This window comes from Achromobacter deleyi (assembly GCF_902859705.1).
GTDB lineage: Bacteria > Pseudomonadota > Gammaproteobacteria > Burkholderiales > Burkholderiaceae_B > Achromobacter > Achromobacter deleyi.
Genome location: NZ_CADIJO010000001.1, coordinates 228604 through 459289, shown reverse-complemented (window position 1 = coordinate 459289; position 230686 = coordinate 228604). Strand labels below are relative to the sequence as shown.

The following is a 230686-nucleotide window of genomic DNA, read 5'->3' as shown; positions in this document are numbered from 1 at the left end:
GTGGGAAAGGACCAAATGATACCCGCTGCGGCCGCGCTTTTCCGCTTGCCATGTCGCGGTCGCCCCCTGTCGCAGGGACGGATCGGTCACCCCTGGCACGTTCTGTAACAGTGGCTTATGGCACAATCCGCCCCTTGTTTTTCCTTTTTGCCGTCGTATCGAGATGTCTGAAACTTCCGTTATCACGAACGTCGCCGCCGGCGTCGACAATGCCCGTATCGTTGCCCAGCTCGCCACCGAGCTCGGAGCACGCGCCTCCCAGATCGCTTCGGCGGTCGAACTGCTGGATGACGGCGCCACCGTGCCCTTCATCGCGCGCTACCGCAAGGAAGCCACCGGCGGCCTGGACGACACCGTCCTGCGCAACCTGGAAGTGCGCCTGGGTTATCTGCGCGAGCTCGAAGAACGCCGCGGCGCGATCCTCGAATCCATCTCGCAGCAAGGCAAGCTCACGCCCGAACTGCAGCAGGAAATCTCCACCGCCGATACCAAGCAGCGCCTGGAAGACTTGTACGCGCCGTACAAGCCCAAGCGCCGCACGCGCGCCCAGATCGCCCGCGAGGCCGGCCTGGAACCGCTGGCCGACGCCATCCTGGCCGACACGGCCTGCGACCCGGCCGCGCTGGCCGCGCAATACCTGAACCCCGAAGCCGCGATCAACGACGCCAAGACGGCGCTGGATGGCGCGCGCGACATCCTGGCCGAGCGCTACGCCGAAAATGCGGACCTGCTGGCCGACATGCGCGAGCATCTCTGGTCCACCGGCCTGCTGTATTCCAAGATGGTCGACGGCAAGGAAACCGAAGGCGCCAACTTCCGCGACTGGTTCGACTTCAACGAACCGCTGCGCACGCTGCCTTCGCATCGCATCCTGGCGCTGCTGCGCGGCCGCCAGCAAGGCGTGCTGGAAATCCGCCTGGGCCTGGAAGCCGAACTCGAAGCGCAACTGCCCCACCCTTGCGTGGCGCGCGTGGCCAACTTCCTGAAGCTGGGCAATGGCCTGTTCGCGCTGGACGCCTCGCCGCGCGCCCGCTGGCTGGGCGAAGTGTGCCGCTGGACCTGGCGCGTCAAGCTGGTCACGGCGTTCGAAAGCGAGCTGATCGGCCGCCTGCGCGAAACCGCGGAAGCCGAAGCCATCCGCGTGTTCGCCGCCAACCTCAAGGACCTGCTGCTGGCCGCGCCGGCCGGCCCCAAGGCCGTGCTGGGCCTGGACCCGGGCATCCGCACCGGCTGCAAGGTGGCGGTCATCGACCAGACCGGCAAGGTCGTCGACACCACCACCGTCTACCCGTTCGAACCGCGCCGCGACCGCGACGGCACCATCAACACGCTGGCCGCGCTGGTGGCCCGCCACAAGGTCGACCTGATCGCCATCGGCAACGGCACCGCCTCGCGTGAAAGCGAGAAGCTGGTGGGCGACATGATGGAACGCTTCCCCGACCTGAAGGTGACCCGCGTGGTCGTGTCCGAAGCCGGTGCATCCGTCTACTCGGCGTCCGAGATGGCCGCCCAGGAATTCCCCGACCTGGACGTGACGCTGCGCGGCGCCGTGTCCATCGCCCGCCGCCTGCAGGACCCCCTGGCCGAACTGGTCAAGATCGACCCCAAGGCCATTGGCGTGGGCCAGTACCAGCACGACGTCAACCAGCGCGAGCTGGCCCGTTCGCTGGACGCCGTGGTCGAAGACTGCGTGAACGCCGTCGGCGTGGACGTCAACACCGCGTCTGCCGCCCTGCTGGCGCGCGTGTCGGGCCTGAACTCGTCGCTGGCCAAGAACATCGTGGCCTGGCGCGACGAAAACGGCGCCTTCCCCACGCGCGACATCCTGCGCAAAGTGCCGCGCTTTGGCGACAAGGCCTTTGAACAGGCCGCGGGCTTCTTGCGCATTCCCAATGGCGACAACCCGCTGGACGCGTCGTCGGTGCACCCGGAAGCCTATCCGGTGGTCGAGCGCATCGTCGCCAAGATCAAGGCCGAGGTGAAGCAGATCATCGGCCAGCGCGAGGCCCTGAAGGGCGTGTCGCCGTCGGACTTCACCGACGAGCGCTTCGGCCTGCCGACCGTGCGCGACATCTTCGCCGAACTCGAAAAGCCCGGCCGCGATCCGCGTCCGGAATTCAAGACCGCGCAGTTCAAGGAAGGCGTCGAAACGCTGAACGACCTGTTCCCCGGCATGGTGCTGGAAGGCGTGGTCACCAACGTGGCCAACTTTGGCGCGTTCGTCGACATCGGCGTGCACCAGGACGGCCTGGTCCACATTTCGGCGCTGGCCGAGAAGTTCGTGAAGGATCCGCGCGACGTCGTGCGTGTGGGCCAGACGGTCAGCGTGAAGGTGCTGGAAGTGGACGTGGCGCGCAAGCGCGTGGCCCTGACCATGCGCATGAACGATGCCGCCGTGCCTGCACGGCGCGGCTCGGACGCCCCGGCCAAGGGCGGCGACCGCCCCGGCCGCCGTCCGCAAGGCGACAGCGGCCGCGGCAACGCAGGCGGCGGCGTCGCGATGAACAGCGCCATGGCCGACGCGTTCGCCAAGCTCAAACGCTGATCTTGCCCTGGCCTGCCCTCACAAGGCAGCCAGGACGCAACCGGCAGGTCCCCAACCGGCGCTCAGGCGCCGGTTGTCATTTCAGGGTGTCACTTCGGGGTGCCACTTCGGGGCGTCACTTCGGGGCGTCATTTCGGGGTTGTCATTCAACTAAGGACTTTCCCGCAATGGGCCGATTTCCTTGCGATCCCTCAAGCCCTGCGCAATAAAAATAAGAGAAAATATCGAATTGTGTCCAAATAATAAAACGCCGTTGGCCTCGGACCGGCACGGCGACAGCAGACCCACGATCAGGCGAGCGGCGGCGCAAGCGTCTATCGGGTAGAAGCACAAGAACAACATGCGCCATACCCTGAGAGACCGGAGATCCGTCCGCCATGCGCAATACCATTACGCTTGCCGCCAATGAAGCGGCAACCATTACCGAAAAAGAAGCGAGCCTGAGCGGCGCCTACAACGAAGTCACGCTGGGCCAGTACGCCCACCTGACCGTGGACGGCGCCGAAGTCACCTTCAAGCACATCACCCTGGAACGCCTGGGTAGCCGCGTGATCGAACTGGTCAACGGCGCCCAGCTGCACGTGGGCGCGCTGGGCTTTGCCAGCATGGGCGCCAGCATCGTGTATCGCATCGGCGCCGGCTGCGCGCTGATCTTCGACGCCAGCCAATGGGACCCGGAAGTGGTCGCCAACACCACGTTCGATTTCGTCAGCCAGGGCAGCGGCACGCTGAAGTATTTTCCGTTCATCAACCCGGAATGGCTGGATTGCCCGAACGTCACCGGCTATTCGTCGGGCGACATGCTGGAGATCGCGGGCCAGGGCAGCGCCCAGCGCTTTCAGGTGCGCGACGGCCGCATCGTGAGCAGCGCGACGCGCTGAACGGCAGCGCCGGAACCCATGAAAAAGGCGCCGCTGACGCGGCGCCTGGACAAACCTTGAACAGGCGGCGCAGTGCGCGCCGCCCAACGCGCGCTTATTCCTGCGACATCGACGCCAGCGCTTCGCGCGCCTTGGCCAGCAAGGCCTGGGCATCGCCCTGGGCGCCGGCCGGCGCCGTGGCCACGGCCACGCCATCGAGCACGGCGGCCGGGCCGGCGTCGGTGGTTTGCAGCAGCGTGTCGGGCGATTCGGCCTGCAGGCGGCGCATCAGCGCCCCGGCTTCCTTGGGGTCGGCAAAGCCTTGCGACAGCAGCAGTTCTTCGCCATCGGCCGCCAGCAGGCGGAAGCGGAAGCTGCCGTCTTCGTCGCGGAAGCTGACAAAGCGCGCGCCCTTGCCCTTTTCCTTCTTGGCCTGCGTGCTCTTGGCCGGCGCCTGGGCGTTCAGGTTGCGCAGGCCCACGGCTTCGCGCAGTTCGCGCATCATCGGCACGGCCAGTTTGCGGGCCTTGACGGCGCCGGCCTGCAGCACGTCTTCGATGCGGCCGGGGTTGGCCATCAGGTCGAAGTAGCGCTCGCGCATCGGCGCCAGCAGGTTTTCAAGATGGTCGTACAGCGCCTGCTTGGCTTCGCCCCAGCCCAGCCCTTCTTCGAGCTGCTTGCGGAAGGCGGCGGCCTCGGCCTGCGTGGCGAAGGCGCGGTAGATGGTGTACAGGTGCGAGCCTTCGGCGTCCTTGGGCTGGCCGGGCTCGAGCGAGTCGGTCACGATGCGCATGATCGAGGCGCGCAGCGCCTTGGCGCCGCCTTCGAACAGCGGAATCGTGTTGTTGTAGCTCTTGGACATCTTGCGGCCGTCCAGCCCCGGCAAGGTGGCCACGTCTTCTTCGATGGCGACCTCGGGCAGCGTGAAGTAATCGCGGCCGTACAGGTGGTTGAAGCGCTGGGCGATGTCGCGCGCCATTTCCAGATGCTGGATCTGGTCGCGCCCCACCGGCACCTTGTTGGCATTGAACATCACGATGTCCGCCGCCATCAGCACCGGGTACGAGAACAGCCCCATCGTCACGCCGTCGTCGGGGTCCACGCCCTTGGCCACGTTCTGGTCGACCGATGCCTTGTACGCGTGCGCGCGGTTCATCAGGCCTTTGGCCGTGACGCAGGTCAGCAGCCAGCTCAGCTCGGGAATTTCGGGAATGTCGGATTGGCGATAGAACGTGACGCGTTCGGGGTCCAGTCCGACCGCCAGCCAGGTGGCGGCGATCTCGAGCCGCGAGCGCGCGACGCGGGCCGGATCATCGCACTTGATCAGCGCATGGTAGTCGGCCAGGAAGAAAAACGCGTCGACACCCGGTTGCGTGCTGGCCTGGACCGCAGGGCGGATCGCGCCGGCGTAGTTGCCAAGGTGGGGAGTTCCGGAGGTGGTGATGCCAGTGAGGACGCGGGTATTCATGGACGATGAGGCGGTTGCGTGGAGAAAAGCCCAGTGTAACGTGCCGCGCCGCCCGCCACGGCCCGTGCCGGGCCCGGTGGCGCCGTCCCGACGCCTACAGGACGGCCAGCACCGGGGCGGCCAGCGCGCACAGGCCGCCCGCCGTCAGGGCGGCGCGCGGACGGAAGGTCAGGAACCAGATCAGCAGCAGGCCCGCGATGCTGAGAATGCCGATCCATTCCACCGTGCCATAGCTCCAGCCCCAGACCGCGGCCGACGCGCACAGCGACAAGGCCAGCGCGCCCCAGCCGAACGCCCGCAGCGGCAGCCGGTGGCGCCGCGGCAAGGCTCGGTCGAACAGGTCTTCGTAGTGACGGTCCATGCCCAGGCACAGGGCGGAAAACCCCGCGTAGGCCAGGCAGAAGGCGGCAAGCGTCATGGCGTATCACCTCGGTTCATAGGCAGCTTCGGAAGTGGGATGCGCGTGGCCGGCCGTCCTGGCGGAGGCCTTCGCGGCCGTCTTGGACGGCGCCTTGCGGGCCCGGGCGGCCTTGCGCGCCATCCAGGCCAGCAGCAGCGCGCCGGCCAGGCAGGTCAGGTCGAATCCCGCCATGACCCAGTCGCCCGCCGGCAGCGACACGCCCAGATGGCGCGACGTGGTGAGCGCGTTGACCACCGGCACCAGCGCCAGCGACGCGGCGGCCGCGGACAGCAGGTCTTGCCACTTGCGCTTCTGGAACACGAACGCATACACCAGCGACAGGCCCCAGGCGGCGAAGAAGGCACGCGTTTCCCAGAGCTGGCGGCCCGGCAGGTCGGCGGGCACCAGACGATTGGCCCAGAAGAACGCCGCCACCGCGATGAACAGGCCGGCGATGGTGCCGGCATTCAGGCCGTCCACCAGCCGCAGCGAAAAGGCTTCGCGCGCGCCGGGACGCGCCTTCTGGCGCCGCTTCGAAATCCACAACACCAAGCCACTGCCGACCATGGCGGTGCCCGCCAGGCTGACCAGGAAATACAACCAGCGCAGCAGCGGTTCGGCAAACAGGCCCAGGTGCAGGCCGACGATCACGCCGGCCGTGCGCACGGTGGGACTGAGTTCATCCTGCCCTTCCTGCACCGTGCCGCTCACCCCGTCGAAACGCAGGTAGGGCGATAGCCGGCCATAGGACACGCCATCGGCCGCATCGCGGGTCACGGTAACGGTGGCGCCCGCGTCGCCAGGGTTGTTGACCGTGACGCGGCCCACGCGGCCATGCCAGCGCTGTTGCGCCTGGTCCACCAGCGGGGCGATATCGACCAGCGGCGCCGGCTCGTTGCGCGGCGGCGTGACCTTGAACGACGCGAACACGTCGTCGGTGTACTGGCGCGGGTTTTCATACACCGCCAGAATCCCGGCGGGCATCAGCATGGTCATGAACAGCACCAGCCCGCTGAAGGTGATCATCAGGTGAAACGGCAACCCCAGCACCGACAGCGCATTGTGGCCATCCATCCAGGCGCGTTGCCCGCCCTTCTTCGGCCGGAAGGTAAAGAAGTCAGCGAAGATCTTCTTGTGCGTGATGATGCCGCTGATGATGGCCACCAGCATGAACATGCCGGCAATGCTGGCCAGCCAGCGGCCCCACGGGAATGCGGTTTCCAGTTCGAAGTGGAAACGGTAGAAAAAGTCGCCGCCGCGGGTCTCGCGTCCGGCCAGCGCCTGGCCGCTGTGCGGGTCGAGTTTGACGCGCACGAAGCCGCGTTCGCCCGGCTTGGGCTTGGGCACCTGGTACAGCAGCGAGATCTCGGGTTCGCGATCCGACGGCGGGGTGATGAACCAGCGCTTGGCGTCGGGCGCGTGTTCGGTCAGGTAGCGCTGCGCCAGCGTCACGGATTCCAGCACGGGGGCCTTCTGTACCTGGATCTCCGGCTGCATCCAGCGGGTGATCTCGGGACGGAAGAACGCCAGCGTGCCGGTCAGGAACATCGCGAACAGCACCCAGCCGAAGATCAACCCCGACCAGGTGTGCAACCACGACATGGATTGGCGCAGGCCTTCTTCGCCTTGCGCTTTTCCGGTATTCGGTTTCATGCCGCCCCCACCAGCCCGTGGGCCAGGAACAGGCCGCCGAACACTGCCGCCGGCACCACGATGCCCGCCCAGGCGCGCCAGGCGTTGCGGGTGGCGAACACCCAGATGACGCCACAGGTGTAGACCACGAAGGACACCATCTGCGCCGTGACGACGGCCTCGGCGCGTTGCAGGGGCAGCCACACAGCCAGGCAGGCCGCAGCCGCCGAGGCCAGGCCGTAGCCGCCAAGAATGGCGGCCACCGTCCGGGAGGCCACGGCAAAACGGTAGCGCATCATGCCTGCGCCGGCTGCGGGAGCTTTCACTTGGTCACGTTGAAGGTCAGGGTGGAAACGTAGCGGATCTTGGTATAGGCCTTGCCGTCGGTCTGGCCAGCTTCTTCGACGACGTGGGCGGCTTCCAGCACGTACTGGCCCGGCCACGGGGTGGTGATCTCGATGCGGCCGTTTTCGTCGCTATGGAAGCGCTTTTCCCACTTGGGCGGGCCGAACACAGTGACTTCGGTCTTGGCCAGGGGCTTGCCCTTGAAGTGCAGCACGAACGTATTGCTGCCCGCGGCGGCCGGCACCAGTTCCAGGTCCAGCTTGCCCTCGGTGTCGCTGCGGCCGGCCTTGGCGCCGTACTGCATCAGCGTTTCCTTGAACTGGATCGGCTGCGACAGGCGCACATCGCCCTTGCCGCTGGCGGGAAACTCGACGAAATCCGCGCCTTCGGCCGACGCCTTCAGCGCCTTGCCATCGGCGCCGGTCACCACCGGCGCCACCAGGACCTTGCCCAGCAGGCCGTCGCGCTTTTCGCGCAGGTCATCCGCCCATTCGCCGAAGTAGGCTTTCGCCGGGCCCTGATCGGCCCGTTCCAGCCAGACGAAGTGCGCCTGCGCCGCGCCGGCGCTGCCCAGCAGCGCGATGGCTGCCAAAGTCCTTGCGAATTTCATTGTCGATTTTCCTGTTGTCTGCGCCGATCTGGGCCCGCCCCGCGGCGGATTGCGTGTCGGCAGGGTCTGAATTATAACCATTCTCACTACGAAACAGTACCTACCCCAGACGCCCGCGGCCGTGCGCGGGCCCTGGGGCCAGGCTTACCAGCGATAACGCAGGCTGGCCTTGATCGAACGCTGGTACCCGTACCAGCACCAGGAATCGCCCGAGCACGAAGCGATGTATTCCTTGTCGAACAGGTTCTGCACGTTCAGCGCCACCTGCATGCCCTTGAGTGACGGCGACATGCGGCCCAGGTCGTAGTCCAGCATCAGGTCGAACAGCGTGACCGACGGTACCTTGATGGTGTTGGCATCATCCACGTACGACGAGCCGATGTAGCGCACGCCACCGCCCACGCCCAGGCCGGCCAGCGGACCGCCCTGCAACTGGTAGCGGGCCCACGCCGACGCCTGCTGCGACGGCACGCCTACGGGCGACTTGCCCTTCAGGTTGAAGCCGGTCAGGTTGGGGTTGGCCTTGGAATAGGCGTTGTCCAGCAGCGAGTAGCCGGCCAGCAGCGTCAGGCCACGCATCGGCTCGGTCTTGGCTTCCAGCTCGATGCCCTGCGTGCGCAGCTCGCCCGCCTGCACCTGGCAGCGGGCGTTGGACGTGCCGCACAGGTGCGTCGGGTCCGGATCGGTGGTGGTCATGTTCTCGCGGCGGATGTCGAACGCCGCCACCGACAGCATCGTGGCGCTGCCCGGCGGCTGGTACTTGATGCCGACCTCGTACTGGTTGCCCTCGATCGGCTTGAACGGCGCGTTGTTCCAGCCCGTGCCCGATTGCGGCTCAAACGATTCGGAATAGCTGAAGTACGGCGCCACGCCGTTGTCGAAGTTGTAGATCACCCCGAAACGGCCGGTGAACGCTTCGGCGCTCAGCGACGACGGCGCGACCCGGCCGGTGGCGATGGTGGTGGTCTCGCCGACGTTGCGCGACCAGTCGTAGCGCCCGCCCAGCAGCACCGACAGGCGGTCGATCTTGATCTGGTCCTGGAAGTACAGGCCGGTCTGGTATTGCTTGGTGGTGGCGTCGGTCGAGAACGCCGGCACCGGGATGTTCTGGTGGTTGTTCGGGTTCAACACCTCCAGCGCGGGCGCGGTGCCGAAGCCCGACAAGGTGTCGGTCTTGACGTGCTGGTAGTCAAAGCCCAGCAGCACGGTGTGGCCGAACTTGCCCGTGTCAAAGCGCGCCTGCAGGTTGTTGTCGATGGTCAGCGCGCCGACCTCCACGTCGGTCGCGATCGAGGCGCGCTGCTGGTACAGGTAGCGCTTGTCGGTGTAGCCGTAGTTGGCGGTGGACGCGCCATAGATGCTGCGGTACTGCGCTTCGGAACGGGTCCAGCGCAGGCTCTGCGAGGCCTTGAACGTGTCGTTGAAACGGTGATCCAGCACGTAGCCCAGCGAATAGCTCTTGCGGTCGCTCTTTTCGAAGTTGGCGTCGCCGTCGTAGTAATCCGGCCCCAGGCGCTTGCCATCGGGCGCCGAGAACAGCGTGCGCATCGGCGACACGCTGCCATAGGAACCCATGTCGGGATCGCGCTGGAAGTTCGTCAGCACGGTCAGCGAGGTATCGCCGCTGGGCTTCCAGGTGAAGGCCGGCGACACGAAATAGCGGCGCTCCTTGGTGTCCTTGACCTGGCCATCGGACATATAGCCCGACCCCACCAGGCGATACAGGTACTTGCCTTCCTCATCCAGCGGACCGCCGAAATCGACGTTGGCGCGCCGGTAGTCATAGTTGCCGACCTGCAGCTCGACCTCGCGCTGTGCCTCTTCCAGCGGCCGCTTGCTGACCTGGTTCACCACGCCGCCGGGGCCGCCCTGGCCGTACATCACCGAGGCGGGGCCTTTCAGCACATCCACGCGTTCCAGGCGGTAGGCATCGACCTGCGGCAGCGCATCGCGGCCGCCGAACACGCGCAAGCCGTCCAGGTAGGTCGAGGCCGAGAAGCCGCGCACGTTGAACTGGTCCAGGCGCGTGGCGGTGGCGCCGCGCGATTCCGTGGCCACGCCCGGGGTGTAGCGCAGCACTTGGTTCAGCGTCTGCGCGCCCTGCTCCGAGATCTGCTCTCGCGTGATCACGGACACCGATTGCGGCGTCTCGATCAACGGGGTATCGGTCTTGGTGGCGCTGACGCTGGCGCCGGCCACATAACCCACGGTGGGGGCCAATGCACTGATCGAATTGCCCGACACCGTCACAGGCGCCAGGGTGTGCGTTCCGCCCGCAGGCGCGGACGGCGCCGGCACCAGCGTCCAGGTATTGCCCGCCTGGCCGCGCGCCTGCAGGCCGCTGCCCGACAGGATGCGGGCAAAACCGGCGCCCACCCAATAGGCGCCGTCCAACCCGTCCGAGCGCAGGCCGCGCACCTGGGCCGGGTCGAACGACAGCACCACGCCCGCGCTGCGCGCAAACTGGGTCAACGCATCGGCAAGCGCGCCGGGGGCGATCTTGTAGGAGCGGGGCGCTTGCGCCTCGGCGGGGGCCGCCTGGGCCCAGGCGGCGGGCGCAGCGGCCAGCCAGGCGCCGGCGCAGGTGGCGGCAAGCACGGCCAGGCGGCCGGCGGTCAAGGTAGCGCCCAGGCGCGGGCAAGATGAAGCGGACACGAAAACTCCCTGTACGTAGGTCTCTATCTCTGCCTTTCCGTACGGGAATCAAAAACCTGCAGGACGACGTGAAAAAAAGTTGTAACGGTCAGGTCTCGCGCGGACCGACCTGCAGCCAGTACTGCGTATGACGGGTCACGACTATGGGCAGGGCCGGCTCCAGCGCCTTCAGCGCGCGCTCCGCGTCGTCCAGCGGAAACACGCCCGACAGCCGCAGTGCGGCCACGGCCGGGTCCACTCGGATCATCCCCACACGCTGACGCGCCAGGTACTGCGCGAAATAATCCAGCCGCCAATCCTTGGCCACCACCAGGCCATCCACCCAGGCCAGCCGGTCGGGGTCGGACGCGTGCCGCACCACGCTGCCGTGGTCACCGTAGTGCAGCCGCTCGCCGGCCTCGGCCTGCGCGGCCTGTCCGTCCCGCAGCAGCGACACACTGCCCTCGTACACGCCCAGGCGCGCACCGCTGTCGGTGCGACGCACGTCAAAGCGCGCGTTCTCGGCCACCAGCACGCCGTAGCCCGTATCCACCCGCAGCGCCGCGGCGCCGGGGCGCGATTGTGCATTGACCAGGATTTCGCCGCGCAGCAGGTGGATGCCGCGGGCGCCGCCTTCCAGGCGCAAGCGCAACGCGCTGTCGCTGTTCAAGGTGACGGCCAGGCCGTCGGCCAGCGCAACCGAGCGGCGCTCGCCCACGCCCGTGCTCAGGTCGGCCGCCAGGCGCTGCCACGGCGTGTGGCGGTAGCCGGCCCACGCTGCCACGCCCACCCCGGCCAGCGACAGCGTGGCGCGCAGGACATTGCGCCGGCCGGGCGATACCGGGCCGTCCAGCGCCGCATGCGCCAACGCGGCCGGCACCCGGCGGGCGTCTCGGCCGATGGCCTCCAGCCGTTCCCAGGCCTGGCGATGCGCGGGGTCTTGCGCCAGCCAGGCATGGCAGGCCTCGCGATCGGCGGCGATGTCCACGCCGGACTGCAGCCGCGCCCACCAGGCAATCGCCTGGCGCACCACCGGGTCGGCCGGCGCAGCCACTACGCGGTTCGCGGCGCTAGTCATAGAACGCCGCATAGCAGGCGGACATCGCCCGCACCATGTACTGCTGCACCGAACTGAGCGATACGCCCAGGCGCTGCGCGATCTCGGGATAGGTCAGGCCGTCCAGCTGCGACAACAGGAAGGCCGAGCGCGCCTTGGGCGGCAGGCTGTCCAGCAGGCGGTCCAGCTGCATCAGCGCCTGCATCTGCTCGGCCTGGGTCTCGGGCGACGGCGCGTAGACCTCGGGCATGCCGGCCAGGTAGGTCAGATAGGCATTTTCCAGGGCGGCGTGGCGCTGGTGATCCACCACCAGGCCCTTGGCGATCGTGGTGAGCAACGCCCGCGCGTCGTCCGCGCGCACGCACTTGCGTCCCTGTATCACCCGCACGAACACGTCTTGAGCGAGGTCTTCGGCGCGATGCGCGCAACCGAGCTTGCGACGCAGCCAGCCGAACAGCCACGGCCGATGGTCCCGGTACAGGCCGTCGACATGCGTGGCGGGAACATCGGCGTGGGCAGCCGGGGAAGAAACGAAGGTGGAAGGCACTTGAAGACTGCGGCGCGGGGACCTGAAGTCTTCAAATGTTAATTGATAATGACTTGCATTACTAATTTTAAGTACGCAAATCGCGCCACGCCTGCCCTCGCGGCGCAGGCGTGCGGCATAACTACAACGTTACCGTCAGGCGGCGTTCGGATTCCAGGTATTCGCGCGACTGCATTTCCAGAATGCGCGAGACCGTGCGGTGGAATTCGTTGGCCAGCGCGCCCTCGGTGTAGATCTCTTCGGGTTCGCATTCAGCCGACATGATCAGCTTGACCTTGTGGTCGTAGAACACGTCGATCAGCCAGGTGAAGCGGCGCGCCTCGGACGCCTGGCGCGGCCCCATGCGCGGCACGCCGGACAGGATCACCGCGTGGAACCGATTGGCCAGTTCCAGGTAGTCGTTCTGCGAACGGGGGCCGCCGCACAGCGTGGCAAAGTCGAACCACACCACCGAACCGGCCAGCGCCAGCGCGCGGATCTCGCGGTGCTCGATATGCAGCAGCGGCTCCTGCGGCGGCGTATCGGCCAGGGTGTTGAAGGCCTCTTGCAGCGCCGCCTGCGCACGCTCGTCCAGCGGCGAGTGATAGCACTGCACCTGTTCGAGCGAACGGCGGCGGTAGTCGACGCCGGCGTCGACGTTCATCACGTCCATGCGCGCCTGGATCAGCTCGATCGCGGGCATCACGCGGTCGCGGTGCAGGCCGTCCGGGTACAGGGTGGACGGCTCGTAATTGGACGTCATCACGAACGACGTGCCGTATTCGAACAGCTTGAACAGCAGGCGGTGCAGGATCATCGCATCCGCCACATCGGACACGTGGAATTCGTCGAAACAGATCAGGCGGTAACGCTTGGCCACGCGTTTGGCCACTTCGTCCAGCGGGTCCTGCATGCCCTTCACTTCTTCGAGCTCGCGGTGCACCCCGCGCATGAACTCGTGAAAATGCAGGCGCGTCTTGCGCACCACGGGCACGGTCGCGTAGAAGGCGTCCATCAGGAAGCTCTTGCCCCGCCCCACTCCACCCCACAGATAGACGCCGCGCGGCACGTCGGGACGGTTCAAGAGTTTCTTGAGCGCGTTCGAGCGCAACGCCTTGAACTTGACCCATTCGTCGTAATAGCGCTGCAGCCGGTCGATCGCCTTTTTCTGGGCGGCATCGGGCTTGTAGCCGCGTTCGGCCAGGGCATGTTCGTAGTATTCGCGGACGTTCATGGAAGGGGCAAAGTCGAGCGGATGAAAAAAAGGGCGGGTCCGAGAACCCGCCCCCTTGGCTATGCGACAGCGCGGCGCAGGATCAGAAGTTCAGGGCGCGCTTGTCAACGGCCAGCGCCGCTTCCTTCACGGCTTCCGACAGCGTCGGGTGCGCGTGGCAGATGCGGGCGATGTCTTCGGCGGCGCCGCGGAACTCCATGATCGTCACGGCTTCCGAGATCAGCTCCGAGGCCATCGGGCCCACGATGTGCACGCCCAGGACCTCGTCGGTCTTGGCGTCGGCGATCACCTTGGCAAAGCCGGTGGTGTCACCCAGGGCGCGGGCACGGCCGTTGGCCAGGAACGGGAAGCTGCCTGCCTTGTACTCGCGGCCTTCGGCCTTGAGCTGCTGCTCGGTCTTGCCGACCCAGGCGATTTCCGGCGAGGTGTAGATCACCCACGGCACGGTGTCGAAGTTGACATGGCCGTGCTGGCCGGCGATACGCTCGGCCACGGCAACGCCTTCTTCTTCAGCCTTGTGCGCCAGCATCGGGCCGCGCACCACGTCGCCCACCGCCCAGACGTTGGGCAGGTTGGTCTTGCAGTCGCCGTCCACGGCCACGAAGCCGCGTTCGTCCAGCTTCAGGCCCACGGCGTCGGCGTTCAGGCCGCCGGTGTAGGGCACGCGGCCGATCGAGACGATCAGCTTGTCCACGACCAGCTTCTGCTCGGCGCCCTTGGCGTCGACGTAGGGCACGGTCACCGACTTGGCGGTCGCCTTGATCTCGCCGATCTTGACGCCCATCTGGATGTTCAGGCCTTGCTTGGTGAAGGCCTTCAGGGCTTCCTTGGCCACCTGCGCGTCAGCGGCGGCCAGGAATTCCGGCATCGCTTCCAGGATGGTGACTTCCGAACCCAGGCGGCGCCACACGCTGCCCATTTCCAGGCCGATCACGCCCGCGCCGATCACGCCCAGCGTCTTGGGCACGGCGCCGATGTTCAGCGCGCCGTCGTTGGACAGCACGACCTTTTCGTCGAACGGCAGGCCGGGCAGCTCGCGTGCCGACGAACCCGTGGCGACCACGACGTGCTTGGCAACCAGGTCTTCTTCGGTGGTGCCGGTGACCTTGATGGCCCAGCCGCCGTCGACCTGGCCGCTGAACGCGCCCTTGCCGTGGAAGAAGGTGACCTTGTTCTTCTTGAACAGGTACAGGATGCCGTCGTTGTTCTGCTTGACCACCGAGTTCTTGCGGCCGATCAGCGTGTCGAGCTTCAGGCTGACGCCCTTGACTTCGATGCCGTGCTCGGCGAAGTGGTGGTTGGCTTGTTCGAAGTGCTCGGACGATTGCAGGAGCGCCTTGGACGGGATGCAACCGACGTTGGTGCAGGTGCCGCCGGGAGCCGGGCCGCCTTGGCCGTTCTGCCAGGCGTCGATGCAAGCCACCGACATGCCGAGCTGCGCGGCGCGAATGGCGGCGATGTAGCCGCCGGGGCCCGCGCCGATGACGACGACGTCAAATTGTTTGGACATAGTGTTCTCGCGAATGAGGAGGGTGTGGAACTCGCCCCGGCCCGCGCAAGCCGGCTCGGAGCCGGCCGGGCGCCGCGGACCGAGGGTCGCGGCGGCGCCGGGCGCGGGGCGCCGAGATTACAGGTCCAGCAACAGGCGCTGCGGATCTTCCAGGGCGTCCTTCATGGCGACCAGGCCCAGCACGGCTTCGCGGCCGTCGATGATGCGGTGGTCGTAGGACAGGGCCAGGTAGTTCATCGGGCGGATGACGATCTGGCCGTTTTCCACCACGGCGCGTTCCTTGGTGGCGTGCACGCCCAGGATGGCCGATTGCGGCGGGTTGATGATCGGGGTCGACAGCATCGAACCGAACACGCCACCGTTGGAAATCGAGAAGGTGCCGCCGGTCATTTCTTCAATGCCCAGCTTGCCGTCGGCAGCGCGGCGGCCGAAGTCAGCGATGGTCTTTTCGATTTCAGCGATGGACAGCTGGTCGGCGTTGCGCAGGATCGGCACCACCAGGCCACGCGGGCTGCCGACAGCGATACCGATGTCGAAGTAGCCGTGATAGATGATGTCCTTGCCGTCGATCGAGGCGTTGATCAGCGGGAACTTCTTCAGGGCGGCCACGGCGGCCTTGACGAAGAACGACATGAAGCCCAGCTTGATGCCGTGCTCTTTCTCGAACTTGTCCTTGTACTTGTTGCGCAGATCGATGACCGCTTGCATGTTCACTTCGTTGAACGTGGTCAGGATCGCGTTTTCTTGCTGCGATTGCAGCAGGCGCTCGGCGATGCGGGCGCGCAGGCGGCTCATCGGCACGCGCTGTTCCGGACGGCCGTCCAGCGACAGCGTGGTCGGGGCGGGAGCAGCCGGGGCCTTGGCCGGCGCGGCCTTGGCGGCGGGGGCGCTGGCGTTCAGGGCGTCGCCCTTGGTGACGCGGCCGTCACGGCCGGTGCCGGCGACGTTGGCGGCATCCACGCCCTTTTCGGCGAGGATCTTGGCAGCGGCGGGCGAAGCCACGCCAGCAGCGGCGGTCGAGGCGGGGGCGGCAGCGGCCGGGGCAGCGGCGGCTTGCGCGGCCTTGGGCGCTTCGGCGGCGGGGGCGGTCGCGGCGGCGGCGGCCTTGCCGGCGGTGTCGATGCGGGCCAGGACTTCGCCCGAGGTGACGGTGCTGCCGTCGCCCTTGACGATTTCAGCCAGCACGCCCGAGGCGGGGGCCGGCACTTCCAGCACGACCTTGTCGGTTTCGACTTCGATCAGGATTTCGTCCGCTTCGACGGCAGCGCCGGGCTGCTTCTTCCAGGTCAGCAGGGTCGCTTCGGAGACGGATTCGGAGAGTTGGGGGACGACGACGTCGGTGATAGCCATTTTGTTTGTTCCGTAAAGTGTGTGTTCTTGTGGGGGCGGCGCGGCAAGGTTCGAAACGGGGTTTCAGACACTTGCCGCGCGGCACGCGCATCCAGCGGGTTTACTTCGTCAGCATGACCTTGAACTTGGGCGCGAAGGCCGTTTCGATCAGGGCCTTTTGCTGCTCCTGGTGCTTGGCCAGGTAGCCCACGGCCGGCGACGCCGAAGCGGCGCGACCTGCGTAGCCCAGCTTCTGGCCTTCGACCATGTTCTCGTACACGTGATGCTGCACGTAGAACCACGCACCTTGGTTCTGCGGTTCGTCCTGCACCCAGATGACTTCCGTCGCCTTCGGGTACTTGCGCAGTTCGGTCTCGAAAGACTTGTGCGCGAACGGGTAGAGCTGCTCGACACGGACGATGGCGACGTTGTCGGCGCCACGCTCGCGGCGGGCGTTGACCAGGTCGTAGTACACCTTGCCCGAGCAAGCCAGCACGCGCTTGACCTTGCTGGCGTCGATGGCCTCGTCGACTTCACCGATGACCGGGCGGAAGCTGCCGCCGGCCAGATCGGTCAGGGGCGAACCGGCGTCCTTGTTGCGCAGCAGCGACTTCGGCGTGAACAGTACCAGCGGCTTGCGGAACGGGCGGATCATCTGGCGGCGCAGAACGTGGAAGATCTGCGAAGCCGAGGTCGGCTGAACCACTTGCATGTTGTTGTCGGCGCACAGTTGCAGGAAGCGCTCGATGCGGCCCGACGAGTGCTCGGGGCCTTGGCCTTCGTAGCCGTGCGGCAGCATCAGGGTCAGGCCCGACTGGCGGCCCCACTTGGCTTCGCCGGAGCTGATGAACTGGTCGATCACGACCTGGGCGCCGTTGACGAAGTCGCCAAACTGGCCTTCCCAGATGGTCAGCGTGTTCGGTTCAGCGCTGGAGTAGCCGTATTCGAAGCCCAGCACCGCCTCTTCGGACAGCACGGAGTCGATCACGGTGAACGGCGCCTGGCCTTCCGAGACGTTCTGCAGCGGGATGTAGGTGCCGTCGTTCCAGCGTTCGCGGTTCTGGTCGTGCAGCACGGCGTGGCGGTGCGTGAACGTACCGCGGCCCGAATCCTGGCCGGTGATGCGGATGGCGTAGCCCGAGGACACCAGGGTCGCGAAGGCGAGGTGTTCGCCCATGCCCCAGTCCAGGTTCATTTCGCCCTTGGCCATGGTGCGGCGGTCGTTCAGCAGCTTGGCGACCAGCGGGTGCACCGTGAAGCCTTCCGGCACGGTGGTGATGCGTTCGCCGATGCGCTTGAGTTCAGCCAGCGGCACGGCGGTGTCGGCCTGGTCGGTCCACTTGGCGCCCAGGAACGGCGACCAGTCGATCGCGTACTTGCTCTTGTAGTCGGTCAGCACCGGTTCGATGGTGCGCTGGCCGTCTTCCATCAGCTGGCGGTAGTCCTTGACCAGCTGGTCGGCTTCGCCCTCGGCCAGCACGCCTTGCGTGGTCAGCTTGTCGGCGTACAGCTTGCGCGTGCCGGGATGGTGGCCGATGCGCTTGTACATCAGGGGCTGCGTCAGCGACGGGGTGTCTTGCTCGTTGTGGCCCAGCTTGCGGAAGCAGACGATGTCCACGACGATGTCGTGGCGGAACTGCAGGCGGTAGTCCAGGGCCAGCTTGGTGACGAACACGACGGCTTCGGGATCGTCGCCGTTGACGTGGAACACCGGCGCTTCGATCATCTTGACCACGTCGGTGCAATACAGCGTCGAACGCGAGTCACGCGGGTCGGATGTGGTGAAACCGATCTGGTTGTTGATGACGATGTGCAGCGTGCCGCCCGTGCCGTAGCCGCGGGTCTGGGCCAGGTTCAGGGTTTCCATCACGACGCCCTGGCCGGCGAAAGCCGCGTCACCGTGCACCAGCACCGGCAGCACTTGCTTGCCTTCGGCATCGCCGCGGCGCTCTTGGCGGGCGCGTGCGCTGCCTTCGACCACGGGGTTGACGATTTCCAGGTGGGACGGGTTGAACGCCAGCGACAGGTGCACCGGACCGCCACGGGTCGACAGGTCGCTCGAGAAGCCGTTGTGGTACTTCACGTCGCCGTCGGTCAGGCCTTCGGCGTGCTTGCCTTCGAACTCGGCGAACAGGTCGCCAGGCATCTTGCCCATGATGTTCACGAGCAGGTTCAGGCGGCCGCGGTGGGCCATGCCGACCACGATTTCCTGGACGCCGTTTTCACCGGCGTGGTTCACCACTTCGTCCATCGAGGCGATGAAGCTTTCGCCGCCTTCCAGCGAGAAGCGCTTCTGGCCGACGTACTTGGTGTGCAGGAAGCGCTCGAGGCCTTCGGACTCGGTCAGCTGCTGCAGGATGTGGCGCTTTTCTTCGACCGAGTAGGCGGGCGCGCCCAGGGTGGTTTCCAGGCGTTCCTGGATCCAGCGCTTGGCGGCGGGGTCGGAGATGTGCGTGAATTCAGCACCGATGCTGCGGCAGTACGTGTCGCGCAGCGCCTTCAGGATGTCGCGCAGCGTCATCGTGCTGGCGGTCGTGAAGTAGGTGTTGGTGGCCGAGTAGGTCTGGTCCAGATCGGCTTCGGTCAGGCCGTAGAAGGCCGGATCGAGTTCGGGGATCGGCGGACGTTCCTGGCGCTTGAGCGGATCCAGGTCAGCCCAGCGCGAACCCAGCGAACGGTAGGCGGCAATCAGCGATTGCACCGACACTTGCTTGGTGGCGACGCTCAGGTCGGGTTCGGCGGCGCGTTGCACGAAGGCATTGGCCTTGGCGCGCTGGGCGAACGATTCGACGATGGGAGCGTGGGCCTGGTCGCGGGTGGATTCCTGGCCGTCGGTAGCGGGAGCATGTTGCAGCTGGTCGAAGTATTCGCGCCAGTTGTCAGGTACCGAACCGGGATTGTCGAGGTAGGCTTCGTAAAGCTCCTCAACATAAGGGGCGTTACCCCCAAAGAGATAAGACGTGGATAGAGATTCTATTTCCGAAGACATATCGCTTCACCTTTACGAGTGCTTCACTCGACACGATGCAGGAAAACCTTCCGCGACACGGGCTTCCCGTTGAGCGGATAGCAGGGGCAGAAGGCGCGTACAAGCCTTGATAGCCGTATGAATGAAAGTATAACCCTTTGAGTTTAAGGGCGTCTTCTTGCGTTTGCGTGACGCAAAAGCGTCTGTGGAATGGCTTCATGCAGTGTTGGAATGTCCGTCGAACCCCTGCAAAAACGCCGTCTACGCACCACCAAATTCCGCTAACCAAAATTGCCGCATTGCGGCATTTTTTTGTGCCCGCGCGCAAGGTGTTGCGCATAAGCCTCGTCAGACCGGCAATTCGGTGGTCGAGAGAATCTCTTTGAGCACGAAAAAAGTGCGGATCTGGCGCACGCCGGGCAGCTTGATGATCTCGCCCGCGTGCAGCTTGTTGAAGCGTTCCAGGTCGCGGATGCGCAACATCAGGAAGTAGTCGAACTCCCCCGCCACCAGGTGGCATTCCAGGCAGCCGCTGATGCCGCGCGCGGCGGCTTCGAAGTCGGTGAAGGAGTCGGGCGTGGAGCGGTCCAGCACCACGCCCACGATGACCAGGGTGGCCATGTCGACCTCGGCCGGTTCGAGCAACGCGACCGTCTTCTTGATGATGCCTTCGGCCTTCAGCTTTTCGACCCGTCGCAGGCAGGCGGCCGGACTCAGGTGCACCCGCGCGCTCAAGTCCAGGTTGGTGATCTGCGCGTCCTGCTGCAAGAGGCGCAGGATGTGGCGGTCGATGCGATCCAGCCCGGCGATGGCAGTCATTCAATGCGTCCCTGAAAATTTAATTTCTTCGGATATTTATTTTTATAAATATTAAATCCAAAAATAATAGAAGAAGAAAATTTAAATCATCGAATTTAAAAAAATACGCAATTGACCTAAAAACCCTGCGATTCCTATGATTTTCCATCCGCGGCATGTCTCGCCCGGACCCCGACTTCCAGGAGCCCGCATGGATCTGCAACGCTTTCCCCGCCACCGCCTGACCTTCGGCGACACCCCCATCGAAAAGCTCGAGCGCCTGTCCGCCCACCTGGGCGGCAAGGTCGAGATCTACGCCAAGCGCGAAGACTGCAACAGCGGCTTGGCCTTCGGCGGCAACAAGCTGCGCAAGCTGGAATACCTGATTCCGCAGGCCTTGGAACAAGGCTGCGACACCCTGGTCACCATCGGCGGCATCCAGTCCAACCACACCCGCATGGTGGCGGCCGTGGCCGCCAAGCTCGGTCTGGCCTGCGTGCTGGTGCAGGAAAACTGGGTCGACTATTCAGACGCGGTCTACGACCGGGTCGGCAACATCATGATGAGCCGGCTGATGGGCGCGGACGTGCGCCTGGTCGACCAGGGCTTTGACATCGGCTTTCGGCGCAGCTGGGAAGAAGCCCTGGAAGACGTACGAAAGCGCGGCGGCAAGCCCTACGCGATCCCGGCGGGCGCCTCCGACCATGAACTGGGCGGGCTGGGCTACGTGGGTTTCGCCGAGGAAGTGCGCCGGCAAGAGGCCGAACTGGGTTTCAAGTTCGACTACATCGTGGTCTGCGCCGTCACCGGCAGCACTCAGGCCGGCATGGTGGTGGGCTTTGCCGCCAACGGCCGCGCCGACCGGGTGATCGGCATCGACGCCTCGGCCACGCCGGACCAGACCCGCGCCCAGATCCTGCGCATCGCCCGGCGCACCGCCGACCTGGTCGGCCTGGACCGCCCCATCGCCGACAGCGACGTGGTGCTGGACACCCGCTATGCCTACCCCGCCTACGGCCTGCCCTCGGCCGAGACCAACGACGCCATCCGCCAGTGCGCCCGGCTGGAGGGCATGATGACCGACCCGGTGTACGAGGGAAAATCCATGCAGGGCATGATGGACATCGTGCGCCGCGGGGAAATCCCCGCGGGCTCGCGAGTGCTGTACGCGCATCTCGGGGGGGTGCCGGCGATCAACGCCTACAGCTTTCTGTACCGCAACGGCTGAGGCAGGATTCTGCGCGGCCGGCTTCGGCGCGATGGGTTGGCCGGCCGGAGATTTGCGCTGACCGCCTATTGCGTCTTGGCGCCGGCCTGGAACCAGGCTCCCAGCAAGGCGCGTTCGTCCTCGGTCATGCCCGTGGAATTACCCATCGGCATGATCCTGGACACGACCGCCTGCTGATACACCGCCTGCGCATGGGTGGCGACCTGCTGGGGGGAATCCAGCCGCACGCCCTTCATCTGCACCTGCTCGCCATGGCACAGCAGGCAACGCTGTTCGAACACCTGGCGCACCTGGGCATAGGACACCGCGGCCGGCGCGGGCGCGGCGACGGCGGCGGCCACCGGCGCCGGCTGCATCCAGACGATGGTCAGGCCCAGTACCGCCACGCCCAGCAGCGCATAAGGCCACGGGTTGCGCGCATTGCCCAGCTTGAAACGATGGCGCACCACGAAGAACTGCCGGATGGCCGCGCCGCCCAGCATGATGAGCAGCAGCACGATCCAGTTGTAGGCATGCGTGTACGTGAAGCTGTAGTGGTTGCTCATCATCGCGAACACCACCGGCAGCGTGAAATAGGTGTTGTGCACGCTGCGCTGCTTGCCGCGCTGGCCGTTGGCCGGGTCCACCGGCTTGCCCGCGCGCATCGCGGCCACGTTGCGGCGCTGCCCCGGGATGATCCAGAAGCACACGTTGGCGCTCATGGTGGTGGCCATCATGGCGCCCACCAGCAGGAAGGCGGCGCGGCCCGCGAACCAGTGGCAGGCCAGCCACGACGCCAGCACGATGAACAAGGCCACCAGCACGCCGACGATGCGGTCGCCGTGCTTGCCGCGGCCGAACAGACGACAGATGCCGTCGTACACGAACCAGAACGCCACGAAGAAGGCCAAGGCCACGATCACCGCGGTCGACGGCGCCCAATCCATCTTGGAGCGGTCGATCAAGTACGTGCTGGCATTCCATAAATAGGACATGGAGAACAGCAGGAAGCCGGTGACCCAGGTGCTGTAGCTTTCCAGGAACGACCAGTGCAGGTGTTCCGGCAGCTTCTTGGGTTGCACCGCGTACTTCTGCATGTTGTAGAAGCCGCCGCCGTGCAGCGCCCATTGTTCGCCGCCTACGCCTTTTTCAAGGGATTCCGGGTCGCGCGGCTTCTCCAGGCTGTTGTCCAGCATGACGAAATAGAACGACGTGCCGATCCAGGCGATGCCGGTGATGATGTGGGCCCAGCGCAGCAGCAGGTTGACCCAATCCAGGTAGTAGCTTTCCATTCATGCCCCTCGCAGCGGGCGGGCCGGAAATGGGCGCCGCCACACTGCCTACCACCGCGGGCGCTGTAAGCAGAAGACAGATCGCGCACAAGGCCGTCGGGCCCCGCACCGCTGCGATCAAGATCGGAGAATTGTATGCAGATTTTGTGCACGAAACTACGTTTCGCAGCGTGGCCGCGCATCAGGAATACCCTGATGCGCGGGGATCAGGAACCCCGATAGGTGGAGTAGCTCCAGGGGCTGACCAGCAGCGGCACGTGATAGTGCTGGTCGGTGCGCGCCACGCCGAAGTCCAGGCTGACGCGGTTCAGGAAGTTGGGTTCGGGCAGCGCCACGCCCCGCGCCTTGAAGTAGCCCGCCACGTCGAACACCAGGCGGTAGGTGCCGGCCTTCAGGTCGCCATCGGAAAACAGCGGGCCGGCCGTACGGCCGTCGGCATTCAAGGTGTGGCGGCTGATCGGCGTGGCCGTGTCGCCGTCCGTGGCATACAGCGCCACCGACATGCCGGCGGCCGGGCAGCCGTGCATGGTATCGAGTACGTGCGTGGTCAAGCCCATGGTGTCTCCTGGTGCCGGGGCGGTGCCCGGCCGTCTCATGGTTATCCTGGATGATGTACAGAAATTGTATACACGTTCTTGCTTTCCAGCTATTGTTTAGCCCATCATGAACGGCACGGTCGCTGCCCGCCGGGCCAGCCAACCCAGCCCCCCCCCCGTATCAACCGCCGCCGGCGCCTGCCGGCCTCACGCCTCACCCGCCATGGCCCTCTACGATTCCACGCTGCCCTACCCCCGTGACCTGGTCGGCTACGGCCGCAACCCGCCGCATGCGCAATGGCCCGACCGCGCACGCATCGCCGTGCAGTTCGTGCTGAACTACGAAGAAGGCGGCGAGAACCACGTCCTGCATGGCGATGCCGGGTCCGAACAGTTCCTGTCCGAGATGTTCAATCCGGCCAGCTATCCCGACCGCCATGTCAGCATGGACGGCATCTATGAATACGGTTCGCGGGCGGGCGTCTGGCGCATCCTGCGCGAATTCGAAAAGCGCCAGTTGCCGCTGACCGTCTTCGGCGTCGGCATGGCGCTGCAACGCCATCCCGAACTGACCGCGGCCTTCGTCGAGCTCGGCCACGAAATCGCCTGCCATGGCTGGCGCTGGATTCACTACCAGAACGTCGACGAAGCCACCGAACGCGAACACATGCGGCTGGGCATGGGCGCCATCACCCAGCTAACCGGCCAGCGCCCGCTGGGCTGGTACACCGGCCGCGACAGCCCCCGCACCCGCCGCCTGGTGGCCGACTACGGCGGCTTCGAATACGACAGCGATTACTACGGCGACGACCTGCCCTTCTGGATGCAGGTGCAAAAGACCGACGGCACGGTCGCGCCGCAATTGATCGTGCCCTACACGCTCGATTGCAACGACATGCGCTTCGCGCTGCCGCAGGGCTACTCGCATGCGGACCCCTTCTTCCAGTACCTGAAAGACAGCTTCGACGCGCTTTATGCCGAAGGCGACGAAGCACCCAAGATGCTCAGCATCGGCATGCACTGCCGCCTGCTCGGGCGCCCGGGACGCATCACGGCACTGCAGCGCTTCCTGGACCACATCGCCCGGCACGACCGCGTCTGGGTGTGCCGGCGGCTGGATATCGCCCGGCACTGGAAGACCGTTCATCCCTACACCCCCAACCGTTGAGCCCCGCCACCATGGCCCTTACCCTGGAACAACTCAATGCCGCCGCACCCGATGCGGCTTGCGCAATGCTCGACGGCGTCTACGAGCATTCGCCCTGGATCGCCCGCCAGGCGCTCGCGGCCCGGCCGTTCCGGTCGCTCGCGCATCTGCAGGACCAACTGCAACGCGCCGTCGACGCCGCCCCGCTGGACGCACGCCTGGCGCTCATTCGCGCCCACCCCGAACTGGCCGGACGCGCCATGGTGCGCCAGGACCTCACGGCAGAATCCACCCACGAACAGACCCAGGCGGGCCTGACGCAGTGTTCGCCCGAGGAATTCAACCGCCTGCAGCAGCTGAACGCCGACTACAACGCCCGCTTCGGCTTCCCGTTCATCCTGGCCGTGCGCGGCGCGCGCGGCACCGGTCTCACCCGCGCGCAGATCATCGATGAATTCGCGCGCCGGCTGGACAACCCGCCCGACATCGAGCGCGACGAAGCCCTGCGCAACATCCATCGCATCGCGCAACTGCGCCTGGCCGACAAGTTCGGCCAGGACCTGACGCTGGGCAACGACATCTGGGACTGGCAGGAACGCCTGGCCGCTCACAGCGACCCGGGCTACGCCGAAAAGAGCCAGCTCACCGTCACCTACCTGACCGACGCGCATCGCGCCTGCGCGCAGCGTATTTCGCACTGGATGCGCGATTGCGGCTTCGACGAAGTCGAAATCGATGCCGTCGGCAATGTGGTGGGGCGCTACCACGCCGATCGGCCCGACGCGCTCACGCTGATGACCGGCAGCCATTACGACACCGTGCGCAACGGCGGCAAATACGATGGCCGGCTGGGCATCTTCGTGCCGATGGCCTGCGTGCGCGAACTGCACCGCCAGGGCCGTCGCCTGCCCTACCACCTTGAAGTCATCGGCTTTGCCGAAGAAGAAGGCCAGCGCTACCGCGCCACCTTCCTCGGCTCCGGCGCCCTGATCGGCGATTTCAAGCCGCAATGGCTCGACCAGAAAGACGCGCAGGGCATCACCCTGCGCGAAGCCATGCAGCATGCCGGCCTGTGCATCGACGACATCCCCAAGCTGCGGCGCGATGCCAGCCGCTACCTGGGCTTCATCGAAGTCCATATCGAACAAGGCCCGGTGCTGTACGAAATGGGATTGCCGCTGGGCATCGTCACGTCCATCAACGGCAGCGTGCGCTACCAGGTGCAGGTGCTGGGCGTGGCCTGCCACGCAGGCACCACCCCCATGAACCGGCGCCGCGATGCGGCGGCGGCGACCGCCGAACTGGCGCTGTATCTCGAACAGCGCGCCGCCCGCGACGGCGACTCGGTCGGCACCATCGGCATGCTGGAAGTACCCAACGGCTCGATCAACGTGGTGCCCGGCGAATGCCGCTTCAGCCTGGACCTGCGTGCGCCCAGCGATCCGCAGCGCGACGCCCTGGTCGATGATGTGCTGGCCGAACTGGCTGCCCTGTGCGAGCGGCGCGGCGTGCGCTACACGCTCGAGGAAACCATGCGCGCCTCGGCCGCCCCCAGCGCGCCCGACTGGCAGCAACGCTGGGAGCGCGCGGTCGACGCGCTGGGCGTGCCCATGCACCGCATGCCCAGCGGCGCCGGCCACGACGCCATGAAACTGCACGAAGTCATGCCCCAAGCCATGCTGTTCGTGCGCGGCCAGAACGGCGGCATCAGCCACAACCCGCGCGAATCCACCACCCGAGACGACATGCAGCTGGCCGCACAAGCCATGCAAGGCCTGCTGGACGATCTTGCCCACGACATTTCCACTCGCTAGACACCCCATGACCGACTACGCCCGCCTTGACGCCTGGGTCGATGCCCACTTCGACGAAGAAGTCCGCTTCCTGCAATCCCTGGTACGCGTGCCCACCGACACGCCGCCCGGCAACAACGCACCGCACGCCGTGCGCACCGCCGAACTCCTGCAAGACTTCGGCTTCGACGCCGAAGCGCACGCCGTACCCGACCAGGAAGTCCGCGACTACGGCCTGCAATCCATCACCAACCTGATCGTGCGGCGCGAATACGGCCCCGGCCTGCGCGTGGCGCTCAATGCGCACGGCGACGTGGTGCCCCCCGGCGACGGCTGGCAACACGACCCCTATGGCGCCGAGATCGACAACGGCAGCCTGTACGGCCGCGCGGCCGCGGTGAGCAAAAGCGATTTCGCCAGCTTCACCTTCGCCGTGCGAGCGCTGGAAGCCGTGGCCCGGCCCACGCATGGCTCGGTCGAACTGCACTTCACCTATGACGAAGAATTCGGCGGCCTGCTCGGCCCCGGTTGGCTGCTGCGCCAGGGGCTGACCCAGCCCGACCTGCTGATCGCCGCCGGCTTCAGCTACGAAGTCGTCACTGCGCACAACGGTTGCCTGCAAATGGAAGTGACCGTACACGGCAAGATGGCGCACGCCGCCATTCCGGCCAGCGGCGTGGACGCGCTGCAGGGCGCGGTCAAGATCCTGAACGCGCTGTACGCCCAGAACACGCTGTACCAGCAGGTCACCTCGCAGGTGCCCGGCATCAGCCATCCCTACCTGAATATCGGACGCATCGAGGGCGGCACCAATACCAACGTGGTGCCGGGCAAGGTCAGCTTCAAGCTCGACCGCCGCATGATCCCCGAAGAAAACGCCGCCGACGTCGAAGCCGACATCCGCCGCATCATCCAGGAAGCCGCGGCGCAATCGCCTGGCATCCAGGTCGAGATCAAGCGCCTGCTGCTGGCCAACTCGATGCGCCCCCTGCCCGGCAACCAGCCGCTCGTCAGCGCCATCCAGAAACACGGCGAAGCCATCTTCGGCGAACCGATACCGGCCATGGGCACGCCGCTCTATACCGACGTGCGGCTGTATGCCGAAGCCGGCATTCCCGGCGTGATCTACGGCGCGGGCCCGCGCACGGTGCTTGAATCGCATGCCAAGCGCAGCGACGAACGCGTCGTGCTCGAAGACCTGCGCCGTGCCACCAAGGTCATCGCGCGCACGCTGGCCGACTTGCTCCAGCCGGCCTGACGGCGCGGGCCGGATCGACAGGTTCTGTCCGAGATGATCTGTCCGAAATGTTCTGACCGAGCGATCTGACCAGCCACCCACCGGCCAGCTTTCAGCTGGCCGGTTCCGATCGTTCAACACGCGCGCGCCCTGCCTCACCGGCCCGATTGCGGCACCTCGCTGCCGCGCGGTTCCCGCCCCAGAAACCGCGGCATTCCCCCACACCGCTGGCCCCTGATTTGCACCGGGTTTTCCTCTATTCTGCATGTCACTCGTTTTGTATACATTTTCGGTACACAGTTAAGCGCCACAGGAATTCCCCCCCGACCGATACCCCTACTCCGCCAGGAGATTTGGTTATGCAGGCAGCACCCCGCGTGTCCCCCGAGGTTCATCCCGTCGACCAGCGTCTGCCCACTGGCAAGCTCGCGGCGCTGGGTCTGCAACATGTACTGGTGATGTATGCGGGCGCCGTGGCCGTACCGCTGATCGTCGGCCGCGCCCTGAACCTGTCGCCCGCCGAAGTGGCAATGCTGATTTCGGCCGACCTCTTCTGCTGTGGCCTTGTCACCCTGATCCAGGCGCTGGGCGCCACGCAGTGGTTCGGCATCAAGCTGCCGGTGATGATGGGCGTGACGTTCGCATCGGTGGCGCCCATGGTGGCCATGGCCAACGCCCATCCGGGCACGGCGGGCGCGCAGACCCTGTTCGGCACCATCATCGGTGCGGGCATCGTGTCCATATTGGTTGCACCGCTCATCAGCAAGATGCTGCGCTTCTTCCCGCCGGTGGTCACCGGCACGATCATCACGCTGATCGGCATCACCCTGATGCGCGTCGGCATCAACTGGATCTTCGGCAACCCGGCCGGCCCGACCGCGCCGGTCATCGTCGATCCCGCCTACGCGCAGTGGCTGGCGCAGGCAACCTCACCCGGCAGTCCGCTGCCGCCGGTGCCGCAAGGCTTTGCCATCATGCCGTCGATGCTGAACCCGCGCTATGCCGATCCGGCCGGGCTGGCCGTGGCCGCGCTGGTGCTGCTGACCATCCTGCTGATCGTCAAGTATGCGCACGGCTTTGTCGCCAACATTTCGGTGCTGCTGGGCATCGTGATCGGCGCGGTTGCCGCATCGGCGCTGGGCATCATGACCTTCGAGAAAGTCAGCCGCGCCGAGTGGGTCGACGTGGTGCTGCCGTTTCACTTTGGCATGCCGCAGTTCGACCCGATGCTGATCCTCAGCATGTCGCTCATCATGGTGGTGGTGATGATCGAATCCACCGGCATGTTCCTGGCGCTGGGCGAGATGACCGGCCGCAAGGTCGACCAGCAGGACCTGGCCCGCGGCCTGCGCACCGACGGCCTGGGCACCGTGATCGGCGGCGTGTTCAACACCTTCCCGTACACCAGCTTTTCGCAGAACGTCGGGCTGGTTGCGGTGACCGGCGTGAAAAGCCGCTATGTCTGCGTGGCCGGCGGCGTGATCCTGATCGTGCTGGGCCTGCTACCCAAGATGGCCGCGCTGGTGGAATCGCTGCCCACGGTGGTGCTGGGCGGCGCCGGCATCGTCATGTTCGGCATGGTGGCCGCCACCGGCATCCGCATTCTTTCCGGCGTGGATTTCAAGGGCAATCGCCACAACGCCATGATCGTGGCGGTGTCGATCGGCATCGGCATGGTGCCGCTGATCGCGCCCGACTTCAAACAGTGGCTGCCGCACTCGCTGCATACGCTGCTGGAATCCGGCATCTTGCTGGCGTCGATATCCGCCGTGCTGCTCAATGCCTTCCTGAACGGTGCCGCCTGCGACGAACGCGCCGTCATTGCGGCCGCGCTGCAAGCCGAAAAACACTGACGTCGGCCATTGCGGGGATGGGCGCGGCGCAACCATCCCGCGCCGCGCCTCTTCTTGCTGCGCTGCCGGTCTACGCCAGACGCATCACGCGGCGCCAGAACAGCACCGCCACCGCCGCAAACACCGCCAGCCCCAGGAACGACGCCGTGCGGGCAAAGCCTTCGCCGGCAATCGCCAGCGGCGCATCGGTGCCCGCGGCGCCGATGATGGCGGCCATGACCACGCCCACCAGGCTTTCGCCCACGATCAGGCCCGAGGCAATCAGCACGCCGCGGCGGTTGGCCGCATCGGCGAACTGTTCGTAGGGCTTGCCCGCGGCCTGGGCACGGCGGCGCAGCGCGCGTTCCAGCAGCCAGGCCAGCAGCGCGCCGGCCACGATGGGCGCGGCCACAGTCGGCGGCAGGTAGATGCCGATACCCACCGCCAGCACCGGAATGCGGGCCACCTTGCAAGTGCGCTTGAGCACTTCGTCCACCGCAATCAGCGCCACGCCCACCGCCATGCCGATCAGGATCATGGTCCAGTTCAGTTGGTGCGTGAAGATGCCCCGCGCAATCGCCAGCATCAGGGTCGCCTGCGGCGCCGACAGCGCCTGGCCGGGGTCCATGCCTTCGCGCGGCATGGCGTCGGCAAAGCCGTAGGCGTTGTAGAGCAGTTCCAGCACCGGCGAAATCACGGCCGCACCGACCACGCAGCCAATCAGCAGCGCCACCTGTTGGCGCCAGGGCGTGGCGCCCACCAGCCAGCCGGTCTTCAAGTCTTGCAGGTTGTCATTGGAAATCGATGCCACCGCCACCACGGCAGACGTACTGAAGATCGCCAGCGCGATCGCCATCTGCACGCCGTTCTGCACCGCCAGCAGCTCGCCGCCGAGGGCCAGCATCAGCAGCGACACCAGCACGATGGCCACGATGCCCACACCCGAGATCGGACTGGTCGACGAGCCCACCAGGCCCGCCATGTAGCCGCAGGCGGCCGCCACCAGGAAACCGAACACGAAGGCGAACAGCACCGCGTAGGCCACCAGCTTCCAGACCGCGGCGGCCGACAGCGGCGCCCCCGCCAGGAACACCTGGAAGGTGATGACCAATACCGCCACCAGCACCAGCGTGACCACTGAGATCCAGCCCGCCGACAGGTCACGCTCGGTGCGCGGCGCCTGGCCGGCACGGGCCGCGCCCGCGCGGGTCAACGCCGAGAACGACGCCTTGACGCCGCGCGCCATCGGCATGAACAGCGTGGCCAGCGTCCAGATCGCGCCCACGCCGATCACGCCCGCGCCAATGAAGCGCACCTGCGATGCCCACAGGCCAGTGGCAAATTTTTCCAGTGACATGTTGGCGGGAATGTCGGCCATGGCGGTCAGGATGGGCACCGCAATGCCCCACGAGATCAGCAGCCCGACCAGCATGGCCAGGCCGGCCACGATGCCGATCAGGTAGCCGGCCCCCAGCAGCGCCAGCGAAAAACCCATCGGCAACCGGAACACGGCGCCGCCCAGCGAAAACCAGCCGCTGACACCGTCGCCCAGCACCCGCAGGCCGCTGGCGGCGAAGCTGACGGCCGCCGCCACCACGCCGCCGCTGACGATATCGCCCATGCCGGTGGCCGCCGGCTTGGCCGGCGCACGTCCGGCTTCTTCCGCGGCGTCCTGGGCCCGTTCGGCGCTGCCGACCCGCAGGATCTCGGCCGCGGCCACGCCTTCGGGATACGGCAGGTCGCTCTGCACCACCATCACGTGGCGCAGCGGAATCGTGAACATCACACCCAGCATGCCGCCCGCGGCGCAGATGCCCAGCGTCTGCCAGAACGGAAAGCCTTGCCAGTGGCCCATCATGACCAGGGCGGGCAGGATGAAAATGATGGAGGACAGCGTGCCGGCCGCCGAGGCCTGCGTCTGCACCATGTTGTTTTCCAGGATGTTGGCGTCCTTGAACAGACGCAGCACCGACATGGAAATCACCGCCGCCGGGATGGCCGACGAGAACGTCAGGCCGACCTTCAGGCCCAGGAACACGTTGGACGCGGTGAAGATGATAGTGATCAGCGCGCCCAGCAGCACGCCGCGGAACGTCAGTTCCGGTAGCGTGACGTCGGCCGGGACGCGGGTGGGTTGAGTCATTGAAGTCTCCCTTTACTGGCCGGGACACCACCCGCCTAGAAGGCGGGCGCACCCCGGCTATCAGGGCGTGTCCGCCCTGTTGGTTGCCGGTTTGTTTTTTCTGAAGCGCGAATTCTAGCGCTTCAACGTCCACCGGGTGGTCACCAGCCGTAAGCGGCATCTGGCAGCAGAACCTGCCGTCTACCTGAATATCGGCAACCGATTATGCTGAAAGCCAGGGTTTCTCCCCCAGGTTTTGATAACCCATGCCCCTGGGACAGGTCTAGCATGGACGCTACAAGGAGACAAAACCATCATGTGTGACGCCAGCCATTCGCCCGCCGGGCAAGACCTCCGGCAAGACGCCGACCCTGCCGAAACCGCCGAATGGCGTGAAGGCCTGCAGTCCCTGGTGGAGGCCTCGGGCGCCGACCGGGCGGGCTATGTGCTGGACAACCTGCTGGGCCACGCCGCCTCGCTGGGCCTGCGCGCCAACAGCCAGACGCGCACCGCCTACCTGAACACCATTCCCGCCGACCAGGAACCGCCCTTTCCCGGCAACCTGGCGGTCGAAGAACGCATCGCCCGCATCAACCGCTGGAACGCGCTGGCCATGGTGGTGCGCGCCAATCAGGCGCACGGCGAACTGGGCGGCCACATCGCCAGCTATGCTTCGGCGGCCGACCTGTTCGAGGTGGGCTTCAACCATTTCTTCCGGGCCTCGACGCCCGACGGCCCCGGTGACCTGGTCTACATGCAGCCGCACTCGGCCCCTGGTGTCTACGCCCGCGCCTACCTGGAAGGCTTTCTGAAGGAAGACGACCTGGCGCACTTTCGCCAGGAAATCACCGCCACCTCGCGCGGCCTGCGCGGCCTGTCGTCGTATCCGCACCCCTGGCTGATGCCGGACTTCTGGCAGTTTCCCACCGGGTCGATGGGCATCGGCCCCATCAACGCCATCTACCAGGCCCGCTTCATGCGCTACCTGGAGCACCGTTCGCTGGTGCCCGGCGGCGACCGCAAGGTCTGGGGCATCTTCGGCGACGGCGAAATGGACGAACCCGAATCCATCGCCGCCCTGACGCTGGCCGCCCGCGAAAAACTCGACAACCTGGTGTTCGTCGTCAACTGCAACCTGCAACGCCTGGATGGCCCGGTGCGCGGCAATGGCCGCATCATCGACGAACTGGAAACGCTGTACGCGGGCGCCGGCTGGAACGTCATCAAGCTGGTCTGGGGCAGCGACTGGGACGCCCTGTTGCGGCGCGACACCACGGGCGCCCTGGCGCGCGCCTTCGCCAACACGGTCGACGGCCAGTTCCAGACCTTCGCCGCCAACGACGGCGCCTTCAACCGCGCCCACTTCTTCAACCAGAATCCCGAGCTGGCGGCGCTGGTCGCCGACTGGTCCGACGACGCCATCGACCGCCTGCACCGCGGCGGCCACGACATGGTCAAGATCCATGCGGCCTACGACCGCGCGTCGCGCCACCGCGGCCAGCCCACCGTGATCCTGGCGCAGACCAAGAAGGGCTTCGGCATGGGCGCCGCCGGCCAGGGCAAGATGACCACCCACCAGCAGAAAAAGCTGGACGACGAAGCGCTGCTGGCGTTCCGCGACCGCTTCGCCCTGCCGATCTCCGATGCCGACTGCCTGGCGCTGAAGTTCTACCGCCCGGCCGACGACAGCGCCGAACTGCGCCACCTGCAAGCCCGCCGCGCCGCCTTGGGCGGCCACATTCCCCGCCGCAATACCGAAGCGCCGCGCCTGGCGCCGCCCGCGGTCGAGCAATGGGCGCGTTTCGCGCTGGCCGCGGACGGCAAGGAAATGTCGTCCACCATGGCCATCGTGCGCATGCTGACGGCGCTGCTCAAAGACCCCGAGATCGGCTCGCGCATCGTGCCCATCGTGGCCGACGAGGCGCGCACCTTCGGCATGGCCAACCTGTTCCGCCAGATCGGCATCTATTCGGCGCAAGGCCAGCTGTACGAGCCCGAAGACATCGGCTCGGTGCTGTACTACCGCGAAGCGCGCGATGGCCAGATCCTGGAAGAAGGCATCACCGAGGCCGGCGCCATTTCGTCCTGGACGGCCGCGGGTACCAGCTATTCGGTGAACGGCCTGCCGATGCTGCCCTTCTATATCTATTACTCGATGTTCGGCTTCCAGCGCATCGGCGACCTGATCTGGGCGGCGGCCGACCAGCGCACGCGCGGCTTTCTCGTCGGCGCCACCTCGGGCCGCACCACGCTGGGCGGCGAAGGCCTGCAGCACCAGGACGGCTCGAGCCACATCGTGGCGGCCACGGTGCCCAACTGCCGCGCCTACGATCCGGCCTACGCCTACGAAGTCGCCGTCATCGTCGAATACGGCATGCGCCGCATGCTGGACGAGCAGCGGGACGAATTCTTCTACCTGACCGTCACCAACGAGAACCTGGCGCAGCCCGACCTGCCGAAGGACGGCAACGCGGCAGAAGGCATCCTGCGCGGCATGTACCGCCTGCGGCCCGCTCGCAAACAGGCGCAGGTGCGGTTGCTGGGCGCCGGCCCGATGCTGCGCGAAGCCGAAATGGCCGCCGACCGCCTGCGCGACGACTACGGCGTGGATGCCGAAGTCTGGAGCGTGACCAGCTTTTCCGAGCTGGCCCGCGACGGCCGCGAAGCCGAGCGCGCCCGCGTGCTGGGGCTGGACACGGCGCCGGACGCCGACTGGGTGCACACCTGCCTGGGCGACAGCAACGCGCCGGTGGTGGCCGCCAGCGATTACGTGCGCGCCGTGCCGGAACAGATCCGCGCCTGGGTGCCCGCGCCCTATCGCACGCTGGGCACGGACGGCTTCGGGCGCAGCGACACGCGCGCCCAGTTGCGCGACTTCTTTGAAGTCAGCGCCGACTGGATCGTGTTGCACGCGCTGGACAGCCTGGGCCGCCAGGAGCAGGCGGCCAAGCTGCGCAAGACGTTGAACGCCGAATCTCGGACCAATCCTCCTTGGGCGCAATAAGCCCCTGAAAGACAAAGGAAAAAAGCCCCACCCGGGGCTTTTTTCTCATTCATCGACACGCGGCCAACGCCCTGCGACTTGATCAAAATCGCGCAATCGCTGCGGTGCAGCAACCAATTGGCGCCGCTTTCTGTTGAAATACGGGTGTTCCCTAAGCATTTCCCAAAGAATACGGCGGGCCGCGAGCCCGCTTTTTGCTTTCCGTTTTTACTTCCAAAGTCAGCGCCGAAAAGGCTGTATCCCATGGACGAAACTCTCACCAAAATGGCGTTGGATTACCACGCCTATCCCACCCCCGGCAAAATCTCGGTCACCCCGACCAAGCCCCTGGCCAATCAAGACGACCTGTCGCTGGCGTACTCGCCCGGCGTAGCAGCCGCCTGCATGGCCATCTTCGACCAGGGCGACGACGCCGCGTCCAAGTACACCTCGCGCGGCAACCTGGTGGGCGTGATCACCAACGGCACCGCCGTGCTCGGCCTGGGCAACATCGGCCCGCTGGCCGCCAAGCCCGTGATGGAAGGCAAGGGCTGCCTGTTCAAGAAGTTCGCCGGCATCGACGTGTTCGACATCGAACTGGCCGAGAACGATCCGGACAAGCTGGTCGACATCATCGCCGCGCTCGAGCCCACGCTGGGCGGCGTCAACCTCGAAGACATCAAGGCGCCCGAGTGCTTCTACATCGAGAAGAAGCTGCGCGAGCGCATGAAGATCCCCGTCTTCCACGACGACCAGCACGGCACCGCCATCATCTCGTCGGCGGCCATCCTGAACGGCCTGAAGGTCGTGAACAAGGACATCGGCTCGGTCAAGCTGGCGTGCTCGGGCGCGGGCGCTGCCGCCATCGCCTGCCTGGACCTGCTGGTGCACCTGGGCGTGAAACGCGAGAACATCTACGTGGTGGATTCGCGCGGCGTCATCTGGGAAGGCCGCGATGAAAACATGGAAGCCAACAAGAAGCGCTACGCGCAAAAGACCGACGCGCGCACGCTCGCCGACGTGGTCAACGGCGCCGACGTCTTCCTGGGCTGCTCCACCGCCGGCGTGCTCACCGCCGACATGGTCAAGACCATGGCCGACCGCCCGCTGATCCTGGCGCTGGCCAACCCGGAACCGGAAATCCGCCCGGAAGTCGCCAAGGCCGCGCGCCCCGACTGCATCATCGCCACCGGCCGTTCGGACTACCCGAACCAGGTCAACAACGTGCTGTGCTTCCCCTTCATCTTCCGCGGCGCCATGGATGCCGGCGCCTCGCGCATCACCGAAGAAATGAAGCTGGCGTGCGTGAAGGCCATCGCTGAACTGGCCCAGGCCGAGCAGAACGACGAAGTGGCCCGCGCCTACGCCGGCCAGGAACTCGCGTTCGGCCCGGACTACATCATCCCCAAGCCGTTCGACCCGCGCCTGATCGTCCAGATCGCCCCGGCCGTGGCCCAGGCCGCCGCCGATTCCGGCGTGGCCGCCCGCCCCATCGAAGACATCGAAGCCTACCGCCAGAAGCTGATGGGCTTCGTGTACCACTCGGGCCAGCTGATGCGTCCGCTTTTCGCCCAGGCCAAGAAGGCGCCCAAGCGCGTCATCTACGCCGACGGCGAAGACGAACGCGTGCTGCGCGCCGTGCAGACGGTTGCCGATGAAAAGCTGGCGTTCCCGATCCTGATCGGTCGCCCGTCCGTCATCGAAATGCGCATCAAGAAGTTCGGCCTGCGCCTGATCGCCGGCCAGCACTTCGAGATCGTCGATCCCGAAGACGACAGCCGCTTCAACGAAACCTGGAACGCGTACTACCAGCTCAAGGGCCGCGAAGGCGTCACGCCGGCCATCGCCAAGGCGATGATCCGCAAGCACAACACGCTGATCGGCGCGATGCTGCTGCGTCGCGGCGACGCCGACGCGCTCCTGTGCGGCGTGGCCAGCAAGTACGACAACCAGCTCAAGTACATCGACGAAATCATCGGCAAGAAGGAAGGCCAGACCTATGCCGCCCTGAACGTGCTGATGCTGCCCGACCAGACGCTGTTCATCACCGACACCCACGTCAACGAGAACCCGACGGCCGAGGAAGTCGCCAGCATCACCATCCAGGCTGCCGACGAAATGCTGCGTTTCGGCGTGGTGCCCAAGATCGCCCTGCTGTCGCACTCGAACTTCGGCAGCCGCGTCACGGAATCGTCGCGCAAGATGGCCACCGCCCGCCAGATCGTGCAAGACCGCGCGCCCGACCTCGAAGTCGACGGCGAAATGCACGCCGACGCCGCCCTGTCGGAAAAGATCCGCGTGCTGGCCTACCCGGACAGCACCCTGAAGGGTCCGGCCAACCTGCTGGTCATGCCCACGCTGGACACCGGCAACATCACGTACAACATGCTGAAGATGACCGGCAGCAATGGCGTCGCGATGGGCCCGATCCTGCTGGGCGCCGCCCGCCCGGTGCACATCCTGACGACCAGCGCCACCGTGCGCCGCATCGTCAACATGACGGCCCTGGCCGTGGTGGATGCGCAGCAGGAAGCCGCCGAAGCCGCCAAGAAGCGCCGTTGATCGCTGTCGCGCGATAAACGCCTGGCAAGGGCGCCCCTCGGGGCGCCCTTTTTCATTCTCAGGCAGAAATCCAGGATGGCCCCGGCCAAGGGCGGATGGTAAAAATCGGGCTGACCCTTTTTCCCTGGAGCCTTCCCATGCTGCTCGACGCCTTCCTGGCCTGGTTTCACTACCTGGCGATCTTCGTGCTGGTGGTGGTGCTGACCGCCGAAGCGGTGCTGCTGCGCCCCGACCTCACGCCCGCCGCGCTGAAACGCCTGGTCGTCTACGACCGCCTGTATATGTTCAGCGCGATCGCCGTGCTGGCCACCGGCGTGCTGCGCCTGACCCTGGGCATCAAGGGCGCCGCCTTCTACATGGGCAATCCGTGGTTTCACGCCAAGATCACGCTGTTCGTCGTCATCGGCCTCTGTTCGGCCCCGCCCACGCTGGCCTTTCTGCGTTGGGCAAAGCAGGCGCGGCAGCAGCCCGGCTTCGTGCCGAGCGAGCCCGAGATCAAGCGCGCCCGCCGCTGGGTGATGATCGAATCGCACCTGTTCATCTTCCTGCCGCTGTTCGCCGTGCTGATGGCGCGCGGCATCGGCGCGTAACGCCGCGCCCGCCTCAGGGGCAGCGCGCGCGCGTCGGCCCCTGCGGCATGTCGTCGCCGACGATGATGGTCGCGAAGTGGTACACGCCCACGTTTTCGTTCTTGACCACGTCGATGACCTCGCCGCCCAGCGTCTGCATGATCGACATGCCTTCCGGCACGTCGTCGTGTCCGGCGCGCTTGGCCGCCTGGCCGTTCCAGGGGCTGAGCAGCAGCACGCCGGGGTACGGTTCGCGGTCGTCGCCGCGGCCACGGCGCACGGACCGGACCTGGGTGCCGGCGGCGTAGCTGACCGCCCCGAGCTGCGTAGCGCAGGCCAGTTCGGCATCGCTGACCCGCAAGAGGCGCCGCGTATCGTCCAGGTAGAGCCTGGGATTGCTCAGCGGCAGGCCAAACACCTTGACCGCCACCGGGTCCTTGATTTCGATGCGCCAGCGGTCCGGATCGCGCGAACCGTCGGTGTAGACGGTGCCGTCCGAGCCATAGGCGATGGAACCCGCGGCGATGTCCAGCGCGTCGGCCCGGTTGCCCGCGCCCAACACGCACTGTTTCAAGCCCTTCAGGGCGCCATCGCGCGCGACGTCGAGTTCGATATCCTGCGTGGCATCGCACTGCCAGCCCAGCAGCGCCTGGCTGCCGGCGCCGCGCAGAATGACCGTGCGGGGATAGCGCCCGCGCAGGGCGTAGGTTTCCATGTCGTACTCGGTATCCAGATAGCGCCGGGCGCTGGACGCCTGCACGCCGTACATCGCGACGGGCTGGGGGAATTCGGCCTCGACATAGGTCTCGAGCTGGCCTTCGTCCTGCATTTTCAGGCGCGTGCCGGCAGGCATCAAAATGCCCCCTACCGTCGTCGGCTGCGGCAAGGTGATATTGCGCGCCGCCTCGGCGCGATCGCTTTCGCGCCCTACCTGCCAGATCACGACCTGCACCCACGCGTAGAACGCGAACGGCACCAGCAGCACCAGGAAGACAAGGCTGGACGTCTTCCAGTACTTGCGGACCGTGCGGCGCGCACCGGAACTGGTGGCCACGACCAGCAGCCAGCCCAGCAGCACAAGGCCGGCCAGGAAGCCGCAGGAAAGCAGGATGTAGAAGCCGGCGGAAGGCAGCGCTATCGGAATCATGGCGGCAATGATATCGCCAAAACCGTCCTCCTATCCTGCGGGTGCCCCGTGCCACCAGGCCCGGCCGGACGCGGACAACAAAAAACCGCCCGAAGGCGGTTTCTTGTTCATGCCGGGCAGCGTATCAACGCTTGTCCATCGGGGGCACGTCGCGCGTGACCGAACCGGTGAACAGCTGACGCGGACGGCCGATCTTGTAGTCGGGGTCGGACAGCATTTCGTTCCACTGGGCGATCCAGCCCACCGTGCGGGCCAGCGCGAAGATGGCCGTGAACAGCGAGGTCGGGATGCCGATGGCGCGTTGGACGATACCCGAGTAGAAGTCCACGTTCGGGTACAGCTTGCGCTGCACGAAGTACGGATCGGACAGGGCGATGCGTTCCAGTTCCATGGCCAGCTTGAACAGCGGGTCGTTTTCCAGGCCCAGGGCCGAGAGCACTTCCTTGCAGGTTTCCTGCATCAGCTTGGCGCGCGGGTCGTAGTTCTTGTAGACGCGGTGGCCAAAGCCCATCAGGCGCACGCCCGAGTTCTTGTCCTTGACCTTCTCCATGAACTCGCCGACCTTGGCGATGCCGCCGTTGGCTTGCAGTTCTTCGAGCATCTGCAGGCACGCTTCGTTGGCGCCGCCGTGGGCCGGGCCCCACAGGCAAGCGACGCCGGCCGAGATGGCTGCGAACGGGTTGGTGCCCGACGAACCGCACAGGCGCACGGTCGAGGTCGAGGCGTTTTGCTCGTGGTCGGCGTGCAGGATGAAGATGCGGTCGAGCGCACGCTCGACGACTTCGTTCACCTTGTAGTCTTCGCACGGCGTGGCGAACATCATGCGCAGGAAGTTGCCCGTGTAGGACAGGTCGTTCTGCGGGTAGATGAACGGTTGGCCTTGCGAGTACTTGTATGCCATCGCGACCAGCGTCGGCATCTTGGCGATCAGGCGGATGGCCGAGATGTGGCGATGCTGCGGGTTCGTGATGTCGGTCGAGTCGTGGTAGAACGCGGACAGCGCACCCACCAGGCCCGTCAGGACGGCCATCGGGTGGGCGTCGCGGCGGAAACCACGCAGGAAGAAGTGCAGCTGCTCGTTCACCATCGTGTGATGGGTCACTTGCGAATCGAAGTCGGCCTTCTGTTCCTGGTTGGGCAGTTCGCCGTTCAGGATCAGGTAGCAGATGTCCATGAAGTCGCAATTGACGGCCAATTGCTCGATGGGGAAGCCGCGGTACAGCAGTTCGCCCTTGTCGCCGTCGATGTACGTGATGCCCGATTCGCAGGCGGCCGTCGACATGAAGCCGGGGTCAAACGTAAACATGCCCGTCTGGCCGTACAGCTTGCGGATGTCGATCACATCCGGACCGACCGTGCCCTTGTAGACAGGGAACTCAATGGGTGCGCTGCCATCCGAGAAGGATAGAGTGGCTTTTTTGTCAGACAGGTTCATGTTTATTCCTCTCAATTAATCACAGTGCGCGCATCTGGCCAATAATGCCCCGAAGCCTGGGGGTGTCCAGGTCGCCTTCGAGTTCCTTGCGGGCCAGCAGCAGGTCGAGAAGGTCGTTGTCTCCCATCTCGAACAGCTGGGTCAATGCCGCCACATCATCGTCGGTAAGTTCGGCCTCGTAAGCGTCCAGATACCGGGTAATGATCAAGTCGTTTTCGAGCAGGCCGCGGCGCGCCCGCCAACGCAGACGCGCCCTTTCCAGTTCAGTAAGCCTGCTCATGGTGACACCTTCAATACATTCACTACTAGACCGTACGACGGACCATCAGTTCCTTGATCTTGCCAATCGCCTTGGTCGGGTTCAGTCCCTTGGGACAGACGTCGACGCAGTTCATGATGGTGTGGCAACGGAACAGGCGGAACGGATCGTTCAGGTTGTCCAGGCGGTCGCCCGTGGCTTCGTCGCGGCTGTCGGCGATGAAGCGGTAGGCTTGCAGCAGGCCGGCCGGGCCGACGAACTTGTCGGGGTTCCACCAGAACGACGGGCAGGAAGTGGAACAGCACGCGCACAGAATGCACTCGTACAGGCCGTCCAGCTCTTCACGGGCCTCGGGCGACTGCAGGCGCTCTTTTTCGGGCGGCGGCGTGTCGTTGATGAGGTACGGGCGAACCGAGTGGTACTGGTTGAAGAAGTGCGTCATGTCCACGATCAGGTCGCGGATGACGGGCAGGCCCGGCAGCGGACGCAGCACGATGGGTTCCTTCAGTTCGCGAAGGTTGGTCGTGCAGGCCAGGCCGTTCTTGCCGTTGATGTTCATGGCGTCGGAACCGCACACGCCTTCACGGCACGAGCGGCGCAGCGCCAGGCTGTCATCGACGTCGTTCTTGATGCGCACCAGCGCATCGAGCAGCATCTTGTCGGTGGGCTGGAGTTCGACTTCCAGCTTCTGCATGTACGGGCGCTCGTCCTTGTCCGGATCGTAGCGGTAGATTTCGAACTTGACGATTCTCTTGGTGCTCATAGTGGGCTCTATCCGGACTTAGAAGGTACGCGCCTTGGGCGGGAAGGACTCGACCGTCAACGGCTTCATCTGCACCGGCTTGTAATCCAGGCGGCTGCCTTCGGAGTACCACAGCGTGTGCTTGAGCCAGTTTTCGTCGTCGCGGGTCGGGTGGTCGTCCAGCGCGTGGGCGCCGCGGCTTTCCGTGCGGTTGGCGGCCGACTTGATCGTGGCGCGGGCCACTTCGGTCATGTTGGCCAGTTCCAGCGCTTCGACGCGCGCGGTGTTGAACACCTTGGACTTGTCCTTGAAGTAGATGTTGTCGGCTTGCTTGGCCAGGTCTTCGATCTGGGTCACGCCTTCGTTCAGCAGTTCCAGCGTGCGGAACACGCCGCAGTGGCGCTGCATCGAGAAGCGGATGGCGTTGCCGATGTCTTGCGTCTTTTCGCCCGAGGTGCGCGCTTCCAGCTTGTTCACGCGGTCCAGCGAGAATTCGACGGCTTGCTGCGGCACGTCCTGGTGGGCGTGCTGGCGTTCCGGGTGCGAATTGACGATGTGGTTGCCGGTGGCGCGACCGAACACGATCAGGTCCAGCAGCGAGTTCGTGCCCAGGCGGTTGGCGCCGTGCACCGACACCGCGGCGCATTCGCCGATGGCGTACAGGCCGTTGACGATCTTGTTCTCGCCGTTTTCGCGCGTCAGCACCTGGCCATGGTAGTTGGCCGGAATGCCGCCCATCTGGTAGTGGATGGTCGGAACGACGGGGATCGGTTCCTTGATCGGGTCGACGTTGCCGAACTTGATGGCGATTTCGCGGATCGAGGGCAGGCGCTTGTTGATGACGTCGGCGCCCAGGTGGTCAAGCTTGAGCACCACGTAGCTGCCGTCCGGACCGCAACCGCGGCCTTCCTTGATTTCCTGGTCCATCGAGCGGGACACGAAGTCGCGCGGGGCCAGGTCCTTCAGCGTGGGCGCATAGCGCTCCATGAAGCGTTCGCCATCCTTGTTCAGCAGGATGCCGCCTTCGCCACGCACGCCTTCGGTGATCAGCACGCCGGCGCCGGCCACGCCGGTCGGGTGGAATTGCCAGAATTCCATGTCCTGCAGCGGAATGCCCGCGCGGGCAGCCATGCCCAGGCCGTCACCGGTGTTGATGAAGGCGTTGGTGGAAGCGGCCCAGATACGGCCGGCGCCGCCGGTGGCCAGCACCGTGGTCTTGGCTTCCAGGATGTAGATTTCGCCCGTTTCCATTTCGAGGGCGGTCACGCCCACGACGTCGCCGGCTTCGTTGCGCAGCAGGTCCAGCGCCATCCATTCGACGAAGAACTGGGTGCGCGCAGCGACGTTGCGCTGGTACAGGGTGTGCAGCAGCGCGTGGCCGGTGCGGTCCGCGGCGGCACAGGCGCGCTGGACCGGCTTTTCACCGAAGTTGGCGGTGTGGCCACCGAACGGACGCTGGTAGATGGTGCCGTCGGGGTTGCGGTCGAAGGGCATGCCGAAGTGCTCGAGCTCGTACACGGCATTCGGGGCTTCGCGGCACATGAATTCGATGGCGTCCTGGTCGCCCAGCCAATCCGACCCCTTGACGGTGTCGTACATGTGCCAGTACCAGTTGTCTTCGCTCATGTTGCCCAGCGAGGCGCTCACGCCGCCCTGCGCGGCAACGGTGTGCGAACGCGTGGGGAACACTTTGGACAGCACCGCAACCGACAGGCCCGCTTGGGACAGTTGCAGCGAACAACGCATGCCGGCTCCACCGGCGCCAACGACCACCACATCAAACTGGCGGCGCGGCAAGGATTTCAGGACAGAGACCACGGCTTAGATGCTCCAGAGGATTTGCGCAAAGTAAATGACCGTACCGATCAACCAGAGGATCGTCAGCACTTGCAGCAGCAGGCGCAGGCCCACAGGCTTGACGTAGTCCATCCAGATGTCGCGCACACCGATCCAGGCGTGCCAGGCCAACGCAAAGAAGGCAAGGGAGGCCAGGATCTGGCCAACCGGAATGAAGCCCACGTAGAAATTGAACAGCTTGACCCAGTGTTCGTACGTGAAGGCAGGCATCGTCAGGATGCCGATGAGCAGTACCAGCGTATACACGGCCATGATGACGGCGGTGATGCGCTGGATGATGAAGTCCATGACGCCATAATGAGCGCCGACGACCAGGCGCTTGGGTCCGTAGTTTTTAGCGGCGGCCATTTACAGCACTCCGAACAGTTTGAGACCGAACACCAGCGTCAGCGCCAGGCTGACACCGAAGACCACGCCGGCGCTTTTCTTGGCCGACAGCTTGTCGATACCGATGTGCAGGTCGAGCAACAGGTAGCGAATGCCGGCACAGAAGTGGTGCAGGTAGCCCCAGATCAGGACCAGGAAGACAAGCTTGACGATCGGGTTGGCCGCGAACGAGGCGATCCAGGCGAACGATTGCGGTGCGGCCACGCTCGCTGCGAACAGCGGCACGATGACCAAGGGCAAACAGAGGAACAGCAAAATGCCGCTGATGCGGTGCAGGATGGACAGCTTGCCGGCCAGGGGCAGGCGATAGGAGAACGCAACTTGGGCAAGCCCAATATTGCGAAACTGCGGACGTGGCTTGGCAGCGGTGTCGGACATGACGGCCTCGGTGTTTCGGAACTAGGGAATCGTGACGGCGCTAATGCCGTGGCCCTTGCGGGCAAACACGGTATTTTCGCCCAGAGATTGGGTTGGTATCAAATCGTAGGTAAAAAGCTCATCAATTCAGACTATTGCGGTAGTGGTATCGATCGGTCAAGTACAAGCCCCGCCGAATTTCCATGGGGCGGTCACCATAGGTGTACGACACGCGATCCACCTGCAACAACGGCGTGCCGGCGGCAACATTAAGCAGCGTACAGACTTCGGCCGGCGCGGCGACCGCGCGCAGCTTTTCGTCCGCGCGCACCATGCTGACGCCGAACTCGGATTCAAACAGGCCATAGAGCGGCGCCTTGTTGGCGGTCAGCAGCTCGAGGGTGAGGCCGCGGAAGATGGATCCCGGCAACCAGATGTCGTCCAGCACGGTGGGTGTCTGCCCCATGGACAGAAGGCGGCGGATGGACACCACGGTTTCACCGGCGCGCAGGTCGAGGGCGCGCGCGATCTCGGCGGGCGCCCTCAGGCGGCGGCATTCGAGGATTCGGCTTTCGGCGCGGCCGGGCTCGCCTTCTTCGTCGGCGGCCAGGCGCAGGAACCGGTAGCGCACGCGGGCTTCATGGTGGGTGGCGACGAAGGTGCCCTTGCCCTGGCGGCGCAGCAGCAGGTGTTCGGCGGCCAACTCGTCGACCGCCTTGCGCACCGTGCCCTGGCTGACCTGGAAACGGGCAGCCAGATCGATTTCGCTGGGGATGAGTTCGCCGGGCTTCCATTCGCCGCGGTCCAGGCTCTGGACGAGCAGATCCTTGATCTGGCGGTACAACGGACTGAAAGCGGCTCCCTCGCCCGTTGGACGGGCGGCGCGTGTGCGTAAGGAGGTTTCGGGCCGGGGGTCTGCCATGGATCGTCTTGGTAGTGTCATGTTCATCCGGAGAATGGAAACGCAGCGCAAAGGATTGCGGTTCCATCCACAATGCGCTGCTGCGGTGCCGGTGTTCTGGCCTGATACAGGCGCGCAGCCGGCGGTGCTGCGGCGCATTCGAACAAACGCTCTATTGTGGCATATCGGGCGCGGCGCTGTCCAACGTCTTATGTCTTATATAAGATATAAGATCAATTGACGCACACGTAAATTCGATCTAGGATTCCTGGCTGTCCGGCGACGCGCCCGCCCTGGGGTGTAACCACCTGTCCAGGCGCCCTGCATGCGCTGTCTTTGCCGCTCAACGGATTACACTGATTGGTGAGATTTTTTTCTCGCCACACCATTACGGAGAACGTCCATGTCTAAGCCTGCCTTGCGTGTCGCCGTCACCGGCGCCGCCGGCCAAATCGGTTACGCACTGCTGTTCCGCATCGCCTCGGGCGAAATGCTGGGCAAAGATCAGCCCGTCATTCTGCAGCTGCTTGAAATTCCTGACGAAAAAGCGCAAAAGGCCCTGAAGGGCGTCATCATGGAACTGGATGACTGCGCCTTCCCGCTGCTGCAGGAAGTCACCGCCCACAGCGACCCCCGCACGGCCTTCAAGGATGCGGACGTGGCCCTGCTGGTCGGCGCCCGCCCGCGCGGCCCCGGCATGGAACGCAAGGACCTGCTGTCGGTCAACGCCCAGATCTTCACGGCGCAGGGCAAGGCCCTGAACGACGTCGCCAGCCGCAACGTCAAGGTCCTGGTGGTCGGCAACCCGGCCAACACCAACGCCTACATCGCCATGAAGTCGGCGCCGGACCTGCCCGCCAAGAACTTCACCGCCATGCTGCGCCTGGACCACAACCGCGCCCTGTCGCAGCTGTCGGCCAAGTCGGGCAAGCCGGTCGCCGCGATCGAGAAGCTGGTCGTGTGGGGCAACCACTCGCCCACCATGTACCCCGACTTCCGCTTCGCCACCGTCGGCGGCGAATCGCTCGCCAAGCTGATCAACGACGACGCCTGGAACCGCGACACGTTCATCCCCACCGTGGGCAAGCGTGGCGCCGCCATCATCGAAGCCCGTGGCCTGTCCTCGGCCGCTTCGGCCGCCAACGCCGCCATCGACCACGTCCGTGACTGGGTCCTGGGCAGCAACGGCAAGTGGGTCACGATGGGCATCCCGTCGGACGGCTCCTACGGCATCCCCGAAGGCATCATCTACGGCGTGCCGGTCACGACCGAAAACGGCGAATACAAGCGTGTCGAAGGCCTGGAAATCGACGCCTTCTCGCGCGAGCGCCTGGACTTCACGCTGAAAGAGCTGCTCGAAGAGCGCGACGGCGTCAAGGACCTGCTGAAGTAAGCAGCGCTTGAGTCAAGGATTGGGCCCGTTCATGCGGGCCCAATCCTTAAGCAGGACCGCTTTTGTAAGACCGCTTTTGCAAGACCGAGACATACACGTGTCCCTTTGCCTCGCCATCGGCGATTGTCGCGAAGGGGACAGATTTATGTTCCGGACCCGCGCTAAGGTCGTGGGCTAACCACAAGAAACGGAGACCTCCATGTCCAGACCCGAATCCGCCGGCGCCCTGTTCCGCCGCGCCCTCGCCGAAGAAAGCCCGCTGCAGATCATCGGCGCCATCAACGCCAACCACGCGCTGCTGGCCAAGCGCGCCGGCTACCGCGCGATCTACCTGTCCGGCGGCGGCGTGGCCGCGGGTTCGCTGGGCCTGCCCGACCTGGGCATCAATACCATGGACGACGTCCTAACCGACGTGCGCCGCATCACCGACGTGTGCGACGTGCCGCTGGTGGTCGACATCGACACCGGTTTCGGTCCGTCGGCCTTCAACATTGCCCGCACCGTCAAGAGCCTGATCAAGTTCGGCGCCGCCGCCTGCCACATCGAAGACCAGGTCGGCGCCAAGCGCTGCGGCCATCGTCCCGGCAAGGAAATCGTCAGCACCGAAGAAATGGCCGACCGCGTCAAGGCGGCCGCCGATGCCCGTACCGACAGCGACTTCTACCTGATCGCGCGCACCGACGCCATTGCCTCGCACGGCGTGGACGCCGCCATCGAGCGCGCGCTGGCCTGCGTCGAAGCCGGCGCCGACGCCATCTTCGCCGAAGCCGCCTACGACCTGCCCACCTACGACCGCTTCGTCAAGGCCGTCAAGGTGCCGGTGCTGGCCAACATCACCGAATTCGGCAAGACGCCGCTGTTCTCGGTCGAAGAGCTCAAAAGCGTGGGCGTGGGCATGGTGCTCTACCCGCTGTCGGCCTTCCGCGCCATGAACAAGGCCGCCGAAGCCGTCTACACGGCCATTCGCCGCGACGGCCACCAGAAAAACGTGGTCGACCTGATGCAGACGCGCGAAGAACTGTACGACCGCATCGGCTACCACGAGTTCGAATCGAAACTGGATGCCCTCTTCCAGAAGGGCAAGGCGTAACCCGCGCCGCCCGGCAACCGCATCCGGCGCCGCGACATCCTTGCGGCGCCCCGCTACCTCCCATTGCATCGACCACCGCGAAAGGAAAGGAGTAGACACATGAGCACGGCTCCCAAGAAGCAAGCAGCCAAGCAGGACGCAGCCAAGCCGGAAACCAAGCCGCAGGCCGCGCCGGAAGAAAAGGCCGGCTTCAAGCCCAAGAAATCGGTTGCGCTGTCCGGCGTCGTCGCCGGCAACACCGCGCTGTGTACGGTTGGCCGCAGCGGCAACGACCTGCACTACCGCGGCTACGACATCCTGGATATCGCGCACACCAGCGAATTCGAGGAAATCGCCCACCTGCTGGTGCACGGCAAGCTGCCCAACAAAGCCGAACTGAAGGCCTACAAGGAAAAGCTGCGCAGCCTGCGCGGCCTGCCCGTCACGCTGCAGGACGCGCTGGAAGCGCTGCCGGCCGCCAGCCACCCGATGGACGTCATGCGCACGGCCGTCTCGGTGCTGGGCTGCGTGCTGCCTGAGAAAGACGACCACAACACCCCGGGCGCGCGCGACATCGCCGACCGCCTGATGGCCAACCTGGGCTCGGCCCTGCTGTACTGGTACCACTACAGCCACAACGGTCGCGTCATCGACGTGCAGACCGACGACGACAGCATCGGCGGCCACTTCCTGCACCTTTTGCACGGCGAAAAGCCCAGCGAAGACTGGGTCAAGGCGATGCACATCTCGCTGAACCTGTACGCCGAGCATGAATTCAACGCGTCCACGTTCACCGCCCGCGTCATCGCCGGCACCGGCTCGGACATGTACTCGTCCATCACCGGCGCCATCGGCGCGCTGCGCGGCCCCAAGCACGGCGGCGCCAACGAAGTCGCGTTCGACGTGCAAAAGCGCTACGAGACCCCCGACGAAGCCGAGGCCGACATCCGTCGCCGCGTCGAAGCCAAGGAAGTCATCATCGGCTTCGGCCACCCGGTCTACACCGTGTCCGACCCGCGCAACAAGGTCATCAAGGAAGTCGCCAAGAAGCTCTCCAAGAAGGCCGGCAGCACCAAGATGTTCGACATCGCCGAACGCCTTGAAACGGTCATGTGGGACATCAAGAAGATGTTCCCCAACCTGGACTGGTTCTCGGCCGTCAGCTACCACATGATGGGCGTGCCCACCGCCATGTTCACCCCGCTGTTCGTGATTGCACGCACCGCGGGCTGGTCGGCCCACATCATCGAGCAGCGCATCGACAACAAGATCATCCGCCCCACCGCCAACTACGTGGGTCCGGAAGACCAGAAGTTCGTGCCGCTCGACAAGCGCAAGTAATGACCATGGGCCTGCCGACGCATTTCCCCGCGCCGCGCAGGCCCCGGGCCGCCTGTACACACTCAGGAGAGGTACCGATATGTCTGCCCCGATCTCCAACGTCCGTCCCGCGCCCGACCAGGTCCTGGTCGATATCGCCGACTACGTTCTCAACTACGACATCCAGAGCGGCCTGGCCTACGAGACCGCCCGCAACTGCCTGATCGACACTCTGGGCTGCGGCCTGGAAGCGCTGGAATATCCCGCCTGCCGCAAACTGCTGGGCCCGGTCGTGCCGGGCACCGTCGTGCCCCACGGCGCCAAGGTCCCCGGCACCCAGTTCCAGCTCGATCCTGTCCAGGCCGCCTTCAACATCGGCGCGATGATCCGCTGGCTGGACTTCAACGACACCTGGCTCGCCGCCGAATGGGGCCATCCGTCCGACAACCTGGGCGGCATCCTGGCCACCGCCGACTGGCTCTCGCGCATCGCCATCGCCGCCGGCAAGCCGCCCCTGACCATGCGCGACGTGCTCACCAGCATGATCAAGGCCCATGAAATCCAGGGCTGCATCGCACTCGAAAACTCGTTCAACAAAGTCGGCCTGGACCACGTCGTGCTGGTCAAGGTCGCCTCGACCGCCGTCGTCGCCCAGATGCTGGGCCTGGACCGCGACGAAGTCATCAACGCCGTCTCGCTGGCCTGGGTAGACGGCCAGAGCCTGCGCACCTACCGCCACGCCCCCAACACCGGCAGCCGCAAAAGCTGGGCCGCCGGCGACGCCACCAGCCGCGCCGTGCGCCTGGCCCTCATCGCCCGTACCGGCGAAATGGGCTACCCGTCGGTGCTGAGCGCCAAGACCTGGGGCTTCTACGACGTGCTCTTCAAGGGCCAGCCCTTCAAGTTCCAGCGCCCCTACGGCAGCTACGTCATGGAAAACGTGCTGTTCAAGATCTCGTTCCCGGCCGAATTCCATTCCCAGACCGCCGTCGAATGCGCCATGCAGATCCACGACCGCCTCAAGACCCTGGGCAAGACCACGGACGACATCGCAAGGATCACCATCCGCACCCACGAGGCGTGCATCCGCATCATCGACAAGAAAGGCCCCCTGAACAACCCCGCCGACCGCGACCACTGCATCCAGTACATGGTCGCCGTCCCCCTCCTGTTCGGCCGCCTCACCGCCGCCGACTACGAAGACGCCATCGCCCGCGACCCGCGCATCGACCTCCTGCGCGACAAGATCACCTGCGTCGAAGACCCCGCCTACACCCGCGACTACCACGACCCCGACAAACGCTCCATCGCCAACGCCCTGACGGTCCACTTCACCGATGGCTCCACCCTGGACGAGGTCGTCTGCGAATACCCCATCGGCCACAAACGCCGCCGCACCGACGGCATCCCCCTGCTGGAAGCCAAATTCAAGACCAACCTGGCCCGCATGTTCCCGGCCCGCCAACAAGCGAAAATCCTGGACGTGTCCCTGGATCAAGCCAAGCTGGAGGCGATGCCCGTGAATGAGTACGTCGACCTATACGTGATCTAACGGCAGGCGCCCCCCCGCCACCCGAAAGAAATTCGTCCCCACACGCTGCGCGCCCCAAGCAACACCCCTCCCCCCGCGCGCAGCGCCCCCCTCCCGACGCCCAGAAGCGCGTAAGCCCAAGAAGGCCGCCCGCGCGGCCGATTTGGGCGGGCCCCGCAAACCTCTCCCACCCCCACCCGGTGCAGCAACGCCCCGATCCTCGAAACCCGTAGCCCCTCGGGGCGGCGGCTTGCGGAGCGGGCAACCTCGATGCGCCCGAGGGAATTCGAAGGGAGCCGAAGGCGGACGAGAATGACGAAGGGGCAGTCCGGCGCCCGCGCGCCGGACCGCAATCGTGGGCGCCCGCTCCGCAAGCCGCCGCCCCGAGGGGCGACCTACGAAGAACCGACACATCCCCCCGCATTACAATGCCAGCTCCCCAAAAAACACACACCGGACCCCAACCATGGCAATGCTCTGGGTAAAGACCTTCCACATCGTCTTCATCGCCTCCTGGTTCGCCGGCCTGTTCTACCTGCCCAGAATCTTCGTCAACCTCGCCCAGCAATCCGACTCTGCCGTCCAGGTCACCCTGCTGGGCATGGCCCGCCGCCTGTACCGATTCACCACCATCCTGGCCGTCATCGCCGTCATCCTCGGCATGTGGCTCTACCTGGGCTACGGCATCGGTGTCGGCCCCGGCAGTGGCTGGATGCACGCCAAGCTCTTTTTCGTCCTGCTCGTCATCGGCTACCATCACGCCTGTGGCGTCATGCTGCGAAAATTCGAACAGGGCAAGAACACCCGTTCGCACAAGTTCTATCGCTGGTTCAACGAAGTTCCCGTCTTGCTGCTCTTGGTGGTGGTGGCGCTGGTCGTCGTCAAACCCTTCTGATTCCCCCTACCCTTTGCACATTCGCCAGGATTCGTATGTCCGCTGATGACCAGGACCGCCCGCGCAAGACGCTGACGATCAAGAAAACCGCGCGCGACGCGCACGCCGAAGAGGCGCCCAAGCGCGTGCGCACCGGCGCCCGCGCCCGCCTGGTCGCCCAGAACGAGCGCACCAAGGAAAGCATCGAACGCCAGAAGGACCCGGAAGGCTATCAACGCCGCCAGCAAGAAGAAGCCGCGCGTTACGCCCGCAAGCCCGCTTCCGGCGGCCGCGGTTCCGCGGACCGCGGCGCCTCCGACCGTAGCCCGTCCGGCCGCGGCCCGGCCTCGCGCGGCCAGGAGGCACGAGGCCCCAGCAGCCGTGGCCCGTCGTCCGACCGCAACCGCGACGACAACCCGCGCCGCGACGCCGCGCCCAGTCCCCGTTCCGGCCGCCCGCAGCAGCGTGCGCCCCGCCTGGACGACCAGTACATCGCGCCTGCCACCCCGGCCGGCCGCTTCTACGACCCGTTCGAAGACGACGGCCCCGCCCCCGAATTCGCGCCCGAACCCGACTACGATGACGCCGCCGACGCGGGCCACGCCTCGGCCGGCCGCCACGACGACGCGCACGACCACGACCACGACCACGATCATCGCGACCGCGAGCCCGTCGTCGAAGTGCGCAGCCGCCGTCCGCGCGAAACCCGCCAGGCTGAAATCTTCAAGGTGTTCGCGCCCTGCCCGCAGGGCCTCGAAGAAGCCCTGACCGCCGAAATGCAGGCGCTGGGCTACGACGACGCCCAGGCCGGCCGCGCCGGCTGCTCGTTCACCGCCGACTGGTCCGGCGTGCAGCGCGCCAACCTGTATTCGCGCCTGGCGACCCGCATCCTGGTGCAGGTCGCCCACGCCGAGATCTCGCACGAAGACGACATCCTCGACCTTGCCCGCGACACCCCCTGGGAACGCTGGTTCGGCGCCGAGCAGACCCTGCGCGTCGACACCTCCGCCATCAAGAGCCCCGTGCAGAGCCTGCAGTACTGCAACCTGCGCGCCAAGGACGGCATCTGCGACCGGCTACGCGAACTGGAAGGCGAACGCCCCAGCATCGACACGGTCCGCCCCGACGCGCGCGTGCACCTGTTCCTGACCGGCCACACCGCCACCCTGTACCTGGACACCTCCGGTGAATCGCTGTTCAAGCGCGGCTGGCGCCTGGACAAGGGCGAAGCGCCGCTGCGCGAAAACCTGGCCGCCGGCATGCTGGCGCTGGCGGGCTGGGACCCGGCCGCACCGCTCCTGGACCCCTTCTGCGGATCCGGCACCATCCTGATCGAAGCGGCCTGGATCGCCCTGGGCGTGCCCCCCGGCATTTCGCGCCCGTTCGGCTTCGAGCGCCTGCGTGACCACGACGCCTACCGCTGGCGCGACCTCAAGGACGACGCCCGCTCGCGCATCCTGCCGCAGCTGGACGCGCCCCTGGTCGGCTACGACCTGGACCCCCAGGCCGTGGAATTTGCCCGCAACAACGCCGAACGCGCCTGGCTGACGGCCGATTCCATCCGTTTCGAAGTGGGCGATGCCCGCCAGATCGAGGCCCCGGCCGACCACGGCTGGATCGTCACCAATCCGCCCTACGGCGAGCGCATGCTGACCGAACCGGACGCAGACCTGTGGCGCGACTGGGCCACCTGCCTGAAGCGCAACTTCGCCGGCTGGCAGTTGCACGTCATCACCAGCGACATGACCCTGCCCAACCAAATGCGCCTGAAACCCAAGCGCCGCGTGCCGCTGCACAACGGCGCCCTGGACTGCCGCCTGTTCGGCTTCGAACTGGTCGCCGCCGGCTACCGCGACGCCTGACCTTCCCCTACCCCGCCCGGGGGCTTTCCCCTGGGCGGCGGCCTGCCTGCCCCCTCCCCCCGCTCGTTGTAAAAGCGCCGCAACATGGCGCCCGTATCTTTGCTTATGGTGCCCCGCAGCGCCGATTTGGGGCATCATCAGCACCATGGTGTTGCCGAAATGCACCGGACGCTTGCACAGTTTCAGGGTTAACCCTATAATTCGGGTAATCCCTAGTAGCTAAACAACTGTGCAAGCCCGTGGAGGCTATTGTGATCAACCCGAACAACACCATCCGCCTGACCGACGAACTCGAGCGTCAACTGATGCTCCAGGCCATCGAAGAACAATTCCGCCCGCATCCGATGCGTGCGTTGGCCGCAGGCCTGCGTAAGCTGGCCCACGGCGTCCGTGCCCTGGCTGGCAAGACGAGCGCCAAGAACGCGCACTCCGCCGCCTGAGCATGGCCCCAGGCCCTCGGGCCTGACCGTTTTCCCCTTGGGGGCTGCATAGCCCCTTTTATAGACCCGCCCTTACCGGCGGGTTTTTTTTATGGTCGGCCGCTTTGTCGGATAATACCGGCCCATGACCGACACCCTCCTTGACCAGACTCCCAACCGGCTGCGCCGGTTTGCCTGCATGATGTACGAAGCCGTGCTGCTGTTTGGCGTGGTGTTCCTGGCAGGCTACTTGATGGACACGCTGACCCAGAGCAAGAACGCGCTGGAACTGCGATCGGCCCGCCAGGCGTGGCTGTTCGTGGCCATCGGCGCCTATTTCGTGCTGTGCTGGCGCCGCCGTGGGCAGACCCTGCCCATGAAGACCTGGAACATCCGGCTGGTCGACCGCGACGGCAACACGCCGTCCACCCCGCGCCTGGTGTTGCGCTACGTGCTGGCCTGGCCGCTGGTGCTGGCGGGCGCCGCGCTGGTCAAGCTGGCCGCCATGGCCACGGGCTGGGCGTCGGTGGACATGTTCATCGTCGCGGCGCCTTTCGCGATCTTCGTGTGGTCCTGGTTCGACCCCGACGGCCAGTTCCTGCACGACCGCATCCTGGGCACCCGCCTGCGCAATGCGCCGCAACGCAAGAAAGCGCGCTGATATCGCACCAACGCGGGCGCTGACCGCCAGCTGAACATACCTGCTTACAAATAGCAAAATCGTGCGTCGAATTCGACGCATGCTTTCAGAAAGTTGAAAGTCAGTCGCAAAGACAATGAGGCCCCTTTCACAGACGCCTCAAAAAAATCATGCGCGCTTTCCTTTCCCGCCTGTCGCTGGCCGCCGCCAGCGTGCTGTTGTTCCTGCCCCTGGGCGCGTCCGCCCAGAACGCCGCTGCACAGCAGGAAATCGAAGCGGCCATGAAAGCCGCCTTCGCCGCTGCCCAGGAGGGCCCGGCCGACGTCAAGCTGGGCGACCAGGCCGTGGTGCACCTGCCTGAATCCATGTTCTTCGTGCCGCGCGCCCAGGCCGACCGCCTGATGGCCGCCTACGGCAACGGCAAGGACCCCTCGCTCCTGGGCGTGGTCATGCCCAAGAGCGACGATGACGACTGGGTCATCACCGTGAACTTCGACAAGGCCGGCTACATCAAGGACGACGACGCCAAGAACTGGAACGTCAACGAACTGCTGGACAGCCTGCGTGAAGGCACCGACCAGTCCAACGAAGAACGCAAGAAGCGCGGTTTCCCCGAACTGGTGATGGACGGCTGGGTCGAATCGCCCAAGTACGACAGCAACACGCAGCGCCTGGTCTGGTCGGTGGCCGTCAAGCACAAGGGCGACACCGCCAACGACAACCCCACGGTCAACTACAACACCTACGCACTGGGCCGTGACGGCTACATCACGCTGGACCTGATCACCCAGAAGAGCCTGGTGCCCAAGGACAAGACCGCCGTGCTGACGCTGCTGGACAACCTGAAGTACGTCGAAGGCAAGCGCTACGCCGATTTCAATTCGTCGACCGACAAGGTGGCCGAATACGGCCTGGCCGCGCTGGTGGCCGGCGTGGCCGCCAAGAAGCTGGGCCTGTTCGCCGTGATCGCCGCCTTCCTGGCCAAGTTCGCCAAGGTCGGCATCCTGGCCGCCGCAGCCCTGGGTGGCGGTCTGTGGAAGCGCATGCGCGGCAAGAAGGCCGATCAGGCCCAACCCTGAGCCGGCTTGCGTCCTGAACGATGAAGCTGATCCTGTTGTTGCTGTCGGGCTTCAAGTACCTGAAGTTCGGCAAGCTGCTGGCCACCGGCGGCACCATGCTGCTGTCGGTGGCGGCGTATGCCCTGGTGTTCGGCTGGCGCTACGCCGCGGGCTTTGTCCTGTTGCTGCTGCTGCACGAAATGGGGCACTACATCGCGGCGCGCCAGCGCGGCCTGGATGTGGGCGCCCCGGTATTCATTCCCTTCGTGGGCGCCTGGATCCAGCTCAAGGACATGCCGCATGACGCGGACACCGAGGCCTATGTGGGCCTGGGCGGCCCGCTGGCGGGCACCGTGGCGTCGCTGGCCTGCTATTTTGCCGCGCGCAGCACCGGCAGCGACCTGCTGCTGGCGCTGTCGTACGCGGGTTTCTTCATCAATCTGTTCAACCTGATCCCGCTGTCGCCCTTTGACGGCGGCCGCATCACCGCGGTGCTGTCGCCACGCATCTGGCTGGTAGGCGTGCCGGTGCTGGTGGCGCTGTTCTTCTGGCGTCCCAGCCCTATCCTGATCCTGGTGGCCGTGCTGGCCTTTCCCAATGTGCTGCGGGCCTTCAAGTACGACCCCACGCTGCCCGAGAACCAGGCCTATTACGGCACCACGCTGGAAAGCAAGCTGACCTACACCTGCGCCTACCTGGGCCTGGTGTGCGTGCTGGCCATCATGGCCCACGACGTACACGAGATGCTGGGGCATCTGCGCGGCTGATTCGCGCATGGCGCCTGCCTGACGCCCCCCCACGCCCCCCATTGAACGACACTTCGGCGCGCATAAATGGCGCCGCGGTCACAACAGCGTCACGGATTCTTCATGTCCCCGTCATCGCGGGATGGTCTCATTCCCAGGCATGACGACAGCCCACATGGATACGACCGTGAACGAAATCCGCCCCACGCACTGGCGCGCTCTCTGGATTTCCGACATTCACCTGGGTACCGCCGGGTGCAAGGCAGAATTCCTGCTGGATTTCCTTGAGCACAACGACTCCGACACCCTCTACCTGGTGGGCGACATCGTCGACGGCTGGCAGTTGCGCAAGCACTGGCACTGGCCGCGCGCCCACAACGACGTGATCCAGCGCATCCTGCGCAAGGCGCGCAACGGCACCCGGGTGGTGTTCATCCCCGGCAACCACGACGAATTCGCCCGCGAGTTCGCCGGCTTCGCCTTCGGCGACATCGAGATCCTGGACGAGGACGTGCACGTGACCGCCAAGGGCATGCGCCTGCTGGTGCTGCACGGCGACCAGTTCGACGGCGTGATCCAGCACAGCCGCTGGCTGGCGCACCTGGGCGACGGCCTCTACCAATTGGCGCTGTGGATCAACCATCACTTCAACCGCCTGCGCCACCGCATGGGCCTGCACTACTGGTCGCTGTCGCAGTACCTGAAGCACAAGGTCAAGAACGCGGTGTCGTTCATCACCGACTTCGAGGAAGCGCTGGCTGGCGAAGCCCGCCGCCGCGGCCTGGACGGGGTGGTCTGCGGCCACATCCACAAGGCCGAACTGCGCGACGTGGGCGGCATCCTCTACTGCAACGACGGCGACTGGGTGGAAAGCCTGTCGGCGCTGGCCGAGACCCACGACGGCCAGCTGCAGCTGCTGGACTGGGCCGCCATCCAGGCCGAACGGCAGGCCGACCCGGCCCAGCGCAAGCCGCGTTCCCTGTCGCTGCCCGCACTGCCTTCCGCCCTGCGCCGCCAGGGCAAACACCCGTGATAACCCTTATACGTCCCCGTTACGCAACGGGGATATTGCAGTTCACGGCCCTCTAGGTCATGCTTGCAGTTGGGGCAACGGGCAAAAACTGACCCGTTCACGCTGCAACATGCTTACAACATAGGGCCATGAACGACCAATATCAGGCGCTCTACCAATCATTCCGCTGGCTGGTTCCCACCCAGTTCAACATTGCGGAAGCGTGCTGCCACCGCTGGGCATCCAGTAGTCCGGATGCGCGGCGCATCGCCATCTACTACGAAGATGAAGCCGGCAACCGCGAGGTCTGGACCTATGCGCGGCTGGCCGAGGCCGCCAATCAACTGGCCAACGGCCTGGTGAAGATGGGCGTGGGCCGTGGCGACCGGGTCGGTGTGGTTTTGGGACAACGCCCGGAAACCGTCGTCGCCCACATGGCCATCTACAGCGTGGGCGGCGTGGTACTGCCGTTGTCCACCTTGTTCGGCCCCGAAGCCCTGCAAAGCCGCCTGTGCGATTCGGACACCCGCGTCGCCATCGTCGACCACGCCTCCAGCGCCAACCTGCTGGCCGTCAGCGACCATTGCCCCGCCCTGCAGCAGATCATCGGCATCGGTTTCGCCGACGAGCGCGTGCTGCCCTGGCGCAGCCTGCTGGCGCGCCAACCCAGTGAATTCAAGCCGGTGCCCACCCGCTCGTCGGACCCGGCCATCCTGCTCTATACGTCCGGCACCACCGGCGCGCCCAAGGGCGCCCTGCTGCCCCACAGCGTGCTGATCGGCAATCTGCCGGGCTTCGTGGCCTCGCAAGACTGGTTCCCGCGGCCCGCCGACGTGTTCTGGTCGCCCGCCGACTGGGCCTGGACCGGCGGCATGATGGACGCGCTGCTGCCCACGCTGTATTTCGGCCACCCCATCGTCGGCACCCGCGGACGCTTCTCGGTCGAACGCGCTTTCGAACTGATGGAGCGCTACCAGGTCACCAACACCTTCCTCTTCCCCACCGCGCTGAAGATGATGATGAAAACGGTGCCGGAGCCCCGCAATCATTACCAGCTGGCCCTGCGTTCCATCATGAGCGCCGGCGAGAGCGTGGGCGAGACCGTCTTCGAGTGGTGCCAGTCCGCGCTGGGCGTCACGCCCAACGAGATGTTCGGCCAGACCGAAATGAACTATGTGGTGGGCAACAGCCAGAAGCGCTGGCCGGCCAAGCCGGGCAGCATGGGCCGCCCCTACCCGGGCCACCGCGTCGCCGTGCTGGACGATGCGGGCCAGCCCGTGGCGGCCGGCGAAACCGGCGAAATCGCGGTCAACCGCAACGACATCCACGGCTACCCCGACCCGATCCTGTTCCTGGGCTACTGGCGCAACGACGCCGCCACCCAGGCCAAGTTCAAGGGCGACTGGTGCCTGACGGGCGACCTGGCCCGGGTGGATGCCGACGGCTACCTCTGGTACGCCGGTCGGGCCGACGACGTCTTCAAGTCGTCGGGCTATCGTATCGGCCCCGGTGAAATCGAAAGCTGCCTGATCGGCCATCCGGCGGTAGCGAACGCTGCCGTGGTGCCCAAGCCGGACGCCGAGCGTGGGGCGGTGGTCAAGGCCTATGTGGTACTGACCCCGGAATTCGCGCAGCGCGATCGCAGCGACATCATCGAGAACCTGCAGGAACACGTGCGCGAGCGCCTGGCGCCGTACGAATACCCCAAGGAAATCGAATTCGTCGAAGAATTGCCCATGACCACCACCGGTAAAATCCAGCGTCGCATCCTGCGCCTGCGCGAAGAAGAACGCGCGCGGGCCGCCAAGCCACACTGACGGCAGGCGGGGCCGCCTGGCCCGCCGCCGCATCCGGAGACACGGCATGCCCATTTACCAGCTCGACGACCTCATTCCCCGCATCGATCCTGCCGCCTACGTGGCCGACAGCGCCGACATCATCGGCAACGTCACCCTGGAGGCCGGTGTCAGCATCTGGTCGCACGTGTCCATTCGCGGCGACAACGACGCGATCCTGATCCGCCAGGGCACCAACATCCAGGAAGGCAGCGTGCTGCACGTGGATACGGGCTGTCCCATGACCATCGGCCCCAACGTCACCGTGGGCCACCAGGCCATGCTGCACGGCTGTACCATCCATGAAGGCGCGCTGGTGGGCATGCAGGCCATCGTGCTGAACAACGCCGTGATCGGGCGCAACTGCCTGATCGGCGCCGGCGCCATCATCCCCGAAGACCGGGTCATTCCCGACAATTCCCTGGTCATCGGCATCGGCAAGATCGTGCGCGAGCTGTCGCCCGACGAAATCGCCAATCTGCACAAGAACACGGCCCATTACGTGGCGCGCGGCCAACACTACAAGACGGCGCTCAAGCGGCTGGCCTGAAGCCCCCAGGGGAAGCCTCCTGTGACCCCAACGCCCCTGCTGCCGGCAGGGGAAATCGGGGCGTCTGATCGGCTAACATTCCCCTATGACCGATCAGCTTAAAAAATACCTCCTCGAAGACCGTAGCGTCCGCGTTCAAGCGGTGCGCCTGACGGATACGTGGAAAGCCGTCCAGGCCAACCACGACTACCCGCCCGCCATCACCCACCTGCTGGGTGAACTGGTCGCGGCGTCGACCCTGCTCGCCGCCAACATCAAGTTCGACGGCTCGCTGGTGCTGCAGATCCAGGGCGACGGCCCGATCGCCTTGCTGGTGGTCGAATGCCGTTCCGACCTGAGCCTGCGCGCCACCGTCAAGGTGCGCGAAGGCCATGAAGTCCCGGCCGACGGCACCATGCAAAGCCTGCTGAACCCCGGCGGCAACGGCCGCTTCATCGTGGTGCTGGACCCGCAGCGCAAGGTACCGGGCCAGCAGACCTACCAGGGCATCGTGCCGCTGGAAGGCGACACCGTGGCCGAGGCGCTGCAGCACTACATGAAGGCGTCCGAACAGCTGGACACCCGCCTGTGGCTGGGCGCCGACGCCGACCACGCGGCGGGCATGCTGATCCAGCGCCTGCCCTACCATGGCGGCTCGGATGCCCCCATCCTGAGCGAGCAGGCCGCGGCCGAGACCTGGGACCGCGCCGTGGCGCTGGCCAGCACGCTCAAGCGCGACGAACTGCTTGCCACCGACATCGACACCCTGATCCACCGCCTGTACTGGGAAGAGACGCTGGTGGCGTTCGACCCGCAGCCGGTACGCTGGCACTGTCCCTGCACCCGCGAGCGCGTGGCCAACATGCTGCGTTCGCTGGGCGAAGAAGAAGTGAACGACATCCTGGCCGAACGCGGCCAGGTCGACGTGTCCTGCGATTTCTGTGGCAAGCCCTACGCCTTCGACGCCGTCGACTGCGCCGCCCTGTTCACGCCCAACACGTCCCCCACGGGCGACGCCCCGCCGACGGTGCATTGATCCGGCTGTCGCCCTTGGGCGACAGCTCGCGACAGCACCACGTGCAGGGCCGATACCCTCGGCATTCACGGATCGACAGGCGGTCATGCCCGCGCCACACTGGCCGGCCATGACCGCCTTTTTTCTTGCCCGCCCGGGCGCCGCGCGCCCGCGTCAATGCGGGGCTGCCGCCATCGAATTCGCCGTCGCCGCAATGGCCGTGCTGCTGGCAGGTCTATTGACCGTCGAGGCGGCCCGCTGGCACGGCGTTCGCCAGATCGCCCACCTGGCCTTGATGGAAGGCGCGCGCGCCGGCGCCACGTCCCATGGCGATCCCGCCCGTATCCGCAGTGCCTTCCTGCAAGCGCTGCTGCCGCTGCACGCCGATGCCCAGGGCCAGGTCGGCGCCCGCCAGAACCAATCCCGGCAACTGGAGCGCCTGGCCGCCCTGATGGGCAGTACCCCCTGGCGCATCGAAGTCCTGCAACCCGACGCCCAGGCCTTCCGCGACCACGCCCGCCCAGGGCTGGACACGACCGCCCCGCGCGGCCTGCGCGCCATCGACCACAACTACCAGGATCTGCAGCAGGCGCGCCGTCCGCTGCCCGAGCCGCGCGACATCTTTCGCGCCAACACGCTCAAACTGCGGCTGACCTACCTGTACCAGCCTATGCTGCCGCCGCTGCGTGCGTTGCTGGCGGCCCTGTCCGAGGCCGACGGCAGCTATGCGTCGGCCGCGCGGGCTCGGGGGCTGGCGCCCATCGGCATGGAACTTGAAATGGAAATGCAGTCGCACCCGGTGGATTGGGCGGCTGGCAAGGCCTATCCGGCGGGCATGGTGGCAGGGGCATGCCGCAGCTTGCGCTGCCCTTGAGGCGCCCTTGAGGCGCGCAACAATGCAGCCGCGACGGTCGGTACAGACCCGCGGGCTACCGCCGCTGACGCGGCCTTATTGCTGGCGTGCAGGGGGCGTGTTGGCCGGCTTGGCGTTGCCCGGGCGGGCGGCGGCGGGTTGCGTCGTGGCGGGCCTGGGCGTGGCGGGTTTGGCAGCGGCCGGCCTGGCGGCCCCGGCCGGTGCGCTGGCGCGCGTGGCGGTGGCGGGCTTGGTTGCGGCGTCAGTCGCCAGCGAGGCGCCGCCAGCGGGCGGCTGGGTGTTCTGCGGCAGGATGTGCACGAAGACTTCACCGTCGCGCATCATGCCCAATTCGCCGCGGGCGCGTTCTTCGATGGCGCCCGAGCCATTTTCCAGATCGCGCACCTCGGCCTCGAGCGCCGCATTGCGCGCGCGCAGGCCTTCGTTGGTTTCGCGCTGGGCCGAAACCTGGCGTTGCAGGTCCCAGACCTTGAACCACCCGCCCTTACCCAGCCAAAGCGGGTATTGGATCAGGCCTAGCAGCACGAACAGCACCAGGAACAACAGGCGCATACGCGGGAACCCTCAGCAGTCGTGGCGTGAAAGAGGCTGCGGCGCCTGCCGCAGCCTGCTTACATTAACGCAGGTTGTAGAAGGCTTCCAGGCCCGGGTACGAGGCAACTTCAGCCAGCTCTTCTTCGATGCGCAGCAGCTGGTTGTACTTGGCCATGCGGTCCGAACGCGACAGCGAGCCGGTCTTGATCTGCATGGCGTTGGTGGCCACGGCGATGTCGGCAATGGTCGAATCTTCGGTTTCGCCCGAACGGTGCGACACGACGGCGGTGTAGCCGGCGCGCTTGGCCATTTCGATGGCGGCGAAGGTTTCGGTCAGGGTGCCGATCTGGTTGATCTTGATCAGGATCGAGTTGGCGACGCCCTTCTGGATGCCTTCGCGCAGGATCTTGGTGTTGGTGACGAACAGGTCGTCGCCCACCAGCTGCACCTTCTTGCCGAGCTGGTCGGTCAGGAGCTTCCAGCCGTCCCAGTCGTTTTCGGCCATGCCGTCTTCGATCGAGATGATCGGGTACTTGTCGCACCAGGTGGCCAGCAGGTTGGTGAATTCCTGCGAGGACAGCGAGATGCCGCCTTCGCCGGCCAGGGTGTACTTGCCGTCGCGGTAGAACTCCGAGCTGGCGCAATCCAGGCCCAGGGCGATCTGCGTGCCCGGCTCGTAGCCGGCTTCGGTGATGGCCTTGAGGATCAGCTGGATGGCCGCTTCGTGGCTGGCCACGTTGGGCGCGAAACCGCCCTCGTCGCCCACGGCGGTGGACATGCCCTGGCCGTGAATCAGCTTCTTGAGCATGTGGAACACTTCGGCGCCCCAGCGCAGGGCTTCGCGGAAGCTGCCCGCGCCCACCGGCAGAATCATCAATTCCTGCAGGTCGAGCGTGTTGTTGGCGTGCGCGCCGCCGTTGATGACGTTCATCATCGGCACGGGCATGCTCATGGGGCCGCTGCCGCCGAAGTAGCGGTACAGCGACAGGCCGGATTCATCGGCGGCGGCGCGGGCCACGGCCATGCTGGCGGCCAGGATGGCGTTGGCGCCCAGGCGTTCCTTGGACTCGGTGCCGTCCAGTTCGATCAGGGTACGGTCGACGAAGGTCTGTTCCTGGGCGTCCAGGCCCATCAGCGCTTCGGAGATTTCGGTGTTGAGGTTTTCAACGGCGCGCAGCACGCCCTTGCCCAGATAACGGCTCTTGTCGCCGTCGCGCAGCTCGATGGCTTCGCGGGCGCCGGTGGACGCGCCCGACGGCACGGCCGCACGGCCCATGGCGCCGGATTCCAGCAGCACATCGCATTCCACGGTGGGGTTGCCGCGCGAATCCAGAATCTCGCGGCCGATGATGTCGACGATTGCACTCATGACTTTACATTCCCTGAACGATAAACATATTCATGACGGCCGCGCCTTCGCGGGCATTGCGGGCACGGCGGTACTGCCAGGAGTCGTAGAAGGCCTGGGCGGCGGCCATGGACGGAAATTCCATGACGACGGTGCGGCCAGGCTCACGGCCCTCAAGGTGCTTGGATTGTCCGCCTCGCACCAGGATCTTGGCATCGTACGCACGCATGGCGAGCGTGGACAGACGCTTGTAGTCCTCGTACTGCGCGGGCTTGGTCACCGTGACATCGGCGATCAGGTAAGCACTCATGGGGTTCCTTCAGGGCAGTTGGGTTGACGGGTATCAGCGGGCGGATACAGTGAAGCGGCCAGTGTCGCCCAAGGCGGTCCGGCAACGCATATCCGATGCTAATTGGTTGTATCCGAAAGAAGCGCCGCCGTACAGGGCGGCGCCAGGTCGACTGCCTGCGGCCGCGAGCATCCGCATGCGGAACTCGCGGCCGCAGGCGCGCATCAGGCCTCCTGGCCGCGGCGAGCCTTTTGCTCGATGGCGGCGCGGATGTAGCTGGAGAACAGCGGGTGGCCGTCGCGCGGGGTCGACGTGAATTCCGGGTGGAACTGGACGCCGACGAACCAGGGGTGGTCGGGCAGTTCCATCATTTCCGGCAGATTCTCGGTCGGGGTGCGCGCGCTGATCACCATGCCGGCCTCTTCCAGGCGCGGCACGTAGACGTTGTTGACCTCGTAGCGGTGACGATGGCGTTCGTTGACTTCGTCGCCGTAGATGGTCTGGGCGCGGGTGCCCGGCTTGATCGGCACGCGTTGCGCGCCCTTGCGCATGGTGCCGCCCAGGTCGGACGAATTGTCACGCTTTTCGACCTTGCCTTCGCGGTCCATCCATTCGGTGATCAGGGCCACCACGGGGTGCGGCGCCGACGGATCGAATTCGGTGCTGTTGGCGCCGCCCAGGCCGGCCACGTGGCGCGCGAATTCGATCACGGCCAGCTGCATGCCCAGGCAGATACCCAGGTACGGCACGCCGTTTTCACGGGCGTAGCGGATGGCGGCGATCTTGCCCTCGGTGCCGCGCTTGCCGAAACCGCCCGGCACCAGAATGGCGTCCAGGTGCTTGAGCTGGTCGGTGCCGCGGGTTTCGATGTCTTCCGAGTCGATGTACTCGATGTTGATCTTCGAACGCGTATGGATGCCGGCGTGCACCAGCGCTTCGGTCAGCGACTTGTACGATTCGGTCAGGTCGACGTACTTGCCCACCATGCCGATCGTGAGCTGGTGCTCGGGGTGTTCCAGCGCCTCGACCAGGTTGTCCCACATGGACAGGTCGGCCGGCGGCGGGGTCAGGCCCAGCGCTTCGCAGACGATGTTGTCAACGCCTTGCTTGTGCAGCATGGCCGGGATCTTGTAGATCGAATCGGCGTCCCAGACGGAAATGACCGCATCCAGGGGCACGTTCGAGAACATCGAGATCTTGGCGCGCTCGTCGTCGGGGATGGGACGGTCGGCGCGGCACAGCAGCGCGTTCGGGTAGATGCCGATTTCGCGCAGCTTCTGCACCGAGTGCTGGGTCGGCTTGGTCTTGAGCTCGCCGGCGGATGCGATGAACGGCACCAGCGTCAGGTGCACGAAAGCCGCGTTGTTGCGGCCCATGCGCAGGCTCATCTGGCGCGCGGCTTCCAGGAACGGCAGCGATTCGATATCGCCCACCGTGCCGCCGATTTCAACGATGGCGACATCGGTATTGCCGTTCCAGGCGGCATCGGCGCCACGGGCGATGAAGTCCTGGATTTCGTTGGTGATGTGCGGGATGACCTGGACGGTCTTGCCCAGGTAGTCGCCGCGGCGCTCTTTGCGCAGCACCGATTCGTAGATCTGGCCGGTGGTGAAGTTGTTCACCTTGTGCATGCGGGCGGAAACGAAACGCTCGTAGTGGCCAAGGTCCAGGTCGGTTTCGGCGCCGTCTTCCGTGACGAACACTTCACCGTGCTGGAACGGGCTCATGGTGCCCGGATCGACGTTGATGTAGGGGTCGAGCTTGAGCATGGTGACCTGCAGACCACGCGACTCGAGGATGGCGGCAAGCGACGCAGCGGCGATGCCCTTGCCCAGGGAAGACACCACTCCGCCGGTGACAAATACGTATTTGGTCATCGTAATAAGCGCCCGGGACGAGCGGGCGCGTGCGGGAAATTTGGATTATAGCCGGGAGGCGAAACTTGTCTGGGTTTTCCCCTAGCGACGAGGAGTAACATTTGCCGGCCCCGGCCCGGGCCCGCCCGCGGCAGGGGCGGTCGCGCGCTTCGTGCTATGTTCGTCCCCGATTTTCTCCCCCTGACCGGAAACCCGCCCGACCCGATGACCGCCCTGCCCGACCGTTCCCTCTCCCTGCCCTGGCGCCTGGCCACCGCCGCGGCCTGCCTGAACCTTGCCTACGCCATCCTGCTGCAAGCCTATATCGTGCTGGCGTCGCCTTTTGCCGAGCGGATGCGCGAGATCTATGAACGCCCCGGGATGCTGGCGCCGACCGTGGCGCAGATGTTCGCTGGCGCCGTCCTGGGCGGCCTGGTGGCCTGGTGCACCGCGCAGCGCTGGCTGGCCCGCCAGGGCGCGGGCGGCGTGGACCGCCCGGGCAAGATGGTGGCCGTGCTGCTGGCGGTATTGCTCGTCTACAACGTGCTCCATTCCGCCGCCCTGACGCTGCTGCAGCAAGGCATGTTCTGGCTGATCACGACATACCGGGAATGGCTGGACGAGAACCTGGGCTTTTACCGCGACATCACGCGTGCGCTGGTGATGGGCGTGCCGCTCAAGCTGGTCGGCATCCTGCTGGGGGGCCTGGGCAGCTGGCTGGCGGTGCGCGTGGCCGCCTGGAGCGTGACACCCGCCGTCGGCGCCGGGGCGCGGCCCTATCTGGCGCGCCATGCCGCCTGGATCGCCGGGGCCACGCTCTTGCTGTGGCAAGTGCACGTGTCCCTGGCGCTGGGCGCTTTCCTGCAGATGCAGACGCTGTCGGCCGATCTGATCCAGTATGCATTCGGCTACTGGGTGTTGCCGGTGGTGGTGATGGCGGCGGCGGTGCTGGCCTGCCGCAAGGCGGTACCCCAGGCGCTGGGCGCGGCGGGCGTCGGCCGCGCCGTCGCCCATGGCAGTTTCGCGTTCTGGATGGCCCAGGTGCTGGGCGTCGGCCTGTCCATCCTGGCCCTGCGGGCCATGAGCTGGAGCCAATTGGCCCGCGCCTCGTCCTCGAACAGCGCCGCCGTGTTCTCGCTGGCGGTGTACATCGCGCTGCTGGTGCTGGGCTGCGTCATTGGCGCGCGGCTGTTCTACCGTCGCCGCAATGCCGAGCGCGACACCCTGATCGACGCCGGACGCGTGTGAACGGCTGATGCGCCACCGGGCGAGCTGCCCGGCCTGCCCCCAAAGAAAAAAGGCCCCGCGGGGCCTTTTTTCAATCGCGCGACGGCAAGGTCAGATTGCCGCGGTACGGCGTTCCAGCCAGGCCAGGGCCTCGCCCTGCACCAGCGGCGACAGGCGCTCGAACACGGTCTTGTGGTACTCGTTGAGCCAGGCGATCTCGTCGGCGCGCAAGAGCGTCGGTTCGATGCAGCGGGTGTCGATCGGGCACAGCGTCAGGGTCTCGAAACACAGGAACTCGCCCAGTTCCGAGGTCAGCCAGCTGCGGTTGGCCACCAGGTTTTCGATGCGCACGCCCCAGCGGCCAGGGCGGTAGATGCCCGGTTCGTTCGAGGTGATCATGCCGGGTTCCATGGCGGTGTGCGGGCCCGGGGCCGCGCGGTACGAGATGACTTGCGGGCCTTCGTGCACGTTCAGGAAGTAGCCCACGCCGTGACCGGTGCCGTGGCCATATTCGGCGCCGCCTTCCCAGATCGGGGCGCGGGCGATGGCGTCCAGCATGGGCGACGGCGTACCGCGCGGGAACGCGGCGCGCGACAGCGCGATCATGCCCTTGAGCACCAGCGTGAAATCGACCTTCTGGTCGGCATTGGGCGTGCCCACGGCGACGACCCGGGTAATGTCGGTGGTGCCGCCCAGGTACTGGCCGCCCGAATCGATCAGCAGCAGGCCGTCGCCTTCGATCACCGCATGCGATTCGCGCGTGGCGCGGTAATGCGGCATGGCGCCATTGGCGTTGAAGCCGGCGATGGTGGCAAAGCTGGGGCAGACGTAATCGGGCCGGCGCGCGCGGGCGGCGGTGATCTGTTCGTCGATGGTCAGTTCGGTGATCGGGTCGCGGCCCAGCGCGCCTTCGAACCAGGCGAAGAACTCACAGAGCGCCGCGCCGTCCTGCGCCATGGCCTGGCGCACGTTGGCCAGTTCGGCGTCGGTCTTGCGCGACTTGAGCAGCGTGGACGGGTTGATGGCTTCGACGCGGGGCACGGCCGGGTCCATTGCGTGGAACACGCCGCAGGTGACGCGGGCCGGGTCGATCAGGAGCTTCTGGTCCAGTTCCAGCGAGGCCAGCGCGTCGGCGGCCTGGGCGTAGCCCGCCACCTCGACGCCATCGGCGGCCAGGACGGCGCGCAGGGCGTCATCGACCTTGCCGTCGGCGACAAACAGCGTGGCGTGATCCAGGCCGATCAGGGCGTGGCCGACGAATACGGGGTTGTAGTCGACGTCGGCGCCGCGCAGGTTGAACAGCCAGGCGATGTCGTCCAGCGTGCTGACGAAGTGCACGTCGGCGCCGTGGCCGCGCATGGCATGGCGCACCTGGGCCAGCTTGTCGGCGCGCGACACGCACGCCTGCGGCGCCACGTGTTCGTAGATGGCGGCCGTGGGCAGGCCGGCGCGGTCGGACCAGACGTCGTCCAGCAGGTCAGCGCGGATTTCCAGCGTGGCGCCCGACGTGGCGGCGGCCACCGACAAGGCGCGGAACGCCGCCAGGCCCAGCACCTGGCCGTCGACGCCGATGACGTCGCCCGCGCGGGTGTTGGCGGCCAGCCAGTCCACATGCCCCGGCGTGGTGGCCACGGCGATCTTCATCAGCTGCACGCCCGTGCCGGCCAGTTGCGCCTCGGCCTGCACCCAGTAGCGGCTGTCGACCCACAAGCCGGCGAAATCGGCCGTGACGACCAGCGTGCCCACCGACCCCGTGAAGCCCGACAGCCAGCGCCGGCCCTGCCAGCGCGCGGGCAGGTATTCGGACAGGTGCGGATCCGAAGACGGAACGATATAGGCGGACAGACCGCGGCGGCTCATGGCCTGCCGCAGTTGGGCGATACGGGCGTCGGTGCTAGACATGGGTTTCCTTAGCGCAACATGAAAGACATGGCGGCCAGGCTGTTCAGCGTGCGGATGGCGGCCTGCATGCTGTCCGTGGTGAACCGCAGCGTCACGCCGTCCACGCGCTCGAGCGTGGGCCACATGCAGAACAGGTCGGCCAGCGCCGAGGTCTGCGTCTGCAACCGGCATTCTATAGGGGCCGGGATGCGGAAAGGAACGGCCTTCTTGATGTTTCTGACGGCGGTTTCGGCAGCGGCGGTGATGGCGCGGCGCGAGGCGGCCGGCGACAAGGTCACGCCGCTGCCCTGGCCGTGGGCCACCTTGGTCTGCACCCATTGGGCGCCGGGGAACAGGTCGGTGGTTTCCGAGATGAAGACATCATCGCCCGTCGCCAGGATGACCGGCACGCCCATTTCGCCGGCCAGGGCGCCGTACAGGCCGGCCTCGCCCAGTTCCATGCCATTGATGAAGACGCGGGCAAAGGCAAAGCTGTTGATCGTGTGCGCCAGCACGCCGCGGCCCTGCGAGCGCGAGTGGTAGCCGATCATGAAGACGGCATCGCAGCCCTCTTCCAGCCCGCCCATCATGCCCAGGTAGCGCGGCTTGCCCAGCACCAGGCGGGCGCGCTCGTCCAGGCCGTCCGGCAGCAGGTTGCGAAAGCCGCCGTGCGAATCGTTGACCAGGATCTCTTCGGCGCCGCCCGCGATGGCGCCTTGCACCGCGGCGTTGGCCTCGGCGGTCATCCAGGCGCGGGCGCGCTCGTATTCGCCGTTGCCGGCGCGGATCTGTTCAGCATGAAAGACGCCGGCGACGCCTTCGATATCGGTGGAAATGAGGATCTTCATGGGAGTGCCTTGGTGGGATTCTAGAATTCGGTGTCGGCCAGCCACTGCCGCCAGTCGGGCGCAGCGTCGCGGATGGCGGTGCGGACATGGCCGTCGCGGCCCTGCACGCTGTCGGCGCGCCACAGCGCGGCAATGATGGCCTGCTCGCAGGCCTCGGCCGCGGCTTCGAACAGCGGATCGATACGGGCTTCGTGCAGCATGGCGATGGCCGGCATCGGGCGCTCGGCTTCTTGCGGCACCGTGTAGGCCGTGGAAAACGCCAGCGCGATGTCGCCGCTGCCGTGGCCGAACACCGAGCCGGTGCGCGCCAGGCCCGCGCCCGCGCGCAGCGACAGGCGCCGCAATTGGCGTGCATCCAGCGGTGCGTCCGTCGCCACCAGCAAGATGATGGAACCCTTTTCCGGCACGATGGCGGCGTTTTCGCCCGCCTGTGCCAGGCCCCGGTCCAGCTGGTCCGCGAGCCGGCGGCCGAAGGGGCGGCCTGCCACGGTCAGGTTGGGCAGGCGGCCAAAGTTGGACAGCACCAACGCACCGACCGTGTAGCGCTGGCCCGGCTGAATGGTGGCCACCCGCGAGGCCGAGCCGATGCCGCCCTTGAACGAAAAGCAGGACATGCCGCGCCCCGCACCCACCGCGCCTTGCGCGAAGTGCTTGTCCGCGGCGGCCAGCGCATCGGCGTAGTGCGATTCCTGCACCGCCAGCGCCTGGATGTCGTTCAGGTAGCCGTCGTTGCATTCGAAGACCAGCGGATTGACCGTCGCCATGCCGCGGCCGATGCCGGGGTTGGCCGCCACCGCGGCGCGGATCTGGGCATTGGCCACCGTGCCCACGCCAAAGGTGTTGGTCAGGGCGATGGGCGTTTCCAGCACGCCCAGTTCCTGCACCTGGACCAGCCCGGTGCTCTTGCCGAAACCGTTCAGCACAGTGGCGGCCGCCGGCACCTTGTCCAGGTAGGGGTCGCCGGCATGCGGCTTGACCACCGTCACGCCGGTCTGCCGCGCGCCGTCCGCCAGCGTGCTGTGGCCGACGGTGATGTCGCCCACGTCACAGATCGAATCCAGCGGGCCCGACGGCAAGGTGCCGATGCGAGGGAGGTCCTGCATTTGTTTGTCCATGAATTACTTACTGCCTGTCGAGAGGCCCGCGAAGGCGGGCCCCAGAATGCGAAACGCCGCCGTCCTGCGTGGCCGATGCGCCTGCCGGATGGCGGGCGCCCGAACGCGGGCGGCGGCGAGATGGGCGACCGCCGCGCCAGGCCCGGAACCGATGGGGCGAGGCGAGCGGGCAGCCATTGCGTGTGACCTACTTGCGGTCGATCTTGGGATCGAGCGCGTCGCGCAGGCCGTCGCCCAGCAGGTTGAACGCCAGCACGGTCAGGAAGATCGCCAGCGCCGGGAAGATCGCCACGTGCGGCGCGATCACCATATCGGCGCGCGCTTCGTTCAGCATCGCGCCCCACTCCGGCGTGGGAGGCGATGCGCCCATGCCCAGGAACGACAGGCTGGCCGCGGTGATGATCGAGGTGCCGATACGCATCGTGCCGTACACCACGATCGGCGAGATCGTGCCGGGCAGGATGTGACGCATGATGATCGTCCAGTCGGACGCTCCCACGCTCTTGACGGCTTCGACGTAGGTCATCTGCTTGATCGACAGCGTGTTGCCACGCACCAGGCGGGCAAACGCCGGCACGCTGAACACGGCCACGGCCACGATCACGTTGACCATGCTGGAACCCAGGATGGCCACCACGCCGATGGCCAGCAGCATGCCGGGAAACGCCAGCAGCACGTCGGAAATACGCATCGTGATGCGTTCCCACCAGCCTTCGTAGTAACCGGCCATCAGGCCCATGAAGGTGCCGACGATGGCGCCCATGGCGACGGACAGGAAGCCCGCGGCCAGCGAAATGCGCGCGCCCATGATGATGCGGCTGAAGATATCGCGGCCCAGCGAATCCACACCCAGCCAGTGGGTCAGCGACGGACCGGCGTTGAGCGCGTCGTAGTCGAAGAAGTTCTCGGCGTCGAACGGCACGATCCAGGGGGCGAAGATCGCCACCACGACCAGCAGCAGGACGAAGAGGCCGGCGCCCAGCGCCAGCTTCTGCTTCTTGAATTTGCGCCAGAACTCGGTGGCGGGCGTGCGCACGTCGTTCTTGGGAACGGCGGCGATGGTCGCGGCGGGGGTCGTATTGCTCATGGCCGCCTCACTTGTAACGGATGCTGGGATTGATGACGCCGTAGAGCACGTCGACAATCAGGTTGATCAGGATGAATTCGAACGAGAACAGCAGCACCAGGCCCTGGATCACCGGGTAGTCGCGCTGGGTCACGGCGTCGACCAGCAGTCGGCCCAGGCCGGGCCAGTTGAACACCGTCTCGACCACGATCGAGCCGCCCAGCAGGAAGCCGAACTGCAGGCCCATCATGGTGACGACCGGGATCAACGCATTGCGCAAGGCATGCTTGATGACCACGCGGCGCTCGGTCAGGCCCTTGGCGCGGGCCGTCCGCACGAAGTCTTCCTGGATGACTTCCACGAAGGAAGCGCGGGTAAAGCGCGCCATCACCGCGGCCACCGCCGCGCCCAATGTGATGGACGGAAGGATGTAGTGTTGCCAGGTCGAGGCGCCCACGGTCGGCAGCCAGCCCAGGTTCACGGAAAACACCTGCATCAGCATCATCCCCAGCGCGAAGGCGGGAAACGAGATGCCGGACACCGCGAGCGTCATGCCCAGGCGGTCGGGCCAGCGGTTGCGCCACACGGCGGACACGATCCCGATGATCATGCCGAACGTGACGGACCAGGCCATACTGGCGATCGTCAGCCACAGCGTGGGCATGAAGCGATCGGAGATTTCAGTCAAGACGGGACGCTTGGTACGCAGCGAGGTACCCAGGTCACCTTGCAGCATGTGGCTGAAGTAGCGCACGAATTGCTGCGGCAGGGGCAGATCCAGCCCCAGTTCCTTGCGCACCAGCTCAACGGTCTGCTGGTCGGCCTCCTGGCCCGCGGCCAGTCGCGCCGGGTCGCCCGGAAGCATGTGCACAAACAGGAACACGACCACGGCTACCAGCAGCAGCGTGGGGATCATGCCCAAAAGACGTTTGACGATGTAGGTCAGCATTGAAATTCCTGCAACATCGGCGGGGACACCGCGTCCCCGCCGTATGTGGCCTTGCAAGGGCCTTGCGGCCCCGAGAGTTACCGCCGGATTACTGCTTCAGGTCGATGTCGCCGAACCAGAACGAGGTGTCCGGTTCCACGTACACGCCCGACAGGTTCTTCGACTTGACGTACAGGTTGTTCTGGGTCACCAGGAAGGCCCACGGGGCGTCCTTCCAGATGGTTTCCTGAACGGTCTTGTAGATCTCGGTCTTCTTGGCGCGATCGGTCGTGGCCAGGGCTTGCTGGATGCCGTCGTCAACCGACTTGTTCGAGTAGTACGACACGTTGTTGAGCACCGGCGGGAAAGCGGCGGTGGTCAGCAAGGGACGCAGGCCCCAGTCGGCTTCGCCGGTCGAGGACGACCAGCCGGCGTAGTACATGCGGACCTTGGCGTCTTCCGGCTTTTGCACCTGCTGCACGCGCTGCACGCGTTGGCCCGATTCCAGCACTTCCACCGACACCTTGATGCCGACTTGCGCCAGTTGCTGCTGCAGGAACTGCACCACCTTCACCGAGGTGCCGTCGTTGTAGGCGGACCAGAGCTGGCTTTCGAAGCCGTTGGGGTAGCCGGCTTCGGCGAGCAGCGCCTTGGCCTTCTTGATGTCGTACGGCCACGGGCCGGTCTTGTGGGCGAAGTCGACGCCGGTCGGCACGACACCGTCAACGATGGTGGCGTAGCCCGAGAAAGCGACCTTGGCCAGGGCTTCCTTGTTGATGGCGTAGTTGATGGCTTCACGCACCTTGACGTTGTCGAACGGCTTTTGCTGCACGTTCATCGACAGGTAGCGGGCCATGATCGAGTTCTTGTGGTCGACCACGTCCAGCTTGTCGTTCTTTTGCAGCACGGCGGCCTGCTCGAACGGCACCGGGAAAGCGAACTGCGCTTCGCCCGTCTGCACCACGGCGGCGCGGGTGTTGTTGTCGGTGACGGTGCGGAACGTCAGGGTGTCGACCTTGGGGTAGCCCTTCTTCCAGTAACCGTCGAACTTCTTGACCTTCAGGTATTCAGCCGGCTTCCATTCGACGAATTCGAACGGGCCCGTGCCCACCGGGTGGAAACCGATTTCCTTGCCGTACTTCGTCAGCGCGGCCGGCGAGATCATCATGGCGGCCGGGTGGGCCAGCGCGTTGATGAAGGCCGAGAACGGCTTCTTCAGGGTGATCTTGACGGTCAGCGGATCGATCACGTCGATCTTTTCGATGACGCTGAACTGGATGTAGCGCGACAGGCGGTTTTCCGGATTGGCCGGGCGGTCGAAGTTGATCTTGACGGCTTCGGCGTTGAACGGGGTGCCGTCATGGAACTTGACGCCATCGCGCAGCTTGAAGGTGTACACCAGGCCGTCTTCGCTGACGGTGTAGTCGGTGGCCAGGACCTTCTGGACCTTCAGGTCCTTGTCGAATTCGAACAGGCCTTCGTAGTAGGCCTTGCCGGCCGCCTGGTTCAGCGTGCTGTTGGTGTTGTACGGGTCGAGCGTTTCCAGAGCGATGGAGACGGCAAACGTCACGTCCTTGGCAGCATGCGCCAGCGGCGAAGTGAGCACGCCGAAGGCCACCGCAGCGGCGGCCATCAGTTTGGTGGGGCGCAGAACTTTCATCATTGCAACTCCTGGTTCCTGTAAGGAATTAGGGGGTTTGGTGGAAGAAAAACAAGTACAACAACTGACTCAATACGCTCCGCCGACCGCATGGCGGGCAACGAAGTGATCGGTTCCTACCTGCACCAGCGGCTGCACCACCGGCTCGTCGTCGAGCCTGCGGATCGGGCTGGGAATCTCGTCGGACAGCAAGGTGCGCTTGAGGTGGCGGCGCGCCGGATCGGCGATCGGCACGGCCGACATCAGCTTCTTGGTGTACGGGTGCTGCGGGTTCTCGAAGATCGCGCGGCGCGGGCCGATCTCGACGATCTGGCCCAGGTACATGACGGCCACGCGATGGCTCACGCGCTCGACCACGGCCATGTCGTGCGAAATGAACAGGAACGAAATGCCCATGTCGCGCTGCAGGTCGATCAAGAGGTTCACGATCTGCGCCTGGATCGACACGTCCAGCGCCGATACCGATTCGTCGGCGATCACGACCTTCGGGTTCAGGGCCAGGGCGCGCGCGATGCAGATGCGCTGGCGCTGGCCGCCCGAGAATTCATGCGGATAGCGCTGCGCCATTTCGGGCGGCATGCCGACGCGCTCGAGCAGTTCGGACACGCGGCGCTCGGCCTCGCGGCCCTTGGCCACGCCGTGCACCAGCAGGGGCTCCATGATCGAGAAGCCGACGGTCACGCGCGGGTCCAGCGAGGCAAACGGGTCCTGGAACACGAACTGGATGTCGCGGCGCAGGGATTGCAGTTCGCTGTTCTTCAGGCGCACGATGTCGCGGCCGCCGAAGCGGATTTCGCCGCCCTGGCTTTCCACCAGGCGCAGCAGCGAGCGGCCGGTGGTGGACTTGCCGCAACCGGACTCGCCGACCAGCGACAGCGTTTCGCCGGGGTACAGGTCGAAGCTGACCTTTTCCACGGCGTGCACGCGGCGTTGCACACGGCTGAGGATGCCGCCGCGCAGGTCGAAGCGGGTCACCAGGTTGCGCACGCTCAGGATCGGCTCGCGGCGCGCAGCCGGAACTTCCTGGGTGCTGGTCGCACCGGGCTCGGCCACCGGTTGCGCCTTGCCATCGACCTGCAGCAGGGGGAAACGCGCCGGCAGGTCGGTGCCCTGCATCGCGCCCAGCTTCGGCACGGCCGACAGCAGCGCCTTGGTGTAGGCATGCTGGGGCGCCGCGAACACGGTTTCCGACGGGCCTTCTTCGACCTTGTCGCCGCGGTACATGACCAGCACGCGATCGGCCACTTCGGCCACCACGCCCATGTCGTGGGTGATGAACACCACGCCCATGTGCATTTCTTCCTGCAGCTGACGGATCAGTTGCAGGATCTGGGCCTGGATGGTGACGTCCAGCGCGGTGGTGGGCTCGTCGGCGATCAGCAGCGCCGGCTTGCAGGCCAGCGCCATCGCGATCATGACGCGCTGGCGCATACCGCCCGACAGCTGGTGCGGGTAGCGGTCCAGCACCGACTTGGCTTCCGGGATGCGCACCTGTTCCAGCATGCGCAGCGCTTCGGCGCGCGCGGCTGCGGCGTCCTTGCCCTGGTGCTGGCGGATGGACTCGGCGATCTGGTCGCCGGCCGTGAACACCGGGTTCAAGGAGGTCATCGGCTCCTGGAAAATCATGGCCATGTCGGCGCCGCGCACATTGCGCATGACGCGTTGGCTGGAGCCGGCCAGGTCGATCACCGAGCCGTTGCGCCGGCGCAGGGCCATCTGGCCCTGGGCGATGCGTCCGCCGCCGTGTTCCACCAGGCGCATGAGCGCCAGCGAGGTCACCGACTTGCCCGAACCCGACTCGCCCACGATGGCCAGGGTCTCGCCCCGGTCCACATGGAACGACAGGTTGCGCACGGCTTCGACCGTGCGCTCCGAACCCACGAAGCGCACCGTCAGGTCGTTGACCTGGACCACGCGGTTATCCGGCAGCGCCAGGCTGTTTGCGCGATCAACCATATCTTTAGTAATCCCCAAAACTGACAAAAACGAAACGCGGCGCCGCTCAGCGATAGATCGCGGCGACCGGCTTCTCGCCAACGCGGGCGTAACCGCGGTACATGCCTTCCGTGTTGAACGGCAAGGCCACATTGCCCTGGGCGTCGACGGCCACCAGGCCGCCCTTGCCGCCGATGGTGGGCAGTTTTTCCATGACAACGCGGTCCGCCGCCGTTTCCAGCGACGCGCCGCAATATTCCATCTGGGCCGCCACGTCATAGGCGGCGACCATGCGGATGAACATCTCGCCGGTGCCCGTGGTGGACACGGCGCAGGTCTTGTTGCTGGCGTAGGTGCCGGCGCCGATCAACGGCGCATCGCCGACGCGGCCGACCTGCTTGTTGGTGATGCCGCCGGTGGACGTGGCCGCAGCCAGGTTGCCCTGGGCGTCCAGCGCCACCGCGCCGACCGTGCCGAACTTCTTGTCCGAATCCAGCGGATCGGCCGGGGCCGGCTGGCCGCGCGCGACCATGGCCTGGCCGTCGTGGTCCAGCACCGCGGCTTCGGGCGTTTCGCGCTGCACGCGCAGCAGTTGCTCGCGGCGCGCTTCGGTCGAGAAATACGACGGGTCGACCAGTTCCAGGCCCGCGTCCTTGGCGAAGGCTTCGGCGCCCTCGCCCACGAAGAACACGTGCTTGCTGGTTTCCATGACGGCGCGCGCGGCGAACACCGGGTTGCGCACGCAATTGACGTTGGCGATGGCGCCCGAACGCAGCGTGGCGCCGTCCATGATGGCGGCGTCCAGCTCGTGGGTGCCGGCGCTGGTGAACACGGCGCCATGGCCGGCGTTGAACAGCGGGCAGTCTTCCAGCAGGCGCACGGCTTCGGTGACGGCGTCCAGGGCGCTGCCGCCACGGGCCAGCACGGCCTGGCCCGCGGCCAGGATGGATTCGAGGGCGCTCAGGTATTCCTGTTCTTTCTCGGGCGACATGGCCGCGCGGGACATTGCGCCGGCGCCACCGTGAATGGCAATCACGGGTTGAATCATCGTTTACCTACTCCATGGATGAGCCACGGCATGACGGACTGGGTCACCCCAGCGGCGGCCGCGACGGAATTCTTGGCCCGATAGGCCACCGCGGCCGACAGGGCTTCGATCAGCCCCAGCGCGGCGGTTTCGGAATTGGGGATCAGCTGGCGCGCGGAAAACGCGTACAGCACGACGGATGCCGTGGGCGCCAGCGGAGATGTGGGTTTGTCGGTCAGCACCAGCACCGGCACGCCGGCTTGCTGCGCGGCGCCCGCCAGGGTCACCGTATCGGCCAGATAACGCGGGAAGCCGATGGCGATCACCAGGTCTTTGCTGGTCATGCGCGACATCTGGCGCGCGGCGTGCGACACGCCGCCGGGGCCGGCCAGCGATTCGACCGAGTGCAGGTGCATGCACAGGCCCCGCTGCAGCAGCCCGGCCAGAAAACCGCTGGCGCCGAAGCCGATGATGAAGACGCGCTCGGCGGCCAGAATCGCTTCCACCGCCTGATCACAGGCGGCCGAGTCCAGCGATTGCAGATTGCGCTGGGCGTTGCGGATGTCTTCTTCGAGCGTGGCGGCAAAGATCTGCACGGCGCTGGCCGAATGCGCCAGTTCCGTGCGCAGCTTTTCAACGGGTTCCAGCGCGGCTTCGAAACCGCGCGCCAGTTCAGCGCGAAATTGCGGGTAGCCCGGCAGGTCCAGAGCGCGCGCGAAACGGTTGGCCGTGGCCACCGAGACGCCCACCGCCGCCGCGAATTCGTCGATGGTCATCGTGGCGACGCGAAACTGGTGCGCCAGGACGTATTCGGCCATCTTGTGCTGCGTGCGGCTCAGCGCGGGCTGGGCCCGGGCGATCCGATCAGCGATCGTGAGTACGGCCTTGTTCATCGGGGGTGGGGAGCGGGAGAGTAGCGGGCGATTGTGTAAATCTGTTTACACATAAATTTTAGATAAGAAAATTCATTTTCATACTAAGGGTATACCCGTGAATTTATGTAACAGTGCATCAAAAGAAACGGGGCCGGTTTGAGGTACGCTATTTGCCCCTCCTTCACTCCCGATTTCCGGAACCGTCCGCATGCCCGCCTGGATCTGCAAACCCCACGCCGAACTCACCCCCGCCGAGCTTTACGCCATCCTGCGCCTGCGCTCGGAAGTCTTCGTGGTGGAACAGAATTGCGTCTTCCTGGACATGGACGGCAAGGACCTGCTGGGGCAGACCGAGCACCTGATGGCCTGGCAGGACGGCGCCCTGCTGGCCTACAGCCGCCTGCTGGAACCGGCGCTGAACGACGGCCAGGCCGTCATCGGCCGTGTGATCACCGCCCCGGCGGCCCGCGGCACCGGGCTGGGCCACGAGCTGATGCGCCGCGCCAAGGCCGAAGTGGCGCGCCTGTGGCCCGGCCAGCCGGTGTACCTGGGCGCCCAGGCGCGGCTCAAGGGCTACTACGGCGGCCACGGCTTCGTGCCGGTCACCGAGGAATACATCGAAGACGGCATCCCGCACGTGGGCATGCTGCTGCAAGAGGCCGCCTGACGCGGCGCGCCGCCTCCTTTGGGTCGGCCCCAATGAAAAACGCCCCTTGCGGGGCGTTTTCGTTTTCCGGGCAGCGGTGTTTACTTGACCGCCGACACGTCCAGCTTGGCGTGCGTCTTGGACTGGATTTCGTCCACCGTCACGCCCGGCGCCGTTTCCAGCAGCTTCAGGCCGTTTTCGGTGACTTCCATCACGCCCAGGTCGGTGATGATCAGGTCGACCACCCCCACGCCGGTCAGCGGCAGGTTGCATTCGGGCAGCAGCTTGATGTCTTCGGTGCCGTCTTTCTTCTTGGCCACGTGTTCCATCAGGACCACGACGCGGCCGACGCCGGCCACCAGGTCCATTGCGCCGCCCATGCCCTTGACCATCTTGCCCGGGATCATCCAGTTGGCCAGGTCGCCCTTTTCGGACACCTGCATCGCACCCAGGATGGCCAGGTTGATCTTGCCGCCACGGATCATCGCGAACGAGTCGGCCGACGAGAAGATCGACGAGCCAGGCAGCGTCGTGACCGTCTGCTTGCCGGCGTTGATGAGGTCGGCGTCGACCTCGGCGTCGGTCGGGAAGGGACCGATGCCGAGCAGGCCGTTTTCGGATTGCAGCCAGACTTCGACGCCCTTGGGCACGTGGTTGGCCACCAGGGTCGGCAGGCCGATACCCAGGTTCACGTAAAAACCGTCTTGCAGCTCGCGCGCGGCGCGCGCCGCCATTTCATCGCGGGACCATGCCATGTCGTGTTCTCCTTAGGCCGGGCGAGTGGTGCGTTGTTCGATGCGCTTTTCCGGCGTGGCGTTCAGCACGATCCGGTGCACATAGATGCCGGGCAGGTGGATCTGGTCGGGGTCCAGGCTGCCGGTGTCGACGATTTCTTCGACCTCGACCACCGTGAACTTGCCGGCCATGGCCACGTTCGGATTGAAGTTGCGCGCCGTCTTGCGGAACACCAGGTTGCCGCTGCGGTCGGCGATGTGCGCCTTGACCAGCGACACGTCCGGCACCAGCGAACGTTCCATCACGTATTGCTGGCCGTCGAACTCGCGGATTTCCTTGCCGTCGGCGACGATGGTGCCCACGCCGGTGCGGGTGAAGAAGGCCGGGATGCCGGCGCCGCCCGCGCGCAGCTTTTCAGCCAGCGTGCCCTGCGGCGTGAATTCAAGTTCGAGTTCGCCCGACAGGTACTGCCGTTCGAATTCCTTGTTTTCGCCCACGTACGACGCGATCATCTTGCGAACCTGGCGCGTATTGAGCAGCTGGCCCAGGCCGAAGCCGTCGACGCCTGCGTTATTGCTGATGCAAGTGAGGTCCTTCACGCCCGAATCGCGCAGCGCGGCGATCAGGGCTTCGGGAATGCCGCAAAGGCCGAAACCGCCCACGGCGATCATCTGGCCGTCTTTGACGATGCCTGCCAGCGCCTCCTGGGCGCTTGCAAAAACCTTGTCCATCGCTCCAACTCCTAATTAAGGTCGAACTGAAGAGAGTCTCGCACGGCGGCGAGCCCTGTTTTTCCTTAAGGCGCGGCTGCCGGTGGCGCTTGCCGGCGGCATCGCAGCGGGGCCCGATGCCTGCCGGGTCGCGTCGCCGAGGGTGGCGCGCCCTTTTATTTCTATTATGGTTTGCGCTTGATTTTAACGGCATGCCCGGCAAATGCGTGCGCTGTTTCAAACAGCGCCACAAAGCCGGACCGACCGCCAGGCGCGGCGCTACGCCGCCGGCTGGAACTGCGTGGCCATCTTGGCCAGCACTTCGGGCGGCCACGGTGCGGACGTATTGGCCACGTAATCCATCCAGACCAGCACGTTGCGGCCGCGTGCGTAGGGGCCGGCATCGTCGCCGACCTTCTCGAGCAGCAGTTCGAATTCGGCGCTGGAGCGGCCGATGCGGGTGACCTTGTGCGTGACCCGCACGGTCGCCGGGTAGGTCAAGGGGCGCAGGAAATCGCAGGACGCATGCGCCAGGATGGCGCCGTCGTTGGCCGGCAATTCGAAGCCCGCGTCGTACAGGATCTGCATGCGGGCCTCTTCCATGAGGCGAAAGTACAGCGTGTTGTTGAGATGGTTCAAGGCGTCGGAGTCGCCCCAACGCAAGGGCAAATCCACGTGATGGGTATCGCCCACCGCCAGAATCCGCGCAGACTGAGTGTCCGGGTTCACCAATTACTCCTGATGGCTGAAAGAAATGCGAAGACGTGCAAGGCCTCCGCCTGCAATACAATCGCCGATAATACTTCCAGCCATATATGGAATACATACGGGGAGCTTTGCAATGTCTGAACGCGAGTCGATGGAATATGACGTGGTCGTGGTTGGCGGGGGACCCGCCGGCCTGGCCACTGCCATCCGTCTGAAGCAGCTGGCCGCTGAGAAAAACCAGGAGATCGGCGTCTGCGTCCTTGAAAAGGGCGCCGAGCTGGGCGCGCACATCCTGTCTGGCGCCGTCATGGACCCGCTGGCGCTGACCGAACTGATCCCCGACTGGAAAGAAAAAGGCGCGCCGCTGAACGTGCCCGTCACGCAGGACAAGTTCCTGTTCCTGTCGCAGAACGGCGCGCGCGCTACGCCGAACTGGCTCTTGCCGCCCTGTTTCCACAACGACGGCAACTACATCGTCCGCCTGGGCGACGTCGTCAAGTGGCTGGGTGAACAGGCCGAGGCGCTGGGCGTCGAGATCTTCCCCGGCTTTGCCGCGGTCGAAGTGCTGTACGACGAAAACGGCGCCGTGCGCGGCGTGGCCACCGGCGACATGGGCGTGGCCCGCGACGGCAGCCATACCGACCACTACCAGCCCGGCATGGAACTGCATGCGCGCTATACGGTGTTCGCCGAAGGCGCGCGCGGCCAGCTCGGCCGCCAGTTGATCGACCGCTACAAGCTGGACGACGGCCGCGACCCGCAGGCCTACGGCATCGGCATCAAGGAAATGTGGGAAGTCGACCCGGCCCAGTCCAAGCCCGGCCTGGTGATCCACACCGCCGGCTGGCCGCTGGACGCCGATACCTACGGCGGCTCGTTCCTCTACCACCTGGACAACAACCTGGTGGCCGTGGGCATGATCGTCGGCCTGGATTACGCCAACCCGTGGCTCTCGCCGTTCGACGAATTCCAGCGCTACAAGACCCACCCGGCCATCCGCGGCACCTTCGAAGGCGGCAAGCGCATTGCCTACGGCGCCCGCGCCATCACGGCCGGCGGCCTGCTGTCGCTGCCCAAGCTGACCTTCCCGGGCGGCGTGCTGGTGGGCTGTGAAGCCGGCTTCCTGAACGCCTCGCGCATCAAGGGCAGCCATGCCGCCATCAAGTCGGGCAAGCTGGCCGCCGAAGCCGCGTTCGACGCGCTGGTCGCCGACCGCCGCCAGGACGAACTGGCCGCGTACCCCGAAGCCTTCAAGGCCTCGTGGCTGCACGCCGAACTGAACAAGGCGCGCAACTTCAAGCAGTGGTTCAAGAAGGGCCGCACCGTGGCCACGCTGATGACCGGCATCGAGCAACTGGTGTTCAAGGGCAAGATGCCCTGGACCCTGCGCCACAGCAAGCCCGACCACGCCTGCCTGCAGCCGGCGTCGCAATGCGCCCGCATCGACTACCCCAAGCCCGATGGCAAGCTGACCTTCGACAAGCTCAGCTCGGTGTTCATCTCGAACACCAACCACGATGAAAACGAGCCCATCCACCTGACGCTGAAAGACCCGTCGGTGCCGGTGCAGGTCAACCTGGCCAAGTACGGCGGCCCGGAATCGCGCTACTGTCCGGCCGGCGTGTACGAATTCGTCAAGGACGACCACGGCGACGACCGCTTGCAGATCAACGCGCAGAACTGCGTGCACTGCAAGACCTGCGACATCAAGGACCCGACCCAGAACATCGTCTGGGTGGCCCCGCAAGGCGGCGAAGGTCCCGTCTACAGCGGCATGTGACCGGCGCTGCGCAACATGGCTGAACGCGTGCTCTTCATCGGCTGCGGCGACCTCGGCCAACGCGCGGCCCGCCTGTTGCTGGCGCGCGGCGACCAGGTCTACGCGCTGCGCCGCCATCCGCCCGCGGACGACGCCAGCGGCATTCACTGGCTGCAAGGCGACATCACGCGGGAGGACGGTTTGCCCGCCCTGCCGGCCGGCATCACCCGCGTCATCCACGTTGCCACCGCCGGGGCACGCGATCCCGCCGCCTACCGCGGCGTGTTCGTCGATGGCCTGAATCGCGTGCTGGACGCGCTGGATACGTCCCGGGTCGAACGCGTGGTGTTCGTGTCGTCCAGCGCAGTGTATGGTGAGCACCACGGGGACTGGGTCACCGAAGACACGCCGCCCGCGCCGCAAGGCTTCAATGGCCGCATCCTGCTCGAAGCCGAAGCGCTGCTTGCCGCACAGCCGCTGCCCCACACCACGATCCGCTTTGCCGGCCTGTATGGCCCCGGCCGCCTGCAACTGATCGAACGCCTGCGCACAGGCGCTGCCGGCGCGCCGACCCAGCCGCCGCATTGGGCCAACCGCATCCACATCGACGACGCCGCGGCCGCCATTGCCCATCTGGCGCTGCTGCCCGACGCGCAATCGGTCTACATCGGCTGCGACGACACGCCGCTGCCGCTGCACGTGCTGTACGCGGACCTGGCCTGCCTGATCGGCGCCCCCGCGCCAGCCGAGGCGCCCGCGCCTGCCAACATCGGCAGCAAGAAACTCAGCAATGCCCGCCTGCGGGCCAGCGGCCTGACCTTGCAATGGCCGGATTCGCGCGCCGGCTACGCCGCATTGCTGGCCGACGCCGCGCAGGCATAGTTCGGCCTCTGGCGAATCGTTGCCGCGCGAACGCGGGGATACTGGGGCATTCCTCTTGCCGAGTGCGCCCCATGATCGCCGTGATATTCGAAGTCGAGCCCGCCGAGGGCAACCCCGATCCCTACCTGCGTATTGCCGCCCGCCTGATCGATGAGCTCAAAGCCATCGACGGCTTCATTTCGGTCGAACGCTTCCAGAGCCTGACCACGCCGGGCAAGCTGCTGTCGCTGTCGTTCTGGCGCGATGAAGAAGCGGTCAAGCGCTGGCGTTCACTGGAATCGCATCGCCAGGCCCAGGAAGCCGGGCGCGGCGGCGTGTTCGCCCATTACCGCTTGCGGGTGGCGCAGGTGCTGCGCGATTACGGCATGCATGAACGCGACGAAGCGCCAGACGACAGCCGCTTGCGGCATGGCTGATGGAATAAGCCGGCACGCGCTGCCGCGTGGTTGGCGCGGTGATCAGGCCTGGACGCGCGCCGCCTGGTAGAAGCAATAGCCGCTGTTGCGCAAGGTCTTGACCGGCAGCGCCTGCCCGCAGGCCGCTTCGACGCGGCGGCGCAGCCGCCGCATCTGCGTATCCAGGCGGCGCTGGTCGTAATCGAGGTAGTCGGCACCCAGCGCTTCAACGATCTGCCGGCGGCTGATGTTTTCGCCGGGCTGATCCATCAGGCAGCGCAGCACCGTCAGGTCTTGCTGGGACAGCGGCACCGCGGGTGCGCCAGGAATGAGCAGCCGACGCGGGCCCACATCCAGCACCCACGGGTCGGCCGCCTGCCTGGCCGGCGCGCGCGGCAGGCCCAGGCGGCGCACCAGCGCCGCCAGCGTGGCCGCCAGTTCATCCAGATCGCAGCCCTTGCCCAAATAGTGATCGGCGCCCATGCCCAGCCCCATGATCCTGTCCGGGCTGGTCTGGCGTGCACTGAACACCACGATGCCCACCTGCTGGCCATCGCGGCGCAGGCGCTGGATCAGGTCCAGGCCGCAACCATCCGGCAAGCCGATGTCGATGACGGCAAGGTGGTGGCGGCTGGCGTCAAAGCCCTGGTCGAATTCCTGCAGGCTGGACACGCACAGCGGCGCGTAGCCCAACTCTTCGAGAAACTCGCCAAGCTCTTGACGCAGCACGGGTTCGTCTTCGAGAAGAATGACTTCAAGCATGTAGTGCGGCTGCGGATTCCCCCGGCCCTGATGTAATCTTGCCGGCTGCACGGGAATCATGACTTGATGAGACGGAATCATTATCCCACGGCGCATGCGTGGCTGTGGCTGCTGGCATTGTTGTTGGCGGGCATGGCGGCCGCAGCCCCGGCTCGCGGCGACACGCTGCACCTGGATGGCCAGGTCCGCATGCTGTATGCGGGCGGTCACCTCGAACGGCTGGACGACGCCAGCGGCAAGCTCGGCGCCGCGGATGTCGCCCAGGCCAGCGGCTGGACGACGCTGCCCGACAGCCTGAGCGCCGGCTTCACACCCGCGGCGGTGTGGCTGCGCCTGCCGGTGCAGGTGGATCGCATCCCGCAGGGCGGATGGATGCTGCGCCTGAGCAACGCGCTGCTCGATGACGTGCGGGTCTATATGGGCCAGGACGGCTATTGGACGTTGCTGGGGCGCAGCGGCGAAGACCTGCCGCGCCAGGATTGGCCGGTGGACTACCGTAGCCCCGTGATCTCGTTCGAGCCGCCAGCCCCCGGCAACTACGTGATCCTGGTGCGGCTGCAAAGCAAGAACGCGCTGGCGACCCGGCTGGAAATCTGGCAGCGCCTGGCCTACGACAACCAGTCGCGCCGCGAAGGCCTGATGTTCGGCCTGTACTTCGGTTTCTACCTGCTGCTGATCTGCGCGCACGGCGCCTTCTGGCTCGTGACGCGCGCCTCGATGAGCGGCCTGTTCCTGGCCTACATCGGCAACTGCGTCTTCAACGAAGTGCTGTCGCTGGGCCTGGTGCAGCAATTGACTGGCCTGCCGGTGGGTTGGAGCGACCGCCTGCTGGGCGTGGGCATCGCCATCAGCCTGCCGGTGGCGCTGCGCGTCGCCTTCCGCCAGTTGAACCTGGCCGCGCTGTATCCGCGCGCGGTGCGGTGGCTGGATCGGATCTTCTGGGCCCTCGCGCTGGTCTGCTCGGCGCTGGTCGTGTCCGGCCATTACGCCTGGGGCGTGCAGCCCATCCAGACGCTGGCGCTGCTGGTGATCGTCGGCTTCTCGACCCTGACCGCCTACCTGCTCAAGCGCGGCTGGCAGCCGGCGCGCTTTTTCGCGCTGGCCTTCGGCGTGTTCTACATCAGTGTGCTGATCGCCTTCCTGCGCAACCTGGGCGTGCTGCCGGTGAATACGTTCACCGAATACGTCTCGACACTGGGCACGATGCTGCACATGCTGCTGCTCAGCCTGTACATCGTGGGCCGCCATGAGCGCCAACGGCGCATGCGCGAACGGCAGCAGGCCAACCTGGCCGCCGACCTGGCGCGCCAGCACAGCCAGCGCCTGGAAAAGGAAGTTGCCCTGCGCACGGTCGAAATGCAGAACGAGATCGAGCGCCGCGTCGAACTGGAAGGCGAGCTGCGCACCTCGCTGGACAAAGAGCGGCAGGTGTTCGCGGAACAGCGCGACTTCGTGGCCATGGTGTCGCACGAATTCCGCACGCCGCTGGCGATCATCACCACATCGGCCCAGCAACTGGGCCGCAACCTGGCCGCCCCGGCCGAGAAAACCCTGGCGCGCTGCGGCAACATCCGCGATGCCGCCGTGCGCCTGCTGGCGCTGGTGGATGAATACCTGACCCACGACCGCATGCGCGAACCGCGCGCCGACCTGCGCCTGGCCCGCTGCGACGTGCCAGCCATGCTGGCCGACCTGGAACGGGACTTCGCCCCCGGCCGCATCCAGAACGAGTATGGCGAAGGCGACCATGTGCTGGATTGCGATGCCAGCATGCTGCACATCGCCCTGCGCAACTTGCTGGCGAATGCCGACCGACACTGTGCTGAAGGGGGCAGGGTGACCGTCTCGGTACGCGCCCGGGACGACAGGCTGCACATCGAGGTCGCCAACCCCGGCCAACGCATCCTCGCCGAAGACCAGGAACGCCTGTTCCAGAAATACTATCGAGGCCAGAACGCGTTGCGCCATCCGGGCGCCGGACTGGGGCTGTATCTGGTCAAGGCGATTGCCGAACGGCTGGGCGGCACGGTGGTGCTGTCGGGCGCCGGCGGCGACGAACCGGTGTGCTTTCGGCTAAGCCTGCCGTATCACGCCGCGGGGTGAGTCACCGCTTTGGCTACCCCGCCGATGTCGGCTGTCGACAATATGTTGCGCGAAAGCATCTATTTGTATCTTTGCTGGCATTTTCAGAAAAGATCAATTTCAGCCTTTGTCGTCCATTTAATAGTCATTTACCCTTTATTTTCTCGTTTAATCAGCCGCCTTACAAAGCGCTCAGATTTGCTCAGATTTGACGATGCAATGATCGGTATATTTCAGACACGAAATTTACATGGTCACTTCTCATGCATCCCCGCTTCCAACTCACCCCCCTGGCGCTCGTCCTGGCCGTCAGCTTCTCGCCCCTGGCGACGACGTCTGCTTTCGCGGTTGACCTCAACGGCACGACGCAAAGCGGCAACCTCACGAATACCGGCACCGACGTCTCCATCAACATCATCAACGGCGCCACCCTGCGGGGCAACGTCATCAACAATGGCACCGTGTGGAACTCGGCCACCGGCGGCTCGGGCATCAAGGTCGACGCGTCGACCGTGGAAGGCTCGATCCGCAATGAAGACACCCGGCAGGTGACCGGCGATTCCGCCATCAGCATTCGAAATGCCAGTTCGATCACCGGTGACCTCATCAACATTGGCCGCATCTCCGGCAGCTTCGGCACGGGCGTAGGCATCGAGGTGACCGGCGGTAGCACGATCAGCGGACGCATCGGCAACAGCGGCACCATCGACGCGGGTATCGTGGTGTCGGGCGCGACAGTTCGACGCGGCATCACCAACACCGGCACCATCAACAGCAAGATCGATGGCGTCGCGGTGGATGTATCCGGCGCCAGCACGCCCATCAGTATCGCCAACACGGGCACGATCAACGGCATCGTGCGGCTGGGCTCGGGAACGCTGGACATCAACGGCGGCAGCATCACGGGCGCCGTCGAGGGCAGCGCCGGCACTGTCAACATCAACACCAACTACACCCCGCTGGCCATCATCCGCGGCCGCGACGTCACCGTGGCCAGCTACGCCACCCTGACAATGGCCAGCTTCGAAGTGAAGGGCCTGCTGTCGGTCGCCGGCACGCTGGCCGGCTCGGGCGAAGTCGGCCCCACCACGCTGTTGGCCGGCGCGACCCTGTCGCCCGGCACCGCCAGCGCCCCGGTCGGCACCCTGCAGATCAACGGCGACCTGACCTTCGACGCAAATTCGACCTACCGCGTCGACGCCACCGCCGACGGCAGAAGCGACAAAGTCCATGCGCTGGGCGTGGCCAACCTGGCCGGTTCCGTGCTGCACGTGGGGTCCGGCGGTACTTACGCCGCCTCCACCGCCTACACCATCCTGACGGCGGACGGCGGCCTGAATGGCAGCAAGTTCACCGGCGTCTCCAGCAACCTGGCGTTCCTGGACCCCAAGCTTGCCTATAGCGGCAACGACGTCGTGCTGAAAGTCGATCTGAAGACCGTGCCGGTCGATCCGGGCACGCCCCCTGTCGATCCCGTCACGCCGCCGGTCGACACCGCCACGCCGCCCGCCACGCCCGGCAATTCGGGCGGCGCCACGCGCCCCATCGAGTTCGCCGACCTGGCCGTGACCGGCAACCAACGCTCGACCGCCCGCGCCCTGCAAAGCCTGCCGACCACCAATGCCCTGTACAGCCGCGTGCTGAACCTGCCGGAAGGCGCACCGGCCGGCGTGTTTGCCGACCTGGCGGGCGAATCGCACGTCAGCACCGTTTCGGCGATGCAGAACGTGACCAACAACGTGGTGAACCTGCCGCTGGCCCACCTGCATGCCAACATGAACGCCGGCTGGGTGCCTGGTCCGGCCACGGCCCAGGTCGGCCGTGGCGAGGCGTCCGCGCTGCCGCGCTCGGCGGCGCAACCCATGTGGGCCCAGGTGTTCGGCAACTGGCGCACCATGGACGGCAACGGCAACGCGGCCAAGGCCCGCGAAACCGACGCCGGCCTGTTCGTCGGCGGCGACCATGGCATCGGCAACGGCTGGCGCCTGGGCGGCGCGCTGGGCTACACCAGCAGCCGCATCACCGTGAGCGACCGCTCGGCCAAGACCGACGTCGACAGCTACAGCGCCATCATCTACGGCGGCAAGGCCTTCGAAGCCGGCGCAGGCAAGCTCAACGTCAGCGGCGGCGTGGCCTACACCTGGCACGACGTCAGCAGCAAGCGCAACATCAACGCGGCAGGCCAGTTGCAAGCCCTGAAGTCGGACTACAGCGCCAGCACCGGCCAGGTCTTCACCGAGGTGGGCTACGCCATCCCCCTGAACGACCGCGTCACGCTCGAACCGTTCGTCGGCGCCGATTTCAGCGACCTGCGCACCCGCGGCTTCTCGGAATCAGGCGGAGACGCTGCACTCAGCGGCCGCGGCAACAGCAACAAGGTGGCCACCACCACGCTGGGCCTGCATGCGCAGACCACGTTCGACATGGGCCAGAACGCCGCCCGCCTGCGCGGCACGCTGGGCTGGCGCCATGCCTACGGCGACGTCAATCCGGAAACCACGATGTCGTTCGACGGCAGCCAGCCCTTCACTGTGGCCGGCACGCCGCTGTCGCGTGACGCGGCCGTGGTGGCGCTGGGCGTGGACATGGCCATGAGCAAGAACGCCACGCTGGGCCTGGCCTACTCCGGCCAGTTCGGCAACGGCAACCAGCAGAACACGGGCACCGTGAACGTCAGCTGGCGCTTCTAACGCAAGTTCGCTGGATATCCGCGCGCAAGCGCGGATATCGCTGGAGAGGCCTGGTGGGCCACCGGGTCTCTTAGGGCGTACCCACGCAAGGGGGTACGCCCTTTTTTTTCTGCGCCCGTCCGTTACCATTGCCCCACCGCCGCCCCTGCGTTCGTCCATGTCCACCGCCGCCCCTGCCCGCCCCACCCCGCTGCAAGTCGATCTGGCCCGCCTGATCGCCCAGGACATCCTGGCCCGGCGCTACACGCCCGGCACCCACCTGTCCGAAGAAGCGCTGGCCGCCGGCTATGAGGTGTCGCGGACTCCGGTGCGGGGTGCGCTCAAGCTGCTGGCCACGCAAGGCCTGATCACGCATCGGCCCAACAGCGGCTACACCGTGGCCGACACGGCCGCGCTGCCCCCGCCGGCCATCACCGGCGCCGGCCCGACCCAACAAGAGCTGTACCGCCGGCTGATCGACGATCGCGCCACCCGCGCGCTGCCCGATCAGTTCACCGAGAGCGACCTTTTGCAGCGCTATCCCGCGCCGCGCAGCGTGCTGGTGAAGGCCCTGCTGCAATTGTCGGCAGATGGCCTGATCGAAAAGCGCAAAGGCCACGGCTGGCAATTCGCGCCGTCGCTGGAAGGCCGCGCAGCCCTGGATGAAAGCTACCGCTTCCGCATGGCGATCGAATGCGCCGGCCTGCTGGAACCGACCTTCAAGCTGGACCGCGACGCGCTGGCCCGCATGCGCGCTGCCCACGAAGCCCTGGCGCAGCGCCAGGACGCCGACATTTCCGCCACCGAATTCTTCGCGCTGAACGCGTCGTTCCATGAAATGCTGGCGCGCTTCTCGGGCAATCGGTACATCCTGCAGGCCGTGCAGCAGCAGAACCAGCTGCGCCGGCTGGAAGAGCACGCCGCATTCCATCGCGACGCCCGCTACGTCGGGTCCACGCAGGAGCATCTGCAGATCATCGACGCCCTGCAAACGGGCGACCAGGAACTAGCGGCGCGGTTGATGCGGCGCCATCTGCAGGCTTCGTTGCAGGCATCCTGACAAGGGGGCCAGGGTCGGCCCTGAATTGTATTTTTCATTGTATTAATACAAAATAGCCGGACCCTGAACTTCCCGAAAACAGGATCCCCATGTCGTCGCCCGCTCCCCACTCCCCCACCGCCCTGAACGCCGAAGCCTATTGGATGCCCTTCACCGCCAACCGGCGGTACAAGCGCGATCCGGTGCTGTTCAGCGCCGCCGAAGGCATGCACTACATCCGTCCGGACGGACGCCGGGTGCTGGACGGCATCGCGGGCCTGTGGTGCGTGAACGCCGGCCACCGCCGCCCCGAAATCGTCGAGGCCATCGCACGCACCGCCTATGAACTGGATTACGCGCCGTCGTTCCAGATGAGTCATCCGCTGGCGTTCGAGCTGGCCGAAAACCTGTGCCAGGAAGCCCCGGCCGGCTTTTCCAATGTGTTCTTTTCGAATTCCGGCTCCGAAGCCGTCGATACCGCGCTGAAGATCGCGCTGGGCTATCACCGCGCCCGCGGCCAGGGCCAGCGCGTCCGCCTGATCGGCCGCGAACGCGGGTATCACGGCGTGGGGTTCGGCGGCCTGTCGGTGTCAGGCATCGGCGGCCATCGCAAGCCCTTCGGCAACCTGCTGCCCTACGTCGACCACCTGCCGCATACGTACGACCGCGAACACATGGCCTACACCCGCGGCCAGCCCGATTGGGGCGCGCACCTGGCCGACACGCTCGAGCGCATCGTGGCGCTGCACGACGCGTCCACCATCGCCGCGGTGATCGTCGAGCCGGTGGCCGGTTCCACCGGCCTGCTGGTGCCGCCCAAGGGCTACCTGCAAAAGCTGCGGCAGATCTGCGATGCGCACGGCATCCTGCTGATCTTCGACGAAGTGATCTGTGCGTTCGGCCGCATCGACGGCGCCTTCGCATCCGCCCATTTCGGCGTCACGCCCGACATCATCACCAGCGCCAAGGGGCTGACCAACGGGGCGATCCCGATGGGCGCCACGCTGGTGCGCCAGCATGTCTACGACGCCTTCATGCAAGGCCCGGACAGCGCCATCGAGCTGGCGCACGGCTACACCTATTCGGGCCACCCGGTAGCCTGCGCCGCAGGGCTGGCCACGCTGGACATCTGCCGGCGCGAAGGCCTGTTCCAGCGCAGCCGCGAATTGTGGCGCTATTGGGAAGACGCCGCGCACAGCCTGAAAGGCCTGCCCCACGTGGTGGACATCCGCAACATCGGCCTGTTGGCCGCCATCGAACTGGCGCCGCAGGACGGCAAGCCCGGGCAACGCGGCTTCGCGGTGCACCAGGCCTGCCTGGAACGCGGCTGCCTGATCCGATCGGCCGGCGACACCATGCTGCTGTCGCCGCCGCTCATCATCGAACGGGCGCAGATCGACGAATTGTTCTCAGTGCTGTCGGACGTGCTGCGCGCAGCGGCGTGATTGCAGCGGCTCAGCCCAGGTGGCGCGCCACGGCCTCGACCACGCGGCGCACGTCCGCCGCGGACACGTCCAGGTGGGTCACCAGCCGCGTCGGGCCGCCGTAGACGGCACGCATCAGAATGCCGTCGGCGGCCAGCGCCGCAGTCAGCGCCTCGCAGCGCGCCGGTTCGAATTGCGCAAACACCATGTTGGTGTCCTGGCTCAGCACCCGCACCCCCGCGATGCCGCGCAGGCCCTCGGCCAGTTGGCGCGCGTTGTCGTGGTCGTCGGCCAGGCGGTCGACGTTGTGCTCCAGCGCGTACAGGCAGGCCGCGGCCAGCACGCCGGACTGGCGCAGGCCGCCGCCCAGCATCTTGCGCCAGCGGCGCGCGCGGGCGATCAACTCGGCGCTGCCCACCAGCACGGACCCGACCGGCGCGCCCAGTCCCTTCGAAAAGCAGATCGAGACCGAGTCGAACGACTCGCACATATCAGCCAGCGGCTTGCCGCTGGCGACCGCGGCGTTGAAGACGCGCGCGCCATCCAGGTGCGTGCCCAGGCCGTGGCTGCGCGCCCAATCGGTGGCCGCGCGGATGTAATCGGCCGGAATCAGCTTGCCGTGGAAGGTGTTCTCCAGCGCCAGCAGACGGGTGCGGGCAAAGTGCGGATCGCCTTCCGGCTTCAAGGCCGCCGCCAGTTTTTCCAGCGGCAGCGAGCCGTCTTCGGCGTGTTCGATGGGTTGGGGCTGGATGCTGGCCAGCACGGCGGCGCCGCCGCCTTCGTACTTGTAGGTGTGCGCCAGCTGGCCCACCAGGTATTCGTCGCCACGCTCGCAATGCGCCATCAGCCCGGCCAGGTTGCTCTGGGTGCCGGACGGGAAGAACAAGCCGGCCGCCTTGCCGGCGCGCTCGGCCACGGCCTGCTGCAGGCGGTTCACGGTGGGGTCGTCGCCCATCACGTCATCGCCCAGCGGCGCGCTGGTCATGGCTTGCAACATGGCCGGGGTCGGCCGGGTAACGGTATCGCTGCGCAAATCGATCATGAGGAATCCTCGGACAGGAAACGGAATTCGTAGAAGACGGGCCGGTTCAACGGGTGCGCGCGGCCGGCGCCGCGCGGCTCACCACGAAAATGCCGGCAAGAATCAAGGCCATGCCGCCCAGTTCGGCCAGCGACGGGCGTTCGGACAGTACCGCCCACGCCATCAGCATCGCCACCACGGGTACGCCCAGGCTGGACAGGCCGGCAATCGAGGCCGGCACGCGCCGCACCACCTGCAGCCACAGCAGCCAGCCCGCCGCCGTGGCGATCAGCACGATATAGGTCATGCCGGTCCACAGCTGCCAGCCCCACTGCGCGGGAATCTGCGGCACCAGCAACGCCACCGGCGTCACCACCAGCCCGCCGAACAGCATCTGCCATGCCGTGAACGTCATCACGTCCGGCGCGTGGCGGTCGAACATGCGCTTGGACAGCACCGTGCCCACGCCCCAGCACAGCCCGCTGCCCAGCCCCAGCAGCACCGGCTTCATGTCGCCCAGGCCATGCCACGGTTCGATGAACAGCACCAGGCCGATCGCGGCAAGACCAATGCCCGCGCCGTGCCGCGCCGATGGCCGCTCGCCCAGCAAGCCCCAGGCAAACAGCACCACCCAGAACGGCATCGTGTAGGCCATCAGCGAGACCTTGCCTACGCCGCCCGACACCAGCGCGGTCTGCACGAAGCCCTGGAACCCGGCGGTCTGGGTCAGGCCGATCAAGAGCGTCAGCTTCCAGGGCGGCATGGCCAGCGGCCGGCGCGTGGCGATCACCAGCGCAAACAGCACCAGGGCGCCCACCACGTAGCGCAGCGCCACGAAGTCGAAGGGGCCGATGTACGGCACGATCAGTTTCATCGCGATCCAGCTGCCTGCCCATACGAGGATGGTGCTGAACATCAGGGCAAGCCCTGCGCGATCGAAACTGCTGCGGCTCACGGCGGCGTCTCCGGTAAATGATTTATTGGGGAAAAAACGACGATGCCCATACCGGCAAACCGGTATGGGCATCTCGCATTATGCTCCCGCCGCGCGGGGATCGGGCCGCGCCGTCCGCGATGCGGACGGGCGCGCGCCATTTACAGCGGCTTGGACAGCTGTTCCAGGATGGCCGGGTTTTCCAGCGTCGACACGTCCTGGGTCACTTCCTCGCCCTTGGCGACCACGCGCAGCAGGCGGCGCATGATCTTGCCCGAGCGGGTCTTGGGCAGGTTGTCGCCGAAGCGGATGTCCTTGGGCTTGGCGATCGGGCCGATTTCCTTGGCCACCCAGTCGCGCAGCGTCTTGGCGATGGCTTGTGCATCGGCGCCTTCGGGGCGGGTGCCCTTGAGCACCACGAAGGCCACCACGGCCTCGCCCGTCGTGTCGTCGGGACGGCCGACCACGGCGGCTTCGGCCACCAGCTCGTGCGCCACCAGCGCCGATTCGACTTCCATGGTGCCCAGGCGGTGGCCCGACACGTTCAGCACGTCGTCGATGCGGCCCATGATCCAGAAGTAGCCGTCCGCATCACGCTGCGCGCCGTCGCCGGCCAGGTAATAACCGCGCAGTTCGGGCGGGAAGTAGCTCTTCTTGAAGCGTTCGGGGTCGCCCCAGATGTTGCGGATCATGGCCGGCCACGGACGCTTGATGACGAGAAAGCCGCCATTGCCCTGGTCGACGTCGCCGCCGGTCTCGTCCACGATGGCCGCGGCGATGCCCGGCAGCGGCAGCGTGCACGAACCCGGCTTGGTGGGCGTAGCGCCCGGCAGCGGGGTGATCATGTGGCCGCCGGTTTCAGTCTGCCACCAGGTATCGACGATCGGGCAGCGTTCGCGGCCGATGTTCTTGTGATACCAGATCCAGGCTTCGGGGTTGATGGGTTCGCCCACCGTGCCGATGATGCGCAGGCTGTCGAGGTCGTACTTGGACGGATGGGTGTCGGGCGCCGCCTCGGCCGCCTTGATCAGCGAACGGATCGCGGTGGGCGCGGTGTAGAACGTGGTGACCTTGTGGCGCGCGATCATGTCCCAGAAACGGCCGGCGTTGGGGAACGTGGGCACGCCTTCGAACACCACCTGCGTCAGGCCGGCAGCCAGCGGGCCGTAGGTGATGTAGGTGTGGCCGGTGACCCAGCCCACGTCGGCCGTGCACCAATAGACGTCGTCCTTGCGGGCATCGAAGGTCCATTTGACCGTCAGCAGCGCCCACAGCAGGTAACCTGCCGACGAATGCTGCACGCCCTTGGGCTTGCCGGTGGAACCGGACGTATACAGGATGAACAGCGGATGCTCGGCATTGACCGGCACCGGTTCGCAGGTGTCGGGCTGGCCGGCTTCGACGTCGTGCATCCAGAGGTCGCGGCTGTCGTTCCATTGCACCTTGCCGCCGGTGCGGCGGTAGACGACCACCTTGCGCACGGCGTCGCAGCCGCCCATGGCGATGGCTTCTTCCACCGCCGGCTTGAGCGGAATGGTCTTGCCGCCGCGCACCTGCTCGTCGGCGGTGATGACCAGCGATGCGCCGACGTCGACGATGCGCTCTTGCAGGCTCTTGGCCGAAAAGCCGCCGAACACCACCGAGTGCGTCACGCCCAGGCGCGCGCAGGCCTGCATGGCCACCACGGCTTCGATCGACATTGGCATGTAGATGATGGCGCGATCGCCCTTCTTGTAGCCCAGCGCGGCAATGCCGTTGGCGAAGCGGCACACGCGGGCCAGCAGTTCGCGGTAGCTGACCTTGTTGACCTTGCCATCGTCGGTTTCGAAGATGATGGCGGTCTTGTCGGCATTGCCGTTGGTCAGGTGCACGTCCAGGCAGTTGGCCGAGACGTTCAGTTCGCCGTCGCCGAACCAGCGGTAGAACGGCGCGTTCGATTCGTCCAGCACTTCGGTGAACGGCTTGGTCCATTGCAGGTTGTCACGGGCCTGGCCGGCCCAGAAGCCGTCGAAGTCCTTTTCGACCTGCGCACACAGCGCGTTGTAGGCGTCCATGCTGGGAATCGCGGCGCCTTGGGCCGCGCGCTCGGGCGGCGGAAAGACCCGGGTTTCTACCAGTACGGACTCAATAGCATTCGACATGATCTTGTCTCCAATCTGTGATTCTGTTGTTGATGCCGTTTTCTTTTATTGCCCACTCGCAACCGTATCGCCACGCTCTTACGGGCACCTTACGCAAAATGCGGGCCAGAGCCCGCATCACCGCAAGCGTGCAACCGCCGGCCATGGCGGCAACGGCATCGACAACCTGACTGCGCAAACGCAAACCCACCGGACGCCGCGTGCCGCAAAGCGCGCGGGGCAACGTCCGGGACTTCATAAGAATATCAGTTGCGGCGAACGGCTGCGGCGCTAGGCGGCGCGCCGCGCCAGGCCGCGCGCCATGTCCACGCGCGACAGCAGGATGAGGCCACCCACGAAGAACAGCCCGGTCACCAGGATGGCCAGGCGATGGTTGCCGTGCGTGAGCCAGGTGACCAGGCCGTAGGTCAGCGGGCCGATGACGGCGGCCAGTTGCACCGCGAAGGTCCAGAGCGAGAAGAATTCGGCCAGGCGGCCGGCCGGGGCCAGCGCGCCGGTCATGGCGCGGCCCGCGCTTTGCGTCGTGCCCATGCACAGGCCCGCAAGCGTGGCGGCCACCCAGAACACCGGCGCCGTGACAGCGGCATAGGCCACCAGCACCATCACGATCCAGCCGCACAAGGTGATGGCCAGCGCCGGCTTGTGGCCGATGCGGTCCTGCACGTAGCCGAACGAGAACGCACCCGCGGCTGCCCCGATGTTGACGGTGAACACCAGCAGCATGATCTGCGGCGTCGTGAAGCCCATGACCTCGGACGCATACACCGCGGCCAGGGTGATGACCACCGAGATGCCGGCCTGATAGCACGCGATGCACATCAGCAGGCGACGGAATTCGGGAAAATGCTGGCCGGTTTCGCGCCATGCAAACGCCAGGCGCTTGAAGACGTCCAGCGCCTCTTTGGGTTCAGCCTGCGGCCGGGCGCGTTCGCGCAGCATGAAGAACGACGGCAGCGCCGCCAGCGCAAACACGGCGCAGGTCACCAGGATGACGCGCGGCACGAAATGCTGGGCGTCCAGGCCGTTGGCTTCGGACAGCGTCACCACCCACAGCGACAGGCCCAGCGTGAGCATGCCGCCGCAATAGCCGAAGCTCCAGCCCCAGCCCGACACCCGGCCCAGCGCCGACGGCTTGGCCAGTTCGGGCAGAAAAGCCGCCACCACGGATTCACCGATGCAATAGCAGTAGTTGGACACGACGATGGCCGCCAGGGCCAGCCAGACGTCGCCCGGCCCCGCCTGGGTCAGCAGCAGCGTGGCCGCCACGCAGCCGGTGGTGCTGGTGTAGAGCAGGCGCCGCTTGGCGGCGCGGGCATCGGCCCGCGCCCCCAGCGTGGGCATGGTCAGCATGATGAGCAGATAGGACAGCGACAGCGCCGCCGTCCAGGCCAGCGTGGCCCACGGCGCACGGCCGGCCACCACGCCAACGAAATAGGTGCTGAACACCGCCGTGAGAATCACGGTGGTGTAGCCGGAATTGGCGAAGTCGTACATGGCCCAGGCCCAGACTTCGCGCTTGGCCACGCCGGGGTTCAGCGGACCGGTGTCCGCTGCCCCGCCGGCCGGCGCGGCAAGGCCGGCGGGCGCCTGGCCCGCCGACGGCTGCCGCGATTCTTCCTGGCTCACAGGCCCAGCGCGGCGATGCCAGCCTGGGCGATCTGGGCGTCTTCGGTGGACTTCACGCCCGACACGCCGACTGCGCCGACCACCTGGCCGTTGGCGATCACGGGCACGCCGCCTTCCAGCATGCCTTCGATCAGCGGCGCCGACAGGAAGGAGTAGCGGCCGTTGTTGATGATCTCTTCGTAGACGCGCGATTCGCGGCGGCCCAGGGCCGCGGTCTTGGCCTTGGCCGGCGCAATGTGCGAAGAGATGGGGGCGGCGTCGTCCAGCCGCAGCATGCCCAGCAGATGGCCGCCATCGTCCGACACGGCGATGGTGACCGCCCACTTGTTCTGCAGGGCGTGTGCTTCGGCCGCGGCCAGGATTTTCTTGACGTCTTCGGCGGTCAGCACGGGTTTGGTATTCATTGCAGCGACTCCTTGATCTGTTCCAGGGCGGTGGGGTCTTCGATGGTGGTGAGGTCTCCGGGGTCGCGGCCTTCGCAGACGGCGACGATCGCGCGGCGCAGCACCTTGCCGGAGCGGGTCTTGGGCAAGGCGCCCACGAACCGGATCCGGGCAGGTCGCGCCACCGCGCCCAGCTGATCTTCCACCAGCCGCATGATATCCGCTTCCAGCTGCTTTGCACCCTCGGATGCGTCCGCCATCGCCGGATTCTTCAGCACGGCGAAGGCCATCGCCACCTGGCCCTTGAGCGCATCGGCCACGCCCACCACCGCGCATTCGGCGATGCCGCTGTGGCTGTTGACCGATTCCTCGATCTCGCGCGTGCCCAGCCGGTGGCCCGCCACGTTGATCACATCGTCGGTGCGGCCCAGGATGAACCAATAGCCGTCCGGGTCGACCAGGCCCCAGTCGAAGGTGGAATAGACCTGGCGGCCGGGAATCGACGTGAAATAGGTCTGGACGAAGCGCTCGTCGTCGCCCCAGATGGTGGACATGGCGCCCGGCGGCAGCGGCGGCACGATCGCCACCACGCCCTTCTGGTTGGCGCCCAGGTCTTCGCCATTCGCCTCGCTGACGATGCGCGCATCGAAGCCGTATACCGGGAACGACGGACTGCCGTAGCGGGTCGCCACCTTTTCCACGCCCGGCTGCGCCGACAGGATCGGCCAGCCGGATTCGGTCTGCCAGTAGTTGTCGATGATGGGCTTGCCCAGGCCTTCCGAGATCCATTGCGCCGTCGGCTCGTCCAGCGGTTCGCCCGCCAGGTACACCGCCCGCAGGCTGGACAGGTCGTGTTTCCTGAGCAGCGCCGGGTCCTGGCGCTTGAGCACCCGCACCGCCGTGGGCGCCGAAAACAGCGTGTTGACGCCGAACTGCTCGACCAGCTTCCACAGGATGGCGCCATCCGGACGCACCGGCGTGCCCTCGTACAGCACGGTCGCCTGCCCGCCGATCAGCGGCCCATACACAATATAGGAGTGCCCCACCACCCAGCCGATATCGCTGGTGCAGAAGAACGTATCGCCCGCGCGGCCATTGAACAGGTATTCCATCGACGAGGCCAGCGCCACGGCATAGCCGCCGGTGTCGCGCTGCACGCCCTTGGGCTTGCCGGTGGTGCCGGACGTGTACAGGATATAGCTGGGCTCGGACGATTCCAGCCAGGTCACCGGCACCTGCACCCCATGCTGGGCCGCGCGCAAGGTCGCGTAGTCCAGGTCGCGGCCCGCCACGGGCTCGAACGGCGCCAGGCCCCGGTCGAACACCACCACGGACGCCGGCGGCGTCTTGCACAGGGCCAGCGCCCGATCCAGCAGCGGCTTGTAGGGCACCACCTTGCCGCCGCGCGAGCCACCGTCGGTGCACACCACCACCTTGGGCGCGGCGTCATCGATGCGCTGGGCCAGGTTGACCGAAGCAAAGCCCCCGAACACCACCGAATGCACCGCGCCGATGCGGGCGCAGGCCAGCATGGTGAACACGGCTTCGGGCACCATCGGCATGTACAGCAGCACCCGGTCGCCCCGGCCCACGCCCAGGTCCCGCAGCATGGCGGCGGCGGCGTTGACCTCGTCATAGACGTCCTGGCGCGTATAGACGCGTTCGCGGTCGACTTCGGTCGACACCCAGATCAGGGCAGGCTGGTCGGCCTGGGTGGGCAGCCAGCGGTCCACCGCGTTGTAGCAAAGATTGGTCTTGCCGCCCACGAACCACTTGGCGAACGGCGGCCGGGAAAAGTCCAGGACCGACTCGAATGGCGTCTCCCAGTGCACCCGGGTCGCCTCTTCGCGCCAGAAGGCATCGCGGTCGTGCACCGACCGGTAATGGAAATCCCTGGTTTTTTGCATTTTTGTCTCCTGTTATTGTGCATACGCCTTAAGGCTGATTGCTTTCTTTTTGAATCCTTCAGTCATTTTGGTGGGCAAACCTTGCACCAGGCTTGCCCCAGGTCAAAAAATTCTGCCACGCGTCTACGCCTCACGGGCGCCAGGCTGGTTACAGTAACGAACCAGTCTTAAAAGTTTGGTAGAATCCCCGCGAAGTTGTGACAACATATCTGTTGGTTCGCTGCTTTATTCCAGCTATTCAGGTGTTTTTTAGCGTTTTTGACGCTTTATTGCTTCTGATCTGCGAAAAAAGTGGCTGCCATCCCCAGCCGAATGCATCGACACTCCAAAAGCGCGCGACTGAATTCATCCTCTGGCCAAGCACACCGCGGTCTGCGTTTGCTGGCGCTGGTGGCGTGCGTCGCGGGTCTGGCGGGTTGTGCAGGCACCAATCAAAAATCCACCGCCTATTCGTCCGAGATCGATCCGTACGAAACGGAATGGGTCGCCACCGCCGATGACCCCATCGGCATGCTGGTGGTGCAGAAGTTCAAGCGTGACCGCCAGCGCACCCAATCGTCGGGAGTCAGCAGCGACAACGCCATGGTCAGCGAAGCCCTGAACTACCTGGGCATCCGCTACCGCTTCGGCGGCAGCTCCCCCGATACCGGTTTCGATTGCAGCGGCTTGGTCGCGTATTCCGCCGAACGTTCGCTGGGCCTGAAGCTGCCCCGCAACGCCGCCGAAATCGCCCAGCAAGGCACCTCCGTCAGCAAGAACGAGCTCAAGGCCGGCGACCTGGTCTTCTTCAATACCATGGGCCGCCGCTATTCCCACGTGGGCATCTACCTGGGCGACGACCGCTTCGTGCACTCGCCCAGCGCCGGCGGCGTGGTGCGTGTCGAAAACATGACCATGGCCTACTGGACCAAGCGCTACAACGGCGCCCGCCGCCTGGACAACAGCCTGATGGCCTCGGCCCGCGCGGCCAACTGATACGCTTTGGGGCAGCGTCGCACGACGCCCTGCCCCGCGCCATCCCCCAAACGGCAAAACGCCGCCGGACTTTCCAGTCCGGCGGCGTTTTTCATTTCTCTTCGCGGCCTTGGGGCCGCAGGCCGTTTCGGCCTCCCCAGTTTTTCTGTATCCGCGGCAGCGCGGCAAGCCGTCAGTGGACCGCGGCTCCCGAGCACAGGCCGCATTGCTGCAGCGCCTGCTGCATGCTGCACACCGAACGGCGACAAGCCACGACACGGATGCCGCCACGCTGCGCGGCATTGCGGAACGTCTTCATGACGTTGTGGCCCAGGAAGTCGGTCAGCAAGATGACCAGCTGGGTGCCCGAGGGCAGCTGCAACGTCTTCTTCTGATGCGAGGGGTCACGGCCACTGATGTGGTGCGTGATCGAAATATTGTGTCCTTTAAGCAGATCCGGAATGTTGCCGAGCCTGTCGGCGCCCACTACCACTGCACTCAATCCTGCCGTCATGTTGAACCTCACTGGGTCGTTGAGACTGGATGTAATGATAATGATTCCTATTTTTTAGTCAACTTAAATGAGATCGGTTCTTATTTAATTATTTTTATGAGCTTATGGGAACGCATAGTGAGAGACCCGTCCCCGTTCCCTCTGCCCCAAAAAAAACGCGGCTCCCGCCAGGGGCCGCGTCTTGTCGCTGGGCATCCATGCCGGCCACGCCTACTTGGGCGTGCCCTGCACGGCCTCGGTCACGACCGCGCGGGTCAATGACGGCGCCAGCATTTCCAGGAAGGTGTAGACGTAGTCACGCAGGAACACGCCGGCCTTCACGCCCACCCGGGTGGTGTGCGTACCAAACAGGTGGCCCACGGGCAGGCCCACCAGGTTCGAATCGCGCCGCGGGTCGTAGGCCACGCCGGCAATGATGCCGATGCCCAGGCCCACGTCCACGTAGGTCTTGATCACGTCGGCGTCGATGGCTTCCAGCACGATGTCCGGATGGATGCCCTGGTTGGCGAAGACTTCGTCGATCGTGCTGCGGCCGGTAAAGGCGCGGTCGTAGGTCACGATGGGGAATTCGGCCAGTTGCGCCAGTGACAGTCGCTTGGCGGCGCTGGAGGTCAGCTCGGCCAGGGGATGGTCGGGGCGCACCACCACGGTGTGCTCCCAGGCGTAGACGGGCAGCGTCGCCAGGCCCGGGGTCAGCGCCAGGGACTCGGTCGCCAGCGCCAGGTCGGCCTGCTCGTGCAGCACCATTTCGGCCAGTTGCGCCGGGCTGCCTTCTGCCAGCGACAGGTGCACCTTGGGGAACTGCTTGCGAAACGCCGGGATCACGCGCGGCAGCAGATAGCGGGCCTGGGTGTGCGTGCAAGCGATCACCAGGCCGCCTTCATCACGGCGGGCGAATTCGTCGCTGACTTTCTTGAGATTGTCGACTTCGCGCATGATGCGGTCGATCACCTGCGAAACCGCCAGGCCGGGCTTGGTCAGCCCTTTGATGCGCTTGCCATGGCGTTCGAAGATCTTGATGCCGAGTTCGTCCTCGAACTCGATGATCGCCTTGGACACGCCCGGTTGGGAGGTATAGAGCATCCGGGCGGCTTCGGTCAGGTTGAAGTCGCGCCGGATGGTTTCGCGCACAAAACGAAATTGCTGCAGGTTCATGAATTGGCCCCTGATAGACGGACCAATTATAAGTAATAAGGACGCCTTGTTATATGACTTATTAATATAAGCTTAGGCGCAAGGCGTCCCTCTTTCAGCGCATCGAGATCGTCGTGTTCACGGTCTTGGCGTGGGCCGACCAGCGCGCGGTGACGGTCTTGGTCTGGGTCCAGAACTGCACCGCCTGCTTGCCGTTGGGGCCCAGGTCGCCCAGCTTCGAGCCGCGCGAACCGGTGAAGCTGAACCAGGCCACCGGCACCGGAATCGGCACGTTGATGCCCACCTGGCCGACGTCGATGTTGTTCTGGAAGTAGCGCGCCGCGCCGCCGTCCTGGGTGAACAGGGCCACGCCGTTGCCGTTGGGATTGCGGTTGACGAATTCCACCGCCTCTTCCAGCGTTTCCACGCCCACCACGCACAGCACCGGTCCGAAGATTTCCTCGGTGTAGATGGTCATTTCCTCGGTCACGCCGTCAAACACCGTGGGGCCCACGAAGTTGCCCTGCTCGAAGCCCGAGACCTTCAGGTTACGGCCGTCCAGCAGCAGCTTGGCGCCTTCGTCCACGCCCTTCTGGATCAGGCTTTCGACGCGCTTCTTGGCGTTGGGCGACACCAGCGGACCCAGGTCAGCCGCGCGGTCCATGCCCGAATTGACCTTGAGCTTCTTGGCGCGCTCGACGAAGTCGGGCAGCCAGTTGCGGGCATCGCCCACCAGCACGGCCACGGACGAGGCCATGCAGCGCTGGCCGGCCGCGCCAAAGGCGGCGCCCACCAGCTGGTTCAGCGCCACTTCGGGATCGGCGTCCGGCAGGATCACGCAGTGGTTCTTGGCGCCCATCATCGACTGGCAGCGCTTGCCCGCGGCGGACGCGCGGTTGTAGATCTCGGTGCCCACGCGGGTCGAACCGATGAACGACACCGCCTTGATGTCGGGATGCTCGCACAGGCCGTTGGCCGTATCCGGGCCGCCATGGACCACGTTCAAGACGCCCGGGGGCAGGCCGGCTTCCAGGGCCAGCTGGGCCAGGAACAGCGAGGCGGTGGGGTCCTGCTCGGACGGCTTGAGCACGAACGTGTTGCCGCAAGCCACCGCGATCGGGAACATGAAGCAAGGCAGCATCACCGGGAAATTGAACGCCGTGATGCCGGCGCACACGCCCAGCGGCTGGATCAGGGTGTAGACGTCGATGCCGGACGCGGCGTTCTCGGCGTATTCGCCCAGTTGCAGGTTGGCGATCGAGCAGGCGTGCTCCACCACTTCCAGGCCGCGGCCCACCTCACCCTCGGCGTCCGGCAGGGTCTTGCCGTGTTCGCGGGTGATCATCTCGGCCAGCTTGCCGGTGTTGGCACGCAGCAGTTCCTGGAATTTCAGCATGACGCGCATGCGCGCACCCTGGCCGCTGTTGCGCCAGGTCTTGAACGCTTCCTTGGCATTGGAGACCGCCAGGTCCAGCTCTTCGCGCGTGGCAAAGGGCACCTTGGCGACGACCTCCTGCGTGGCGGGGTTGATCACGTCACGCCATTCGGTGGTCTTGGACTGCACGAGCTTGCCGCCGATCAATAGCGGAACGCGGGGGACTTCACTCATTTGATGCTCCTCACACTGCTTTATCGATGCGGATGGAATCCGCGTTCAGGGTTCATTGCGGGCGGCGAGCCAGCACCCGGCCGGCGCCGCCAAGCCCGGCTTTCACTTCTACTTCTGCACCAGCGGGCAGGTCGAATCGGCCAGCGGCTGGAAGGCCTCGGCGGCCGGAATGGTAGCGACCAGCTTGGAATAATCCCAACCGCCCTTGGACTCGGACGGCTTTTTCACTTCGTACAGATACATGTCGTGGATCACACGGCCATCAGGGCGGATCGACGCGTTGCGCATGATCGGGTCCTTGATCGGCAGCTCGCGCATCTTGTCGGCCACCACCTTGCCGTCGGTGCTGCCCGAGGCGGCCACCGACCGCAGGTAGTGCAGCACGCTGGAATACACGCCGGCCTGCGTCATGGTGGGCTTGAGGCCGCGGAAGGCCTTCTCGAAGCGCGTGGCCCACTGGCGCGAGGCATCGTCGTAATCCCAATAGAAGCCGTCCACGTACGACAGCCCCTGGGCGCTTTCCAGCCCCAGCGCGCGCAGGTCAGACAGGAAGATCAGCAGCGACACCAGCCGCTGGCCGCCCGCCACGATGCCGAACTCGCGGGCCTGCTTGACCGCGTTGACCGTATCCTGGCCGCCATTGGCCAACGCCACGACCTGCGCCTTCGAGCTTTGCGCCTGCAGCAGATACGAGGCGAAGTCGGGCGCGTTCAGCGGATGGCGCACGCTGCCGGCGACCGTGCCGCCCAGCGCCTTGACCGCCTTGGCCGTGTCGGCTTCCAGCGAGTGGCCAAAGGCGTAGTCGACCGTAATGAAATACCAGGACTTGCCGCCCGCCTTGACGGTGGCCTTGGCGCCCCCGGCGGACTGCGAATAGGTGTCGAACATCCAGTGAAAGCCAACCGGCGAGCATTCCTTGTTGGTCAGCGCCGTGGTGGCCGGGCCGGAGAACATCACGACCTTGTTCTTTTCTCGCGCGATGCCCTGCACGGCCAGTGCCACCGCGGAATTGGTCAGGTCGGCGATGGCCGTGACGCCATCGCGGTCGAACCATTCGCGCGCCTTGGCCGCGCCCACGTCCGCCTTGTTCTGGTTGTCGGCCGAGACCAGTTCGATCTTCATGCCCTTGCACTCGGCGGCCAGGCAATCGTCGATGGCCAATTGCGCCGCCGCCACCGAACCTGCCCCGCCCATGCCGGCATAGGTGCCGGACATGTCCGTCAGAATGCCGATCTTCACCGGCGGCTTGTCCGCCGCCTGCGCCTGACCTACCAGCGCAGCGCCCAGACACAAGCCTGCGGCCAGCCCGCGTACGTGCAATTCCATGGATTTGTCTCCTGAGTTTTATGCGTTATGGCGCCGTCTTTGCGGCCTGCGGTCCCCAGGAGCTTGCCCTAGGGCCTGCCGACCCAGTGTAGATGTGTGAAAATCAACAAGCAACACTAGAAATGCACATTCCTTGTGCATCAATGCACAACGACGACAAGGGCTGAAAACGTGCTTGATTGGGACAGCTTGCGGTATTTCCTGGAAGTGGCGCGCACCCAGCGGGTCAGCGCCGCCGCGCGCAAACTGGGGGTCGAACACACCACGGTGTCACGGCGCATCCGTGCGCTGGAAACCGAGCTGGACACCCTGCTGTTCGAGAAGTCACGCAGCGCCGGCTTCGTGCTGACCGAAGACGGCCAGCGCCTGTTCGTCCATGCCGAGCAGATGGAAAGCACGGTGCACACCGCCCGTGAGAACCTGTCCGGCATCGGCCAGGCCCTGTCGGGCCATCTGCGCATCGGCGCCACCGAGGGCTTCGGCAGCTATGTGCTGACGCCGCTGGCCGCCGACTTCCAGCGGCGCTATCCGCACATCACCCTGGACATCCTGCCGGTGCCGCGCTTTGTCAGCCTGTCCAAGCGCGAGGCGGACCTGGCCATCACCATCGAACGCCCCCAGCGCGGCCCGTACGTCTGCAGCAAGCTGTGCGACTACACCCTGCGCCTGTATGGCACGCCGGGTTACCTGGCGCGCCACCCGCCCATCCAGAGCCGCGCCGACCTGGCCGGCCACAGCTTCATCGGCTATGTCGACGAACTGCTGTTCAGCGAACGCCTGCGCTACCTGGAAGACCTGCTGCCCGCCAGCCGGGTGGTGCTGCGCAGCACCAGCGTGGTGGCGCAATACCACGCCGCATTGCAGGGGCAGTCGCTGGCCATCCTGCCGTGCTTCATCGCCGCGCAGGACCCGCGGCTCAAGCCCGTGCTGGAAAAGGAAGTGGAGATCACGCGGTCGTTCTGGATGTATTGCCACGAAGACCTGCGCAAGCTCAAGCGCGTGACGGTGCTGTGGGAATTCATCCGCAAGTCGGTGCTCAAGAACGCCGACCTGCTGGCCGGCAAGCGCGGCACGATGAAGTATCTGCCGTGACGCGGGCCGGCAACGGCCGCATCACGAATCAAGGCTGCCCGCGGGCGCGGGCAGCGGGCAGCAAGGCGCCAGCCTTAGCTGGTTGTCTTGGGCGCCTTGACCCGCAGGCGGCGCATCAGCAGGAACGCGGTCAACATGGCCACGACGACGTGGATCGCCACGGTGCCCACGCCGAAGCTGAGCTTGCCGTTGGAAATCCAGGCGCGCGACAGGTTGATCAGGTTCATGTACAGCAGGCCGACCAGGCCCGCGATGAGCAGGTCGCCCGAACGGCCCAGGCGCGGGTTCACCGCGCCCAGCGGAATGGCCAGCAGCGCCAGGTTCAGCGCGGCCAGCGGCAGCGAGATGCGCCACATCACCTGCGACCAGCTGCTGGTGGTGTTGTCGGCCATCAGTTGCGGCGTGGTGCGGGCCTTGGACGAGCGCTCGGCGGCGGCGCGGGCCGAGGCGACCGGATCGTCGCCGCCCTTGCTTTCCAGGCGCAGCCCGTATTTGTCGAAGTGCACCAGGCGAATCTCGGGCGTGCCCGGCTTCAGGTCGTAGCGATGGCCTTCGCCCAGCACCAGGAAGCGGTCGCCGTTGGGCAGGGTTTCGCTGTGGGCGCTGGCGGCGGTCAGCACGCTCAGCCACTCGGGGCCGTTTTCGCGGGCGAACACGTTGCCCAGCTCGTCGGTGGGCTTGGCCGGGTCTTCGGCGAAGAACACGCGGTTGCCGCCAGCCGATTCCGCGAACTGGCCCGCCGTGACCTTGGACAGGTCCGAGCGCTGTTCGAAGCGTTCGTGGTATTCGCCGATCTGGCGGTAGGCCCAGGGCGCGGCCACCAGGGTCAGGCCCGCCACGGCAATGGCCACCGGCACGGCGACCCGCAGCACCGGCTTGAGCCAGTCGGCCAGTGACAGGCCGCTGGCGAACCAGACGACCATTTCGGATTCGCGATAGTTGCGCGTGACGGTGGTGAGCACGGCGATGAAGATCGACACCGCCAGGATGGTCGGCAGCGCCGTGATGGTGGACAGCGCGGCCAGCACGAGCACGACGTCCGCCCCGATGTTGCCGCCCGCCGCTTCACCGAGCAGGCGCACGAGCAACACGCTGAGCCACACGATGAGCAACGTGGAAAAGACAACGCCAGCGTGACTGGTGATCTCGCTGACGACAGAGCGTTTGAATAGAGACATGGGAGAATATGCGGGATAATCGACCGCATCATACAGACGCACACGGGAAACCCTCATGGAATTTAGCACACAGACCACCGCTTCCCTGCACCAGATCAAAACCGCCGCGCTGGCGGTCGGGGTCTTTGCCGACGGCGTGTTGAGCCCCGCCGCCGACCTGATCGACCGGGCCTCCAACGGCGCCGTGCGCGCCGTCGCCAAAACCGAATTCCGCGGCCGCGCCGGCTCCACCCTGGTGCTGCGCTCGCTGCCGGGCGTGACCGCCCAGCGCGTGGTCCTGGTGGGCCTGGGCAAGCAGGACGAATATTCGGCCCGCGCCCACGCATCGGCCGAACAGGCCTTTGCCGCCGCCTGCGTGTCCGCCCAACTGACCGAGGGCGTCTCGACCCTGGCCGCCAACCCGATCCCGGACGTGGCCGTCATCGCCCGCGCCCGCAGCGCCGCCATCGCGGCCGGCAGCGCCACCTATCACTACGACGCCAGCTTCGGCAAACCCGACCGCGACGCCCGCCCCAAGCTCAAGAAGATCGTCCAGATCGTCGAACGCGCCGACGCCAGCCAGGCCCAGAAGGGCCTGCGCGAAGGCGCCGCCATCGCCAACGGCATGGAACTGACCCGCACGCTGGGTAACCTGCCCGGCAACATCTGCACCCCCACCTACCTGGGCGAAACCGCCAAGAAGCTGGCCCGCGAGTTCAAGTCCATCAAGGTCGAAGTGCTGGACAAGAAGCAGGTCGAGGCCCTGGGCATGGGTTCGTTCCTGTCGGTGGCCCGCGGTTCCGAAGAAGCCCTGCGCTTCATCGTCCTGCGCCATGCCGGCAAGCCGGCCGCCAAGAAGGGCGCCAAGGCCGCGCAAGGCCCGATCGTGCTGGTCGGCAAGGGCATCACCTTCGATGCCGGCGGTATCTCGCTCAAGCCCGCCGCCACGATGGACGAAATGAAGTACGACATGTGCGGCGCCGCCAGCGTGCTCGGTTCGTTCCGCGCCCTGGCCGAACTGGAATTGCCGCTGGACGTGGTCGGCCTGATCCCGGCCTGCGAAAACCTGCCCAGCGGCACGGCCAACAAGCCGGGCGACGTGGTCACCAGCATGGCTGGCCTGACCATCGAAATCCTGAACACCGACGCCGAAGGCCGCCTGGTGCTGTGCGATGCCCTGACCTACGCCGAACGCTTCAAGCCGTCCACCGTCATCGACATCGCCACCCTCACCGGCGCCTGCGTCGTGGCCCTGGGCCACGTCAACACGGGCCTGTTCACCAAGGACGACGCCCTGTCCGACGCCCTGACGGCCGCCGGCCGCCAGTCGCTGGACACCGCATGGCGCATGCCCATGGACGACGCCTACCAGGAACAGCTGAAGTCCAACTTCGCCGACCTGGCCAACATCGGCGGCCCCCCGGCCGGCGCCGTCACGGCCGCCTGCTTCCTGTCGCGCTTCACCAAGTCGTACCGCTGGGCCCACCTGGACATCGCCGGCACCGCCTGGAAAAGCGGCAAGGACAAGGGCGCCACGGGCCGTCCCGTGCCGCTCCTGATGCAGTTCCTGCTGGACCAGGCTTGATCGGCCTGCGACGGAACCCGGCATGACGCGCATCGACTTCGCCTTCGGCGCGCCCGACCGCTTGCGCATGGCCTGCCAGGTCGTGCGCAAGCGCTACCTGGCAGGCCAGCGGCTGGTGGTGTACTGTAAGGAAGGCTCGCGGCTGACCGCCTTCGACCGCATGCTGTGGGCGTTCGACGACACGTCATTCGTGCCGCACGTGCTGGCCAACGATCCCCTGGCGGCCGAAACGCCGGTCGTGCTGACCGCCGGCGATCCAGGCCAGGCCATGCAGCCCTCGGCTGAAGGCCAGGCCCCGCCCTGGCTGCTGAACCTGGACGACGACTGCCCGCCCGGCTTTGACGCTTTCGAGCGCTTGCTTGAAATCGTCTCGGACGACCCCGACGACAAGCAAGCCGCCCGCCAGCGCTGGCGCACCTACGTCGGGGCGGGCCACACGCCGCAAAGCCACGACCTGAGCCGGCAACAGGCCGGCAACTGACCGTCCGTACACCCGCGCCGCCCTGCCCGGCGGCGCTTCTCCCTCGGGAGCCCCCATGCCCCACCCCACCGACCCCGGCATTCCTACCCTGACCCAGCGGGCCGAACCCACCCTGTCGCCATCTGCTGGCGCCCCCGACGCCCCCGTATTGACCGAGGTGGCGCACGGCGGCGCACGGGCTTATGCTGACGATGCGTTTCCGATGTTGACCGACGTGGCCGAGTCCTCCGGCTTGCACGACTGGCCCGCGGACGACTTCCCGGTATTGACCGACACCGCCGAATCAGACGATTTCCCGCTGCTGACCGAAGCAGCCGACCTGCCTGCGGCGCCGGATGCCGCCCCCGTCATGCAGGCGGCAAGCCAGCCCGCAGAGGCATCCGCAGCCGCGTCCGAGGCCACCGTGCCGCCGCAGGCCGCCGTGCTGGCCGCCCGCCTGCAGGCGGAAGTCGAACAGGCCATGCGCCTGGCCCTGGCCGACGCCATCGAACAGATCCAGGCGCGCATGGACGAAGAACTGCCTCGCATCGTGGCCCGGGTCCTGCAAGACGTACGCCCCGGTTGAAATTTGGCCTTCCGCCCCCATTACGGGTCTACACTGCCCTCCACCTGTCCTAATTCCTCCAAAAACTGGATTCTTCAGGGAACTGTAAGGTATCCTTGGCATCTAAGCCTTCTAGGCAAATCAATTTCTGCCGTACACAGGAGTCCTCCATGAACGAATATCGTCCGTCCCCTTTTAACCGTTCCGGCACCATCGCCGGCGCGCCGGGCGAGGTCGCGCGCAACCAGGTGCTGCGCAACACCTATTGGCTCCTGGCGCTGTCGCTGATCCCGACCGTGCTCGGCGCGGCCGTCGGCCTGTACACGGGCATCAACCGGGTCATGGGCGCCAGCCCCGGCCTGTCCGCCATCGTGTTCCTGGTGGGCGCGTTCGGCATGATGTTCGCCATCGAGAAAAACAAGAACAACTCGCTGGGCGTGGTCCTGCTGCTGGCCTTCACGTTCTTCATGGGCGTGATGCTGTCGCGCCTGCTCGGCTTCGTGATGGGCTTCAGCAACGGCTCGCAGCTGGTCATGACGGCCTTCGGCGGCACCGCGATCGTGTTCGGCACCATGGCCACCCTGGCCACCACCATCAAGCGCGATCTGTCCGGCCTGCAGAAATTCCTGTTCATCGGCGCGGTCGTCATCCTGGTTGCCGCCCTGGCCAACATCTTCCTGCAGCTGCCTGCCCTGATGCTGACCATCTCGGTGCTGGCCATCGTCATCTTCTCGGCGTTCATGCTGGTTGACCTGCAACGCGTCGTGAACGGCGGCGAAACGAACTACGTTTCCGCCACGCTGGCCATCTACCTGGACGTCTACAACGTCTTCTCGAACCTGCTGATGCTGCTCGGCATCTTCGGCGGCAACCGCGAGTAATCGCGTACCGCCTGTCGGCAAACAAGGGCCTGCATGAAACGTGCAGGCCCTTTTTCATTGGAGCTTGCCATGTCCGACCGCCGCCGCTTCCTGCAGGCTGCCGCCTGCGCTCCCTTGATGGCCCAGCCGTGGGCGGCCCACGCCCTGAGCACCAAGCGCCCCATGCGGGTTCGCGAGATCTGGTCGTCCGGCGAAATGCTGCCGGCCATAGGTCTGGGCACGGCCGATACCTTCAATGTGCCACCGTCGGATGCGGCCGCCATGGCGCCGTTGGCCCAGGTGCTGGACACGCTGCTCGAGGCGGGCGGCAGGCTGATCGACACCGCTCCCAGCTACGGCCAGGCCGAGGCCGTCACCGGCGAGCTGGTGACGCGCAAGCCGGACATGCGCCGCCAGGTCTTCCTGGCCACCAAGATCAGCACCCAGGGGCATGAGGCGGCCAGGCGCCAGATCGAGCATTCGCAGCGCGCCCTCAAGACCGACAAGCTGGACCTGATCCAGGTGCACAACCTGATCGACACCCGCAACCAGCTCGCGTTGCTGCGTGACCTGAAACAACAGGGCGTGACGCGCTACCTCGGCATCACCCATTACACCGACTACGCCCACGACGAACTCACCAACCTGGTCGAGCGAGAAAAGCCCGACTTCCTGCAGATCAACCTGTCGATCGGCGCGCGCCACGCCGAAAAGCGCCTGCTGCCGGCCTGCCTGGCGAACGGCGTGGCCGTGCTGATCAACCGCCCGTTCCAGGACGGCGCCCTGTTTCGCCAGGTCAAGGGCCGGCCCTTGCCTGAATGGGCCGCGGAAATCGGTTGCGGCTCCTGGGCCCAGTTGTTCCTGAAGTTCGTCATCAGCCACCCCGCCGTCACCGCCGTCATCCCCGCCACCTCCAAGCCGGCCAATATGGCCGACAACGTGCTGGCCGGCTTTGGGCCGCTGGCGAACGACGCTCAACGCGAACGCATCGCCGCCCTGCTGGCCTGACGCCATGCCCGCCCTTCCCGGCCCCTGGCGCCATCGGGCAGCGCAAGCGCTCGGCATCCGCGCCGACGAACTGGCCGCGGCCGCCTGCGGTTTCGCGTTCTTCTTTTTTCTTTTCTGCGGCTATTTCATGCTGCGGCCGATCCGCGAAACCCTGGGGATCCAGGCGGGCGTGGACCAGCTGCAATGGCTGTTCACCGCGACCTTTCTTGCCATGCTGGCGGTGGTGCCGCTGTTCGGCTGGTTGTCGGCCCGGGTGCCGCGGGCCACGCTGGTGACCTGGGTCTATGCCGCCTTCGCCGCCACGATGGCGGGCTACGCCGCCCTGTTCCACTGGCGCCCCGACAGCGTCTGGGCGGCGCGCAGCTTCTACGTCTGGCTGTCGGTCTTCAACCTGTTCGTGGTGTCGCTGGCCTGGAGCCTGATGGCCGACGTGTTCCGCATGGACTCGGCCAAGCGCCTGTTCGCGCTGATCGCCGCAGGCGCCAGCGCGGGGGGACTGTGCGGCCCGCTGCTGGGCGGGCTGCTGGCCGGCGCGCTGGGTCCGGCGGGCCTGTTGCTGCTGTCGGCCCTGTTGTTGGCCGCGACGCTGCCGCTCAAGCGCTGGCTGCTGCGCTGGCGCGCCGCCACACATTCCGACGCCGACACGGCCGAGATGGCGCGCCCCATCCCGGGCGCGGTGCTCGCCGGCCTGTCGCGCGTGTTCCAGTCGCGCTACCTGCTGGGCATCGCCGGGCTGGTCGTACTGCTGGCCACCCTCAATACCTTTCTCTACATGGAGCAGGCCCGGCTGGTGGCTGGCGCGTTCACCGACACCGCCCAGCGCATCCGCGTGTTCTCGGCCCTGGACTTCACGGTGCAGGCGCTGGCGCTGCTGTCGCAGCTGTTCATCACTGGCCGGGTGGCCGCCCGGCTGGGCGTGCGGTTCCTGATGACCGCCGTCCCGTTGGCCATGGTGCTGGCGTTTCTGGCCCTGGCGGCCTACCCCGTGTTCGCCGTGTTGGCGGGCGCCATGATCCTGCGCCGCGTGGGCGAATATGCCTTGATCCGCCCAGGGCGGGAAATGCTGTTCACCGCGGTCTCGCCTGAAGACAAGTACAAGACCAAGAACGTCATCGATACCGTCGTGTACCGGGCGGGCGATGCCGCCAGCGGCTGGGTCAAGGCCGGCGTGGATGCCCTGGGCCACGGCGTGGCGTTGATCGCCCTGTTGGGCGCCGCCTGCGCGTTGGCCGCTGCGGCGCTCGGTTATGGGCTGGGGCGCCGCGCCGACCGGCCCACCCAACCGTTAGATTCAGCCAAACATCCATCTCAATAAACCGAACGAGTTCCCGGCGCGGCCGCCGCACAATGGCGCAGCCTGATCGCACCCTCCGATCGCGCATGCCCCTAACGTCCCGGGAATCGTCATGACACGCACCGCCAGCCTTGCCGCCCTGTTGCTTTGCCTGACCGCGCCGCCCGCGCTGGCCGATTACCCCACCCGCCCGATCACCCTGATCGTGCCCGCCGCAGCCGGCGGCAACGCCGACATCACCGCCCGCCTGGTCGGCCAGGAAATGAGCCGCACACTGGGGCAGCCGGTGGTGGTGGAAAACCGCGTGGGCGCGGGAGGCCGCATCGGCACCCAGGCCTTGGTGCGCGCCGCGCCCGACGGCTACACCATCGGCTATGCGCACGTGGGCACGCTGGTGCTGCACCGCTATCTGTTCAAGCAGCAGCTCTATGACCTGGACCGCGACATTGCGCCCATCGGACTGGTCGCCGAAACGCCCAACGTCATCGTCGTCAACGCCGCCTCGCCGTACCGCGACCTGAAAAGCTTCATCGCCGCCAGCCGCGCCCAGCCCGACCGCCTGACCATGACCTCGGCCGACCCCGGCACCACCAGCGAAGTCGGCGTCAAACTCTTCATCGCCCAGACCGGTGCGGCCGTGCGCCAGATTCCGTACAAGGCCACCGCCGCCCAGTTGTCGGACCTGCTGGGCAGGCATGTGGATTCGATGATGGAGAACCTGCCGCCCTTGATCGGCAACCTGAAGGACGGCCGCCTGCGCGCGCTGGCCGTCACCACCAAGGGCCGTGCCGCCTCCAATCCGGACGTACCGACGGTGGCCGAACAGGGCTACCCCGACTATGAGCAATCCGCCTGGAGCGCCCTGGTAGCGCCCGCCGGCACGCCCCCCGCGGTGATTGCCAAACTGAACGCGGCGATGAACACCGCCCTGCGTTCGGACGCGGTCAGCAAGGAACTGCGCAGCCGATCACAAGAACCGCTGGGCGGCTCGCCCGAAGACGTGAAGATCCAGATTCAGAAGGAACTGCCCAAATGGGAAAGCATCATCAAGGCCGCCGGCACCACGCTGGATTGACGCCTCGCGCGCTGCCGACGGGAGCCTCGCCATGGCCAAGGTAAGCCGGGAAGACTTCACCTGCGCCGCCGCCACCAACACGTCGGCGTACCGGCGCATCACCTTGCCCGTGCTGAAGATCGAGGCGGGGCCCGGCCCCGCCGTGGCCCTGATGGCCGGCGTGCATGGCGACGAATGGGAAGGCCAGGCCGCCATCCTGCAACTGTGGCATCTGCTGCCGGGCGTCCTGCAACGCGGCACGGTGTATCTGCTGCCCGCCGCCAATGCCGAAGCGTCGCTGGCCGGCACCCGTCTGTCGCCCTCGGACGGCGGCAACCTCAATCGCGCCTTCCTGGGCGCACCGGCGCGCGGCTACACGGAAAGCGTGGCCGCCGCATTGGAAACCCGGCTGTTGCCTCACATCCAGGCGCTGGTCGACGTGCATAGCGGCGGCGCATCGCTGCGTTACCTGCCCTCATCGGTCATCACTCGCTACGGCAACGATGCATTCGACGAACGCCTGCCGGCGCTGGCGCGCGCCTTCGGCCTGCCCCATTGCGTATTCTTTCGCGGCACCGAAGCCGGCTCCCTGCCCGCGGCCGCCAGCCGCCTGGGCGTGCTGCGGCTCAGCGCGGAAATCGGCGGCGGCCGTGAAACCACCCGCACACTGGTCGAAGATTGCCGCGACGGCTTGTTGGGCTGCCTGGCCGAGCTGGGCCTCCTGGCCAGCGCGGCGCCGCGCCACCCCGCCCCGTCGCTCTACGACCTGGATACACCGGCCGCCACCTTGCGTACGCGTGACAGCGGCGTCTTCGTGCCCGGCGTCGCCCTCGGCCAGACCGTGACGGCCGGCCAGACCATCGGCCAGCTCATCGAACCGGCCCGGCCCGACCTCGCGTCGCGCAACCTGCCCAGCCCGCAGGCAGGCACCGTCGTCTGCCTGCGCGCCATCGCCCGCAGCGACGACGGCGACTGCCTGCTGCAAGTCGCGCCTGCCCTTCCCCTGGATTCCCTTGCCTCGCTGTACTGACCCCATGCAGATGAACCCCCGCTTGTCCGGCCTGCGCTGCATTCGCTGCGAAAGCCTGCTGCCGCCCGCCGATTACCCGGAAGGCTGCCCCCATTGTCTGCAGGCCGGCCACCCCGCCTCGCTGGAATGCCGCTACGACGCCGGGGCGGGCGATGAGGCAATGGCCTTGCCGGTGCTCAATCCCGTGACGTTGGGCGAAGGCGCCACGCCGTGTCTGGACGCCCCGCACCTGGCGCAAGCCGAAGGCGTCGGCCGATTGTGGCTCAAATGCGAAAGCGCCAACCCCACCGGCAGCCACAAGGACCGCATGGCCGCCCAGCTCGTGTCGCGCGCCCGCCTGGCGGGGGCGTCCCGCGTGGCCGCCGCCTCCAGCGGCAACGCCGGCGTCTCGCTGGCGGCCTACTGCGCGGCCGCCGGGCTGCAAGCGGACATCGCCATCACCCGCAACTGTCCGCCCTTGCAACGCGACGCCATGCAGCGCTTCGGCGCACGCCTGACGGCGTTCGACGACAGCCTGGGGCGATGGCCGTTTGTGGCGGACCTGTGCCGCAATCAAGGCGCCTTCGCCGGCACCAACTACCTCAATCCGCCCGTCGGCACCCACGCTTATGGGGTCGAAGGCTACAAGCCCATCGCCCGCGAGATCTTCGATGCCTGCGGCCTGCCGACGGACATCATCGTGCCGACCGCCCGGGGCGACCTGCTGTGGGGCATCCTGCTGGGCTGGCAGCACTTGCTGCACGCCGGCCTGATCGCGCAATTGCCACGGCTGCACGCCGTGGAACCCTACGCTCGGCTATCGCGGGCGCGGGCCACGGGCGATGCCCGCAGCCTGTGGGAAGGCGCCACGGACCAGTACTCGATCGCGGGCGGCACCACCACCCTGCAATCGCTGCAAGCCCTGTCGCGCTCGGGCGGCTCGCCGGTCGAGGTCTCGGATGCCGCGGCCGCGCAGGCCCAACAACGGCTGGAACGCCTGGGCCTGGCCACTGAATTGTCGTCGGCCGCGGCGCTGGCGGCGGTGACGCGGCTGCGGCGCGCGGGCCAACTGGATGCGGAATCGTCGGTGGTATTGATCCTGACGTCGGACGGACGCCGGGGTTGATGCGGATAGCGGGCGCAACGCCCGGTGCGTTCGGCACCTAGCCGCGGGCGACCCCATAGCGTTCCACCAGCGGCGCCAGGGCGGCCCGCAAACAGGTCGCCCAGAATTTGCCGGCTTCGGACAGCGGCCGACTGCCGTGGACGATCATGTGGCATTCGAAATGCACCGGCGCGGCCAGCGGCCGGTGGCGCAACCCCGCCGCTTCCAGGCTCACCGCCGTGGCGGGGTTGGCAATGCCGACGCCATGCCCATCCAGGGCCAACTGGCAGACGGTCGCGGAATACGGCGTCTCGATGGCGATCTTCAGGCTCGCGCCGGCCTGCAGCACCAGCGCATCCAGCCGCTGGCGCGAAGCATCCTCGGTGTTCAAAGCAATGATGTCGACGTCGGCCAACTGGGCAAACCCGACCTGCGCGAGACGCGCCAGCGAATGGGTTTCAGGAAACACCACCACGGCCCGCAAGCTGGCCAGCCGGTGACCGCGCAGGCCTTCCAGTTCCGACTCGTCGGCCACCGTCGCCAGATCCAGTTCGCCGGACACGACCATGTCGCGCAGCGTATTCGAATCGCGGATCTGCAAGTACAGCGGCGTATCGGGATAGCGCTGGCGAAAACGCGTGATGGCATCGCTGACCACCGCGCCGCTGTAGGCATGGATGCAGCCGATGCGCAGCCGCGGCTGGGCCGCTCCGCGAATGGCGCGAATCTTCCTGCCCAGGCTTTCCAGACCGACATTCAGGCGCCGGATTTCCTCGTACAGCAACGTGGCTTCCGGGGTGCGCAGCATGCGCTGGCGCACGCGCTCGAACAGGCGCAGTTCGATGCTGGCTTCCAGGGCGGCCAGGGTGGCGCTGACGGTGGCGGGCGATACATCCAGGCGCCGGGCGGCGGCGGTCACGCTTTCGGTTTCGTATACCGTACGAAAGGTCTCGACCTGTTTGAGCGTGAAGGTCATGGCCGGACGCGCCGCAGGCTCAGATGCGCTGCAGGTCCATCAGCACCCGGCGCGTGGCCAGGGGCCGGCCGGCCAGGTTCTCGGCCAGGCGCTCGCGCAGGTCGCGGCGCAAGGCCGGCTCGATGACCGGGTCGTCGAAATCGGGCTCGGCTTCGTCCACGCCATAGCCGGTTTCGCGCAGCAGCGTCCATTCGAAGCGGCGCAAGGCGCCGGCGGCGCGGGTGCCGCCAGAGAGCTGCTGCAATGCCATATCGTAGGCATCGAACAGCAAGGGATGGGCGTCTTCGCGAGGCAACAGCCGCAGCAGCAGCTCGTTCATGTACCAGGCCGACATCAGCGCGGTACCGCTCAGGGCGCGCACGCCCATGATTTCGGCGCGCGTCAGCGTCTTGACTTCGCCGTTGCCGGTCCAGGACAGCAGCAAGGGCTGAAAGGCCGACAACACGGGGCGCAGGACGGAATACGGGCGCTTGGCGCCCTTGGCGACCATGGCCACACAGCCGTGGTCGCGCGAGAAGGTCTGAACAATGAGGGAAGTCTCACGCCACGCAGTGGCGTGCAGCATGTATCCCGGGCGATCCTGGACGCGTGGCGCCCGTTTACTCATAGCCCAGATCGCGCAGCGCACTCTCGCGGTCGGACCAGCCCTTGCGCACCTTGATGTAGATCTCAAGGTGCACCGGCTTGTCCAGCAGCTTGGCGATGTCCTGCCGCGCCTCGGAAGCGATGCGTTTCATGTGCATGCCGCCGGTGCCCAGCAGAATGGGCTTGTGGCTGTCACGCTCCACGACGACGCAGGCGGCAATGCGCGCGCCCTTGTCGGTTTCTTCCCATTGCTCGATGACGACCGTACAGCCATAGGGCAGTTCGTCGCCCACCAGGCGGAAGATCTTCTCGCGCACCAGCTCGGCCGCGATGAAGCGCATCGGGCGGTCGGTCAGGGTGTCTTCTTCGAACATCGCCTCGCCTTCCGGCAGGCGCGCCGCGATTTCCTGCAGCAGCTGATCCAGCTGCTGGTTCTTGGTAGCGCTGACCGGCACCACGGCGCCGAACGGGTGCAGCGCCATGATCTTGGAGACAAAGGCGAACAGCTCGTCGCGGTTCTTCAGGGCGTCGATCTTGCTGACGACCAGGATGGTGCGCTCGGGCGACGGCAACAGCGGCAGCAGCTTGGCGTCGCCCTCGGACCATTTACCGGCCTCGACCACGTGCACCACCACATCGACGTCGGCCAGGGCCTGCGTCACGACGCGGTTCATCATGCGGTTCATCGCGCCGCCATGGCGCGTCTGGAACCCCGGCGTATCGACGAACACGAACTGCTCGTGCTCGCGCGTCAGCACGCCATGAATGCGGTGACGCGTCGTCTGCGCCTTGCGCGACACGATGGAAATCTTGGAACCGATCAGGGCATTCGTCAGCGTGGACTTGCCCACATTGGGGCGGCCGACGATGGCCACGAAGCCGGTACGAAAAGGGGTATCGCTCATTTAGTCTCTTGGGACACTGCCACGGGCAGCGACAATTGCGCGGTTTTGCGCGCCTTGCCCGACTTGCGGGCAGCCTTGGTCGCCGGGCTGACGGCCAGCGCGGCTTCCAGGGCCAGCTTGGCCGCCGATTGCTCGGCGGCGCGGCGGCTGGCGCCAGGCGCCGTCACTTTGATTTCGAGCGCCGGAATGGCGCACTCGACTTCAAACTGCTGGCTGTGGGCCGCGCCATGCGTGGCCACCACGGTATACACGGGCAGGGCCAGCTTGCGGCCCTGCAGAAATTCCTGCAGCAAGGTCTTGGCGTCCTTGCCCAGGGTCTTGGGGTCGACCGAGGCCAGCACCGGCTGGTACTGGCGCACGATCACGCGGCGGGCGGCGTCAAAGCCGGCATCCAGGAACACGGCGCCGAACAGCGCCTCGACCGTGTCCGCCAGGATCGACGGACGGCGGAAACCGCCGCTTTTCAATTCACCTTCGCCCAGGCGCAGGTATTGCGACAGTTCCAGGCGCTGGGCGATATCGGCCAGCGAGGCCTGCTTGACCAGGTTGGCCCGCAGGCGCGACAGGTCGCCCTCGTCGATTTTCGAATAACGCTCGAACAGCATCGCCGCGACGACGAAGTTCAGCACGGAATCCCCAAGGAATTCCAGCCGCTCGTTGTGGCGCGCACCGTGGCTACGATGCGTCAGTGCCTGTTCAAGCAATGCTGGATCACCGAAGTGGTGATCCAGCCGGTTTTCTAGCGTGGCTAGCGACATAATCAGTTGAACCGGCCGATCCGGCTGAGATCGCTGAAATTCATCCAGATGAAGAAGGCCTTCCCGACGATATTGGCTTCAGGTACGAAACCCCAGTATCGACTGTCGGCGCTGTTATCCCGATTATCGCCCATGGCGAAGTATTGCCCCTCGGGTACTTTGCAGCGTACCCCATCGCGGGAATATTGGCAGTTCCCCAGGGACGGAAATTGGTACTGTGGACGATATTCCTGCGGCCTGTTCTCATCGAGCAGGATATTGTGACTAACTTCGCCCAATTTCTCTTTATATTGCGCAATATACGAGACACGATCGGGTTCGAAGTAGTCGCCGTCGCGCACATGCGTCACCAATTGGCCGTTCACGTACAGCTTTTTGTCCAGGTAGGCCACTTCGTCGCCCGGCAGGCCGACCACGCGCTTGATGTAGTCGACGTCCGGATCCACGGGGTAGCGGAACACGAACACGTCGCCGCGCTGCGGCTTGCCAATATCGACGACCTTCTTGTCGATGACGGGCAGGCGCAGGCCATAGCTGAACTTGTTCACCAGGATCAGGTCGCCCGATTGCAGCGTGGGCAGCATCGAACCCGACGGAATGCGGAACGGCTCGACCACGAACGAACGCAGCACGAACACGAACAGGATCACCGGGAAAAAGCTGACCGCGTATTCGATCCACCACGGCACGCGGCGGGCCTTGTCGCCGGCCTCGCGCCGCTGGCGTTCGGCCTCCTGTGCGTCGCCGCCGGCCAGGGCCGCATCGTACTGCGCCATGGCTTCCTGGGCCCGGCGTTCGCGGCCGCGCCGCAATACGGCCAGATCGAGTCCCCAGATGATGCCGGTCAGCACCAGCAGAACAAACAGGATCAGGGCAAAGTTCCAACTCATCAGCTAACCGCCTTCTTGGGTTCTTATTTGTCGTCCACTTGCAAGATGGCCAGGAATGCTTCCTGGGGAATTTCCACCGTGCCGACCTGCTTCATGCGCTTCTTGCCGGCCTTCTGCTTTTCCAGCAGTTTCTTCTTGCGCGAGATGTCGCCGCCGTAGCACTTGGCCAGCACGTTCTTGCGCAGCGCCTTGACGTTTTCGCGGGCAATGATTTCGGCGCCGATGGCGGCCTGGATCACGACGTCGAACATCTGGCGCGGAATCAAGCCGCGCATGCGCGTCACGACATCGCGGGCGCGATGGCGGGCGTTGCTGCGGTGAACGATCACGGCCAGCGCGTCGACGCGGTCGTTGTTGATCAGCAGGTCCACGCGCACCACGTCGGCCGAGCGATATTCCAGGAACTCGTAGTCCATCGAGGCATAGCCGCGCGACACCGACTTGAGCTTGTCAAAGAAGTCCAGCACGATTTCGGCCAGCGGGATCTCGTACACCAGGTGCACTTGACGCCCGTGGTAGCTCATGTTGATCTGTGAGCCGCGCTTGTTGTTGCACAACGTCATGACCGGGCCGACGTAGTCCTGCGGCATGAACAGCGTGACCTTCACGATCGGTTCGCGAATGTCCTGGATCTTGCCCACTTCCGGCATGCGCGACGGGCTTTCGACCGTGATCACGGTGCCATCGCGCTGCTCGACTTCGTACACCACCGACGGCGCGGTGGTGATGATGTCCATGTCGAATTCACGCTCCAGGCGTTCCTGCACGATTTCCATGTGCAGAAGGCCCAGGAAGCCGCAGCGAAAGCCGAAGCCCAGCGCCTGCGACACTTCGGGTTCGAACATCAGCGCGGCATCGTTCAGCTTGAGCTTGTCGAGCGAATCGCGCAGTTGGTCGTATTCGGAGCTTTCAACCGGGTACAGGCCGGCGAACACCTGCGGCTTCACTTCCTTGAAACCGGGCAAGGCCGCGGCAGCCGGCTTGTTGGCCAGCGTGACGGTATCGCCGACCTTGGCGTCTTCGAGCTGCTTGATGCCGGCGATGATGAAGCCCACCTCGCCCGCCGACAGATGCGGGCGTTGCTGCGACTTCGGCGTGAACACGCCGGTCTGCTCGCACAGGTGGGTGGCACCCGAGGCCATCAGCAGGATCTTGTCCTTGGGCTTGAGCACGCCGTTGACGATGCGAACCAGCATCACCACACCCACGTAGTTGTCGAACCACGAGTCGATGATCAGGGCCTGCAACGGCGCTTCGGGGTCACCCTTGGGCTGCGGCACGCGCGCCACGATGGTTTCCAGGATTTCGTCGATACCCATGCCGGTCTTGGCGCTGGCCAGCACGGCTTGCGAGGCGTCGATGCCGATCACGTCCTCGACTTCCTGGCGGGCGCCTTCGGGGTCGGCCTGCGGCAGGTCCATCTTGTTCAGGACCGGCAGCACTTCCACGCCCAGCTCGATGGCGGTGTAGCAGTTGGCCACGGTCTGGGCCTCGACGCCCTGCGAGGCATCCACCACCAGCAGCGCACCTTCGCAGGCCGACAGCGAGCGGCTGACTTCATACGAGAAGTCGACGTGCCCCGGGGTGTCGATCAGGTTCAGGTTGTAGATCTTGCCGTCCTGCGCCTTGTAGTGCAGGGCCGCGGTCTGGGCCTTGATGGTAATGCCGCGCTCACGCTCGATCTCCATGGAGTCGAGCACCTGCGCCGACATTTCGCGATCCGCCAATCCGCCGCAGCGCTGGATCAGGCGATCGGCCAGGGTCGATTTGCCGTGATCGATGTGGGCAATGATGGAGAAGTTGCGAATATGCTGCATGCTTGAATTTAAAAGGGACGGAACACTCGGCAAACTGCCGGAAGACGCCGCCACCAGGGTAGGCACGGCTGACGGGGGTTATAGGCAAACGCCTCGGGCACCAGGCCCGGCCGCCCTGCCGGGCCGCGATCCGCGGCGTTTCCGGGCAAAAACGAGGGGGCGCCAGGCGCCCCCTCTTGCGGCAACCAGCCATTTTAGCCGGTCTTGGGCCTTATTTGCTTGCGGGTACCGCCACCCACTGTGTCTGCTCGCCGCGACGCACCAGCAAGCCCGCCGCGCGGCCCTTGTCCAGCTTGCCCACCAGCTCGGCGAACTGCTTGGCGCCGGTGACGTCGGTGTCGTTCAGAGCCAACACAATGTCGCCTTCCTGCAGGCCCGCCTTGGCGGCAGCGCCTTCGGCGACCTTGACCTGCACGCCGCCCTTGATGCGCAGCTTTTTCTGCACGTCGGCGGGCACGTCCACCACGCCCAGGCCCAGCGCGTTGGTGATTTCAGGCGCAGGCGTCGCGGGCTTCTTGCCCGCAGCGGCCTTCTCGGCGGGAATCTCGCCCACCTTGACCGACAGCGTCATCTTCTTGCCCTTGCGCCACACTTCCATGTCGGCGCGCGTGCCGGGCTTGGTTTCGCCGACGATGCGGGGCAGATCGGACCAACGCTTGATCGGTTCCTTGTTGAACGACAGGATCACGTCGCCCGGCTGCACGCCCGCCTGTTCGGCCGGACCGTCGACCTCGACGCTGCTGACCAGGGCGCCTTCGGCCTTGGGCAGGCCGATGGCCTCGGCCACGTCCTTGCCGACTTCGCCGATCTGCACGCCCACGCGGCCGCGCGTGACCTTGCCGGTCGCGCGCAACTGATCCACCACGCGCATCGCTTCGTCGATGGGAATGGCCAGCGAAATGCCCATGAAGCCGCCGCTGCGCGAAATGATCTGGGAATTGATGCCCACGACCTCGCCCGCCAGGTTGATCAGCGGACCGCCCGAGTTGCCGGGGTTCACCGCCACGTCCGTCTGGATGAACGGCAGGTATTCGCCGGTGTCGCGGCCGATGGCGCTGACGATGCCCGACGTGACCGTGGAATCCAGACCGAACGGCGAACCGATGGCCAGCACCCATTGGCCCTTCTTGAGCTTCTTGGGGTCGCCGATGACCAGCGGGGTCATGTCCTTGGCTTCGATCTTGATCAGCGCGACGTCGGTGCGCTCGTCGGTGCCGATGACCTTGGCCTTGAACTCGCGGCCGTCGGTCAGGGTGACGTAGATGTCGGTTGCATCGCTGACCACGTGATTGTTGGTCATGATGTAGCCGTCATCGGAAATGAAGAAGCCCGAACCCACGCCGCGCGGCACAGTGCGTTCTTCCGGCTGAGGCTGCTGCGGACGCTGACGCTGACCGGGGGCCTGCTGGCCCGGCGGCTGGAAGTCGGGGCCGAAGAACCAGCGGAACAGTTCGGCCGGATCGTTGCCGCCGGGGCCCACGCCGCGGATCGGCACGGTGGCGGTGGTGCGGATGTTCACGACCGCCGGGTCGGCCTTTTCGATGATGCTGGTGAAGTCAGGCAGTACCACCGTCGGGGTGGGCGTATCGGCCGCGGGGGTCTGCGCCTGCGAGACGGGCGCAAAAGCGGCCGACATCATGAGCCCCGCCGTCGCGGCCGCCAGAAAGCGCCGCAGGCTGGGGTTCGACACCATCAATGCTTTCATAGATTGCTCCGAATTTACTTCTTGCCGCAGAGGCTGCTCACTTGGAGCCAGCCGCCGGAGCGTTCGCCACGGGTACGTATTCAGTCGCTTCCGCCAGCTGTTCCAGCGTCGCCACGGGCACCTCGCCCACGGCGGTGAGCCAGTAATCGGCGATACGGGTGCCGTATACGGTAATCGAACCACGTTGGGCCGCGCCAGGGGGCGGATGATGCCCGCGCTGGCTGTCATAGGGTTCGATGAACACCGAGATCGCCGCCAAGCCATCGGACAGCACCATCTGGTTGACCGTGGCCCCGCGCCCCATCGAGCGCGACACCTGCATCACCACGCTGAACCCCTTGGGTGCCGGAATGCGCCATCCCAGCGCGCCCAGGTCGACCGGTTTCATGGCGGGTTCCAGCACCTTCCAGTCGCGCGTGTTCCAGCGCGACGTCAGCGACTGCGGATCGACCTCGGCGCCCAGACGCAGCGACGTGAACGACACCTGCTCGACCACGCCGCGGGCGGCGTTGAGCGTCTGGGCCTTCAGCAGCAGGTTGGTCTCGACGTCGGCGCACAGGCGATAGCCATAGCGCAACTTGTCCAGCGGTTCGATAGTGATCAGACGGCATTCGCGCCCGGCGACCCGGTGCAGGGCCGATTCGGTGCGGATCTTGTAGTGCTCGGTCAGGTTGGCCGGATCGCCCAGCAGCAGGCCGGGAAAGCGGTCGCCGCGGCGACGCTCGATCAGGACCGTCTTGCGCTCGGGGATCAGGCACTGCACATCTTCGTTGTGACGCAGGTACTCGCGCGGCTGGCCGTCCAGGATCTCGAGCCGTTCGCGTTCGCCAGTACCGTCCAGCACGTGCACCAGGCGCGACGACTGGATCATCTCGCCCTGCTGATACATGAACACGCCCGCGTAGTCCTGCTTGCGCGCCGCCTGCTGGATGCGCGACAGCAGTTGGACCACGTCATCGCCCTGCTGGGCGGGCGCGGTATCGGCGGCGCGCGCCGGTTCGTGCGCGGCCAGGAATGCGGTCAGGAGCGTAGCGGCAAACCAGCCGGCGCGGTGGGCCTGCCACGAGGCGGCCCGGCCCAGCACCGGCCAGCGATTCGGAAGCACCAAGGCCATCAGCGTCCCGCTCCGACATCGAACGACACCTGGCGGACCGCGCTGGGGCCGGCCATTTGGCGATGGGCCTCCAGGTAGTCGCTCAGGCCCGAAGTGTCGGTGCCGCTCAGGCTGGCGTCGGCCAGCACGCGCGTCTCGGTGCCGGGGGAGCCGCCCGCCAGGTACGGCTGGGCCACCCAGGCGACGGTCGCGACCGCAGCCGCCACGGCCAGGCCGGACAGGCCCATGCGCAGCGGCGAACGGCGCCGGGGCGCCGCCACGATCGGCAGCTCGGCGTCCAGCGCGCGCGACAGGCGGGCGTGAAAGCCCGCGCTGGGCGTCAGCGCCAGGTCGGTGTTGCGCAGGGCATCACCAATAAGATGATAGGTGTCCCAGGTCTGCCGCCCTTCACGGGTCAGCAGGCCGGGGAGAATATCGTCGGTTTCCTCTCCGTCCATCCAGGCGGAAAGTGATTCCTCCCAGGCGGCCTCGGAAGAAACGACGGACTTGGCTGCTGTTGTCTGCATGACTGCCACTCCTTACCAGCGACGCTCGGCATCGGTGCCAAGCAATGGGCGCAACTTGGTCGCGATGGCTTCACGCGCACGAAAAATGCGGGAACGCACCGTACCAATGGGGCAGTCCATGCTCTGGGCGATGTCTTCGTAACTCATACCTTCGATTTCACGCAGGACGATCGCGGTGCGCAATTCCTCGGGCAATTCCTCGATGGCCGCGTTCACCGTCTCGGCGATCTCGCGGCTGGCCACCATGGATTCCGGCGTGCTTATATCGGTTAGGTTGTCGGTTTCGTTAAAAGTTTCACCGTCTTCCGTTTCTATCGCATTGGGCGCGCTCGGCCGCCGGCCCTGCGAGGCGAGCCAATTGCGGGCCGTATTGATGGCAATGCGATACAACCAGGTGTAGAACGCGCTCTCGCCCCGAAACTGAGGCAGGGCCCGATAGGCCTTGATGAACGCTTCCTGGGCCACGTCCTCGATTTCGGACGGGTCCCGGATCATCCGGGCCAGCAGGCGAAGAATCTTGCGCTGGTACTTCAGCACCAGCAGATCGAAGGCCTTCTTGTCGCCCCGCTGGACGCGGGCGACAAGCTCGGCGTCGACTTCGCGCTCGCTCATGAGGCCTCCCGCAGGCGGACCGCCGGGGACAAGCGCCGCGCCGCACCCGCCAGGAGGCACAAACGCCGCCAGGCCTGGGGTCGCAACGTCTGCTGCCAGACGGTGAAAGTTACATTGTTGTTGTTAAAGGCCATACTCCCGGAGGGCAAGGGCTGCAGGGTGAGCGTAAGCCATGCCGGCCCGCGATGCTGGTGCACCAGCGCCGCGTCCTGCCAGCCGCCCGGCAGGCGCACCTGCCAACGGCCGGATCCGGCCGCCGTACGCAACGCCGATACCGGGGACAGGCCACTACCGTCCGAGTGTAACAGCCCCGCCGCCAGCCCCAGTGTCACCAGGGCGGCGACAGCCAGCCAGGCGGGGCCAAGCCAGGCGCCGGCAGTCAGGAGGCTGGCCGCGGCAGCGGCCAGCCCCAAGGCCAAAAGCGCCGCAACGCCGCGCGGCCGCAAGACAGGCACGCGAAACGTCCAGCGCCCCTGGCCCGGGTCTTCCAAATCAGACCCGGCGAACGGCCATCGAGCCGTTGGTGCCGCCGAAGCCGAACGAGTTGGACAGACCCACGTCGATCTTCATCTGCCGCGCCTCGTTGGCGCAGTAATCCAGATCGCATTCCGGATCTTGATTGAAGATGTTGATCGTCGGGGGCGAGACCTGGTTGTAGACCGCCAGGGTCGTGAACACAGCCTCGATGCCGCCGGCCGCGCCCAGCAGGTGGCCAGTCATGGACTTGGTCGAGTTCACCACCAGCTTCTTGGCGTGATCGCCGAAAGCAAGCTTCAGCGCGTCGGTCTCGTTCTTGTCGCCCAGGGGCGTGGACGTGCCGTGCGCGTTGACGTACTGGATGTCGTCCACGTTCAGGCCGCCGTTGCGCAGCGCGTTGATGACGCCGCGACGCGGGCCGTCCTTGTCGGGGGCCGTGATGTGGTGGGCGTCGGAGCTCATGCCGTAGCCGGCGAACTCACCATAGATGCGCGCGCCGCGCTTCTTGGCGTGTTCGTATTCTTCCAGCACCAGCACGCCGGCGCCTTCGCCCAGCACGAAGCCGTCGCGGTCGCGGTCCCAGGGACGCGAAGCCGTTTGAGGGTCATCGTTGCGGGTCGACAGCGCGCGCATGGCGGCAAAACCGCCGATACCCAGCGGCGACACGGTCGACTCGGCGCCGCCTGCCACCATGACGTCGGCATCGCCGTACTCGATCAGTCGGGCCGCATCGCCGATGCAATGCAGGCCCGTGGTGCAGGCCGACACGACGGCGTAGCTGGGGCCCTTCATGCCATAGGCAATGGACAGGTGACCGGAGATCAGGTTGATCAGCGAACCCGGCACGAAGAACGGCGAAATGCGCCGCGGACCCTTGGCCATGTACTCGACCTGGGTTTCTTCGATGCGCGGCAGGCCGCCGATGCCCGAACCGACGATCACGCCGATGCGCTCGGCATTGGCTTCGGTGACTTCCAGGCCGCTGTCGCGCCACGCCTGCATCCCGGCAGCCAGGCCGTAATGGATGAAGGTATCCATCTGGCGGGCTTCTTTGGCCGAGATATAGGTGCTGATGTCGAAGTCTTTGACTTCGCCAGCGATGTGCGTGGTGATGGCCGAGGGATCGAAACGGGTGATGCGGCTGATGCCAGAACGTCCGTTGACGATATTGTCCCAAGCGGTGGTCAGGTCGTTGCCAACGGGCGAAACGATACCAAGGCCAGTGATGACGACTCGTCGCTTCACGGATGACTCCTCAAACAGACAAAAGAAAGGCGGTTTTCGGGATGCGCTGCACGTGCGGAACACGCAAAAGCGGGTCGGGCTTTAACCCCCGTCCCGCGCGTGGACCACACGGCAAATTCCTGAAACCGCCCCGATTCCCGGTTGGCCCCGAAATCGGATTTCGGGCAACCAGAAGGATATAGGCTGAGCTTACTGCTTACCGTTCGAATTGATGTAATCAATCGCTTGTTGCACGGTCGTGATCTTTTCGGCCTCTTCGTCGGGGATCTCGGTCTCGAATTCGTCTTCGAGCGCCATGACCAGTTCGACCATGTCGAGCGAATCGGCACCGAGGTCGTCAAGGAAGGAGGATTCGTTCTTGATCTCGGCTTCGTTCACGCCAAGTTGTTCAGCGACGATCTTCTTGACGCGCTGTTCGATGCTTTCCATGCAGATCTCCAAATGGGAAAAATCCCGCGAATTATAGCCAAGCGCAGAGTACTGCAAACGCCAGGCCGTGACAAAAATAACACCGCGCACTTCGAACTGTCGCCCCGAGGGCGCAGCAATACCGGTGTGCGGCGTTTCCGGTTGAACCGCGCGTTGCCCCGCCAGTTGCCCGACGATGGCGCGGCGGCCTGGGCCGCCCGCGCGCTTCGTGACTTATTGCATGTACATCCCGCCGTTGACGTGCAGGGTGGTGCCGGTAATGTAACCCGCCTGCGGCCCGGACAAAAAGGCCACCGCATGGGCGATGTCCGTGGGCGACCCCAGACGGCCCAGCGGAATCTGCTGCAGCAGCGCGGCGGTCTGGCTTTCGCCCAGGGCGCGCGTCATGTCGGTATCGATGAAGCCGGGGGCCACGCAATTGACGGTGATGTTGCGGCTGCCCAGTTCGCGCGCCAGGGCGCGCGACATGCCGGCGACGCCGGCCTTGGCGGCCGCGTAGTTGGCCTGGCCGGGGTTGCCGCTGGAGCCCACCACCGACGTGACGTTGATGATGCGTCCCCAACGGGCCTTCATCATGTTGCGCAGCACGGCGCGCGACAGGCGGAACACCGAGGCCAGATTGGTATCGATGACGGCCGACCAGTCGTCGTCTTTCATGCGCATTGCCAGCGTATCGCGGGTGATGCCTGCATTATTGACGAGGATGTGGGGGCCACCGCCCTCTTTGCCCAAGGCGTCGATCAGGGCGTCGCACGCTTCGGCGTTGGTCACGTCCAGCACCACGCCACGGCCGCCGAACGGCGCCAGGGCTTCGGTGATGGCGGCCGCGCCGGACTCGGACGTGGCCGTGCCGACGACGGTTGCGCCGCGCGCAGCCAGCTCCTGGGCAATGGCGCGGCCAATGCCGCGCGTCGCGCCCGTGACCAGGGCGATCTTGCCCTGCAGTTCGATCGAGGTGTTTTCCATGCTCTTAATTTCCGTTAACCGCGGCCAACGCGGCTTCCAGCGAAGCCGGATCCGTGATGGCCAGACCGGTAAGCTCGGGATCGATGCGCTTGGTCAGGCCGGCCAGCACCTTGCCGGGACCGCATTCGATGATGTGGGTCACGCCCTGGGCCTTCATGGCGCGCAGCGTTTCCACCCAGCGCACAGGATGCCATGCCTGGCGTACCAGCGCATCCCGGATTGCCCCGGGCTCGACCGGCGACGCGACATCGACGTTATTGATGACAGGCACCTGGGGCGCAGACACCGCCACGCCGGCCAATGCGCCGGCCAGCACATCGGCGGCGGGCTTGAGCAGGCTGGAGTGGAACGGCGCGGACACCGGCAAGAGCAGCGCACGCTTGGCGCCCGCTGCCTTGGCCAGTTCGCAGGCGCGTTCGACGGCGGCCTTGTGGCCCGCGATCACGACTTGCGCCGGGGCGTTGAAATTGACGGCTTCGACCACTTCGCCCTGCGCGGCGGAGGCACAAGCGGCGCGCACGGCATCGTCGTCCAGGCCCAGGATGGCAGCCATGGCGCCGGTGCCGACCGGCACGGCGGCCTGCATCGCATCGGCGCGCACGCGCACCAGGCGCACGGCATCTTCAAGGGCCAGCGAACCGGCGGCCGTCAGCGCGGCGTATTCGCCCAGGCTGTGGCCGGCCACGACGTCGGGCATGCGGCCGCCCGCTGCGCGCCAGGCCGCGAAGAACGCGACGCTGGCCGTCAGCATGGCCGGCTGGGTATTGGTGGTCAGGTTGAGCTGCTCAGCGGGGCCCTGCGCGATCAACGCGCCCAGGTCCTGGCCAAGCGCCTGCGAGGCGCGCGCCACGACGTCGGTCGCCGCGGCGACATCGGACCAGGCGTCCAGCATGCCGACCGACTGGGAACCCTGGCCAGGAAAGACAAAAGCGATTTTCATGTTCGACCGTATGGATTGATTCAGAGTCTGTGGGAATGTCGGGCGCGTCATCCAGGCGGGCGCGGCTGACCGCGCCCGGACCGGACTCGCCCTTACATGCGGGCCAGTACGGAACCCCAGGTGAATCCGCCGCCTACGCCTTGCATCAGGATGAGCTGGCCCGGCTTGACGCGGCCATCGCGGCGCGCGGCGTCCAGGGCCAACGGCACGCTGGCCGCGGAGGTATTGGCGTGGCTGTCGACGGTGATGACAACCTTTTCGACCGGCACCGCAAGCTTGCGTGCCAGGAAATTCAGGATGCGGACGTTGGCCTGGTGCGGGATCAGCCAATCGACGTCGGCCACCTCGATACCGGCTTCGGCGCAGGTGTCGCGGGCCGAACGGTCCAGCACCGTGACGGCCTGCTTGAACACGGCCTGGCCATCCATGCGCAGGAACGGGTCGCCCGTGACATCGCCATAGGCGACGTTGCCGGCGGCGCTGAGGATCTTCATCTGGCTGCCGTCGGCATGCAACTGCGCGGCCAGGATGCCGGGCTTGTCGGAGGCCTTGAGCACGACAGCGCCCGCGCCATCGCCGAACAGCACGCAGGTGCTGCGGTCGTTCCAGTCAAGGATGCGCGAGAACACTTCGGCGCCGATCACCAGCGCGCAACGCGCACGGCCGGCGCGGATGAAGCTGTCGGCGGTGGTCAGGGCGTAGACGAAACCGCTGCACACGGCCTGTACGTCGAAGGCCGCGGACCCCTTGGCGCCCAGGTTGGCCTGCACCAGGCAGGCCGTGCTGGGGAATACGAAATCGGGCGTGGACGTGGCCAGCACGATCAGGTCGACTTCAGAGGCATCGACGCCAGCATCGGCCAGCGCGCGGCGCGAGGCCTCGGTGGCCAGCTGGCTGGTGGTGACGCCGCGTTCGGCCAAATGGCGCTGGCGGATGCCCGTACGCTCGACGATCCACTCGTCGGACGTGGCGATGTCACGCGTCGCCAGCTCCGCTGCCAGGGCGTCATTCGAAACCACGCGTTCCGGCAGGAAGCTGCCGGTGCCCGCGATCACGGAATATTTCATTGCGGTATCCATCAAGCGGTGTCCCCAGCCACGCCCGGCTCAAGCGCGGAAGCGCCCGAACCCGACTGCACGCGCTGGTTGATCTGTGCGACCGTCTGAGCGGTGCGCTCAAGCAGTTTACTCACCACGGCTTCGCGCGCCCGTTGCAGCGCAAAGCCGAAAGCGTAGGCGTCGGCCGAACCGTGGCTCTTGATGACCACGCCGCGCAGGCCCAGCAGCGCCGCGCCGTTGTAGCGGCGGTTGTCGACGCGGTTGCGCAGGCGGTTGAGCACCGGCTTGGCCAGCGCGCCGACCAGCAGCGTGATCAGATTGCGTTTGAACTCTTCGCGAATGACGCTGGACAACATCTTGGCCAGGCCTTCGACGGACTTGAGCACGACGTTGCCGACGAAACCGTCGCAGACGACGACGTCGACCGTGCCCTTGAAAATGTCATTGCCTTCCACGTTGCCGTAGAAATTCAGGGGACTGGCGCGCAGAAGCTCGGCGGCTTCCTTGACGACCTCGTTGCCCTTGATGACTTCTTCGCCGATGTTGAGCAAGCCCACGGTGGGGTTCTCGCGATGGTCGACCGCCTGCGACAGCGCGGCGCCCATGATGGCGAATTGCAGAAGGTGCTCGGCCGAGCAGTCCACATTCGCACCCAGGTCCAGCACCGTGGTGGCGCGGCCCGTCTGGTTCGGAATGGACGTGGCGATCGCGGGGCGGTCGATACCGTCCAGCGTCTTGAGCACGTAGCGTGAAATGGCCATCCAGGCGCCGGTATTGCCCGCGGAAACGCAGGCGTCGGCCCGCCCGTCCTTGACGGACTGGGCAGCCAGGCGCATGGAGGAGTCTTTTTTGCGGCGCAGGGCGACCTCGACCGGGTCGTCCATGGTGACGACTTCGGAAGCCGCCACGATTTCAAGGCGATCGCGCGCCACGCCGCGGTGCTCGGAGAGCGCCGCTTCGATAGCGTCGGGAAGCCCGACCAGCAATAGCCGGGTATCCGGAAATTGCCGGGCGAACTCGATCGCAGCCGGAATCGTGACGGGCAGACCGAAGTCTCCGCCCATACAGTCTATGGCGATGCGTATCACGGGTGCCAGGTATCAGCGCTCAGCCGAAATGGTCCGAGTACGAGTTCGGCCCGGGGGCCTTATTCGTCGGCCTTGGTCTTCAGGACCTTGCGGCCACGGTAGAAGCCGTTGGGGCTGATGTGGTGACGCAGATGGGTCTCGCCCGTGTTGGGTTCGATAGCCGTCGACGGATTCACCAGAAAATCGTGCGAGCGGTGCATACCGCGCTTGGACGGGGACTTCTTGTTTTGTTGAACAGCCATGATGACTCCTAGAAACGGGGCGCATTGTACGCGATGCGGCCCGATGTTGATCTCAATCTTTGTGCTTCAGTTGTTCCAGCACCGCAAACGGCGACGGACGCTTGACAACGGGCTCTTGGGAAGCTTCGTTGTCTTTGGCCTGCGCGCCCGGGCATACATCATGCTTGGGCACATACGGAACGCTCAGAATGAGCTCATCTTCGATCTGGGCCAGCAGATCGAAATGATGCGAACCCACCACCTTTTCAGGCTGGTTGGACACAAAACCTTTACCTTCCACTTCATCGTCTTCGTCGTCCTCGTCGTCGAGGCCGGCGGCGTGATCGCCCCCGGCAATGCCGTCGTCGAGATCGTCTTCAGACTTGACCAGCTGCAGCAGGACTTCGCTGTCGACCGGGTAGGCGAACGGCGCATTGCACCGCTGGCACACCACGACCGGATTCGCCTGCACACGGATGCGCAAGAGCGGCTGGCCTAACACCAGCCCCGTCTTGCCCATCTCGCCGCGCGCGGACCACGTCACGAGCCCGGCATCGCCCAGCGGTTGTTCGGGTAGTCCGTCAACCGCGCGCGTCAACCGCACAAGAGGTATGGTGCCTTGCGCTTCCCTGCCCTGGTGGGCGAATGCGAATGCGTCGATGGGCTTGATGATCAGTCCTTTCGCACAGTGTCCTGTGCATTCGCGGGCATGCTCGCAGGCAAAGCGTACTTTTCAGCACCCGAGGGTTTTTCACCATCCAGTACTTTTCAGCTCTGCTATTGCACTGCAAAAATGCCGCAAAACGTTAGATAATACTGTGACTTACGTATCAGCGTCAAATACCGCATGCCCCAACAACCTAGCCTGATCCTCGCTTCCAGCTCGCGCTATCGCAAAGAGCTGCTTACCCGCCTGCGGCTGCCGTTTACCGCCATTTCGCCCGATGTGGACGAAACGCCACACCCGGGCGAAACGCCCGAGGCGCTGGCCCTGCGCCTGTCGGTCGCCAAGGCCATGGCGGTGGCGGCTACGCATCCGGGCAGCATCGTGATCGGGTCGGATCAGGTGGCCACGGTGGACGGCCAGCCGATCGGCAAGCCGGGGGATTTTCCGCGCGCCCAGGCCCAATTACGCGCACTTTCGGGGCAAATCGTGGAATTTCACAGCGCCCTGGCCGTCACGGACGGCCAGCGGGTGGAAAAAGCCGACATTGTGACGCGGTGCCGTTTCCGGCAGCTGTCCGATCGCGCCATCGATGCCTACCTGCGCGCCGAGGAACCCTACGATACCGCAGGCAGCGCCAAGGCGGAAAGCCTGGGCATCGCCCTGATGGAAAGCATCCAGAGCGATGACCCCACCGCCATCATCGGCCTGCCCCTGATCGCCCTGACCCGCATGCTGGCCCAGTTCGGCCTGGACCCGCTGGACGCACCCGGAGCGCCCGCATGAGCGGTTCGCTGCACCTGATCCCCGTCGGCCTGGGCGAGGCTGCCCCTGAAAGCTGGCTGCCCGCCGACGCGCGCGCCCTGGCGGGCCAGCTGGATACCTACATCGCCGAGAACGCCAAGACGGCGCGCGCTTTCCTCAAGCAGATCGGGACCACCCGGCCGCTGCAGGAAATCACCATCCATACCCTGACGGACAAGACCGACGCAGCCCAGATCAAGGCCTGGCTGGAACCCGTGCGCCAGGGTGCCGATATCGGCCTCGTGTCCGAAGCCGGCTGCCCCGCCGTGGCAGACCCGGGCGCCAAGGTGGTCGATGCCGCTCACCGGCTGGGCGTGACCGTCAAGCCCTGGGTCGGCCCGTCGTCCATCCTGCTGGGTCTGATGGCCAGTGGACTGGATGGCCAGCGCTTCGCGTTCCATGGCTACGCCCCGGTGGACGCCGCCGAGCGCGCCAAGCAGCTCAAGGCCTGGGAACAGCATTCCGCCAAGCACAACCAGACCCAGCTGCTGATCGAAACGCCTTACCGCAACGCCGCCATGTTCGCGACGCTTCTGGCCAGCCTGAAGGGCGATACCAAGCTGTGCATCGCCCGTGCACTGACCACCGCCGACGAATGGATTGCCACCCACACGATCGCCGATTGGAAAAAGCAGCCCGCCCCGCAGCTGGACAAGATGCCCACCCTGTTCCTGTATCTGGCGCGCTGACATGATCCGCTTCATTGCCGTTTTCCTGGCCGCCGCGGCCCTGGCAGGCTGCGCCCATCGCGGCCCCGCCGGCCTGGACCTGGACACCTCCGTCACCTCGGTCAGCCAGAGCAGCCGGGTGCGCTTCGTGGTGCTGCACTACACCTCGGCCGACGACGCCCTGTCCATGCGGCTGCTGTCGCAAGGCCAGGTCAGCGCCCACTACCTGATCAACACGTCCGGGCGCACCTACCGGCTGGTCGACGAGACCCGCGCGGCCTGGCATGCCGGCGAAAGCGCGTGGTATGGCCTGAACGCCATGAACAGCACGTCCGTCGGCATCGAAATCGTCAACCCGGGCTGGACCGACGGCAACGATGGCAAGCCGCAATGGCATGCGTACGGCGACAAGCAGATCCGCGCCCTGACCCTCCTGCTGCGCGACGTGATCCAGCGAAATGGCATCCTGCCCCAGAACGTGGTGGGCCATAGCGACATCGCACCGCAACGCAAGGTCGACCCCGGCCCGCTGTTCCCCTGGAAGCAACTGGCCGCGGCCGGCATTGGGCGCTGGTACGACGAAGCGGGCGCCGCATCGCACCTGGCGCGGCTGCAGGCCCAAGGCACGCCCGACGTCGCCTGGTTCCAGCAGCAATTGCAACGGTTGGGCTACACCTGCCCGCAGAACGGCACGCTGGACCGCGCCACGATCAACGTGCTGGCCGCTTTCCAGATGCACTACCGCCCTGCCTTGCACGACGGCCAGCCGGATGCCGAGACCGCGGCGATCATGCTGGCGATGCTGTAGCGCCGCCTGGCCTAGACCCGGCGGCGGCGCCACCACGCCGCCAGCCGCCAACCCAGCAGCAGCGCCAGCACACCGGCGTACAGCGCGGGCTGGGCCAGGTCGTTCTTGCCGGCCTTGTGCCACCAGTAGTGCAGCACCGCCAGGCAGCCGATGAGATAGACGGCGCGGTGCAGTTGCTGCCAGCGCTTGCCCAGCCGCCGCATGGCCCACTGGGTCGAGGTGGCCGCCAGCGCCGTCAACAGCACGAAGGCGGCGAAACCCACGGTGATGAACGGCCGCTCGCCGATGTCCTGCAGCATGGCGGCCGGATCGAAGCCGCGATCCCACCAGACCCAGGCCATGAAGTGCATGGCTCCGTAGAAAAACGCGAACAGTCCGCACATGCGGCGCAGGCGCACCAGGGCCGGCTGGCCGGTCAACCTGCGCAAGGGCGTGATCGCCAGCGTGACAAGCAGGCAGACCAGCGTCCAGGTGCCCGACGAGCGGGTCAGGAATTCCACCGGATTGGCGGTCAGGCCGTTGTTCAATCCCAGCCAGATCCAGCGGGCGAACGGCGTCAGCCCCAACAGGAACAGAAACGGCTTGAACCGGCCGACGGCCCGGGCCGACCACTGCGGCTTGCGCATGGCAGCCGCGCTGCTCGCTTCGGTCATGGGCGGGATCAGTAGTTGGCCTTCAGGTCCATGCCCTGGTAGAGCGAGGCCACCTGCTCGGCATAGCCGTTGAACATCAAGGTCTTGCGCTTGGGCGAGAACAGGCCGTCTTCGCCGATGCGACGTTCGGTCGCCTGGCTCCAGCGAGGATGCGGCACGGTCGGATTCACGTTGGCATAGAAGCCGTATTCCTGCGGCGCAGCCTTGATCCACGACGACACCGGCTGCTTTTCCACCAGGCGGATCTTGACCAGGGACTTGCCCGACTTGAAGCCGTATTTCCAGGGCACCGCCAGACGCACGGGCGCGCCGTTCTGGTTGGGCAGCAACTTGCCATAGACGCCGAACACCAGCATCGCCAGCGGGTTCATGGCCTCGTCGATGCGCAGCCCTTCCACATAGGGCCAATCCAGGATCGCGGCGCGTACGCCCGGCATGTTCTCGCGCTGCACGGCCGTCACGAATTCGACGTACTTGGCGTTGCCCGTGGGTTCGACCTGCTTGAGCAGCGCCGACAGCGAATAGCCGACCCAGGGGATCACCATGGACCAGCCCTCGACACAGCGCAGGCGATACACACGCTCTTCCATGGGCGCCAGCTTGAGCAGTTCTTCGATGCCGAAGGTGCGCGGCTTGCCGACTTCTCCCTCGACGCTGACGGTCCAGGGCCGGGTCTGCAGCTTGCCCGCATTGGCGGCAGGCTCGCCCTTGTCGACGCCGAATTCGTAGTAGTTGTTGTACGACGTCACATCCGCCAGCGACGTCTGCTTGTCCATGACGCTGAATGCGGCATTGGGCTGGCCGGGCAACGCGCCGGCATCCTGCGCGAACGCGCTGCGGGTTGCCCACCCAGGCAGGCCCAGCCCCGCCGCGGCCACGCCTGCGCGCAGGATCAGCTCGCGGCGCGAGCGCCACACCGTCTCGGGGGTGATGTCAGACGGAAGGATGTCATCGGGCTTGCGTATCAGCATCGGGGTCTCCTGGGGGCCGGCACGGACCGTTGCCGTCCCGTGCGCAAACCATGGACGTTGCGCGGCCCCATGATATTCCGCCGGCGCTGCCGGCGGGCATCACGGATAGACCCCGACCCGGCACGGGCGTTCCCGGGCAGCCGGCAATCCGCCTGCCCTTGGGGCATGCCGCCAGAGGGCGGCTCAGCGGCAATACCGCGTCAGGCGGCCGCCGCCAGCGTCCGGCTGAGCAGCCATTCGCGTACCCGGGGCACGCTGTCCAGCACGGCCTGGGGCGAACAACCCTCAAGTTCCTTCAGGGTGTGGGCGCCATAGGTCACCCCCAGTCCGTGCACCCCGGCGTTGATCGCCATCTGCAGGTCGTGCGAGGTGTCGCCCACCATCACGACTCGGGCCGGATCGACGTCCAGCTCCTGCATCAGCTCATGCAGCATGCCCGGATGCGGCTTGCTGAAGGTTTCATCGGCGGTACGGGTGGCATCGAACATCGGGCCCAGGCCGGTTGCAGCCAGGGCGCGGGTCAGGCCGACGCGGCTCTTGCCCGTGGCCACGGCCAGGCGCACGTTCTGCCCGGCCAATTCGGCCAGCAGCTCGGGGATGCCGTCGAACAGGCGCAGTTCGGGGTCGCGCAACAGGTAGTGGGTGCGGTAGCGCTCGAGAAAGCGCGGCAGCATCGCCTGGGTCAGCTCGGGCACGGCGCGGCGCAGCGCGCTTTCCAGGGACAGACCAATGACCCAGCTGGCATCCGATGCCGACGGCACGGGCAGCTCCAGGTCGCGGCAGGCGCCCTGGATGGCGGCCACGATGCTGTGCGTGGAATCCATCAGGGTTCCGTCCCAGTCAAAAACGACCAGCGAATACGACATATCAGACCGACTCCAGTTGTTTCAGTATTTTCCGGCACGCGGGCGGCAGCTCGGCCGTCAGCGTCATCGGTTCGCCCGTCAGGGGATGGGCCAGGGTCAATTGGTGGGCGTGCAGGAACATCCGGCCAAAGCCCATGCGCGAGAATTCGGCGCGCACGTCGTCATGGCCGTATTTGTCATCACCCACGATGGGGAAGCCGCTGGCGGCCAGGTGCACCCGGATCTGGTGGGTACGGCCGGTACGCAGCTCGGCGTCGACCAGGCTGTAACGGCCAAAACGCTGTTTGAGGGTGATGATGGTGTGCGCCGTCTGGCCATCAGGGTCGACCTTGACCCGGCGCTCGCCCGACTGGGTGGTCCATTTGGACAGCCCCAGCTTGATGTGCTGGCGGTCATTGACCCAATCGCCCTCGACCAGCGCAAAGTAGTGCTTGTCGCTGCGCCCTTCGCGCAGCATGGCGTGCAGGGCCAGCAGCGCGCTGCGCTTCTTGGCCACCATGAGCAGGCCGGACGTCTCGCGGTCAAGGCGGTGCACCAATTCCAGGAACTTGGCCTCGGGGCGGGCGGCGCGCAACTGCTCGATGACGCCGAACGACACGCCACTGCCCCCATGGACGGCCACGCCGGCGGGCTTGTCCACCACCAGCATTGCGTCGTCTTCGAACACGACCGGGAATTCCGCGGCGGGCACCGGCTTGGGCGTGCCCGGGTCCGGCAGCCGCAGCGGCGGAATGCGGACCATGTCGCCCTCCACCACGCGGTAGTCGGCCGAGATGCGTCCCTTGTTTACCCGCACCTCGCCGCCTCGGATGGCCTTGTAGATATGGGTTTTGGGGACGCCCTTGCACAGGCGCATCAGGTAATTGTCCAGGCGCTGGCCGGCATGCTCGGCGCCGACCTCCACCATGCGGACGGAAGGGGGTGCCATAGGGGAGGAAGTTTCTTTGCGCATTGCGGAAAGCGACATATAATCGGGACAGCCTTAAGGGGCTGAATCAGCCGCTGGCGTAGAGATGCAACTCAAGTACGCAACTCCGTCGAGCGCGTGGGCCGCCATTGTACTGCCTGCTCATTCAACCCCTGGGTCATTTGGTCGCCGGCGCAACCGCGCCCTGCCGGATAGTGGTGTGGCATTCATTTTGCCCGCTGTCCCAGCAGGTCCGTTGCATGCCGCAAGCGGCTTGAAGCACTGCAAGAATCGTCGCATATTTAAAGCACCAGCTGCGTGTAGGCAACCAATCCGACCGCAACTGCCGTTCACAGCACATTTCCGTCAAACCACATTCAGTGAAGCTGACCCTCCTGCTGAAAGAACCCCGTGCCCCACGGCACGACGTGCCCGCCTGACCCGCGGCGGATACGCCTGGGCGCCGCCCAGGTACGGTCCGCATCTTCTTGCCCGCTTCAGCCGCAGCCCGAGTGGCCCGAGGTCACGCGCCGATATCGGCGCGTCATGACAACGGAGAAACCCTCTCATGAAGCGCATGCTGTTCAATGCGACGCACCAGGAAGAATTACGCGTCGCTATCGTCGATGGGCAAAAACTCATCGACCTCGACATCGAGACTGCCGGCCGCGAACAACGCAAAGGCAACATCTACAAAGGTGTCATCACCCGGATCGAACCCGGCCTTGAAGCGTGCTTCGTCAACTACGGCGAAGACCGCCACGGCTTTCTTCCTTTCAAGGAAGTGGCCCGCAGCTTCTTCAAGGAAGGCGTCGACGTCCGCACCGCCCGCATCCAGGACGCCCTGCGCGAAGGCCAGGAACTGATCGTCCAGGTCGAAAAAGAAGAACGCGGCAACAAGGGCGCTGCCCTGACCACGTTCATCTCGCTGGCCGGCCGCTACCTGGTCCTGATGCCCAACAACCCCCGTGGCGGTGGCGTTTCGCGCCGCGTCGAGGGCGAAGACCGCCAGGAACTGCGCGACACGATGGAGCAGCTCGAGCTGCCCCAGGGCATGAGCATCATCGCCCGCACCGCCGGTATCGGCCGCAACGTCGAAGAGCTCCAGTGGGACTTGTCCTACCTGTTGCAACTCTGGACGGCCATCGACGGCGCCGCGCGCGACAATTCCGCGCCCATCCTGATCTACCTGGAATCCAGCCTGGTCATCCGGGCCATCCGCGACTACTTCTCGCCTGAAATCGGCGAAATCCTGATCGACACGGACGAAATCGCCGACCAGGCGACCGCGTTCATGAGCGTCGTGATGCCGGACAACGTCCAGCGCGTGAAGCGCTACCGCGACGATATCCCGCTGTTCTCGCGCTTCCAGATCGAACACCAGATCGAAACGGCCTACTCGCGCACGGTCACGCTGCCCTCGGGCGGCGCCATCGTCATCGACCACACCGAAGCCCTGGTTTCCGTGGACGTCAACTCGGCCCGCTCGACCCGTGGCGCCGACATCGAGGAAACCGCCCTGCGGACCAACTCGGAAGCCGCCGACGAAGTGGCCCGCCAGCTGCGCTTGCGCGACCTGGGCGGCCTGATCGTCATCGACTTCATCGACATGGAAGACAGCAAGAACCAGCGCGCCGTCGAACAGCGCCTGCGTGATGCCCTCCATTTCGACCGCGCCCGCGTCCAGATGGGCAAGATCTCGCGCTTCGGCCTGATGGAACTGTCGCGTCAGCGCCTGCGTCCGGCCCTGAACGAAGGCTCGCACATCACCTGCCCGCGCTGCAACGGCACCGGCGTGATCCGCGACGCCGAGTCCAGCGCGCTGCACGTCCTGCGCCTGCTGCAGGAAGAAGCCATGAAGGAAAACACCGCGGCGGTCCACGCCCAGGTGCCGGTCGACGTGGCGACGTACCTGCTGAACGAAAAGCGTGCCGACATCACCAAGATGGAAGCCCGCCTGAAGGTCAACCTGATGCTGATCCCCAACAAGCATCTCGAGACCCCGCACCACCACATCGAGCGCCTGCGCCACGACGATCCGCGCCTGGAAGAGCTGAAGACCAGCTTCGAGCTGGTCGAAGCCCCGGCCACCGACGCCCCCTGGCAGCCGCGCGAAAGCGAAGTCAAGGCCCGTCCCGAAGCGCTGGTCAAGGGCATCACGCCCTCGCAGCCCGCCCCCGTGTCGACGCCCGCTCCGGCGCCCGCCCCCGTGGCAGCCCAAGCCCAGCCGGCAGGCCTTGGCGGCCTGTTCAAGCGCCTGGTCGGCTGGCTGACCGGCAACGCCGAACCCGCCAAGACCGCCCCCGCCGCCCAGGAAGACACGAGCGCCAAGCGCGCCTCGTCGTCGCGCGGCGGCAAGGGCCGTAGCGGCCACGACGGCCAGGAGCGCCGTGGCGAACGCCATGGTTCCGACCGCAACCGCAACCGCCGCGGCGAAGCCCGCACCGAAGGCGCCGAGGGCAGCGAAGGCGGCCGCCACCACATCCGTGGCAACCGCCGCCCCGAAGGCGAACGCGGCGAGCGCCAGGAACGTGGCGAGCGCAACAATCGCAACGAGCGTGGCGATCGCGCCGAACGCGACCAGGCCGTGCAGACCGCGCAAGCGTCGAACCGCCCGGACGTCGCCGTGGACGCCAATGGCGATGACACCGGTGCCGGCCGCAACCGCCGCCGTGGCCGTGGCCGCAACCGCCGCGAAGAAGGCCAGTCCGATGCGCCGATGAGCGAACAGGAAAGCATGGTCGCCGCGCTGGCCCAGACGGTTGCCACTGCCCTGCCTGAAACCAAGCAGCCCGCCGACGTGTCGGCCGAGCAGGCCGAGGCCGCCGAGCAGTCCGCCGATGGCGTGCCGGTTTCCGCCGAAGGCGCCGAAGCCGGCGCCGATCCGGAACGCAAGCGCCGCCGCCGCCGCAGCCGTCGTGGCCGCCGCAGCCAGGAAGAATCCGGCGTGGCAGGCAGCGACGAGCAACTGGACGACGGTTCGGATGACGACGCTGGCGAACAGGCCGAGCAAGTGACCGCCGCCCCCGCGCCGGTTGCCGCCCAGGCTGAAACGCAATCGGCTCCGGTGCAGACGCAGGCCGTGCAAGCCGACGCCCCGCAGGCCGACGCTCAACCGGCTCAAGCCCGCCCGGCTGAAACCGCGGTGGCGGCCCAGGCCGAGCAAGCCGCAACGCCGGCCGCTCCGGTGGCCGAGCCCGTGGCGCAGCAGCCCGTGCAGACCGCCGCTCCGGTGGCGACGTCGCCCGTGACGGTCGAACCCGCCAGCCAGGTTTCCGAGCCCGCAGCGCCCGTCGCTGCGCCGGTGGAAACCCCCGCTGTCGAGCCGGTCGTGGCCCCTGCCCCCGTCGTGACCGCAGCGCCTGCTGCTCCCGAGGCCGCCCCGGCCCCGGCAGTGCAAGCACCTGCTCCCGTAGCCCCGGTTGCCGCCCCCGTGGCCACCGCATCGGCCGCCCCGGTCAGCGCCCAGCCCATCGTGGTGCCGGCCACCGCCCCGTCTGCCAAGGCCCAGGCCCTGCATGACGTGGTGAACGCCGCTGGCCTGCAGTGGGTTGAAACCGACCCCGAGCGTCACGCTCAGACGCAGGTGCGCATCGCTGCCGCGCACACGCCGGTCCGCCTGGGCCGCGAGCGCAAGCCGGTGGCCGCGGTATCGAACGAACCGCTGGTTCAGGTCGAAACCCGCCACTAAGCCGCCCCGCGCGAGCAAAAGCCCCCATCTTTCGATGGGGGCTTTTTTTTATGCGCCGAATCTTCAGGCGCCGATTCGGCCAGGCGAAAAAAAACCCTCGTTGCCGAGGGTTTTTTCATGTTGATCCGGGAAGGATCAGAATTGGTACGTGTAGGTCAGCTGAACCGTATCCAGGCCCGGGTTCGGGCGCTTGATGCTGGCGTTCGAGAAGTGCGAGTAACGCACGCCGATGCGGTTGTTCGGGGTCAGGAGGAAACCCATGCCCACGTGGTCGCCGAACTGGAAGGCCGTGCTGATGTTTTCGTTGGCGAAGCGGGTGCTGGAGAACACCGTGGCGCCGATACCGGCTTCGAGGTAGAAGCGCTCGCCCGTCCACCAGCGGAACATCGGGATGGCATTCAGTTGCCAGACGTGGCCGGGCGAACGACCGCTGTTGGCCCACCAGTACGAGGCGCCGAGTTCGGGCGTGAGATCCAGCCGGCCCCAGTTGCCGCCGAACTGGTACGTCCAGATCGACGGGGTTTCGTAGCTCAGGGTGAAGCGCTGGTAGTGATCGCCAATGCCATAGTGGGCGCTTATCCCGCCCTGGGTTCCCTCGGACGACTGCGCGCTAGCAAAGGTAGCGACACTGGCCAGGGCCAAACCGACAAGGCGCGTAAGCATTTTCTTCTTCGTCGACTGCATTGGGAGCAACTCCGTATTTGTTGGGACAAGACTCTCGGTCGAATTCACGAGATTTCCGGTACTCCACAACATAGCAAAAACCGGGCCAGAAGGCTCGCAATGTGTCGCAATATGGCAACAATTCCGATGGAAAACACTGTTCCGCCAAGCCGGCGAAATCAACGCGTCACACATCATGCAGCGACCCAGCAAAACGCCGCTGGCACCTGTTGGCGCAAGCGGCGTCTGGTTGCGGCGCAGCCCCGGACAACAAGGGGCCCGGCGCGGCGTGCGCAGGCGATCAGGCGGCAGTGACGACGTCGGCCGGCTGGTTGGTCAGAAGCGCCAGCAGGCGCGCAATTTCTTCACGCAGCTGACGACGGTCGACCACCATGTCGATGGCGCCCTTCTGCAGCAGGAACTCGGCGCGCTGGAAGCCTTCGGGCAGCTTTTCGCGTACGGTCTGTTCGATCACGCGCGGGCCGGCAAAACCGATCAGCGCCTTGGGTTCAGCAATGACCACGTCGCCCATGAAGGCGAAGCTGGCCGATACGCCGCCCATGGTCGGGTCGGTCAGCACGCTGATGAACGGCAGGCCGGCGGCCGACAGGCGCGTCAACATGGCGTTGGTCTTGGCCATCTGCATCAGCGACAGCAGGCTTTCCTGCATGCGCGCACCACCCGAGGCAGCCACGCAGATGAAGGGCGTCTTGTTGTCCAGCGCAGCCTGGGCGCCGCGCGCGAAACGCTCGCCCACCACCGAGCCCATGGACCCGCCCATGAATTCGAATTCAAAGCAGGCCAGCGTGGCCGGCACGCCGCGGATGGAGCCGCTGACGACCACCAGCGCATCGGTTTCACCGGTTTGCTTGACGGCTTCCTGCAGGCGCTCGGGGTACTTGCGGGTGTCTTTGAACTTCAGCGTGTCGACCGAACGCGTGGTCTGGCCGATTTCGACCCGGCCTTCGAGATCGAGCAGCGAATCGACGCGGGCACGGGCCCCGATGCGCATGTGGTGATCGCACTTGGGGCAGACGTGCAGGTTGGCCGCCAGGTCTTCGCTGTACAGCACCGTTTCGCACGACGGGCATTTCACCCACAGGCCTTCCGGCACGCGGCGGGCGCCGCTGTCGCTGGTCTTGTTGATGCGAGGAGGCAGGAGTTTTTCGATCCAGCTCATTGATTTTTCATCCCGTTAGGAGGTCGCGCCAAGCCGCTCAGGCCGACGCGTTTTGTCGTTTTACTTGATCCAGCGCTTGCCGGATGGTGCGCAGCCAGCCGCCGGCGGCGGCGACTGCGGCGTCGGTTTGCTGGGCCGCGGGGACGTTCGCCACCGCCTGCTCCATGGTTTCAATCAGTTTGCTGCCGATGACGACAGCGTCGGCCACGCCGGCCACGCGTTGCGCGCTTTCGGCATCGCGGATGCCGAAGCCCACGCCCACCGGAATGTCGCGCACGTGGCGGCGGATGACAGCCACGCGTTCGGCGACGTCATCGGTATTGAGCGAGCCGGCGCCCGTCACGCCCTTGAGCGAGACGTAGTAGACGTAGCCGCGGGCCACCTTGGCGACGGCCTGGATGCGGCTGTCGGTGGAGGTGGGAGCCAGCAGGAAAATCGGAGCAATGCCGTGGCGGCCGAGGGTTTCGGCGAATTCGACGATTTCCTCGGGCGGGTAATCGACCACCAGGACGCCGTCGACGCCGGCCGCTTCGGCGCGGCGCGCGAATTCGGCCTGGCCCATGCGTTCGATGGGGTTGGCATAGCCCATCAGCACCACGGGCGTGTCGGCATCCTGCCGGCGGAAATCGGCAACCAGTTCGAGCACGCGGCCCAGGCCTACGCCGTGGGCGATGGCGCGGTCGGCGGCGCGTTGGATCACGGGGCCATCGGCCATGGGATCGGAGAACGGCACGCCCAATTCGAGGATGTCGGCGCCGGCCTGGACCAGCGCGTGCATCAGCGGCACGGTAGCAGCCGGCGACGGATCGCCTGCCGCGATGTAGGGAATCAGCGCCGCGGCGCGGCCGGATTCGGCGGTGCGCGCAAAGGCGGCGGCGATGCGATCAGAGCGAGTTGTCGTCATGTTAGAGCTCGATACCGGCACGTTCGGCGACGGTATGCATGTCTTTGTCGCCACGGCCCGACAGGTTGACCAGGATGACGGCGTCGCGCGGCAGCGTGGCGGCCATTTTCACGGCCTGGGCGATGGCATGGGAAGATTCCAGCGCCGGCATGATGCCTTCGATACGGCAGCAGTCGTGGAAAGCCTGCAGGGCTTCGTCGTCGGTGATGCCGACGTATTCGGCGCGGCCGGAATCCTTCAGCCAGGCGTGCTCGGGGCCGACGCCGGGGTAATCCAGCCCGGCCGAGACCGAGTGGGTTTCCTGGACCTGGCCGTCGGCATCCTGCATGACGTAGGTACGGTTGCCGTGCAGCACGCCGACCTGGCCGGCCGCCAACGACGCGGCGTGCTTGCCGCTGTCCATGCCCTCGCCCGCCGCTTCGACGCCGATCAGGCGCACGTTTTCGTAGGGAATGTAGGGGTGGAAGATGCCCATGGCGTTGGATCCGCCGCCCACCGCCGCCACGACGTAGTCGGGCTGGCGGCCGATGGCTTCGGGCATCTGCGTCAGGCATTCGTTGCCGATGACGGTCTGGAAGTCTCGCACCATGCGGGGATAGGGGTCGGGACCCGCCACCGTGCCGATGATGTAGAAGGTATTTTCGATGTTGGTGACCCAGTCGCGCATCGCTTCGTTGAGCGCGTCTTTCAGGGTGCGCGAGCCGGACGTGACCGGCACGACCTTGGCGCCCAACAGCTTCATGCGGTAAACATTCGAGGCCTGGCGGCGGATGTCTTCGCTGCCCATGTAGACCACGCATTCCATGCCGTAGCGGGCGGCCACGGTGGCCGAGGCCACGCCGTGCTGGCCGGCGCCGGTTTCGGCGATGACGCGGGGCTTGCCCATGCGCTTGGCCAGCAGGGCCTGGCCGATGCAGTTGTTGACCTTGTGCGCGCCGGTGTGGTTCAGGTCTTCGCGCTTGAACCAGATCTGGGCGCCGCCGACCAGGTCCGACCAACGCCGGGCATGGTAGACGGGGCTGGGACGGCCCACGAAATGCTTGAGTTCGTAGTTGAACTCTTCCAGGAAGGCGGGATCGACACGGTAATGGTCATAGGCCGCGCGCAGCTCGTCGAGCGCGTGCATCAGCGTTTCCGCCACGAAAACACCGCCATAAGGGCCGAAATGGCCCTGGGCATCCGGAAAGTCGTAAGGTTTCACCAAGCATCTCCCCCGGTATCGCGGCAGACCACTGCCAGCCGCAAATCCGGTTTGCAACCCGTCATTTTACCTGACGCGGGCGGCGGCGGGGGTGCGCCCCACCGCCCCCAGGCGCGTCAGAGCGACTGCCCCAGGCGGCGCAGGAAGGTTTCGCACGACGCCAGCTGATCCAGCGCGACGAACTCGTTGGGCTTGTGGGCCTGTTCGATGTGGCCGGGGCCGCAGACCACCGTGGGGATGCCGATGCCCTGGAACAGGCCAGCTTCGGTGCCATAGGCCACCTTGCGGGTGGCGCGGTCTTCGGTCAGGGCGCGCACCAGCTGGGTGATGGCGGCTTCTTCCGAGGCTTCCAGGGCGGGCGCGGCGGCGCCCGTCTCGATCTCGATGCTGGCACCGTCAAATTCGGCCTTCATGCGCGGCAGGAGCTCATCGCGCACGTATTTTTCGACTTCTGCCTGGATCTCGTCTGGCTGCATGCCCGGCAGGTTGCGGAATTCGTAGGTGAATTCGCACAGCTCGGGAATGGTGTTGACCGCAATGCCGCCACGGATCTGGTTGGTCGTCATGGTGGAGAACGGCACGTCGTAGAACTGGTCGTACGGGCCGTTGGCCTTGAAGCTGTCGGCCAGGTCGCGGATGCGGCAGATCAGGCGGGCGGCGTATTCGATGGCATTGCAGCCGCGCGGGGTCAGCGACGAGTGCGCCGCCTTGCCGTGCACCTTGCAGCGGAACAGGTTGATGCCCTTGTGCGCCACCACCACCTGCATGCCGGTGGGTTCGCCCACCACGCAGCCTTCGGGGCGGATGCCGCGCTCGTGCAGGTCGGCCAGCATGTAGGGCGCGCCGGCGCAGCCGACTTCTTCGTCGTACGAGAACGCCAGGTGGATCGGCTTCTTGCGCGGCATGGCCAGGAATTCCGGCACCAGGGCCAGCGAACCGGCGATGAAGCCCTTCATGTCGCAACTGCCGCGGCCATAGAGCAGGCCGTCTTTTTCGACCAGCTTGAAGGGATCCGTGGCCCAATCCTGGCCATCCACGGGCACCACGTCGGTGTGGCCCGACAGGACGATGCCGCCTTGCAGGCCGCCGTCTTGTGCCGGCAGGGTGGCGAACAGATTGGCCTTGGTACGCTCGGGATTGTGCGCCAGCCACGCATCGACGCCCTGGCCCTTGAGCCAATCGCGGACGGTTTCGATGAGGGCAAGATTGGAATTGCGGCTGGTGGTGTCAAAACCAACCAGCGTCTCCAGCCAGGTGCGCGCGTTCATGTAGCAACTCTCTTGGGGAAAAAGAGAAGTGTAAAGCCAGGACGCCGCGGCGTCGCGGACCTCGACCCGGGGGCTGGGCCTAGAATGTCGCCCTTCAGGCAAAAGCCCCCCCAAGGAGAAACCGTGCAGCACAAAGCAGTTCCCACGCGCAATATCGTGGCGGCAGTCATCGGCAACGCCCTCGAATGGTATGACTTCCTGGTGTTCGCGTTCATGACGCCGATCATCTCGAAGCTGTTCTTCCCGACGGATCCCAGCGTGCCCGGCAGCGAGCTGAACGCGATCCTGATGACCACGGCGATCTTCGGCGTCGGCTTCTTCATGCGCCCGGTCGGCGGCATCATCCTGGGCATGTACGGCGACAAGAAGGGCCGCAAGGCGGCCATGGTGCTGGTGACCTCGCTGATGGCGGTGTCCATTGCGCTGATCACCGTGGCACCGACCTACCACGCCGCGGGCATCCTGGCACCGATCTTCATCCTGATCGCGCGGCTGCTGCAGGGCTTTTCGGCCGGCGGTGAATTCGGCACCTCGACCGCCCTGCTGATCGAGATGGCGCCCAACGGCAAGCGCGGCTTCTATGGGTCGTGGCAGATGGCCGGCCAGATGCTGGCGCTGCTGATCGGCGCGGCCTGCGGCACGCTGATCACCGAGTTCTTCACCCAGGAACAGATCGCCGCGTGGGCCTGGCGCCTGCCGTTCGCCTTCGGCCTGGTGATTGTGCCGATCGCCATCTATATCCGCCGCAACATCGACGAAACCGACGCCTTCAAGCAGATGAAGGAAGAAGAGCGCCAGGCCGCCGCACGCGGCGAGGTGCAGCGCCTGAGCCTGGTGGACATGGTGCGCACGCACACCCGCGAAACGCTGATCGGCGTGGGGCTGGTGGTGACGGCAACGGTGTCGATCTACATCACCTTCACGTACCTGGTGACCTATTCGACCCAGATCCTGAAGCTGCCGCTGAACCAGACCTTCCTGGTGCAGATGGCCGGCGCCGCGTTGATGGTGCTGCTGACACCGTTCATGGGCGCCTGGTCCGACCGCGTCGGCCGCCGACCGATCGTGATCGGTTCGCTGATCGGCTACCTGGTAGTGCTGTATCCGCTGTACTACTGGCTGTCGGATGCCCCGTCGATCGCCCGCCTGCTGACGGTGCAGATCGTGGTGTGCTTCTTCGTGTCGGCCTTCTTCGGCGTGTTCAGCACGGTGATGGCCGAGCTGTTTCCGGCGCGGGTGCGTTCGGTGGGCCTGTCGCTGGCCTATAACGTGGCCGTGATGATCTTCGGCGGCTTCGCGCAGTTCATCGTGACCTGGCTGATCAAGACCACCGGCTCGCCGATGGCCCCCGCCTACTACGTGATGTTCGGTGTGGCGCTGGGCCTGGTGGCGTCGTTCTACATGCGCGACCGCGCGCACGAACGGCTGGACCACTGATACGGCGGCGGGCGCTTCGCAACCTGCGGGTTGCGGGGCGCTGCGACCGGCCAGGGCGACCGGCCTGGCCGGTTCCGCCCCGCTAGCGGCGCACCGCCGACGACACGCCCGGCACCTCGGCCAGCGCATCGAGCGCACGGGCCAGCGATTCGCCGCCGCGCACTTCCACCGTGAACACCATGTGGGCCAGCGACTGCCGGCTTTGCGTGTTCACGCCCACCACGTTCAGGCGCAAGCGCGCAAAGACTTCGGACAGGTCCCGCAAGAGGCCCGAGCGGTCGTGCGCGCGCACGCTGATGTCGACAGGATAGTAGGTATCCGCCGGGGTCTCGCCCCAGGCCACTTCGATGACCCGTTCGGGTTCGCGCGCGGCCAGCGCCAGGTAGCTGTGGCAATCGCTGCGGTGGATCGACACGCCGCGGCCGCGGGTGACGAAGCCGGCAATGGCATCGGGCGGCGCAGGGCGGCAGCAGCGCGCCAGCTGCGTGAGCAGCGAGCCCACGCCCACCACCAGCACGCCGCTCTTGCCGCTTTTCTCGGCGCTGCCCGCGCTGGCGTGGCGCAGGGCGGCCGGCTGCGGCTCGACGGCCGGCGCCGGCGCCTGGAACACGGCGTCGATCTGGCGCAGGCTGAATTCTTCCTTGGCGGCGGCGACGTACAGGTCGTCCGCCCGGGCGAAACCCAGGTTCTGCGCGAGTTGTTCCAGGTTGACGGCCGTCTTGCCCAGCCGCTGCAGTTCCTTTTCGACCAGCGCCTGGCCCTGGGTGATGCGTTGCTGCAGTTCGATGGCGTTGAACCACATGCGCACCTTGGCGCGGGCCCGCGGACTGGCCAGGAAACCCAGTTGCGGATTGAGCCAGTCACGCGATGGGCCGCCGGACTTGGCGGAGATGATCTCGACCGTCTGGCCGGTGGCCAGGCGCGTCTGCAGCGGCACCATCTGGCCGTCGACGCGGGCGCCGCGGCAGCGATGGCCCAGGTCGGTGTGCAGGTGATAGGCGAAGTCGACCGGCGTGGCGCCGGCCGGCAGTTCGATCACGCGGGCCTGCGGCGTCAGCACGTAGATGCGTTCGTCCGAAGGCGCGGGCTCGGCGGCCGCGTGGCGGCTCTTGCCGCCTGCACCCCGGCCAGACGCCGGCTTGCCGGCTTCCGGTTTGGCGGCATCCGCCTTGGCCGCGTCGGCGCCGTCAGCGGCCGGCGCGTCGCCGGATTCGACATCGCTGTTCCAGGCCAGCAACTGACGCATCCAGGCCAGTTGCCGGTCGTATTCGCTGGACGCGGCCACCTGGCCGCCCTTGGCGCCGGCCTCTTTGTAGCGCCAGTGCGCGGCCATGCCGTATTCGGCGAACTGGTGCATCTCGCGCGTGCGGATCTGCACCTCGAACGGGCGGCCGTCGTCGTCGGCCACCACGGTATGCAGCGACCGGTAGCCGTTGGGCTTGGGCCGCGAGATGTAGTCATCGAATTCGTTGGACAAGGGCGTCCACATCTCGTGCACCATGCCCAGCGCCGTGTAGCAGGCGCGCACGTCTTCCACGATGATGCGCAGGGCGCGCAGGTCGTACATCTGCGCGAAGTCCAGCCGCTTGACCCGCATCTTGTTCCAGATGCTGTAGATGTGCTTGGGCCGGCCACTGACCTCGGCCTCGATGCCATGCCTGGCCAGCGCCGCCTGCACCCGTTCGATGGCGCCGGCAATGAAGGCCTCGCGCTCGACCCGTTTTTCTTCGAGCAGGCGTGCGATCTGCTTGTACTTGTCTGGTTCGAGAAAGCGGAAGGCCAGGTCTTCCATTTCCCATTTGATCTGCCAGATGCCCAGCCGGTTGGCCAGGGGCGCGTACAGGTCCAGGGTTTCGCGGGCGAACGCGATCGAGCACGGCGTCTTGCTTTCAGCGTGCCAGCGCAAGGTCTGCAGCCGGGAGGCCAGGCGCATCAGCACGATGCGCAGGTCGGCCGCCATGGCCAGCAGCATCTTGCGCTGCATTTCCTTCTGGCTGCCGCTTTCGGCTTCGGCGTCGCTGGCCTGCCGCGCCACCACGCCCAGGCGCAACAGGGCTCGCGTGCCCTGCACCAGCCGGGCCACTTCGGCACCGAAGGCGGCCGCGACCGGATCGTTGCGCAAGGCGGGCGCCGGCACGGTCAGGTCCGTGGGCAAGGCGGCCAGCAAGGCGGCGGCGCGGGTGGCCGAATCGGTATGCAGGCCCGCCAGGATCCGCACGACGCCGGCGCCGTGCGAAGCCAGCGGCTCGCCCGTCAGGGCCTGCTGGCCCTCGAAGCGGGGAACCGACCAGGCCACTGCCTGGTCGATAAGCGCAAGGCCGTCGGCGTCGAGGCCCGAACCCGCCTCCTGTCGCCAGGAAGCGTCGAAAGGCAAAGGCGCATCGAGTACAGGCGGGGCGGACATCGCGGACGTATTGCGGGGTGGGAATGGAAGATTCCGACACTCTACACTAGGAAACAACTACCGAAACCCCGGCAACGCCCGGACATATATAGAAGGAACCCAAGCTTATGTTGCGCTGGCTCAAGGGCCGAGGAGCAAACCCGTCGGAGGTGGCGGAAATGCAGGCCCGGATCGATCCCGACCTCTGGCGGCAGGTGCTGCAGACCCACCCGTTCCTGGCGGCGCTGGACGCTGACGAGACCGCCCAGTTGCTGGCGCGGTCGGCCTGGCTGCTGGCCAGCAAGACCATCAACGGGGCGCAGGGGCTGGAAGTGACCGACTTCATGCGCCTGTCGATTGCCGCCCAGGCCAGCCTGCCGATCCTGAACCTGACGCCCAAGCTGTACGAGGGCTGGGACGAGATCATCGTCTACCCCGCCGGGTTCCGCATCCCGCGCAAGCGCCTGGACGAAGACGGCGTGATGCACGAATACGTCGAGGACGCGGCCGGCGAAGCCTGGGAAGGCGGTCCGCTGGTGCTGTCCTGGGAAGATGCACTGCTGTCCGAAGGCGGCTTCAATGTGGTGATCCACGAATTCGCGCACAAGCTGGACCTGCAATCGGGCTTTGCCGACGGCATGCCGTCGCTGGCGGCGCACGGTGACCTCAAGCCGCGCGACTGGCGCCGCATCCTGGACGACAGCCTGGACCGCTTCATTGCCGCTGTAGACGCCGTGGAAGCGGCCATTCCGCACGACGTGGACCCCGAAAGCGAGGCGGCCGACGCCTGGTACGGCCAACTGCCGCTGGACCCGTATGCGGCGACCGACGAAGCCGAGTTCTTTGCGGTCAGCTCCGAGCACTTCTTCGTCGACCCCTACCCCATGTCCGAAGCCCTGCCCGAGTGGTTCGGCCTGTTGCAGGCCTATTACCGCCAGGACACCCTGAGGCGCTACCCGTGAAGCAGCTGCTGATCGTCTGGCATTCGCGCACCGGCGCGGCCCGGCAGATGGCCGAGGCCGCTGCCCGTGGCGCCGCCGCAGCCGCCACGCTGCTTCAGCAGCCGGACGAGCTGGCCGTGATCCTGCGCCCCGCGCGGGACGCCGGGGTGGACGAGGTACTGGCCAGCGACGGATTCCTATTCTGCGCCCCCGAAAACCTGGCGAGCCTGAGCGGCGAGATGAAGGAATTCTTCGACCGCAGCTACTACGGCGTGCTCGATCGCATCGCGGGCCGGCCGTACGCCTGCCTGATCAGCGCCGGCAGCGACGGCTCGGGCGCCGCCCGCCAGGTCGAGCGCATCTGCACCGGCTGGCGCCTGCGGGCCGTGGCCCAGCCGCTGATCGTCAACCTGGGCGCGCAGACGCCGCAGCAGATCGCGGCCCCCAAGACCGTGGCGCCCGCCGACCTGGCGCGCTGCGAGGAAGCCGGCGGCCTGCTGGCCGGCCTGCTGCTGACCGCCGGCTAGCCCCAGCCGGCGCGCCCGCTGCGTCGTTCGATGGCAGCGACGGCATGGCCCGCGCGACATCCGGCGTGGAAACGAAAAAGCCCTCCGGCATGCCGGAGGGCTTTCGACATGAGGCGCGCGCAGTCTTTAGGCGACGGCGGCGGTCACGACGATCTCGACCTTGAAGTCGGGATTGGCGAGGCGGGCCTCGACCGTGGCGCGCGGGGGCGAGTTGCCGTCGGCAACCCAGGCATCCCAGGCCTTGTTCATGCCATCGAATTCCTTCATGTTGGCCACGTAGATCTGGGCCATCAGGATCTTGGTCTTGTCGGTGCCGGCTTCGGCCAACAGGCGGTCGATGGTCGCGAGCACTTGCTCGGTCTGGCCGGTGATGTCCAGCTTGGCATCGTCCGGCACCTGGCCTGCCAGGTACGCGACGCCGTTGTAAACGGCCATGTCCGACAGGCGCTTGGCGACGTGGAAGCGCTTGATGCTGCTCATGAATATTCCCCTAGTGACGAGTTGACGGGTTGGAACAATGCGAATGCCGAACTTTACCCTGCCGCGGCCTCAGGCGGGCGGCAGCTGGAAGACCTGGCGCAGATAGGCCAGGTAGGCCGGATCGTCGCACATGGTCTTTTCGGGCGCGTCGGACACCTTGGCCACGGGCTGGCCGTTGCAGCGGACCATCTTCATGACGATCTGCAAGGGTTCGTGGCCCAGGTCGTTGGTGAGGTTGGTGCCGATGCCGAACGACACCTTGCAGCGGCCGGCGAACTGACGGGCCAGTTCGATAGCGCGCGGGAAGGTCAGCGAATCGGAGAACACCAGCGTCTTGGCGCGCGGGTCGACGCGGTTCTTGCGGTAGTGCTCGAGCAGCCTTTCGCCCCAGACGAAGGGATCGCCGGAATCGTGGCGCGCGCCGTCGAACAGCTTGCAGAAATACATGTCGAAATCGCGCAGGAAGGCGTCCATGCCGTAGACGTCCGACAGCGCAATGCCGAGGTCGCCGCGGTATTCCTTGGCCCACACTTCCAGGGCGAAGACCTGCGAATCACGCAGCCGCGGACCCAGCGCCTGGCAGGCCTGCAGGTATTCGTGGCCCATGGTGCCCAGCGGCAGCACTTCATGCTGCTTGGCCAGGAGCACGTTGCTGGTGCCGGCGAAGTGCGGTCCCATCTGGGCCTTCATGGTGGACACGATTTCCTCGTGCCAGACCTTGGAGAAGCGCCGGCGGGTGCCGTATTCGGCCACGCGGAAATCGGCCAGCGCGGGATCGTCCAGCACCAGGTGCATCTTGGACTGCAGGCGCTTGCGGCCTTCTTCCCAGTCCGGATGCTTGCGGGTGTTGCGGAAATAGACTTCGTTGACGATCGCCAGCACGGGGATCTCGAACAGGATCGTGTGCAGCCACGGCCCCTTGACCTCGATGCTGATCTCGCCGGGCGCATCGCCTTCGGCGATGTGGATGCAGCGCTCGGGCAGGTGGAACAGTTCGAGGAAATCGACGAAGTCGCTTTTGATAAAGCGCAAGCCGCCCAGATATTTAAGTTCGTCGGCGGTGAAGCGCAGCTGGCACAGCTGGTGCACTTCTTCGCGGATTTCGTCCAGGTAGGGGCGCAGGTTGGCGCCCTGCGTGCGGCATTTGTAACGGTACTCGACCTGAGCAGCGGGGAACTGATGCAGCACCACTTGCATCATGCTGAATTTGTACAGATCGGTGTCGAGCAGCGAAGTGATTATCATGATTGCGCGTATCGTTTCGCGACACCATAGCACGAAGGGACGGCCTGTTCCCCCAATGTGCCACGATGTCAACACGGGTATTCACGGCGGTTTGGCGCCGCATTGGGTAAAATCGGCCCAACAAAACACAAATGCCGCCTGCCCGGAGTCCCTGAATGACCCACGTCGTCACCGAAAACTGTATCAAGTGCAAGTACACCGATTGCGTAGATGTGTGCCCGGTGGACTGTTTTCGTGAGGGTCCGAACTTCCTGGTGATCGACCCCGACGAATGCATCGATTGCGCCGTCTGCATCCCGGAATGCCCGGCCAATGCGATCTACGCCGAAGAAGACGTGCCGCAGGACCAGCTGAACTTCATCGCCCTGAACGCCGAACTCTCGCCCGAGTTCGCCAGCATCAGCCGCGCCAAGAAGCCGCTGCCCGATGCCGACGACTGGAACGGCAAGCAGGACAAGCTGCAATACCTGGAAAAATAATCCGCGAACGCGTGGCCGCCCCCGGCACGCGACGCGTGATGCCCCGATGACCGACGACTCCAAATACACGCGCCAGACCGTCACCCAAGTCCACACCTGGGTGCCCGACAAGTTGTTCTCCGTGCGCGTCACGCGCGACGAGGCGTATACGTTCCAGCCGGGCCAGTTCGCCCGGGTCGGTCTGCCCGGCGCTGACGATCCCGACGGCCCGCCCACCCTGTGGCGCGCCTACTCGATGGTGTCGGCGCCGCAGCAGCCTTGGCTGGAGTTCTATTCCATCGTGGTGCCCGAAGGCCTGTTCAGCCCGCGCATGGCGCGGCTGCAGCCTGGCGACGCACTGTACGTCGAGAAAACCCCCTACGGCTTTTTGACGCTGGAACGCTTCGCCCCGGGCGGCGATCTCTGGCTGCTGGCCTCTGGCACCGGCCTGTCGGCCTACCTGTCGATCCTGCGCGATCCGGCCGTCTGGCGCGCTTATCGCCGCATCATCCTGGTGCACGGCGTGCGCACCGCGGCAGAGCTGGCGTATCGCGACGAAATCGAAGGCTGGCGCCACGATCCGGCCCTGGCCGAGCTGTTCGCCGCCGAGCCGCAAAAGCTGGTGTACCTGCCGATCGCCACCCGCGAAGCCCTGCCCGGCATGCCGCAGGCGCGCCTGACCACCCTGATCGCCGACGGCGGCCTGGAACAGCTGGCGGGCGTGCCGCTGGACCCGGAGCAGGCCAAGATCATGCTGTGCGGCAACCCCGACATGCTGGCCGACGCCCGCAAGCTGCTGGGCGAACGCGGCTTCAAGCCGGGCCGCCGCGGCATCCCCGGCAACCTGGCGGTGGAAAACTACTGGTGACCCCTGGCCCTGCCCGGAGGCGCTTCTGGCCCGTCCGGGCTAGGCCGGATTTCCCCCTTTTGGGGCGATTGCCGCCACCGGGTTCCGCCCTAAACTGGTGCGCAAGGGATGACGGGTCGCATTTTTGCAACACAAAAGCCGATTTTCGGACGCTTTCGTCAGATTAATTGGAAATACCGTTACTCCCCGGCGCAATAATCGGGGCACACGCACGACCCAGAAGGACTTCCCCAATGCTGTACCAATTGCACGAAATGCAGCGCGCTTTCCTGACTCCGTTCGCTGCTTTCACGGATGCCGGTTCCCAGCTGTTCTCCAGTCCCTACAGTCCCCTCGCCTACACCCCGATCTCGCGCCAGATGGCCGCGGGTTACGAGCTGATGACGCGCATCGGCAAGGAATACCAGAAGCCTGCCTGGAACCTGCCCGCCACCGAAATCAACGGCAAGTCCGTCCGGGTGACCGAATCGGTCGTGCTCGACAAGCCTTTCTGCCGGCTGGTGCACTTTCACCGCGATGTGCGCCAGACGCCCCAGGGCGACCCCAAGGTGCTGCTGGTGGCGCCCATGTCGGGCCATCACGCCACCCTGCTGCGCGATACCGTGCGCGCCCTGCTGCCCAATCACGACATCTACGTGACCGACTGGATCGACGCCCGCATGGTGCCGCTGTCGGCCGGTCCGTTCCACCTGAACGACTACGTCCGCTACGTGCAGGATTTCATCCGGCACCTGGGCCCCGACGTCCACGTGATCTCGGTCTGCCAGCCCACCGTGCCGGTGCTGGCCGCCGTGTCGCTGATGGCGTCCGCCAACGATCCCTGCCAACCGCGCAGCATGGTCATGATGGGCGGCCCCATCGACCCGCGCCAGTCGCCCACGCAAGTGAACCGCCTGGCCACCACCAAGCCGTATTCGTGGTTCGAGAACCAGGTCATCCACCCGGTGCCGCCGCGCTACCCGGGGTCGGGCCGCAAGGTCTACCCGGGCTTTCTGCAGCACGCCGGGTTCATGGCCATGAATCCCGACCGCCACATGAAGTCGCACTACGAGTTCTACCTGGACCTGCTGCGCGGCGACGACAACGACGCCGAGGCGCATCGCCGCTTCTACGACGAATACAACGCGGTGCTGGACATGCCGGCCGAGTTCTACCTGGACACGATCCGCATGGTGTTCCAGGAATTCGCGCTGCCGAGCGGCACCTGGGAAGTCGACGGCCAGCTGGTGCGTCCGGCCGACATCAAGAAGGTCGCGCTGTTCACCATCGAAGGCGAACTGGACGACATTTCCGGCCAGGGCCAGACCCGCGCGGCCATCAAGCTGTGCAAGAACATCCCGGCCGAGCGCAAGGCGCACTACACCGCGCCCAACTGCGGCCACTACGGCATCTTCTCGGGCCGCCGGTGGCGCGAAATGATCTGTCCTAAAATCGCGGAATTCATCCGGCAGTCGGCCTGACCGCCTCTGCGCGCCGCTTTCCCACGGGGGCCCGAGCGGCCCCTTTTCTTTTCATTGCCCGAGCGGCCCCCTCTTCTCTTTCATCGCCCGCCATGTCCTGTCGCTCACTAGCCGACCGCATCGATGCCTTGCTGCCCCAGACGCAATGCACCAAGTGCGGGTATGACGGCTGCCGGCCCTATGCCGATGCCATCGCCGAGGGCACAGCCCCCATCAACCGCTGCCCACCCGGCGGCGACGAAGGCATTGCCGCGCTGGCCAGCCTGCTGGATACGCCGCTGCTGCCGCTGGACCTGACCCGCGGCGAGCCGGGGCCGCTGCTCGTCGCCCGCATCGACGAAGCGCATTGCATCGGCTGTACGCTGTGCATCCAGGCCTGTCCGGTCGACGCCATCGTCGGCGCCAACAAGCACATGCATACCGTGCTGGCGGACTGGTGCACCGGCTGCGACCTGTGCGTGGCGCCCTGTCCGGTCGATTGCATCCAGATGGTGCCGGCGGGCCGCGCCTGGACCGCCGAAGACGCCGCCGCCGGCCGTCAGCGCCATCGCCATCACCAGGCGCGCATCGAGCGCCTGGCCGCCGACAACGCGCGCCTGATGGCTCCGGAACCCGCCAGCGCGCCGGCTCCTGCCGCGGCGGCCGACGCCGCCCAGGATGACGACCGCAAGCGCGCCGCCATTGAATCCGCCCTGGCCCGCGCCCGGGCCCGCCGCAACACCCCGCGCCCATGAACGCCGCCAAACGCCGAGAGATCTTCGCCCGCCTGCAGGCGGCCAATCCGCATCCGACCACCGAACTGGAATACGAAACACCGTTCCAGCTGCTGATCGCGGTGCTGCTGTCGGCCCAGGCCACCGACAAGTCGGTGAACATCGCCACGCGCAAGTTCTTCCCGCGCTACGGCACGCCGCAAGCCTTGCTGGCGCTGGGCGAGGAAGGCCTGTCGGACTACATCAAGACGATCGGCCTGTTCCGCACCAAGGCCAAGAACGCGATCGCGACGTGCCGCCTTCTGATCGAGCAGCACGGCGGCGAAGTGCCGCAGACGCGCGAGGCGCTCGAGGCCCTGCCGGGCGTGGGCCGCAAGACGGCCAACGTGGTGCTCAACACCGCGTTCGGCCAACCCACCATGGCGGTGGATACGCACATTTTCCGGGTATCGAACCGCACCGGTATCGCCCCCGGCAAGAACGTGCTGGAAGTCGAACTGAAGCTCGAAAAATTCGTGCCCCGCGAATATATGCAGGACGCCCATCACTGGCTGATCCTGCAAGGCCGCTACGTATGCGTGGCGCGCAAGCCGAAATGCCCGCAATGCGGTATTTCCGACCTGTGCGAATTCAAAGATAAAACACCGGCCTGATCCGGTATTCATCAAACGCCGGGCAATATGGACCGGCGCCGAGCACCGCGCAAAACCGGGTTTTCCCCGATGCGCGCGGTGATGACGGATTGATGACGATCAATGCGAATTTGCTGCAATGCATTGCGTCCGCATATAGGGTTTTCGCCCAATGGATTCGGTAATTGTCCGCCACCCGACAATTCACCTTTCCGCACTGCAAAACCTATGACAAACCCTCATGGAATTTTGATCCGGAGGTGCGCATACTCGCCGGCAACTCTTGTAGAAAACTGCGTGAATACACGGTTTTCATAACCCTGCGGGGGCCCTGCGCATAACGCCGGGCAGAGTCCACATATAAATACAACGCCGGTGCAGCGGACATGGACGACACGATCCTGGAGACAAAAGGCCTCACCAAGGAATTCCGCGGTTTTGTCGCGGTCAATGGGGTCGATTTGCGTATCAAGCGAGGCGAGATTCATGCCTTGATCGGGCCGAACGGCGCGGGCAAGACCACATGCTTCAACCTGCTGACCAAATTCCTTGCCCCCACCTCGGGGACCATCAAGTTCAACGGCATCGACATCACCGGCGAGCGCCCGGCGCAGATCGCGCGGCGCGGGGTGATCCGTTCGTTCCAGATTTCCGCGGTGTTCCCGCACCTGACCGTGCTTGAGAACGTGCGCATCGGGTTGCAGCGCAAGACCGGCGTGTCGTTTCACTTCTGGCGCAGCGACAAGCGGCTGGCCGAACTGAACGAGCCGGCGCGCGAGCTGCTCGAGCAAGTCGACCTGGGGGCGTTTGCCAACGAGACCACGGTGAACCTGCCCTACGGCCGCAAGCGCGCGCTCGAAATCGCCACCACGCTGGCGATGGAACCCGAGCTGATGCTGCTGGACGAGCCCACCCAGGGCATGGGCCACGAAGACGTCGACCGCGTCACGCAGCTGATCAAGCGCGTCAGCGCCGGCCGCACCATCCTGATGGTCGAACACAACATGAATGTCGTGTCGTCCATCGCCAATACCATTACCGTGCTGGCGCGCGGCGCCGTGCTGGCCGAAGGTTCCTATGCCGAAGTCTCGCGCCATCCGGCCGTGATGCAGGCCTACATGGGCACCACCGACGGCGAACTCCAAGGAGCGCATGCATGAGCACCCCGGCACTGGAAATCTCGGGCCTGCAGGCCTGGTACGGGGAATCGCATATCCTGCACGGCGTGGATATGCGGGTGGCGCAGGGCGAGGTCGTGACGCTGCTGGGCCGCAACGGCGCCGGCCGCACCACCACGCTGCGCGCCATCCTGGGCCTGACCGGTTCCCGCAAGGGCTCGGTGCGCATCCACGGCACCGAAGCCATCGACCTGCCCACCTACAAGATCGCCCACCTGGGCGTGGGCTATTGCCCTGAAGAACGCGGCATCTTCGCCAGCCTGTCCTGCGAAGAAAACCTGCTGCTGCCCCCCGTCGTGGGCTCGCTGGGCGGCGGCATGTCGCTGGCCGAAATCTACGACATGTTCCCCAACCTGCAGGAACGCCGGCACTCGCCCGGCACTCGCCTGTCGGGCGGCGAACAACAGATGCTGGCGGTGGCGCGCATCCTGCGCACCGGCGCCAACCTCCTGCTGCTGGACGAGATCTCGGAAGGCCTGGCCCCCGTCATCGTCCAGGCGCTGGCCCGCATGATCACCGCGCTCAAGCAGCGCGGCTACACCATCGTCATGGTCGAGCAGAATTTCCGCTTCGCGGCGCCGCTGGCCGATCGCTTCTATGTCATGGAGCACGGCCAGATCGTCGAGCATTTCGAGGCGTCTGAACTTTCAGAAAAACAGGACACGCTCAACGAACTGTTGGGCGTCTAAAGGGCTATCGCCCGACATAACCTGTGTCACCCGCCGGGCATCCCGGCACACACACCGAAGGGAAGAGGAGTCATCCCATGAAGCTGCACACCATCACTGCTGCACTGGCCATGGCGGGCCTGGGATTTGCCGCGGCACCCGCCGCGGCGCAAGGCATCTCCGACGATGTCATCCGCATCGGCTTCATCACCGACATGTCGGGCGTTTATTCCGACATCGACGGCAAGGCCGGCCTGGACGCCATCCGCATGGCCATCGAGGATTTCGGCGGCTCGGTCAACGGCAAGAAGATCGAAGTGCTGTCGGCAGACCACCAGAACAAGGCCGACGTGGCCTCGGCCCGTGCGCGCGAATGGTTCGACCAGCAGAAGGTCGACGTGATCATCGCCGGCACGAACTCCGCGACCAGCCTGGCGATGGCCGCCGTGGCGGCCGAGAAGAAAAAGCCCTTCATCGCCATCGGCGCGGGCGCGTCCGACCTGACCAACGCGCAGTGTTCGCCCTACACCGTGCACTACGCCTACGACACCGTGGCGCTGGCGCGCGGCACCGGTTCGGCCGTGGTGAAGGACGGCGGCAAGAGCTGGTTCTTCCTGACGGCCGACTACGCCTTCGGCCACGCGCTGGAACGCGACACGATGGCCGTGGTGAAAGCCGCCGGCGGCGAGGTCAAGGGCCAGGTGCGGGCACCGCTGGGCGCGTCCGATTTCTCGTCGTTCCTGCTGCAGGCGCAGGCGTCCAAGGCGCAGATCCTGGGCCTGGCCAACGCGGGCGGCGACACCATCAATGCCATCAAGGCCGCCAATGAATTCGGCGTGACCAAGACGATGAAGATGGCCGGCCTGTTGGTGTTCATCAACGACATCCACTCGCTGGGCCTGGAAGCCACGAAGGGCATGTACCTGACCGACGGCTGGTACTGGGACCAATCCGACGCCTCGCGCGCCTGGGCCAAGAAGTTCGAAGCCAAGGTGGGCCGCAAGCCCTCCATGCTGCAGGCGGGCGACTACTCGTCGGTCACGTTCTACCTGAACGGCGTGAAGGCCACCGGCACCGATGACGCCGACACCCTGATGAAGTGGATGAAGTCCAACAAGATCAACGACTTCTTCACCCAGGGCGGCTACGTGCGCGAAGACGGCCGCATGATTCACGACATGTACCTGATGCAGGTCAAGACGCCGGCCGAATCGAAGGGCCCGTGGGACTACTACAAGGTGGTCGCCACGCTGCCGGGCGACGAGGTCTACACCAAGCTGTCCGAGTCGACCTGCAAGCTGGTCAAGAAGTAAATCCCACCCACGTGACCCCATGATGCGATCCGACCCACCCGGCCGGATCGCATCTTGAATTTGCCCGCTTACCCCCGTACGCGCAGGATTTTCACAAGATGACTGATATTTTCGGCATCCCCATACAGGCCTTGTTCGGACAGCTGCTGCTGGGCCTGGTCAATGGTTCCTTCTATGCCATGCTGTCGCTCGGCCTGGCCGTTATCTTCGGACTGCTGAACGTCATCAACTTCGCGCACGGTGCGCTCTACATGCTGGGCGCCTTCCTGGCCTGGATGGGGCTGTCGTACCTGGGGTTGAACTACTGGGTCATGCTGATCCTGGCGCCTCTGGTCGTCGGGCTGTTCGGCATCCTGATAGAAAAGCTGCTGCTCAAGCACCTGTACAAGCTGGATCACCTGTACGGCCTGTTGCTGACCTTCGGGCTGACGCTGCTGATCGAGGGGCTGTTCCGCAGCTTCTACGGCGTATCGGGCCAGCCCTACCCCACGCCTGACGCGCTGCGCGGCGCCACCAACCTGGGCTTCATGGTGTTGCCCAACTACCGCGGCTGGGTCGTGGTGGCGTCGGTGGTGGTCTGCCTGGCGACCTGGTTCGTGATCGAACGCACCCGTCTGGGCGCGCTGCTGCGCGCCGGCACCGAGAACCCGCGGCTGGTCGAGGCCTTTGGCGTGAACGTGCCGCGCATGATCACGCTGACCTACGGCTTCGGCGTGGCGCTGGCGGGCTTTGCCGGTGTGCTGGCCGCACCGGTGCTGCAGATTTCCCCGCTGATGGGCTCGAACCTCATCATTGTCGTATTCGCAGTGGTCGTGATCGGCGGCATGGGGTCCATCATGGGCGCCATCGTCACCGGGCTGGGCCTGGGCGTGATCGAAGGCCTGACCAAAGTGTTCTGGCCCGAAGCGTCCAGCACGGTCGTGTTCATCATCATGGCCATTGTTCTGTTGATTCGCCCGGCCGGGCTGTTCGGAAAAGAGAAATGAACCGTCAATTCCTGGGCTATGCGGTCCTGGCCGTCGTGGTGGCCATTCTTCCTTTCGTCGGGGTGTATCCGATCTTCGCCATGAAGATCATGTGCTATGCCCTGTTCGCCTGCGCCTTCAACCTGCTGCTGGGCTTCACGGGCCTCTTGTCGTTCGGGCACGCGGCCTTCCTGGGCAGCGCCGCCTACGCCACCGGCCATGCGCTGAAGGTATGGGGCGTGCCCACCGAGATCGGCCTGCTGTTCGGCGTGGCGGTGGCCGCGTTGCTGGGCCTGGCGATGGGTGCGCTGGCGATCCGCCGCAGCGGCATCTACTTCGCGATGATCACCCTGGCGCTGGCGCAGATGGTGTTCTTCTTCTTCCTGCAGGCCAAGTTCACCGGCGGCGAAGACGGCCTGCAAAGCGTGCCGCGCGGCACCCTGCTGGGGCTGATCGACCTCTCCAAGGACCTGAACCTGTACTACCTGGTGATGGGCGTGTTCATCATCGGCTACTTCATCATCTGGCGCACGGTGCACTCGCCGTTCGGCCAGGTGCTGCAGGCGCTGCGCGAGAACGAGCCGCGCGCAGTGTCGCTGGGCTATGACGTAGACCGCTTCAAGCTGCTGGCCTTCGTGCTGTCGGCCGCCATCGCGGGACTGGCCGGCGCCACCAAGACGCTGGTGTTCGTGTCCGCCACCCTGTCGGATGCGACCTGGCAGATGTCCGGCCTGGTCATCCTGATGACGCTGATCGGCGGCCTGGGCACGCTGACCGGGCCAATCCTGGGCGCCTTCATCGTGGTGCTGCTGGAAAACAAGGTGGGCGACTTCGGCCAGTTCATGGCCAACCTGACCGGCGTGGACTGGTTCCTGCGCCTGGGCGAATCCGTCACCATCGTGATCGGCCTGATCTTCGTCATCTGCGTGCTGGCGTTCCGCCGCGGCATCGTCGGCGAGATCGGCGCCTTCATCGAAAAGCGGCGCGCCGCCCGCGCCTGACGCGCCACACCGCCAGACCCACGGGGCCGCTTGATGCGGCCCCGTTGTCATGGGGCCTGCGCCGCGCGTGTTTACAATGGCCGGCACGCAACCCGAAAGGTGCTCCACCATGCGCACGAAGCCTTTGCTTGCCGCCGTCCATGGCGCCCTGGCGCTGACCGCCGCCTTGTTGATGTCTGCGCCGGCCCAGGCCGCCGCCCCCACCTGCGAAGTAAACCGCCCGGTGCGGTTCAGCGGCCTTAACTGGGAATCCAACCTGGTGCTGGCCAACATCGAACGCTATGTGATGGAACACGGCTACGGCTGCAAGACATCGGTCGAGATCGGCGAAACGCTGCCGATGCTGGCGGCGCTGCAACGCGGCGACGTGGACGTCACCCCCGAGGTCTGGCCCGGCCAGATCGAAGGCGCCTGGAAAAAAGCGCTGGCCAGCGGCCGCGTGCTGGGGCTGGGCCATGTCTATGACGCGGGCGAAGGCTGGTACGTGCCGCGCTACACCGTGCAACGCCATCCCGAGCTGAAATCGGCCGCCGACCTGGCCCGCTTCAAAGAGGTGTTCGCCGACCCCGAAGACCCCGGCCGCGGCCGCATCTACGGCTGCCCCGCCGGCTGGGCCTGCGGCACGCTGAACGACAACCTGCTGCGCGCGCTGGATCTGGACCGCGACTACAGCCTGTTCGCGCCCGGCTCGGGCGCCGCGCAGAAGGCCGCCATCATGTCCGCCTACAAGCGCAAGCGCGACATCGTCTTCTATTACTGGACCCCCACCGCGCTGGTCGGCGCGCTCGACCTGGTCAAGCTGGAACTGCCCGCCTTCGACCAGACGGCCTATACCTGCCTGACGGACCCCAAGTGCGCCAAGCCGGTCGCCACCGAATTCAAGCCCAACCCCGTGGTGACCGGCGTCAATGCCGCCTTCGCCAAGGAAGCGCCGCAACTGGCCGCGTTCCTGGCCAAACTGACGGTGCCCAGCGACGCCATCGACGCCACCCTGGGTTGGCTGGAAACCGAAGGCAAGGAACCCGAGGAAGCCGCGCGCTATTTTCTCAAGCAGTACGGTCCGGTCTGGCGGCAATGGATGCCCGAAGACGCGGCGCAGCGGGTACAGGCCGCGCTCGACAAGGAATGAGTCAGCGCGCTCATGTATCCTGACGTTTCGGCGCGTCAACAGCGCCACGACGAGACAAGCAAAGGAAGCACACCATGGACGCCTTGTTCTGGCACAACGGTCACTGGACCACCGAAAACCCCAAACTGCTCGGCCCCGCCGACCACGCCTTCTGGATGGCCAGCATGGTCTTCGACGGCGCGCGCGCATTCCGCGGCCTGACGCCCGACCTGGACCTGCACTGCCAGCGCGTGATCCGCTCCGCCGAAAAAATGCTGATGAAGCCGCAGCTCGGCTGGCAGGAAATCCAGGCGCTGTGCCTGCAGGCCGTGGCCAAGTTCCCCGAAGGCACCGAGCTCTACATCAAGCCCATGTTCTTCTGCGCCGACGGCTTCCTGCTGCCCGACGCGGACAAGACCCAGTTCGTGCTGCACGTATTCAAGGTGCCGATGCCGGGCGAGCAAGGGTTCGCCGCCTGCTTCTCCAGCTTTGCGCGGTCCTGGCCGAACATGGCGCCCACCGACGCCAAGGCCTCGTGCCTGTACCCCAATGGCCAGCGCGCCATCCGCGAGGCGATGGACAAGGGCTTTGACAACGCCATCATGCTGGATGGCGACGGCAACGTGGCCGAGTTCGCGTCCAGCAACCTCTGGATCGCCAAGGACGGCGTGGTGTCCACGCCCGTGGACAACGGCACCTTCCTGAACGGCATCACCCGCCGCCGCGTGCTGGCCCTGCTCAAGGCCGACGGCGTGGACGTGCAGGAACGCAGCCTGACGCGCGCCGACATCGAAGCGGCCGACGAAGTGTTCTCGTCCGGCAACTACGGCAAGGTGGTGCACGTGAACCGCGTCGAAGACCGCAAGCTGGAATACGGCCCCATGGCCCGCCGGGCGCACAAGCTGTACATGGACTACGCGGAAAGCACCCGCGGCAAGTAAGCCGCGACGCATTCCCGGAACCGCCCCTGCTGCCCGCCCCGTGCGGGCAGCGCCGCATGGAACGCAAACCGCAGCATCAAGGACTATTCCGCATGCAATCCCGACGCGAGTTCCTGCGCGGCAGCGCCGCGGTCGCCGGCGCCGGCAGCGCCCTGGCGCTGCTGCCCGCCTCCATCCGCCGCGCGCTGGCCATCCCTGCGAACCGCCGCAAGGGCACGATCGAAGACGTCGAGCACATCGTCATCTTCATGCAGGAAAACCGGTCGTTCGACCATTATTTCGGCGGCCTGGCGGGGGTGCGCGGCTTTGGCGACCGCTTTCCCATCCCGGTGCCGGACAGCCCGGAATTCACGCATCGCACCGTCTGGGCCCAATACAACGGCCGCCCCGACGAAGGCGCGCCGCGCAGCGTGCTGCCGTTTCACCTGGACACCCGCGAGGCCTACGAGACCATGCGGGTCGCCAGCACCCCGCACACCTGGTCCAACGCCCAGGATGCGTGGGACGCCGGCCGCATGGGCCAATGGCCGGCCGCCAAGAAGAATCATTCGATGGCGTACTTCACGGAAAGCGACATGCCTTTCCAGTACGCCATGGCGCGGGCCTTCACGGTGTGCGACGCCTATCACTGTTCGTTCACCGGCGGCACCAACACCAACCGGCTGTTCGTCTGGAGCGGCACCAACGACGGCCTGGGCCGCGGCAACGGCCCGGCGCTGGGCAATCTGTACAACAAGCTGGGCGGCGGCGACCCGGCGGGCGCCTACACCTGGACGACCTACCCCGAACGCCTGGAGCGCGCCGGCATCACTTGGCGCATCTACCAGAACATGGCGGATAACTATTCGCTCAACCCCACCGCCGGCTTCAAGGCCTATCGCGATGCCCATCAAGGCCTGCCTGGCTCGCTGGCGGCCCTGAAAGACAAGGCGCTGACCACCCGCGACCTGGACCTGTTGCGCCAGGACGTGCTGGACGACAAGCTGCCCCAGGTGTCGTGGATCTGCGCCACCAAGGCCGGCTCGGAACACCCCAGCCCGTCAAGCCCGGCCCAAGGAGCGGACTACACCGCGCACGTGCTGGACGCGCTGACCGCCAATCCCGACGTCTGGAGCAAGACCGTCTTGTTGCTGATGTTCGACGAGAACGACGGCTTCTTCGATCACATGCCGCCGCCGGCGCCGCCCACCCGCCACGCCGATGGCACGCTGGCGGGCGCGTCCACGGTGGACACGGTGGGCGAATACCACGAGATCGTGACGGGGGCCGAGAAAGACGACACCGCCGCCCACCTGCACGGCACCTATGGCCTGGGTCCGCGCGTGCCGATGTACGTGCTGTCGCCCTGGACCAAGGGCGGCTGGGTCAATTCGGAAGTGTTCGACCACACTTCGGTGCTGCGCTTCGTCGAGCGCCGCTTCGGCGTGGCCGAAACCAATATCTCGCCGTGGCGCCGGGCGGTCTGCGGCGACCTGACGTCGATCTTCGACTTCGCCACGCCCGACGACGCCGACCGGCTGCGCGGCCTGCCGGCCACCGCCGACCGCGCGGCCCAGGCCGCGGCGCTGCCCGGCACCATCACGCCGCCCGCGCCCGACAAGCCCGGGTTGGCACGCCAGCAAGCCGGCACGCGGCCGTCGCGCGCCCTGCCCTATGCGCTGTCGGTGCAGGTGCGTGCCGACAGCGATGGCATTGCGCTGCGTTTCGACAACACCGGCACGGCCGGCGCGGTGCTGCACGTCTACGATCGGCTGCATCTGGAAGCCGGGCCACGCCGCTATACCGTCGAAGCCGGCAAGCAGCTGGAAGGCGTCTGGCCCACCACCGCCGATCAGGGCCGCTATGACCTGTGGGTGCTGGGCCCCAACGGCTTTCACCGCCACGTCGCGGGCCGTCTGCAAGCTGGCGCCGCGCCCTTGACGGTCGAAGCCCTCTACGAGGCGGCCGGCCCGCGGCTGCGCCTGACGTTGCGTAATCCCGGCGGCAAGGCCCGCGTGGCGCGCATCGAGGCCAATGCCTACGGCTACCCTGGCCGCGCCGACGCCGCATTGCCCGCGGGCGCCGAGACCCTCGTGGACTGGGACCTGGCGCGCAGCGGCGGTTGGTACGATTTCAGCGTGCATGCCGATGACGAAGCCGGTTTCGTGCGCCGCCTGGCCGGACGCATCGAGACCGGCGCCCCCTCAATCTCGGACCCCGCAATGGGACAGGAGTTGATACTGCAATGGACACCGCCCGCATGAAACCACCCGCCCCGTACGAAAACGCCGTGACCTTCCAGTTCGGCGATTCGCCTGAATTGGCCGATGAACTGCTGGCGCTGGTGCTGTCGGGCGCCAAGACGGCGACCTGCGGCGCGCTGCGTGACTTCACCGAGAAAGAGCCGGTACCGGAAGCGGGCCGCCGCGACGTGGTGCTGGACGGCCGCGGCCGCCCGGCCTGCGTCATCGAGACCACCAGCGTGCTGATGCAGCGCTTTGACCAAGTGGACGAAGCGTTTGCGCTGGCCGAGGGCGAAGGCCCGTACGAAGTCTGGCGGTCCGAGCACATTGCGTACTTCGGCCGCAATGGCGGCTATGCGCCCGACATGATGCTGGTGTGCGAACGCTTTCGCGTGGTCGAGGTGTTCGAGCGCGGAACGGACTGAGCGCCCGTCCCGCCAGGTGGCTGCGGCGCCGTCGGGCGCCGCGCCCCCCTTCAAGCCGCTTCTTGCTCGGCGGCCTTGCCCAGGCCCAGGTAGCTTTCGATGACCTTGGGGTCGCCGGCCAGCTCGCGCGCCGGGCCGTGCAGGATGACCTCGCCGGTTTCCAGCACGTAGCCGTAGTCGGCCACCTGCAAGGCCGCGCGGGCGTTCTGTTCGACCAGCAGAATCGCCACGCCGGTTTCGCGCAGGCGCGCGATGATGTGGAAGATCTCGCGCACGATGCGCGGCGCGAGCCCCAGGCTGGGCTCGTCCAGCATCAGCAAGGTGGGCTTGGCCATCAGCGCACGCCCCACCGCCAGCATCTGGCGTTCACCGCCCGACAGCGTGCCGGCCTGCTGGGCACGGCGTTCGCGCAGCCGCGGAAACAGGTCGAAGACCTCGTTCAGCGTGTCGCGCCAGCCGCTTTCGCGCGCCCGGTAACGGCGAAAGCCACCCAGCAGCAGGTTGTCTTCGACCGACATGGTGCCGAACAGCTCGCGCCGCTCGGGCACCAGCGACATGCCGGCGGCCACGCGACGCTCGACCTGCCAGCCGGACACATCGGTGCCGGCGTATTGCACGGTGCCGGCCGCATGGCCGGTCTGGGGCAAGGACCCCATCACGGCATTCAGCATGGTGGACTTGCCGGCGCCGTTGGCGCCGATGACGGTGACGATGCTGCCTGCCGGCACGGTCAGGGTGGCGCCGGCCAGCGCGCCGACCTTGCCGTAGCGGGCCGACAGGTTGCTGACTTCAAGTACGGGTTTGGACGCGGTCATTGCACGCCTCCTGCGGTGACGGGCTTGGCCTGGTCGGCTTCGGGCAGATCGTCGTCGATGCCGCCCAGGTAGGCTTCCAGCACCGCCGGGTTCTGTTGCACCTCGGCCGGCACGCCTTCGGCCAGCTTGGTGCCGAAATCCATCACCACCAGGTGGTTGGTCAGGCGCATCACAAAATCCATGTCGTGTTCCACCAGCAGAATGCTCATGCCCTCGGCGCGCAGCTGTTCCAGCACGCGGGCCAGGTCTTGCTTTTCCTTGTAGCGCAGGCCGGCGGCCGGCTCGTCCAGCAACAGCAGCACCGGGTCGCTGGCCAGGGCCCGCGCGATTTCCAGGATGCGTTGCTGGCCCAGCGCCAGGTTGCCCGCCTGCTCATACAGGTATTCGCCCAGGCCGACGCGCTTGATCTGCTCGGCGGCCTCGTGCAGCAGTTGCGCTTCGCGGGCGCGGTCGGCATGCAGCGCGCCGGCCCAGACGCCCACGTCGGAACGCAGGTGCGCGCCCAGCGCCACGTTTTCCAGCACCGTCATGCCCGGCAGCAGTTGCACGTGCTGGAAGGTGCGGCCCACGCCCAGCTTGGCGATCTCGCGGGCCGAGCGGTTGTCGATGCGCTCGCCCATGAACGTGACCTTGCCGCGCGTCACCGGCAGCACGCCGCTGATCAGGTTGAAGGTCGTGCTCTTGCCGGCGCCGTTGGGGCCGATCAGCCCCATGATCTCGCCCGAGCGAACCTTGAAGGTGATGTCGTTGACGGCGACCAGGCCGCCGAATTCCTTGCGGATGGCATCCACTTCCAGCACCACCTGCCCCGCCTGCGGCCGCGGACGCAGCGGCAGGGCCGGCGCCGGCGCGGGCGGCGCCAGGTTGCGGCGCGAGCCGTCGGTGCCGGTCAGGCTGCCCCACCAGCCCGCCAGGATCGGCCACAGGCCGTTGCGGGCGTATTGCAGCATCAGGATCAGCAGCACGCCAAAGACGATCATCTCGAAGTTGGCATTGGTGTCCAGCAGCTTGGGCAGGAGGTTCTGCAACTGGTCTTTGAGCACCAGGATGACGCTGGAACCGAGCAAGGCGCCCCAGACGTAGCCCGCGCCGCCGACCACCGCCATGAACAGGTATTCGATGCCGTAGTTGATGCCGAACGGGCTGGGGCTGACCGCGCGCTGCATGTGCGCATAGAGCCAACCCGACACGCACGCCAGCAAGGCAGCCCAGACGAAGATCACGACCTTGTATGCGGCAGTGTTCACGCCCATCGACTCGGCCATGCCTGCGCCGCTCTTGAGCGCGCGGATGGCCCGGCCCGGACGCGAGTTCAGCAGGTTGCGGGTCGCCCACAGCGCCAGCAGCACGAACACCCAGATCAGGTAATAGATGTGGCGGCCACTGGCCAGCGACATGCCGAAGAGGCTGATGGGCTCGATGCCGGCGATGCCGTCATGCTTGCCCAGCGCATCCAGGTTGCCGAACAGGAAGAACAGGGACAGGCCCCAGGCAATGGTGCCCAGCGGCAGGTAGTGGCCCGACAGGCGCAACGTGATCGCGCCCAGCAGGTAGGCCACCACGGCGGTCAGGATCAGGCCGGCGGGCAGCGCCAGCCAGGGCGACACGTCGTATTGGGTGGTCAGGTAGGCGGTGGTGTACGCGCCCAGGCCGACGAACGCGGCCTGGCCGAACGAGGTCAGGCCGCCCACGCCGGTCAGCAGCACCAGGCCCAGCACGACCAGGCTGGCCAGGCCGATGTAGTTCAGCTGCGTCACCCAGAATTCGGGCGTGGCCGGCAGCAGCGGCAGGCCGGCCAGGACCACGATGAAAACGGCAAGCAAAATGCGGTTCATGACGTTTATTCCTCTTCGTCCACGTGATGGGTGCTGAACGAACGCCAGACCAGAACCGGGATAATCAAGGTGAAGACGATCACTTCCTTGTAGGCGCTGGCCCAGAAGGACGAGAACGATTCCAGCACGCCCACCAGCAGCGAGCCGGCGGCCGCCACGGGGTAGCTGGCCAGGCCGCCGATGATGGCGCCGACAAAGCCCTTCAGGCCGATCAGGAAGCCCGTGTCGTAGTAGACGGTGGTGATGGGCGCGATCAGCATGCCGGACATGGCGCCGATGGCCACCGCCAGCGTGAACGTCAGGCTGCCGGACATGGTGGTGCTGATGCCCACCAGGCGGGCGCCGCGGCGGTTGACCGCCGTGGCGCGCAGCGCGCGGCCGTACAGCGTCTTGCCGAAGAACAGCCACAGCGCAATGATCAAGAGCGCGCAGGTCGCGACCACGAACAGGCTTTGCGCCGACCACGTCATGAAGCCCAGGTCGACCTGGCCGCTCACGAACGCCGGCGTGCGCCAGCCTTCGGCGCCGAAGAACACCAGCGCCAGGCCGGTCAGCGCGAAGTGCACCGCGACGGACACGATCAGCAGCACCAGGACCGTGGCTTCGGCCAGCGGCTGGTAGACGATGCGGTAGACCATCGGGCCCATCGGAATGACGAGCAGCAGCGTCAGCAGCATGTTCAGCCACAGCGAATTGCCGGGGGCGGTATAGGTGACGGTCAGCCACAGCAGCGCAAGCGGCAGGACGACACAGGTCAGCACCGCGCGGACCAATCCGGCCGCGTTGCGGGTGCGCAGCGCGCGCAGCAGTTCAAGCACCAGGCAGACCACGCCCAGCAGCGGCAGCAGATAGGCGGTGCCGGGCACCTTGCCGTCCACCAGCATCGCCAGGGTCAGGGCGCCGAACGCCACGAACTCGCCCTGGGGAATGAAAATGACGCGCGTAACGGCGAATACCAGCACCAGAGCCATGCCCAGGAGGGCATAGATGGCGCCGTTGACGACACCGTCTTGCAGCAGGATCAGCGCAATTGAGGAATCCATCTAACAACCTATTTAGTTCTTGGTGCTCCGGCCGCGCCCGGGACACTTGATACGACGCACCGGCCGGAGAGGCCGGTGCGAAGCATTGCTCGGACATCCAGGCGGATGCCCGTGGATAGGCAATCCGCGGGGATTACAGGCCGGGTTGGTAGACCCACTTGCCGCCTTCGACCTTGACGATGACGCGCGAACGCTCGTCAAAGCCGGCGTGGTCGGTGGGCGACATGTTGAACACGCCTTGCGAGGCGGCCAGGTCCTTGACGTTTTCCAGGGCGTCGCGCATGGCGGCGCGGAACTCCGGCGTGCCCGGCTTGGCGCCGGACTTCAGGGCGACGGGCAAGGCCGCCACGACCAGTTGGCCGGCATCCCACATATGGCCGCCGAAGGTGTTGGTCGAACCGGCGCCGTTGGCCTTTTCGTAGGTTTCGACGTAGGCCAGGGCCGACTTCTTGACCGGGTTGCTGTCAGGCAGCTGGGCCGCGACCAGCAGCGGGCCGGCCGGCAGGTACATGCCGTCGCAATCCTTGCCGCAGACGCGCAGCACGTCGTTGTTGGCGGCGCCGTGGGTCTGGTAGATGGTGCCGCCGTAGTTGCGGGCCTTCAGTTCCTTTTGCGGCAGGGCCGACGGGGTGCCGGCGCCGGCGATCAGGATGGCGTCGGGCTTGGCGCCGACCAGCTTGAGCACCTGGCCCGTCACGCTGGTGTCGGTGCGGCTGTATTTTTCGATGGCGACGATTTCAATGCCCTTGGCCTTGGCGGCCTTTTGCATCACGTCCAGCCAGCCGTCGCCGTAGGCGTCGGCAAAGCCGATGAAGCCCAGCGTCTTGACCTTGGACTTGGACATCGCGTCAGCCAGTGCGCCGGCCATCAGGGCGTCGTTCTGCGGGGTCTTGAAGACCCAGCGGCGCTTGTCGTCCACGGGTTCGACGATCTTGGCGCTGGCGGCCACGCTGATCATCGGCACCTTGGCTTCGGCGGCCACGTCCACCATGGCCAGCGAGCCCGGCGTGACCGAGGTGCCGATCAGCACGTCGACCTTGTCGTCGGAAGCCAGTTTGCGCGAGTTCTTGACGGCTTGCGTCGTGTCGGTCGCGTCGTCCAGGACGATCCATTCGATCTTCTGGCCGGCCACTTCCTTGGGCAGCAGCGCCACGGTGTTGCGCTCGGGGATACCCAGCGAGGCGGCGGGGCCGGTGCTGGACACCGTGACACCCACCTTGACCTGGGCGCTGGCCAGCAGCGGCAGGGTCAGGGCAACGGCGGCGGCGGCCGCGGACAAGCCGAAGTGCTTGCGCATGTTTTGTCTCCTGTGGTGGCTCTTTTGTTGCCCCGGTCGAGGCGGAAGCGAGCCTAGTTAAAGTTATACAGAAAAAAATATTATAGGGTTAAAAGAGTATCAAATGACTTCGCGCAACTACGGTAAATCCCTGATGTGCTACGGAAACCTAGTTCAGCAAACGCATTCGTTAATGGCGAACTTGTACTTGAAAGCCCCGCGGGCGTCAGTTGGGGGATTCCCTTGTGCGGCGCACCCCGACGCGGCGTTCAACGCCCCAGCATCGGCCACACCCGCTCGACCCTTGCTGCGACCCATGCGGCCAGCGCCGCCTTGATCAGGTCGCCGGGTATGAACACCGCCACGGCCATCGCGGCCTTGGCCAACCCCATCTTGGTGACCGTCGCCAGCCACGGCACACCGAACGCATAGACCACCACGATGCCGCCCACGACGCAGGCGACGGCATAGCCGGCCAAGGCCGGCCAGAAGCGTTCGGCCCGACCCGCCAGGCGGCGCGCCAGCAAGCCGGTGACCCAGGCGCCTGCCACCAGGCCGACCAGGAAGCCGCCCGTGGGCCCGAAGAACGCGCCCATGCCGCCCCGCCCGCCCGGCAGCACCGGCAGTCCGATGGCCGCCAGCACCAGATACAAGAGGCAGGCCAGGGCGCCGCGGCCCGGCCCCAGCATCGCGCCGGCCAGCATGGCCCCCAGGGTCTGCAAGGTGATCGGCACGGGAATGCCCGGCAGCGGCACCGGCGGGATCAGGCTCATCACGACGATCAGCGCGGCGAACAGGGCCACCAGCACAGTATTGTTGGATTTCATGGCAGTGCCTTTTCTATCAAGACGGAAGTTCAGAGACTGCGGGCGTCGATGGCTTCGGCCACTTCCTGGGCCCGCTTCAGGGTCAGCACCACCAGGGGCACGATCAGCGCGACCGGGTTGGCGCCCAGCCCGCGCGCCGCCTGCGCCTCGCGGATTTCATGGAAATTGCGCCATATCTCGGGCACGAAGCGCAAGGCCAGGGCCAGCGCCAACGCGACCTTGCCGGCATCGACCAGCCCGATGCGCTGCAGCGGCATCAGCACACGCTCGCACACGGCGATCAGGTCCGACGTACGGGTCGACAGCGTGACGGCCAGGGCCAGGCCCACCATCGCTGCAATGCGCAGCACCACCGCCAGCGCCTCCTGCCAGCCCTGGAAAAAGCCCGTGAACAAGGCCACGGCCAGCAGCACCCAGACCAGCCCGCGCACCTGGCGCCAGACGCCCGCCACGGTAGCCCCGGCCAGGCGCAACAGCAGCGCCGCCACCAGGCAGGCCAGCGCCAGCCCGCGCGGATCGCGCAGCAAGAACAGGCCCGCCCCCGCCGCGGCCAGCGCCAGCAGCTTGAGCCATGCGGGCAGCCGGTGCAGCGGCGAGTCGCCCGGTATATATAAAGGTTCGATCACGCGCAGTGGTTCCGGTACCAGCGCAGCGCCGCCGCGGGGGTGTCGTCGGCGGCAATGGCGCCGTCCTGCACGACCACCACGCGCTCGAAGTCTTCCAGCAGGTCCAGGTCGTGGCTGACCACGATGGCGTCCTGCGGCAAGGCGGCAATGGCGTCGCGCACCCGGTTGCGGTTGCGCAGGTCCAGCTGGGTGGTGGGTTCGTCGAACACCACCAGCGCCGGCCGCATGACCAACACGGCCGCCAGGGCCACCAGTTGGCGCTCGCCGCCCGACAGGGTGTGGCTGGTGCGGTCCGCCAGGTGCGCCACGCCCAGGGCGGCCAGTTGGGCCTCGATACGGGTTTCGCGCTGGCCGCGGTCGGGTTCCAGGTGTTTCAGGCCGAACGCCAGGTCTTCGCGCACGATGGGAAAGACAATCTGGTTTTCGGGGTTCTGGAACACGAAACCGACCTGCCGGCGCACGGCCTTCAGGTCCTGCCGGGTGTCCAGCCCGCCGACCCGCACGCTGCCCGAGGTGGGCAGCACCAGGCCGTTGACCAGCCGTGCCAGCGTGCTCTTGCCGGCGCCGTTCGGACCGACGATGCCGACCCGGCGGCCGGCAAGCCGAAGGCTCACCCCGCGCAACACGTCCGCCTGGGGCGTCGATACAATCGCCTGGTCAAACTCGATTAACATGGGGCGGGATTATGCCCGAACCATTTCGGGCATCGGGACTCCAAGAGCTGATATGGACAAAGTACGCAAAACCGACGCCGAATGGCGGGCCCAGCTGTCCCCGGAAGAATACGTCGTCACCCGTGAAAAGGGTACCGAACGCGCATTCACCGGGCGCTACTGGAATACCTTCACCCCGGGCATCTACCGCTGCGTGGGCTGTGGCACCGCGCTGTTCGCGTCCGACACCAAATTCGACGCGGGTTGCGGCTGGCCCAGTTATTTCCAGGCGCTGGATCCGGAACTGGTGCGCGAAGTGCGCGACACCAGCCACGGCATGGTGCGCACGGAAGTGCTCTGCAACGTCTGTGATTCGCACCTGGGCCACGTCTTTCCCGACGGCCCCGAGCCCACCGGCCTGCGCTACTGCATCAATTCCCTGTCGATGACGTTCGAACCCATAGAAGACTGAATGAAGAAGTTCCTGTTCGACCTCTTTCCGCTGTTCCTGTTTTTCCTGGCCTACCGGTTCACGGACATCTTCATCGCGACCGGCGTAGCCATGGCGGCAGCGGTGCTGCAGATCGTCTGGCTCAAGGCCACCGGCCGCGCCACCGAAGCCATGCACTGGATCAACCTCACGGTCATCCTGGTGTTCGGCGGCGCCACCATCTGGCTTCACAGCGACGTCTTCATCAAATGGAAGCCCACGGTGCTGTATTGGCTGTTCGGCGGCGCCTTGGTCTTTGCCCGCCTGCTGTTCGGCCGCAACCTGATCCGCCGCCTGATGGAAAAGCAGATCCAGCTGCCGGATGCCGCCTGGGAAAAGCTCAACCTGGTGTGGGCCGGCTTTTTCCTGGTGGCGGGCGCCATCAACCTGTATGTGGCGTTTTCGGGGCACTTCACCGAATCGCAGTGGGTCAGCTTCAAGGCCTTCGGCCTGATGGGCCTGATGATCGTCTTCGTCATCGGCCAGTCGCTCTGGCTGGGCAAGCACATCCAGACCGACGACAACGCCGCGCCGGGCTCCAGCACGCCGCCCAAGCCCTGAGGCCGTCCGGCCGGGCCCCGTTGCCCGGCCCGCCGCCCTTCCTCCATGGCGCGCCCGGCGCGCCGGAACTTTACGATTGACGCCATGTCAGAAACCACCGATCGCATGACCCTGATCCGGGAGCGCCTTGCCGTCCTGGAACCGATTTCCCTGGACATCCAGGACGACTCCCATTTGCATGCCGGCCACGAAGGCAGTAAAAACGGCGCCGGCCATTACCGTGTGCACATCGTAGCGTCCTGTTTTGCGGGGCTCTCCGCCGTGGCGCGGCATCGGCTGGTGTATCATCATTTGCAAGATTTGATCCCCTATCCGATTCATGCGCTTGCGCTAGACGCCCAGGCTCCCAAATAGTTAGTAAAAGGATATTCATGAAACGCATCGTCATGCTGGCAGCCGCCTGCGTCATCGCTGTGCCTGCTTTTGCTCAGAACGTGGCTACCGTCAATGGCAAGGCCATTCCGCAAAAGAGCCTGGATCAATTCGTCAAGCTGCTGGTCAGCCAAGGCGCGACCGATTCGCCCCAGCTGCGCGAACAGGTCAAGCAGGAAATGATCAACCGCCAGGTCTTCGTGCAAGCCGCTGAATCCACCGGCATCGCCAAGCAGGCCGACGTCCAGACCGAAATCGAACTGGCCCGCCAAGGCATCCTGGTTCGCGCCCTGATGGCCGACTACCTGGCCAAGCACCCGGTGTCGGATGCCAAGGTCACGGCCGAATACGACAAGATCAAGAAAGAACAGGCCGGCAAGATGGAATACAAGGTCCGTCACATCCTGGTCGAAGACGAAAAGACCGCCAACGACCTGCTGGCCCAGTTGAAGAGCAACAAGGGCAAGTTCGACGACCTGGCCAAGAAGAACTCGAAAGACCCCGGCAGCGCCGAAAAGGGTGGCGATCTGGGTTGGGCTCCCCCGACCAACTACGTCCAGCCGTTCGCGCAAGCCGTGACCCAGCTCAAGAAGGGCCAACTGGTCGACAAGCCGGTCCAGACCCAATTCGGCTGGCACATCATCATGGTCGACGACACCCGTCCGGTCGAATTCCCGCCGCTGGATCAGGTCCGTCCGCAACTGGAAGAAATGCTGCGCCAGCAAACCCTGGCCGACTACCAGAAGGAACTGCGCGAAAAGGCCAAGATTCAGTAAGCCTGCCGCTTTCCCAAAAAAACTGCCCGCATCTGCGGGCAGTTTTTTTTATGCGGGCTATTGGCTATTTATTCCCGGCGGTACGTCGTGTGACGCCTAGGACACGCCCAGCAACGCCTTCAGTTCGTCTTCGTCCAGCACCGTCACGCCCAGTTCCTGGGCCTTGGTGAGCTTGCTGCCGGCGTCTTCGCCGGCCACCAGGTAGGCGGTCTTCTTGGAGACCGAGCCGCTGACCTTGCCGCCGGCCGCCTGGATGCGCATCGAGGCTTCTTCGCGCGTCCAGTTGGGCAACGTGCCCGTCAGGACGAAGGTCTTGCCGGCCAGGGTGGTGTCTTCGGGCACGGCCTCGGCCACCGGCTGCACACCTTGCGCCTTCAGCTGGTCGATGACGTCGCGGTTGTGCTGCTCGGCAAAGAAGCGGCGGATGGAGCCCGCCACGACCGGCCCCACGTCGGGCACGGACGACAGCGCGTCTTCGTCCGCGTCCATGATGGCCTCGATGCTGCCGAAATGGCGGGCCACGTCGCGCGCGGTGGTTTCGCCCACGTGACGGATGCCCAGGGCGAACAGCAGCCGCCCCAGCGCCGGGGCCCGCGCCTTGTCGATGGCCTCGACCAGGTTGTCGGCCGACTTCTGGCCCATGCGGTCCAGGCCCACCAGTTCAAGCGGGCGCAGGCTGAACAGGTCGGCCAGGGATTTGACCCGGCCGCTGTCCACCAGCTGCTCGACCAGCTTTTCGCCCAGGCCTTCGATGTCCAGCGCCTTGCGGCTGGCCGCGTGCCACAGCGTCTGCTTGCGCTGGGCGGCGCAGAACAGGCCGCCCGTGCAGCGGGCGATGGTTTCGTCTTCCAGGCGCTCGATCGCAGAGCCGCAGACCGGGCATGCCTTGGGCATGACGAATTCGCGCGCGTCATCGGGCCGCTTGTCGAGCACGGCACCCACGACCTCGGGAATCACGTCGCCCGCACGCCGCACGATGACCGTGTCGCCGATGCGCACGTCTTTGCGGCGGATTTCGTCTTCGTTGTGCAGGGTGGCATTGGTGACCGTCACGCCGCCCACGAACACCGGTTTGAGCCGGGCGACGGGGGTGATGGCGCCCGTGCGGCCCACCTGCACTTCAATGTCCAGCAGCGTGGTGGTGGCTTCTTCGGCGGGAAACTTGTGCGCCAGGGCAAAGCGCGGCGCGCGCGCCACGAAACCCAGCAGTTTCTGCGCCGGCAGCGAATCGACCTTGTAGACCACGCCGTCGATGTCGTAGGGCAACGAGGCGCGCAGCGCGCCGACCTTGGCGTAGAACGCCATCAGCCCTTCGGCGCCAGTGGCGCGCAGGTTGTGCTTGACGTTGACGGGCAGGCCCAGCGAGGCCAGCCAGTCCAGCATGGCGCCGTGCGACTTCTCGGGCAGCGGCGAGGCTTCGGCGGCGCCCGCCGGGGCCTCGTCGAACAGGCCGTTCTGCCCGCCGGGCAGGCCCTGGACTTCACCCCAGCCATACGCAAAAAAGCGCAGCGGCCGCTTGGCGGTGATGCGCGGATCCAGCTGCCGCAGGCTGCCGGCGGCCGCATTGCGCGGATTGACGAAGACTTTTTCGTCGCGCTTGGCCTGGGCCGCGTTGAGTTTTTCGAAGTCGGCGCGGTTCATCAGGACTTCGCCGCGCACTTCCAGCACCCGGGGCGCGGGGCCGGTCAATTGCAGCGGAATCGCCTTGATGGTGCGGATGTTGGAGGTGACGTCTTCGCCCGTCTGGCCATCGCCGCGGGTGGCGGCCTGCACCAGGCGGCCGTCCTCGTAGCGCAGGCTGATCGCCAGGCCGTCGAGTTTGAGCTCACAGAAGTATTCGGTCTGCGCTGCCGGGCCCAGCAGGCCGGCGCCGCGCAGGGTGTCGGTGACCCGGCGGTCGAATGCCGTCACGTCTTCTTCGTCGAAAGCGTTGCCCAGCGACAGCATGGGCACGGCATGGCGCACGCTGCCGAAGGCCGACACCGGCGCCGCCCCCACGCGCTGCGTGGGCGATTCCGGCGACACCAGTTCAGGATGCGCGGCTTCCAGGTCCTGCAGCTCGCGCATCAGGCGGTCGTAGTCGGCATCCGAGATCGACGGATCGTCGTAGACGTAATAGCGGACGTTGTGCTGTTCGATTTCCGCGCGCAGGCGCGCCGCGGTTTCCGCCGCAGGGGTACTTCCGGCCTTGCTCATTACGCAAACACCCGTTGAGCGCGCTCGCTGCCGGCCGGCAAGCCGGCTTGTTCGAGCTGGCCGAACAGCACTTGCAGGCGTTCGTCGATGACCGTTTCAGAGCCGTCGGCCAAGGGCTTGCCCTGGTCGTCGACCAGGTCGGCGCGCAACCGGGCAGCCAGTTCGCGGCCCACGTCGACCATGCGGCCGAAGGCGCGGCTGTCCGCCGGGCTGCACGGCACGTCCAGCAGCAGGTACAGGCGTTCGATGCCGCCCATGCCGGCGTCGAAGGCGGCGCCATCGGCGCGTGCCAGCGTGAAGCGGGCCACGCCGTTCTCGGCCGGCCAGGCCAGGCGGTTGCCGTCGGCCACGAAGCCGGCGTCGCGAGCGACGCTCAGGACTTCGGCGGCCGGTTGGGCGGCGCCCAGCAGCAGCGTCAGGCCAACCTGGGTGTCCAGCGCGGCGCAGGTGTCATCCAGGCGGGCGGCCTGTTCCAGCACGGCTTGTTGGTCGGGGCCTTCGATCAGGGCGTCAAAGCGTTCGGCCATGTCCTGGGCGCGGGCCCAGGCCTGCGACCATTCGATAGCGGTCAGGGGGCCGCTGCGGTTGGCCAGCAGCACGGCCAGTTGCATGGACGCATACGATTCGCCAGCATGCACGCGCGCGCGGTGGCGGCGCTGGTCGGTTTCGGCGAACACGCGCATGGGCTTGCGGCCCACGTGGCGCAAGCTTTGCATATAGGGCAGCAGGTCGGCGCCGCGCACCGGCTCGGCGAAGTTGATCTCGATGACCACTTCGCAGGCGGGATCGGGTTCTTCGGCGTCGTCGGCATCGCTGCCCGGATCGACCGGCTTGGGTTGCTCGGGGTGTGCCTTGGGGGCATCGCCCATGCCGGGCTCGCGCCGTGCGGACGCGCCGCCCGCGGCAGCAGCGCCCGCGGCCGCACCGGCTCCCGCGCCCAGCAGGGGATCCTGCTCGGAGGTGGGGAAATGGCTTTGCATCTTGCGGCGGACGCGGCGGTCTTGCCACCAATTGAAGCCCAGCACCAGCAGTATCAGCAAGACGCCCAGGGCAATCAGCCCGATCTGCAAATCACTCATGTGTAAATCCCGCGCCATGAAGCCGGCGCCATTCTGAATATTGGTTTATGCCGCTTCGGAGGCCATCATCTGGACGGCCGAATCTATATCTACCGCAACGATACGCGAAACCCCCTGCTCTTGCATGGTGACGCCGATCAGTTGCTTGGCCATCTGCATCGCGATCTTGTTGTGCGAGATGAACAGGAACTGGGTCTGCTCGCTCATGTTGGCGACCAGGTTGGCGTAGCGTTCGGTGTTGGCGTCGTCCAGCGGCGCGTCCACTTCGTCCAGCAGGCAGAACGGCGCGGGGTTCAGTTTGAACAGCGCGAACACCAGCGCGGTCGCGGTCAGGGCCTTTTCGCCGCCGGACAACAGGTGGATGGTGCTGTTGCGCTTGCCCGGGGGCTGCGCCATCACCTGCACGCCCGCATCGAGGATTTCCTCGCCGGTCATGGTGAGCTTGGCCTCGCCTCCGCCGAACAGCTTGGGGAAGAGTTCGCCAAAGTGGCCGTTGACCACGTTGAAGGTCTCTTGCAGCAGCTCGCGGGTTTCGCGGTCGATCTTGCGGATGGCGTCTTCGAGGGTCTCGATGGCGGTCATCAGGTCCTGGTGCTGGGCATCCAGGAACCCCTTGCGCTCGCGCGAGGTGTTCAGTTCGTCCAGCGCGGCCAGGTTGACCGAGCCCAGGGATTCGATCTGGCGCGAGATGCGCGTGACTTCCGATTGCAGCCAGTTGGCGCGGCGCCATTCGTCGGGCTGGTTGGCCAGGTCCTGGGCCAGGGCCTCGCGGTCGACTTCGCGCGCGTTCAGCTGCTCGGTGAATTGCTCTTCGGCCAGGCGGGCGGCCTGCTCTTGCAACTGCAATTCGGTGATGCGGGCACGGCGCGGCTCGAGCGTGCGCTCTTGCTGCATGCGGTCTTCGTCGGCGCCACGCAGCAGGGCCGACAGGTTTTCCATTTCCTGGCGGGCACGCGACAGCGCGTCTTCGCGCTCGGCGCGCAGTTCCAGGGCGTCCTGCAGGCCGGCCTGCGAGGCCGAGGCGTCCAGGTCGACCAGATCCGCCTGCAATTGCTCGAGTTCGACGCTGGCGCGCTGGCTCTGGTCGGCCGCCAATTGCTGGTTGCGCTGCAGGTCGGTGATGCGGACCTGGATGCCGCGTTCGGCGAATTCGGCTTCCTGGGCGGCGCGTTCCAGTTCGCGCAGGCGGGTGCGGGCGGCCTCGGCCTGGGCGGCCAGGGTTTCGCCGTCCATTTCGGCGTCGGCGAACTTGGATTGGTGTTCGGCCAGTTCCTCGTCCAGGGTCTCGAAACGGGCTTCGGCCTCTTCGCGGGTGGCGCGCAGGTCTTCTTCGTGGACCGAGATTTCTTCCAGGTCCTGGCGCAGGCGCGAGGCGCGTTCGCCGGACTGCTCGGCCTGCTGTTGCAGGCGCGAGTGTTCCAGCTGGATGTCATGTACCCGGCGGGTGACTTCGGCCACGCGTTGGCGCGCCGGCGCGATGGCCTGGCTGACCTGCTGCCAGGCCACCTCGGCGCGGGCCACCGCGGCGCGCGCCTGGTCGGTGATCAGTTGCTGGGCCTTGATCTCGCGTTGCAGGTTTTCGATTTCCTGCTGGCGGGCCAACAGGCCGGCCTGTTCGGAATCCGGGGCGTAGAAGCGCACGCTGTGCGCATCGACCAGGTGGCCGGCCTTGACCACGCAGGCCGAACCGGCCGGCAGCGAGGCGCGCAGCGCCAGGGCCTGGGTCAGGTCGGTGGCGGTATAGATGCCGCCCAGCCACTCGTTGAGCAGCGTGCGCAGGTCGGGATCGGTGATGCGCAGCAGGCTGGCCAGCGACGTCATGCCGGCCGGCGCGGCCGGGGCAGGCGCCGCGGGCGGCAATTGGTAAAAGGCCAGGCGGGCGGGCGGCGCATCGTCGGAGAACGCGCGGGCCCAGTCCAGGTTGCGCACTTCCAGCGAGGCCATGCGCTCGCGCAGCGCGGCTTCCAGGGCGGTTTCCCAGCCCGGTTCGACGTGCAGCTTCTGCCACAGGCGCGCCAGGCCAGCCAGTTCGTGCTTGGCCAGCCAGGGTTCCAGTGCGCCCTGCTTCTGCACGTCTTCCTGCAGCTTGACCAGCGCGGACAGGCGGGCTTCCAGGCGGGCGAGGTTCTGCGCGTCGGTCTGGGCGGCCGCCTGGGCGCGGCTGCGCTCGGCGTCGGCTTCGGGCACGCGGCCTTCCAGGGTGGCCAGCTCTTCCTGGGCTTCTTCAAGCTGGTCTTCACCCGCCACGCGGTCGCCGGCCAACTGTTCCAGGCGCACCGGGTCGGGGCTGTGCAATTCGCGCAGTTCCTGTTGCAGGCGTTCGCGGCGCTGCTCCAGGGTCTGCATCTGGCGGTCGGCGTCGCGCTGCGTCTGCGCCACCAGGGCCAGGTTCTGTTCCACCCGGGCCAGGGCGGCGCGCATCTCGTCGCGGCCCGAGGCCGCTTCGCGCACCCGCTGCTCGACCGCCGGCAAGGCGGCCTGGGCGTCTTCCGCGGTAGCGCGGGCCTCTTCCGTACGGGCGGCGCCGGCCGCCAGGTCTTCTTCGGCCTGCGCGATCTGCTCGGTGCAGTGTTCGCGCTGGGTGGTCCATTCGGCGATCTGCTGCTGCAACTGGTCGCGGCGCGCCTGCAGGCGATTGCGGGAATCCACTACGTGGCGGATCTCGGCCTCGAGGCGGCTCACCTGGGCGTTGGCTTCGTACAGCGCCCCCTGGGCCGCATGGACGGCGTCGCTGGCCGCGTAGTGGGCCTGGCGGCGGGATTCCAGCGCGGCTTCACCGGCCCGCAAGCCGGCAATGGCGGCTTCAAGCTCGTTCTGGGCCTGCGCCATTTCCTGGGTTTTTTTGGCGCGCTCTTCGCGGGCGCCGGTTTCCTTCAGGAACCACAGGGCATGCTGCTTCTTTTCGCCGTCGGCCTGCAGCTCGCGGTAGCGGGTAGCGACCTCGGCCTGGGCTTCCAGCTTTTCCAGCTGGCTGTTCAGTTCGCGCAGGATGTCTTCGACGCGGGTCAGGTTCTCGCGCGTGTCGGACAGGCGGTTTTCGGTTTCGCGGCGGCGCTCTTTGTAGCGCGACACGCCCGCGGCCTCTTCCAGGAACACCCGCAATTCCTCGGGGCGCGCCTCGATCAGGCGGTTGATCATGCCCTGGCCGATGATGGCGTAACCACGCGCGCCCAGGCCGGTGCCCAGGAAGATGTCGTGGATGTCGCGGCGGCGGACCTGCTGGTTATTGACGAAATAGCTGCTGGCGCCATCGCGGGTCAGCACGCGGCGCACGGCGATTTCGGCGTAGGTGCTCCATTGCCCGGCGGCGCGGCCTTCGCTGTTGTCGAACACCATTTCGACCGACGCCCGGGCCGCCGGCTTGCGGTTGCCCGAGCCGTTGAAAATGACGTCCTGCATGGACTCGCCGCGCAGCTCCGAGGCCTTGGCCTCGCCGAGCACCCAGCGCACCGCGTCGATGATGTTCGATTTGCCGCAGCCATTGGGACCCACCACGCCGACCAGCTGGCTGGGCACGGGAATCACGGTGGGATCGACGAAAGACTTGAAGCCGGCGAGTTTTAGCTGAGTAAGACGCACAGTACGATGACGACGGGGTGGGTTGAACGAAAGGCGTTAACGGACCTGCCGCACACATTGCAAACCGGCCCCAGGGGGGCCGGCTTACGTATGGGTCGTATGATACCGCAGGCAGTCTGTCCCCAAACGTGAACAACGGTCAAGCCGGGGCTGCCCGCATCCAGGGTCCCCCTGGGCTGACCTGCCGCAACCCACGGGCAAACGCTCAATAGCCCTACCCGCGCCACGGGCTATACTCGCTGACACTTTTTCGCAAGACACATAATTTTCACGCAGACTGACCGGGCTCAGGTCAAAGAACGGGGACATTCTTGAAACGAGGTTTCTATCTGGTCATGGCCGCGCAGGCCTTCTCGTCATTGGCGGACAACGCGCTGTTCATCGCAGCGATCGCCTTGATACAGGAACTGCACGGCCCCGACTGGTTAGCGCCCTTGATGAAGTGGTCGTTCGCGCTGGCCTACGTGGTCCTGGCGGCCTTTGTCGGCGCCCTGGCGGATTCCTTCCCCAAGGGCCGCGTCATGTTCTCGACCAACGCCCTGAAGGTCGCCGGCTGCCTGCTGATGTTCTCGTACGCCAGCGTCGGCGTCGCCCCTGAATACCAGACCTATCTCGTCTGCGCCGCCTACGCGGTCGTGGGCATCGGCGCCGCCGCCTACTCCCCCGCCAAGTACGGCATCGTCACCGAGATGCTGCCCCCGACCATGCTGGTCAAGGGCAACAGCTGGATCGAAGGCCTGACCGTTTTCTCCATCATCCTGGGCACGGTGCTGGGCGGGCTGCTGATCTCGACCACGGTGTCGACCGCGCTGCTGAACCACTCGTTCATCGGCAAGCTGGTGCACACGCCGGCCGAGGCCGCCATCCTGGTCATCGCCTTCGTCTACCTGCTGGCGGCGCTGTGCAACCTGCTGATTCCGCACACCCACGTGCGCTATCCGCCGCAGCAGAAGAACCCGGTCAAGCTCATCCGCACGTTCTGGGGCTATGTCTGCGTGCTCTGGCGCGACAAGCTGGGCCAGATCTCCCTGGCCGTCACCACGCTGTTCTGGGGCGCGGGCGCTACTTTGCAACTGATTGTCATCGAGTGGGGCCGCAGTCACCTGGGCTACCAGCTCGACAAGGCTTCGATGCTGATGGGCGTGGCCGCCCTGGGCACGGTGGTCGGTTCCATCCTGGCCGGCCGCATCCCGCTGCGCCGCGCGCTGGCGGTGCTGCCCGTGGGCGCCGCGATGGGCCTGGTCGTGCTGCTGATGCCACTGGTGTATTCGCCCTGGAGCGTCTACCTGCTGCTGCTGCTCACCGGCGGCCTGGCCGGCTTCTTCGTGGTGCCCATGAACGCCCTGCTGCAGCATCGCGGCCACGTGCTGCTGTCCGCCGGCCACTCGATCGCCGTGCAGAACTTCAACGAGCAGCTCAACATCCTGCTGATGGTGGCCATGTACACCCTGCTGCTGTGGCTGCAACTGCCCATCAACGTCATCATTGTGATCTTCGGCACCGTGGTCGCCGTGCTGATGGTGGTGTTCATGCGCTGGAGCAAGCGCAACCTGGCCGCCAACCCCGACCTGCACGATCAGATCGGCCAGGAAGGCCACGGCCACGCGCTGGACTCGACCAAGAGCCACTGACGCGCTGCCAGCATGACAAAGGCCGGCTGTCCCTCACGGACAGCCGGCCTTTTTTCTTGCCCCGGCCCCGAGACCAGCGCCCCGGGACCGCCAGGCCCGCCTACATGCGGGCCGCCAGCTTCAGGTCCTGCCAGGCGCGCGCCTTCTCGACGGGGCTGCGCAGCAGATAGGCCGGGTGGTAGCTCACGATCACCGGAATCTCGCGCCCTTCGTCCGTCTTCATCTGGTGGATGCGGCCGCGCAGGCTGCCGATGGTGGCATCGGTGCCCAGCAACGCCTGGGCGGCGAACCGGCCCAGCACCAGGATGCGCTCGGGCTTGAGCAACGCGATCTGGCGCATCAGGTAGGGACTGCAGGCGGCGATTTCCTCGGGCTTGGGATTGCGGTTGCCCGGCGGCCGGCACTTGATGACGTTGGCAATGAAGACATCGCGCTCGCGGCTCATGCCCACCGCCGACAGCATCGCGTCCAGCAATTGACCGGAGCGGCCCACGAAAGGCTGGCCCTGGCGGTCTTCCTGTTCGCCCGGAGCCTCGCCCACCACCAGCCAGCGCGTGGGCTGGCCGCCGTGGCCGAACACCGCATGGCGCCGCCCTTCGCACAGGCCGCAAGCGGTGCAGGCCAGAACCTGCTCGCGCAATTCATCCAGGGTGGCGTTCTTGACCGCCTCGCCCACCGGCACTCGCACGGGCGCGGTGTCGGAGGCGGGATCCGCCTTCGGCGCCGGACGCGGCGGCGGACCGCTGCGCACGGCGACGGCAGGGGCACCGGCACGGGGCGCCACCGCCGGCGGCGTCGCCGCTGAGGGCATACCCGCTTGGGGCGTACCCGCTGGGGGCATACCCGCTTGGGGCATACCCGCCTGGCTCCCTTCCGCAGACACGGCTGGCGCCGCGGCAGCGATCTGCGCCGCCGGGCTGGCCGTCACTGGCGGCGGCGAGGACGCTTGTCCGACCGCAGCAGAATCTGTTTTTGAAACAACGACTTGCGGCGCCGGCGTGGCGACCGGGCGCAGCCACAGGCGCTCCATGCCCAGCTCGCGCAGCCACAGGCGCTGCAGCGGGTTGACGCGGGGCGCGGACGAGGCCGGCGCGGCGTTCGGGGCCGTCATGCCGCCACTCCCTGGGGCGCGGCCAGCGCATCAAAGCGCTTCTGCATCACCAGGGCGTCTTCGCGCCCGCCTTTCTCGGCCGGGTAGTAGCCCCGCCGCAATCCGATCTGCAGATAGCCGCGAGCCTTGTAGAACGCGACGGCCGACACGTTGGACGGCCGCACTTCCAGCAGCACGCCCTCCAGGCCGCGCTCGCGCGCCTGCTGCTCGCACCAGTCCAGCAACACGCTGCCCAGCCCCTGGCGGTGCAGGCTGCGGGCCACGGCAATCACCAGCACGTGGGCCACGTCGGGCGCAAACATCACGATACAGAAGCCCGCCACCCGGCCTTCGCGCCGCAGCGTCCAGGCACCGTAGCCGGCCGCCAGCGCGTCGGCAAAGTTGCCGCGGGTCCAGGGAAAGGACTGCACATTGGCCTCGATCGCGACGACCTCGTCCAGGTCCGCGTCGGTCAGCGGCTGCGGACACACCGGCGCCAGGGTCGAAGGGGCCTTCGGGTTACCGCCCTCGCCGCGCTGGCGCTCGGCGGTGGTGAACGCCACCTTGTCGCGCACGTACAGCGGCGCGGCCTGTTCCGGCGGCACGGCGTCGCCGCGCAGCCAGCCCTGGCGCGCCAGGCGCGCCACGCTGGCCGCCTCGGGCCGCAGGGCCTCGCTGGCGCGGCGCCAGGTATCAGGCGCGGTCATCTCGGCGGCGTAGGCATCCCAGGCGTCGCCGGCCAGCGCCACGGTCAGCGGCCTGCCGGCGCTGCGCGACCAGCCGGGCAGATGGTGCGCCGCCCAGGGCACGACTTCGGCGGCGGCGATCAGCAGCGGCGCCTGCAGGGTTTCCCAGACGGGTTCGCCGTCCGCGGCGCCGGCCTGGCGGTACACCGCCAGATAGACCTCATTCATGCGAGCGTCCAGCGCCACCACGATGGCCTCGTCCGCCCCGCCGCCGGCCTGGGCAGCCACGGCCTGGTGCGACACAATGGGCAACACCGGAATGCCCAGCCCCATGCCCATGCCCTGGGCCACGCCGCAGGCCACCCGCAGGCCGGTAAAGCCGCCTGGCCCCTGGCCAAACGCCACCGCATGCAGGGCGCCCGGGGGCAATCCGGCCTGGGCCAGCAGCTCGTTGGCCATGGGCAAGAGCCGTTCCGCGTGCTCCTGGGACCCCTCGTGTTCGCGCACGCTGACCTCCAACCGGTCGCCCGACGCGCGCAAAAGGGCCACGCCGCAACGCGACGAAGAGGTTTCCAGAGCCAGCAGGTTTAGTTCCATAGGAGCAGATTGTACGAAATACCGGGCCGTTCCCCCGTATGTAAGGGGGATTTCAACCATGGTTCGCAATGTGTAATATCTTGTGAACGCCTACTAGCCGCTGGTTCTTGTCACTGTTACATTTCCGGCCATGAATACGCAAAACACCACCCCCACCCGAAAAATCCTCGTCGTTGACGATGATCCGCGCTTGCGCGATTTGCTGCGTCGGTATTTGTCCGAACAGGGATTCAACGTTTTCGTTGCCGAAGACGCCAAAGAGATGGGCAAACTCTGGCAACGCGAGCACTTCGACCTGCTCGTGCTGGATCTGATGCTGCCCGGCGAAGATGGTCTGTCCATTTGCCGCCGGCTGCGCGGTGGCCACGACAACACGCCCATCATCATGCTGACGGCCAAAGCGGAAGAAATCGACCGCATCGTCGGCCTGGAGATGGGCGCGGACGACTATCTGTCCAAACCCTTCAACCCCCGGGAACTGCTGGCTCGGATCAACGCGATCCTGCGCCGCCGCGGTACCGAGGAACATCCCGGCGCCCCCAGCCAGGAAAACGAATCCATCGCCTTCGGTCCCTACGTGCTGAACCTGTCGACCCGTACGCTCACGCGCAACGGCGAACAGGTGCCGATCACGACGGGTGAATTCTCGGTGCTCAAGGTCTTTGCGCGCCACCCGAAGATCCCCCTGTCCCGCGACAAGCTCATGGAACTGGCGCGTGGCCGCGAGTACGAAGCCTTCGACCGCAGCCTCGACGTTCAGATCTCGCGCCTGCGCAAGCTGATCGAACCGAATCCGTCCAAGCCCGTATTCATCCAGACCGTCTGGGGTCTCGGATACGTGTTTGTGCCGGACGGTGGTAGCTGATCGACACGCCCGCCCCGGGCAGGAGCGCAGCCTCGTGCCCCGCTTGCGCAGAACCTTCAGGAACCTGACTTCACGTTTGCGGCTCGGCTTGTTCGGCCGCACGTTCCTGCTGCTGGCCGCGCTGATGCTGGTCAGCCTGGGGGCGTGGCTACAAGTCTTCTTCAGCATGGAGCTGGGACCGCGCGCCAATCAAATGGCGCAGCGGGTGATCACGGCCGTCAATATCACGCGCACCGCGCTGATCTACTCCCATAACGGCGAACGCAGCAAGCTCCTGCTCGACCTGGCCACCAACGAAGGCATCCAGGTCTATCCGCGCGAGGTCACCGACTTCGCCGAAGCCCTGCCCGACGACGATTACTGGCAGCGCGTTGCCCAGCACATCCGCACCCGCTTCGGCCCCGAGACGCAGATCGCGTGGGGGGTGAACCAGGTACCCGGCTTCTGGGTCAGCTTCCAGATCGAAAAAGACCTGTACTGGCTGGTGTTCGAACGCGAGCAGATCGGCCTGACCGGCGGCATCGAATGGCTGGGCTGGGGCGCCACGGCGCTGCTGTTGTCCCTGGTGGGTGCGGCGGTCAGCGTGGGCTTCGTCAACCGACCGCTGTCACGCCTGGCGCGTGCGGCCCAGGTGCTGTCGCGCGGGGAAACGCCTGCGCCGCTGCCCGAGCAGGGGCCGCTGGAAATCCGCGACCTCAATGCCTCGTTCAACCGCATGGCGAAAGACTTGCGGCAGGCCGAGGCCGACCGGGAACTGATGCTGGCGGGCATTTCTCACGACCTGCGCACGCCGCTGGCACGCATGCGCCTGGAAATCGAGCTGAGCGGCGTGTCCGAAGACGCTCGCCAGGCCATTGACGAAGACCTGGGCCAGATCGACCACAGTATCGGCCAGTTGATGGAATACGCCCGCCCGGCCGGCACCCTGCCGCAGCTGGCCACCGACATCTCGGCGGTGCTGGCCGAGCTGTACGAGCGCGAGCGCAGCCATACCTCGTCGCTGGGCGGCGACCTGGAAGCCTCGCTCGAACCCGGCCTGCGCGCCCGCATCACGGCGCTGGACCTCAAGCGCATCGTCAGCAACCTGATCGAAAACGCGCGCCGCTACGGCCGTTCCAGCGACGGGCAGGCCCATTTGGTCATGACACTGCAAGCTGAGGGCGGCATGATCGTCATCGAGGTGTCGGACCGTGGGCCCGGCATCGCCCCCGAAGACGTCGACCGCCTGCTGCGGCCGTTCTCGCGCGGCGAAGCTGCCCGCACCGGCGTCAGCGGCGCGGGCCTGGGCCTGGCGATCGTCGAGCGCCTGCTCAAGCACGTGGGCGGCGCCCTGCGCATGCTGCCCCGCGAGGGCGGCGGCCTGGTTGCCCGGATAGAGTTGCCCAAAGCCAAATTTAGGAATTATCAATTAGACAACGATAATCCATAGCGTAGAATTTATGGTTTGAGGCACAGCCTTAATTCCACCAACAACTACTGGGAGTAAACATGAAAACTGTTGGCGACAAACTCGAGCCCTTCAAGGTTACCGGCGTCAAGCCCGGCTTCAACCAGCACGAAGAAAACGGCGTGTCCGCATTCGAAGACATCACCGAAAGCTCGTTCCCCGGCAAGTGGAAGGTGATCTACTTCTACCCGAAAGACTTCACGTTTGTTTGCCCGACCGAAATCGTCGGCTTCAACAAGCTGGCCAAGGATTTCGAAGACCGCGACGCCGTCCTGCTGGGCGGCTCGAGCGACAACGAATTCGTCAAGCTGGCCTGGCGCCGTGAGCACCCGGACCTGAACAAGCTGGGTCACTATCAGTTCGGCGACACCACCGGCGCCCTGATCGACCAGCTGGGCGTTCGCGAAAAGGGTGCTGGCGTTGCCCTGCGCGCCACCTTCATCGTTGACCCGGACAACACGATCCAGCACGTTTCGGTGAACAACCTGAACGTCGGCCGTAACCCGGAAGAAGTTCTGCGTCTGCTCGACGGTCTGCAAACCGACGAGCTGTGCCCGTGCAACCGTACGGTTGGCGGCGCCACGCTGTAATTTCCAGCCCGGCCGAGGACCTGCTTGCGGGTCCTTCGCTGGGCTTTAACTGCTCTAGATTATAGGTAAAAACTATGGAATTTCTTACGACCATTAAGGAACAGCTGCCGGATTGGGCCAAGGACATCCGCCTGAATCTGGACGCCGTGATCGCCCGCTCGACGCTGGCCCCGGAAGACGCCGTCGGCGCCGCCCTGTCGGCCGCCTATGCCGCGCGCAGCCCGGTGCTGGTCGAGGCCTTCAAGAGCGGCCTGTCCGAAGCCGACGCCAATGCCGCATTGACCGCGTCCGCGCTCATGGGCATGAACAACACCTGGTACCCGTACGTCGAAATGACCGGCGATGCCCAATTGAAGAGCCTGCCGGCCCAGTTGCGCATGAACGCCTACGCCACCCATGGCGGCGTCGACAAGAAGCGCTTCGAGCTGTTCGCCCTGGTGGCCTCCATCATCGGCAAGTGCCACTTCTGCGTCGCTTCGCACTACGAGAACCTGAAGAAGGACGGCCTGTCGACGGAACAACTGCGCGACGCCGGCCGCATCGCCTCCGTGGTCAACGCCGCCGCCCTGGCGCTGGCTGCCCAAGGCAAGTAATTCCGCGTTTCGCGACGATAAAAAAGCCCGCCTGTGCGAACAGGCGGGCTTTTTGTCGAGTGGCGATCGCGCCGGCCGGCTGGCCAACGGCGGCGCCGTCGGGGTCAGTTGCCCTGGGCTGCCTTGACCTGCACGGTCGGCAGGCCGTTGGCGACCCAGGCCTCGATGCCGCCGCGGTACCAGTAGGCCGGCCAGCCCAGGGTGCCGGCGCGCAGCGCGGCGTTATAGGACGAACGGTCGTTCATGCTGGCGCCGATGAAGACCAGGGGCACGTTGTGCTCTTGCTCGGTGCCGGTCTTTTTGTGCAGCCACCCGTCGAATGCGTTCTGCATCTGGTCCGCCACGCTGCCATCCTGGCCCGCATCGATCAGCGGATACGCATCCGGCACGGTTTCACGCAGGCCGCTGGTATCGATCATCATGAGGTTTTTCTCATTCTTGAGCAGATAGACCAGGTCCTTGGTGGTGATCACCTTGGCACGGGGGTGGCTGGTGGGCGTCGGGCCTTTGTACGGCGCCGAGAACAGCAGGTTCGTCGGCGGCACGCCCATGTCCTTGAGCTCATCGAAGCCGCCTGACGGCGCGCGCTGAGGCTGGCCGCCAGCGGGCTGCTGCTGGGGCTGCTGTTGTGGTTGCTGTTGCGGTTGCCGGGGCTGTTGCCCAGGTGCGCCGCCTTGCTTGATCTCGCCGCCGACCGTGCCCATTTCGATGTCGGAAATCATCACCGCGATGTTCTCGATCAGCTCATAGCACATCGTGATGGTGCCTTCACGCGGGCTGTACCAGGCATTGAGCTTGCCGCAGTCCTTGAAGGTCACGTTCACCGGCCGCGGCAGCACGTAGGTCTTGCCCAGCAGCTTGATGTTGTCGCCAATGGCTTGCGACAGGTTGTTGGCGAACAGGTTGCCGATGCGGCGCGAGGACGGTTCGAAGGTCACGTTGACCGGAGCGCCGGGCGCGTTGGCCGGCTGCTGGCCGTCCGGCGTCCAGGCGCCGACACGGGTGTACGGGGCCAGAATCCGGCGCCAGGCACGGTTCTGCTTGGTGAACTCGTCACCGCAACGGGCCTTGGTGCGGTCTTCGAAGCCGACCTGCTCGACCAGCGATTCGAACACGCCCGGGTTGCCGCCGTACATGATGCACAGCATGTTGCGAAAGCGCTTGAGGTCGCCCGTGTGCTCATCCTGCCAGGGCGAGTTGCCCGCGCCCTTGGCTTCGGCCAGCTTGCCGCTGTAGTACCACTGCAGCGCCGCGTACTTGGCCGCGCCCTGCACCATGGTGTTGGTGTCCTTGTCGTCGGACGGGTACATGGTCGGCTCGACGATGTGCAGCGCCGAATAGATATCGACCGCGTCTTCCTCGGCGCCCGTCGACGGCAGCTCCAGTTCGCCGATCAGCGCGTGGCCGAACTCGTGCAGGAAAATGCTGCGCATGATGCCGACGTAGACCGCCACGATGCGGGTGGAGTCGCCGCCGAAACGGGGATAGGGGCCCGAGCCCGGCAAGCCGCTGTTGTTGCCCGAGGCCGGGGCCTGCTGGGGCGCGGTCTTCTGAGGCGCGCCCTGCTGCCCGCCGCCGCCGCTGCGTGCCGGCAAGCCGCCGGTCTGGGCGTTGCCGCCGCCGGACTTGGCGGGTGCCAGGTTGGAATTGACCGTGAAGTCGGCGATGCCGAACGTGCCGACGTCGTACGCCATGATGCCAACCTCGGAACCCAGCGCAGCGGCGTCCTCGACGTCGCCGACCTTCTGGCCGTTCACGATGAAGCGCGCGGCACCCGGAACTTCCACCACCTTGATGCGGTCGGAACCATCGAGCTTGGCCAGGTTGGGCACCGACGCGATGTCGCGGCGGTTCTGCCCGTCCAGGCAGAACAGCTGCGTGTTCTTGTCAGCGGTGATTTCGATCAGGCACAGGCCCTTGCGTGCGCGGTTGGTCAGCGCGACGCCGATGGAGGCCTTGGGCTTCTGCGAATTCAGGACGACGTTGACGTCGATGATGCGGCCCGTTTCCGGCGCCGGGCCGAGATTCAGGTACAGCGTCTGTTCGCTGCCGCTGGTCTCTTTGTTGCGCAGGGTGAACCAGCCATCCTGGACCCCTGCGGTCCAGCCTTGCAGCATTTGCTGCCGTACCGCGCCGGCCAGCGGGCCGAGTTGCTGCTCGAATTCAGCATGTGCTGGCGAACCAAATGCGACGAGGGCCAAAAACAGGGCAACGCCACGTACATGCATCCTAGTGTCCCTAATATTCAGGCGAGAATAGCGGAGAATATTCCAGTTCAAACCGGGTCGCAAGACGAAAACAGGCCGTGATTTCGGCCGTCAGGCCCAAACGGCGCGGCATCTGGGCCAAGCCGCAATAAGGACGCCACTCGCGCCCATATTTTCCGTTTGTTAATTAGTTATATACATGTATCCGCGTATATAAAAAAACAACGGTCAGGCGCGAGCGAGCAGCGCCACCACGGTGGCCGAGATGCCTTCCTTGCGGCCCAGATACCCCAGCCCTTCGTTGGTCTTGGCCTTGATGTTGACCTCGGTTTCAGCCAGGCCGGTATCCGCGGCGATGTGCTTGACCATGGCGGGCGCGTGCGGGCCGATCTTGGGCGCCTGCGCATGCACGGTGGCGTCGATATTGACGGGTACCCAGCCGGCGGCGCGCACGCGCGCCATGGCCTCGCGCAGCAATACCCGGCTGTCCGCGCCCTTAAAGGCGGGATCTGTGTCCGGAAAGTGGCGGCCGATGTCGCCCAGGCCGGCCGCGCCCAGCAGGGCATCCGTGATGGCGTGCAGCAGCACATCCGCATCGGAATGGCCCAACAGGCCGTGCGTGTGGGGGATGGTCACGCCGCCGATGATCAGCGGGCGGCCCTCGACCAGCGCGTGTACGTCAAAACCTTGTCCGACGCGGAAGGGAATACTCATAGCCATTTTTCCATCAGTTCGAAATCGTCCGGCCAGGTCACTTTGAAATTGCGCATCGCGCCCGGCACCAGCAGGGGCGCATAGCCCGCGGCTTCCAGGGCCGAGGCCTCGTCGGTGACCGCCACGCCGTTCACGGCGGCGGCCGTCAGGGCGTCGCGCAGCGCGCCGGCCCGGAACATCTGCGGGGTCTGGGCCAGCCACAGGCCGTTGCGGTCCAGCGTGCGCTCGACCCGCTCGTGGCCGCCCTTGACCGTGTCGGCCACCGGCAGCGCCAGCAGGCCGCCCACGGGGTCTTGCAGGCAGGCGTCGATCAGGCGGGCCAGCGCGGCGGCGGGCAGGCCGGGACGGGCGGCATCGTGTACCAGCACCCAGGTATCGTCGGGTACGCCGCTATCGGCCAAGGCCCCGGCCACGGTATCGGCGCGGGTGGCGCCGCCGCAGGCCCGCCAGACGGTGCGCGGCAAGCCGGCCAAGGCCTGGTCGACCCAGCCGTCGCCCGGCGTCACGGCCACCCGCACCTGCGACACGCGGTCGTCGGCCAGCAACGCCAGGACCGCGTGGCGCAGCATGGGCTGTCCGGCCAGCGGACGATACTGTTTGGGCACGGCCTCGGCGCCGGGCCGGCTGGCGCGGGCGCCGACGCCCGCGGCAGGAACGATCGCAATGATTGAGTCAGACATGGTTCGGTGATTTTATAATCTTCCGCTTGATGCCTGCTCCCAGCCTGATGCCCGCCCCTTCCTCCTCCGCCACGGCAGCGCCGCCCGTCCCCGCGACCGCCCCCACTCTTGCCGCGCTGAAAGCCGGCGCGCGCTACGCCCAGCCCCGTCCGCCGGGGTCCGGCGACGCCTGGCTGCTGGCCGACCTGGCCCGGCAGGCGGCCGCGCCCCTGGTGATCCTGACCGCCGAGCCCCTTGAAGCGCAGCGCCTGGCCGAGGAAATCGCCCTGTTCGCCCCCGGGCTGCGGGTGCGCCAGCTGCCCGACTGGGAAACGCTGCCCTACGATGCCTTTTCCCCGCACCAGGACCTGATCTCCGAGCGCCTGCACACCCTGCATTCGCTGATGACCAAGTCGGTGGACGTGCTGACGGTGCCGGTGACCACGGCGCTGTACCGGCTCGCCCCGCCCTCGTTCCTGGCGGCCTACACGTTTTCGTTCCGCCAGAAAGACAAGCTGAATGAAGCCGCGTTGCGGGCGCAACTGACGCTGGCCAACTACAACCACGTCACCCAGGTCACCGCGCCCGGCGAATTCTGCCTGCGCGGCGGGCTGATCGACCTGTTCCCGATGGGCTCGGCGCTGCCCTACCGGCTGGACCTGTTCGACGACGAAATCGAGACCATCCGCAGCTTCGACGTGGACACCCAGCGCAGCCTGTACCCGGTGCGCGAGGTGCAACTGCTGCCCGGCCGCGAATTCCCCATGGACGAGGATTCGCGCAACCGCTTTCGCGCGCGCTTCCGCGAGGTCTTCGAAGGCGACCCGTCGCGCGCCCTGCCCTACAAGGACATCGGCAACGGCATCCCGTTCGCCGGGGTCGAGTACTACCTGCCGCTGTTCTTCGAAGAAACCGCCACGCTGTTCGACTACCTGACCGAAGGCACCATCACCGTCACCGTCGGCGATATCGACGACGCGATGATGCGCTTCAGCCAGGACACTGGCAGCCGCTACAACTTTCTCAAGAGCGACCGCGAGCGCCCGGTGCTGCCGCCATCGTCCCTGTTCCTGGACGAACAGGCGCTGTACGCCCACCTGAAGGCCTTCCGCCGCCTGTCGCTGGCGGCCGGCCAGCCGCACCCCGACTTCCGCCCCGCGCCCGACGTGAGCGTGGCGCGCCGCTCCGACGCCCCCATCGCCAAGCTGCGCACCCTGGTCGGCAAGCACCAGGGCCGCGTGCTGCTGTGCGCCGATTCGGCCGGCCGGCGCGAGACGCTGGTGCAGATGCTGAACGAGTTCGGCGTCACGCCGGATGCCCAGCCGGACACGGTCGAGGCCTTCCTGGCGTCCGACGCGCACTTCGGCATCGTCGCCGCGCCGCTGGCCACCGGCTTCGAGCTGCCGCAAGCCAACCTGGCCTTCCTGACCGAGAACGACCTGTATCCGGGGTTGGCCACTACCGGCCGGCGCGGCAAGCGCGACCAGGAACGCGCCAGCAACGTCGAAGCGATGGTGCGCGACCTGTCCGAACTGCGCGCCGGCGACCCCGTGGTGCACGCGCAGCACGGCATCGGCCGCTACCACGGCCTGGTCAACATGGACATGGGCGAAGGCGAGATGGAATTCCTGCATCTCGAATACGCCAACGGCAGCACCCTGTACGTGCCAGTGTCGCAGTTGCACGTGATTGCCCGCTACAGCGGCGCCGATCCCGAAGCCGCACCGCTGCACCAGTTGGGCTCGGGCCAGTGGGACAAGGCCCGCCGCAAGGCGGCCAAGCAAGTGCGCGACACCGCTGCCGAACTGCTGGCGCTGTACGCCCAGCGCGCCGCGCGCGAGGGCTTCGCCTTCAACTTGCCGCTGAATGATTACCAGGCCTTCGCCGAAGGCTTCGGCTTCGAGGAAACCGCTGACCAGGCCGCCGCCATCGAAGCCGTGCTGGCCGACATGACCTCGGGCCGGCCGATGGACCGCCTGGTCTGCGGCGACGTCGGCTTCGGCAAGACCGAAGTCGCGCTGCGCGCGGCGTTCCTGGCCGTGGCCAATGGCAAGCAGGTCGCCCTGCTCTGTCCCACTACCCTGCTGGCCGAACAGCACGCGCAGACCTTTTCCGACCGTTTCGCCGACTGGCCCGTGCGCGTGGTGGAACTGTCGCGCTTCCGGTCGCCCAAGGAAGTCGCGGCCGCCATCGAAGGCATCAACGATGGCCGCGTCGACATCGTGATCGGCACCCACAAGATCCTGTCCAAGGACGTGAAGTTCAAGCGCCTGGGCCTGGTCATCATCGACGAAGAGCACCGTTTCGGCGTGCGCCAGAAAGAAGCGCTGAAGGCGCTGCGCGCCGAGGTCGACGTGCTGACCCTGACCGCGACGCCGATTCCGCGCACGCTGGGCATGTCGCTGGAAGGCATACGCGACTTCTCGGTCATCGCCACCGCGCCACAAAAGCGCCTGGCCATCAAGACCTTCGTGCGGCGCGAAGACGGCAGCACGCTGCGCGAAGCGCTGCTGCGCGAACTCAAGCGCGGCGGCCAGTGCTACTTCCTGCACAACGAGGTCGAAACCATCCACAACCGCCGCGCCCGCCTGGAAGAGCTGGTGCCCGAGGCCCGCATTGCGGTGGCCCACGGCCAGATGCCCGAGCGCGAGCTGGAACAGGTGATGAAGGGCTTCTACCAGCAGCGCTACAACGTGCTGCTGTGCACCACCATCATCGAAACCGGCATCGACGTACCCAGCGCCAACACCATCGTGATCCACCGCGCCGACCGCTTCGGCCTGGCGCAGCTGCATCAGTTGCGCGGACGCGTCGGCCGTTCGCATCACCAGGCCTACGCCTATCTGCTGACCCCGGGCGAAGACGCCATCACCAGCAACGCCAAGAAGCGGCTGGAAGCCATCCAGGCAATGGAAGAACTGGGCTCGGGCTTCTACCTGGCCATGCACGACCTGGAGATCCGCGGCACCGGCGAAGTGCTGGGCGACTCGCAGTCCGGCAACATCCAGGAAGTGGGTTTCTCGATGTACAACGAGATGCTCAACGAGGCCGTGCGCGCCCTGCGGGCCGGCGAAGAGCCCGACCTGGATGCGCCCTTCAACCTGGCTTGCGAGGTCAACCTGCATGCGCCCGCGCTGCTGCCGTCCGACTATTGCGCCGATGTGCATGCCCGCCTGGGCGTCTACAAGCGCCTGGCCCATGCCGCCGACGAAGACGACCTGATCCACATCCAGGAAGAGCTGATCGACCGCTTCGGCAAACTGCCCGAAGCCGCCCAGACGCTCCTCACCACGCACCGCCTGCGCCTGGCCGCGCAACCGCTGGGCATCGTCAAGATCGATGCCAGCGAAACCCAGGCGCTGCTGCAGTTCGGCCCCAAGACCAGCGTCGATCCCGCCAAAATCATTGAACTGGTGCAGCGCCAACGCCACATCAAACTCGCCGGACAGGATAAATTGCGGGTTGAGATCAAGGCTGCGCAGATACCCGCTCGCGCCGACGCCGTGCGCGCCGTGCTGCGCGCCTTGAAGTAACCCGCCCCGACATTCGCATCTTTATGACTATCCACCACCTTGTCGTTCAATCTCCCGGCCTGACGGTCGAACACGCCGAGCAGATCGCCGCGCTGGCCCAGGCCCAGGGTGTGGCGCGCATCAGCGCCACAGCCGCCCGGCTGCTCGACGTGCAGCACGACGACGCCACGCGCGCCGAGGTGACCGGCTGGGCCGAACGCCATGGCATCGACATCGCCTTCCTGCCGGCCGGCCTGAAGCTGTCGCACTGCAAGGTGCTGGCCATGGACATGGATTCGACGCTGATCAACATCGAGTGCATCGACGAGATCGCGGGCGTGGCCGGCGTGAAGGACAAGGTTTCCGAGATCACCGAAGCCGCAATGCGTGGCGAAATCAAGGACTTCTCCGAAAGCCTGCGCCGCCGCGTCGCCCTGCTCAAGGACGTGCCGGCCGAGGCGCTGGAACAGGTCTATACCGAAAAGCTGCGCCTGAACCCCGGCGCCGAACGCCTGATCACCACGGCGCAGGCCGCGGGCATCAAGGTGCTGCTGGTGTCGGGCGGCTTCACCTTCTTCACCGATCGCCTGCGCGAACGCCTGAAGCTGGACAGCGCCCATGCCAACACGCTGGAAATCGACAACGGCGTGCTGACCGGCCGCGTGCTGGGCGACATCCTGGACGCCGACGCCAAGGCCGTCTACCTGCGCGAATTCGCCCGCACCCATGGCGCCACCAAAGAGCAGATCATCGCCATGGGCGACGGCGCCAACGACCTGAAGATGCTGGGCGCGGCCGGCTTTCCGGTGGCTTATCACGCCAAGCCGCTGGTGCGCCAGCAGACGCGCTACGCGCTGAACGTGTCGGGCCTGGATGGCGTGCTGAACTGGTTCGAAAGCTGATTCCCGCCCGCCGCAAGACATGAAAAAGCCACCTTTTCCAGGTGGCTTCTTTTTGCCCGCCGGCCGGCAGGCACACGACGCTGCCCGGCCCCGCCAACGCGGGCCCGGGCGGCACGCGGATCAATAACGCATGTTCACGCTCAGGATGGCCGAGCGTCCCGGTGCGATGTTGGCGTAGTGGGCCGGATAGGCCTTGTCGTAGTACGTCTTGTCGAACAGGTTGAAGACGTTCAGTTGCACGTTCCAGTTCTTGTTGAAACGGTAGCCAGCCATGGCATCGAAGCGCCAGTACGACGGAATGTACGTGGTGTTGGTCGTGTTGCCGTATTGCTTGCCCACGTAGTACGCGCCGCCACCCACCGTGAAGTCCTGCGTCACGGCGTAGGTCGACCACAGGCTGAAGCTGTTTTCCGGCGTGTTGGGGAAGTCGTTGCCTTCGTCCGCACCCGCACCGTCCTTGAGCTTGCTCTTCATGAAGGTGTAGCCGCCGAAGACCTGCCAGGCCGGCGTGATGGCGCCCGAGAAGCCCAGTTCCAGGCCATTCACTTCCTTCTTGCCCGCCATGGCGTAGTCGCCCGACGGCAACGTGACCCGCGCATTGGTGGTTTCGGTACGGAACAAGGCGGCCGTCAGGGTCATGCGGCGGTCCAGCACGTCCCACTTGGTGCCGACTTCATAGGTCTTGTTCTTTTCCGGCGCCAGGTCGGCAGCGTTCAGCCCCACGCCGCCACGGCCCGGCGTCAATGCCAGACTTTCGCTGCCTTCGCCCAGCGTGGCGTTGGACGGGGTGGACGACGTGGCGTAGGACACGTAGATGCTGCCGTTGTCCGTGGGCTTGAACACCAGGCCCAATTGGTAGTTCAGCAGCGTGTCGTCACGCTTGATGACCTGGAAGTTGTTGGCTGGCGTATTGGTGAACTTGGTTTCGTAGCGATCCAGGCGCAGGCCGCCGTTGATCAGCCACTGGGGCGTCAGCTCGACGGTGTCGAAGGCGTAGATCGACTTGGTGATCGTGCGCGACTTGGTCGGCTGGCCGACGCGGTCGCCGTCCAGTGTATTGACCCAGGGGTCGTGCGGGTTCGGATCGTACAGGCTGGTGCAGTTGTAGCCCGAGGCCGCGCCCAGGAAGTTGCACGCGTTGGTCTTGCCGGCCGTGCCCGAACCGCGGTTGACCGCCAGCGAGTCCTTCTTGCCTTCTTCCTTGGACAGTTCGATGCCCACGTTGAAGCTGTGCTTGAGCGAGCCGGTGTCGAACTTGCCCACCAGCTCGGTCTGGTTGGCCAGGCTGTCGACACTGCTGCTGCGGGTGTTGGCGCGGCGCCAGACGCGGCCATTGAGCACGTTGCCCTGGCTGTCGTCGGGCTGGGTCCAGACGTAGTCCTGGGTGGAATAGGTGTAGCGCGTCATGTTGCGCAGCGTCAGGCGATCGGAGAAGTCATGCTCGATGCCGATCGTGCCCATGTCGGACGTGGTCTTGCGGTAGTCGCTGGCCAGGCCGTAGAAATTGTTGCGGTTGACGTTGGCGGGACCGGTTTCGGTAACACCCATGTAGCTGCCGTTGCGCTGCACCTTGGTGCTCGGGTAGGCGTACGGAATGCCGCTGTCGGGCAGGTCATCCGTCTGCATGTGGTAGTAGCTCAGCGTCACGCGGGTCGGCGAATTGACGCCGAAGGTGATGGTGGGCGCCACGCCCCAGCGGCTGTTGTTGACCATGTCGCGGCCGGCCACGTCGGCGTCGTGATACATGGCGTTCAGGCGGAAGGCCGTCTTTTCGCCCAGCAGCCAGTTGCTGTCGATCGTGCCGCGGTAGTAGTTGTCGGTGCCGATGCCCAGGGTAGCCGCGGTGAAGTTCTCGGCCTTGGCCGTCTTGCTGATCAGGTTGATGCTGCCGCCCGCGCCGCCGCGGCCGCCATAGGCGCCGTCGGAACCCTTGATGACTTCGATCTGTTCCAGGTTGAAGACTTCACGCGAGGTCGCGCCGATGTCGCGCATGCCGTCGACATAGGTGCTGGCCTGGGCGTCGTAGCCACGGATGATCGGACGGTCGCCCAGCGGGTTGCCGCCTTCACCGGCGCCGAACGTGATGCCCGGCGAGTTGCGCAGGGCCTCGGTCAGCGTGGACGCGGCCTGGTTCTGCATCACTTCCTGGGGAATCACCTGCACCGACTTGGGCGTATCCAGCAGCGGGGCGGTGAACTTCTTGGAAGCGGAATCCTTGACGTCGTACGGCGTGTACGAATCGCCCTGCACTTGCACGGGCGACAACTGCGTTACGCCCTGGCCGCTCGACTGCGCGTGCGCGGTCGGGGCCAGGAACAGCGCCGGGGTAGCCAACACCGCGGCCAGCGATCCGCTGAGCGAGGTGACGGCAAAGGAGTCTTCGGATTTCAATGCTTTCTCCAGAATATGAATGACAACGATTCTTGTTTTTTGACAGGTTGCGATTCTGGACCGTGAAGCTGAAAGATTCCTGAAAGACGAATGAAATCAGACTAAAAGACCAAAAAACAACACGCGTTAAGGAAATTTCCTCAATAAAGTCTAGTTAATAACGCGGGTTTCTACCAACTCGCCGGGGGGCATTCGCGCACCGGCTCGCGGGGCATCACCGGGCTCACGCAGCGACCGCCGACCGGCACCCCTCCCACACCCTGGCACCCCAATGAAAAACGCCCCTGACGGGGCGTTTGGTGCTTCCTGGGCCGATCGAAGACCGGAAGGTCAGGTACGCAGGCGCGGATGGCGCTTGAACAGGTAGCGATACACGAACCCCGGATAAGCCAACACCAGGTACAGGCTCAGGGTGATGGCGTAGAACTCCCAGGTCTGGGCGAAACGATTGCCCAGCACGGATTCGAAGGTGAAGCCCAGCGCGCCCACGATCAGGTAGAACACCAGCACTTCGACCAGGCGCATCCAGAACGGCTTGACGGCTTCGGCGCCGCCCTGCTTCCAGGGCAGCACGGCGAAGACGCGCTCGGTCAGGAAAGGCAGGTTCGCGCTGACGAGCGCCAGCGCGATCAGGAGCCATACCGCCAAAGTCTGGTTCATGGCTCCGTCCGCTTACAGGCTGAGCGAGCTGCGGATGGCCTGCACGCACAGGGCCATCAGGCCGCCGGGCAACAGGCCCAGCACCAGAATCAGCAGGCCGTTGACCGACAGCACGCCGCGCTGGCCGCAGGTGGCTGCCATCGGGGCGGCATCGGCCGCGGGTTCGTCGAAGTACACGACCTTGACCACGCGCAGGTAGTAGAACGCGCCGATCAGCGAGAACATCACCGCGACCACGGCCAGCGTGACGTGGCCGGCGCTGATCAGCGCTTGCAGCACGGCCAGCTTGGCGTAGAAGCCCACCAGCGGCGGAATGCCGGCCAGCGAGAACATCAGCAGCAGCACGATGGCGGCATGCCACGGGCTGCGGCGGTTCAGGCCCTTCAGGTCGTCGATGTGCTCGCACTCGAAACCCTGGCGCGACAGCAGCAGCACGATGCCGAAGCTGGCCAGCGTGGTCAGCACGTAGGTCAGCATGTAGAACAGCGACGCGCCGTAGGCGGACGAGGCCAGTTCCGGCTTGCCCACCACCGAGCCCGACATCAGGCCCAGCAGCACGAAGCCCATGTGCGAGATGGTCGAGTAGGCCAGCATGCGCTTGAAGTTGGTCTGCGCGATGGCGGTCAGGTTACCGATGGCCAGCGACAGCACCGCCAGGATCATCAGCATCGGCTGCCAGTCGGCGGCCAGGCCATGCAGGCCGTCCACGAGCAGGCGCAGCGTGATGGCGAAGGCCGCCAGCTTGGGCGCGCCGCCCAGGATCAGGGTGACCGCGGTGGGCGAACCCTGGTAGACGTCCGGCACCCACATGTGGAACGGCACGGCGCCCAGCTTGAACGCCAGGCCCGACACCAGGAACACGATGCCGAACACCAGGGCCAGCTTCTCGGCCTTGCCGGCAGCGATGACCTTGGAAACTTCAGCCAGGTCCAGGTGACCGGTGGCGCCGTAGACCATCGACATGCCGTACAGCAGGAAGCCCGAGGCCAGCGCGCCCAGCACGAAGTACTTCATGGCGGCTTCGGTGGCCACGACGTTGTCGCGGCGCAGGGCGATCAGCGCGTACAGCGCCAGGGACATCAGTTCCAGGCCCAGGTAGATCGAGATCAGGTTGCCCGACGAGATCATGACCATCTGGCCAAGCAGCGCGAACAGCGTCAGGACGTAGAGCTCGCCGCCGCGCATCATGTCGCGCAGCTGGGCGTAGACACGGCCGTAGACCAGCGTGACCGCCACTGCGATGTAAGAGGCGATCTTGAGCAGGTGCGACAGTTCGTCGGTGACGTACAGGCCGTTGAAGGTCGAACCCGCAACGCCGTTCTTCCACTGCAGCGCCGACACCACGGTCAGCACGCCCAGTGCAAGCAGGGTCAGCAGGAACGTCGGCTTGCGCTCGGGGTGATTGCTGACCGCGTCGACGAGCAGGATAGCCAGGCCGAAAACCAGCAGGAGGATTTCCGGTGTCGCCAGGGCGAAATCGATTTGGGATTGCATCATTGTCTTGTCTTACAGTTTCGAGACGGCAACGTGTTGCAGCAGGGCCTCGACCGACACGTGCATGACGTCGGTGAAGGGCTTGGGATAGATCCCCATGTACAGCACGGCGATCGCCATCACGCCAAGAATCACGAATTCGCGGCGGTTGATATCGGTCAGCTCACGCACGTGGTCATTGGCGATGTCGCCCAGCACCACGCGCTTGACCATCCACAGCGAATACGAAGCGCCCAGGATCAGCGCGGTGGCCGCCAGGAGGCCGATCCAGAAGTTGTGCTCGACCGCGCCCATGATCACCATGAACTCGCCGACGAAACCGCTGGTGGCCGGCAGGCCGCTGTTGGCCATCGAGAACAGGATGAAGAACGTGGCAAAGCGCGGCATCACATTGACCACGCCGCCGTAGTCGGCGATGCGGCGCGAGTGCATACGGTCGTAGAGCACGCCGATACACATGAACATGGCGCCCGACACGAAACCGTGCGAGATCATCTGCACGATGGCGCCTTCGACGCCGGCCGTGTTGAAGATGAAGAAGCCGAGCGTCACGAAACCCATGTGGGCCACGGACGAATAGGCTACCAGTTTCTTCATGTCGTCCTGGACGATCGCGACCAGGCCGATGTAGATGACGGCGATCAGCGACAGCGTGATCATCATGCCGGCCAGGCTGTGCGAAGCGTCAGGGGCGATCGGCAGCGAGAAGCGCAGGAAACCGTAGGCGCCCAGCTTCAGCATGATCGCGGCCAGCACGATGGAGCCGCCCGTGGGGGCTTCGACGTGGGCGTCAGGCAACCACGTGTGCACGGGCCACATCGGCACCTTGACCGCAAAGGCCGCCAGCAACGCCACGAAGATCAGGATCTGCGGGGTGTAGCCCAGCTTGGTCTGCTGCCAGGTCAGGATGTCGAACGAACCACCCGAGGCGTGCCACAGGTAGATGAACGCGACCAGCGTCAGCAGCGAGCCCATCAGGGTGTACAGGAAGAACTTGAATGCCGCGTACACACGGTTCGGCCCGCCCCAGACGCCGATGATGATGTACATCGGGATCAGCGTGGCTTCGAAGAACACGTAGAACAGCATGCCGTCCAGCGCGGCGAACACGCCGACCATCAGACCCGACAGGATCAGGAAGGCAGCCATGTATTGCGCCACGCGGCTGGTGATGACTTCCCAGCCGGCCAGCACCACGATGATGGTGATGAAGGCGGTCAGGAGCACGAACCACAGCGAAATGCCATCAATGCCCAGGTGGTAATTGACGTTGAAGGCTTCGATCCAGGAGGTCTTTTCGACGAACTGCATGGCAGCCGTCTTGGAGTCGAACCCGGTGTACAGCGGAATCGTGACGAGGAAGCCGGCGATCGAGCCGATCAGCGACAGGCCGCGCGTCAGGCCGGGACGGTCGTCTCGGCCCACCGCCAGCACCAGCAGGCCGAATACGATCGGGACAAAGATCGCAAGCGTGAGCCAGGGGAAAGTGTTGGATGCCATCTCGCTTGCCATCATTGGGGAATCAGCACAAAGAAAGTCACCAGCGCCATGATGCCGATGATCATTGCGAACGCGTAGTGATAGATGAAGCCGGACTGCAGGTGACGGCTGATCGCAGCCACCCAGCCCACCACGCGGGCGCTACCGTTGATCAGGAAGCCATCGATGATGCCGCGGTCGCCGGTCTGCCACAGGCCACGGCCCAGGCAGCGCAGGCCGCGCGCGATGATCTGCTCGTTGACCCAGTCGACGTAGTACTTGTTTTCAAGCACCTTGTTCACGCCCGACAGGCTCGACTTGATCGCGGCCGGAACCTTCGGGTTGATCAGGTAGCAGTACCAGGCGATGACGGCGCCGGCCACGACCAGCCAGAACGGCAGGGTCTGGAAGGCGTGCAGGCCGAAGGCCACCCAGCCGTGCCATTCTTCGTGCAGCTCGTGCATGGCCGGATGCTGCGGCAGCACCGTGATCACGCCGTTGAAGAACTTGCCGAACAGCATGGGATCGACCGCCCAGGCACCCACCAGCACCGACGGGATCGCCAGCAGGATGAGCGGCAGGGTCACGACCCAGGGCGACTCATGCGGCTTGCCGCCGTGGTGGCCGTGGTCGTCATGACCGTGGTCGTCGTGGCCGTGGGCATCATGACCGTGGCCATGGCCGTGGTCGCTGGTGTCGAAGCGTTCCTTGCCGTGGAAGACCAGGAAGTACACGCGGAACGAGTACAGCGAGGTCACGAACACGCCGATCAGCGTGGCGTAGTATGCAAAGCTTGCGCCCCACACATGGGCGGCGCCGGCGGCTTCGATGATGTGTTCCTTCGAGTAGAAACCCGAGAAGAACGGCGTGCCGACCAGGGCCAGCGTGCCCAGGAGGAACGTGATCCAGGTGATGGGCATGTACTTGCGCAGGCCGCCCATGTTGCGGATGTCCTGGTCGTGGTGCATGCCGATGATGACCGAACCGGCGCCCAGGAACAGCAGTGCCTTGAAGAACGCGTGCGTCATCAGGTGGAAGATCGCCACCGAGTAGGCCGATGCGCCCAGCGCGACGGTCATGTAGCCCAGCTGCGACAGCGTGGAATACGCGACCACGCGCTTGATGTCGGTCTGGATGATGCCCAGGATGCCCAGGAACAGCGCGCCGATGGCGCCGATCACGATGATGAACGACAGCGCCACGTCCGACAGTTCGAACAGCGGCGAGAAACGCGCGACCATGAAGATGCCGGCCGTCACCATGGTGGCGGCGTGGATCAGTGCGGAGATCGGGGTCGGGCCTTCCATCGAGTCAGGCAGCCAGGCGTGCAGGGGCACCTGCGCCGACTTGCCCATGGCGCCGATGAAGAGGCAAATACACGCCACGGTCAGCAGCATCCAGTCCGAGCCGGGCAGCGTCAGCGTGGCCAGCTTGTCGGCCTGGGCGAAGACTTCGCCGTAGTGCATGGTGCCGGCATAGGCGAACAACAGGCCGATGCCCAGCACGAAGCCGAAGTCGCCGACGCGGTTGATCAGGAATGCCTTCATGTTGGCGAAGATTGCCGTGGGGCGGGTGTACCAGAAGCCGATCAGCAGGTACGACACCAGGCCCACCGCCTCCCAGCCGAAGAACAGCTGCACCATGTTGTTCGACATCACCAGCATCAGCATGGAGAACGTGAACAGCGAGATGTATGAGAAGAAGCGCTGGTAGCCGGGATCATCGGCCATGTAGCCGATGGTGTAGATGTGCACCATCAGCGACACCGAGGTCACCACGACCATCATCATGGCCGACAGCGGATCGATCAGGAAGCCGATTTCCAGCTTGGTCTGGCCGATCAGGCTCCAGGTGTAGACCGCGCCGTCAAAGCGCAGGCCGTTGAGCACGTCGCCCAGCACCACCACCGAACCGATGGCGGAAATGAGCACGCCCAGGATGGTGATGACGTGCGAGGCGCGCCGACCGATGGGACGGCCCAGGAAGCCGGTGCCGAAAAGGCCCGCGAGAATTGCTCCGGCCAGCGGCGCCAGCGCGATGAGCAGGTAGAGATTGGGTGAGCTAGACATTTTCTTCCAATACCCCGTCAGCCCTTCAGGCGATCGAGATCGTCAACGTTGATCGTGTTCAGGTTGCGGAATAGCAGCACCAGGATGGCCAGGCCGATCGCCGCTTCAGCGGCGGCCACGGTCAGGATGAAGAACACGAACACCTGGCCGGCGGTGTCGCCGAACCAGCTGGAGAACGCCACGAAGTTCATGTTGACGGCCAGGAGCACCAGCTCGATGGACATCAAGAGAATGATCAGGTTGCGGCGGTTCAGGAAGATGCCGAAGATCCCGATGGCGAACAGGATCGCCCCCAGGATCAGATAGTGGGCCAGCGTCAGCGTCATTGTTTTTCTCCTTGGGGCGCGGCGGCGGCAGGCGCCGAGGCGCCATTCTTGGCCTGAGCGCGCTCGCTCTGGGCGGGCATGCTCACCATGCGGAAGCGATCCTTCGAACGCACGCGGACAGCGGCAACCGGGTCGTTGTACTTGACGTCGCGGCGGCGGCGCAGGGTCAGGGCAATGGCAGCGACCATGCCGACCAGCAGCAGCGCAGCGCCGACTTCGATGGCGTAGATGTACTGCGTGTACATCACTTCACCGAGGGCACGGGCGTTGTTGTAGTCGCCGGCAACCGGGGCTTGCGGGCCCGAGCCGTACCAGGTCGACCCCAGCACGAAGGCCATTTCCACCACCATGACCAGACCGATGATCAGGCCCAGCGGCAGGTAGGTCTTCATGCCTTCGCGCAGGGCATCCATGCGGATGTCCAGCATCATGACGACGAACAGGAAGAGCACCATCACGGCGCCCACGTACACCAGCACCAGCAGCAGCGCGAGGAACTCGGCGCCCAGCAGCATCCAGAGCATGGCCGCGTTGGTGAAGGCCAGGATCAGGTGCAGGACGGCGGTGACCGGGCTGCGCGCGGTGATCACGCGGAACGCCGCGATCACCAGCACGGCGGCCAGTATGTAAAACAGGACAGTGGTAAAAGTCATGGATCAGGACCCTGGGCTCAACGGTAGGGAGCGTCTTCGGCCCGGCGGCGGGCGATGTCGGCTTCGTAGCGGTCGCCCACGGCGAGCAGCATGTCTTTGGTGAAATACAGGTCGCCGCGCTTTTCACCGTGGTATTCGTGGATATGGGTTTCCACGATCGAGTCCACGGGGCAGCTTTCTTCACAGAAGCCGCAGAAAATGCACTTGGTCAGGTCGATGTCGTAACGCGTGGTGCGGCGGGTGCCGTCATCGCGCTGGTCCGATTCGATGGTGATGGCCAGTGCGGGGCACACGGCTTCACACAGTTTGCACGCGATGCAGCGCTCTTCCCCGTTGGGGTAGCGGCGCAATGCGTGCAGCCCGCGGAAACGCGCCGACGTCGGCGTCTTTTCCTGCGGGTAGCGCAAGGTGACCTTGCGCTTGAAGAAATACTTGCCCGTCAGGCGCATGCCCTTGAGCAGTTCGGCCAGCATCAAGCTGCCGAAGAAATCTTTGATCGCTTCCATATCCTGCCTCTGCCTGGCGGCTTAGCGCCAAATGTTCCAGGGCGTCTGCATCCAGATCGCCACCACGACCAGCCAAACGCCGGTCAGCGGGATGAAGATTTTCCAACCCAAACGCATGATCTGGTCGTAGCGGTAGCGCGGGAAAGAAGCGCGGAACCACACGAACAACGAGACCACGAAGAACGTCTTGAGACCCAGCCAGATCCAACCCGGAATCCAGGTCAGCGGCACGATATCGATCGGCGATGCCCAGCCGCCCAGGAACATGATCGATGCCATGCACGACAGCAGGATCATGTTGGCGTATTCACCCAGGAAGAACAGGGCGAAGGCCATACCCGAGTACTCGACCATGTGACCGGCCACGATTTCGGATTCGCCTTCCACCACGTCGAACGGGTGGCGGTTGGTTTCGGCCACGGCCGAGATCACGTAGATCACGAACAGCGGCAACAGCGGCAGCCAGTTCCAGGACAGGAACGTCAGGCCCTTGTCGGCGAACCAGCCGCGGTTCTGCACATGCACGATTTCCGACATGTTCAGGCTGCCGGACACCAGCAGCACCGTCACCAGCACGAAGCCGATGGCCAGTTCATAGGACAGCATCTGGGCCGAGGCGCGCAGCGCGCCCAGGAACGCGTACTTGGAATTCGAGGCCCAGCCGGCGACGATCACGCCATACACGCCGATGGACGTGATGGCCATGATGTACAGCAGGCCGGCGTTGACGTTGGCCAGCACGACGTCGGGGCCGAAGGGCACCACGGCCCAGGCCGCCAGCGCCGGCATCAGCGTGACCACGGGGGCCACGATGAACAGCACCTTGTTGGCCTGGCTGGGGACCACGACTTCCTTGGTCAGCAGCTTGAAGACGTCGGCGAAAGGCTGCAGCAGCCCCTTGAAGCCGACGCGGTTCGGGCCCATGCGCACGTGCATGGCGCCGATCATCTTGCGTTCCCAGTACGTCAGGTAGGCGACGCACAGGATGATCGGCACGGCGATGACGACAATCTTGATGAGGGTCCAGAGCACCATCCAGACCGTCGGGCCCAGCAGTGCCGTACCCTGGCTTTCAAGAACATTGAGCCATTCCATCAGGCACGCTCCACGCTGAGTTGACCAAATGCGCCACCCAGGGCTGCGGTATTTTCAAAGGCTGCGGAAATGCGCACGGCGCGATCGGCCACGGCATCGTCCTGCACGGTTTCGAGCTCGACAGCGCCCTGCCCGCCCGTCACGCGCACCTTGACGCCGGCGGTCAGGCCGAGGCTGGTGAGCGTGCGGCCGTTCATGCGCGCGGCGGGCTTCTTCGAAGCCGGCGCGGCCTGCAGCGGTTCCGAGCGGCGCACCATGGCGTCGCTGCGGTAGATCGGCACGTCGGCAACGCGTTCCAGGCCGGCCACGGCCTGGCCCAGGCCCAGCGGTGCCTTGATGTCGTTGGACAGGCGGCCTTCGATGCCACCGGCCAGCGCGGCGTCGCGCACGGATTCGGAGGTTTCGTCGTCGAAGCCGGCCAGGTGCAGGACGTTGCCCAGCACGCGCAGGACCTTCCAGGCCGGACGGGTCTGGCCGAACGGCGCGACCGTGCCCTTGAAGCTCTGGGCCAGGCCCTGGGCGTTGACGAACGTACCCGAGGTTTCGGTGAACGGCGCCACCGGCAGCATGACGTCGGCCCACTCGGCGGCGGCCGAACGGTAAGGCGTCAGGGCCACGGCGAACTGCGCGCCGCGCAGCGCGGCGATTGCCTGCTGGCCGTTGTCGGCATCCAGCAGCGGCTCGGCGTGCAGCACGACGTAGGCCTTGAGCGGCTCGGCCAGCATGGCGGCGGCGTTCTTGCCGCCCTTGCCCGGCACGGCACCGGCCAGGTAACCGCCGACGGTGTTGCCGCCGGAGGTCAGGAAGCCGAACTTGCCGCCGGCCAGGTCAGCCACGGCGCGGCCGTTGGCGGCCAGGGTCGAGGCCTGGGCGCTGGCCACGGCCAGGTTGCCCAGCAGCACGGCGGTGTTGGCGCCGGAAGCCAGGCTGGCGGCGATGATCTTGGCGCTTTCGCCCGGCGTGACCGAGGCGAATTCGGCCGGCACCGCGGCGTCCTTGGCCTGGGCCAGGGCGACGGCGACTTCGGCCAGCGCGCGCGGCAGCTCGGACGGGGCCACGGTGATGCGGCCGGCGACGGGCATCAGGGGATCGTCGGCGGCGCTGTCGACCATCAGGATCTGCGTGCCGCGCTTGGCGGCTTGGCGCAGGCGCTGGGCCATCAGCGGGTGATCCTTGCGCAGGAACGAGCCGACCACCAGGACGCGGTCCAGGTTGTCGAGTTCGGCGATGGGCATGCCCAGCCACGGCGCGCCGGTCAGGGCGGCGTCGAAGGCGGCATCGGTCTGGCGCAGGCGGAAGTCGATGTTTTCCGAACCCAGCGCGCGCACCAGGCGGCCCAGCAGTGCGTATTCTTCAGTGGTGGCGTATTCGGACGCCAGCGCGCCGATCTGGCCGGCGCCGAAGCTGTCGCGAACCCGCGACAGGCCTTGGGCCACGGCAGCCAGGGCGTCGGCCCACGAGGCTTCCTGCCACTTGCCGTCGGTGCCCTTGATCATCGGGGCGGACAGGCGGTCTTCGCTGTTCAGGCCTTCGTACGAGAAGCGGTCGCGGTCGCTGATCCAGCATTCGTTGACGGCTTCGTCTTCGAACGGGACCACGCGCATCACGCGGTCGCCCTTGACCTGGACGACCAGGTTGGCACCCAGGCTGTCGTGCGGGCTGACCGAACGGCGGCGAGCCAGTTCCCAGGTACGGGCGCTGTAGCGGAAGGGCTTGGAGGTCAGCGCGCCCACCGGACAGATGTCGATCATGTTGCCCGAGAGCTCGGACTCGATCGAGCGGCCCACGAACGACGTGATTTCGGAGTGTTCGCCACGGCCCAGCATGCCCAGTTCCATGACGCCGGCGATTTCCTGGCCGAAGCGCACGCAGCGGGTGCAGTGGATGCAGCGGCTCATTTCCTCGGCGGAAACCAGCGGACCGAGGTCCTTGTGGAACACCACGCGCTTTTCTTCCTGGTAGCGCGAGGCGGAGCCGCCATAACCCACGGCCAGATCCTGCAGCTGGCATTCGCCGCCCTGATCGCAGATCGGGCAGTCGAGCGGGTGATTGATGAGCAAGAATTCCATCACCGACTTCTGAGCGGCGCGAGCCTTCTCGGAGCAGGTGTGCACGACCATGCCGTTCGTCACGGGGGTCGCGCAGGCGGGCAGCGCCTTGGGCGCTTTTTCCACTTCGACCAGGCACATGCGGCAGTTCGCCGCGATGGACAGTTTCTTGTGGTAGCAGAAATGCGGCACGTAAAGCCCGACTTTCTGGGCCGCATGCATCACCATGCTGCCTTCGGGCACTTCTACCGTATTGCCGTCGACGGTTAGTTCAACCATTGCTGTTCCTGAGACCTACAGATATTGCGGAACCACACAAGACTTGTGCTCGATGTGGTGCGCGAATTCGTCGCGAAAATGCTTGAGGAAGCCACGGACGGGCATGGCGGCGGCGTCACCCAGGGCGCAGATGGTGCGGCCCATGATGTTGCCTGCCACGTTGTCCAGCATGTCCAGATCTTCCGGACGGCCGTGACCGTTTTCGATGCGGTGCACCATGCGGTAGAGCCAGCCGGTGCCTTCGCGGCACGGCGTGCACTGGCCGCAGCTTTCCTCGAAATAGAAATACGACAGGCGCAGCAGCGACTTCACCATGCAGCGCGTTTCGTCCATGACGATGACGGCGCCCGAACCCAGCATGGAACCCGCCTTGGCGATGGCGTCGTAGTCCATCGTGGTTTCCATCATGATGTCGGCCGGCAGCACCGGGGCGCTGGAGCCGCCGGGGATGACCGCCTTGAGCTTCTTGCCACCGCGCATGCCGCCTGCCAGTTCCAGCAGGGTCGAGAACGGGGTGCCCAGCGGGATCTCGTAGTTGCCGGGACGTTCGACGTCGCCGGTGATCGAGAACAGCTTGGTGCCGCCGTTGTTGGGCTTGCCGACTTCGAGGTAGGCCTGGCCGCTGTTGCGGATGATCCAGGGCACCGCCGCGAAGGTTTCGGTGTTGTTGATGGTGGTGGGCTTGCCGTACAGGCCGAAGCTGGCGGGGAAAGGCGGCTTGAAGCGCGGCTGGCCTTTCTTGCCTTCCAGCGATTCGAGCAGCGCGGTTTCTTCGCCGCAGATGTAGGCGCCGTAGCCGTGGAAGGCGTGCAGCTGGAAGTTGAATTCCGAACCCAGGATCTTGTCGCCCAGGAAGCCGGCGGCGCGCGCCTCTTCGAGGGCCTCTTCGAAGCGCTCGTACACTTCGAAGATTTCACCGTGGATGTAGTTGTAGCCGACGCTGATGCCCATGGCGTAGGCGGCAATGGCCATGCCTTCGATCACGATGTGCGGGTTGAAGCGCAGGATGTCGCGATCCTTGAACGTGCCCGGTTCGCCTTCGTCGGAGTTGCAGACGAGGTACTTCTGGCCCGGGAAGGCGCGCGGCATGAAGCTCCACTTCAGGCCGGTCGGGAAGCCCGCGCCGCCACGGCCACGCAGGCCCGAGGCCTTGACTTCGGCGATCACGTCTTCCGGCTTCATGCCGGTGGTGAGGATCTTGCGCAGGGCTTCGTAGCCGCCGCGCTTGACGTAGTCGGCCAGGCGCCAGTTGGCGCCGTCGACGTCGGCCATGATCTGCGGCTTGATGTGCCGGCCGTGCAGGCACATCGAATTGGCCAGGTCGTTCAGCGGGTTGGGCTCGAGCCCTTGCGCGAACTGCTTGTAGATGTCGGGCGCGTTCATGCCGACTCTCCTTGCGCCTTGAGGGTCGCGACCAGCGCGTCCAGCTTCTCTTCGGTCATGCGCACGCACATATGCTTGTTGTTCACGATCAGCACGGGGGAATCGCCGCAAGCGCCCATGCATTCACCCTCGACCAGGGTGAACTGGCCGTCGGCGGTGGTTTCGCGATAGTCCACGCCCAGCTTGCGCTTGAGGTAGTCGCCGGCGCGTTCGCCGTCGCGCAAGGCACAGGGCAAGTTCGTGCAGACGGCGATCTTGTTCTTGCCGACGGGCTTGACGTCGAACATGTTGTAGAAGGTGGCGACTTCCTGGACCGCGATGGGCGGGACGCCGATGTAGTTGGCCACATCTTCAATAATGTCGGTAGCCAACCAGCCCTTCTCTTCTTGCGCGATCGCAAGAGAGGCCATGATGGCGGACTGCCGCTGGTCGGCCGGGAACTTCGCGAGTTCTCGGTCGATTTTCTGGTAGGCCTGTTCGGAAAGCAGCATAGTTTGAATCCGGGTTATGCGGGCGTGCTCGTGACTGTCTGGGCGGATCAGCGATCGATCTCGCCGAAAACGATGTCTTGCGTACCAATGATGGTGACGGCGTCGGCGATCATGTGACCGCGCGACATTTCATCCAGCGATTGCAGGTGGACAAAGCCGGGCGCCCGAATCTTCAGGCGGTACGGCTTGTTGGCGCCGTCCGACACCAGGTAGATGCCGAACTCGCCCTTCGGGTGTTCCACCGAGGCAAACGCTTCACCGGGGGGCACGTGGAAACCTTCGGTGAAGAGCTTGAAGTGATGGATCAGCTCTTCCATGTTGGTCTTCATGGCGGTGCGCTTGGGCGGGGCGATCTTGTGATTCTCGATCATGACCGGACCCGGGTTGTTGCGCAGCCATTCCACGCACTGGCGGATGATGCGGTTGCTTTCACGCATTTCGGCGATACGGACCAGGTAGCGGTCGTAGCAGTCGCCGTTGACACCCACGGGGATGTCGAAATCGAGCAGGTCGTAGACTTCGTAGGGCTGCATCTTGCGCAAGTCCCAGGCGACGCCCGAACCGCGCAGCATCGGGCCGGTGAAGCCCAGCGCCTTGGCGCGTTCGGGATCGACCACGCCGATGCCCACCAGACGCTGCTTCCAGATGCGGTTGTCGGTGAGCAGGGTTTCGTACTCGTCGACGCAGGCGGGGAAACGGTTGGTGAAGTCTTCGATGAAGTCCAGCAGTGAACCGGAACGGGCGTCGTTCATGACGCGCATTTCCTTTTCGCCGCGGTATTTGCTGGTGTCGCCGTACTGCGGCATCGTGTCCGGCAGGTCGCGGTAGACGCCGCCCGGACGGTAGTAGGCCGCGTGCATGCGCGCGCCCGAGACCGCTTCGTAGCAGTCCATCAGGTCTTCGCGTTCACGGAAGGCGTACAGGAACACGGCCATGGCGCCCACGTCCAGCGCGTGCGAGCCCAGCGACATCAGGTGGTTCAGGAGACGGGTGATCTCGTCGAACATCACGCGGATGTATTGCGCGCGCAGCGGGGCTTCGACACCCAGCAGCTTTTCGATGGCCATGACATAGGCGTGCTCGTTGCACATCATGGACACGTAGTCCAGGCGGTCCATGTAGGGCAGCGCCTGGATGTAGGTCTTGTGCTCGGCCAGCTTTTCGGTGGCGCGATGCAGCAGGCCGATGTGCGGGTCGGCGCGCTGGATGACTTCGCCGTCCAGCTCGAGCACCAGGCGCAGCACACCGTGCGCAGCCGGGTGCTGCGGGCCGAAGTTAAGCGTGTAGTTCTTGATTTCTGCCATGATTTAACGCCCCAAGCCGTAGGTGTCTTCGCGGACCACGCGCGGAGTGATCTCGCGCGGATCGATCGTGACGGGCTGGTAAATGACGCGCCGTTGTTCCGGGTCGTAACGCATTTCGACGGTGCCGGACAGCGGGAAGTCCTTGCGGAACGGGTGGCCGATGAAGCCGTAGTCGGTGAGGATGCGGCGCAGGTCGGGGTGGCCTTCGAAGACGATGCCGTACAGGTCGAAGGCTTCGCGTTCGAACCAGCCCACGGCCGGCCAGCATTCCATCAGCGAGGCAACCATCGGGAATTCGTCGTCGGCGGCCCAGGTGCGTACGCGCAGGCGCCAGTTGTTCTCGATGGACAAGAGGTGCACGACGATCGCGAAACGGGCGCGGTGGATCTTGGCGTTGGCTTCCTCGGGCAGCTCGCGCGTGCCGTTGCCCCACGTCAGGTAGTCGACGCCACAGAGGTCGATACAGGTTTCAAAGCGCAGGCCGGCTTCGGTGCGCAGCTTGTTGCAGACGGAGAACCACTGTTCCGCGGGCACTTCGAGCGTCAGCTCGCCCAACGCCTCGGTCAGCGCGATATCCGCGCCGAGGGTGGTCTGCAAATTGTTTTTCAGGGTTTCGAGCCTGGTCATCATCTTGTACGCTTAGGTGAACCGATACGCTGTTTCGAAGAGGCCTGCGGCGGCGTTGTGGCAGCCGCGGACCGGTACGAAGAATCAGCGCGCAATCGTGTTGGTCAGACGGATCTTGTTCTGCATCTGCAGCAAGCCGTAGACCAGCGCCTCGGCCGTGGGCGGGCAGCCCGGCACGTAGACGTCTACCGGTACGATGCGATCGCAGCCGCGCACCACGGAATACGAGTAGTGGTAGTAACCACCGCCATTGGCACAGGAGCCCATGGACACCACCCAGCGCGGCTCGGGCATCTGGTCATAGACCTTGCGCAGCGCCGGCGCCATCTTGTTGCACAGCGTGCCGGCGACGATCATCAGATCGGACTGGCGGGGGCTGGGACGGAAGATGATGCCGAACTGGTCCAGGTCGTAGCGGGCCGCGCCCGCGTGCATCATCTCGACCGCGCAACAGGCCAGGCCGAAGGTCATGGGCCACATGGAGCCCGTCTTCGCCCAGTTAAGGAACTTGTCGGCGCTGGTAGTGATGAACCCTTGCTTGAGAATGCCGTCTATAGCCATATTCGTCTCTGATAGCGTGCAGTGAAATGCAGTGAACAACCCGGCAGCGGGTTATTCCCAATCCAGCGCGCCCTTTTTCCATTCGTAGATGAAGCCGACGGTCAACACGGCGAGGAAAACCATGACCGTCCAGAAGCCGACGAGCCCGACCGTACCTTGGGCGATGGCCCAGGGGAACAGGAACGCGATTTCCAGGTCGAAAAGAATGAACAGAATCGCCACGAGGTAGTAGCGCACGTCAAACTTCATGCGAGCGTCTTCGAAGGCTTCGAAGCCGCACTCATAGGGTGATAGCTTCTCGGCGTAAGGACGCCGCGGGCCAAGGAGGGAGCCGGCCGTCAGAAGCGCGAACCCGATAAGGGTGGCCACTACGATAAACAGCAGGACGGGGAAATACTGTTGCAGGTTCATTCAGGCGTCCGTCAAATGCGCAAACCTTAGGATTGTAGCATTCGCGCGGTTACTTCTGGCTGAACTCTGTAGCGGGAACAGCGGGTGAAAGACTGCATTCCTCTGATGGAACAATGGCAGTTTTCGGCGGAAGAAAACAAGCTTAACGCAAGCCGCGCCCATACTGCCCGCACGCGCCGCAAAACGCCCGCACAGTGGCCGCAAAATCCCATTTGAAAATAAAAAAAGCCACCCCGAAAGGTGGCTTCATATGAGCGGGCCGAAGCCCGCTCATGCACTGCGAATCGAGGCAGGACTTGCGCCCTGCTTTCGATTAGAAGCGGTGACGGATGCCGACGCCGACAGCGGTCGACTTCAGGCCGTCGATGAAGGCGTAGTTCTTGGCATACGAACCGTACGTGTACAGGTTGGTACGCTTGGACAGGTCGTACGTGTAGCCCAGGTTGAACACGTTCATCGTAGCGTCGTCGCCGGTCAGCTGCGTGCCGCTGGCCGAAACGCGCTGCCACGAACCGAACAGGCTCGAAGCGCCGCCGATCGGGGCCGACAGGCCGACCAGGTACGAGTTGGCCTTGAAGCCATCAGCGAAGGCGTTGGTGCCGAAGCCGACGGTGCCGGCCGAGGTCTTGACGTCTTGGCTACCGAACCAGCCGTCGGTCGTGCGAGCGTAGGCCAGAGCCAGCTTCACAACTTCGAAGTCGTACGAACCGCCGATGGTGTATTGACGCGGGGTGGCGTCAACTTGACCTTGGGTCAGCTTGTTCGAAGCGTTCAGTTGGTCGAACGACAGAGCGACGTTCAGCGGGCCGTTGACGTAACGCAGGCCGGTCGTGATGGCGCGGGTGTTGTCGGCGGTCTTGAAGCCGGTTTGAGCGGTGTTGGTGTCGTTGGCGTTGAACGAGTAGCCGATACCGAACTGGAAGCCGCTGAACGACGGGGTTTGGTACAGGACCATGTTGTCGTAGCGGACGGTGTTCGTGGCGCTCAGGCCCATACCGATGTTAGCTTGGCCGAAACCAGCGCCGAACGGGTCGATCGAGCCGAAGTACTTCGACGCGATGTTGGTTTGGCGACCGAAGTCCAGTTGACCCCAGCTGTCGCTGGCCAGACCGACGGTGGCTTGACGACCGAACAGACGGCCACCTTGGGCCGACGTGCCGTTACCCGAATCAAAGCCCGATTCCAGTTGGAAAACAGCGCGCAGGCCGTCACCCAGATCTTCCGAACCACGCAGACCCCAGCGCGAACCGTTCTGGACGCCGTTGATCATGCCGAACTTGCTACCGTTCTGAGCGTCGGTACCACCGCTGATCTTGTTGTAGCCGAGGCCCGTGTCGATGATGCCGTACAGGGTGACAGACGTTTCTGCCTGGGCGACACCGGCGAAACCGGCGAGCAGGGCGGCAGCGAGCAGAGTCTTTTTCATTTAAGAAATCTCCGTTGATTTGAGTGACAAGAGCAGCAATCCAGCAAACCAGCCTGCCGCCCCCCTAACTCCGCGAAGGGAAGTTGACGCTATTGCATCAAAAATCAGGGGGGCTGGCTATGGTCCGGGTCAGAAAAGTGCAGGTTTGCGACAGCCCTGTTGGGATATTGCAACATCGCGCCAATGGCACTAGGGCTAACCCGGCGTTTTGCAAACGACCACGTATCCATGCGACTTTCAGCCCTGGCCCTAATAAATGAGCCGCATCGAGGGCGTTTCTTTCAGGCGCCTTTCCCATCCCGCAAGACCCCTTGACCTGCGTTTGCCCGAGCCGCCCTTGAGGATTGGGTCCGATCTTTCGCGTCAGTTTCAATAACGTTGTTATATAAATAAATCATCGATATTATTTGAGAACACCGAGATACCCCGATGGCCCGCCGCGGCTTCCTGGAAACATGCCCACCCCGACCCAACGCGCCGACCGCAATGAACGCCTGAGCGCCCTGCGCCGCCAGATGATCCTGGACGCCGCGCAACGCGTGTTCGAGCGCGACGGCCTGGAAAAGACCACGCTGCGCGCGATCGCCAAGGAGGCGGGGTGCACCACAGGCGCGATCTACCCCTGGTTCGGGGGCAAGGAGATCCTGTACGGCGCCCTGCTCGACGAATCCCTGCAGCGGCTGCACACGCATCTGGCAGCGGCGACAGCGGGCGGCGAGGCGGCCACGGCCGCGCGCCGGGCAATCCAGGCCTTCTTTGGCTACTACGCCGAGCGCCGCACCGATTTCTCCCTGGGCCTGTACCTGTTCCAGGGGCTGGGGCCGCGCGGCCTGGGCCGCGACATGGACGAACAGCTCAACGGCCGGTTGCGCCAATGCGTGGACCTGGTGGGTGTCGCCCTGGGGCGGACCAAGGCCTGGCCCCCGGAAACCGTCCTGGCCGAGCAGATGAATGTCTTCACCTATCTCATCGGCCTGTTGCTGCTGCTGCACACCCATCGCCTGAAATCCCTGGGCCAGCGGGCCGACGTCCTCCTGGATCACTACTGCAACGCGCTGGAACAACGATGACCGCCACCACCCTGCCCTGCGCCGATGCCGAGGCGCCGCTGATCAGCCTGGCCGACTTTCGCCTGCTGCTGGCCGAACAACACCCGTTTTCGCTGCTGCTGGGCATCGAGGTGCAGCAGATCGGCCGCGGCACCGCGCTGGCGGTGCTGCCTGCCCGCGACAGCCACCAGCGGCTGGGCGGCATCGTGGCCGGACCCATGCTGATGGGGCTGGCAGACCTGGCCATGTATGCGGCGGTGGTCGGCGCCACCGGGCAGGCCCACGCCGTGACGGCCAGCCTGACCATCAATTTCCTGCGGAAAAGCCCGGCCGGGGCGATTCATGCCGATGCGCGGCTGCTGAAGGTGGGCCGGCTGTCGGCGGGCGAGGTCATCCTGACCGCCGCCGGGTCGGACGAGCCGCTGGCGCATATCGTCAGCACCTGGTCGGTGCCCAAGCCATGAGCCCGCGGATCAGCATCGTGGGCATGGGCCGCACCGGCACGCTGGCGGCACGGCGGCTGCTGGCGGCCGAGCCCGACATCGCCCTGACGGTCTATGACATCGACCCGGACCGCTGCGAAGATTTTCGGGGCAGCGCCACGTTGGCGACCTCGGCCCGCGAGGCGCTGGCCGAATCGGACACCATCGTGCTGGCGCTGCCGCGCGAACGCGAGATCGACCGCACGCTGGAACGCTTCAGCGACGGCGAGGTGACGGCGCAGGTGGCGGGCAAACTGATCGTGGACCTGGAACCACCGCCCCCGGAGCGGGCGCGCCGGCTGGACCAGGCGATTGCCACGGCCGGCGGGCGCTATGCCTGCGCGCCGCTGCGCCCGGCCTCTGCCGGCGAGCCGCAGGCACGGTTACTGAACGCCCTGATCCTGCCGCGATGAGCGGCCCAGGCGCTCGGCCGCGGCCGCGCAGAGCGCCAGCCAGGCGAAACTGATGGCAAAGCCGGCGGCGACGTCGCTGGCGAAATGCACCTGCAACAGGATGCGGCTGAGCCCGATCGCCATGACCAGCGCGGCGGCCAGGGCTACCCCGGGCAGGCGCCACGGCCGGGGCGCCAGGCGCCAGGCCAGATAGCAGGCCGCACCGTACACCGCCATGGCGGCCGAGGCGTGGCCGCTGGGAAAGCTCCACCCCACCGCGGTGGCGAAACCGTGGTCGTGCTCGGGCCGGACGCGTTCAAAGCCATGCTTGAGCAGCCAGTTGAGCGCACCGCCCCCGCCGGTGGCGGCCGCGCAGAAGGCGGCCAGCAGCCATTGCCGCCGCAGCAGCAGCGTGGCGGTCATGGCCACGGCGATGACGGTCAGGAAATCGCGATCGCCCAGGGTGGTGAACCACGACAGCAGCCACAACAGCGAATCGGACAGCGACATGCTGAGCGCAGACGCCAGGGCGCTGTCGAATTCGACCACGCCGCCAGGCCGGGTGACCGCGGCCGCCAGGGACAGGAATGCCGCACAAGCCAGCCCCACCACACCGGCAAAGCCGGCCAGACGGGCGGATGGACGGGCCAGCACATAAGCGCGGGCCAGCGCCACCGCCAAGGCCGCCGACGCCAGCGGCAACAGGATCAAGAGGAGCAGCGCGTGGGAGGCGACCCACTCGGCATAGGCGGCGGTCATCGTGCCCCCCGCTATCCCGACACCAGGGTCTTGTCGACCGGGGCGAAGGCGTGGGTGGCGGCGGCGTAGTCCCAGCGCTCGACGTGGCAGACCTGCCCCTCGCCCGAGGGTTCGCGTGTGATGAGGTTGACCGAATTGGGGATGCTGCCGCGCACCCGGCGCGAGCAGGTGGTGCCGGCCTGCACCACCCAACCGGCTGCGAGCGCCGGGTCTGCACTGGCCGGCAGCACGTAAGGCAGGTGGATGTGGCCGCCCAGGATCAGGTCGATGCCGGCCTGGGCCCAGGCCGCCAGCGCGCGTTCGCGGCCGAACAGCAGATTGTGGCGATCGGATTCGACCTTGGCGCGCACCGGATGGTGCGCCACCACGACCCGCAACTGGCCTGGCCTGGCCTGGCGCAGGCGCTGCGCCACCCGGGCGATCTGCGCATCGGAGATCTCGCCATCCTTGTGGCGCCGCGGTCGGGTGGTATTGACGCCGATGGCCAGCAGCCCGGCGTTCTCGAAGACGGGCTCGAGCACGGCGCCCAGCGCCCGCTTGTAGTTGCCGTAGGGATTGAGCGCCCGGGCAAAGACGTTGTAGAGAGGAATGTCGTGGTTGCCCGGCACGGCCAGCACCGGCAGCGACAGGCGTTCGATGAACTTGCGGGCGGCGGCGAACTGGCCGCGGCGGGCGCGCTGGGTGATGTCGCCGCTGATGACGACCAGGTCCGGGGCCAGCGACCGGGCCAGGTCCAGCGCGGCCTCGACCACCGGTTTGCGCTCGGTGCCGAAGTGGGTGTCCGAGAACTGCAGGATGCGCGTCATGGGCGCGCTCCGGCGTGGGCGTCCGCCGGCACCACCAGCGGCAAGGGATGCTCGGACACCTTGAATTCGAGCGGGGTGTCCATCCAGGAAATTTCACCGTCCATCGCGACCTTGACCCGATGGCGTCCGCGGATGGCCACGGTGAGACGGTCGAAGGCGAAGCTGATGACGTGTTCGGCGTCGCCCAGGCGGCTGAACAGGCCGCGCAGCAGCAGGCCGTACAGCGCCAGCGTTCCCACCGGACGCGCGGCCATGGCGACCAGGCGGTTGCGGTCGAGTTCGGTGGGGTCGATGCCGATGTGTTCGAGTTGCAGGCGGTTGTTGCCCACCACCAGCGTCGGCGAGCGCAGGTCGCGCGCGCGCCCTTCGTATTCGAGCCGCAGGCTGAGCTGGCGCGGGGCGCGCAGCAGGGTCACCAGGCCGGACCACAAGGCCACCAGGCGGCTGCGGCCAAAGCGCTGCTTGTAGGCCTCGCGGTCTTCGAGCAATTGCGGATACAGGCCCAGGCTGGCGTTGACCAGGAAGAGGCGGCCATTGAGCATGCCCACCTGCACCGGCCGCAGTTCGCCGGCCAAGAGGCCGCGCAGCGCGGGTTCGGTGTCTTGCGAGATGCCGTAGCGGCGGCCGAAGTAGTTGAAGGTGCCCTGCGGCAGGATGCCGAACGGCACGCCCTGCCCCACCACCTGGCTGGCGACCGCATTGAGCGTGCCGTCGCCGCCAGCGGCCACCACGATGCCTTGCGACTCGCGGGCGTTGGCCACGGCCGCCTGCGCGGTCTCGGTCAGCCGCGATGGGTCGTCGACGGGCATCAGCTGGTAGGGGCGGCCGGCCTCGTCGAGCACGCGGCGGATGGTGTCCTGCAACACTTGCGCGTCGCCGCGCCCGGAGCCGGTATTCAGGACGATGAAGAGAGGTTCTTGTCCCGTCAGGGGACGAGCCCCTGTCACCGGGCTCTGCTGGTTTGGCGTCATGGGCAAAAGATAGCCCATGGCGGCAAATCGCCGCAACCGCGGCGGCTCGCGCGGCAGCGCAAGCCGCCGCGCGGTCCTGTGGCCCGATAGCCTGAAGGCCTAGCGACCGACGGCGTAGGCCTGCATCAGGCGCGGCGTGGCCGCGGCGTGCAGCAGGCCGTCGGCGTCGCGCGAGGCGGCGGTCAGGCGGCCGACCGACCATTGCGGCACTTCCTCGATCTGGTGCCCGCGCGCACGCAGGGCCTCGATGGTATCGACGCCGAAGCCGCTTTCGACCGCCAGGTGGCCCGGCTTGCGGTCGCGCGGATAGAACGACGACGGGAAGTGCATGGTGTGCGACATGGGCAGGTCGATGGCTTCCTGCAGGTTCAAGCCATGGTGCACGTGGCGCAGGAAGAACAGCAGTTGCCACTGTTCCTGCTGGTCGCCGCCCGGGGTGCCGAAGGCCAGGTAGGGCCGGCCGTCGCGCAAGGCCAGGGACGGGGTGAGCGTGGTGCGCGGGCGCTTGCCGGGCGCCAGCGTGCCGGGCAGGCCTTCTTCCAGCCAGAACATCTGGGCGCGGGTATTCAGGCCGAAGCCCAGTTCCGGAATGACCGGCGAAGACTGGAACCAGCCGCCCGACGGCGTGGCCGAGATCATGTTGCCCCAGCGGTCGATGACGTCCACGTGGGTGGTGTCGCCGCGCTTGACCGAGGCGCGCATGTCGGCCAGGGTCGGCTCGTTGGTGACGCTGCCGGGCGCCGAGACCTTGGACAGGCGTTGCAAGGTGTCCATGACGCGGGCGACCTGGGCTTCGAAGCCGGGAATCACGCCGGGCTGCAGTTCGTGCGAGGCCTGCTCGCCGATCAGGGCGCGGCGCGCGGCGTTGTAGTCGTCGGACAGCAACTGGTCCAGCGGCACGTCGACGAAGGCGGGATCGCCGTAGTAGGCCTCGCGGTCGGCGAAGGCCAGCTTCATGGCCTCGGTGACCCGGTGCACGAATTCGGCGCTGTTCGGCCCGACGCCGGCCAGGTCCATTTCTTTGAGCAGCGCCAGCGTTTGCAGGAACACCGGCCCCTGGCTCCAGGCGCCGGCCTTGGCGACGGTGTAGCCGTGGTAATCGTAGGTCGCGGGCTTGTCGTAGCTGGCCGACCAGCCGGCCAGATCGTCGGCGGTGATGACGCCGCGATGGCGTTCGCCGCTTTCGTCCATGACCTCGTTGCCGCGGGCGAACCGGTCGATGGCCTCGGCCACGAAGCCGCGGTAGAACGCGTCGCGGGCAGCCTCGATCTGGCGCTCGCGGTCGCCGCCGGCCTGTTCGGCGGCCTGCAGCACGCGAGTCCAGGTGCGGGCCAGCGCAGGGTTGCGGAACAGCTTGCGGGCCTCGGGCACGTTGCCGCCGGGCACGTAGATCTCGGCGGTGGTGGGCCAGTGGGTCTGGAAGAAGTCCTTCAGGCCGGCGATGGTGTTGGAGATGCGCGGCATCAGCGCATGGCCGTGCTCGGCGTAATAGATTGCGGGTTCGAGCACGTCGCGCACCCGCATGGTGCCGTGGTCGCGCAGCAGCTGCATCCAGGCATCGAACGCGCCGGGAATGACGGTGGCCAGGAGGCCGTTGCCGGGGATGAGTTTGAGGCCTTCGGCGCGGTAGCGGTCCAGCGTGGCGCCGGCCGGCGTGGTGCCCTGGCCGCACAGCACTTCCAGCTTCTGGGTGCGGGCGGAATAGAACACCGCGGGCACTTCGCCGGCCGGGCCGACCAGGTGGGGTTCCACCACTTGCAGCACGAAGGCCGAAGCGACACAGGCGTCGAAGGCGTTGCCGCCGCGTTCCAGCAGCGACATGCCGGCCGAGCTGGCCAGCCAGTGGGTAGAGGTCACGACACCGAAGGTGCCGAGGATTTCCGGGCGAGTCGTAAACATGGTGCGATCCTGTTGCGGACGGCGGGAAGCCGGTGGCCGCAGCAATAAGTAAAAACGGGACCCGTTTGCCGGGTCCCGCGATCAGGGCTTATTTCTTGGCGAGGCTGACGCCCTTCAGGCGGATCAGGCCATCGGGGTACGGCACGAAGCCGTCCAGCTTCTTCTGCGCGCCGAAGGTCCAGGGCAGGTAGAACAGGTAGACGATGGGACGCTGGTCCTGCATGACCGACAGCACCTTGTCGTACATGGCGCGGCGCTTGGCCGTGTCGGGTTCGGCGCGGGCATCGTTGAGCAGCTTGTCGGTTTCCGCGTCGCAGAACTTGCCGTCGTTCAGGTTGCCCTTGCAGCTGACGTACTGGTGGATGTTGCCGCTGGGATCGACCCGGCCGGACCAGCCGCTCTGGCCGACTTCGAAGTCGCCGCGGGCCAGCGACGATTGCAGCGAAGCGAATTCGACCGGACGCAGGGTGATGTCGAAGCCGGCTTCGGCGCCCATGGCCTGCACCAGTTCGAACACCTGCTGCATGGTGGTGTTGTTGCCGAAGGTGATCTCGAACTTGACGCGGTCAAAGCCCGCTTCCTTCAAGAGCGCCTGCGCCTTCTTGGGATCGCGGCCGCTGTGCTCGAACGACTTGTTGTAGGCAAAGCTGGCCGGCGGGAACGGCTGGTAGGCCGGCTGGTACTGGCCTTCGCCAATGACCTGGTTGAGCACGTCGCGGTCGATGGCCAGGTCCAGCGCCTGGCGCACGCGCTTGTCTTTGGCCAGCGGGTTGTTAGCGCGCGCGCCGTTGCCCAGGTTGACGGAAATCGACTGGAAGCCCAGGCCCGTGACCGGCGCCAGGCGCAGGTTGGGGTCGTCCTTGACGGCCTTGGCGTCGCTGGGGGCCACGCGCTCGATGATGTCCAGGTCGCCGGCGCGCAGGTTGTTCAGGCGCACGGTGTTGTCGGGAATCGGCGTGAAGACGACGCGGTCGAAGTGATAGTTGCCGGCGTCCCAGTACTTGGGGAATTTCTCGAGCACGATGCGGTCGTTCTGGACCCGTTCCTTGAACTGGTAGGGGCCCGAGCACACCGGCTTGCCGCCGGGGTCTTTGTCGAACGAGGCCGGCGAGATCATCATGCCCGCGCGGTCCGACAGCTGCGACAGCAGCGAGGCGTCGGGTTCGGCCAGGTGCAGCACCACGGTCTCGGCGTCCGGCGCATCGACGCTGGCCACGGTGGCCAGTTCGCTCTTGCGGTTGCTGTCAGGCAGCGTGCGGGCGCGGTCCAGGTTGGCCTTGACCGCGGCGGCGTTGACCGGGGTGCCGTCATGGAACACGGCGTCGGTGCGCAGCTTGAAGGTCAGCGTCTTGTTGTCGGGGCTGGTGGACCATGACTGCGCCAGCTGCGGCACGAACTTCAGGTCCGGGGTGATGTCGACCAGCTTGTCGCACAGCGAGGCGAACACGATACGGCCCACGAAAGTGCGGGCGCGCACCGGGTCGAGCACGTCCGGATCGTCTTGCAGGCCGATACGCAGGGTGGACTGGGCGTGCGCCAATCCGCTGGCCAGCATTCCCGCCATGGCCATGGCGAGGCAAAGTTTACGCATGAATGATCTCCGTCGATTCAGGGGGTCGGCTTCCCTGCCCGCCAGCGGCGCGCCGCCCGGCAATGAGGGAACAGACCCTGAGCCGTGCTGCATCGCCGGGCCCATCCCCCCGTTGCGCACGTTCTTGTTGGATTCTGCGCCAGGCGCGCGGCGATTGTATAGAGCGGCGGCTGTCGAAGGCCTAAATGGCCTGCCCGGCGACCGCCTTGCGGACGCCCCCGCCTGCGAAACGCCCCGCCCCGAAGGCGGGCGCCGTCACGGCAGCCGGCAAGGCGCCGAGAAATCCACGGCCGCCAGCACCGATTCCCGCAGCCGGGCGACCAGCGGGCGGGTATCGTCGCGCCGGTGCTGGAAGGAATACGGCAGCGCGGCCGGTTCCGGGTCGCCTTGCAGCACGGTGAGGCTGCCTTCGGCCTGCAGCGCCTGGGCCCAATGGCTGGGCAGCAGCCCGACGCCGGTGCCCTCGATCAAGAGACCCGCGATGGCGCCCCAGTTGTTGCACGAGAGCCGCTGGCCGGCGATGTCGCGCCCGGCCAGCCAGTCGTCGATGATGCGGGTGGTGCCCGCGCCTTCGGGCAGGGTCACCAGCGGCAGGCGTGCCAGCAGCGCGGGCGACATGCGGGTTTCACCGCCCAGCACCGCCGGGGCGGCGGCCCACGAGAACGCGGCCTGGCCGATGGGCGACGAGGCGATGTTGGCCCGCGACGAGCGCCCGGCGATGACCGCGAAATCCAGTTCGCCGTCGGCGACCCGTTGCTCCAGTACCTGGCCGATGTCCACGTAGGGTTCCAGCACCAGGTCGGGGTAGGCGGCGCGCACCACGCCGATCAGGCGCGGCAGCCAGGTCAGCGCGGTCAATTCGCCGACGCCGAAGCGGCAACGGCCGCGCAGGCCGGGCGTTTCGGCCAGGGATGCGCGGATCTGGTCGGCCGCGGCCAGCAGTTCGCGCGCCTGCGGCACCAGCCGCTGGCCGGCATCGGTGAGCACGGCCTTGTGGCCGCTGCGGTCGAACAGCGGCTGACCCAGCGCTTCCTCGAGCTCGGTGATGCGCTTGGACAGCGACGACACCGACAGGTGCAGGCGCTCGGCCGCCACGGCGAAACTGGCGCAGGTGGCGGCCCAATAGAAGGCTTCGAGTTGCTTGAGGGTCATGCCCGGATTGTAGGGGCGCGGCCCGGCGCGGTGGGTGGCCGGGGGCGTTCAGGCGCGCTCAGGCGCCTTGCGGCAGCCGCAGTTGCGGCGACAGGCGCAGGGTGTCGATGGCGGCGCGGAGCATGCGCTCGACGCGCGGCCAGATATCGCCCTTGAGGCGGTCGGACCAACAGATGGTGCCGAACACGCCTTCGATCAGGGAATGCAGATAGACATTGGACAGGCGCACGTCCAGGGCGCGCGGCAGGTCGTCGCGGCTGACGGCGGCGCGCAGCAGTTTTTCGGACGTGCGCAGGGCGTGGCGTTCCCACAGGTCGCGCCGGCGCAGGAGCGGCGCGTTCTCGTCGCTGCGTTCGCACTTGAGATACAGGATTTCCAGCACGCGCTGCACCGAGCCTTCCTCGGCGTAGATCTGCACGTACTGGCGCATGGAGGTATAGAGCGATTCGAGCGCCTCGCCCTCGGTCGACACCCGGGTCATGGGTGCGGCTTCGCCCAGCGCGCGGTCGCACATGGCGATGCAGACGTCGATCTTGTTCTTGTAATGGCCGTAGACGGCGCCCCGGGACACACCCGCGAAATCGGCAATATCGCTCATGGTGGTGCTGGCCACCCCCTTGGACAGGAACACGTGTTCGGCAGCGTCCAGGATGCGGTCGCGGGTGCGTTGGGATTCTTCTTTCGTCTTGCGGGCCATACAAAGATCTCCTTGAAAAGGGTTGACGGGAAAGGGACAAGAAAACGGCGGCCCGACTTGCGGCGGCCGCCGATGGCGCACTGTAAATATGTGTGCAGGCGCCAGCATACTTTTGAACAAAACAATTAATCAAGCATGACGGATTAAATGATAGACTGCGTGCCCCACAGGGAAAACCCGCGCACTTCCCTCTCTCGCCCTCCCCGGGCGCACCACAATAATTTTTAGAAAATGACGCACCCAGTCCCCCTGAGAGCGCTCGCTCTCGCAACCGTAGTGGTTCTTGTTTCCGCTTGCTCGCCCAAGGATGCTTCTGAAGCCGCCAAGGCGCCCGCCGAAGTCGGCGTCATCGTGGCCCGGCCCACGCCCACGGCCGTGGCCAGCGAACTGCCCGGCCGCCTGGAGCCCTATCGCGAGGCCGAGGTCCGCGCCCGGGTGGCCGGCATCGTGATCCGCCGCCTGTATGAAGAAGGCCAGGAAGTCACGCGCGGCGCGCCGCTGTTCCAGATCGACCCGGCGCCGCTGCAGGCCGCCTACGATTCCGAAGCCGCGTCGCTGGCGCGCGCCCAGGCCAATCTGTCGGCCGCGGCCGACAAGCTGCGCCGCTACGCCGACCTGGTGTCGGACCGCGCCATCAGCGAACGCGACCACGCCGAAAGCGTGGCCCAGGAACGCCAGGCCCGCGCCGAAGTGGCGCTGGCCCGCGCCAACCTGCAAAGCGCCAAGCTGAAACTGGACTACGCCCGCGTCACCTCGCCGATCGATGGCCGCGCCCGCCGGGCGCTGGTGACCGAAGGCGCGCTGGTGGGCGAAGGCCAGGCCACGCCGCTGACGGTGGTGCAGCAGCTGGACCCGATCTACGTCAACTTCTCGCAACCGGCGGCCGAGGTCATGCAGTTGCAGAAGCAGATTCGCGCGGGCGCCGTGCAGGGCGTCGCGCCCGACCAGGTGCGGGTGCGGCTGGTGCTGCCCGACGGGTCGGAATACGGGCGCGGCGGCACGCTGTCGTTCTCGGACCTGGCGGTCGACCCCGGCACCGACAACATCACCCTGCGCGCCGTGTTCGACAACCCCGAACGCGAACTGCTGCCCGGCATGTACGTGCGGGTGCGGCTGGCGCAGGCCGTCAACCGCGACACCTACCTGGTGCCGCGCAATGCGCTGCTGCGCGGCGCCGATGGCGCGCACCTGCTGGTGGCGGGCGACGACGGCGCGTTGCGCAGCATTGCCGTGACGGCGCATCGCCTGCTGGGGCCGAACTGGGTCATCACGCAGGGGCTGTCGGGCGGTGAACGCGTGGTCGTCGAGAACGTCACGCAGCTGGCCCCCGGCCAGACGATCAAACCGGTCGAGCGCGCGGCGCCCACGGCGCCCGCCCCGGCCGCAGGAAACCAGGAAAAAAGGTAACCGCCATGGCGCGTTTCTTTATCGATCGCCCCGTCTTCGCGTGGGTGATCTCGCTGCTGATCGCGTTGGTCGGCCTGTTGTCGATCCGCGCGCTGCCGGTGGCGCAGTATCCGGACATCGCTCCGCCCGTCGTGAACATCGGCGCCAGCTACCCCGGCGCCTCGGCCAAGGTGGTCGAAGAGGCCGTCACCGCCATCATCGAACGCGAGATGAACGGCGCCCCGGGCCTGATGTACACCTCGTCCAGCAGCGATTCGACCGGCTGGGCCAGCATCAACCTGACCTTCAAGCAGGGCACCAACCCCGACATCGCGGCGGTGGAAGTGCAGAACCGGCTGAAGGCGGTCGAGCCGCGCCTGCCCGAATCCGTGCGCCGCGACGGCGTGCGGGTGGAAAAGGCCGCCGACAACATCCAGCTGGTGGTGTCGCTGAAGTCGGACGGCAGCCTGGACGACATGCAGCTGGGCGAACTGGCGGCGTCCAACGTCCTGCAGGCGCTGCGACGCGTGGAAGGCGTGGGCAAGGTGCAGTCGTTCGGCGCCGAAGCGGCGATGCG

Annotated in this window: 203 protein-coding genes (1 of these 203 cut by a window edge); 82 read left to right on the top strand and 121 right to left on the bottom strand. The window is 66.0% G+C overall.

The features are described 5' to 3' along the window. The first annotated feature begins 163 nt into the window (after positions 1-163). Together tex and HV798_RS01970 are read left to right on the top strand one after the other, a co-directional pair. Positions 164-2545: an RNA-binding transcriptional accessory protein Tex gene (gene tex / locus HV798_RS01975; RefSeq protein WP_175195868.1), complete on the top strand. Its 2382-nt coding sequence runs from the start codon at positions 164-166 to the stop codon at positions 2543-2545. Between the two features lie 377 nt (positions 2546-2922). Further along, the gene (locus tag HV798_RS01970; protein WP_175195866.1) at positions 2923-3426 is read left to right on the top strand and encodes a hypothetical protein; all 504 of its coding nucleotides are present in this window, start codon (positions 2923-2925) and stop codon (positions 3424-3426) included. A gap of 94 nt (positions 3427-3520) precedes the next feature. Here HV798_RS01970 and HV798_RS01965 read toward each other — a convergent pair whose 3' ends face one another. The 13 genes from HV798_RS01965 to HV798_RS01905 all read right to left on the bottom strand — a co-directional run bounded on the left by HV798_RS01965 (position 3521) and on the right by HV798_RS01905 (position 19937). After that, positions 3521-4873: a tryptophan--tRNA ligase gene (locus tag HV798_RS01965; protein WP_175195864.1), complete on the bottom strand. Its 1353-nt coding sequence runs from the start codon at positions 4871-4873 to the stop codon at positions 3521-3523. Between the two features lie 94 nt (positions 4874-4967). After that, complete coding sequence (locus HV798_RS01960; RefSeq protein WP_025140117.1) at positions 4968-5291, bottom strand: DUF3325 domain-containing protein; 324 nt, start codon at positions 5289-5291, stop codon at positions 4968-4970. A gap of 6 nt (positions 5292-5297) precedes the next feature. Further along, positions 5298-6926 (bottom strand): PepSY-associated TM helix domain-containing protein, encoded by a 1629-nt coding sequence (locus HV798_RS01955; protein ID WP_175195862.1) that lies wholly within the window; start codon positions 6924-6926, stop codon positions 5298-5300. Next, positions 6923-7204: a DUF3649 domain-containing protein gene (locus HV798_RS01950; RefSeq protein WP_175195914.1), complete on the bottom strand. Its 282-nt coding sequence runs from the start codon at positions 7202-7204 to the stop codon at positions 6923-6925. The genes HV798_RS01955 and HV798_RS01950 overlap by 4 nt, the downstream gene beginning before the upstream one ends. A gap of 23 nt (positions 7205-7227) precedes the next feature. Continuing rightward, positions 7228-7860: a DUF4198 domain-containing protein gene (locus HV798_RS01945; RefSeq protein WP_175195860.1), complete on the bottom strand. Its 633-nt coding sequence runs from the start codon at positions 7858-7860 to the stop codon at positions 7228-7230. Between the two features lie 144 nt (positions 7861-8004). Continuing rightward, positions 8005-10515 (bottom strand): TonB-dependent siderophore receptor, encoded by a 2511-nt coding sequence (locus tag HV798_RS01940; protein ID WP_425486113.1) that lies wholly within the window; start codon positions 10513-10515, stop codon positions 8005-8007. An 88-nt stretch (positions 10516-10603) separates the two neighbouring features. Beyond that, positions 10604-11572: a FecR domain-containing protein gene (locus HV798_RS01935; RefSeq protein ID WP_175195858.1), complete on the bottom strand. Its 969-nt coding sequence runs from the start codon at positions 11570-11572 to the stop codon at positions 10604-10606. Further along, positions 11565-12098 (bottom strand): sigma-70 family RNA polymerase sigma factor, encoded by a 534-nt coding sequence (locus tag HV798_RS01930; RefSeq protein WP_175195856.1) that lies wholly within the window; start codon positions 12096-12098, stop codon positions 11565-11567. Before HV798_RS01930 ends, HV798_RS01935 begins: the two co-directional genes overlap by 8 nt. Positions 12099-12219: 121 nt before the next feature. Beyond that, positions 12220-13311, bottom strand: coding sequence for a cell division protein ZapE (gene zapE, locus HV798_RS01925; RefSeq protein WP_175195854.1), 1092 nt, complete (start codon positions 13309-13311; stop codon positions 12220-12222). 82 nt (positions 13312-13393) lie between these two features. Further along, complete coding sequence (gene lpdA, locus HV798_RS01920) at positions 13394-14821, bottom strand: dihydrolipoyl dehydrogenase (protein ID WP_175195853.1); 1428 nt, start codon at positions 14819-14821, stop codon at positions 13394-13396. A 117-nt stretch (positions 14822-14938) separates the two neighbouring features. Further along, positions 14939-16171, bottom strand: coding sequence for a 2-oxoglutarate dehydrogenase complex dihydrolipoyllysine-residue succinyltransferase (gene odhB, locus HV798_RS01915; protein WP_175216324.1), 1233 nt, complete (start codon positions 16169-16171; stop codon positions 14939-14941). A gap of 100 nt (positions 16172-16271) precedes the next feature. Further along, positions 16272-19139, bottom strand: a complete 2868-nt coding sequence (locus HV798_RS01910; RefSeq protein ID WP_175191095.1) for a 2-oxoglutarate dehydrogenase E1 component — start codon at positions 19137-19139, stop codon at positions 16272-16274. A 327-nt stretch (positions 19140-19466) separates the two neighbouring features. Then, a complete protein-coding gene (locus HV798_RS01905) occupies positions 19467-19937 on the bottom strand; it encodes an Lrp/AsnC family transcriptional regulator (protein WP_025140106.1) in 471 nt (156 codons plus the stop codon). A gap of 190 nt (positions 19938-20127) precedes the next feature. Here HV798_RS01905 and HV798_RS01900 point away from each other — a divergent pair, with 190 nt between their 5' ends. Beyond that, on the top strand, positions 20128-21144 hold the full coding sequence (locus tag HV798_RS01900; RefSeq protein ID WP_175191094.1) for a 1-aminocyclopropane-1-carboxylate deaminase: 1017 nt from the start codon (positions 20128-20130) through the stop codon (positions 21142-21144). A gap of 65 nt (positions 21145-21209) precedes the next feature. Here HV798_RS01900 and HV798_RS01895 read toward each other — a convergent pair whose 3' ends face one another. Then, complete coding sequence (locus HV798_RS01895; protein ID WP_175191093.1) at positions 21210-22415, bottom strand: urate hydroxylase PuuD; 1206 nt, start codon at positions 22413-22415, stop codon at positions 21210-21212. Between the two features lie 206 nt (positions 22416-22621). Next, the gene (gene uraH / locus HV798_RS01890; protein WP_175191092.1) at positions 22622-22972 is read right to left on the bottom strand and encodes a hydroxyisourate hydrolase; all 351 of its coding nucleotides are present in this window, start codon (positions 22970-22972) and stop codon (positions 22622-22624) included. 202 nt (positions 22973-23174) lie between these two features. On the opposite strand from uraH, the gene puuE reads away from it, so the two are divergent. The 4 genes from puuE to HV798_RS01870 all read left to right on the top strand — a co-directional run bounded on the left by puuE (position 23175) and on the right by HV798_RS01870 (position 28981). Next, the gene (gene puuE, locus HV798_RS01885; RefSeq protein ID WP_175191091.1) at positions 23175-24119 is read left to right on the top strand and encodes an allantoinase PuuE; all 945 of its coding nucleotides are present in this window, start codon (positions 23175-23177) and stop codon (positions 24117-24119) included. A gap of 11 nt (positions 24120-24130) precedes the next feature. Continuing rightward, on the top strand, positions 24131-25912 hold the full coding sequence (gene uraD / locus HV798_RS01880; RefSeq protein WP_175191090.1) for a 2-oxo-4-hydroxy-4-carboxy-5-ureidoimidazoline decarboxylase: 1782 nt from the start codon (positions 24131-24133) through the stop codon (positions 25910-25912). A gap of 7 nt (positions 25913-25919) precedes the next feature. After that, complete coding sequence (locus HV798_RS01875; protein ID WP_175191089.1) at positions 25920-27149, top strand: M20 family metallopeptidase; 1230 nt, start codon at positions 25920-25922, stop codon at positions 27147-27149. Positions 27150-27487: 338 nt separating this feature from the next. Next, complete coding sequence (locus tag HV798_RS01870; protein ID WP_175191088.1) at positions 27488-28981, top strand: nucleobase:cation symporter-2 family protein; 1494 nt, start codon at positions 27488-27490, stop codon at positions 28979-28981. A 70-nt stretch (positions 28982-29051) separates the two neighbouring features. Here HV798_RS01870 and HV798_RS01865 read toward each other — a convergent pair whose 3' ends face one another. After that, positions 29052-31103, bottom strand: a complete 2052-nt coding sequence (locus tag HV798_RS01865) for an OPT family oligopeptide transporter (protein WP_175191087.1) — start codon at positions 31101-31103, stop codon at positions 29052-29054. A gap of 295 nt (positions 31104-31398) precedes the next feature. Between HV798_RS01865 and mdeB the strand changes: the two genes are divergently transcribed. From mdeB to HV798_RS01850, 3 genes are all read left to right on the top strand, one after another. After that, complete coding sequence (mdeB, locus tag HV798_RS01860) at positions 31399-34086, top strand: alpha-ketoglutarate dehydrogenase (RefSeq protein ID WP_175191086.1); 2688 nt, start codon at positions 31399-31401, stop codon at positions 34084-34086. Positions 34087-34329: 243 nt separating this feature from the next. After that, positions 34330-36627 carry an NADP-dependent malic enzyme gene (locus tag HV798_RS01855; protein ID WP_175191085.1) on the top strand — a complete coding sequence of 766 codons (2298 nt, stop codon included), beginning with the start codon at positions 34330-34332 and terminating at the stop codon, positions 36625-36627. A gap of 137 nt (positions 36628-36764) precedes the next feature. Then, on the top strand, positions 36765-37217 hold the full coding sequence (locus tag HV798_RS01850; RefSeq protein WP_175191084.1) for a DUF2214 family protein: 453 nt from the start codon (positions 36765-36767) through the stop codon (positions 37215-37217). 13 nt (positions 37218-37230) lie between these two features. Here HV798_RS01850 and HV798_RS01845 read toward each other — a convergent pair whose 3' ends face one another. The 8 genes from HV798_RS01845 to HV798_RS01810 form a co-directional block, all read right to left on the bottom strand. Continuing rightward, complete coding sequence (locus HV798_RS01845; protein WP_175191083.1) at positions 37231-38343, bottom strand: hypothetical protein; 1113 nt, start codon at positions 38341-38343, stop codon at positions 37231-37233. Positions 38344-38467: 124 nt separating this feature from the next. Continuing rightward, positions 38468-39778, bottom strand: a complete 1311-nt coding sequence (locus tag HV798_RS01840; protein ID WP_025141293.1) for a citrate synthase — start codon at positions 39776-39778, stop codon at positions 38468-38470. A gap of 19 nt (positions 39779-39797) precedes the next feature. Beyond that, the gene (locus HV798_RS01835) at positions 39798-40058 is read right to left on the bottom strand and encodes a succinate dehydrogenase assembly factor 2 (protein ID WP_006218128.1); all 261 of its coding nucleotides are present in this window, start codon (positions 40056-40058) and stop codon (positions 39798-39800) included. Positions 40059-40083: 25 nt separating this feature from the next. Beyond that, positions 40084-40800: a succinate dehydrogenase iron-sulfur subunit gene (locus tag HV798_RS01830; protein ID WP_025141294.1), complete on the bottom strand. Its 717-nt coding sequence runs from the start codon at positions 40798-40800 to the stop codon at positions 40084-40086. An 18-nt stretch (positions 40801-40818) separates the two neighbouring features. Further along, on the bottom strand, positions 40819-42597 hold the full coding sequence (gene sdhA / locus HV798_RS01825; protein ID WP_175191082.1) for a succinate dehydrogenase flavoprotein subunit: 1779 nt from the start codon (positions 42595-42597) through the stop codon (positions 40819-40821). A 3-nt stretch (positions 42598-42600) separates the two neighbouring features. Then, positions 42601-42984, bottom strand: coding sequence for a succinate dehydrogenase, hydrophobic membrane anchor protein (sdhD, locus tag HV798_RS01820; RefSeq protein WP_025141296.1), 384 nt, complete (start codon positions 42982-42984; stop codon positions 42601-42603). Beyond that, a complete protein-coding gene (gene sdhC / locus HV798_RS01815; protein ID WP_025141297.1) occupies positions 42985-43401 on the bottom strand; it encodes a succinate dehydrogenase, cytochrome b556 subunit in 417 nt (138 codons plus the stop codon). A gap of 121 nt (positions 43402-43522) precedes the next feature. Next, entirely contained in the window at positions 43523-44302 is a 780-nt protein-coding gene (locus tag HV798_RS01810; protein WP_175191121.1) for a GntR family transcriptional regulator, read from the bottom strand. A 382-nt stretch (positions 44303-44684) separates the two neighbouring features. Here HV798_RS01810 and HV798_RS01805 point away from each other — a divergent pair, with 382 nt between their 5' ends. The 15 genes from HV798_RS01805 to HV798_RS01735 all read left to right on the top strand — a co-directional run bounded on the left by HV798_RS01805 (position 44685) and on the right by HV798_RS01735 (position 60458). After that, positions 44685-45674 carry a malate dehydrogenase gene (locus HV798_RS01805; RefSeq protein WP_175191081.1) on the top strand — a complete coding sequence of 330 codons (990 nt, stop codon included), beginning with the start codon at positions 44685-44687 and terminating at the stop codon, positions 45672-45674. A gap of 199 nt (positions 45675-45873) precedes the next feature. Continuing rightward, positions 45874-46764, top strand: coding sequence for a methylisocitrate lyase (gene prpB, locus HV798_RS01800; protein ID WP_025141300.1), 891 nt, complete (start codon positions 45874-45876; stop codon positions 46762-46764). A gap of 99 nt (positions 46765-46863) precedes the next feature. Continuing rightward, positions 46864-48084, top strand: a complete 1221-nt coding sequence (prpC, locus tag HV798_RS01795; protein ID WP_175191080.1) for a bifunctional 2-methylcitrate synthase/citrate synthase — start codon at positions 46864-46866, stop codon at positions 48082-48084. A 79-nt stretch (positions 48085-48163) separates the two neighbouring features. Further along, positions 48164-49615 (top strand): bifunctional 2-methylcitrate dehydratase/aconitate hydratase, encoded by a 1452-nt coding sequence (locus HV798_RS01790; RefSeq protein ID WP_175191079.1) that lies wholly within the window; start codon positions 48164-48166, stop codon positions 49613-49615. Between the two features lie 445 nt (positions 49616-50060). Next, on the top strand, positions 50061-50489 hold the full coding sequence (locus HV798_RS01785) for a CopD family protein (protein ID WP_175216323.1): 429 nt from the start codon (positions 50061-50063) through the stop codon (positions 50487-50489). Positions 50490-50524: 35 nt separating this feature from the next. Beyond that, positions 50525-52330, top strand: a complete 1806-nt coding sequence (locus HV798_RS01780; protein WP_175191077.1) for a THUMP domain-containing protein — start codon at positions 50525-50527, stop codon at positions 52328-52330. A 251-nt stretch (positions 52331-52581) separates the two neighbouring features. Next, positions 52582-52770: a hypothetical protein gene (locus tag HV798_RS01775; RefSeq protein ID WP_006393542.1), complete on the top strand. Its 189-nt coding sequence runs from the start codon at positions 52582-52584 to the stop codon at positions 52768-52770. 124 nt (positions 52771-52894) lie between these two features. Then, the gene (locus HV798_RS01770) at positions 52895-53410 is read left to right on the top strand and encodes an RDD family protein (protein WP_025137197.1); all 516 of its coding nucleotides are present in this window, start codon (positions 52895-52897) and stop codon (positions 53408-53410) included. A 149-nt stretch (positions 53411-53559) separates the two neighbouring features. Then, positions 53560-54468: a DUF2167 domain-containing protein gene (locus HV798_RS01765; protein WP_175191076.1), complete on the top strand. Its 909-nt coding sequence runs from the start codon at positions 53560-53562 to the stop codon at positions 54466-54468. Positions 54469-54488: 20 nt separating this feature from the next. Beyond that, positions 54489-55214, top strand: coding sequence for a site-2 protease family protein (locus tag HV798_RS01760; protein ID WP_175191075.1), 726 nt, complete (start codon positions 54489-54491; stop codon positions 55212-55214). A 139-nt stretch (positions 55215-55353) separates the two neighbouring features. Next, positions 55354-56226: a UDP-2,3-diacylglucosamine diphosphatase gene (locus tag HV798_RS01755; protein WP_175191074.1), complete on the top strand. Its 873-nt coding sequence runs from the start codon at positions 55354-55356 to the stop codon at positions 56224-56226. Between the two features lie 128 nt (positions 56227-56354). Further along, a complete protein-coding gene (locus HV798_RS01750) occupies positions 56355-58022 on the top strand; it encodes an acetate--CoA ligase (RefSeq protein ID WP_175191073.1) in 1668 nt (555 codons plus the stop codon). Between the two features lie 46 nt (positions 58023-58068). Beyond that, positions 58069-58590, top strand: coding sequence for a gamma carbonic anhydrase family protein (locus tag HV798_RS01745; protein ID WP_025137192.1), 522 nt, complete (start codon positions 58069-58071; stop codon positions 58588-58590). A gap of 85 nt (positions 58591-58675) precedes the next feature. Beyond that, positions 58676-59605: an Hsp33 family molecular chaperone HslO gene (gene hslO, locus HV798_RS01740; RefSeq protein ID WP_175191072.1), complete on the top strand. Its 930-nt coding sequence runs from the start codon at positions 58676-58678 to the stop codon at positions 59603-59605. Positions 59606-59714: 109 nt separating this feature from the next. After that, positions 59715-60458, top strand: a complete 744-nt coding sequence (locus HV798_RS01735; protein ID WP_175191071.1) for a TadE/TadG family type IV pilus assembly protein — start codon at positions 59715-59717, stop codon at positions 60456-60458. 75 nt (positions 60459-60533) lie between these two features. On the opposite strand, the gene ftsB is transcribed toward HV798_RS01735, so the two are convergent. The 4 genes from ftsB to pyrG form a co-directional block, all read right to left on the bottom strand. Next, on the bottom strand, positions 60534-61010 hold the full coding sequence (gene ftsB / locus HV798_RS01730) for a cell division protein FtsB (RefSeq protein ID WP_175191070.1): 477 nt from the start codon (positions 61008-61010) through the stop codon (positions 60534-60536). A 64-nt stretch (positions 61011-61074) separates the two neighbouring features. After that, positions 61075-62361 carry a phosphopyruvate hydratase gene (gene eno, locus HV798_RS01725; RefSeq protein ID WP_175191069.1) on the bottom strand — a complete coding sequence of 429 codons (1287 nt, stop codon included), beginning with the start codon at positions 62359-62361 and terminating at the stop codon, positions 61075-61077. Between the two features lie 4 nt (positions 62362-62365). Further along, positions 62366-62650 (bottom strand): DUF1330 domain-containing protein, encoded by a 285-nt coding sequence (locus HV798_RS01720; RefSeq protein WP_025137188.1) that lies wholly within the window; start codon positions 62648-62650, stop codon positions 62366-62368. Positions 62651-62853: 203 nt separating this feature from the next. After that, positions 62854-64506: a CTP synthase gene (gene pyrG / locus HV798_RS01715; protein ID WP_175191068.1), complete on the bottom strand. Its 1653-nt coding sequence runs from the start codon at positions 64504-64506 to the stop codon at positions 62854-62856. A 204-nt stretch (positions 64507-64710) separates the two neighbouring features. Here pyrG and HV798_RS01710 point away from each other — a divergent pair, with 204 nt between their 5' ends. Then, complete coding sequence (locus HV798_RS01710) at positions 64711-65733, top strand: hypothetical protein (protein WP_175191067.1); 1023 nt, start codon at positions 64711-64713, stop codon at positions 65731-65733. Positions 65734-65823: 90 nt separating this feature from the next. Here HV798_RS01710 and HV798_RS01705 read toward each other — a convergent pair whose 3' ends face one another. The 9 genes from HV798_RS01705 to HV798_RS01665 all read right to left on the bottom strand — a co-directional run bounded on the left by HV798_RS01705 (position 65824) and on the right by HV798_RS01665 (position 77065). Beyond that, on the bottom strand, positions 65824-67614 hold the full coding sequence (locus HV798_RS01705) for an aminopeptidase P family protein (protein WP_175191066.1): 1791 nt from the start codon (positions 67612-67614) through the stop codon (positions 65824-65826). Positions 67615-67622: 8 nt separating this feature from the next. After that, complete coding sequence (locus tag HV798_RS01700; protein ID WP_025137184.1) at positions 67623-68441, bottom strand: M55 family metallopeptidase; 819 nt, start codon at positions 68439-68441, stop codon at positions 67623-67625. 20 nt (positions 68442-68461) lie between these two features. Next, positions 68462-69556 (bottom strand): DmpA family aminopeptidase, encoded by a 1095-nt coding sequence (locus HV798_RS01695; RefSeq protein WP_175191065.1) that lies wholly within the window; start codon positions 69554-69556, stop codon positions 68462-68464. 187 nt (positions 69557-69743) lie between these two features. Further along, positions 69744-70643, bottom strand: coding sequence for a glutathione ABC transporter permease GsiD (gsiD, locus tag HV798_RS01690; protein ID WP_025137182.1), 900 nt, complete (start codon positions 70641-70643; stop codon positions 69744-69746). A gap of 7 nt (positions 70644-70650) precedes the next feature. Continuing rightward, on the bottom strand, positions 70651-71571 hold the full coding sequence (gene gsiC, locus HV798_RS01685) for a glutathione ABC transporter permease GsiC (protein WP_025137181.1): 921 nt from the start codon (positions 71569-71571) through the stop codon (positions 70651-70653). Between the two features lie 88 nt (positions 71572-71659). Further along, positions 71660-73213 (bottom strand): glutathione ABC transporter substrate-binding protein GsiB, encoded by a 1554-nt coding sequence (gsiB, locus tag HV798_RS01680; protein WP_175191064.1) that lies wholly within the window; start codon positions 73211-73213, stop codon positions 71660-71662. Between the two features lie 66 nt (positions 73214-73279). Next, positions 73280-75166: a dipeptide ABC transporter ATP-binding protein gene (locus HV798_RS01675; protein ID WP_175191063.1), complete on the bottom strand. Its 1887-nt coding sequence runs from the start codon at positions 75164-75166 to the stop codon at positions 73280-73282. A 46-nt stretch (positions 75167-75212) separates the two neighbouring features. Beyond that, positions 75213-76193 (bottom strand): isoaspartyl peptidase/L-asparaginase family protein, encoded by a 981-nt coding sequence (locus tag HV798_RS01670; protein WP_175191062.1) that lies wholly within the window; start codon positions 76191-76193, stop codon positions 75213-75215. Further along, positions 76190-77065, bottom strand: a complete 876-nt coding sequence (locus HV798_RS01665) for a MurR/RpiR family transcriptional regulator (RefSeq protein WP_175191061.1) — start codon at positions 77063-77065, stop codon at positions 76190-76192. Before HV798_RS01665 ends, HV798_RS01670 begins: the two co-directional genes overlap by 4 nt. Before the next feature lie 190 nt (positions 77066-77255). Here HV798_RS01665 and HV798_RS01660 point away from each other — a divergent pair, with 190 nt between their 5' ends. After that, positions 77256-77714 carry a GNAT family N-acetyltransferase gene (locus HV798_RS01660; protein ID WP_025137176.1) on the top strand — a complete coding sequence of 153 codons (459 nt, stop codon included), beginning with the start codon at positions 77256-77258 and terminating at the stop codon, positions 77712-77714. Positions 77715-77794: 80 nt separating this feature from the next. On the opposite strand, the gene HV798_RS01655 is transcribed toward HV798_RS01660, so the two are convergent. From HV798_RS01655 to HV798_RS01645, 3 genes are all read right to left on the bottom strand, one after another. Continuing rightward, positions 77795-78448 (bottom strand): CoA transferase subunit B, encoded by a 654-nt coding sequence (locus tag HV798_RS01655; RefSeq protein WP_175191060.1) that lies wholly within the window; start codon positions 78446-78448, stop codon positions 77795-77797. Positions 78449-78460: 12 nt separating this feature from the next. Next, a complete protein-coding gene (locus HV798_RS01650; protein WP_025137174.1) occupies positions 78461-79159 on the bottom strand; it encodes a CoA transferase subunit A in 699 nt (232 codons plus the stop codon). Between the two features lie 258 nt (positions 79160-79417). Beyond that, on the bottom strand, positions 79418-79867 hold the full coding sequence (locus HV798_RS01645) for an acyl-CoA thioesterase (protein ID WP_025137173.1): 450 nt from the start codon (positions 79865-79867) through the stop codon (positions 79418-79420). A gap of 112 nt (positions 79868-79979) precedes the next feature. On the opposite strand from HV798_RS01645, the gene HV798_RS01640 reads away from it, so the two are divergent. The 3 genes from HV798_RS01640 (at position 79980) to HV798_RS01630 (ending at position 82903) form a co-directional block, all read left to right on the top strand. Then, on the top strand, positions 79980-81626 hold the full coding sequence (locus HV798_RS01640; protein ID WP_175191059.1) for an electron transfer flavoprotein-ubiquinone oxidoreductase: 1647 nt from the start codon (positions 79980-79982) through the stop codon (positions 81624-81626). A gap of 15 nt (positions 81627-81641) precedes the next feature. Beyond that, a complete protein-coding gene (locus tag HV798_RS01635) occupies positions 81642-82487 on the top strand; it encodes an NAD-dependent epimerase/dehydratase family protein (RefSeq protein WP_175191058.1) in 846 nt (281 codons plus the stop codon). Between the two features lie 71 nt (positions 82488-82558). Next, positions 82559-82903: an antibiotic biosynthesis monooxygenase family protein gene (locus tag HV798_RS01630; protein WP_175191057.1), complete on the top strand. Its 345-nt coding sequence runs from the start codon at positions 82559-82561 to the stop codon at positions 82901-82903. A gap of 42 nt (positions 82904-82945) precedes the next feature. Here HV798_RS01630 and HV798_RS01625 read toward each other — a convergent pair whose 3' ends face one another. Continuing rightward, on the bottom strand, positions 82946-83644 hold the full coding sequence (locus tag HV798_RS01625) for a response regulator transcription factor (protein ID WP_175191056.1): 699 nt from the start codon (positions 83642-83644) through the stop codon (positions 82946-82948). A 66-nt stretch (positions 83645-83710) separates the two neighbouring features. Here HV798_RS01625 and HV798_RS01620 point away from each other — a divergent pair, with 66 nt between their 5' ends. From HV798_RS01620 to aptA, 4 genes are all read left to right on the top strand, one after another. Beyond that, positions 83711-85747 carry a sensor histidine kinase gene (locus HV798_RS01620; RefSeq protein ID WP_175191055.1) on the top strand — a complete coding sequence of 679 codons (2037 nt, stop codon included), beginning with the start codon at positions 83711-83713 and terminating at the stop codon, positions 85745-85747. 242 nt (positions 85748-85989) lie between these two features. Beyond that, positions 85990-88416, top strand: a complete 2427-nt coding sequence (locus HV798_RS01615; protein WP_175191054.1) for an autotransporter family protein — start codon at positions 85990-85992, stop codon at positions 88414-88416. A gap of 157 nt (positions 88417-88573) precedes the next feature. Beyond that, positions 88574-89455 carry a GntR family transcriptional regulator gene (locus HV798_RS01610; protein ID WP_175191053.1) on the top strand — a complete coding sequence of 294 codons (882 nt, stop codon included), beginning with the start codon at positions 88574-88576 and terminating at the stop codon, positions 89453-89455. Positions 89456-89544: 89 nt separating this feature from the next. Further along, positions 89545-90879 carry an omega-aminotransferase AptA gene (aptA, locus tag HV798_RS01605; RefSeq protein ID WP_025137165.1) on the top strand — a complete coding sequence of 445 codons (1335 nt, stop codon included), beginning with the start codon at positions 89545-89547 and terminating at the stop codon, positions 90877-90879. Positions 90880-90889: 10 nt separating this feature from the next. Here the strand turns inward: aptA and ltaE are convergent, their stop codons facing one another. The 6 genes from ltaE to HV798_RS01575 all read right to left on the bottom strand — a co-directional run bounded on the left by ltaE (position 90890) and on the right by HV798_RS01575 (position 98870). Continuing rightward, positions 90890-91900 (bottom strand): low-specificity L-threonine aldolase, encoded by a 1011-nt coding sequence (ltaE, locus tag HV798_RS01600; RefSeq protein WP_175191052.1) that lies wholly within the window; start codon positions 91898-91900, stop codon positions 90890-90892. Between the two features lie 46 nt (positions 91901-91946). Further along, positions 91947-92834 (bottom strand): DMT family transporter, encoded by an 888-nt coding sequence (locus HV798_RS01595; protein WP_175191051.1) that lies wholly within the window; start codon positions 92832-92834, stop codon positions 91947-91949. Positions 92835-92974: 140 nt separating this feature from the next. Next, positions 92975-94954 carry an acetate--CoA ligase gene (gene acs, locus HV798_RS01590; RefSeq protein WP_175191050.1) on the bottom strand — a complete coding sequence of 660 codons (1980 nt, stop codon included), beginning with the start codon at positions 94952-94954 and terminating at the stop codon, positions 92975-92977. Between the two features lie 270 nt (positions 94955-95224). Continuing rightward, positions 95225-96448, bottom strand: a complete 1224-nt coding sequence (locus HV798_RS01585; RefSeq protein WP_246288548.1) for an MFS transporter — start codon at positions 96446-96448, stop codon at positions 95225-95227. Between the two features lie 128 nt (positions 96449-96576). Next, on the bottom strand, positions 96577-96984 hold the full coding sequence (locus HV798_RS01580; protein ID WP_025137160.1) for a heme-binding protein: 408 nt from the start codon (positions 96982-96984) through the stop codon (positions 96577-96579). Further along, the gene (locus HV798_RS01575; RefSeq protein WP_175191048.1) at positions 96981-98870 is read right to left on the bottom strand and encodes a propionate--CoA ligase; all 1890 of its coding nucleotides are present in this window, start codon (positions 98868-98870) and stop codon (positions 96981-96983) included. The genes HV798_RS01580 and HV798_RS01575 overlap by 4 nt, the downstream gene beginning before the upstream one ends. A 312-nt stretch (positions 98871-99182) precedes the next feature. Between HV798_RS01575 and HV798_RS01570 the strand changes: the two genes are divergently transcribed. Continuing rightward, entirely contained in the window at positions 99183-99845 is a 663-nt protein-coding gene (locus HV798_RS01570) for a C40 family peptidase (protein ID WP_175191047.1), read from the top strand. A 172-nt stretch (positions 99846-100017) separates the two neighbouring features. On the opposite strand, the gene HV798_RS01565 is transcribed toward HV798_RS01570, so the two are convergent. The 4 genes from HV798_RS01565 to HV798_RS01550 all read right to left on the bottom strand — a co-directional run bounded on the left by HV798_RS01565 (position 100018) and on the right by HV798_RS01550 (position 104407). After that, entirely contained in the window at positions 100018-100338 is a 321-nt protein-coding gene (locus HV798_RS01565; protein WP_025137157.1) for a DUF2325 domain-containing protein, read from the bottom strand. A gap of 210 nt (positions 100339-100548) precedes the next feature. Beyond that, complete coding sequence (locus HV798_RS01560; RefSeq protein WP_175191046.1) at positions 100549-101493, bottom strand: CysB family HTH-type transcriptional regulator; 945 nt, start codon at positions 101491-101493, stop codon at positions 100549-100551. A gap of 94 nt (positions 101494-101587) precedes the next feature. Next, positions 101588-103081, bottom strand: a complete 1494-nt coding sequence (locus HV798_RS01555) for a CoA-acylating methylmalonate-semialdehyde dehydrogenase (protein ID WP_175191045.1) — start codon at positions 103079-103081, stop codon at positions 101588-101590. 108 nt (positions 103082-103189) lie between these two features. Further along, positions 103190-104407, bottom strand: a complete 1218-nt coding sequence (locus HV798_RS01550; RefSeq protein ID WP_175191044.1) for an ABC transporter substrate-binding protein — start codon at positions 104405-104407, stop codon at positions 103190-103192. Between the two features lie 171 nt (positions 104408-104578). Here HV798_RS01550 and HV798_RS01545 point away from each other — a divergent pair, with 171 nt between their 5' ends. Further along, on the top strand, positions 104579-105499 hold the full coding sequence (locus HV798_RS01545) for a LysR family transcriptional regulator (RefSeq protein WP_175191043.1): 921 nt from the start codon (positions 104579-104581) through the stop codon (positions 105497-105499). Between the two features lie 74 nt (positions 105500-105573). Here the strand turns inward: HV798_RS01545 and lptF are convergent, their stop codons facing one another. Next, positions 105574-106677 (bottom strand): LPS export ABC transporter permease LptF, encoded by a 1104-nt coding sequence (gene lptF, locus HV798_RS01540; RefSeq protein ID WP_175191042.1) that lies wholly within the window; start codon positions 106675-106677, stop codon positions 105574-105576. 55 nt (positions 106678-106732) lie between these two features. Between lptF and HV798_RS01535 the strand changes: the two genes are divergently transcribed. From HV798_RS01535 to HV798_RS01495, 9 genes are all read left to right on the top strand, one after another. Next, entirely contained in the window at positions 106733-108241 is a 1509-nt protein-coding gene (locus tag HV798_RS01535; RefSeq protein ID WP_175191041.1) for a leucyl aminopeptidase, read from the top strand. A gap of 22 nt (positions 108242-108263) precedes the next feature. After that, positions 108264-108722, top strand: coding sequence for a DNA polymerase III subunit chi (locus HV798_RS01530; protein WP_175191040.1), 459 nt, complete (start codon positions 108264-108266; stop codon positions 108720-108722). A gap of 55 nt (positions 108723-108777) precedes the next feature. Then, a complete protein-coding gene (locus HV798_RS01525; protein WP_175191039.1) occupies positions 108778-109287 on the top strand; it encodes a hypothetical protein in 510 nt (169 codons plus the stop codon). Positions 109288-109436: 149 nt separating this feature from the next. Then, a complete protein-coding gene (locus tag HV798_RS01520; RefSeq protein WP_025137148.1) occupies positions 109437-110147 on the top strand; it encodes a Bax inhibitor-1/YccA family protein in 711 nt (236 codons plus the stop codon). A gap of 69 nt (positions 110148-110216) precedes the next feature. Then, positions 110217-111134, top strand: coding sequence for an aldo/keto reductase (locus HV798_RS01515; protein ID WP_175216322.1), 918 nt, complete (start codon positions 110217-110219; stop codon positions 111132-111134). Positions 111135-111138: 4 nt separating this feature from the next. Then, on the top strand, positions 111139-112449 hold the full coding sequence (locus HV798_RS01510; protein WP_175191037.1) for an NTP/NDP exchange transporter: 1311 nt from the start codon (positions 111139-111141) through the stop codon (positions 112447-112449). Positions 112450-112540: 91 nt separating this feature from the next. Continuing rightward, a complete protein-coding gene (locus HV798_RS01505; RefSeq protein ID WP_175191036.1) occupies positions 112541-113503 on the top strand; it encodes a Bug family tripartite tricarboxylate transporter substrate binding protein in 963 nt (320 codons plus the stop codon). A gap of 31 nt (positions 113504-113534) precedes the next feature. Beyond that, entirely contained in the window at positions 113535-114512 is a 978-nt protein-coding gene (locus HV798_RS01500; protein WP_175191035.1) for a M14 family metallopeptidase, read from the top strand. Between the two features lie 4 nt (positions 114513-114516). Beyond that, complete coding sequence (locus HV798_RS01495) at positions 114517-115617, top strand: pyridoxal-phosphate dependent enzyme (protein WP_175191034.1); 1101 nt, start codon at positions 114517-114519, stop codon at positions 115615-115617. A gap of 37 nt (positions 115618-115654) precedes the next feature. Here HV798_RS01495 and HV798_RS01490 read toward each other — a convergent pair whose 3' ends face one another. The 18 genes from HV798_RS01490 to HV798_RS01405 form a co-directional block, all read right to left on the bottom strand. After that, positions 115655-116572, bottom strand: coding sequence for a LysR family transcriptional regulator (locus HV798_RS01490; RefSeq protein ID WP_175191033.1), 918 nt, complete (start codon positions 116570-116572; stop codon positions 115655-115657). A gap of 19 nt (positions 116573-116591) precedes the next feature. Then, positions 116592-117179, bottom strand: coding sequence for a DNA repair protein RecO (recO, locus tag HV798_RS01485; RefSeq protein WP_025137141.1), 588 nt, complete (start codon positions 117177-117179; stop codon positions 116592-116594). Further along, the gene (gene era / locus HV798_RS01480; protein ID WP_025137140.1) at positions 117172-118062 is read right to left on the bottom strand and encodes a GTPase Era; all 891 of its coding nucleotides are present in this window, start codon (positions 118060-118062) and stop codon (positions 117172-117174) included. Before era ends, recO begins: the two co-directional genes overlap by 8 nt. Further along, on the bottom strand, positions 118059-118820 hold the full coding sequence (gene rnc / locus HV798_RS01475) for a ribonuclease III (protein ID WP_029953720.1): 762 nt from the start codon (positions 118818-118820) through the stop codon (positions 118059-118061). The genes era and rnc overlap by 4 nt, the downstream gene beginning before the upstream one ends. Positions 118821-118822: 2 nt before the next feature. Continuing rightward, a complete protein-coding gene (gene lepB / locus HV798_RS01470) occupies positions 118823-119710 on the bottom strand; it encodes a signal peptidase I (RefSeq protein ID WP_175191032.1) in 888 nt (295 codons plus the stop codon). Positions 119711-119733: 23 nt separating this feature from the next. Continuing rightward, positions 119734-121527 (bottom strand): translation elongation factor 4, encoded by a 1794-nt coding sequence (gene lepA / locus HV798_RS01465; protein ID WP_175191031.1) that lies wholly within the window; start codon positions 121525-121527, stop codon positions 119734-119736. Between the two features lie 211 nt (positions 121528-121738). Then, positions 121739-123232, bottom strand: a complete 1494-nt coding sequence (locus HV798_RS01460; RefSeq protein ID WP_175191030.1) for a DegQ family serine endoprotease — start codon at positions 123230-123232, stop codon at positions 121739-121741. A 37-nt stretch (positions 123233-123269) separates the two neighbouring features. Further along, positions 123270-124346: a MucB/RseB C-terminal domain-containing protein gene (locus HV798_RS01455; protein ID WP_025137135.1), complete on the bottom strand. Its 1077-nt coding sequence runs from the start codon at positions 124344-124346 to the stop codon at positions 123270-123272. Continuing rightward, positions 124346-124852: a sigma-E factor negative regulatory protein gene (locus HV798_RS01450; RefSeq protein WP_025137134.1), complete on the bottom strand. Its 507-nt coding sequence runs from the start codon at positions 124850-124852 to the stop codon at positions 124346-124348. Before HV798_RS01450 ends, HV798_RS01455 begins: the two co-directional genes overlap by 1 nt. 12 nt (positions 124853-124864) lie before the next feature. Then, entirely contained in the window at positions 124865-125464 is a 600-nt protein-coding gene (gene rpoE / locus HV798_RS01445) for an RNA polymerase sigma factor RpoE (protein ID WP_006223829.1), read from the bottom strand. 492 nt (positions 125465-125956) lie between these two features. Next, positions 125957-127186 carry a beta-ketoacyl-ACP synthase II gene (fabF, locus tag HV798_RS01440; protein WP_175191029.1) on the bottom strand — a complete coding sequence of 410 codons (1230 nt, stop codon included), beginning with the start codon at positions 127184-127186 and terminating at the stop codon, positions 125957-125959. 189 nt (positions 127187-127375) lie between these two features. After that, positions 127376-127615, bottom strand: a complete 240-nt coding sequence (gene acpP / locus HV798_RS01435) for an acyl carrier protein (protein WP_005012191.1) — start codon at positions 127613-127615, stop codon at positions 127376-127378. A gap of 213 nt (positions 127616-127828) precedes the next feature. Next, positions 127829-128581: a 3-oxoacyl-ACP reductase FabG gene (gene fabG, locus HV798_RS01430; RefSeq protein WP_175191028.1), complete on the bottom strand. Its 753-nt coding sequence runs from the start codon at positions 128579-128581 to the stop codon at positions 127829-127831. A gap of 4 nt (positions 128582-128585) precedes the next feature. After that, the gene (gene fabD / locus HV798_RS01425; RefSeq protein WP_175191027.1) at positions 128586-129521 is read right to left on the bottom strand and encodes an ACP S-malonyltransferase; all 936 of its coding nucleotides are present in this window, start codon (positions 129519-129521) and stop codon (positions 128586-128588) included. Positions 129522-129613: 92 nt separating this feature from the next. Next, entirely contained in the window at positions 129614-130600 is a 987-nt protein-coding gene (locus HV798_RS01420; protein ID WP_175191026.1) for a beta-ketoacyl-ACP synthase III, read from the bottom strand. Next, the gene (plsX, locus tag HV798_RS01415) at positions 130600-131667 is read right to left on the bottom strand and encodes a phosphate acyltransferase PlsX (RefSeq protein WP_025137128.1); all 1068 of its coding nucleotides are present in this window, start codon (positions 131665-131667) and stop codon (positions 130600-130602) included. Before plsX ends, HV798_RS01420 begins: the two co-directional genes overlap by 1 nt. Before the next feature lie 59 nt (positions 131668-131726). Further along, a complete protein-coding gene (gene rpmF, locus HV798_RS01410) occupies positions 131727-131909 on the bottom strand; it encodes a 50S ribosomal protein L32 (RefSeq protein WP_025137127.1) in 183 nt (60 codons plus the stop codon). A 52-nt stretch (positions 131910-131961) separates the two neighbouring features. After that, positions 131962-132564: a YceD family protein gene (locus HV798_RS01405; protein ID WP_175191120.1), complete on the bottom strand. Its 603-nt coding sequence runs from the start codon at positions 132562-132564 to the stop codon at positions 131962-131964. Positions 132565-132735: 171 nt separating this feature from the next. On the opposite strand from HV798_RS01405, the gene HV798_RS01400 reads away from it, so the two are divergent. From HV798_RS01400 to HV798_RS01390, 3 genes are read left to right on the top strand one after another with little or no spacing between them, the layout of a single operon-like run. Next, positions 132736-133338, top strand: a complete 603-nt coding sequence (locus tag HV798_RS01400; protein ID WP_175191025.1) for a Maf-like protein — start codon at positions 132736-132738, stop codon at positions 133336-133338. Beyond that, entirely contained in the window at positions 133335-134045 is a 711-nt protein-coding gene (locus tag HV798_RS01395) for an SAM-dependent methyltransferase (protein WP_175191024.1), read from the top strand. The genes HV798_RS01400 and HV798_RS01395 overlap by 4 nt, the downstream gene beginning before the upstream one ends. Position 134046: 1 nt before the next feature. Next, on the top strand, positions 134047-134832 hold the full coding sequence (locus HV798_RS01390; protein ID WP_175191023.1) for an N-acetylmuramoyl-L-alanine amidase: 786 nt from the start codon (positions 134047-134049) through the stop codon (positions 134830-134832). Positions 134833-134843: 11 nt separating this feature from the next. Here HV798_RS01390 and msrQ read toward each other — a convergent pair whose 3' ends face one another. From msrQ to HV798_RS01370, 4 genes are all read right to left on the bottom strand, one after another. Then, complete coding sequence (msrQ, locus tag HV798_RS01385) at positions 134844-135485, bottom strand: protein-methionine-sulfoxide reductase heme-binding subunit MsrQ (protein WP_175191022.1); 642 nt, start codon at positions 135483-135485, stop codon at positions 134844-134846. A gap of 8 nt (positions 135486-135493) precedes the next feature. Further along, positions 135494-136456: a protein-methionine-sulfoxide reductase catalytic subunit MsrP gene (gene msrP, locus HV798_RS01380; protein WP_175191021.1), complete on the bottom strand. Its 963-nt coding sequence runs from the start codon at positions 136454-136456 to the stop codon at positions 135494-135496. 200 nt (positions 136457-136656) lie between these two features. Continuing rightward, on the bottom strand, positions 136657-137322 hold the full coding sequence (locus HV798_RS01375; protein ID WP_025137120.1) for an HAD family hydrolase: 666 nt from the start codon (positions 137320-137322) through the stop codon (positions 136657-136659). 1 nt (position 137323) lies between these two features. Beyond that, the gene (locus HV798_RS01370) at positions 137324-138289 is read right to left on the bottom strand and encodes an RluA family pseudouridine synthase (protein WP_175191020.1); all 966 of its coding nucleotides are present in this window, start codon (positions 138287-138289) and stop codon (positions 137324-137326) included. A 508-nt stretch (positions 138290-138797) separates the two neighbouring features. On the opposite strand from HV798_RS01370, the gene HV798_RS01365 reads away from it, so the two are divergent. Beyond that, positions 138798-141920, top strand: coding sequence for an Rne/Rng family ribonuclease (locus HV798_RS01365; protein ID WP_175191019.1), 3123 nt, complete (start codon positions 138798-138800; stop codon positions 141918-141920). A gap of 135 nt (positions 141921-142055) precedes the next feature. On the opposite strand, the gene HV798_RS01360 is transcribed toward HV798_RS01365, so the two are convergent. From HV798_RS01360 to argE, 5 genes are all read right to left on the bottom strand, one after another. After that, complete coding sequence (locus tag HV798_RS01360) at positions 142056-142604, bottom strand: acyloxyacyl hydrolase (RefSeq protein WP_175191018.1); 549 nt, start codon at positions 142602-142604, stop codon at positions 142056-142058. A 280-nt stretch (positions 142605-142884) separates the two neighbouring features. Beyond that, the gene (gene accD, locus HV798_RS01355; protein WP_175191017.1) at positions 142885-143763 is read right to left on the bottom strand and encodes an acetyl-CoA carboxylase, carboxyltransferase subunit beta; all 879 of its coding nucleotides are present in this window, start codon (positions 143761-143763) and stop codon (positions 142885-142887) included. 37 nt (positions 143764-143800) lie between these two features. Next, the gene (gene trpA / locus HV798_RS01350) at positions 143801-144667 is read right to left on the bottom strand and encodes a tryptophan synthase subunit alpha (RefSeq protein ID WP_175191016.1); all 867 of its coding nucleotides are present in this window, start codon (positions 144665-144667) and stop codon (positions 143801-143803) included. A gap of 1 nt (position 144668) precedes the next feature. Beyond that, complete coding sequence (gene trpB / locus HV798_RS01345; protein ID WP_025137114.1) at positions 144669-145868, bottom strand: tryptophan synthase subunit beta; 1200 nt, start codon at positions 145866-145868, stop codon at positions 144669-144671. 116 nt (positions 145869-145984) lie between these two features. After that, positions 145985-147136 (bottom strand): acetylornithine deacetylase, encoded by a 1152-nt coding sequence (gene argE / locus HV798_RS01340; RefSeq protein WP_175191015.1) that lies wholly within the window; start codon positions 147134-147136, stop codon positions 145985-145987. A gap of 123 nt (positions 147137-147259) precedes the next feature. Between argE and HV798_RS01335 the strand changes: the two genes are divergently transcribed. After that, positions 147260-148573 carry an MFS transporter gene (locus HV798_RS01335; protein WP_025137112.1) on the top strand — a complete coding sequence of 438 codons (1314 nt, stop codon included), beginning with the start codon at positions 147260-147262 and terminating at the stop codon, positions 148571-148573. A gap of 82 nt (positions 148574-148655) precedes the next feature. Here HV798_RS01335 and HV798_RS01330 read toward each other — a convergent pair whose 3' ends face one another. Continuing rightward, positions 148656-150977 carry a RelA/SpoT family protein gene (locus tag HV798_RS01330; RefSeq protein ID WP_175191014.1) on the bottom strand — a complete coding sequence of 774 codons (2322 nt, stop codon included), beginning with the start codon at positions 150975-150977 and terminating at the stop codon, positions 148656-148658. Between the two features lie 107 nt (positions 150978-151084). Between HV798_RS01330 and HV798_RS01325 the strand changes: the two genes are divergently transcribed. Together HV798_RS01325 and HV798_RS01320 are read left to right on the top strand one after the other, a co-directional pair. Further along, positions 151085-151918 carry a M90 family metallopeptidase gene (locus tag HV798_RS01325; protein WP_025137110.1) on the top strand — a complete coding sequence of 278 codons (834 nt, stop codon included), beginning with the start codon at positions 151085-151087 and terminating at the stop codon, positions 151916-151918. After that, positions 151915-152424 carry a flavodoxin family protein gene (locus HV798_RS01320; RefSeq protein ID WP_175191013.1) on the top strand — a complete coding sequence of 170 codons (510 nt, stop codon included), beginning with the start codon at positions 151915-151917 and terminating at the stop codon, positions 152422-152424. The genes HV798_RS01325 and HV798_RS01320 overlap by 4 nt, the downstream gene beginning before the upstream one ends. Positions 152425-152550: 126 nt before the next feature. On the opposite strand, the gene HV798_RS01315 is transcribed toward HV798_RS01320, so the two are convergent. Together HV798_RS01315 and pncB are read right to left on the bottom strand one after the other, a co-directional pair. Further along, entirely contained in the window at positions 152551-152904 is a 354-nt protein-coding gene (locus HV798_RS01315) for a RidA family protein (protein ID WP_025137108.1), read from the bottom strand. A gap of 69 nt (positions 152905-152973) precedes the next feature. After that, positions 152974-154149, bottom strand: a complete 1176-nt coding sequence (pncB, locus tag HV798_RS01310; RefSeq protein ID WP_175191012.1) for a nicotinate phosphoribosyltransferase — start codon at positions 154147-154149, stop codon at positions 152974-152976. A 155-nt stretch (positions 154150-154304) separates the two neighbouring features. On the opposite strand from pncB, the gene fdxA reads away from it, so the two are divergent. The 14 genes from fdxA (at position 154305) to HV798_RS01240 (ending at position 168101) form a co-directional block, all read left to right on the top strand. Continuing rightward, positions 154305-154628: a ferredoxin FdxA gene (gene fdxA, locus HV798_RS01305; protein WP_006218015.1), complete on the top strand. Its 324-nt coding sequence runs from the start codon at positions 154305-154307 to the stop codon at positions 154626-154628. Positions 154629-154674: 46 nt separating this feature from the next. Further along, complete coding sequence (locus HV798_RS01300) at positions 154675-155475, top strand: ferredoxin--NADP reductase (RefSeq protein WP_175191011.1); 801 nt, start codon at positions 154675-154677, stop codon at positions 155473-155475. A 233-nt stretch (positions 155476-155708) separates the two neighbouring features. Continuing rightward, positions 155709-156935 carry a polyhydroxyalkanoate depolymerase gene (locus tag HV798_RS01295; protein WP_175191010.1) on the top strand — a complete coding sequence of 409 codons (1227 nt, stop codon included), beginning with the start codon at positions 155709-155711 and terminating at the stop codon, positions 156933-156935. A gap of 92 nt (positions 156936-157027) precedes the next feature. Further along, on the top strand, positions 157028-157669 hold the full coding sequence (rsxB, locus tag HV798_RS01290; protein WP_175191009.1) for an electron transport complex subunit RsxB: 642 nt from the start codon (positions 157028-157030) through the stop codon (positions 157667-157669). Beyond that, positions 157666-158301, top strand: a complete 636-nt coding sequence (gene nth, locus HV798_RS01285; protein ID WP_175191008.1) for an endonuclease III — start codon at positions 157666-157668, stop codon at positions 158299-158301. Before rsxB ends, nth begins: the two co-directional genes overlap by 4 nt. A gap of 365 nt (positions 158302-158666) precedes the next feature. After that, on the top strand, positions 158667-159440 hold the full coding sequence (locus HV798_RS01280; RefSeq protein ID WP_175191007.1) for an ABC transporter ATP-binding protein: 774 nt from the start codon (positions 158667-158669) through the stop codon (positions 159438-159440). Continuing rightward, positions 159437-160147: an ABC transporter ATP-binding protein gene (locus HV798_RS01275; protein WP_025137101.1), complete on the top strand. Its 711-nt coding sequence runs from the start codon at positions 159437-159439 to the stop codon at positions 160145-160147. Before HV798_RS01280 ends, HV798_RS01275 begins: the two co-directional genes overlap by 4 nt. A gap of 77 nt (positions 160148-160224) precedes the next feature. Beyond that, entirely contained in the window at positions 160225-161439 is a 1215-nt protein-coding gene (locus HV798_RS01270; RefSeq protein ID WP_025137100.1) for an ABC transporter substrate-binding protein, read from the top strand. Between the two features lie 98 nt (positions 161440-161537). Then, positions 161538-162425 (top strand): branched-chain amino acid ABC transporter permease, encoded by an 888-nt coding sequence (locus tag HV798_RS01265; protein WP_175191006.1) that lies wholly within the window; start codon positions 161538-161540, stop codon positions 162423-162425. Beyond that, positions 162422-163405 carry a branched-chain amino acid ABC transporter permease gene (locus HV798_RS01260; RefSeq protein WP_175191005.1) on the top strand — a complete coding sequence of 328 codons (984 nt, stop codon included), beginning with the start codon at positions 162422-162424 and terminating at the stop codon, positions 163403-163405. Before HV798_RS01265 ends, HV798_RS01260 begins: the two co-directional genes overlap by 4 nt. A 109-nt stretch (positions 163406-163514) precedes the next feature. Continuing rightward, positions 163515-164534: an ABC transporter substrate-binding protein gene (locus tag HV798_RS01255; RefSeq protein ID WP_175191004.1), complete on the top strand. Its 1020-nt coding sequence runs from the start codon at positions 163515-163517 to the stop codon at positions 164532-164534. 74 nt (positions 164535-164608) lie between these two features. Next, positions 164609-165454 carry a branched-chain amino acid aminotransferase gene (locus HV798_RS01250; protein ID WP_175191003.1) on the top strand — a complete coding sequence of 282 codons (846 nt, stop codon included), beginning with the start codon at positions 164609-164611 and terminating at the stop codon, positions 165452-165454. A gap of 92 nt (positions 165455-165546) precedes the next feature. Beyond that, positions 165547-167697 (top strand): phosphocholine-specific phospholipase C, encoded by a 2151-nt coding sequence (locus tag HV798_RS01245; RefSeq protein ID WP_175191002.1) that lies wholly within the window; start codon positions 165547-165549, stop codon positions 167695-167697. Next, on the top strand, positions 167694-168101 hold the full coding sequence (locus HV798_RS01240) for an ASCH domain-containing protein (protein WP_246288541.1): 408 nt from the start codon (positions 167694-167696) through the stop codon (positions 168099-168101). The genes HV798_RS01245 and HV798_RS01240 overlap by 4 nt, the downstream gene beginning before the upstream one ends. 50 nt (positions 168102-168151) lie before the next feature. On the opposite strand, the gene HV798_RS01235 is transcribed toward HV798_RS01240, so the two are convergent. The 7 genes from HV798_RS01235 to HV798_RS01205 all read right to left on the bottom strand — a co-directional run bounded on the left by HV798_RS01235 (position 168152) and on the right by HV798_RS01205 (position 175197). Further along, entirely contained in the window at positions 168152-168916 is a 765-nt protein-coding gene (locus tag HV798_RS01235; protein ID WP_025137093.1) for an ABC transporter ATP-binding protein, read from the bottom strand. Beyond that, positions 168913-170751, bottom strand: a complete 1839-nt coding sequence (locus HV798_RS01230; RefSeq protein WP_175191000.1) for a branched-chain amino acid ABC transporter ATP-binding protein/permease — start codon at positions 170749-170751, stop codon at positions 168913-168915. The genes HV798_RS01235 and HV798_RS01230 overlap by 4 nt, the downstream gene beginning before the upstream one ends. 5 nt (positions 170752-170756) lie before the next feature. Further along, complete coding sequence (locus HV798_RS01225) at positions 170757-171794, bottom strand: branched-chain amino acid ABC transporter permease (RefSeq protein ID WP_025137091.1); 1038 nt, start codon at positions 171792-171794, stop codon at positions 170757-170759. A gap of 133 nt (positions 171795-171927) precedes the next feature. Continuing rightward, on the bottom strand, positions 171928-173091 hold the full coding sequence (locus HV798_RS01220) for an ABC transporter substrate-binding protein (RefSeq protein ID WP_175190999.1): 1164 nt from the start codon (positions 173089-173091) through the stop codon (positions 171928-171930). 248 nt (positions 173092-173339) lie between these two features. After that, the gene (locus tag HV798_RS01215; protein WP_175190998.1) at positions 173340-173897 is read right to left on the bottom strand and encodes a biotin transporter BioY; all 558 of its coding nucleotides are present in this window, start codon (positions 173895-173897) and stop codon (positions 173340-173342) included. Between the two features lie 29 nt (positions 173898-173926). Beyond that, positions 173927-174523, bottom strand: a complete 597-nt coding sequence (locus HV798_RS01210) for an energy-coupling factor transporter transmembrane component T (RefSeq protein WP_175190997.1) — start codon at positions 174521-174523, stop codon at positions 173927-173929. Further along, positions 174520-175197 (bottom strand): energy-coupling factor ABC transporter ATP-binding protein, encoded by a 678-nt coding sequence (locus HV798_RS01205; protein ID WP_175190996.1) that lies wholly within the window; start codon positions 175195-175197, stop codon positions 174520-174522. Before HV798_RS01205 ends, HV798_RS01210 begins: the two co-directional genes overlap by 4 nt. A 52-nt stretch (positions 175198-175249) precedes the next feature. Here HV798_RS01205 and msrB point away from each other — a divergent pair, with 52 nt between their 5' ends. From msrB to HV798_RS01185, 4 genes are all read left to right on the top strand, one after another. After that, the gene (gene msrB / locus HV798_RS01200) at positions 175250-175648 is read left to right on the top strand and encodes a peptide-methionine (R)-S-oxide reductase MsrB (RefSeq protein ID WP_175190995.1); all 399 of its coding nucleotides are present in this window, start codon (positions 175250-175252) and stop codon (positions 175646-175648) included. Then, positions 175649-176227 carry a septation protein A gene (locus HV798_RS01195; protein WP_025137085.1) on the top strand — a complete coding sequence of 193 codons (579 nt, stop codon included), beginning with the start codon at positions 175649-175651 and terminating at the stop codon, positions 176225-176227. Between the two features lie 84 nt (positions 176228-176311). Continuing rightward, positions 176312-176581 carry a BolA family protein gene (locus tag HV798_RS01190; protein ID WP_175190994.1) on the top strand — a complete coding sequence of 90 codons (270 nt, stop codon included), beginning with the start codon at positions 176312-176314 and terminating at the stop codon, positions 176579-176581. Positions 176582-176598: 17 nt separating this feature from the next. Further along, complete coding sequence (locus HV798_RS01185; RefSeq protein ID WP_025137083.1) at positions 176599-177375, top strand: peptidylprolyl isomerase; 777 nt, start codon at positions 176599-176601, stop codon at positions 177373-177375. 96 nt (positions 177376-177471) lie between these two features. Here the strand turns inward: HV798_RS01185 and ligA are convergent, their stop codons facing one another. From ligA to smc, 3 genes are read right to left on the bottom strand one after another with little or no spacing between them, the layout of a single operon-like run. Next, complete coding sequence (gene ligA, locus HV798_RS01180; protein ID WP_175190993.1) at positions 177472-179571, bottom strand: NAD-dependent DNA ligase LigA; 2100 nt, start codon at positions 179569-179571, stop codon at positions 177472-177474. Continuing rightward, entirely contained in the window at positions 179571-180650 is a 1080-nt protein-coding gene (locus HV798_RS01175; RefSeq protein ID WP_175190992.1) for a cell division protein ZipA C-terminal FtsZ-binding domain-containing protein, read from the bottom strand. The genes ligA and HV798_RS01175 overlap by 1 nt, the downstream gene beginning before the upstream one ends. A 45-nt stretch (positions 180651-180695) precedes the next feature. Next, entirely contained in the window at positions 180696-184229 is a 3534-nt protein-coding gene (gene smc / locus HV798_RS01170) for a chromosome segregation protein SMC (RefSeq protein WP_175190991.1), read from the bottom strand. Between the two features lie 311 nt (positions 184230-184540). Between smc and lplT the strand changes: the two genes are divergently transcribed. After that, positions 184541-185860 (top strand): lysophospholipid transporter LplT, encoded by a 1320-nt coding sequence (lplT, locus tag HV798_RS01165; RefSeq protein ID WP_175190990.1) that lies wholly within the window; start codon positions 184541-184543, stop codon positions 185858-185860. Between the two features lie 100 nt (positions 185861-185960). On the opposite strand, the gene HV798_RS01160 is transcribed toward lplT, so the two are convergent. Together HV798_RS01160 and tsaB are read right to left on the bottom strand one after the other, a co-directional pair. Next, positions 185961-186971 (bottom strand): uracil-DNA glycosylase, encoded by a 1011-nt coding sequence (locus HV798_RS01160; protein WP_175190989.1) that lies wholly within the window; start codon positions 186969-186971, stop codon positions 185961-185963. Then, the gene (gene tsaB / locus HV798_RS01155) at positions 186968-188233 is read right to left on the bottom strand and encodes a tRNA (adenosine(37)-N6)-threonylcarbamoyltransferase complex dimerization subunit type 1 TsaB (protein ID WP_175190988.1); all 1266 of its coding nucleotides are present in this window, start codon (positions 188231-188233) and stop codon (positions 186968-186970) included. Before tsaB ends, HV798_RS01160 begins: the two co-directional genes overlap by 4 nt. Before the next feature lie 130 nt (positions 188234-188363). Between tsaB and risA the strand changes: the two genes are divergently transcribed. The 4 genes from risA to HV798_RS01135 all read left to right on the top strand — a co-directional run bounded on the left by risA (position 188364) and on the right by HV798_RS01135 (position 191728). Then, positions 188364-189098, top strand: coding sequence for a response regulator transcription factor RisA (gene risA / locus HV798_RS01150; RefSeq protein ID WP_003813882.1), 735 nt, complete (start codon positions 188364-188366; stop codon positions 189096-189098). A 34-nt stretch (positions 189099-189132) separates the two neighbouring features. After that, positions 189133-190527, top strand: a complete 1395-nt coding sequence (gene risS / locus HV798_RS01145) for a sensor histidine kinase RisS (protein WP_175190987.1) — start codon at positions 189133-189135, stop codon at positions 190525-190527. A 59-nt stretch (positions 190528-190586) separates the two neighbouring features. Then, positions 190587-191135, top strand: a complete 549-nt coding sequence (locus HV798_RS01140) for a peroxiredoxin (protein ID WP_006389231.1) — start codon at positions 190587-190589, stop codon at positions 191133-191135. A 74-nt stretch (positions 191136-191209) separates the two neighbouring features. Further along, the gene (locus HV798_RS01135) at positions 191210-191728 is read left to right on the top strand and encodes a carboxymuconolactone decarboxylase family protein (protein WP_025137075.1); all 519 of its coding nucleotides are present in this window, start codon (positions 191210-191212) and stop codon (positions 191726-191728) included. A 104-nt stretch (positions 191729-191832) separates the two neighbouring features. On the opposite strand, the gene HV798_RS01130 is transcribed toward HV798_RS01135, so the two are convergent. The 3 genes from HV798_RS01130 to ispD form a co-directional block, all read right to left on the bottom strand. Continuing rightward, on the bottom strand, positions 191833-193845 hold the full coding sequence (locus HV798_RS01130; protein ID WP_246288540.1) for a DUF4344 domain-containing metallopeptidase: 2013 nt from the start codon (positions 193843-193845) through the stop codon (positions 191833-191835). Positions 193846-194163: 318 nt separating this feature from the next. Further along, entirely contained in the window at positions 194164-194649 is a 486-nt protein-coding gene (gene ispF / locus HV798_RS01125; protein WP_175190985.1) for a 2-C-methyl-D-erythritol 2,4-cyclodiphosphate synthase, read from the bottom strand. Then, complete coding sequence (gene ispD, locus HV798_RS01120) at positions 194646-195329, bottom strand: 2-C-methyl-D-erythritol 4-phosphate cytidylyltransferase (protein WP_025137072.1); 684 nt, start codon at positions 195327-195329, stop codon at positions 194646-194648. Before ispD ends, ispF begins: the two co-directional genes overlap by 4 nt. Before the next feature lie 29 nt (positions 195330-195358). On the opposite strand from ispD, the gene mfd reads away from it, so the two are divergent. Continuing rightward, complete coding sequence (gene mfd, locus HV798_RS01115) at positions 195359-198841, top strand: transcription-repair coupling factor (RefSeq protein WP_175190984.1); 3483 nt, start codon at positions 195359-195361, stop codon at positions 198839-198841. A 23-nt stretch (positions 198842-198864) separates the two neighbouring features. Continuing rightward, positions 198865-199722, top strand: coding sequence for a phosphoserine phosphatase SerB (gene serB, locus HV798_RS01110; RefSeq protein WP_175190983.1), 858 nt, complete (start codon positions 198865-198867; stop codon positions 199720-199722). 120 nt (positions 199723-199842) lie between these two features. On the opposite strand, the gene HV798_RS01105 is transcribed toward serB, so the two are convergent. The 17 genes from HV798_RS01105 to HV798_RS01025 form a co-directional block, all read right to left on the bottom strand. Beyond that, positions 199843-202113 (bottom strand): TonB-dependent receptor, encoded by a 2271-nt coding sequence (locus HV798_RS01105; RefSeq protein WP_175190982.1) that lies wholly within the window; start codon positions 202111-202113, stop codon positions 199843-199845. 330 nt (positions 202114-202443) lie between these two features. Then, entirely contained in the window at positions 202444-202773 is a 330-nt protein-coding gene (locus tag HV798_RS01100; protein ID WP_024068076.1) for a DUF2818 family protein, read from the bottom strand. A gap of 12 nt (positions 202774-202785) precedes the next feature. Further along, positions 202786-204270: an NADH-quinone oxidoreductase subunit NuoN gene (gene nuoN, locus HV798_RS01095; RefSeq protein ID WP_175190981.1), complete on the bottom strand. Its 1485-nt coding sequence runs from the start codon at positions 204268-204270 to the stop codon at positions 202786-202788. 9 nt (positions 204271-204279) lie between these two features. Continuing rightward, positions 204280-205782: an NADH-quinone oxidoreductase subunit M gene (locus HV798_RS01090; RefSeq protein ID WP_175190980.1), complete on the bottom strand. Its 1503-nt coding sequence runs from the start codon at positions 205780-205782 to the stop codon at positions 204280-204282. Beyond that, on the bottom strand, positions 205779-207815 hold the full coding sequence (gene nuoL, locus HV798_RS01085; RefSeq protein ID WP_025137066.1) for an NADH-quinone oxidoreductase subunit L: 2037 nt from the start codon (positions 207813-207815) through the stop codon (positions 205779-205781). The genes HV798_RS01090 and nuoL overlap by 4 nt, the downstream gene beginning before the upstream one ends. Positions 207816-207832: 17 nt before the next feature. Beyond that, a complete protein-coding gene (nuoK, locus tag HV798_RS01080; protein WP_025137065.1) occupies positions 207833-208141 on the bottom strand; it encodes an NADH-quinone oxidoreductase subunit NuoK in 309 nt (102 codons plus the stop codon). After that, on the bottom strand, positions 208138-208794 hold the full coding sequence (locus HV798_RS01075; RefSeq protein ID WP_175190979.1) for an NADH-quinone oxidoreductase subunit J: 657 nt from the start codon (positions 208792-208794) through the stop codon (positions 208138-208140). The genes nuoK and HV798_RS01075 overlap by 4 nt, the downstream gene beginning before the upstream one ends. Before the next feature lie 17 nt (positions 208795-208811). Beyond that, positions 208812-209300: an NADH-quinone oxidoreductase subunit NuoI gene (gene nuoI / locus HV798_RS01070; protein ID WP_025137063.1), complete on the bottom strand. Its 489-nt coding sequence runs from the start codon at positions 209298-209300 to the stop codon at positions 208812-208814. Positions 209301-209321: 21 nt separating this feature from the next. After that, a complete protein-coding gene (gene nuoH, locus HV798_RS01065; protein ID WP_175190978.1) occupies positions 209322-210395 on the bottom strand; it encodes an NADH-quinone oxidoreductase subunit NuoH in 1074 nt (357 codons plus the stop codon). Beyond that, positions 210395-212722: an NADH-quinone oxidoreductase subunit NuoG gene (nuoG, locus tag HV798_RS01060; protein WP_175190977.1), complete on the bottom strand. Its 2328-nt coding sequence runs from the start codon at positions 212720-212722 to the stop codon at positions 210395-210397. Before nuoG ends, nuoH begins: the two co-directional genes overlap by 1 nt. A 15-nt stretch (positions 212723-212737) precedes the next feature. Further along, complete coding sequence (gene nuoF, locus HV798_RS01055) at positions 212738-214105, bottom strand: NADH-quinone oxidoreductase subunit NuoF (RefSeq protein WP_025137060.1); 1368 nt, start codon at positions 214103-214105, stop codon at positions 212738-212740. Next, positions 214102-214596 (bottom strand): NADH-quinone oxidoreductase subunit NuoE, encoded by a 495-nt coding sequence (gene nuoE, locus HV798_RS01050; RefSeq protein ID WP_025137059.1) that lies wholly within the window; start codon positions 214594-214596, stop codon positions 214102-214104. The genes nuoF and nuoE overlap by 4 nt, the downstream gene beginning before the upstream one ends. 47 nt (positions 214597-214643) lie before the next feature. Then, positions 214644-215900, bottom strand: coding sequence for an NADH-quinone oxidoreductase subunit D (locus tag HV798_RS01045; protein ID WP_054429653.1), 1257 nt, complete (start codon positions 215898-215900; stop codon positions 214644-214646). 3 nt (positions 215901-215903) lie between these two features. Then, entirely contained in the window at positions 215904-216530 is a 627-nt protein-coding gene (locus tag HV798_RS01040) for an NADH-quinone oxidoreductase subunit C (RefSeq protein ID WP_175190976.1), read from the bottom strand. An 81-nt stretch (positions 216531-216611) separates the two neighbouring features. Then, positions 216612-217088 carry a NuoB/complex I 20 kDa subunit family protein gene (locus tag HV798_RS01035; protein ID WP_006217960.1) on the bottom strand — a complete coding sequence of 159 codons (477 nt, stop codon included), beginning with the start codon at positions 217086-217088 and terminating at the stop codon, positions 216612-216614. Between the two features lie 51 nt (positions 217089-217139). Beyond that, positions 217140-217499, bottom strand: a complete 360-nt coding sequence (locus HV798_RS01030; RefSeq protein WP_006217959.1) for an NADH-quinone oxidoreductase subunit A — start codon at positions 217497-217499, stop codon at positions 217140-217142. A 313-nt stretch (positions 217500-217812) separates the two neighbouring features. Then, positions 217813-218925 carry a porin gene (locus HV798_RS01025; protein WP_175190975.1) on the bottom strand — a complete coding sequence of 371 codons (1113 nt, stop codon included), beginning with the start codon at positions 218923-218925 and terminating at the stop codon, positions 217813-217815. A gap of 455 nt (positions 218926-219380) precedes the next feature. On the opposite strand from HV798_RS01025, the gene HV798_RS01020 reads away from it, so the two are divergent. Genes HV798_RS01020 through HV798_RS01010 form a run of 3 tightly spaced genes read left to right on the top strand, consistent with a single transcriptional unit; the run spans position 219381 to position 220869 of the window. Continuing rightward, the gene (locus tag HV798_RS01020) at positions 219381-219995 is read left to right on the top strand and encodes a TetR/AcrR family transcriptional regulator (RefSeq protein WP_175190974.1); all 615 of its coding nucleotides are present in this window, start codon (positions 219381-219383) and stop codon (positions 219993-219995) included. Continuing rightward, positions 219992-220438 (top strand): PaaI family thioesterase, encoded by a 447-nt coding sequence (locus HV798_RS01015; RefSeq protein ID WP_029953715.1) that lies wholly within the window; start codon positions 219992-219994, stop codon positions 220436-220438. Before HV798_RS01020 ends, HV798_RS01015 begins: the two co-directional genes overlap by 4 nt. Continuing rightward, entirely contained in the window at positions 220435-220869 is a 435-nt protein-coding gene (locus HV798_RS01010; RefSeq protein ID WP_025137053.1) for an NAD(P)-binding domain-containing protein, read from the top strand. Before HV798_RS01015 ends, HV798_RS01010 begins: the two co-directional genes overlap by 4 nt. Here the strand turns inward: HV798_RS01010 and HV798_RS01005 are convergent. From HV798_RS01005 to axyZ, 7 genes are all read right to left on the bottom strand, one after another. Then, positions 220840-221607 (bottom strand): phosphatase PAP2 family protein, encoded by a 768-nt coding sequence (locus HV798_RS01005; RefSeq protein ID WP_175190973.1) that lies wholly within the window; start codon positions 221605-221607, stop codon positions 220840-220842. The genes HV798_RS01010 and HV798_RS01005 overlap by 30 nt on opposite strands. 11 nt (positions 221608-221618) lie before the next feature. Further along, positions 221619-222413, bottom strand: a complete 795-nt coding sequence (locus HV798_RS01000; protein ID WP_175190972.1) for a metallophosphoesterase family protein — start codon at positions 222411-222413, stop codon at positions 221619-221621. After that, positions 222410-223384, bottom strand: a complete 975-nt coding sequence (locus HV798_RS00995) for a diacylglycerol/lipid kinase family protein (protein WP_175191119.1) — start codon at positions 223382-223384, stop codon at positions 222410-222412. Before HV798_RS00995 ends, HV798_RS01000 begins: the two co-directional genes overlap by 4 nt. A 99-nt stretch (positions 223385-223483) precedes the next feature. Further along, a complete protein-coding gene (locus HV798_RS00990; RefSeq protein ID WP_175190971.1) occupies positions 223484-225283 on the bottom strand; it encodes a gamma-glutamyltransferase family protein in 1800 nt (599 codons plus the stop codon). A gap of 88 nt (positions 225284-225371) precedes the next feature. Beyond that, entirely contained in the window at positions 225372-226874 is a 1503-nt protein-coding gene (locus HV798_RS00985) for an ABC transporter substrate-binding protein (RefSeq protein WP_175190970.1), read from the bottom strand. 255 nt (positions 226875-227129) lie between these two features. Beyond that, positions 227130-228026, bottom strand: coding sequence for a LysR family transcriptional regulator (locus HV798_RS00980; protein ID WP_175190969.1), 897 nt, complete (start codon positions 228024-228026; stop codon positions 227130-227132). A gap of 58 nt (positions 228027-228084) precedes the next feature. Then, a complete protein-coding gene (gene axyZ, locus HV798_RS00975) occupies positions 228085-228723 on the bottom strand; it encodes a multidrug efflux transcriptional repressor AxyZ (protein ID WP_025137046.1) in 639 nt (212 codons plus the stop codon). A 231-nt stretch (positions 228724-228954) separates the two neighbouring features. Here axyZ and HV798_RS00970 point away from each other — a divergent pair, with 231 nt between their 5' ends. Both HV798_RS00970 and axyY read left to right on the top strand, forming a co-directional pair. Further along, positions 228955-230130: a MexX/AxyX family multidrug efflux RND transporter periplasmic adaptor subunit gene (locus HV798_RS00970; protein ID WP_175190968.1), complete on the top strand. Its 1176-nt coding sequence runs from the start codon at positions 228955-228957 to the stop codon at positions 230128-230130. Positions 230131-230135: 5 nt separating this feature from the next. Next, positions 230136-230686: the start of a multidrug efflux RND transporter permease subunit AxyY gene (axyY, locus tag HV798_RS00965; RefSeq protein ID WP_175190967.1), read on the top strand. The gene runs 2587 nt beyond the window's last position; only the first 551 of its 3138 coding nucleotides appear in the window; it begins with the start codon at positions 230136-230138; the stop codon falls past the right edge of the window.

What these genes read in the sequence shown, in the direction of transcription:
- tex (WP_175195868.1), top strand. Translation starts at nt 164, where the DNA reads ATGTCTGAAACTTCCGTTATCACGAACGTCGCCGCCGGCGTCGACAAT.
- HV798_RS01970 (WP_175195866.1), top strand. Translation starts at nt 2,923, where the DNA reads ATGCGCAATACCATTACGCTTGCCGCCAATGAAGCGGCAACCATTACC.
- HV798_RS01965 (WP_175195864.1), bottom strand. Translation starts at nt 4,873, where the DNA reads ATGAATACCCGCGTCCTCACTGGCATCACCACCTCCGGAACTCCCCAC.
- HV798_RS01960 (WP_025140117.1), bottom strand. Translation starts at nt 5,291, where the DNA reads ATGACGCTTGCCGCCTTCTGCCTGGCCTACGCGGGGTTTTCCGCCCTG.
- HV798_RS01955 (WP_175195862.1), bottom strand. Translation starts at nt 6,926, where the DNA reads ATGAAACCGAATACCGGAAAAGCGCAAGGCGAAGAAGGCCTGCGCCAA.
- HV798_RS01950 (WP_175195914.1), bottom strand. Translation starts at nt 7,204, where the DNA reads ATGATGCGCTACCGTTTTGCCGTGGCCTCCCGGACGGTGGCCGCCATT.
- HV798_RS01945 (WP_175195860.1), bottom strand. Translation starts at nt 7,860, where the DNA reads ATGAAATTCGCAAGGACTTTGGCAGCCATCGCGCTGCTGGGCAGCGCC.
- HV798_RS01935 (WP_175195858.1), bottom strand. Translation starts at nt 11,572, where the DNA reads ATGACTAGCGCCGCGAACCGCGTAGTGGCTGCGCCGGCCGACCCGGTG.
- zapE (WP_175195854.1), bottom strand. Translation starts at nt 13,311, where the DNA reads ATGAACGTCCGCGAATACTACGAACATGCCCTGGCCGAACGCGGCTAC.
- lpdA (WP_175195853.1), bottom strand. Translation starts at nt 14,821, where the DNA reads ATGTCCAAACAATTTGACGTCGTCGTCATCGGCGCGGGCCCCGGCGGC.
- odhB (WP_175216324.1), bottom strand. Translation starts at nt 16,171, where the DNA reads ATGGCTATCACCGACGTCGTCGTCCCCCAACTCTCCGAATCCGTCTCC.
- HV798_RS01910 (WP_175191095.1), bottom strand. Translation starts at nt 19,139, where the DNA reads ATGTCTTCGGAAATAGAATCTCTATCCACGTCTTATCTCTTTGGGGGT.
- HV798_RS01905 (WP_025140106.1), bottom strand. Translation starts at nt 19,937, where the DNA reads ATGACTGCCATCGCCGGGCTGGATCGCATCGACCGCCACATCCTGCGC.
- HV798_RS01900 (WP_175191094.1), top strand. Translation starts at nt 20,128, where the DNA reads ATGGATCTGCAACGCTTTCCCCGCCACCGCCTGACCTTCGGCGACACC.
- HV798_RS01895 (WP_175191093.1), bottom strand. Translation starts at nt 22,415, where the DNA reads ATGGAAAGCTACTACCTGGATTGGGTCAACCTGCTGCTGCGCTGGGCC.
- uraH (WP_175191092.1), bottom strand. Translation starts at nt 22,972, where the DNA reads ATGGGCTTGACCACGCACGTACTCGATACCATGCACGGCTGCCCGGCC.
- puuE (WP_175191091.1), top strand. Translation starts at nt 23,175, where the DNA reads ATGGCCCTCTACGATTCCACGCTGCCCTACCCCCGTGACCTGGTCGGC.
- uraD (WP_175191090.1), top strand. Translation starts at nt 24,131, where the DNA reads ATGGCCCTTACCCTGGAACAACTCAATGCCGCCGCACCCGATGCGGCT.
- HV798_RS01875 (WP_175191089.1), top strand. Translation starts at nt 25,920, where the DNA reads ATGACCGACTACGCCCGCCTTGACGCCTGGGTCGATGCCCACTTCGAC.
- HV798_RS01870 (WP_175191088.1), top strand. Translation starts at nt 27,488, where the DNA reads ATGCAGGCAGCACCCCGCGTGTCCCCCGAGGTTCATCCCGTCGACCAG.
- HV798_RS01865 (WP_175191087.1), bottom strand. Translation starts at nt 31,103, where the DNA reads ATGACTCAACCCACCCGCGTCCCGGCCGACGTCACGCTACCGGAACTG.
- mdeB (WP_175191086.1), top strand. Translation starts at nt 31,399, where the DNA reads ATGTGTGACGCCAGCCATTCGCCCGCCGGGCAAGACCTCCGGCAAGAC.
- HV798_RS01855 (WP_175191085.1), top strand. Translation starts at nt 34,330, where the DNA reads ATGGACGAAACTCTCACCAAAATGGCGTTGGATTACCACGCCTATCCC.
- HV798_RS01850 (WP_175191084.1), top strand. Translation starts at nt 36,765, where the DNA reads ATGCTGCTCGACGCCTTCCTGGCCTGGTTTCACTACCTGGCGATCTTC.
- HV798_RS01845 (WP_175191083.1), bottom strand. Translation starts at nt 38,343, where the DNA reads ATGATTCCGATAGCGCTGCCTTCCGCCGGCTTCTACATCCTGCTTTCC.
- HV798_RS01840 (WP_025141293.1), bottom strand. Translation starts at nt 39,778, where the DNA reads ATGAACCTGTCTGACAAAAAAGCCACTCTATCCTTCTCGGATGGCAGC.
- HV798_RS01835 (WP_006218128.1), bottom strand. Translation starts at nt 40,058, where the DNA reads ATGAGCAGGCTTACTGAACTGGAAAGGGCGCGTCTGCGTTGGCGGGCG.
- HV798_RS01830 (WP_025141294.1), bottom strand. Translation starts at nt 40,800, where the DNA reads ATGAGCACCAAGAGAATCGTCAAGTTCGAAATCTACCGCTACGATCCG.
- sdhD (WP_025141296.1), bottom strand. Translation starts at nt 42,984, where the DNA reads ATGGCCGCCGCTAAAAACTACGGACCCAAGCGCCTGGTCGTCGGCGCT.
- sdhC (WP_025141297.1), bottom strand. Translation starts at nt 43,401, where the DNA reads ATGTCCGACACCGCTGCCAAGCCACGTCCGCAGTTTCGCAATATTGGG.
- HV798_RS01810 (WP_175191121.1), bottom strand. Translation starts at nt 44,302, where the DNA reads ATGGCAGACCCCCGGCCCGAAACCTCCTTACGCACACGCGCCGCCCGT.
- HV798_RS01805 (WP_175191081.1), top strand. Translation starts at nt 44,685, where the DNA reads ATGTCTAAGCCTGCCTTGCGTGTCGCCGTCACCGGCGCCGCCGGCCAA.
- prpB (WP_025141300.1), top strand. Translation starts at nt 45,874, where the DNA reads ATGTCCAGACCCGAATCCGCCGGCGCCCTGTTCCGCCGCGCCCTCGCC.
- prpC (WP_175191080.1), top strand. Translation starts at nt 46,864, where the DNA reads ATGAGCACGGCTCCCAAGAAGCAAGCAGCCAAGCAGGACGCAGCCAAG.
- HV798_RS01790 (WP_175191079.1), top strand. Translation starts at nt 48,164, where the DNA reads ATGTCTGCCCCGATCTCCAACGTCCGTCCCGCGCCCGACCAGGTCCTG.
- HV798_RS01785 (WP_175216323.1), top strand. Translation starts at nt 50,061, where the DNA reads ATGGCAATGCTCTGGGTAAAGACCTTCCACATCGTCTTCATCGCCTCC.
- HV798_RS01780 (WP_175191077.1), top strand. Translation starts at nt 50,525, where the DNA reads ATGTCCGCTGATGACCAGGACCGCCCGCGCAAGACGCTGACGATCAAG.
- HV798_RS01770 (WP_025137197.1), top strand. Translation starts at nt 52,895, where the DNA reads ATGACCGACACCCTCCTTGACCAGACTCCCAACCGGCTGCGCCGGTTT.
- HV798_RS01765 (WP_175191076.1), top strand. Translation starts at nt 53,560, where the DNA reads ATGCGCGCTTTCCTTTCCCGCCTGTCGCTGGCCGCCGCCAGCGTGCTG.
- HV798_RS01760 (WP_175191075.1), top strand. Translation starts at nt 54,489, where the DNA reads ATGAAGCTGATCCTGTTGTTGCTGTCGGGCTTCAAGTACCTGAAGTTC.
- HV798_RS01755 (WP_175191074.1), top strand. Translation starts at nt 55,354, where the DNA reads ATGACGACAGCCCACATGGATACGACCGTGAACGAAATCCGCCCCACG.
- HV798_RS01750 (WP_175191073.1), top strand. Translation starts at nt 56,355, where the DNA reads ATGAACGACCAATATCAGGCGCTCTACCAATCATTCCGCTGGCTGGTT.
- HV798_RS01745 (WP_025137192.1), top strand. Translation starts at nt 58,069, where the DNA reads ATGCCCATTTACCAGCTCGACGACCTCATTCCCCGCATCGATCCTGCC.
- hslO (WP_175191072.1), top strand. Translation starts at nt 58,676, where the DNA reads ATGACCGATCAGCTTAAAAAATACCTCCTCGAAGACCGTAGCGTCCGC.
- HV798_RS01735 (WP_175191071.1), top strand. Translation starts at nt 59,715, where the DNA reads ATGACCGCCTTTTTTCTTGCCCGCCCGGGCGCCGCGCGCCCGCGTCAA.
- ftsB (WP_175191070.1), bottom strand. Translation starts at nt 61,010, where the DNA reads ATGCGCCTGTTGTTCCTGGTGCTGTTCGTGCTGCTAGGCCTGATCCAA.
- eno (WP_175191069.1), bottom strand. Translation starts at nt 62,361, where the DNA reads ATGAGTGCAATCGTCGACATCATCGGCCGCGAGATTCTGGATTCGCGC.
- HV798_RS01720 (WP_025137188.1), bottom strand. Translation starts at nt 62,650, where the DNA reads ATGAGTGCTTACCTGATCGCCGATGTCACGGTGACCAAGCCCGCGCAG.
- pyrG (WP_175191068.1), bottom strand. Translation starts at nt 64,506, where the DNA reads ATGACCAAATACGTATTTGTCACCGGCGGAGTGGTGTCTTCCCTGGGC.
- HV798_RS01710 (WP_175191067.1), top strand. Translation starts at nt 64,711, where the DNA reads ATGACCGCCCTGCCCGACCGTTCCCTCTCCCTGCCCTGGCGCCTGGCC.
- HV798_RS01705 (WP_175191066.1), bottom strand. Translation starts at nt 67,614, where the DNA reads ATGTCTAGCACCGACGCCCGTATCGCCCAACTGCGGCAGGCCATGAGC.
- HV798_RS01700 (WP_025137184.1), bottom strand. Translation starts at nt 68,441, where the DNA reads ATGAAGATCCTCATTTCCACCGATATCGAAGGCGTCGCCGGCGTCTTT.
- HV798_RS01695 (WP_175191065.1), bottom strand. Translation starts at nt 69,556, where the DNA reads ATGGACAAACAAATGCAGGACCTCCCTCGCATCGGCACCTTGCCGTCG.
- gsiD (WP_025137182.1), bottom strand. Translation starts at nt 70,643, where the DNA reads ATGAGCAATACGACCCCCGCCGCGACCATCGCCGCCGTTCCCAAGAAC.
- gsiC (WP_025137181.1), bottom strand. Translation starts at nt 71,571, where the DNA reads ATGCTGACCTACATCGTCAAACGTCTTTTGGGCATGATCCCCACGCTG.
- gsiB (WP_175191064.1), bottom strand. Translation starts at nt 73,213, where the DNA reads ATGATGAAAGTTCTGCGCCCCACCAAACTGATGGCCGCCGCTGCGGTG.
- HV798_RS01675 (WP_175191063.1), bottom strand. Translation starts at nt 75,166, where the DNA reads ATGGTTGATCGCGCAAACAGCCTGGCGCTGCCGGATAACCGCGTGGTC.
- HV798_RS01670 (WP_175191062.1), bottom strand. Translation starts at nt 76,193, where the DNA reads ATGATTCAACCCGTGATTGCCATTCACGGTGGCGCCGGCGCAATGTCC.
- HV798_RS01665 (WP_175191061.1), bottom strand. Translation starts at nt 77,065, where the DNA reads ATGAACAAGGCCGTACTCACGATCGCTGATCGGATCGCCCGGGCCCAG.
- HV798_RS01660 (WP_025137176.1), top strand. Translation starts at nt 77,256, where the DNA reads ATGCCCGCCTGGATCTGCAAACCCCACGCCGAACTCACCCCCGCCGAG.
- HV798_RS01655 (WP_175191060.1), bottom strand. Translation starts at nt 78,448, where the DNA reads ATGGCATGGTCCCGCGATGAAATGGCGGCGCGCGCCGCGCGCGAGCTG.
- HV798_RS01650 (WP_025137174.1), bottom strand. Translation starts at nt 79,159, where the DNA reads ATGGACAAGGTTTTTGCAAGCGCCCAGGAGGCGCTGGCAGGCATCGTC.
- HV798_RS01640 (WP_175191059.1), top strand. Translation starts at nt 79,980, where the DNA reads ATGTCTGAACGCGAGTCGATGGAATATGACGTGGTCGTGGTTGGCGGG.
- HV798_RS01635 (WP_175191058.1), top strand. Translation starts at nt 81,642, where the DNA reads ATGGCTGAACGCGTGCTCTTCATCGGCTGCGGCGACCTCGGCCAACGC.
- HV798_RS01630 (WP_175191057.1), top strand. Translation starts at nt 82,559, where the DNA reads ATGATCGCCGTGATATTCGAAGTCGAGCCCGCCGAGGGCAACCCCGAT.
- HV798_RS01625 (WP_175191056.1), bottom strand. Translation starts at nt 83,644, where the DNA reads ATGCTTGAAGTCATTCTTCTCGAAGACGAACCCGTGCTGCGTCAAGAG.
- HV798_RS01620 (WP_175191055.1), top strand. Translation starts at nt 83,711, where the DNA reads ATGAGACGGAATCATTATCCCACGGCGCATGCGTGGCTGTGGCTGCTG.
- HV798_RS01615 (WP_175191054.1), top strand. Translation starts at nt 85,990, where the DNA reads ATGCATCCCCGCTTCCAACTCACCCCCCTGGCGCTCGTCCTGGCCGTC.
- HV798_RS01610 (WP_175191053.1), top strand. Translation starts at nt 88,574, where the DNA reads ATGTCCACCGCCGCCCCTGCCCGCCCCACCCCGCTGCAAGTCGATCTG.
- aptA (WP_025137165.1), top strand. Translation starts at nt 89,545, where the DNA reads ATGTCGTCGCCCGCTCCCCACTCCCCCACCGCCCTGAACGCCGAAGCC.
- ltaE (WP_175191052.1), bottom strand. Translation starts at nt 91,900, where the DNA reads ATGATCGATTTGCGCAGCGATACCGTTACCCGGCCGACCCCGGCCATG.
- acs (WP_175191050.1), bottom strand. Translation starts at nt 94,954, where the DNA reads ATGTCGAATGCTATTGAGTCCGTACTGGTAGAAACCCGGGTCTTTCCG.
- HV798_RS01585 (WP_246288548.1), bottom strand. Translation starts at nt 96,448, where the DNA reads ATGTACGACTTCGCCAATTCCGGCTACACCACCGTGATTCTCACGGCG.
- HV798_RS01580 (WP_025137160.1), bottom strand. Translation starts at nt 96,984, where the DNA reads ATGAATACCAAACCCGTGCTGACCGCCGAAGACGTCAAGAAAATCCTG.
- HV798_RS01575 (WP_175191048.1), bottom strand. Translation starts at nt 98,870, where the DNA reads ATGCAAAAAACCAGGGATTTCCATTACCGGTCGGTGCACGACCGCGAT.
- HV798_RS01570 (WP_175191047.1), top strand. Translation starts at nt 99,183, where the DNA reads ATGCATCGACACTCCAAAAGCGCGCGACTGAATTCATCCTCTGGCCAA.
- HV798_RS01565 (WP_025137157.1), bottom strand. Translation starts at nt 100,338, where the DNA reads ATGACGGCAGGATTGAGTGCAGTGGTAGTGGGCGCCGACAGGCTCGGC.
- HV798_RS01560 (WP_175191046.1), bottom strand. Translation starts at nt 101,493, where the DNA reads ATGAACCTGCAGCAATTTCGTTTTGTGCGCGAAACCATCCGGCGCGAC.
- HV798_RS01555 (WP_175191045.1), bottom strand. Translation starts at nt 103,081, where the DNA reads ATGAGTGAAGTCCCCCGCGTTCCGCTATTGATCGGCGGCAAGCTCGTG.
- HV798_RS01550 (WP_175191044.1), bottom strand. Translation starts at nt 104,407, where the DNA reads ATGGAATTGCACGTACGCGGGCTGGCCGCAGGCTTGTGTCTGGGCGCT.
- lptF (WP_175191042.1), bottom strand. Translation starts at nt 106,677, where the DNA reads ATGTCTCTATTCAAACGCTCTGTCGTCAGCGAGATCACCAGTCACGCT.
- HV798_RS01535 (WP_175191041.1), top strand. Translation starts at nt 106,733, where the DNA reads ATGGAATTTAGCACACAGACCACCGCTTCCCTGCACCAGATCAAAACC.
- HV798_RS01530 (WP_175191040.1), top strand. Translation starts at nt 108,264, where the DNA reads ATGACGCGCATCGACTTCGCCTTCGGCGCGCCCGACCGCTTGCGCATG.
- HV798_RS01525 (WP_175191039.1), top strand. Translation starts at nt 108,778, where the DNA reads ATGCCCCACCCCACCGACCCCGGCATTCCTACCCTGACCCAGCGGGCC.
- HV798_RS01520 (WP_025137148.1), top strand. Translation starts at nt 109,437, where the DNA reads ATGAACGAATATCGTCCGTCCCCTTTTAACCGTTCCGGCACCATCGCC.
- HV798_RS01515 (WP_175216322.1), top strand. Translation starts at nt 110,217, where the DNA reads ATGTCCGACCGCCGCCGCTTCCTGCAGGCTGCCGCCTGCGCTCCCTTG.
- HV798_RS01510 (WP_175191037.1), top strand. Translation starts at nt 111,139, where the DNA reads ATGCCCGCCCTTCCCGGCCCCTGGCGCCATCGGGCAGCGCAAGCGCTC.
- HV798_RS01505 (WP_175191036.1), top strand. Translation starts at nt 112,541, where the DNA reads ATGACACGCACCGCCAGCCTTGCCGCCCTGTTGCTTTGCCTGACCGCG.
- HV798_RS01500 (WP_175191035.1), top strand. Translation starts at nt 113,535, where the DNA reads ATGGCCAAGGTAAGCCGGGAAGACTTCACCTGCGCCGCCGCCACCAAC.
- HV798_RS01495 (WP_175191034.1), top strand. Translation starts at nt 114,517, where the DNA reads ATGCAGATGAACCCCCGCTTGTCCGGCCTGCGCTGCATTCGCTGCGAA.
- HV798_RS01490 (WP_175191033.1), bottom strand. Translation starts at nt 116,572, where the DNA reads ATGACCTTCACGCTCAAACAGGTCGAGACCTTTCGTACGGTATACGAA.
- recO (WP_025137141.1), bottom strand. Translation starts at nt 117,179, where the DNA reads ATGAGTAAACGGGCGCCACGCGTCCAGGATCGCCCGGGATACATGCTG.
- era (WP_025137140.1), bottom strand. Translation starts at nt 118,062, where the DNA reads ATGAGCGATACCCCTTTTCGTACCGGCTTCGTGGCCATCGTCGGCCGC.
- rnc (WP_029953720.1), bottom strand. Translation starts at nt 118,820, where the DNA reads ATGTCGCTAGCCACGCTAGAAAACCGGCTGGATCACCACTTCGGTGAT.
- lepB (WP_175191032.1), bottom strand. Translation starts at nt 119,710, where the DNA reads ATGAGTTGGAACTTTGCCCTGATCCTGTTTGTTCTGCTGGTGCTGACC.
- lepA (WP_175191031.1), bottom strand. Translation starts at nt 121,527, where the DNA reads ATGCAGCATATTCGCAACTTCTCCATCATTGCCCACATCGATCACGGC.
- HV798_RS01460 (WP_175191030.1), bottom strand. Translation starts at nt 123,232, where the DNA reads ATGAAAGCATTGATGGTGTCGAACCCCAGCCTGCGGCGCTTTCTGGCG.
- HV798_RS01455 (WP_025137135.1), bottom strand. Translation starts at nt 124,346, where the DNA reads ATGGCCTTGGTGCTTCCGAATCGCTGGCCGGTGCTGGGCCGGGCCGCC.
- HV798_RS01450 (WP_025137134.1), bottom strand. Translation starts at nt 124,852, where the DNA reads ATGCAGACAACAGCAGCCAAGTCCGTCGTTTCTTCCGAGGCCGCCTGG.
- rpoE (WP_006223829.1), bottom strand. Translation starts at nt 125,464, where the DNA reads ATGAGCGAGCGCGAAGTCGACGCCGAGCTTGTCGCCCGCGTCCAGCGG.
- acpP (WP_005012191.1), bottom strand. Translation starts at nt 127,615, where the DNA reads ATGGAAAGCATCGAACAGCGCGTCAAGAAGATCGTCGCTGAACAACTT.
- fabG (WP_175191028.1), bottom strand. Translation starts at nt 128,581, where the DNA reads ATGGAAAACACCTCGATCGAACTGCAGGGCAAGATCGCCCTGGTCACG.
- fabD (WP_175191027.1), bottom strand. Translation starts at nt 129,521, where the DNA reads ATGAAAATCGCTTTTGTCTTTCCTGGCCAGGGTTCCCAGTCGGTCGGC.
- HV798_RS01420 (WP_175191026.1), bottom strand. Translation starts at nt 130,600, where the DNA reads ATGGATACCGCAATGAAATATTCCGTGATCGCGGGCACCGGCAGCTTC.
- rpmF (WP_025137127.1), bottom strand. Translation starts at nt 131,909, where the DNA reads ATGGCTGTTCAACAAAACAAGAAGTCCCCGTCCAAGCGCGGTATGCAC.
- HV798_RS01400 (WP_175191025.1), top strand. Translation starts at nt 132,736, where the DNA reads ATGCCCCAACAACCTAGCCTGATCCTCGCTTCCAGCTCGCGCTATCGC.
- HV798_RS01395 (WP_175191024.1), top strand. Translation starts at nt 133,335, where the DNA reads ATGAGCGGTTCGCTGCACCTGATCCCCGTCGGCCTGGGCGAGGCTGCC.
- HV798_RS01390 (WP_175191023.1), top strand. Translation starts at nt 134,047, where the DNA reads ATGATCCGCTTCATTGCCGTTTTCCTGGCCGCCGCGGCCCTGGCAGGC.
- msrQ (WP_175191022.1), bottom strand. Translation starts at nt 135,485, where the DNA reads ATGACCGAAGCGAGCAGCGCGGCTGCCATGCGCAAGCCGCAGTGGTCG.
- msrP (WP_175191021.1), bottom strand. Translation starts at nt 136,456, where the DNA reads ATGCTGATACGCAAGCCCGATGACATCCTTCCGTCTGACATCACCCCC.
- HV798_RS01375 (WP_025137120.1), bottom strand. Translation starts at nt 137,322, where the DNA reads ATGTCGTATTCGCTGGTCGTTTTTGACTGGGACGGAACCCTGATGGAT.
- HV798_RS01370 (WP_175191020.1), bottom strand. Translation starts at nt 138,289, where the DNA reads ATGTCGCTTTCCGCAATGCGCAAAGAAACTTCCTCCCCTATGGCACCC.
- HV798_RS01365 (WP_175191019.1), top strand. Translation starts at nt 138,798, where the DNA reads ATGAAGCGCATGCTGTTCAATGCGACGCACCAGGAAGAATTACGCGTC.
- HV798_RS01360 (WP_175191018.1), bottom strand. Translation starts at nt 142,604, where the DNA reads ATGCAGTCGACGAAGAAGAAAATGCTTACGCGCCTTGTCGGTTTGGCC.
- accD (WP_175191017.1), bottom strand. Translation starts at nt 143,763, where the DNA reads ATGAGCTGGATCGAAAAACTCCTGCCTCCTCGCATCAACAAGACCAGC.
- trpA (WP_175191016.1), bottom strand. Translation starts at nt 144,667, where the DNA reads ATGACGACAACTCGCTCTGATCGCATCGCCGCCGCCTTTGCGCGCACC.
- argE (WP_175191015.1), bottom strand. Translation starts at nt 147,136, where the DNA reads ATGAACGCGCGCACCTGGCTGGAGACGCTGGTTGGTTTTGACACCACC.
- HV798_RS01330 (WP_175191014.1), bottom strand. Translation starts at nt 150,977, where the DNA reads ATGTCCGCCCCGCCTGTACTCGATGCGCCTTTGCCTTTCGACGCTTCC.
- HV798_RS01325 (WP_025137110.1), top strand. Translation starts at nt 151,085, where the DNA reads ATGTTGCGCTGGCTCAAGGGCCGAGGAGCAAACCCGTCGGAGGTGGCG.
- HV798_RS01315 (WP_025137108.1), bottom strand. Translation starts at nt 152,904, where the DNA reads ATGAGCAGCATCAAGCGCTTCCACGTCGCCAAGCGCCTGTCGGACATG.
- pncB (WP_175191012.1), bottom strand. Translation starts at nt 154,149, where the DNA reads ATGATAATCACTTCGCTGCTCGACACCGATCTGTACAAATTCAGCATG.
- fdxA (WP_006218015.1), top strand. Translation starts at nt 154,305, where the DNA reads ATGACCCACGTCGTCACCGAAAACTGTATCAAGTGCAAGTACACCGAT.
- HV798_RS01300 (WP_175191011.1), top strand. Translation starts at nt 154,675, where the DNA reads ATGACCGACGACTCCAAATACACGCGCCAGACCGTCACCCAAGTCCAC.
- HV798_RS01295 (WP_175191010.1), top strand. Translation starts at nt 155,709, where the DNA reads ATGCTGTACCAATTGCACGAAATGCAGCGCGCTTTCCTGACTCCGTTC.
- rsxB (WP_175191009.1), top strand. Translation starts at nt 157,028, where the DNA reads ATGTCCTGTCGCTCACTAGCCGACCGCATCGATGCCTTGCTGCCCCAG.
- nth (WP_175191008.1), top strand. Translation starts at nt 157,666, where the DNA reads ATGAACGCCGCCAAACGCCGAGAGATCTTCGCCCGCCTGCAGGCGGCC.
- HV798_RS01280 (WP_175191007.1), top strand. Translation starts at nt 158,667, where the DNA reads ATGGACGACACGATCCTGGAGACAAAAGGCCTCACCAAGGAATTCCGC.
- HV798_RS01275 (WP_025137101.1), top strand. Translation starts at nt 159,437, where the DNA reads ATGAGCACCCCGGCACTGGAAATCTCGGGCCTGCAGGCCTGGTACGGG.
- HV798_RS01270 (WP_025137100.1), top strand. Translation starts at nt 160,225, where the DNA reads ATGAAGCTGCACACCATCACTGCTGCACTGGCCATGGCGGGCCTGGGA.
- HV798_RS01265 (WP_175191006.1), top strand. Translation starts at nt 161,538, where the DNA reads ATGACTGATATTTTCGGCATCCCCATACAGGCCTTGTTCGGACAGCTG.
- HV798_RS01260 (WP_175191005.1), top strand. Translation starts at nt 162,422, where the DNA reads ATGAACCGTCAATTCCTGGGCTATGCGGTCCTGGCCGTCGTGGTGGCC.
- HV798_RS01255 (WP_175191004.1), top strand. Translation starts at nt 163,515, where the DNA reads ATGCGCACGAAGCCTTTGCTTGCCGCCGTCCATGGCGCCCTGGCGCTG.
- HV798_RS01250 (WP_175191003.1), top strand. Translation starts at nt 164,609, where the DNA reads ATGGACGCCTTGTTCTGGCACAACGGTCACTGGACCACCGAAAACCCC.
- HV798_RS01245 (WP_175191002.1), top strand. Translation starts at nt 165,547, where the DNA reads ATGCAATCCCGACGCGAGTTCCTGCGCGGCAGCGCCGCGGTCGCCGGC.
- HV798_RS01240 (WP_246288541.1), top strand. Translation starts at nt 167,694, where the DNA reads ATGAAACCACCCGCCCCGTACGAAAACGCCGTGACCTTCCAGTTCGGC.
- HV798_RS01235 (WP_025137093.1), bottom strand. Translation starts at nt 168,916, where the DNA reads ATGACCGCGTCCAAACCCGTACTTGAAGTCAGCAACCTGTCGGCCCGC.
- HV798_RS01230 (WP_175191000.1), bottom strand. Translation starts at nt 170,751, where the DNA reads ATGAACCGCATTTTGCTTGCCGTTTTCATCGTGGTCCTGGCCGGCCTG.
- HV798_RS01225 (WP_025137091.1), bottom strand. Translation starts at nt 171,794, where the DNA reads ATGGATTCCTCAATTGCGCTGATCCTGCTGCAAGACGGTGTCGTCAAC.
- HV798_RS01220 (WP_175190999.1), bottom strand. Translation starts at nt 173,091, where the DNA reads ATGCGCAAGCACTTCGGCTTGTCCGCGGCCGCCGCCGCCGTTGCCCTG.
- HV798_RS01215 (WP_175190998.1), bottom strand. Translation starts at nt 173,897, where the DNA reads ATGAAATCCAACAATACTGTGCTGGTGGCCCTGTTCGCCGCGCTGATC.
- HV798_RS01205 (WP_175190996.1), bottom strand. Translation starts at nt 175,197, where the DNA reads ATGTTAATCGAGTTTGACCAGGCGATTGTATCGACGCCCCAGGCGGAC.
- msrB (WP_175190995.1), top strand. Translation starts at nt 175,250, where the DNA reads ATGGACAAAGTACGCAAAACCGACGCCGAATGGCGGGCCCAGCTGTCC.
- HV798_RS01195 (WP_025137085.1), top strand. Translation starts at nt 175,649, where the DNA reads ATGAAGAAGTTCCTGTTCGACCTCTTTCCGCTGTTCCTGTTTTTCCTG.
- HV798_RS01190 (WP_175190994.1), top strand. Translation starts at nt 176,312, where the DNA reads ATGTCAGAAACCACCGATCGCATGACCCTGATCCGGGAGCGCCTTGCC.
- HV798_RS01185 (WP_025137083.1), top strand. Translation starts at nt 176,599, where the DNA reads ATGAAACGCATCGTCATGCTGGCAGCCGCCTGCGTCATCGCTGTGCCT.
- ligA (WP_175190993.1), bottom strand. Translation starts at nt 179,571, where the DNA reads ATGAGCAAGGCCGGAAGTACCCCTGCGGCGGAAACCGCGGCGCGCCTG.
- HV798_RS01175 (WP_175190992.1), bottom strand. Translation starts at nt 180,650, where the DNA reads ATGAGTGATTTGCAGATCGGGCTGATTGCCCTGGGCGTCTTGCTGATA.
- HV798_RS01160 (WP_175190989.1), bottom strand. Translation starts at nt 186,971, where the DNA reads ATGACGGCCCCGAACGCCGCGCCGGCCTCGTCCGCGCCCCGCGTCAAC.
- tsaB (WP_175190988.1), bottom strand. Translation starts at nt 188,233, where the DNA reads ATGGAACTAAACCTGCTGGCTCTGGAAACCTCTTCGTCGCGTTGCGGC.
- risA (WP_003813882.1), top strand. Translation starts at nt 188,364, where the DNA reads ATGAATACGCAAAACACCACCCCCACCCGAAAAATCCTCGTCGTTGAC.
- HV798_RS01140 (WP_006389231.1), top strand. Translation starts at nt 190,587, where the DNA reads ATGAAAACTGTTGGCGACAAACTCGAGCCCTTCAAGGTTACCGGCGTC.
- HV798_RS01135 (WP_025137075.1), top strand. Translation starts at nt 191,210, where the DNA reads ATGGAATTTCTTACGACCATTAAGGAACAGCTGCCGGATTGGGCCAAG.
- HV798_RS01130 (WP_246288540.1), bottom strand. Translation starts at nt 193,845, where the DNA reads ATGCTGCAAGGCTGGACCGCAGGGGTCCAGGATGGCTGGTTCACCCTG.
- ispF (WP_175190985.1), bottom strand. Translation starts at nt 194,649, where the DNA reads ATGAGTATTCCCTTCCGCGTCGGACAAGGTTTTGACGTACACGCGCTG.
- ispD (WP_025137072.1), bottom strand. Translation starts at nt 195,329, where the DNA reads ATGTCTGACTCAATCATTGCGATCGTTCCTGCCGCGGGCGTCGGCGCC.
- mfd (WP_175190984.1), top strand. Translation starts at nt 195,359, where the DNA reads ATGCCTGCTCCCAGCCTGATGCCCGCCCCTTCCTCCTCCGCCACGGCA.
- serB (WP_175190983.1), top strand. Translation starts at nt 198,865, where the DNA reads ATGACTATCCACCACCTTGTCGTTCAATCTCCCGGCCTGACGGTCGAA.
- HV798_RS01100 (WP_024068076.1), bottom strand. Translation starts at nt 202,773, where the DNA reads ATGAACCAGACTTTGGCGGTATGGCTCCTGATCGCGCTGGCGCTCGTC.
- nuoN (WP_175190981.1), bottom strand. Translation starts at nt 204,270, where the DNA reads ATGATGCAATCCCAAATCGATTTCGCCCTGGCGACACCGGAAATCCTC.
- HV798_RS01090 (WP_175190980.1), bottom strand. Translation starts at nt 205,782, where the DNA reads ATGATGGCAAGCGAGATGGCATCCAACACTTTCCCCTGGCTCACGCTT.
- nuoL (WP_025137066.1), bottom strand. Translation starts at nt 207,815, where the DNA reads ATGTCTAGCTCACCCAATCTCTACCTGCTCATCGCGCTGGCGCCGCTG.
- nuoK (WP_025137065.1), bottom strand. Translation starts at nt 208,141, where the DNA reads ATGACGCTGACGCTGGCCCACTATCTGATCCTGGGGGCGATCCTGTTC.
- HV798_RS01075 (WP_175190979.1), bottom strand. Translation starts at nt 208,794, where the DNA reads ATGACTTTTACCACTGTCCTGTTTTACATACTGGCCGCCGTGCTGGTG.
- nuoI (WP_025137063.1), bottom strand. Translation starts at nt 209,300, where the DNA reads ATGGAAGCGATCAAAGATTTCTTCGGCAGCTTGATGCTGGCCGAACTG.
- nuoH (WP_175190978.1), bottom strand. Translation starts at nt 210,395, where the DNA reads ATGGAATGGCTCAATGTTCTTGAAAGCCAGGGTACGGCACTGCTGGGC.
- nuoG (WP_175190977.1), bottom strand. Translation starts at nt 212,722, where the DNA reads ATGGTTGAACTAACCGTCGACGGCAATACGGTAGAAGTGCCCGAAGGC.
- nuoF (WP_025137060.1), bottom strand. Translation starts at nt 214,105, where the DNA reads ATGAACGCGCCCGACATCTACAAGCAGTTCGCGCAAGGGCTCGAGCCC.
- nuoE (WP_025137059.1), bottom strand. Translation starts at nt 214,596, where the DNA reads ATGCTGCTTTCCGAACAGGCCTACCAGAAAATCGACCGAGAACTCGCG.
- HV798_RS01045 (WP_054429653.1), bottom strand. Translation starts at nt 215,900, where the DNA reads ATGGCAGAAATCAAGAACTACACGCTTAACTTCGGCCCGCAGCACCCG.
- HV798_RS01040 (WP_175190976.1), bottom strand. Translation starts at nt 216,530, where the DNA reads ATGATGACCAGGCTCGAAACCCTGAAAAACAATTTGCAGACCACCCTC.
- HV798_RS01035 (WP_006217960.1), bottom strand. Translation starts at nt 217,088, where the DNA reads ATGGCTATAGACGGCATTCTCAAGCAAGGGTTCATCACTACCAGCGCC.
- HV798_RS01030 (WP_006217959.1), bottom strand. Translation starts at nt 217,499, where the DNA reads ATGAACCTGCAACAGTATTTCCCCGTCCTGCTGTTTATCGTAGTGGCC.
- HV798_RS01025 (WP_175190975.1), bottom strand. Translation starts at nt 218,925, where the DNA reads ATGAAAAAGACTCTGCTCGCTGCCGCCCTGCTCGCCGGTTTCGCCGGT.
- HV798_RS01020 (WP_175190974.1), top strand. Translation starts at nt 219,381, where the DNA reads ATGCCCACCCCGACCCAACGCGCCGACCGCAATGAACGCCTGAGCGCC.
- HV798_RS01015 (WP_029953715.1), top strand. Translation starts at nt 219,992, where the DNA reads ATGACCGCCACCACCCTGCCCTGCGCCGATGCCGAGGCGCCGCTGATC.
- HV798_RS01010 (WP_025137053.1), top strand. Translation starts at nt 220,435, where the DNA reads ATGAGCCCGCGGATCAGCATCGTGGGCATGGGCCGCACCGGCACGCTG.
- HV798_RS01005 (WP_175190973.1), bottom strand. Translation starts at nt 221,607, where the DNA reads ATGACCGCCGCCTATGCCGAGTGGGTCGCCTCCCACGCGCTGCTCCTC.
- HV798_RS01000 (WP_175190972.1), bottom strand. Translation starts at nt 222,413, where the DNA reads ATGACGCGCATCCTGCAGTTCTCGGACACCCACTTCGGCACCGAGCGC.
- HV798_RS00995 (WP_175191119.1), bottom strand. Translation starts at nt 223,384, where the DNA reads ATGACGCCAAACCAGCAGAGCCCGGTGACAGGGGCTCGTCCCCTGACG.
- HV798_RS00990 (WP_175190971.1), bottom strand. Translation starts at nt 225,283, where the DNA reads ATGTTTACGACTCGCCCGGAAATCCTCGGCACCTTCGGTGTCGTGACC.
- HV798_RS00985 (WP_175190970.1), bottom strand. Translation starts at nt 226,874, where the DNA reads ATGCGTAAACTTTGCCTCGCCATGGCCATGGCGGGAATGCTGGCCAGC.
- HV798_RS00980 (WP_175190969.1), bottom strand. Translation starts at nt 228,026, where the DNA reads ATGACCCTCAAGCAACTCGAAGCCTTCTATTGGGCCGCCACCTGCGCC.
- axyZ (WP_025137046.1), bottom strand. Translation starts at nt 228,723, where the DNA reads ATGGCCCGCAAGACGAAAGAAGAATCCCAACGCACCCGCGACCGCATC.
- HV798_RS00970 (WP_175190968.1), top strand. Translation starts at nt 228,955, where the DNA reads ATGACGCACCCAGTCCCCCTGAGAGCGCTCGCTCTCGCAACCGTAGTG.